Below are 216919 nucleotides of genomic sequence, written 5' to 3'. Positions count from 1 at the left end.
TCCATGCGAAGTCGCAAGACGATGTATATGGACTGACGCCTGCCCGGTGCTGGAACGTTAAGGGGACCGGTTAGTCCTTCGGGGCGAAGCTGAGAACTTAAGCGCCAGTAAACGGCGGTGGTAACTATAACCATCCTAAGGTAGCGAAATTCCTTGTCGGGTAAGTTCCGACCTGCACGAATGGCGTAACGACTTCTCGACTGTCTCAACCGCAGGCCCGGCGAAATTGCATTACGAGTAAAGATGCTCGTTACGCGCGGCAGGACGGAAAGACCCCGGGACCTTTACTATAGCTTGGTATTGGTGTTCGATTCGGCTTGTGTAGGATAGGTGGGAGACTGTGAAGCGGCCACGCCAGTGGTTGTGGAGTCATCGTTGAAATACCACTCTGGTCGTATTGGATGTCTAACCTCGGTCCGTGATCCGGATCAGGGACAGTGCCTGGTGGGTAGTTTAACTGGGGCGGTTGCCTCCCAAAGAGTAACGGAGGCGCTCAAAGGTTCCCTCAGCCTGGTTGGCAATCAGGTGTTGAGTGCAAGTGCACAAGGGAGCTTGACTGTGAGACTGACGGGTCGAGCAGGGACGAAAGTCGGAACTAGTGATCCGGCCATGGCTTGTGGAAGCGTGGTCGCTCAACGGATAAAAGGTACCCCGGGGATAACAGGCTGATCTTCCCCAAGAGTCCATATCGACGGGATGGTTTGGCACCTCGATGTCGGCTCGTCGCATCCTGGGGCTGGAGTAGGTCCCAAGGGTTGGGCTGTTCGCCCATTAAAGCGGTACGCGAGCTGGGTTTAGAACGTCGTGAGACAGTTCGGTCCCTATCCGCCGCGCGCGTAGGATACTTGAGGAAGGCTGTCCCTAGTACGAGAGGACCGGGACGGACGGACCGCTGGTGTGCCAGTTGTTCTGCCAAGAGCATTGCTGGTTGGCTACGTTCGGAAGGGATAACCGCTGAAGGCATCTAAGCGGGAAGCTCGTTCCAAGATGAGGTATCCCACCCTTTGTGGGTTAAGGCCCCCAGCTAGACCACTGGGTTGATAGGCCAGAGGTGGAAGACCGGTAACGGTTGGAGCTGACTGGTACTAATAGGCCGAGGACTTGTTACAAAGACGCTACGCATCCACTGTGCGGTTCTGGAAGAACAACCAGAACCGATCGAGAGCTCGAACAGGGCTCTGGTTGTACATTTCCATAGTGTTTCGGTGGTTATAGCGTTGGGGAAACACCCGGTCCCATTCCGAACCCGGTAGTTAAGCCCTTCTGCGCCGATGGTACTGCACTGGTTACGGTGTGGGAGAGTAGGTCGCCGCCGAACTTAATTTGCCCTGCGGGTCGAGCGCCACAAGCGCTCCCCGCAGGGCTTTTTTCGTTCTACAGCAGTTTGCTGGCGAGCGTCGCAACGGCTCGTGCATCGCTGTCCAGCAGCAACTCCCGCAGGCTTGCCGCGGCTTTGTGGTCGGAGTGGGCGAACCCGAGCTTGGCGATCGCCGCGCCCCACCGGACGTCGTCAACGACCGCGGAAGCGAGGCTGTGCCACCCGCCGCGCAGCCGGTGCAGGTAGGCGGGCCACCTGACCGCGATCTCGGCGACGGCGACCAGGTGCCCGGCTTCCTCGACGTCCGAACTCGCGAGCACGCGCAGGTAGAACTGCCACGTGTTCAACAGCCGCTTCTCTTCGCGCACCGACTGCTCCGGCTGGGCGCGAAGCCGGCGTCGCAGTTCTTCGCGGACGACCGGGTGCTTCTCGATGGTGACGTACTCCTGCTCCACCTCCTCGACTGCCGCAGAATCCGCGAGCGATTCCGAGCTCGCGACGTCGCCACCTGGGGAGTCGGTGGCTTGCACCTCGCTGTGCACAGGACCGAGCTGTGCCAGCAGCACGCGGTCCACGTTGTCCGCGGTGGTGCGCGGCAGCCGCACCGGCAGCTGGACGATCTTCCGGAGGAACGTCCACCCCGGACTCGGATCATCGGGGTGCTTCACGGCGTTCGCGTCGGCGAGTTCCTTGTAGGCGTTGTCGACGTGTGCGGCGACGACGGTGGGGTCGAGGCCCAGCACGAACTTCGTGGCGGGGAACTCGTCCGCCAGGAACACGTTGATCGCCTCGAACACCTGTGCCGTCGTCCTGGGCGTGCACCGGTCGAGATCGTCGATCAGCAGGATCAACTCGAGGTGGTGCGCCGCGAGGTCGTGCAACAGCACCTCGATGTCGTGCTGCACCAGGTAGAGGTAGCCGGCGCGAGCGTTGTAGTACGGGGCGCGTATCAACGGATCCGTTGTGGCGCCTGCAAAGGCGTTGCTCACGACCGGTCCGGTGAACAGTTCGCCCGGCAGGAAGGCGGACGCTCGCGCGAACAGGTACCTGAACGCGGTGTGCAGCACACCGGCGGCGGCGACACCGCCCGTGGCGAACCACGCCCAGCCGATGTTCAGCTTGGTCAGCGCGTTCAGCACCGACAGCACGAATCCGAGCCCTGCGAGAGTCAGCAAGGGGGAGTGGATCCGCCGCCACAGCTGCCGTTGGAGGTGTCGCCGGTCGACGCGCAGGGCGTTGCGGGTGAACCAGTACCGCTCGCGCATGTACTGATGCGGCATCATCGCCGTCTCGGCCGCCTCGGTGACGGCTTTCGCCAGCCCCGCCCACACCTGTTCGCTCGACTGGTGCCGCCACGGGTTGAACGACACGATCAACGGCCGAGCCCGAGGAAGGATCTTCGACGGCTTCTCCCCGCGCGGTCTCCCCGGCCGTGGCCGCCACAGCAGGCGGTCCGCGGCGAACACGGTGAGCCTGCGCCCCTTCTCCACCACGGCGGGCTCCGAGGCGAGCCGGTCCTTCATGAGCTCCAGCAGCGTGCTCTTGCCCGAACCCCACGCGCCCTCGATCGTGATCACCGTGGGTGCGTCCTCGTGGCTCGGTTCGAGCACCTCCTTGAGCGCTCGCACGAGGTTGCCGCGATCGAGCAGGTCCTCCCGCGCGACCCGATCGCTGAACCCGCGGGTCCCCACGAGGCCGGCCTGCAACGGCACCCGCACCTCCGGGTTCCAGATACGCAGTCTGCCCGTGGGCCCACCCGACACCACGCGGAATCGCGCGTCCGGCCCCAGGTAGATCATCATCACGGACACCCGGGACGGCCGGCTCCGCCACAGCAGTCACCGGTGCGCAGGCTCCAGACCCGAACCGATCCGCCCTCGCTCCCCGAGACCAGCAGCGGTTCGCCGGCCCTCGTGAACGAGTCGACGGCCGTGACCCGAGTGGAGTGCCCGGCCAACCGGCGGACCTCGCGGGACCCGCGCAGGACGACGAGGTCTTCGCCGTCAGCCCGGATTCGCAGATCTCCCCACGACACCGATCGTTGTGGCCCGAACAGGCCTTCCTGGTCGAAGTACACCCTGAGCACCAGGCTCCGGGACTCACCGGTCGGCGAGATTCCGGTGATGGGCGCGCCGAGGTCGATCGTGCGCTCGGGTTCCGCCTCCGTCAGCTCGGCTGAGGTCACGCCTCCAAGGTCGGGGAAGCGACGGGTTTCGTTTCCGGGAAGTTTCTTGTCCGGTCGGACTAGTGCGCAATCGGCGCAGGTGGGGTGAAGATGTGGACCATGGAACACCGAGCCCGCACCTCAGGACTGCGCCGCAGCCGCACGGTCACCGCGCCGAGGCTCGGTGAGCTGTTCAACGGCTATCTGAATCCCGCACGGCCGCACGCCGGCGCCTACGACGAGATGTTCTCCACGGACAGCGGGGTGCGCTCGGCGTATCGCGCGCTGTACGACTCGGTGGCTCCGTCGCAGGTCAACGACCTGAACGCGCGCAGTGAGGCGCTCGGCCGGGCCTTCGTGGACCAGGGGATCACGTTCTCACTGAGCGGGCAGGAGCGGCCGTTCCCGCTCGACCTGATCCCGCGCATCATCACCGCGAGCGAGTGGTCGAAGCTCGAAAAGGGGATCGTGCAGCGGGTTCGGGCGTTGGAGATGTTCCTCGCGGACATCTACGGCGACGCCCAGATCGTTCGGGATGGAGTGTTGCCGAGGCGTCTCATTACGTCGTGCGAACACTTCCACCGCGAGGCGGCCGGCATCAGTCCGCCCAACGGTGTGCGCATCCACGTGTCGGGTGTGGACCTCGTGCGGGACGAGCAGGGGACGTTCCGGGTGCTCGAGGACAATCTCCGGTGTCCTTCCGGCGTCTCGTACGTCATGGAGAACCGGCGGACGATGGCGCGCGTGTTCCCCGATCTGTTCGCACGGCATCGCGTGCGCGCGGTGGGGGACTACGCGGTGCATCTGCTCAGGGCGTTGAGGAACGCCGCCGCGCCCAACGCGGCCGATCCGAACGTCGTCGTGCTCACCCCCGGGCTGGGGAACTCCGCCTACTTCGAGCACTCGTTGCTGGCGAGGCAGATGGGTGTGGAGTTGGTGGAGGGGCGGGACCTGTTCTGCCGCGACAACTTCGTGTACCTGCGGACCACCGAGGGCGAGCGGCAGGTCGACGTCATCTACCGGCGCATCGACGACGACTACCTCGACCCGGTGCACTTCCGGCCCGACTCGGTGCTGGGCATCGCCGGGCTGGTGAACGCGGCGCGGGCCGGCAACGTGGTGGTGGCCAACGCCATCGGCAACGGGGTGGCGGACGACAAGCTCGTCTACACCTACCTGCCGGAGATCGTGCAGTACTACCTCGGCGAGAAGCTGTTGCTGCCCAACGTGGACACGTTCCGGTGCTGGTTGCCGGACGAGCGGGCGCACGTGTTCGACAGGATCGACGAGCTCGTGGTGAAGCCCGTCGAGGGGTCCGGCGGCTACGGGATCGTGTTCGGGCCGGACGCGACCACGAAGCAGCTCAACTCGTTGCGCAAGCGGATCAAGAGCAACCCGCGCGGGTGGATCGCGCAGCCCGTCGTGCAGCTCAGCACGGTGCCCACCAAGGTCGGCGACAAGCTGGTGCCGCGGCACGTGGACCTGCGGCCGTTCGCGGTCAACGACGGCAACTTCATCTTCGTGCTGCCGGGCGGGCTGACGCGCGTCGCGTTGCCGGAGGGCAGCCTCGTCGTCAACTCCTCGCAGGGCGGCGGGTCGAAGGACACGTGGGTGCTCGCGGCGAAGTCGTCCACGCAGGAACGGGAACTGGCCGAGCCCGGGCTCGCCGGACCGTCCGACATGGAGTCGACCGCGGCCGAGCAGGGGCCTGAGCTGACCACTTCCCAGCAACAGCAACAACAGCAGCAGTAGGGAGGCGAAGTGCTCGCACGCAACGCGGAGTCGCTGTACTGGATCGGCCGCTACGTCGAACGGGCCGACGACACCTCGCGCATCCTGGACGTCTCGGTCCACCAGTTGCTGGAGGACGCGACCGTCGACCCGGACGCCGCGTCCCGGCGGTTGCTGACGGTCCTGGGCATCAAGCCACCGGACGGGGCCGACCAGTTCGACGTGTGGTCGCTGACGGAACTGGTGGCGTACAACAAGGACAACCCCAGCTCCATCGTGTCGTCGGTCAACAGCGCGCGCGAGAACACCCGTGGCGCGCGCGAGGTCGTGTCGACCGAGATGTGGGAGTGCCTCAACGCGATGTGGAACGCCGTCGCGGAACGGCAGACCTACGCGCGCACGATGGGTCCGCACGCGTTCTTCAGCTTCGTCGAGGAACGGGCGGCGATGTTCGCTGGCCTCGCGGACTCCACGATGTCGCGGGACGACGGGTGGCGCTACCTCGTGCTGGGACGCTCGGTCGAGCGCGTCGACATGATCGTGCGGCTGCTGCTCGCGCACGTCGGTGACAGGGCGTCGTCTCCCGGCTGGGTCACGGTTCTCCGTTCCGCCGGTGCGCACGACACGTACTTAAGGACGTACCGCGGTGCGTTGGACGCGTCGAGAGTGGTGCAGTTCCTGTTGTTGGACAGACTGTTCCCGCGATCGGTGTTCCACGCGCTGAGGCAGGCCGAGTCGTGCTTGGAGCAGCTGGAGAACCAACCGTCCGTGCGCGTCGGTGCGCGCGCGGAGGCGTTGCGGTTGCTCGGCCAGGCGCGCAGCGAGCTGGAGTTCCTGCGGCCGCACGACCTGCTGCCGGATCTGCCGAAACGCCTTGCCGCACTGCAACAAACCGTGCGTGACGTCGGTGAAGCGGTGTCGCTCCAGTACTTCCACACGGCGCAGTGGGTCGCCTGGACGAACACCGAGGTGGGCTGACCATGAGCTGGCGAGTGCGTGTCGTGCACACGACGGGTTACGTCTACGAGGCACCGGTCGTGCAGTCGTACAACGAGGCACGGCTGACACCACGCGGTGACCGCAAACAGAACGTGGTCGTGTCACGCGTCGAGACGACGCCTGCGACCCGTGCGTACCGGTACACCGACTACTGGGGCACGGAGGTCACGTCGTTCGACCTCCACGCGCCGCACAAGGAACTGCAGGTAGTCGCGTCGTCCGTGGTGGAGACGAGCGCGGAGATCGAGCCGGTGACGACCGGAACGTGGGCGGACCTGAAGGAAGACGACCTCGTCGACCGCTACACGGAGTTCCTGGAACCCACGCTCTACACGCCGCGCGACCGCGAACTGCTGGCGAAGGCCCGCGAGCTCAAGAAGGGCAGGACGCCGTCCGAGGCCGTGCTGGCCGCCTCGCAGTGGGTGGGGGAGCAGCTGACGTACCAGCCGGGGTCGACGGGCGTGCACAGCTCGGCGGTCGACGCGTGGCACGAGCGCAAGGGCGTCTGCCAGGACTTCGCGCACCTCACGCTGGTGTTGTTGCGCGGCATGGGAATCCCGTCTCGGTACGTCTCCGGTTACCTCCACACCAAGGAGGACGGGCCGTTGCGGGAGACGGTCCGCGGCGAGTCGCACGCGTGGATCGAGGCGTGGACCGGCGGGTGGTGGGGGTACGACCCCACGAACGCGATCCCGGTCGGGCCCCGGCACATCTGGGTCGCGCTCGGGCGCGACTACGCGGACGTGGCGCCGTTGAAGGGGATCTATTCGGGTGGGGCGGCCACCGCCCTCGAGGTCACCGTGGACATCACACGGCTTGCGTAGGGTCCTTTGTTTTCACCCGAATGAGCCTCTTCATTGGACCGACTGCAATCCCTAGCGTCGGCCCTATGAGTGTGATCACATCGACGGCGTGCAGCAGGGCTCTGGGTGACGAGCTGCGCCGGCTCCGGGAGTCCTGCACCGACCTGGGCGGTGCCCACATGGCCCTGCGGCTGGGCTGGCACCCGAGCAAGGTGACCAACATAGAGAAGGGCAAGGCGCGCGCCAGCGAGATCGACCTGGTGCAGTTCCTGACGGCGTGCGGCAAGGACATCGACTTCTTCGAGGACTTCCGCAGGCGCTACAGGCACGCCTTCGACGAGTACGTGGTGCAGGTGAACGAAGAACTGCGCACGGTCGCTTTCGCCGAGTCCACGGCGGTGACGCTCACCAGCTACTCCGCGCGAGGCATACCGGGCCTGACGCAGACACCGGAGTACGCGAACGCCCTGTACCGGCTGGGCGGGTTCGTCGCGGAGGAGCGGATCCCGAACCTCGTGCGGTTCCGCATCGAGCGGCAGGCGATCCTGCGGCGGCACGACCGGCCGACCTGCGTGTTCTTCGTGCACGAGCTCGCGCTCCGGCAGAAGGTCGGAGACGACCAGGTCATGGAGGACCAGTACGCCAAGCTGCTCTTCAGCGGGTTGGACATCCGGATCGTGCCCGCGGACGTGGTGGTGCCCTCGTCGGGCTGCGTCCTGTGGTCGTACGAGAAGGCGGCATCGGTCGTCTACTGCGAGGCGGACCTCGTGAACGTGTTCGTGCAGGACCCCGGAGCCATCGCGCGGACCAGGCTCCTCTTCGATCACCTGGAGCGAGTCGCGTTGGATGCGGGACAATCGCGGACGAAGCTGGCGGAGTACGTCAGCCCACCGCGAGAGGAATTCGATGGCCGGGGACCGCGTCTGGCGTAAGAGCAGCTACAGCGGAGCGACCGAGGGCGGCGAGTGCGTCGAGGTGTCGATCGCTCGCGACGTCCTGGTGCGTGATTCCAAGAACGCCGGCGCGGGCACGCTGAGGTTCAGCGCACCCGCGTGGCGTGCGTTCGTTCAGCGCCAGCCGTGACGTTCGCGTAGGGCGTCGACGACCTCACCGAACGCGGCGGGGGCGAGCACGGCGCCCTCGCGGCGGATGTCGTCGTCCGAGGCCAGGGCGAAGACGCGGTCGAGGCGCAGGTAGGAGGGCCTGCCCTCGCGGTCCCAGGCGCCCGCGCCCAGTTCGAGGAAGTCGTCGCGCGGCTCCTTCGAGGAGAGCATCAGCGCGACCAGGTCGCCGTCGGCGTGGCCCACGACGAGCAGCGGGCGGTCCTTGCCGCGGTTGGCGTCCTCCTCGAAGGGAACCCAGGCCCAGACGACCTCGCCGGGGTCGGCGTCCCCGTCCATGGTGGGGGAGTAGTCGAGCTTCGCGGCCCTGGCCGCGTCGAAGATTTCGCGTACCGCGCCCTTGGCCGGGCGGGGGTCCTCACCGTTCATCAGCACGAACGCACCCTAGTGGTGCAGAGCACGTCGGCCACTATGGGACCATAAGGGGACACCCGTCCGATTTCCTGTTGAGGACTGCCTTGACCACGTTCGCCGACACGACCTTCACGCCTCCGGAGCTCATCCGGAACTTCTGCATCATCGCGCACATCGACCACGGCAAGTCGACGCTGGCCGACCGCATGCTGCAGCTCACCGGCGTGGTCGAAGCGCGGGCGATGCGCGCTCAGTACCTCGACCGCATGGACATCGAACGTGAGCGCGGCATCACCATCAAGGCGCAGAACGTGCGCCTCCCGTGGCAGGTCAACGGGCAGGACCACGTCCTGCACATGATCGACACGCCCGGCCACGTCGACTTCACCTACGAGGTCTCGCGCGCGCTGGAGGCCTGCGAGGGCGCGATCCTGCTGGTCGACGCCGCGCAGGGCATCGAGGCGCAGACGCTCGCGAACCTGTACCTGGCGATGGAGAACGACCTCACCATCATCCCGGTGCTGAACAAGATCGACCTGCCGGCCGCCGACCCCGACAAGTACGCGAAGGAGATCGCGCACATCGTCGGCTGCGAGCCGGACGACGTGCTGCGGGTCTCCGCCAAGACCGGTCTGGGCGTCGAGGCGCTGCTCGACGAGGTCGTGAAGCTCGTCCCGCCGCCCGTCGGCGAGGCCGACGCCCCGGCCCGCGCGATGATCTTCGACTCGGTCTACGACACGTACCGCGGCGTCGTCACGTACATCCGCGTGGTGGACGGCAAGATCACGCCGCGCGAGCGCATCAAGATGATGTCGACGGGTGCCACGCACGAGATCCTCGAGGTCGGCATCGTCTCGCCCGAGCCGAAGCCGTCGCGCGGCCTCGGCGTCGGCGAGGTCGGTTACCTGATCACCGGCGTGAAGGACGTGCGCCAGTCGAAGGTCGGCGACACGGTGACGTCCGAGAAGAAGGGCGCCACCACCCCGCTCGCCGGCTACCGCGAGCCGCGGCCGATGGTCTACTCGGGCCTGTACCCGGTCGACGGCTCCGACTACCCGGAGCTCCGCGAGGCGCTGGAGAAGCTGCAGCTCAACGACGCCGCGCTGACGTTCGAGCCGGAGACGTCGGCCGCGCTGGGCTTCGGTTTCCGCTGCGGCTTCCTCGGCCTGCTGCACCTCGAGATCACGCGCGACCGCCTGGAACGCGAGTACGGCCTGGACCTGATCTCCACGGCTCCGAACGTCGTGTACCGCGTCGTGATGGAGGACGGCACCGAGCACGTCGTGACGAACCCGTCCGACTGGCCCGAGGGCAAGCGCGCCGAGGTGTACGAGCCCGTCACCAAGTGCACGATCATCGCGCCGTCGGACTACATCGGCGCGATCATGGAGCTCTGCCAGGCCAAGCGCGGCCAGCTCGGTGGCATGGACTACCTGTCCGAGGACCGCGTCGAGCTGCGCTACACGATGCCGCTCGGCGAGATCATCTTCGACTTCTTCGACTCGCTGAAGTCGCGCACCCGCGGTTACGCGTCGCTCGACTACGAAGAGTCCGGCGAGCAGGACGCGGAGCTCGTCAAGGTCGACATCCTGCTGCAGGGCGAGGCCGTGGACGCGTTCTCGGCGATCGTGCACAAGGACCACGCGTACGGCTACGGCACGCGCATGGCCACGAAGCTGCGCGAGCTCATCCCGAGGCAGCAGTTCGAGGTGCCGATCCAGGCCGCGATCGGCTCGCGCGTGATCGCCCGCGAGACGATCCGCGCGATCCGCAAGGACGTGCTCGCGAAGTGCTACGGCGGTGACATCACCCGCAAGCGCAAGCTGCTCGAGAAGCAGAAGGAAGGCAAGAAGCGCATGAAGATGGTCGGCCGGGTCGAGGTGCCGCAGGAGGCCTTCGTCGCCGCGCTGTCCACGGAGGAGCCGAAGGGCAAGAAGTAGGTTCAGCTGTTCGTGCGACTGCCGACGTTGAGCCATGTTGCCCAACGTCGACAGTCGTGACCTCTGCTTTGAGCCATGAGAACGACGTCCGCCGCTTCCGGAAGTGGGACGCCGACAACAACGGTGTGATCGACCGCAGCGACTACGAGGCCGAGGCGCGGCGGATCGTCGCGGCGTTCGGTGAGTCCCTGAACAACGGCCGCGGTCGTGCCGTCATGGAGGCGTTGATCGAGCTGCACCGGCGTCAGGCGGAGGCGGCAGGGGTCGGGCCCGCCGGCGCGCTGAACCAGGAGCAGTACCTCGCGGCGAACCGGGAGCTGATGTTCGGGCGCGGCGACGAGGGGTTCGACTCGCTGCTGCGGCCCACCATCGCCGCGATCTCCGACCTGTGCGACACCGACCGCGACGGCCTGGTGAGCCGGGTGGAGCTGCGCCGCTGGCTCGGGTCGGCGGTGGGGTTGAGCGACGCCGACTCGGATGCCGCCTTCGACCGGATCGACCTCGACGGTGATGGCGCGCTGACGGTGGACGAACTCGTGATCGCGGTGCGCGAGTTCCACTACGGGCGGCTGGACATCCCGTTGCTGGGCTGAGCCGGTTCGATCAGCGCGACGACCCGTTCCTCGTCGCGCCCGTAAGGCGCCCCGATGTACTTCTGGGCGATCGCATCGATGATCTCCCACGCCGCGTCGCCGTCGAGCCACTCCACGACGCGCCCTCGGAGGGTCACCGGCTGGAACGGGGTGTCCGGCGGCGTCAGCGAGATCGCCACCCGCGGGTCCCGGCGCAGGTTGCGGGCCTTCTGCGAGCCGGGGCCCGTGAGGATCGCGATGTGGTCGCCGTGCGTGCCGATCCACAGCGGCACCGAGTGCGGTGCGCCGTCGGGCAGGAGCGTGGCCAGGTGGGCGATCGGGGTGCCGTCGAGCACCTCGCGCAGTTCCGCGTTCATCGCTGCACCTCGTAACGCAGGTGCGTGACGCCCGGCGCGGGGACGGCTTCGATGAGGTTCAGCCGCACGTGCTTCGGCAGTTCCTGGAAGAACGGGCGGCCTGCGCCGAGCAGCACGGGCACCTGGTGCAGCACGATCTCGTCGACGAGCCCGGCCTCGAGTGCCGAGGCCAGGACTCCGCCGCCCATCAGGCCCACGTCGCGGCCGTTGGCCAGGTCGCGGGCCGCGGCGACGGCGGATTCGACGGTGGTGGCCGGGGTCTGCTGGTCGCTCAGCGACGGCACCGGGGTGTGGCTGAGGACCACGACGCGGGTGTTCGGGACCGGGCTGCCGCCGCCGAAGCGTTCGGAGTCCTCGTAGGTCTTGCGGCCGGCGACCAGGGCGCCCACCCGTGCGGCGAGGGAGTCGAAGAGCGGTGCGCTGGCCTCGCTCAGCTTGAAGCCGTCGAAGACGGTGCTGGGGACGGTGCCGTCGAAGTACCAGTCGAACAGCGTGCCGCCGTCGCCGAGGCCGTGACCTGGGCGGGCGTCGCGGCCGGTGATGTAGCCGTCGACCGACACCGCGTGGGCGCTGATCACCTTGCTCATCGCTCACTCCTCGTTGGGGTTCCCTTAAGAGACTCCGTGACCGTAGCAGGTTGAAGTTCCTTTAGGGAACCCTGAGTTGGTAGGCTCAGGTCATGCAGCGGACCAGTTTCAGTGGGATGGCGTGTTCGATCGCGCGCACGCTCGATGTCGTCGGGGAGCCGTGGACGCCGCTGATCCTGCGGGACGTGTGGGTCGGGATGAACCGGTTCGAGCAGCTCCAGGCCGATCTCGGGATCTCGCGCAAGGTGCTCACCGAGCGGCTGAACCACCTGGTGGAGCAGGGGGTTCTGGACAAGAGGCCGTACGACCAGCGGCCGCGGTACGAGTACGTTCTCACCGCGAAGGGCACCGAGTTGATCGACCTGCTCATGGTGATGAAGGGCTGGGGCGACCGGTGGCTCGCGGGGGAGGCGGGGCCGCCGGTGCTCTACCGGCACCACGCCTGCGGGGAGATCTCGGACGTCGAACTGCGGTGCGACCACTGCGGGGAGCCGATGCGCGCGGGGGACGTCGACCTGCTGCCTGGTCCTGGTGTTGCTGGTTCGGCAACGTAGTTTGCCGATCCGGCACGAGGAGGGGCATCTTGAACTCATGACGACTGCGCAGGAGTTCTGGGAGACCTTCTACTCGGAGCGGGACCAGGTGTGGTCCGGCAACCCGAATCCGTTGCTGGTGCGGGAGGTCGAACGGCTGGCGCCCGGCAGCGCGCTCGACGTCGGGTGTGCGGAGGGCGGGGACGCCGTGTGGCTCGCGAAGCGCGGGTGGCGGGTGCTGGGGGTCGACGTGTCGCAGGTGGCGCTGGATCGGGCGCTCAAGCACGCGCACGACGCCGGCGTCGAGATCTCCGTGGAGCGGCACGACCTCAAGGTGACGTTCCCCGACGGGGTGTACGACCTGGTGAGCGCGCAGTTCCTGCACTCGCCGGTCGAGGAGGACGGGGAGCGCAACAGCATCCTCAAGAGGGCCTCGCAGGCCGTCGCTCCCGGTGGGCACCTGGTCATCGGCGGGCACGCCGGGGCGCCGTCGTGGTCCGAGCACCAGGACTACTACTTCCCGACGACCAAGGACGTGCTCGACCACCTCCAGCTCAAGGACAACTGGATCATCGTCACCGACGAGGTGGTGGAACGGCCGCTGACGGGGCCGGAGGGGCAGCAGGAGATGCGCAAGGACAACGTCCTGACGCTCAAGAGGTTGTTCTAGATGTACTTGGTCATGAGGTTGGTGACTGAACGCGGCTGATGGGTGGGTGCCCGTTGAGTGCGTGGTGACCGCGTTCAGTGTTGTAGTGGTTGAGCCAGGGCGCCAGCGCTGCGGTGCGGGCGTCGTTGTCCAGGAAGATTTCGCGGTAGGCCCACTCGGTTTGCAGGGTGCGGTTGAGGCGCTCGACTTTGCCGTTCTGCCAGGGGCAATGTGGCTTGATGGTCTTGTGGCGAGCGCCGATCGCCGCGATCGCGGCGGCGAAGTCGCGGGAGATCAGATAGTTCTTGGCGTTATCGGTCAGGACTCGGTGAACACGTGGGATGCCTTGCTCGGCGAACCAGGCTGTGGCGCGGAGCAGGAACCCGGCGCAGGTGGTGCCGCGTTCGTCGGCGAGGACTTCGGCGTAGGCGAGCCGGGAGTGGTCGTCGATGGCGGCGTGGACGTAGTCGTAGCCCAGGCCGCGGCGGGAGCCGGGACGCAGGCCGCGGCCGTGAGCGCGCCAGCCGCCTCCGGGCGGGATCTTGCCGATCTTTTTGACGTCGAGGTGGATCAGGTCACCTGGCTGCGGGTGTTCGTAGCGGCGGGTGGTGTGTCGGCTGGCGCGGATGCGTTGCCCGGTCAGCGGATCGCACTCGGCCAGCCTCGGCACGCCATACCGGGCCAGCACCCGCGACACAGTGCGAGCGGGTACGCCGGTGCGGGCGCTGATCCGGGCCGGTCCGCACCGCAGCTCGCTGCGTGCCGTCACGATCTGCTGCTCCGTTCGAGCCGATGTCCGCGACGGTATGTGATGCGGTCGGCTGGACCGATCGGCCAGGCCGGCGGCGCCTTCGTCACGGAATCGGCGGACCCAGCGGTGCGCGCACTGCCGTGACACACCGAGCTCTTTGGCCACGTGGGCGACCGGTCTGCCCGCGGCGACCCTGGAAACCAGGACCAGGCGTCCGTGCACAGTCAGGCGGGCGTTAGCGTGTGCCATCGAGGCCTCCGGCTGTGGTGACTGACTTCGCAATCACCACCGCACCGGAGGCCTCACCCATGATCAAGCCAACACACCGTCACCAACGTGTTGGCCAAGTACATCTAGAAACGCAGAAGGCCACCCTCGGCGGCATTGCCGGGGTGGCCTCAGGATGTTCGTCAGGCGGTGCGCAGCAAGCGGTCCATCGCCTGGCGGTTGATGATCGAACGGATCTCGCCGGTCTCCTCCGCGCTGTGGCGGGAGAGGATGGCGTCCAGTTCGAGTCGGTCGCTCTCCGTGGTGTAGCTGGCCAACTGCCGCTCCAGGCTCTGACGCTTCACCCGAGCCGCGCGGCGCGTGGCAAGGCTCGAACGCAGGGACTTCACGGACAGGTCGTGGCGGGTCATCGTGTCCTTCCAATCTTGGTTACGTTTCGATAATACACCCTGTTCAAGCGACCTGTACCGATGAAGAAGGCGAGCTACCTCACGTAGGAGGCGAGCAACCCGAGCGCGCGGGCGTACTTGGCCTTCAGGCGCTCCTGCGTCTCCTCGTCCAACCGGGCCATGCGGGTGGGGGAGAGGTTGTCGCCGATGTCCGCGTGCTTCACGGAGAGTGCCAGCGGGTTCGCGGCCACGCGGCGCAGGTAGTCCTCCTGCGGTTCGTCCGGGAGGTGTGACAACGCCACCACCGCGTCGACGACGACCGGCGGGCAGCCGCGGGCGAGAAGGTCGTCCGCTGTCACCGCCGTGTCCTCGATGACGTCGTGCAGGACGGCGGCCATCTTCTCGTGCTCTCCCGTCACGGAGGCCATGACCCGCAACGGATGTCCGATGTACGGCCGGCCCGACTTGTCGACCTGCCCGTCGTGCGCGGAGGTGGCGATCGCGATGGCGTCTTCGAGGGTGAACACGGGCATCAAGCTAAACCAGGGCTTGACCAAGTGCAGTGGTCTAGTCCATTTTTAGTCCACTCACAACATGGCCGCCGCATGATGTGTGGAGGTGGACCATGTCCAAGACCAGACGAGCAGCGATAGCGCTGCTCGCCGCGCTCTTCTCGTGCGCCGGTCTGGTGTTGGTGATCAACGGCAGCGCCGCCGCCGCGAACCTCGCGGCCAACAGCGGCTTCGAGGCCGGCAACCTCAGCGGCTGGACCTGCACCGAGGGCACGAGCGTCACCAACAGCACCAAGCGCACCGGCACGTACGCGCTGCAGGGCGCCCCCGTCGGCCAGAGCAACGCGCGGTGCCAGCAAACCGTTCCGGTGCAACCGAACACGGCCTACAAGCTGTCCGCTTGGGTGCAGGGCAGCTACGTCTACCTCGGCGTCACCGGTGGCGTGGAGAAGAACACCTGGACTCCCGGTACGAGCGGGTTCAGCCAGCTGAGCCTCGACTTCAACTCCGGCGGTGCCAGCAGCGTCACGATCTACCTGCACGGCTGGTACGGCCAGCCCGCGTACTTCGCCGACGACGTGAACCTCGACGGCCCCGGCACGCCGCCGACGACCACGAGCACCACGACGTCGACCACCACTACGACGACCACGACGACCACCACCACCACCACCACGACGAGCAACCCGCCGAACACCGGTCTGCCCAAGCACGTCCTGACGGGCTACTGGCAGAACTTCTACAACGGTGCGCGCGCTCTGAAGCTCGCCGACGTTCCCACCACCTACGACATCATCGCGGTGTCGTTCGCCGACGCCACGGCGGTGCAGGGCCAGGTCGCGTTCAACCTCGACCCCGGCCTGAGCAGCCAGCTCGGCGGCTACACGGACGCGCAGTTCCGCGCCGACATCCGGACGGTCCAGAACCGCGGCCAGAAGGTGATCATCTCCGTCGGCGGTGAGAAGGGCACGATCAGCGTCGGCAACTCCACGGCGGCCACGAACTTCGCCAACAGCGTCAAGGGCCTCATCTCGTCCTACGGCTTCGACGGCGTCGACATCGACCTGGAGAACGGCGTCAACGCCCAGTACATGGGCCAGGCGCTGCGCGACATCTACAACGGCGGCGGCAAGGTCATCACGATGGCGCCGCAGACGATCGACATGCAGAACGTCAACGCCGAGTACTTCAAACTGGCGCTGGCGACCAAGGACATCCTGACGATCGTCAACATGCAGTACTACAACTCCGGTTCGATGCTCGGCTGCGACCAGCAGGTCTACAGCCAGGGCACGGTCAACTTCCTGACCGCGCTCGCGTGCATCCAGTTGCAGTCCGGCCTGCGCGCCGACCAGGTCGGCCTCGGCCTGCCCGCGTCGCCGTCCGGTGCCGGTGGCGGTTACCAGTCGCCGTCCAACGTCAACAACGCGCTCAGCTGCCTCGCCCGCGGTACGAACTGCGGGACGTTCAAGCCGAGCACGACCTGGCCGTCCATCCGCGGCGCCATGACGTGGTCGATCAACTGGGACGCCTCGAACAACTGGCAGTTCGCGAACACCGTCGCCCCTCATCTGGACTCCCTGCCCTAGATGATGGAACGGTCGGCGCCACGTCCACTGTGGACGTGGCGCCGTCGTGTTCCCGAGTCGGCAACGACACACGCTTCCACCAGGCATTCCACGCCGGATCGCACTAGGTTGTCCTCATGTTCCACACGCTGGCCGTGCCCGTGATCGCCGCGCCCATGGCAGGTGGCCCCTCCACCCCCGAGCTGGTCGCCGCGGTGAACGAGGCGGGCGGGTTCGGGTTCCTCGCGGCGGGGTACGTCACCGTCGAGCAGCTCGCCGAGAAGATCGTGCGGACGAGCGAGCTGACCAGCAAGCCGTTCGGGGTCAACCTGTTCGTGCCCGGCACACGCTCGACAGCGGACCTCACGTCGTACGTGCAGCGGGTCGCGTCCTACGCCGAGAAGGTCGGCACGGCGCCCGGCGACCCGCGCTGGGACGACGACAACTACGCGGCGAAGCTCGAACTCGTGCTGGCGCTGCGGGTGCCCGTGGTGTCGTTCACCTTCGGCCTGCCCGACGTGGACGACGTCCAGCGGCTCAGGGCGGCCGGTTCCACGATCGTCGTGACGGTCACCACCCCGGCCGAGGCGCGGCAGGCGCAGCAGATCGGCGCGGACGTCGTGTGCGTGCAGGGGTCGGACGCGGGCGGCCATCGCGGCACGTTCGCCGACGACGGCGTCTCACCCGGCGGCGGCGAACTCTACGGCACCCTCGCGGCGATCCGGCTCGTGAAGAGCGCGGTCGACCTGCCGGTGATCGCGACCGGTGGTCTCGTGACCGGCGCCGACGTCGCCGCCGTGCTGGCGGCGGGGGCCGTGGCGGCGCAGCTCGGCACCGCGTTCCTCGGCTGCCCGGAGGCGGGAACCAATGCGGCCCAACGGGAAGCGCTCGCCGAGGGGGTCCGGCGCACGGCGCTCACGCGGGCGTTCAGCGGCAGGCCGGCGCGGGGGCTCGTCAACAGGTTCCTGATCGAGCAGGGGCCGCACGCTCCCGCCGCGTACCCGAACGTGCACCACCTCACGAAGCCCGTGCGGGCGTCCGGCGAGGTCGAGGTCATGTCGTTGTGGGCGGGCACCACGTACCCGATCGCCACGGCCGAACCGGCGGGCGCGATCGTGGAGCGCATCGGGGCCGAGCTGACGGAAACGATCAATTCCTTGGCAGAGCGGTTCCGGCGCGGCTAAGAAGGAGGGCGTGACCTCGCTCTCCGATGAGATGTTCCAGGCGATGATGGACTGGAACCCGCTGTTCGCCACGCTCGTCGGAGTCCCCGGCTGGGACGATCGGCTCGACGACGTCAGCGTCGACGGTCACCAGGCGTTGCGGCGGAGGCTGACCGGGATCCTCGACCGCCTCGACGGCAGCGACGAGGACCGGGTGTCGCGGGACGTGATCCGGCACCAGGCCGAGTCGATCATCACGTTCATCGACGCGCGGCTGGTCGAGCACTCGGTGTCCAGGGGCACGAACGCGCCGGTCGCGAGCATGCTCAGGGCCACCTCGCAGATCGACTTCTCCCGGCGGCGGCACCTCGTGCCGCGGCTGCTGGAGCAGGCCGGGCGGAGGCTGGTCGAGACCGATCGCAGGCCGTTGCGCCGGCACGTGGACAACGGCGCCGCGTACGTCGAGCGGTTCCTCGCCTCGCCGCGGCAGGAGTGGGAGGGCGAGGAGGACCTGCGTCCGGCGTTCGCCCGGTACCGCGAGGTCCTGCTGGGGCTGCCCGGCCGTGACGACGAGCAGGCCGGTCTGTGCTGGCTGCCCGACGGCGAGGAGAACTACCGCAAGCTCGTCCGCGACTACACGACCGCGTCCTACAGCCCGTCCGAGCTGCACCGGCTCGGGCTCGACCTGATCGCCGGGCTGCACGAGGAGTACGCGGAGATCGGATCGCGGGTCTGGGGCGTCAGCGACGTCCACGAGATCTTCCGGCGGTTGCGCACGGACCTGTTGTGGGACAACGAGGACGAGATGCTCGTCCACGCGGTCGAGGCCGTCGCGCGGGCCGAGGCCGAGGCGCCGAACTGGTTCGGGCGGCTGCCGAAGGCGCGGTGCGAGGTCCGTTTCGTGCCGGAGGTCGACCGCCACAACGCCGCGTTCGCCTACTACGAGGACGCCGCCCTGGACGGGTCGCGTCCCGGCACGTACTTCGTGAACCCCTTGAACGCCACCGGCCGCAGCCGCACCGTCGCCGAGGTGACGGCGTTCCACGAGGCCGTGCCCGGACACCACTTCCAGCTCTCGATCGCCGCCGAGACCGAGCTGTCGAACCTGCGCAAGTTCGCGTTCATCGACTCCTACCTGGAGGGCTGGGGCCTCTACACCGAGCGCCTGGCCGACGAGATGGGCCTCTACTCGTCCGACGAGGCACGCCTGGGCATGCTGGGGCTCGACGCGATGCGCGCCGGGCGGCTGGTGGTCGACACGGGCCTGCACGCGCTCGGGTGGCCCCGGCAGCAGGCCGTCGACTACCTGCGCGAGAACACCGCCATGGACGACGCGGAGATCGGTTCCGAGGTCGACCGGTACATCGAGGCGCCGGGGCAGGCGCTCGCGTACATGGTGGGGCGCCTGGAGATCCAGCGCGTACGCGAGGAGGCCCGGGCCGCGATGGGCGACCGGTTCGACGTCAAGGCTTTCCACGACCTGGTGCTGGAGAACGGCGTCGTGCCGTTGCCCACGCTCGGCTCACTCGTTTCCGACTGGTCCGGGAGGGCCTGATGTCACTCGCTGACGACGTGTTCCAAGCACTCATGGACCACTCGCCGCTGCAGGCGGCGATGCTCGGCGTGCCGGGCTGGGAGCGCGGGCTCGGTGACCTGAGCCCCGAGGGGCAGAAGGCCGACCGGGACCGGATCGCCGCGCTCCTGGAGAGGGCCGAGACGGACGACACCGAGGACGCCGTCACGCTCGCGGTGATCAAGCAGCAGGGACGGGCGGTCGTCGACCGCATCGACGCGAGGCTCGTCGAACACAGCGTCGCGACCATGAGCTCGCCGGTGAACAGCCTGCTCCTGATCGCGTCGAAGCTCGACGTGTCGCAGCGCCTCGACGAGTTCCCGCGCTACGTCGAGCAGGCCGCCGCACGGGTCCGCGACTCCGACCGGCGCCCGTTGAGCCGGCACCTGGAGACCGGTGTGCAGCGGATGGACGCGTTCCTGGCGTTGCCGGCGCAGGAGTGGGAGGGCACGCGCTCGGACGACATCCGCGCCGCAGTCGCCGGGTTCCGCGACGTGCTGGCGTCCGTCGAGGACGGGCGCGGCGACGACAAGGCCGGTCTGTGCTGGCTGCCCGAGGGCGAGCGGAACTACGCGAACCTGGTCCGCAACTACACCACGACCTCCCGCACGCCCGACGAGCTGCACCGGCTGGGGCTCGACGTCATCGCGTCGCTGCGCGAGGAGTACGCGGAGATCGGGTCGCGGGTCTGGGGGGTCTCGGACGTGTCCGAGGTCTTCCGGCGGCTGCGCACGGAACTGTTGTGGGACAACGAAGAGCAGATGCTCGAGAGCGCCGTGGAGGCGATCGCCCGCGCCGAGGCCGAGGCGCCGAAGTGGTTCGGGCGCATGCCCGGCGTCGGCTGCCAGGTGCGTCTCGTGCCGCAGGAGGAGCAGCGCACGTCGGCGATCGCGTTCTACCAGCCCGCGTCGGCCGACCGTTCACGCCCCGGCACGTACTGGCTGAACCCGTTGGGCGCCACCGAACGCAGCCGCACGCTGTCCGAGGTGACGGCGTTCCACGAGGCCGTTCCGGGCCACCACTACCAGTTCACGATCTCGTCCGAGACCGAGCTGCACAACGTGCGCAAGTACGCGTTCATCGAGGCGTACCTGGAGGGCTGGGGCCTCTACACCGAGCGGCTCGCGGACGAGATGGGGCTGTACTCGTCCGACGAGCAGCGCCTCGGCATGCTGGGGCTCGACGCGATGCGGGCCGGGCGGCTCGTGGTCGACACCGGCATCCACGCGTTCGGCTGGTCGCGGCAGCAGGCCGTCGACTACCTGCGTGAGAACACGGTCATGACCGAGCCCGAGATCCACAGCGAGATCGACCGGTACATCGAGACGCCCGGCCAGGCGCTCGCGTACATGGTGGGGCGCCTGGAGATCCAGCGCATCCGCGGCGAGGCCGAGACGAAGATGGGCGACCGGTTCGACGTGCGCGCGTTCCACGACCTGGTGGTGGGGAGCGGCGCGGTGCCGCTCTCCACCCTCGACCAGATCGTCACCGCCTGGACTGACGCTCCATGACGGAGTGCCTCTTCGAGTAGGCGAAGTAGATGATCAGGCCGATCACGAACCAGACCGCGAACCGCAGCCAGGTCTCGGGGTTGAGGAACGTGATCAGCCAGATCGAGAAGATGATGCCGATGACCGGCACCACGGGCATGCCCGGCGTCCTGAACGTGCGGGGCAGGTCGGGCTGCTTGTAGCGCAACACGATGACGGCGACGCACACGACGACGAACGCCAGCAGGATGCCGATGTTGGTGAGCTCGGCGGCCTCCGCGATCGGCAGGAAACCGGCGATGACCGCGGAGGCGATGCCGAGCACCCAGGTGATGCGCGACGGCACGTGCTTCACCGGGTGCGTCTTCGCGAACCACGGGGGCAGCAGGCCGTCGCGGCTCATCGAGAAGCCGACGCGGGCCGCGCCCAGCAGGAACGTGAAGAGCACCGTCGTGATGCCGAGGATGGCGCCGACGCTGATGACGATGCCCAGGGCGGGCAGGCCGATGTCGGCGAACGCCGTGGCGAACGCGGACTCCGAGTCGACGTCCTTGTAGTTCACCATGCCCGTCAGCACGAGGCAGGCCAGCACGTACAGGACCATCGACACGGCGAGGGAGTAGATGATCGCCTTCGGCATGTGCTTCTGGGAGTCCTTCGACTCCTCGGCCGCCGTCGACATGGCGTCGTAGCCGAACACCGCGAAGAACACCGTCGCCGCACCCGTGAGCGCACCCGAGATGCCGAACGGGAAGAATGGGTTGTAGTTGTCGGTGTTTATGTGGAACGCGCCGACGATCACGACCAGCGCCACGACCGCGATCTTCAGGTACACCAACGTGGTCTCGAACCGTGCGGCGTTCTTCATGCCCATGTTCAGCACGAACGCGATCAGCAGGCACAGCAGCACGGCGAACAGGTTCACCTTGTACGTGCCCGCGGCCACGTCACCTGTTTCCGTGCCCGGCGCGCCGAGCATCCACTGCGGTAGGTGGATGTCGAGCAGGCTGAGCAGTTCGGTGAAGTAGCCGGAGATGCCGATCGCGACCACCGCCACGATCGCGGTGTACTCGAGCAGCAGGTCCCAGCCGATGAACCAGCCGACGACCTCGCCCAGCACCGCGTAGCCGTAGGTGTAGGCGCTGCCCGCCCTGGGGATCAGGCCCGCGAACTCCGCGTACGAGAACGCCGCCGCCGCGCTCGCGATACCGGCGATGAGGAACGAGACCAGCACCGCCGGGCCCGCCGTCTTGTTCGCGACGGCGCCGGCCAGCGAGAAGATGCCGGCGCCGATGATGCCACCGATCCCGATGGCCGTCAGCTGCCACAGGCCCAACGTCCTGGTGAGCCCGTCGCCCTTGTCCTCAGCGATCTGATCTATGGGCTTGCGCCTGAAAACGCCCTGCGTGGTCATGCGGACCACTGTCACGCGGTTCGGCGGGAGCCGCTCGGCAGAAGGGCGTTTTGCACGCTTTGCTACGAGCGGCTGAGGACGATCTTGCCCGCCGTCTCGCCGTCCAGCATCGCCTTCAGACCCTGCTCGGCGTCCTCGAACCTCAGCTCCGCGCCGATCTGCGGCTTCAGGTCGTTCAGGGCGCAGAACTGGATCAGGTCGCCCAGCTCCTCCCGCGTGCCCATGGTCGAGCCGACCACGCGCAGCTGCAGGAAGAAGAGCCGCTGGAGCTCGGCCGCGGTGGCGTCGCCGGACGTCGCGCCCGAGATGACGACGATGCCACCGGGCTTGAGCGACTTCATCGAGTGCGACCAGGTGGCCTTGCCGACGGTCTCGAACACCGCGTCGACCCGTTCGGGCAGCCGGGCGCCGGACTCGAACGTCTCGTGGGCACCGAGGCTCTGGGCGAGCGCGCGCTTCTCCTCCGTGCGGCCCGTGACCCACACGCGGAACCCGGCGGCACGGCCGAGCTGCACGAGCGCCGTCGACACACCGCCCGACGCGCCCTGCACGAGCATCGTCTGGCCGGGGCGCAGACCGGACTTCACGAACAGCATCCGGTACGCCGTGAGCCACGCCGTGCCCATGCAGGCGGCCTCGGCGAACGACAGGCCGGCGGGCTTGGGCAGCGCGTTGCGGGCCGGGACCACGACGTGGTCCGCGAACGTGCCCTGGTGCTTCTCGGTGAGCAGCGTGCGCCTGGGGTCGAGCGTCTCGTCACCGGACCAGTCCGGGTCGCCGATGACCGAGTGCAGCACCACCTCGGTGCCGTCGTCGAGCACGCCCGCGCCGTCGCAGCCGAGGATCATCGGGAACTGCTCGGCCTTGATGCCGACCCCGCGCAACGTCCACAGGTCGTGCATGTTGAGGCTGGCCGCCTTCACCGCGACGCGCACCCACCCGGCGGGCACCTCGGGCTCGGGGCGCTCGCCCACGCGGAGCGAGGCCAGCGGGTTCTCAGGACCGGGTTCTGCTGCGTAGACGGCGAACATGGTTCGCAACATACCCACCTGGATCGTGGCCGAATGCCGTGACACGGGTCACGCGACTACTCTCGGGGTCGTGGACTGGCTGGTGCAGTGGTGGGACGGGGTCGAGCTGTGGGTCGTGCAGCTGCCCGTCGCCGTGCAGTTCCCCGTCGTGATGATCGTGGTGTTGCCCCTCTGCCTGGGCGTGGCGCGGCTGATCGACAGGGTCGCTGACTGGGGTGCGAACAACCCGGCGTCGGTCGGCGCTCCCGAGCCCGACCCGGAGCCCGAGACGGAGAAGGTCGCCGCGTGAGTCCTGGTCGTCGCCTGACCGTCGCGCTGGTCGGGCTCATCGCTCTGGTCGTGATCGGGTGGTTCGTCAAGGACACCACCGCCTCGGACCCCGTGCCGCCGTCCTCGTCCTCCTCGCCGCCGGCGACTTCCGCGTCTTCCGGGTCGCAGGCGGGCGCCGTGCCCGGTTCGTCGTCCGGCATGGACGTGCAGGCGCTGTCGAAGCTGCCCGCCGAGGCCGCGAAGACGTGGAAGCTGATCGAGGCGAACGGGCCGTTCCCGTACCCGCGCAACGACGGCGTGACGTTCCAGAACCGGGAGAAGCGGCTGCCCGCCAAGAACTCCGGGTACTACAAGGAGTACACGGTGCCGACGCCGGGCAGTCCGGACCGAGGTGCGCGGCGGATCGTCACCGGGTCGGAAAAGGAAGTCTTCTACACCGGCGACCACTATTCGTCGTTCGTCGTCGTGGACGTGAAGAAATGAAACGGCACATTCTCGTATCGGAGAAGTCGGCCGCGATCTCGGCCATTGCCGCGGCGCTCGACTTCCCGTCGTGGTTCGGGCAGAACCTCGACGCGCTTTACGACAGCCTGACCGATCTCTCGTGGCTTCCCGCAGGTGAGTACGTGCTGGTCGTGCCGGTGGACCTGGACCGGTCGGTGCTGGAGGTGCTGCGGGACGCGGTGAAGCAGACCGCCGAGTCGGGTGACCGGAAAGTGCGCGTGATTCGCACGGAAAGGTGATCCGGGCTGCGGAGTCGTCGTCCGGAGTGGACAGTGCCGTTCCATGGAGACGCAATTCCGCCGTGTGAGCTGTGTGCTCGGCGCTGCCGTGGTTCTCGGACTGCTGTGTCCCGCCGCGTCGTTCGCCGGTGATCCGGACTGCTCGCAGGAGAAGCCCTTCTCGCCGTTCGAGACGCTCGACGGCGACAACCCCGCGACGATGCCGAACGGCCGTGTGATCGAACTGCGGGCGTCGAACACGTCCAAGTGCGCGTGGGGGCGCATCTCGCACGGCACGCCCGGTGAGGAGATCTGGACCGACCGCAAGGAGCCCTCGGCCAACGGGCACGAGGGCTTCCTCGGGTACACCAGGATCGACTCGGGTTCCGCGAAGTACACCGACGCGTTCAAGAACGACGGCAAGCTGATGCGGGCCTGCGGGTCGTCGCAGGGCCGCATCGAGTGCACCGGCTGGTTCTAGCCTTCCGCCGGATCAGTCCTCGGCGGGCACCCAGGACGGCTTGCGCTTCTCCCGGAACGCCGTGATGCCCTCCTGGCCCTCCGGGCCGCCGAAGTGCCGCGCGGACAGCTCGAGCATGTCCGCGAAGACCTCGCCGAGGTTCGTGGACCGCTCCTGCTGGAGCATCTCCTTGGTGGCGGCCAGGGCGGTGGGGGCGCCGAGCGCGAGCATGTCCGTGTAGCGGCGGACCTCGGCCTCGACGTCGTCCGTGGCGGCGTTGAGCAGGCCGATCTCCTTGGCGCGCTGCGCGTCGAAGGTCTCGCCGGTGAGGAACAGCTCGTGGGCCTGGCGGGGGAGCAGCCGCGGCAGCACCGTCACCGAGATGACGGCCGGCACGACGCCGATGCGGACCTCGCTGAACGCGAACGTCGCCTTGGCGTCCGCGACGGCGATGTCGCACGCCGCCACGATGCCGACGCCCCCCGCGCGCGCCGGGCCGTTGAGGGCGGCGACGACGGGCTTCGGGCTGGTCCAGAGCTGTTCGAGGATCGCGGGGAACTCGTTGACGCCCTGGTCGCCCGCACTCGCGCCGGCGGCCTCCTTGAGGTCCATGCCGGAGCAGAACACCGGGCCCGTGTGGGTCAGCACGACCACGCGCACGCCGTCGTCCTTCGCCGCCGTGGTCAGGTGTTCCCTGAGCTCCCGGCGCAGCTGCGACGACAGCGCGTTGCGGTTGTGGGGGGAGTCCAGCGTGATCGTCGCGATGCCACGCCGCACCTCGTAGTGGACCAGCTCTTCTGCCATGTGGCTGACCTTAGCTCCCGTGTTAGTTGACAGCATGCTGTCAGCTATGACAGTGTGCTGTCATGACGCAGACGGTGTACCTCGTTCTGTCCGACGGCATGGCGGACTGGGAGTACGGCCACGTGGCCGCGCAGGTGAGCCTGCAGCAGTTCCAGCAGCAGGCGGGGCGGTACGAGATCCGGACGGTCGGGCTGACCCTCGACCCGATCCGCACTCTCGGCGGGGTGCGGATGGTGCCGGACGTGGCTGTGCAGGACGTGTCCGTCGAAGGCGCGGCGATGCTCGTTCTGCCGGGCGGCGACGGCTGGGAGACCGGTGCGCTGGCGGCGTTCGGGAAGCTCGCGCGGACCTTCCGCGAGGCGGGCAAGCCGATCGCGGCGATCTGCGGCGCGACGGTCGCGCTGGCGGCCGAGGGACTGCTCGACGACGTGCCGCACACGTCGAACTTCCTGGAGGGGCTTGGTTCTTACGGCGGCGCGGCGTTCTACCGCGACGAACGGGTCGTGCGCGCCGATGGCGTGATCACGGCGGGTGGTGCGTCTTCTTTGGAGTTCGCGCGAGAGGTGCTGGCGGAGCTGGAGACGTTCTCTCCCGCGACTTTGGACGCTTGGTACGAGTTCAACCGGGTGGATTCGGCCGAGGCGTTCGGGAAGCTGGTGGCGAGTGTCCAGGAGTGAGTCGGGTGACGTGCTGACCGACGTCGTGATGAGGACGTTCCGCCTGTACGGGGCGTTCCTCGACGCGGCCGAGGTGATGACGAAGCCGGTCGGCCTGACCGCGGCGTGGTGGCAGGTGCTCGGCGCCGTGCTGCGCGAGCCGTTGTCGGTGTCGGGCGTGGCGCGGGAGATGGGCCTGGCCCGCCAGTCCGTGCAGCGGATCGCGGACCTGTTGGTGGACAAGGGTTTGGCGGAGTACCTGCCGAACCCGGCGCACGCCCGCGCGAAGCTGATCCGGCCCACCGCCGAGGGATACGCGGCCGTCGAGCGGCTGCGGGAGGCGCAGCACGAGTGGGCGAACCGCGTCAGTGCGCAGGTCTCCTTGGAAGACCTGCGCACGACGCTCGCGACGATGACCAAGCTGGTCGCGGCTACCTCCTGATGCCCGGCAGGGGTGGGGGCGTCAGGTTCTAGCCGATCGTGGTCGTGGTCAGCACGGGGTTCGGGTCCGGGTAGCCCTTCGCGGCCGCGTCGACCGGGAACCCGAACACCGTCACGACGGCGGTGAAGGTGAGGCCGGGGACGTCGTAGCTGGTGCCACCCAGCTTCGTGTCGATCGACCCGGCCGCACCCGCCGTCAGGTTGATCGTGACGGTCGGCAGCTCGAAGTTCGCGCCACCCTTGATCGGCCCGGGCACGCTCAGCACGACGTCGTTGCCCTGCAAGGCGATCGTCGGCGTGCCACCGAGCCCGGACCCGCCTGCGAGGCTCGCCGAGGCGAACGTCGAGTTGGCGGGCACCGGCAGCTTCAGCGCGAGCCCCTTGATCTCCCGCACCTGCCGGCCACCGGCCTCGGACGGGATGGTGTTGGGCGCGGGGTCGATGGTGACCGCGAGACTGCTACCGGGCGCGGTGGTGGCGGGTGCCGACGCGTCGACGCCCTGGTCGAGCGTGAAGTCCGACGACTGCCCGGCGGCACTGGCGCGGAGCTTGTAGGTGATGGTCTGCGGCGCCTCTGCTGACGCGGTGGTGGCGAACACCAGCATGGGCACGAGTGCGGCTGCTGCGATTGCGGCTAGCTTCATGACCTCTCCCCGATGAGTGGACGAGGGACACTTCCAGCACGCGGCGTAATCACTTGCCTACTCATGAGTAGGTTTCACGTCAACGGTTCACAGTTCACATGGGCCGAACGGCGCTGCCTGTTCGATCTTGTGGCGGCGTCCGGAAGTGACGTGGTGCAGCGGTTGGGGTCAAATGTGCTAGGCTGGTCGCAGAGCCTTCGCCGCTAGGCGGAGGAAGTGAGCCCAGGTGCGCGTCCGGACGGTCGCTGCCTGGGCTTCGCGCTTTCTAGAGCTCACCCAGGTCGACGACGGTCCCGGTGACGGGCGCGATCCGTCGTTTCCAGTCGCCTCCGGCCCCGTGGCACCAGGCGATCGCGTCGCTGATCCACAGGGCGGGCTCGGACGAGGACTGGATGTGCTCGTACACGAGTCCGGCGTCGTGGGCCTTGGTCCGGGTACCGATCACCAGCCGATCCCGGCCGTTGGCCACCGGGTCGCGTGAGTCGAGCACCAGCCGGGTGACCCCGGCGCCGATCGCGTCCTCGACGAGGAGCGGGAGGAGCTTGGACCGGACGCGCTCGCTCTTGCCGCGCCCGACGTAGATGTGCGTCACGAAGTCGCAGCACGCCAGCTTGTCGGCGATCAGCCTGCGCCGGGCCGGCTTCTCGGTCTTGAAGTGCACACGTCGGCATCCGGGGAGCAGCAGGCCCCGCATCATCGAGCGGCTGGTGTGGAGCGCGTGCGGTGCGATCAGAACGGCTGCCATGAGGTAGCCGCCCCGCTCCGACTCGTCGACGAACATATGCATCCAAACAGGATCGCAGGTCGGACCGACAATTCCCGCTCGGGTGCATGTACGTCGATCAAGGACTTGCTTGGGCCACAAGCTAAGCGGCCACCGTCTGACGCGCCAGCGCGGAGTCGTAGCGGTCCAGCACCAACTGCGCGACCTCGACGTCGTCCCCCAACGGCCGAGCCACCACGGCATCGCCCGCCAGCGAGACGACCTTGTCCGGCAACAACCCGGGCGCCAGGAACCACGACGCGACGGCGATCCGCGAGGCCCCCCGAGCCCGCAACCGCTCCACGGCCTCGGGCACGGTCGGCGAAGCGATCGACGCGAACGCCGCCTCCACCCCCGCCCACCCCGACTCACGAGCCCACCGCCGGGCCACCTGGGCCACGGCCTCGTTGGCGGGCGCGTGCGACGAACCGGCGCCGGCCAGCACGACGCCCAGAGACCGGTCACCGAAGGAGACCCCGGCCTCGGACAGCCGCCGCAACGCCGCCGACTCGAGCCGCGGGTCCGGTCCGAGCACGGGTGTCACGACTGCCGGTACCCGTGACTCGGCGACGGCGGCGGGGACGTCGACACGGGCGTGGTAAGCCTTGCCCAGCAACAAAGGTACGACGACAGAAGGCTCGCGCAGCACGTCGTGCAACCGGGGTGCGCACAGGTCCAGGAAGCAGCCGCGCACGTCCAGTTCGGGCCGCAGCGAGCGCACCACGTCCAGCAGGGCGTGGATCGAGGCGGCCGAGCGGGGGTCGCGGCTGCCGTGGGCGACAGCGATCAGGGGGATCACAGCGCCCCCGTCAGGCCGCGGGCCCGCAGCACGGCGCGCTCCAGGGGGCGGAACAGCAGCAGTTCGATGCCGATGCCGACCAGGAGGATCAGGAAGATCGCGGCGATCACCATGTTGATGTCGTTCAGCGACGAGCCGTTGTGCAGGTACTGGCCGAGGCCGGTGCCGAGCTGCGGGGAGGTCGCGATGATCTCCGCCGCCATCAGCGAGCGCCACGAGAACGCCCAGCCCTGCTTCAGGCCGGCGAGGTAGCCGGGCAACGCGGCCGGCAGCAGGATGTGGCGTGCCGAGGCGAAGCGGCCGGCGCCCAGGGCGCGGCCCACTCGGGGGAGCAGCGGCGGGATCTGGTCGATGCCGGCCACGAGGCCGTTCGCGATGGACGGGACCGAGCCCATCAGCACCACGAAGTAGATCGTGGACGGGGTGACGCCGAACCACAGGATCGCGGCCGGGACCCAGGCCACCGAAGGAAGTGACTGCAGGCCCGTCAGCAACGAGCCGATCGCCGCGCGCACCACCCGCACCTTGGCGACCAGCAATCCCAGCGGTGTGGCGATCAGCACCGCCGCGAGGAAGCCGAGCACCGCGCGGTGCAGCGAGGTCCACAGGATGCCGAACGCCTCGCCCGAGGAGACGGACCGGACGAGCTCGTTCCACACGTTGACCGGTGCGGGCAGCTGGAACTCGGGCAGCAGGGCCGAAGCCCACAACGCCTGCCACACGCCCAGGAGCAGTGCGAAGGCGATGAGCGGTGGCACGCCCGTCTTCAGGAAACGGCGCCAGAACGGCGGCTTGTGCGCCTCGGTGGGCACATCGAGCGCGTCGAGGCCGGCGCCGACCTTGTCGAGCGTGTCAGGAGGCGTGGCCACTGATGACCTCTCGAAGATGGGTGTTGATCTCGCCGAGGACCTCGTCCGAGGAGTCGCGCACGTCCCACTCGCGCACGACACGGCCGGGACGCGAGGACAGCAGCACGACGCGCTGGCCGAGGCGCACGGCCTCGCGCACGTCGTGCGTCACGAAGATGATCGCGGTGTTCGTGGTCTCCCACACGCGCAGCAGTTCGCTCTGCAGCACGTCCCGCGTGATGGCGTCGAGCGCCGCGAACGGCTCGTCCATCAGCAGCAGGGCGGGGAGACCGTCCGCGGACACGGTGGTGGACGCCAGCGCGCGGGCCAGGGCCACGCGCTGGCGCATGCCACCGGAGAGCTCGTGCGGACGCTTGTCCGCGACGTCGCCCAGCCGCACCAGGTCGAGCAGTTCCAGCGCGCGGCGCTTGCGGGCCAGGCGGCCGACGCCGGCGAAGCGCAGCGCCAGTTCGACGTTGCGGGCCGCGGTGAGCCACGGCATCAGCGCGGGCTCCTGGAACATCACGGCCGGGCGCGACGTGTTGAGCTGCAGCTCACCGGACGTCGCGCCGTCGAGGCCCGCGACGATGTTGAGCAGCGTGCTCTTGCCGCAGCCGGACGCGCCGAGAAGACACACGAACTCGCCGGGCTTGACCTTGAGGTCCACCCCGTCGAGCGCCACCACGGCCGAGCCGCCGTGGCCGAAGACCTTGCGGACGCCGGACAGTTCGACGGCGGTGTCCGCGGTGGACAGAAGAGCGGTTTCGAGCGTGGCGGTCATGGTGTGCCTTCCCTCGCGTCAGAAGAGCTACTTCTTGTCCAGGCCCGCTGCTTGGACCTGCGGCTTGCCCTGCGCCTGCAGGACCTTGTTCAGCAGCGTGAAGTCGGCGTACCCGGCGACGTTCGCGGCCTCCTTGGCCACGCCCGCGGTCACGGCGTCCTTCGCGAGCTGCGGGAAGTGCTTGGCCTGCGCGTCGGTGGTGAGCTCGATGTTGTCCCACGCGGCGTCGAGGATCTTGTCGCCGAGCTTCTTGGACGTGAGCTTCTCCAGGTGCGCGTTGGCGGTCTTCTTCGCCTCGTCCTCGTTCGCCTTCGCCCAGTCGATGGCGGCGACGTGGCCCTTCAGCACGGCCTCGACGGTCTCCGGGTGCTCCTGCAGGAACTTCGTCCGCACGATGACGACGGTGGTCGGGAACGCCCCGCCCTCCCACAGCGTCTTCTCGTCCAGCAGCACCTTGCCGCCGCCCTCGTTGACGATGCGCGCCGACCACGGCTGCGGCGCCCAGGCAGCGGCGATGTCGCCCTTCTTGAACAGGTCGAGCGACGCGGCGTTCTCCACGTTCTGCACGGTCACCTGGCCGGTGAGGTTCTTCTCCGCCAGGTACTTCTTCAGCGAGACGTCCTGCGTGTTCGCGAGCTGCGGCGTCGCGACGACCTTGCCCTTGAGGTCCTCGATCGAGTTGATCTCGGGCTTCACCACGAGCTGCGCACCACCCGAGGTCGCGCCGGCGATGAGCCGCACGGCCTCGCCCTTGGACTTCGAGTAGGCGTTGATCGCCGGGCCGGAGCCGATGTAGGCGATGTCGAGTGACTCGCCCAGCAGGGCGTTGACCTCGTCGGGGCCCGCGTTGAACGTCTGCGTCGTCAGCTTGGTGCCGCCCAGTTCCTTGGCGTACAGGCCCTTTTCGACGCCGATCAGCGCGGCGGCGTGGGTGATGTTCGGGAAGTACCCGAGGCGGACCTCGGCCGCGGCGCCCTTGGACTCGGCTGCCGGGGTGTCGGAGCTACCGGCGCGGCTGCAACCGGAAAGAGCTGTCAAGGCGACTAAGGCGACGGCGATGGCGGGCTTGAGGTTCACAGCGATGAGGCCTTTCAGGGACCGGGGGAGACGAGGGCGTGGTTGTCAGGGGTAGCGGTGCTACCCCCGGTACAGCTCTCCACGCCGTTCTCGAGGAGCGGCAGCGGAGCCCCGACCAGGCCGGCGGCGAGAGTGGAACCGTCACTCGCGTCGATCACCAGGAACGACCCGGTGCGCCGGCTGAAGCTGTAGTCGTCCAGCGGTACGGGCTCCGCGAGACGCAGAGCCACTCGGCCGATCTCGTTGAGCTCCAACGAGCTGGGACCGTCCACACTGGACAGCGTCTGCTCGTCGAAGCGGTCGCGCAGGTCGGTGACCATCGCCTGCACGGTGCGCGTTCCGTGCTTGACGAGGACTCGGGCACCGGCTCGCAGCGGCTTCTCCGAGAGCCAGCAGAGGGTGGCGTCCAGTTCGTCGGTGACCGTGGGCTCGTTGCCCGCCACCGAGATCAGGTCGCCGCGGGAGATGTCGATCTCATCCGCCAGCAGCAGCGTGACGGACTGGCCGGCCGCCGCTTCGGCCAGTTCGCCATCTGCCGTGTCGATCTTCGTCACCGTCGAGCGCCGCCCCGACGGCAGCACCACGACCTCGTCGCCCGGCTTGACCGTGCCGGCCGCGACCAGGCCGGCGTAGCCCCGGTAGTCGAGGTGCTCGGCCGTGCGCGGGCGGATCACGTACTGCACCGGGAAGCGGAACGGGGCGTCGTGCGGGTCGGGCTCGACCGGCACGTTCTCCAGGTGCTCCAGCAGGGTGGGGCCGGAGTACCAGGGCGTGTTCGCGGACTTCTCCACGACGTTGTCGCCGGCCAGCGCCGACACCGGGATCTCGACGACCGAGTCCTCGGTGTAGCCCAGTGCCGTGGCGTGCGCGGTGAACTCCTTGGCGATGCGGGAGAACGTCACCTCGTCGTAGTCCACGAGGTCGATCTTGTTGACCGCCAGGACGAGCCGCGGCACGCCGAGCAGTGCGAGAACCGCCGCGTGGCGCCGGGTCTGCTCGATGACGCCCTTGCGCGCGTCGACCAGCAGGACCGCGAGCTGCGCGGTGGACGCGCCCGTGACCGTGTTGCGGGTGTACTGGACGTGACCGGGGGTGTCCGCGAGCACGAACGACCGCTTCGGCGTCGCGAAGTACCGGTACGCCACGTCGATCGTGATGCCCTGCTCGCGTTCCGAACGCAGGCCGTCGACCAGCAACGACAGGTCCGGTGTCGTGAGGCCGCGGTCGGCGCTCGCGCGGTGCACGGCGTCGAGGGTGTCCGCGAGAACGGACTTGGTGTCGTAGAGCAACCTGCCGACGAGCGTGGACTTCCCATCGTCCACGCTGCCCGCGGTGGCCAGCCTCAACAGGTCGCTCATTTAGAAGTAGCCCTCCCGCTTGCGGTCTTCCATGGCGGCCTCGGACAGCCGGTCGTCGGCCCGCGTGGCGCCGCGCTCGGTCAGCCGGGACGCGGCGACCTCGGCGATCACCGCGTGGATGTCGGCGGCGTCGGACTCGACGGCGCCCGTGCAGGAACCGTCGCCGACCGTGCGGTAGCGGACCACCTTGCGCTGCAACGTTTCGCCGTCGCGCGCCTTGCCCCACGGACCCTCGGCGAGCCACATGCCGTCGCGCAGGAACACCTCGCGCTCGTGCGAGTAGTAGATGTCCGGGAGCTCGATGCCCTCGCGCTCGATGTAGTTCCAGACGTCCAGCTCGGTCCAGTTGGACAGCGGGAACACGCGGACGTGCTCACCGGCGCGGTGCCGGCCGTTGTAGAGGTTCCACAGCTCCGGGCGCTGGCGCTTCGGGTCCCACTGGCCGAACGCCGTGCGCAGGCTGAAGATCCGCTCCTTGGCGCGGGCGCGTTCCTCGTCCCGGCGGCCGCCGCCGAAGACCGCGTCGAACTTGTGCTGCGTGATCGAGTCCAGCAGCGGCACGGTCTGCAACGGGTTGCGCGTGCCGTCCGGGCGCTCCTCGAGGCGGCCGTCGTCGATCCAGTCCTGGACCTTCGCGACCTCCAGGCGCAGCCCGTGCTGCGCGACGACGCGGTCGCGGAACTCGATGACCTCGTCGAAGTTGTGCCCGGTGTCCACGTGCAGCAACGGGAACGGCACCGGCGCCGGGTAGAACGCCTTGATCGCGAGGTGCAGCAGCAGTGTCGAGTCCTTGCCGCCGGAGAAGAGGATCACCGGCCGGTCGAACTCGCCCGCGACCTCGCGGAAGATGTGGATCGCCTCCGATTCGAGGCGTCCCAGGGTGTCGAGCGTGGCTGTGGTCATCCGTGCAACCCGCATTCCGTCTTCGACTGACCCGCCCAGCGACCGCTGCGCGCGTCCTGGCCCGGCAGTGGCTTCGAGGTGCAGGGTAGGCAGCCGATGGAGGGATATCCCTCCTGCACCAACAGGTTCTCGAGGATGCCCTTCTCGTGGATGTAGGCGTTGAACTCGTCGTCCGACCACGGCGCGATCGGGTTGATCTTCACCAGGCCGTTGCGGTCGTCCCACTGCACGATCGGCGTGTTCGCCCTGGTCGGCGCGTCGACGCGGCGCACACCGGTCACCCACGCGTCGTACTTCGCGAGCTCGCGGCGCAGCGGCACGACCTTGCGCAGGTTGCAGCACGTGGCCGGGTCCGACTGGTAGAGCAGGCCGAACTCGCGTTCCTGGTCCTCCACCGACTGCTCGGCGGCGGCGTTGACGATCCGCACCTCGGGGTAGACGACCCCGACGGCGTCGCGCACGCCGATGGTCTCCGGGAAGTGGTAGCCCGTCTCCAGGAACAGCACGTCGAAGTCCGGCTTCACCTTCGCGGCGAGGTCGATCAGCACGGCGTCCTGCATGTTGGAGGCGACGATGTAGCTGTCACCGAACGTCCGCGCGACCCACTCCAGCGCCTCGATCGCGTCGGCGTCCTTCAGCTCCTGCTCGGCGGCCTCGGCGACGATCTTGAGGTCTTCCTTGAGATCGCTCACTTCTTCACCTCCTGCGGCAGGTTGAGCCCGACGAACGAGACCTTGAAGACGCGCCGGCACCCGGTGCACAGCCACGCGTAGCTGGGTTCCTCCTGCGGGCGGAGGTCCTCGTCACCGCAGTAGGGGCAGTAGAACGGCGTCGCGCGTTCGCTCATCGCAGCGAGCCCTCCTCGGCGCGGGCGACCCACTGGGCGAACCGCTCGTCGGTCTCGCGCTGCGCCACGAAGTTCCGCACCACGCGCTCGACGTACTCGGGCAGCTCGGACGCGGTGACCTTGTGACCGCGCAGCTTCCGGCCGAACCCGGCGTCGAGGCCGAGGCCGCCGCCCAGGTGCACCTGGAATCCCTCGACCTGGTTGCCGCTCTCGTCCGTGACGATCTGGCCCTTCAGGCCGATGTCCGCGGTCTGGATGCGGGCGCAGGAGTTGGGGCAGCCGTTGATGTGCACGGTGATCGGCGCCGTGACGCCGTCGACGATGTCCTTGAGGTTCGCCTCGAGCTGCGTGACGAGGTCGAGGGCACGGGCCTTCGTCTCGACGATCGCGAGCTTGCAGAACTCGATGCCGGTGCAGGCCATGATCCCGCGCCGCCACGGCGACGGGTCGACCTGCAGGCCGAGCTTCGCGAGGTCGCTCTTGAGCGTCGGCACCTCGGCGTCCGGCACGTCCAGCACGATGATCTTCTGCTGCGGCGTGAAGCGGACGCGGTTGGAGCCGGCCCGTTCGGCGAACTTCGCCACCTCGACCAGGATCGAGCCCGACACGCGGCCCGCGACCGGTGCGGCGCCGACGTAGTTGAGGCCGTCCTTCTGCTTGTGCACGCCGATGTGGTCGAGCGGCTGGTCCAGCTGCTCGGGCGCCGGGCCGTCGATCATCTTCCGCTTGAGGTACTCGTCCTCGACGACCTGGCGGAACTTCTCCGGGCCCCAGTCGGCGACGAGGAACTTGATGCGCGCGCGGTGGCGCAGGCGGCGGTAGCCGTAGTCGCGGAAGACGGAGATGACCGCCTCCCACACGTCCGGGACCTCGTCGAGCGGCACCCAGGCGCCCAACCGCTTGCCCAGCATGGGGTTCGTGGACAGGCCGCCACCGACCCAGAGGTCGAAGCCCGGCCCGTGCTCGGGGTGGTTCACGCCGACGAACGCGATGTCGTGGATCTCGTGCGCGACGTCCTGCAGGCCGGAGATGGCGGTCTTGAACTTGCGCGGCAGGTTGGAGAAGCGCGGGTCACCGATGTAGCGCTCGAGGATCGTGTCGATCGCCGGCTGGCCGTTGACGACCTCGTCCTCGGAGATGCCCGCGACCGGCGAGCCGAGGATGACGCGCGGGCTGTCGCCGCACGCCTCCATCGTCGTCAGGCCGACGGCTTCGAGTTTCTGCCAGATCGTGGGGACGTCCTCGACGCGGATCCAGTGGTACTGGATGTTCTGCCGGTCGGTGATGTCCGCGGTGTCGCGCGCGTAGGTCTGCGAGATCTCACCGAGGACCGTCAGCTGCTCCGTGGTGAGCGCGCCGCCGTCGCTGCGCACGCGCATCATGAAGAACTCGTCGTCCAGCTCCTCCGGCTCCAGCGTGGCCGTGCGGCCGCCGTCGATGCCGGGCTTGCGCTGCGTGTAGAGGCCGTACCAGCGGAAACGTCCGCGCAGGTCGGCCGGGTCGATCGAGTCGAAACCGCCGTGGGCGTAGATGTTCTCGATGCGGGCGCGGACGTTGAGCGGGTTGTCGTCCTTCTTGCTCCGCTCGTTGGGGTTCAGCGGCTCTCGGTACCCGAGTGCCCACTGCCCCTCGCCGCGACGCTGCTTGGCGCGCGGTGACGTCTGCGGCGTGGCCATCGCCATCCTCCGGGGTTTCGAGGCGCTCGGTGCGCGTGCGAGCCCGGAGGTGCTTGTGGGGGGGCGTCGTCAGCGCGCCGGGCGCCGACGGGAACAAATCAGCGCGCGGTCATGCCGAACGACGGCACATCGCGCTGGAGACACGACGGAAGTCGACGTGGCGGCGGGCCACGAGGCGGACTCCAGTCGAATGCATGACCTCAGTGTGCCTGCCGTCCAGAGCGTGGTCCACCGCCAACCGAATGCTGGGATCGACGAGGAGAAGTTGACATCCCAGGCTGGTTTCACTCCGTAGTATTTCTGTCACCGACAGATACACCCGCTGGCTGTGCACCGCCGATCGGGCTGTGGTGGACACTGGTGACATGCCCTCCGCACTGCCCGAAGGCGAGCCCGCGCCCGCCGACGGTTCGCTTCCCGCCTCTTCTCTCGCCGGTGTCGGCTCCCGCCCGTTCGGCGTCTACGTGCACGTGCCGTTCTGCGCGACCCGCTGCGGCTACTGCGACTTCAACACCTACACGCCCGGCGAACTCGGCACCTCCGCCTCGCCCGAGTCGTGGCTGGAGGGCCTGCGCCGCGAACTGGACCTGGCCGCCTCGGTCCTCGGGACCGCGCCGCCGGCCGAAACCGTGTTCGTGGGCGGCGGAACGCCCTCCCTGCTCGGTGCCACGGGCCTGTCCGACGTGCTCGACGCCGTGCGCCGGTCGTTCGGCCTGGCCCCCGGCGCCGAGGTGACGACGGAGTCGAACCCGGAGTCGACGTCCCCGTCGTTCTTCGAGGGGATCCGTGCGGCGGGCTACACGCGCGTGTCGTTGGGCATGCAGTCGGCCGCACGGCACGTACTGGCCGTGCTGGACCGCAAACACACACCCGGCCGTCCGGGGGAAGCCGCCCGCGAGGCCCGTGCGGCCGGCTTCGACCACGTGAACCTGGACCTGATCTACGGCACGCCGGGGGAGCGCCCCTCCGACCTGGCCGCGTCCCTGGACGCCGTGCTGGACGCGGGCGTCGACCACGTGTCCGCGTACGCGCTGATCGTGGAGGACGGCACCGGCCTGGCCCGCCGCATCCGCCGTGGAGACCTGCCGATGCCCGACGACGACGTGCTGGCGTCGTCGTACGAGATGGTCGACTCGGTTTTGAGCGGTGCCGGCTTCTCCTGGTACGAGGTGTCGAACTGGGCGACCTCCGCCGAAGCGCGGTGCCGCCACAACGTCCTGTACTGGCAGGGCGCCGACTGGTGGGGCTTCGGTCCCGGCGCGCACAGCCACGTCGGCGGCGTGCGCTTCTGGAACGTGAAGCACCCGGCCCGCTACTCGTCCCTGCTCGCCTCCGGTCAGTCGCCCGCGGCCGGTCGTGAGGTGCTGACCGCGGAGGACCGGCGCGTCGAGCGGGTGCTGCTGGAACTCCGCCTGGCATCGGGGTTGCCGATGGACGTGCTGGACCCCGCCGGCCGCGACGAGGCGAAGCAGGCGATCGCCGACGGGCTGCTGGAGCCGTACGACGACCGCTGCGTGCTGACCGACCGGGGCCGCCTGCTGGCCGACGCCGTCGTGCGGCGCCTGCTGCCCTGAGTCAGCGGGCGCGCAGGTCGTGCTGGCTGTGCACCTCGGTGACCTGCTCCCCGTGCTTGCGGTAGGTCGCGGTGCCCCACCACAACCCGTCCTCCCTGCGCGCCTGCTCCCAGACGACGGTGCCCTCCCACCACTCGTCCTCGCTGTGGACCAGGCACGGTCTCCCCGGTGCGGGACCTTCCTCATCAGGTGGCCTGAGCCACACCACGTTGCCCACGTTTGGACCCTAGCGAGCGGCACCGACAAAAACAGACCCGTTCGACCGGGCCTGCTCGTAGAACCACTGCAGGGTCTCCCGCACGACAGCGCGCGCGGCGGGATCGAGGAGCGCCTTCGCGGGAAAGCTCGGCCGGAGCTCGATCTTCGCCGCGGCGATGTCCACGCCGGGCGCCCCGTTGAACCGCTGCCGGAGTTCCTCGCGCATCGTGACCTCGTCGAACGGCGGCCGGATGCGGAGGTGCTGGAACACCACCTCGACCCTGCCGCTCGGGTAGATCGCGAGCGGCCAGATGTTGCCGCCCTCCTCGCCCTTCTCCCGCGCGATGAGGAAGCACGACGTATCGCGACCGGTGCCGAACTCGAGGCGGCCACCGAACTCCTGCCAGGCCTCCGCGAGCTCCCAGACGGCCGCCGCCACGTCTTCACCATGCTCGTCGTTCAGCTGCTCGATGAACCGAACCCCCAGGTTCTCCTGGTCGAGAGGTGTGGCTGACGGCTCTTCGGTGGTCTCCACGTCCAAGCCGATCAGTTCGGCGAGTTCCTCGAACCAGATGCGCTGGGCCTCGGAGGCGCGACCGTGTTCGTCGAACTCCACGCCCTCCGAGCGCAGCACGTCTCGGGGGTCGTCGTTTCGATCCGGTTCCAGCCACTGGAAGCCGGGGGACACCAGACCGCCGGCCTGGAGAACGCGATGGGCGTTCGGCGCCGCGACCGTGGCGAGCCGCGTGCCGACTGCGACCGGATGACTGCCGATGATCGCCGCGATGTCCCCGTAGGTCGTCCACGATCCTGCGGGCAACGCCGCCAATGCGGTGTTCATCAGATTCCACGCCACGCTGGTGCTCGGCTTCGCTCCCGCCAGCGGGCCCGGCCACGCAGCGACCACGCGCTCAGCCAGTGCGTCGGCGCGAGCGAGGATCTGAGGCCTGCCCCAGGCCGTCTGCTCGGCGATGTGCTGGTTCATCACGAGGCCGCTCTTGGCGAGCTGGGCCTTCTTGACGTCGAACGGGCTGTTGCTCAACTCCGAGTTGTAGCCGGTCAGCGTCAGGTTGCCGAGTGTGTGCACCAGTGCGTTGTGCACCTGCTCGTAGGTCTCACCGGACTCCAGGTCTGCGCTGACCGCCTGCTCCCACTCCTCCGTGGTGGTCTGCGGCATGACGTGTTCGATCGTCAGCGAAGTCAGATCGACGGGTTCCTTGCTGCCGTGATCGATCTCGAGCCAGCGCAGGATCGACGCTCGCTGGTGTGGCCGGCCGTTCAGGTAGTACGGCACCGCTCGGGCAGCAGCACGGATCTCGTCGTCGCCGGCGTAGAACTTGCGGCCGGTCGACAGGTAGGCGTGCACCGCCTGGTCCACGGGCTGCGTGCGGTCCATTTCGGTCACGACCGAGAGCAGGATGCGGTTGATGTTGGCCGTGGCGCGTCCGATGAGCAGGCGCCTGACGAAAAAGCTTTCGACGTAAAGCATCGCCGACGCGATCTCGTCCGAGGTGGCGGTGCCGTGCTGCCTGCGGTCGAGCAGGTGCAGCAGCAACGGGTAGACCGTCGTGGTCCCCCAGGCCTTCAACCGCTGGAGCCTGGTGCGCACCGCTTCGTGGGGTTCGGTCTCCGGGCTGAGGACCACGCGGAGCAAGCTGCCCAGACCGCACAGCCTGGCCACCTCCGCCTCGATCTCCGCCTCGTCCGCCAGCCGGTCGAGCCTCGCCTGCTGACCCGCGTAGGTGTCCGCCTGCTTGATCCGCGAGTCGCGTTGGACGAGGTCGAGCCAGAAGAGCAGTTCGAGGTCCTTGGACTTCTCCAGCTGGGCTTCGAGCGGTAGCCAGAGCGACTGGTAGACCTGCTCTCCGCGCGTCGGCAGCCGCATGAACAGGTAGTTGCGCAGCAGATCGGCCTGGCTGAGCGCGGCACCGGTGTTGTTCAGCGACTCGAAGATGCGGTGGGCGTTGTCGCCGGGATGCGTGGTGATCGACACCAGGGCCAGTCCGCTGATCACGGCGTTCTCGAGCCGTTCGACGTCGAACTGGTCGTCGGGGTCGTCGAGCTCCACGAGCTTCGCCGCGAAGAACCGGTAGGCGGCCCCGATCTGGTCGCTGCCCCCTGCGTGCGGCGTCGAGTCGATGCAAGCCTGGTAGGCGTCGCGATTCGTCTGCGTCGGCACGATCTTGAGTCGTTGCGACTCCGGCTTGTACGGGTTCGTCAGGTAGAGGTCGTTCATCCGGCCCCTGTGGATCGGGTCCTCGTGTTTGGCGCGGTGGTCGCGGATGGCGCAGAGCAGCAACGTGAGGGTGGTCAGCCGTTGCTGCCCGTCGACGACCAGGTATTGAGGCACACCGGTTGGTCCGTTGCCGGGGTTCGGCGCGAGGACGACCGATCCGATGAAGTGGGTGGCGGATCCGTGGGTGACGCGGTCCTCCGCCAGCTGGACGACGTCGTCCCAGAGCTGGGAAAGCTGCTTCTTGTCCCAGGAATAGGTCCGTTGGTAGAGCGGGACGCGGTACTGCTTCGAGCCTTCGAGCAGATCCTGAAGCGTCGTTTCGTTCGCGGTGACCACCCGCGCACGCTAAACGCGAAGAGCTGCCACGGGGGTCTTTCGGCTCCTTATCACTCGAACGGACTCCGGGGTCCGCACACAGGTTCAGACGGGGGACGGTGTCCCCGACCGGCTGGGTAAACTCGGGGAACGGGGACACGGGAGGTGAACAGCGGTGAACGCCGATGAGCGTCGGTTCGAGGTGCTGCGCGCCATCGTCGCCGACTACGTGTCCAACCAGGAGCCCGTCGGCTCGAAGGCCCTGGTCGAGCGGCACAACCTGGGCGTCTCGAGCGCGACCGTGCGCAACGACATGGCCGCGCTGGAGGACGACGGGTACATCGCCCAGCCGCACACCAGTGCCGGGCGCGTGCCCACGGACAAGGGCTACCGGCTCTTCGTGGACAAGCTGAGCGAGATCAAGCCGCTCTCGCAGGCCGAGAAGCGGGCGATCCGCAGCTTCCTCGACGGGGCGATCGACCTCGACGACGTCATGCGCCGCAGCGTGCGGTTGCTCGCGCAGCTCACGCGGCAGGTGGCGGTGATCCAGGTGCCGACGTTGTCGCGTGCCGCGGTGCGCCACCTGGAGGTGCTGCCGATCACGCCGTCCCGGCTCATGCTGGTGCTGATCACCGACACGGGCCGGGTGGACCAGCGGATCGTCGAGCTCGGGGACGTCATCAGCGAGGAGCACACGGCCCAGCTGCGCGGTGTGCTGAACCAGGCGATGGCGGGGCAGCGGCTGGCCGAGGCCAGTGCCAAGGTCGCCGAACTGCCCGACGAGGTTCCGTCGAACCTGCGCGACCCGATGCTGCGAGTCGCTACTGTGCTCATCGAGACGCTGGTGGAGCACCCCGAGGAACGGCTGGTGCTCGGCGGTACCGCGAACCTCACGCGCAACATCACCGACTTCCCGGGCTCGCTGCGGCAGGTGCTCGAGGCGTTGGAGGAGCAGGTCGTCGTGCTCAAGCTGCTGGCCGCCTCCCGCGACCCCGGTCGCGTGCTGGTGCGGATCGGCGAGGAGAACGAGGCCGCGGAGATGCGCAGCACGTCCGTGGTGTCCATCGGCTACGGCAGCCGGGACAACCCGCTCGGCGGCCTCGGCGTCGTCGGGCCCACGCGGATGGACTACCCCGGGACCATGGCGGCCGTGCGCGCGGTTGCCAACTACGTCGGTGAGATCCTGACCGGTCGTTGATCAGAAACTTCTTGCACTTGAGATGAACATGAAAGCGAACAAGGTGGCCAGGGATTACTACGGCATCCTCGGTGTCTCGCAGAACGCGACACAGGATGAGATCAAGCGCGCCTACCGCAAGCTCGCCAGGCAGCTGCACCCGGACGTCAATCCCAACGAGGAGGCCCGCTTCAAGGAGGTGACGGCCGCCTACGAGGTGTTGTCGAACCCCGAGAAGCGCCGTGTCGTCGACCTGGGTGGCGACCCGCTCGACTCGGGCGGCGGTGGCCGCGGTGGCGGTGACCCGTTCGCCGGCTTCGGCGGGCTCGGCGACATCATGGACGCCTTCTTCGGCGCCTCGTCCGGTGGTCGCGGGCCGCGCAGCCGCGTGCAGCCCGGTTCCGACGCGCTCATCCGGCTCGACATGACGCTGGAGGAGTGCGCCGCCGGTGCCACGCGCGAGCTGACCGTCGACACGGCGATCCTGTGCGACCGCTGCCACGGCGCGGGCACCCAGAACAACTCCAAGCCCGTCCAGTGCGACACCTGCCACGGCCGCGGCGAGGTCCAGTCCGTGCAGCGCTCGTTCCTCGGCCAGGTCGTGACGTCCCGCCCGTGCCCGGTGTGCCGCGGCTACGGCGAGGTCATCCCCGACCCGTGCCAGCAGTGCGCCGGTGACGGCCGCACGCGGTCGCGCCGCACGATCTCCGTCAACATCCCCGCCGGTGTCGCCGAGGGCATGCGCGTGCGCCTCGCGGGCCAGGGCGAGGTCGGCCCCGGCGGTGGCCCGGCCGGCGACCTCTACGTCGAGGTCGAGGAGCACCCGCACGAGATCTTCGAACGCGACGGCGCCGACCTGCACTGCATCGTGCAGATCCCGATGACGACGGCCGCCCTGGGCGCCACGCTGCCGCTCAAGACGCTGGACGGCGAGGAAGAGCTGCAGATCGACCCCGGCACGCAGCCGGGCACGCAGCTCGTCATGACCGGTCGAGGCATGCCGAAGCTGCGGTCCACCGGCCGCGTCGACGGCCGCGGCGACCTGCACGTGCACCTCGAGGTCGTCGTGCCGACCAAGCTCGACGCCGCCCAGTCCGCGCTGCTGCGCGACCTGGCCGAGATGCGCGGCGAGAGCGAGCCGTCGTTGTCGCACAACGGCAAGGGCAGCGGGGGACTGTTCTCCCGTCTGCGTGCCTCGCGCGGCAACCGGTGACCCTGCCGGTCTTCCTCGTCGAGGCGCTGCCCTCGGGTGAGGAGTTCGTGCTCGACGGGCCGGAAGGCCGCCACGCCGCCACGGTCAAGCGCCTGCGCGTGGGCGAGGAGCTCGTCCTGTCGGACGGGTCCGGCGCCCAGGTGCGGTGCTCCGTGGTGGCGGTCGAGCGCGACGCCCTGTCGTTGTGCGTCGTCGAGCGCTGGGTGGAGCCCGAACCGGCGCCACGCGTGGTACTCGCCCAGGCCCTGGTGAAGGGCGACCGGGGCGAGCTCGCCGTCGAACTGGCCACCGAGGCCGGAGTGGACGGTGTCGTGCCGTGGCGCGCCGCCCGGTGCATCACCAAGTGGGAGGACGGGCCGCGCGGCGCGAAAGCGCTGGGGCGCTGGCGTTCCACCGTCCGCGAGGCCGCCAAGCAGGCCCGCCGTTCCCGCGTGCCGCACGTCGACGAACCCGTGAGCACGACCCAGCTCTCCCATCGCGTGTCGTCGTCGGCGCTCACCCTCGTGTTGCACGAGAGCGCCACGGAACGGCTGGCCGACGTCCCGCTGCCGGAGTCCGGAGACGTGCTGCTCGTGGTCGGTCCCGAAGGCGGGATCACGCCCGAGGAGCTCGACGCCTTGCGATCATCGGGTGCACGGATCGTCCGATTGGGCCCAACCGTTCTGCGTGCATCCACCGCCGCCGCGGTTGCTCTTGGTGCGCTCGGGGTGCTCACCACCCGGTGGTGACCCCGATCACTCGGAAGATGAACATCGAATGGATTGGCTTGACGGAAGTTGTAGCGAATCGCAGGCCGATGGGGTTACTCTGGTTTGCGGAGGGGCTGATTGGTCTATCCGGAAACGGAGTAGACGAATAGGCTCTTCCGACCAAAGGACTCGCCGGACACCTCCCCCCTCGGTCCGGCGTCGGCGCCTCGCGGCGAAGCGACCCCCAGGCTTCGGACCGCGAGGCGCCCCTTTTGGTTTCGAGACCTGTTTCGCAGTTCCGGCAGGCGGTCTGGCCTGGGACTTCGTCCTCTTCTGCCGAACCAGCGCGCTTACTGGCGAATTGTCGCCGATCACGTAAGTTCTGCGTGTGCAGCGAATTGCTTACGGTGACCATCCAAGCCAGTTCGGTGAGCTTCACCTTCCCGATGGCGTAGCGCAGGGTGCTGTTGTCGTCATTCACGGTGGTTTTTGGCACCAGCGCTACGGCTTGGAACTCGGACGGCCTCTCGCGGACGTCCTCGTCGCTGACGGATTCGCCGTCTGGAACATCGAGTACCGGCGGGTGGGCGGTGGCGGCGGCTGGCCGCAGACGGGCCAGGACGTGCTCGCCGCCCTCGACGCCGTCGACCTAGGACCCGTCGTCGCGCTCGGGCACAGCGCCGGCGGGCACCTCGCGGTGTGGGCGGCCAAGCGCAGTGCCCGCGTGGCCGGAGCCGTCGCCCAGGCGGCGGTGCTGGACTTCACGAAGCACATCACGCCGCGGGCGTTGGAGCTGTGCACCGAAGAACAGTTCGCGAACGCGTCGCCCGCCGCGCTGGTGCCCATCGGGAAGCCGGTGATCTGCGTGCACGGGGACCGGGACGAGGACGTTCCCGTCGAGCAGTCGATCGGGTTCTGCGCGGCCGAGCCCCAGGCGGAGCTCGTGATCGTGGAGGGGGCCGGGCACATGGACGTGATCACGCCGGGCACCGAGGCCTGGGAGCGGTGCCAGACGGCTGTCCGCACCCTTGCGCGCGGCTGCTAGAAAGGGCCGGTGCCGAAGGTTGTCGACCACGAGGAACGCCGCCGCGAGCTAGCCGAGGCGGTGTGGCGGATCGTGCAGCGGGACGGGATAGACCACGCGTCCGTCCGTGCCGTCGCCGCCGAGTCCGGGTGGTCGAGCGGGTCGCTGCGCCACTACTTCCCGACGCAGGACGCCCTGCTGGGGTTCGCGATGGAACTGGCGTACCGGCGGTTCATCACCCGGCTGGAGAAGATCGACACCACCGCCGGCAGCCGCGAGGTGCTGCGGTCGTTCGCGCACGAGATGCTGGCGGTGGACGAGGACCGCAGGGTCGAGGCCGCGGTGCTGCTGTCGTTCCTGCCGCGGGCCATGGTCGAGCCGTCGCTGCACGACCTGGAGCGCTTCGGCACGCGCGTCCTTTACGACGAGGTCGCCCGCGTCCTCGTGACCGCGGAGGAGGCCGGTGAACTGCGGGACGGCGTCGCGCCGACGAAGGCCGCGCGGCGGTTCATCGCGCTGATCGACGGCCTCAACATCCACCACGGGCTCGGTCCCGACGAGCTCACCGCCGCCGACATGGTCGAGGCCGTCGACCAGCAGCTGGACGCGCTCTTTGTTTAGCTTGGGACATGTCCTGCCTGTTCTGCCGGATCGTCGACGGTGAGATCCCCGCGACGATCGTCCACGAGACCGAGACGACGCTCGCGTTCCGCGACATCCAGCCCAAGGCGCGCGTGCACGTGCTGCTCATCCCGCGCGAGCACGTGCCGAACGCCGTCGACCTGAACGGCGACCGGCTCGGCGACCTCTTCGCCGCCGCGAAGGAGGTCGCCGACGCCGAGGGCGTGGCCGAGACCGGGTATCGCCTGCTCTTCAACACCGGACCGGACAGCGGGCAGGAGGTCTTCCACGCCCACCTGCACCTTCTCGGTGGTGAGAGGCTCTAACCCCGCACGCCTCTAGCCCAGTGCCTGCAGCAGGGGAGCGCGGTACCGGGCGCGGTCACCGGGCAGTGCGTCGGCGCCCCGGACCATCCACGTGGGCGTGCCCCACGACTCCATGCCGTTCGCGCGGACGAACGCGACCACCTCCGGGTCGTGCACGTCGACGCGGACGCTGGCGACACCGGCCGCGCAGTCGGCGACGAGCGCGCACGTGTCCGCGGGGGTGTCGGCGATGACCGGGCCGATGAGCATCCGCTGGTCCCGGACCTGCCACGTGCCCGCGACGCCGTGGCCGGAGATCCGGATGCTCCCGTTGGCGAGCAGGAACTCCCACAGGTACGGCCGCGTGATGCCGGTGACCTTGGTGTCGAGCGCAATGACCTCGTCGAGGTCGGCGGCGGTCGCGATATGCGATATATCAGCTGCCTGGCCCGTGAACGTGCCCGCGTGGATGTCGGTGAAGCCGACGGCGTGGAACCCCAGCTGCTCGTACAGCGGGCGGCCCATGTCCGTCGCGAACAACGTCGAGACACCCGCATCCAACACATGGGACACCAGTCGTCGAGCGTGTCCCTGACGTGCGGCGCGTTCGGCGACGAGCACCATGCTGATCGACGCCAGCTCCGGGTAGCGCGTCACGATCGTCGTGCCGACGAGGCCCTCCGAGTCGAACAGGCCCCAGCCCTCGCCGTGCGCGAGGAGGAACTCCCACTTCTTCTCCTCCCTCGGCCACGACCGGCTTTCCGCCAGGTCGGAGCACGCGGGGAGGTCGTCCAGTTCCAGTCGTCGCAGTTCCACAGCAGGTTCCCCCAGTCATCCGAGTGCGTGCGAGGCGGGCGCGAAGTAGCGCGACCGGTCACCCGGCACGCCCTCGGCCCCCCGCACCATCAACTTGCAGCCACCGCTGCGCTTCTCGAAACCCCGCCGCAGCAGGAACGCCGCCACGTCGGCGTTGTCGGTGTCGACCCGGACCTCACCGGCGCCGGCCGCCACGTCCGCGACCAACGCGCACGCGGCCGCGGCGGTCGGGGCGATCAGCGGGCCGATCGTCACGCCCGCGGGGTTCGGCCGGGTCGCGACGACGCCGTCGTCCGACATCAGCACGGCGTACGGCGACGACGGGTCGAGCAACCGGTCCCACAACGCGGGCCGGGTGTAGCCGCTGACCTCGCGGTCGAGCTCTGTGAGCGCCGCCGCGTCGGCAGGCGTGCCCGGCCGCGACACGCCGGGGGCGGAACCGGTGAACACGCCGTCGTAGGAGACGGTCTCCCCGACGGGGTGAAACCCGAGCCTCGCGTAGAGGGGCTCACCCATCTCCGTCGCGTACAGCACCGAGGGACTGATATCCAATATATTGGCCATCAGTCGTGTCCCGATCCCGCGGCGCCCCGCCCAGGACGCGACCAACACACCGCTGATCGCCTGCATCTCGGGATAAGGCGTCGTCAGCGCCGTGCCGAGCAGTCCGGACGAGTCGAACGCGCCGTACCCCGGACCGAGGGCGAGCATCATCTCCCACTGCGCGGGCGTCCACGCCCAACCGCGGTCCGTGATGAGCTTCATGCACTCGGGTACGTCCTCAACACCAAGCCTGCGGATCTCCACGGTTCACGAGCACACACGGTGAGCAATCCGGTAGCCACCCATTTTCGGCCGGACTAGCATCGACGGCACCAGATCCGAGCGACAGGAAGCAGGCCGGGGCCACGTGGCCGACGAAACACAGCAGAGCAACAAGGAAGGTCAGTCCCGGTTCGCCGTGCCGGAAGGTGCGGTGCTCACGCTGCTCGGGTCGCGTGACGAGAACCTCCGGCTCGCGGAGGAGCTCCTCGAGGCGGACGTGCACGTGCGCGGGAACGAGATCACCTTGTCCGGCGACCCCGCCGACGTGGCCTTCGCCGAGCGCGTCTTCTCGGAGCTCATCACCCTCGCCGGCCGCGGCCAGCCGATCGACCAGAACAGCGTCCGCCGCATCATCGCGATGCTCAGCGAGACCGACGTCGAGTCGCCCGCCGAGGTGCTGAGCCTCGACATCGTGAGCCGCCGCGGCCGCACCATCAGGCCGAAGACGCTGAACCAGAAGCACTACGTCGACGCGATCGACAAGAACACCATCGTGTTCGGCATCGGCCCCGCCGGCACCGGCAAGACCTACCTCGCCATGGCCAAGGCCGTCCAGGCGCTGCAGTCCAAGCAGGTGAACCGCATCATCCTCACCCGCCCGGCCGTCGAGGCGGGCGAGCGGCTCGGGTACCTGCCGGGCACGCTGTACGAGAAGATCGACCCGTACCTGCGTCCGCTCTACGACGCCCTGCACGACATGGTCGACCCGGAGTCGATCCCCCGCCTCACGCAGGCGGGCACGATCGAGGTCGCGCCGCTGGCGTTCATGCGCGGCCGGTCGTTGAACGACGCGTTCATCATCCTCGACGAGGCGCAGAACACGACGCCCGAGCAGATGAAGATGTTCCTCACCCGGCTGGGCTTCGGCTCCAAGATGGTGGTGACGGGCGACACGACCCAGGTCGACCTCCCGGGTGGCCAGCGCAGCGGCCTGCGGGTCGTGCGGGACATCCTCGACGGCGTGGAGGACGTGCACTTCTCGGAGCTGACCAGCCAGGACGTGGTGCGCCACCGCCTGGTCGGCGACATCGTCGACGCGTACGACAAGTGGCAGGTCCAGCAGGACGCGATCGACCAGAACGGGCAGCACCACGGACCCGGTGCGCGCAGGGGTAACCAGCGGCGGGGACGATAGGCGCCGTGAGCATCGAGATCGCCAACGAGTCGGGTGTCGGAGTCGACGAGGGTTCCATCGTCTCCGCCGCCCGCTTCGCGCTGGACCGCATGGGCGTGAGCCCGCTGGCCGAGCTGTCCGTCCTGCTCGTGGAGCTGGACGTGATGGCGGACCTGCACGAGCGCTGGATGGACCTGCCGGGTCCGACGGACGTCATGGCCTTCCCCATGGACGAGCTGGACTCCGCGCGCCGTCCCGACGCGGCGGGGCTCGGGCCCGCGCTGCTCGGGGACATCGTGCTGTGCCCCGCGTTCGCCAAGGACCAGGCCAAGAAGGCGGGCCACGGCCTGCTGGACGAGCTGCACCTGCTGACCGTGCACGGCGTGCTGCACCTGCTGGGCTACGACCACGCCGAGCCCGCTGAGGAACGTGAGATGTTCACGTTGCAGAACCGCATCCTCGCCGACTTCCGCACCGCGCGGGACGAGGCCGAGCGGGCCGCTCACCAGCGCAGCACCGACGACAAGGTGCTCGGCGCGGTCGGCCTGGACGAGAAGAACGAAGAAGCCTGACGCCGATGAGCGCCAACCCTGCCAGTGTGATCGTGCTGGCCGTTGTGCTCGTGCTCGCCGCCGGCCTGTTCGCGTGTGTGGATGCCGCTCTCGGCACCGTGTCACGCGCACGGGTGGAGTCCCTGCAACGGCAGGGGCGCTGGGGCACCGGGCAGTTGCTGCAGGTCCTCAACGACCGGCCGCGGCACGTCAACCTGTTGCTGCTGCTGCGCCTCGCGTGCGAGATGTCGGCGGCGGTGCTGGTCACGACGGTGTTCCTGGACTACGTGGAGCAGGACTGGGTCGCCGTCCTGTACTCGTGCCTGAGCATGCTCGTCGTGTCGTACGTCCTCGTCGGCGTCGGACCGCGCACCCTCGGCCGTCAGCACCCGTACGCCGTGAGCCTGCTCGCCGCGGGCACGGTTCGGCAGCTCGGGCGGGTGCTCGGGCCGTTGAGCAAGCTGCTGATCCTCGTCGGCAACGCCATCACGCCCGGCAAGGGCTTCCGCGAGGGTCCGTTCAGCTCCGAGGTCGAGCTGCGCGAGCTGGTCGACATGGCGCAGGAACGCGGCGTCGTGGACGAGGGCGAGCGCGAGATGATCCACTCGGTGTTCGAGCTGGGCGACACGATCACGCGCGAGATCATGGTGCCGCGCACCGAGATCGTGTGGATCGAGCAGTCGAAGTCGCTGCGGCAGGCGCTCGCCCTGTCGTTGCGCACGGGCTACACGCGCGTGCCGGTGATCGGCGAGAGCGTGGACGACGTGCTCGGCGTGGTGAACCTCAAGGACATGATGCGGGCCACGCTCGCCGAGGACGAGGACCCGAAGACCGTCTCCGAGCTGATGCGGCCGATGAGCTTCATCCCGGACTCGAAGCCCATCGCGGACCTGCTGCGCGAGATGCAGGTGTCGCGCCGGCACATGGCGATCGTCGTGGACGAGTACGGCGGCACCGCGGGCCTGCTGACCATCGAGGACATCCTCGAGGAGATCGTCGGCGAGATCACCGACGAGTCCGACACCGACGACCGCCCGCCGGTCGAGCACCTCGACGACGGCGCGGTGCGGGTCAGCGCGCGCCTGCCGGTGGACGACCTGGACGCGTTGTTCGGCACCGAGCTCGACGACCACGAGGTGGAGACCGTCGGCGGCCTGCTCGCGCAACGGCTCGGGCGCGTCCCGCTGCCCGGCACCGAGGCCGAGATCGCGGGCCTGCGCATGCGCGCGGAGGGCGGCAAGGACGAACGCGGCCGCATCCGCGTCACGACCGTGCTCGTGCGTCCCGTGCAGAAGGAGACAGAAGAAGATGACTGACATCGACCCCGAGGACGCCAAGCTCGTGACGCTCGCACGGTCCGTGCGCGCCCGTAACGGCGCCGCGGAGGGTGCGGCCGTGCGCGACCTCGACGGCCGCACGTACAACGCGTCGACGGTCGCGTTGCCCTCGTTGAAGCTGACGGCGCTGCAGGCCGCCGTCGCCGCGGCGGTGTCGAGCGGTGCCGAAGGCCTGGAGGCAGCGGTGGTCGTCACCGAGGCGAACCTGGTGGACGCGGAGTCGCTCGCCGCCGTGCGAGACCTCACGGCGACCGGCCCGGTGCACCTCGCGAACACCGCGGGTGAGGTTCGCGAGCAGCTCTGAGGGCCCCCGAACGGCCAAAACCGGCTAGAGGGACAATGGACTGATGGATGGTTACCGCTCCGGGTTCGCGTGCTTCGTCGGCCGCCCGAACGCAGGGAAGTCGACGCTGACGAACGCTCTGGTGGGCACGAAGGTCGCCATCACGTCCAGCAAGCCGCAGACCACCCGCCACACGATCCGCGGCATCGTGCACCGCGAGGACGGCCAGCTCGTGCTGGTCGACACGCCCGGTCTGCACCGGCCGCGCACGCTGCTCGGCCAGCGCCTGAACGACCTGGTGCGCGAGACGTGGTCGGAGGTCGACGTCGTCGGCTTCTGCGTGCCCGCGGACCAGAAGGTCGGCCCCGGTGACAAGTTCATCGCCGCCGAGCTGGAGAAGGTCGCCAAGCGCACGCCGGTGATCGGCATCGTCACGAAGACGGACCTGGTGTCGCAGCAGCAGGTGATGGAGCAGCTGCTCGCGTTGCAGAAGGTCATGGAGTTCGCGGAGATCATCCCGGTCTCCGCGGTCGACGGGTTCCAGGTCGACAAGCTGAGCGACCTGCTGCTGCAGAAGCTGCCCGAGGGCCCGCAGCTGTTCCCGGACGGCGACCTGACCGACGAGCCCGAGCAGACGCTGGTCGCCGAGCTCATCCGCGAGGCCGCGCTGGAGGGCGTGCGCGACGAGCTGCCGCACTCCATCGCCGTGGTGGTGGAGGAGATGGCACCGCGCGAGGGCCGTGACGACCTGATCGACATCCACGCGTTCGTGTTCGTCGAACGGCCGTCGCAGAAGGCGATCATCCTGGGGCACCGGGGCGAGCGGCTCAAGCAGGTCGGCATGGCGGCGCGCAAGCAGATCGAGCGGCTGCTGGGCAGCAGGGTGTACCTGGACCTGCACATCAAGATCGCCAAGGACTGGCAGCGCGACCCGAAGCAGCTGCGCCGACTGGGGTTCTAGATGGCGGCACTCTGATGGCGAACCTGTACCGCGACACCGGGGTCGTGCTCCGCGTGCAGAAGCTCGGTGAAGCGGACCGGATCATCACCTTCCTGACGCAACGGCACGGCAAGCTCCGCGCCGTGGCCAAGGGCGTGCGCAAGACGACGTCGAAGTTCGGCGCCCGGCTCGAGCCGTTCTGCCACGTCGACGTGCAGTTCTACCCCGGCCGGACGCTCGACATCATCACGCAGGTGCAGACGCTGGACGCGTTCGGCGTGGGGATCGTGAACGACTACCAGCGGTACACGGCGGCGTGCGCGATCGCCGAGACCGCGGACCGGCTCACGGCCGAGGAGGGCGAACCGGTCCTGCGGCTCTACATGCTCGTGGCCGGGGCGTTGAAGGCGTTGTCGACGGGGGAGCGCGACCCGTCGCTGCTGCTCGACGCGTTCCTCATGCGTGCGATGGCGTTCGCCGGGTGGGCGCCCGCGGTGAACGAGTGCGCGAAGTGCGGTGATCCCGGTCCGCACCGGGCGTTCAGCATCCAGGCGGGGGGCTCGTGCTGCCCGAACTGCCGTCCCGCCGGGTCGTCGTCGCCGTCGCCGGACACGCTGACGTTGCTCTCGGCGCTGTTGCACGGGCAGTGGACCGTGGTGGACGAGATCCCGCACATCGCCCGCCGCGACGCGAGTGGCCTGGTCGCGGCGCATCTGCAGTGGCACCTCGAACGGCAGCTGCGTTCGTTGCCGTTGGTCGAGCGAAAGGCGCAGCCGGCGGACGGCTAATGTGGCGTCCACCCGACAACGGTTTTCGCCCCGAGAGGATGCCTAGCCCCATGCTGCGTCGCCGCCGCTCTGAGCGTGAGAAGCGCGTTCCGCGCCCGCCGGAGCCGCACCCGTCCGGTGCGACGCCCCCGGACATCCCGGCCGACCTGGTGCCCCAGCACATCGCGATCGTGATGGACGGCAACGGCCGTTGGGCGAACCAGCGCGGGCTGTCGCGGGTCGAGGGCCACAAGCGCGGTGAGCAGGTCGTGCTCGACGTCGCGAAGGGCTCCATCGAGCTGGGCGTGAAGTGGTTGTCCCTCTACGCCTTCTCCACGGAGAACTGGAAGCGCAGCCCCGAAGAGGTCCGCTTCCTGATGAACTTCAACCGCGACGTGATCGCGCGCCGCACCGACGAGCTCGACGAGATGGGCGTCCGCATCCACTGGGCCGGCCGGTCGCCGAAGCTCTGGGGCAGCGTCATCAAGCAGCTGCAGGAGGCCGAGGTCCGCACGGCGGAGAACGACGTGCTGAACCTCGTCATGTGCGTGAACTACGGCGGCCGCGCGGAGATCGGTGACGCCGCCCGCGAGGTCGCGCGCCTGGTCGCCGCCGGGAAGATCAACCCGGACAAGGTCGACGAGCGCACTCTCGCGAAGCACATGTACAAGCCGGAGATGCCCGACGTCGACCTGTTCATCAGGCCGTCCGGTGAGCAGCGGATCTCGAACTTCCTGCTGTGGCAGTCCGCGTACGCCGAGATGGTCTACCAGGACATCCTGTGGCCCGACTTCGACCGCCGCGACCTGTGGCGCGCCTGCGAGAAGTTCGCGGGCCGCGACCGGCGTTTCGGTGGCGCCGTCGACAAGCCCGGTGAGGAGGTGGTGTCGTCGTGAACGCGAGCGGTGAGGCCCTGGAGGCCGCGCGCAAGGCGTTGGAGCTGTTCCACGACGTGTCCGTGGACGACGACGGCGCCCTGAGCTTCCGCCACGGCGACGTGCCGTGCGCGGTGCAGGGCATGGAGCTGGCCGAAGGGCTGACCGTGCTCTCGCTGACCGTCGTGGTCGCGTGGGACCTGCCCGGCGACGCGGCCGTGTGGGTCGCCGAACGCGCCGGTCAGGGCCTGTTCGGCACCCTCGGCGTCATCGCGAGCGAACGCGGTGGCACGGACGTGATGCTGCGCTACGCGTTCCCGGCGGACGGCCTCAAGCCCGAACCCCTGAGCACGCTGCTCATGTTGGTCGTCTCGACCGCGTCGCAGGTGCGCGGCGAGCTCCTCTCCCGCTTTTCTTGAGAAAGGACCCCTCGATGGGTGGCGTGATCATTTACGAGCCGGAAGAGGACGCGGACGTCAACGAGTTCCCCTGGACCGTCACGTTCGAGCCCTCGGGCGGCGACGACTGGGACTCGTTCATCTGCGGCCCGTACGAGCGCGACCACGCCGTCGCGCTGGCCGAGGCCGTGGCCCTCGACGACGCCGAGGGCGGTGTGCTGGCCATCGTGAAGCCGATGCTGCCGGCGCTGTCGGCCGAGGACGTCTCCGCCACGATCGAGGAGCTCCGCGAGGCCGCCCTCGAAGAAGAGGCCGAAGCGGAGGAGGGCGTCAACGGCACCCCCGTCGACTTCGACGACGAGGACGACCTCGAAGAGGAAGAGGCCGAGTTCGAGGAGCCGCCGTCGCCCGAGGAGATCCGCGAGGGCATGGCGCGCCAGTACCGGCGCCTGCTGGACCTGGACGCGGACGCGGAATGACGATCACCGGCGAGATCCGCTCGCCGAAGCGGCGCTCCGGCCCGCCTCGGCTGAAGATCACGTCGTTGGAGGTGCTGTGCGGGATCCTCGTTCTCGCACTGCTCTTCCAATCCCGGCTCGTCGACCTGCTCGACGTGCCCAAGCTGCGCACGGCCTCGACGGTGTTCGTGGCGATCTGCGTGCAGGCGATGCCGTTCCTGGTGCTCGGCGTGCTGATCTCGGGCGCCATCGCGGCGTTCGTGCCGGCGTCGGCCCTGCGCAGGCTGCTGCCGTCGAAGACCGCGCTGGCCGTGCCCGTGGCCGGAGTCGCGGGTGTGGCCCTGCCGGGCTGTGAGTGCGCCTCGGTGCCGGTCGCACGGCGGCTGATGCAGCAGGGCGTCGCCCCGGCCGTGGCGCTGACGTTCCTGCTGGCCGCCCCCGCGGTGAACCCGATCGTGCTGGTGTCGACCGCGGTGGCGTTCAACGACACCCCGATGATGGTCGTCGCCCGGTTCGTCGGCTCGCTGCTGACCGCGATGGTCATGGGCTGGTTGTGGGTGCGCTTCGGCAAGATGGAGTGGATCGCCGAACGCGCGCTGGCGCGCATGGGCGACCACTCCGGGCAGAACAAATGGGCCGTGTTCGCCGAGAGCGCGCGGCACGACTTGGTCGACGCCGGCGGATTCCTGGTGCTGGGCGGGCTGTTCGCGGCGGCGTTCAAGACGTTCGTGCCGGTCGCGTGGATGCAGACGCTCGGCGGCCAGATCGTCCTCGGCGTGATCGTGATGGCGTTCCTCGCGGTGATCCTCGCGCTGTGCTCGGAGGCCGACGCGTTCGTCGCGGTGGCGTTCTCCGCGCTGCCCCTGTTGCCGCGCCTGGTGTTCCTGGTCGTCGGCCCGGCCGTCGACGTGAAGCTGATCGCGCTGCAGGCCGGTGCGTTCGGCAAGTCCTTCGCCTTCCGCTTCGCACCCGCCACCTTCGTGGTGGCGATCCTGTGCGCCGTCGTGTCGGGAGTGGTGCTGCTGTGAGGCGGGAAACCCAGAACATCCTGCTGGTCCTGCTCGGCGGCGCGCTGCTGAAGATCAGCTTCTCCGGGCTGTACCTGCGGTACGTCCAGAAGTCGCTGCTGCCGCTGCTGATCGCGGCCGGCGTGATCATGATCGGCCTCGCGCTGTTCGCGATCATCCGGGACATCCGCCGCGGCAAGGCCGTCGACGACGAGCACGGCCACTCGCACTCGTCGCGCTCGACGTGGCTGATGCTGCTGCCGGTGCTGGCGGTGTTCCTGATCTCGCCGCCCGCGCTCGGCGGCGACGTCGTGAACTCGGCCGCCGACACGAACCAGACGCAGCGCTCCCGCAACCTGCTGGGCGAGCTGCCGTCCGGCGACGTCATCCCGTTGTCCATGACGGAGTTCGTCACCCGCACGGCGTGGGACGAGTCGGGGACGCTGGACGGCCGCCGTGTTCGGTTGACGGGGTTCCTGCTGCGCGCGGAGGGGGAGACGTACGTCGCGCGCCTCGCGATCTCGTGCTGCGCCGCCGACGCCCGGCCGTTGAAGGTCCGGGTGACCGGGGACGTGCCGTCGCTGCCGGACGAGCAGTGGGTCGAGGTGACCGGTCAGGTCGTGCCGAAGTCCGCGAACGAGAAGAACTCGTGGGTGCCGAGCTTCACCGTGGAGTCGTTCACGCCCGTGGCCGAGCCGGTCGAGCCCTACGAGTCGTAGGCCGGCCCGCGCAGGGCCGCGGCGAGGCCCCGCGCGGCGCTCGTCGTCGTGGCGTCGTCCGGACCGAACGCGGCCGCGGCCCGCTGCTCCGCCTCGGCGAAGACGGCGCGTGCCGCCGCGAACTCCTCCGCGAGCAGGTGCAGGGTGCCGAGGTCGACGGCCGCCCACAGCGTGTCGCGGTGGTCCTCCCCGAGCACCCGGCGCCGGCGGCGCAGCGTGTCCTCGCGCAGTTCGCGCACCTGGTCGGTGATCCCGTGCCGGGACAGGGCCAGGGCCAGGTTCGACGCGGACGTCAGTGTGTCCGGGTCGTCCGCGCCGAGCTTCCTCAGGCGGCGCTCGTAGGTGCTGTGGAACAGGTCGTAGGCCTGCTGGTGCTCGCCGAGTTTGAACAGGTACCCGGCGAGCCGGTTGGCGACGGCGAGGGTGTCGCGGTGGTTGCCGCCGAGCGCCGTGCCCCAGGCGCGCTGCACGGAGCGTGCGACGGTGGCGCCGAGTCCCGACTCACCGGTGGCGTTGAGGCGGTCCAGGACGTCCAGCACCTGCGCGCGGAACGACTCCGGTGCGTGGTCCTCCGCGTGGTCGATGATCTCCTGCACCCACGCCTCGGCGTGGGGAGGACTCGGCCTGCTCGGGGCGGCGTCGGGCAGTCCCGCGGCCTCCTCGCCCACGAACCTGACGTCGTGGACCCGCGGGCCGGTCGGGAGCTGCCGCACCTCGTAGGTGACGGGCTGACCCGGTACCGGTGGGCCGCCCGCCGGGAGCGCGGACCGCGGCAGGGACAGCAGCTGCCCGCCGTTGGAGGGCTGGACCAGTCCTCGCCCGGTGTGGTCGTTGAAGACCGCCACGACGCCGTGCCGGGACAGGGCCGCCAGTCGTTCGGACGGGCAGCCGGGCAGGTGGGACATCCCGCAGCCCCAGCTCAGGTCGCTCTCCCAGGCGAGCACCTCCGTCGGGTACATGCGGAACGGCTCGCCCCCGTCGTCGATCACGGTGGTGCCGCGCCTGCCCGCGACGAGCCAGTCGAGTTCCAGCCGCCAGCCCACCTCGGTGGCGCTGACGTGCGGGACGAAGTGGAACTGCTCCACGTCGGTGGCGCTGACGCTGAACGGGAAGTCCTGCTGGAGCGCGGTGAGCCGCGGGCGGTCGTCGTCGAAGTCGGCCGTGAACGGCCGCGGGGTGATGATCCCGCCCATCCGCACCTCCACGCAGGCGCGGCGCGGTGGTCGGCGGGACACGACCACGGGACGCAGACCGAGCAGCACGACCGCCCGGGTCGTCCGCGCCTCCACCGTGATCACGTGGACGGCACCGCTGTGCGCCACCTCGGCCGGTGGGTCGTCGTCCACGTACACCGAGGTCAGCGAGGGCTCGACCTCCACCGTGGCGATGATCGGATCCGCCAGGGCGGCTGCGGGGTCGCCCGCCTGGCCCACGTGCAGACTGCCGATCGACCCCGCCTGCACGACGGTGCCGTGATCACCATCGCCGACGCTGTTGCGGACTGTCGGCTCGTCGCTGGCGGGGTCGTTGATGGCGAGCTCCTAACGCAGGCCCTTCGCTGTGCACTCCGCGCAGGTCCCGAAGATCTCCACGGTGTGGCTGACCTGTGAGAACCCGTTCTCGGCGGCGACGCGGTCCGCCCACTTCTCGACGGCGGGACCTTCCACCTCGACCGTGCGCCCGCAGTGGCGGCACACGAGGTGATGGTGGTGGTGCGCCGAGCAACGGCGGTAGATCGCCTCGCCCGAGTCGGTGCGCAGCACGTCGACCTGGCCCGCGTCCGCGAGCGACTGCAGGGTGCGGTAGACCGTGGTCAGGCCGATGCCCTCGCCGCGGCGGCGCAGCTCCTCGTGCAGTTCCTGGGCGCTGCGGAAGTCGTCGAGCTGGTCGAGCAGGTTCGACACCGCGGTGCGCTGCTTGGTGGACCTCAGACCGGTCACAACTTCTCCTCGACGTGCGTCACAGCGTCCACCACGATGTGCGCCAGATGTTCGTCCACCAGCCGGTACACGACCTCACGGCCGTGCCTCTCGCCGTGCACCACGCCCGCCGACTTGAGCACCCGCAGGTGCTGGCTGATCAGCGGCTGCGCGACCCCCAGCGCCTCGACCAGCTCGTGCACGCAGCGGTCGTGCTCGCGCAGCTGCAGCACGATCGCGATGCGGACCGGCGCGGCCAGCGCGCGCAGCAGGTCGCCCGCCTCGGCGAGGGTGTGCGCGGAGCGGGGAGGCGCGGGCGCGGGAGCCGCGCGTTCGGGGGAGTGCTCGCCGTGCAACTGGACGGTCATGGCGGCGCACCTCACCTGGTAGGGATTTTCAGAACCAATTCTACGGTGATGACGAGCAGTACCAGCAGGACCACCACGCGCAATGTGCGATGACCTGGGGAAAGAACCTTCCAGGTGGCCGCGAGCAGCACCGCCGCGCCCACGAGGAGCACACCGAGCAGCACCGCGCCGAGGGTGCCGCCCACGAGCACGCCGGTGATAAAGAGACCGAGAACGAGCACGAACGCCACGGCGGGACGCACACGCGCGAGCGGGCCGTCGCCGGGCAGGAGAGGGCGCTTGGAGGTCACCGTGCCATCCGGAACGGTTCAGGCGTGCGGCGCGCATGCCCCCTGGCCTCAGATGTAGTCATTGTTACTCCATTGGTATGATGATCAGCGTGCGGACGGCGTATCGTTGCCGGGCTTATCCGGATCCCGAGCAGGCAGCGGTGTTGAACCGCACGTTTGGGTGCGTGCGCCTGGTGTGGAACAAGACGTTGAGTGAGCGGCGACACGTCTATCACACCGAGGGGAAGAGGACTTCCTATCGGGAGACCGACGCAGCACTGACGCGGTGGAAGCGCACCGATGATCTGGCATTCCTGTCGGAGGTGTCGTCGGTGCCGTTGCAGCAGACCTTGCGGCACCAGCACACCGCGTTTCACAACTTTTTCGCCGGACGAGCCAGGTACCCGCGGTTCAAGTCCCGAACGGGTCGCCAGTCGGCGCACTACACGCGCTCGGCGTTCCGGATGCGAGATGGTGCGCTGATCCTGGCCAAGACCCGCACACCGATGCGGTTCGTGTGGTCGTTCGACGACGTGGACGTGGCCGCGGTGGCTCCGACGATGGTCGTGGTCTCCCGCGAGTCGGATGGTCGCTGGTACGTGACCTTCGCCGTGGACACGGATACACCCGCCCCGGCCGAGCCTGCCGGGCGCGCGATCGGTGTTGACCTCGGCTTGACGAGCTTCTTGGTGACCAGCGACGGTGACCGCATCGCCAACCCCGGGCATCTGGCCCGCAGGGCACGGAACCTGGCCCGCTACCAACGTCGCATGGGGCGATGCCAACGAGGCAGCAACAACCGCCGCAAGGCCAAGGCCAAAATCGCCGGCGCGCATCGCAAGGTTCGCAATGCCCGGCAGGACTTCCTGCACCGCACCACGACCGCGCTGGTCCGCTCGACAGACGTGATCGTGATCGAGGATCTCAACGTTGCGGGAATGGTTCGCAACCGCCACCTCGCCCGCGCCATCTCGGACGCGGGCTGGGGTGAGTTCCGGCAGCAGCTGGAGTACAAGTGCGACCGCGCGGGCCGCACGCTGATCGTCATCGATCGCTGGTACCCCAGCAGCAAGACCTGTTCGGCCTGCGGGCATTTGCTCGCCGATCTCACGCTGTCCACTCGGCACTGGGCGTGTCCGAGCTGCCGCACCTGGCACGACCGGGACCTCAACGCGGCGAAGAACATCCTTGCGGCTGGTCGAGCCGTAGCCCGAGGCGATTCGGGTGATGCCTGCGGAGCTGATGTCAGACGGCAAGGGCCCTCCCTTCCGCAATCGGCGGTGAAACAGGAAACCTGTGCCGTGAGGCACAGCGCGTGAGCGCTACCCGCCACATGGCGGGTGGGACTCCCCACTTTCCAACGGGGAGGAAGTCAACGTGCCATCCTTGCACCGTGCTGCTGGTGTGCCGCTTCCGCGTGTCCGACCCCGAGACGTTCACCTCGCGCGCCGAGCAGGCCCTGGCGCTGCTGACGGCCCAGCCGGGGTGCCGCCGCGGCACGCTGGCGCGCTCGACCGACGAGGACGACCGCTGGGTGCTCACGGTCGAGTTCGACTCCGTGGTGGCCTACCGGCGCGCGATGTCGCCGTTCCCCGTGCGCGAACACGTCATCCCGTTGCTGTCCGAGGCGCTCACGGACGAGCCGGCGATGTACGAACCGACGCTGACCAGCGCCGGTGGTGAGGTCGAGACGCACACGAGCGTGCTCGCCGAGGACGCGTTCACCGTGCGCCTCGGTGAAGCCGCCGGGCCTGCTACCCCTCGGCGATAGCCTCCATCTCCTTGACCCACTCCTCCTGCGAGTCGTGGGGCAGGAGCTCCAGGGCCCTGCGCGCGGCCGCCGCGGCCTCCTCGGTGCGGCCCAGCGCGTGCAGCGTCTTGGCCTTGCCGCTCTCCGCGTACGCCTCGGGCGTCTTCTCGAACGCCTCCAGCGCCTCGTCGAAGCGGCCGTTCTCGAAGTAGAACCAGCCGAGGTTGTTGTGCAGCGGCCCTAGCCAGCGCACCAGTTCGGGGTTCGCCACGACGATCTCGAGGCCCTGCTTCGTCCACTTCTCCGGGTCGTCGACGAGCGACGCCATGTGCGCGGCGTCGACCGCCAGCGACAGGTCACCGCGGGTCTTGGCCAGGATGAACGCCGCCACGAACAGCGGCTGCGCGGCCTCGGGGTCGCCGCCGGAGCGGTGCAGCCTGCCGCGTTCGAGCAACGCCCGCACCCGGCCCGTCGAGTCGGGCGCGACCAGCGTCTCCGCCTCGTCGACGAGACGGTGACCTGCGGCGAAGTCCTCGCGCAGGCCCTGCACGCGAGCGAGCTGGGTCAGCACCTCCGCGCGCTCGTCGTCGGTCTCCACGTCCGCCAGGAACGCGCGGAACCTGGCCTCGGTGCCGTCCAGGTCGGCGAAGTCCCACAGCTCTCGCAGCCGGTCTTCCATTCGTGCAGGGTAAGGCTCCGGTCGCCCGTTCGGGGATCAACGTGACGGGCTAGGCTTGAGCCCCCGATTCGCATTCCCCCGATGGAGTTCCCCTTGCCCGCCGATCGCATCGAGACCGTTGTCAGCCTCTGCAAGCGCAGGGGGTTCGTCTACCCGTGCGGGGAGATCTACGGCGGTACCCGCTCGGCGTGGGACTACGGCCCTCTCGGCGTCGAGCTCAAGGACAACATCAAGCGCCAGTGGTGGAACTTCATGGTCCGCGGCCGCGAGGACGTCGTGGGCCTGGACTCGTCGGTCATCCTGCCGCGTGACGTGTGGGTCGCCTCCGGTCACGTCGAGGCGTTCGTCGACCCGCTCGTCGAGTGCGAGTCGTGCCACAAGCGGTTCCGCGCGGACACGCTGTCGGAGGAGTACGCGGAGCGCACCGGCAAGGAGGTCGCCGAGGGCGACGTCTCGGACGTGCCGTGCCCGAACTGCGGCGTGCGCGGCTCCTACACCGAGCCGAAGATGTTCAACGGCCTGCTCAAGACGCACCTCGGTCCGATCGAGACCGAGGAGGGCCTGCACTACCTGCGCCCCGAGACCGCGCAGGGCATCTTCACGAACTTCCTGAACGTGCAGACGACCTCCCGCAAGAAGCCGCCGTTCGGCATCGGCCAGATCGGCAAGTCGTTCCGCAACGAGATCACGCCGGGCAACTTCATCTTCCGCACCCGCGAGTTCGAGCAGATGGAGATGGAGTTCTTCGTCGAGCCGGGCACGGACGAGGAATGGCACCAGTACTGGATCGACGAGCGCACCCGCTGGTACACGGACCTGGGCATCTCCAAGGAGAACCTGCGCCACTACGAGCACCCGAAGGAAAAGCTGTCGCACTACTCGAAGCGGACGGTCGACGTCGAGTACCGCTTCCAGTTCGGCGGCCAGGAGTGGGGTGAGCTCGAGGGCATCGCGAACCGCACCGACTTCGACCTCACCACGCACTCGAACCACTCGGGCGTCGACCTGTCGTACTTCGACCAGGCCACGAACTCGCGCTTCAAGCCGTTCGTCATCGAACCGGCGGCCGGCGTCGGCCGCCCGATGATGGCGTTCCTGCTGGAGGCCTACACCGAGGACGAGGCCCCGAACGCCAAGGGCGGCGTGGACAAGCGCGTCGTGCTGAAGCTCGACCGGCGCCTCGCCCCGGTCAAGGTCGCGGTGCTCCCGTTGTCGCGCAACGCCGACCTCTCGCCCAAGGCCCGCGACCTCGCGACGGCCCTGCGCCGCAACTGGAACGTCGACTTCGACGACGCCGGCGCCATCGGCCGCCGCTACCGCCGCCAGGACGAGATCGGCACGCCGTTCTGCGTGACGGTCGACTTCGACACGCTCACCGACCACGCCGTGACGGTGCGGGAGCGCGACACGATGTCGCAGGAGCGCGTGGCGATGGACCAGCTGGAGTCGTACCTGGCCGCGCGCCTGATCGGCTGCTAGTGGCGTGGCACAGGACGTTGGCGGCGTATCCGCGCTCAGCAGGATCCGTCGCGGCACCGCCCCCACGCCCCCGTACGACCAGTACGAGGCCGTGGGGGCGGCACCCCGACACATCCGTCTGAGCACGAATACACCGGCAACGTTCTGAGCCACACCACTAGCTCGAACTGCTCCGTTCGGTCGTACCCCTCTGCTACGTTGTGAAGTCACTTCGTCACAGCGCGCAGGGGGGCGGACAAGGTGGTCGAAGACAACCGCAGGTGGGGCTTCGAGGAAGCCGAGGACTGGGAGTACGAGGCAGGGCGGCGTGCCACACCGCCGCCCGCGCAGCCGCCACCGGATGACGCGGACGCCTGCATCGGCGTCGACGCGAGTGGTGCGGTCTCGGTGCTCGTCGAGTTCGACGGCCGGGTGCGTGCCGTCAGGCTGGCCGCCCGGTGGCGCGACAGCATCGACCAGCGCTCGTTGGACGGAGCCGTGCTCGACGCGGCGAACGACGCGACCATGCGGGCGTTGTCCCGTTCGGTGCAGGCACAGGGGGACCTGACCGCCGCCGAGCCCGCGCCGGTGGGTGCGCAGGTGGACGAGACGCCGCTCACCCGTGCCGACGCGGAACGGCTCTTCGCCGCCGTGAACGCCGAACTCGCCGCGTTCACCGCCGGCCTGGACCAGGCGGTGAACGCGCCCGTGCGGGCCGAGAGCCGCGGTGGTCACGTCCGCGGCATCGCCCAGTCCGGTCAGGTCGTCCGCTTCGAGATCGACGACCGGTGGGCCCACGCCGCGCCCAATCCCGAGATGGAGGGCGAACTCGCCGAGGTCCTGCGCGCGTTGCGCGACCGGGGCACTCCCGCCACGCGGCCGACGGGGTCCGCCATCGCGGAACTCCAGGCGCTGGCGAGCGATCCGGCGAAGCTGCTGCGGAAGGTGGGGCTGGCATGAGCGACGTGGTGCTGAAAGCACTGGATGCGCTGCAGACGGACGCAGGCCTCTGGTTGAGGGCCGCGGACAACGTGCAGGCGCCTCAGAGCGCCATCGGCGGACTGACGCTGACCGGCCACGACGTGTCCATGTGGGCGGTCGACCGCGGCCTCGACCGCACGTACGAGAACGGCCGGGTCGTGCTCGAGGACATGCTGCGCCAGGCGATCACGGCGTTCAACGGCCTCGGCGACAGCCTGCTCGCCGCCGCCGACACCTACGCGCGCGAAGAAGCCGCGAACCTCCACGCGATGAACAGGCTCACGGGGGAGATCAGGTGACCAACCCACTGGTGGTGCAGGCCAAGGGCAACGCCGACGAGGTCGACCGCGCGATCCGCCGGTTCTTCGACGTGGTCAACACGACGCTCAGCTGGGTCCCCGCGCCGTTGAAGTGGGTGATCGAGAAGGTCCAGGACGGCATCCGGGTCGTCAACGTGAGGATCGCCGAGTTCTGGGACCGGGTGAACCAGCTCTTCGAACAGCCGGGTGACTCGGACCGCCTCCGGCAGGTCGGCACCGGCTGGGTCGAGCAGGTCGGCGACAAGCTCGGCGACATCGCCGGCACGATCGCGCTCGACAAGATGCGCACGAACGTCGAGTGGGAGGGCAGGGCCGCGCGGGCCTACACGGCGACGGTGCCGCCGCAGTCGGCGCTCCTGACCGGGGTGAAGGACGTCGCGAACCAGATGCGCGCGTCCCTCAACAGCCTCGCGAACTCGATCGACGCCTTCTGGATCGCGATGGGCGTCGCGCTGGCGACGTTCGTCGTGGCGGCGGTGGGGGCGATCGCGGCGGCCTGCACGGTCGTCGGCACGCCTGCCGCCGTCGCCGCCATCGCGGGCGGGCTCGCCGCGGCGATCGGCGTCATCGGCGCCACGATCATGGCGCTGGAGTCGCACACCAACACGATCGAGACCGAGCAGAACGCGATCGTGCAGAAGATCCACGACATCGGCCGTGAGTGGACCATGCCGAACACGGCGGACATGAGCGACGCCAGCGTCACCGACGGCGACGGCTCGGATTGGAAGATCGACAGTTGATGATCGTGGGCCAGGGGCCGCCCCCGCAGTGGGTGTGGGTGCCGGCCGCGCGCGTCGAACGGATCCGGACGCGGCTGGCGCTGACGGGGTTGCCCCTGATCGGCGTGGCGCTCGTGTTCGGGATCGTGCTCGTCGCGGTCGGGCTGAACCTGCCGACCGCGCACAGCCCGATCAACGTGATCGGCGTGATGACGGCCGGGATCGGCGCGTTCTGGGGAGTCCTGTCCGGCGTGAGCCTCGCGACGGCCAGGTCCCGCGCGCGAGGGGAGTTCGTCGACGTGAACGGCGCGCGCCTGGTCCGGCGGCTGCTCGGGGTCTGGTGGGGCGCGGCGATCTTCTGCGCGCTGGTCGCGTGGTTCTGCGAGGTGATGACGTTGAACAGCGAGGCTCGGCCGGTGCCGTTCACCGCCGGGTCCGCCGTCTACCTCGCGGTGCTGGGGCTGCTCGTCGTGCTCGGTGGCGTCGCGTTCTTCACCGCGCGCAAGGTGCTGCGGGTCGGCTGAGGCAACGTTCCGGCGCGTTCGCGCGTGTTGGAGGGTGTGACGGGGGAGCGGTTCCGCAGGCGCGGGGTGGCGCAGGCGGTGGTGGGCTTCGGTCTGCTGACGTGGGTGGTGGTCGCCGCCGCGGTGGCCGAGACGGGGAACTCGTCCGTGCTCGTGGCCACGGCGGCGAGTGGCGGGTTGGTGTGCCTGTGCGTGCTGGCGGGTGGGCTGGTGGCGGCGCGGGTCGCCGACGCCGCGGCGGCTGCTCGGGTGCGGCACGTGTTCGTGGTGCTCGAAGGGACGGCGCTGGCGCTCTTCTTCCCCTTCTACTGGTTCGCGTCCGGGGTCGAGCCGGTGGGGGAGCCCGGCGCGTTCGCGCTGGGGGTGGTGCTGGTGCTCGCGGCGCCGGTGGTGATCGCGCTGGTGCTCGCACTGCGGAGCAGTCTCGCCGTGCACCGGTTCGTCGTCGGCGAGTTCGGGCCGCTCGTGCCGGACTCGGCGACGCCCGCCGGCGTGCCGCGGATCAGGGCGTTGGGAACGCTGCTCGTCGTCGCGGGTGCCGTGCTGTCGGTCGCTGTGGTGGTGCTGGCGCTCGTGTCGCCGTCGCAGTGGGCGCTGCTCGAGGTGTTCGGGCTGGTGGTGACGTTGACGCCGGTGGTGCTCGGGTTGTCGCTGGTGCGGGTGGAGGACGTCTACTCGGCGCGGCGGCGCAACGTCGGCGTGTACATCGTCGTTCCCGCCGCCGCCGGGTACGCGGCGGCCAAGCTCGCCTCCATCGGCGGTTCCTCCGGGATGTTGTTCGGGGCGCTGGTCTTCGGGGCGATCGTGCTGCTCGTGGGAGCGAACCTCGTGGTCCGCGAGTTCACGGGCGAGTGGGACCGGTCGTGGCGCGCAGCTTCGCGAGGGCGGCCGTCGTGACGGCGTTGATCGACTCCCTCGCCGTGGTCCAGTTGCCGGTCGGACTCGTCGTGAGGACGGCGACGGCGTAGCGGTCGTCGACCACGCCCGCGCTGTGCAGGTAGACGTCGCTCGGCAGGTAGTACATCCAGCCCTGCTTGGCGTACGCGCCGGTGACGCCGAGCAGGCCGAACGCCTGGTCGAAGCCGTCGGCGGCGGTCGCGGTGGCGGACGACAGCATCGCGACGACCTCGTCGCGTTCCGGCGAGGCGAGGATGTGGTCGTAAAGGCGCACCATGTCGTTCGCGGTGATGACGACCTCTCCCCACTGTGACGGGTCGTCAGGGGCGTGAGTACCTGTAAGGCCTGCTTCGGCGGCGACGCGGCCGATGGCGCCCATGCCGTCGAACCGGGTCCACAGCACGTCCATGGCGTTGTCGTCGCTCGCGCTCAGGGCGCGGCGGATGAGGTCCTTGTCCTCGTCGGACGGCTGTTGCCGCAACGCGTCGACGGCGAGGATCAGCTTCGACAGCGACGCCGAGTAGAACGGCTTGTCGCCCTGCTGCGAGACCACCTGGCCGGTCTGGAGGTCGAGGATCGCGAGGCCGACGTCGGACGAGCCACCGGCAGCCGCGATATCCGATGTATCAGCCGCTGATATATCGGATATCGCGGACGGCGAGGCTGTCTCCGACGTGTCGGAACCGGTATGCGATATATCGGCGTCGCCGGTGTCCAGCACATCGGGGCCGCGCGATATATCAGCTGAGCGCTTGCCGTGCGCGAGGCACGGCGATGCGTCGGGGATGGCGAACACCGCCACCACGAGGAGGACGATCAGGGTCCAACGCACACTTCCAAGGTCCGCGTCACAGGACTCTGGTGTCGAGCGTTTCCTCCTGTGCGGTTGCTGAAGAATCGTCCCTGACCACGACGTGTGCGCCCGCCCCCGCGCGTTCCGTCACCGCCTCGACGAGTTCGGTGCCGCGGTAGAGCAGGCCGGCGCCGTCGTCGGTGCAGTACGTCTTCGGCAGCACCCCGGCGGCCACGGCCTCGTGGATCTTCGGGCGGCGCTGCTCCTCGGAGTCGTAGTGCACGCCGTTGCCGTGGGGCAGGAAGCCCAGCCCGTTCGTGACGATGCGGAGGTCCGGGCCGAACGAGTCCGTCGCGCCGCCCGCGTGCCAGCAGATCGAGCCCGCCGACACACCGCTGAGCACCACGCCCGCCTCCCACGCCTTGCGGAAGACGGCGCCGAGACCGTGCACCTCCCAGACCGCGAGCAGGTTCGCCACCGATCCGCCGCCCACCCAGATGACGTCGTGCGAGAGCACGTAGTCCTCCAGGTCGTCGGTCGGCGGCATCGTGAACAGGTTCAGCACCGACACGTCGACGCCCGCGACCCTGCCCGCCTCGGTCATGTTCGCGTTCATCGCCCGCTGGTCGCCCCCGGCGGTGCCGACGTGGCACAGGCGCGGTGTGCGGCCGTCCACGCCGGACAGGTCCAGAGCGAAGTGGATCAGCTTGTCGAACTCGACGAGGGTGCGGTGCCCAGGGCGCAATCCCCCGGAGGTCGCGAGGATGGTGGGCTGCTCAGCAGGCATGACCTTGATCCTCGCAGGGGCGTCAACGCGACAGGCGCGCGGTCTGGGAGCATGCACGGTGTGCGGACCACGCCCCTCAGACCACTCGCCAGGATTCGCCGGATCGTGTTGCGTCTCGTCTTCGGGGCGCTGGTCGTCGGCGTGCTCGTGGGCGGCGGCACGGCGTTCCGCGTGTGGCAGGTCGCGCGCGTGGACGACTGGACGAAGGCCGACATGGCCATCGTGCTCGGCGCCGCGCAGTACAACGGCGTCCCGTCCGACGTGCTCGCGGCCCGCCTGGAGCACGCGCTCGGCCTCTACCAGGAGGGTGTCGTCGGCTACATCGCGACGACCGGCGGCCGCCAGCCCGGCGACAACTTCACCGAGGGCCAGGTCGGCAAGCTCTGGCTGGTCAAGCGCGGTGTGCCCGAGGACAGGGTGCTGCAGGTCGGCGAGGGCGCGGACACGCTCGGCTCGCTGCGGGCCGTCGCGTCGGTCGCGCAGGAGCGGAACCTGAAGACCGCCGTGATCGTCAGCGACCCGTGGCACTCGCTGCGCGCCCGCACCATGGCCGAGGACGCCGGTCTGCGGGCGTGGACGTCGCCGACCAGGAGCGGCCCGAACGTGCAGACGCGCGAAACGCAGTGGTTCTACATCAAGCGCGAAACCGGAGCGTTGCTCTACTACCGCTTGATGAAGGCGCACGCCGGCGTGTTCGACGAGCTGAAACTCCCTAAAATCGGGTGATGGGATACACCGGTCACGACGCGGAGCGACTGCTCTCCGAAGAGCCCAAGAGCGCCGCGCTGCCGGGTGCCCGCATCGAGGAGCGCACGCCGTTCTCCCGCGACCGGGCCCGCGTGCTGCACTCCGCGGCGTTGCGCAGGCTGGCGGGCAAGACCCAGGTCGTCGGTCCCGGTGAGGGCTCCGAGGTCACCGGTGTGCCGCGCACGCGCCTGACGCACTCGCTGGAGGTCGCGCAGATCGGCCGCGGCATCGGCGAGGAGCTGGGCTGCGACCCGGACATCGTCGACACGGCCGGCCTCGCGCACGACATCGGGCATCCGCCGTTCGGGCACAACGGCGAGAGGGCGCTCAACGAGCTCGCCGGCCCGTGCGGTGGCTTCGAGGGCAACGCGCAGACGTTCCGCATCCTCGCGCGGTTGGAGCCCAAGACGGCGCACGGCCTGAACCTCACGCGCGCGGTGCTCGACGCGTCGACGAAGTACCCGTGGAAGCGCACGCCGGGCATGGTGAAGTTCGGCGTGTACGACGACGACCTCGACGTGTTCGAGTGGATGCGTTCGGGCGCGCCGGAACGGGAGAGGTGCATCGAGGCGCAGGTGATGGACTGGTCCGACGACGTGGCGTACTCCGTGCACGACGTCGAGGACGGCGTCCTGGCCCACCGCATCAACCTCGGCGCGCTGGCCAGTGCCGACGAACGCGCCGCCATCGCGTCGCTGGCCGCGAAGACGTTCTCCGACGAGTCCGTCGCGACGCTGGAGGCCACCGCCGAGGAACTGCTGGACCTCCCGGTGATCGGGTACTGGACCGGCCACGAGTACGACGGCTCGCTCGGCGCCCAGGTGGCGTTGAAGAACCTCACCAGCGAACTGGTCGGCCGCTTCGCCTCGGCGGCCGTCACCGCGACCCGTGCCGTGCACGGTGACGGCGCGCTGACGAGGTACAACGCGTCGCTGGAGGTCCCGCGGCAGGTCGCGGCGGAGGTGGCGCTGCTCAAGGCGATGGCCGTCCGGTACGTCATGAGCGACCCGGCGCGCCTCGCCATGCAGGCCGACCAGCGCGACCTGATCACGAGCCTCGTCGGCCGCCTGCTGGAGCGCCCGGAGCTGCTCGACCCGGCGTTCCGCCCGGTGTTCGAGGCCGCTTCCTCTTATGCCGCAAGGCTTCGCGTCGTGATCGACCAGGTCGCGCTGCTCACCGACGCGCAGGCCGTGGCCTGGCACCGCGCATCGGCGTAGCTTCGAGGGCGATGGCCGACCAGTCGAGGGAGCTCTTGTGACCGATCAGGCCGACTTCGCCCTGACCCTGCACCGCGTCGCCGTACCTGATCCGTCCACGAACGCGTGCTGGTCGCCGTTCTCGGTGGCGAGCGCGCTCGCACTGACCCACGAGGCCGCCCGCGGCGAGACCCGCGCGGAACTCGACGGCCTGCTGAACGGCTTCGACGCCTCGGACGCGCTGGACGTGCCCGAACTGGCCGTCGCGAACACGTTGTGGGCCGACGACGACCTGACGCTCGACCCGGGCTTCTCGCTCGCCGGTTCGGTGCGCCGCACGGCGTTCTCCGACCCCGCGACGGTGCGCAAGCTCGTCAACACCGACGTCGCCGAGACCACCCGCGGCCTCATCCCCGAACTGCTCGCCGACGCACCGCCCGCCGACGCCGCCGCGATCATCGTCAACGCCCTGTACCTCAAGGTCGGCTGGCTGAACCCGTTCGCCGTCTGGGACACCGCCGAGAAACCGTTCCACGCGCCCGGCGGCGACGTGGACGTGCCGACGATGAAGGTGACGGAGAAGTTCCGCTACGCCCGCCACGACGGCTGGCAGACGATCGTGCTGCCCGCGGACTCGGGCGTCGAGACCGTGGTCCTGCTGCCGGACGAGTCGCTGGACCAGCCGCTGCCCGCCTCCGCGTTCACCGCCCGGGACCTCACCCGGCTCGAGCTCTCACTGCCCAAAGTGGACGTACGGGCGAAGTTCAACCTGAAGAACACGTTGCGGCAGCTGGGAGTCGAGCGCATGTTCGCGCGCGACGCCGACTTCTCCGGCCTCTCCCCGGACGAGCGGATGTTCGTGGACGACGTGGTGCACGAGGCCGTGCTGCGCCTCGACGAGGAGGGCCTCGAAGGAGCCGCGGCCACCGCCGTCACGTTCCGGACGGTGTCGATCGAGATCCCGGTGGACCCGGTCGTGGTGACCGTGGACCGGCCGTTCCTGCTCGCGGTGCGGCACGCGCGGTCGGGCGCGATCTACTTCCTCGCGCAGGTCGCCCGTCCGTGACCGACCAGACCGCGTTCGCGTGAGCAGCCCGGCCTGCTGAGCAGTGGTTTCGACGGCTCGAACGCGCTCGACGTCGGGGACCCGGCCGTCGCGAACGCGCTGTGGGCCGACGACGGCCTGTCGCTGAACCCCACCTTCTCGTTGGCGGCCTCGGTCCGGACGGCGGATTCCGCCGATTCCAGAACCGTGCGCGAGCAGGTCGGCGCCGACGTGACGGAGGCGGCCGGCGGCCACTTCCACGTCCCCCGGCGGTGACGTCGAGGTGCCGACCATGACGGTGACGGCCGAACTCGGCTACGCCAGGACCGGGGGCTGGCAGACGGTCGTGCTGCCGGCGAAGTCCGGGGTGGAGGTGCTGGTGCTGCTGCCGGACGGGCCGCTGGACCAGCCGCACCCGGCCGCGTTCGACGTGCCCGGCAGCACCGCCGTCGCGCTGTCACTGCCCAAAGTGGACGTCCGGGAGAAGTTCGAGCTGCGGGAGGCGCTCGAACAGGTAGGGATGGGCACGATGTTCTCGCCGGACGCCGATCTCAGCGGGCTCTCGCCGGAGCCCCCTGTTCGTGAGCGAGGTCGTGCACGTCGACCGGCCGTTCCTGCTCGCCGTCCGGCACGCCCGCTCCAAGGCCATCTACTTCCTCGCGCAGGTCGCCCGTCCGTGACCGCGTGACGCCCTGTCGGGCGAGCGTTTCGCGCGGCGAGATCATGATCATGGGCTTACCGTTCTGCGCATGACCCAGCACGGTGCCGGCGAACAACTCGTCGTGCTCGCCGCGGCGGGCGCCACGCGAATCACCTGCTTCAGCGGCGTCACCATTCCCGTCCTGCTCAGGACCGAGTGCTACGCGAAGGCGCTGGCCAGAGCGCTGGGGTTCGCGCCGGCGCCCGAACTGCAGCCCGACGGCGTGCTGCCGCAGTGCGTGTTCTTCATCCACGAGTACGCGCTGCGCACCGTCGTCGGCGGCGACCGCCTGATGGAGGACCAGGTCCTGCACCTGCTGTTCCACGCGCCGTCGATCCGGATCGTGCCGGCCAGCGCGGGCGGGGCGGCGGCGGTCGGGCTCGACTACGCGCTCATCCAGTACGAACACGAGCCGCCGCTGGTCTACCTCGCGAACTTCACGCTCGCCAGCGACGCCGCGACCGTGGAACGGGCCGTGCAGATCTTCCAGCGCATGCACGCCGTCGCGCTCGACAACGAACGGTCGCGTGACGTGCTCATGGAGTACGTGGCGGTGTACGACCGCTAGGGCGGCCCTAGGGTGTGTTGCGGCGCAGGAAGAGCCGCATCCCGTCCTCGCCCGGCAGCGCGCACAGCAGCAGTTTGACGTTCTGGTGCCGCACCGGGACCGCACACGAGTCGCCTGCCAGCAGTGTTCCCGCGAGCAGGCCGGCCGACTCGTGGTCGATGTCCAGCACGAAGTCGTTGCTCATGCAGGGACCCTATGGGTGGACCGGCTCGCGCCCCAGTCACCCAAAGGTGTCACGTTCCGGCGGGCTGCCTCGTCCACAGGACATGACGAGGATCAACGGAGTTGCCAAGAAGGACGCGGGCCTGCTGCTCAGGGCCGTGTACTGGTTCGCGCGGCGCGAGTTCGGGGCGGTGCCGGAGCCCGTCACGGTGATGGCGCACCACCCCAAGCTGCTGATGGCGAGCAGCCGCCACGAGCTGGCGGTCAAGAAGGCGGTCCACGGGCCGTTGTTCGAGCTGTGCGTCTACCGGACGGCCGTGCGGCTCGGGTGCTCGTGGTGCGTCGACTTCGGCGCCATGCTGATGAAGCACGGCAGGCTCGACGTCGAGCGGCTCAAGCACATCGACTCGTACGAGACCTCGCCGCTGTTCACCGGCCTCGAACGCAAGGCGCTCGCCTACGCCGACGCGATGACGGAGACGCCGGTCGCCGTCACCGACGGGCAGGTCGCGGAGCTTGAGGAGCTGCTGGGGCGCAAGGAACTCGTCGCGCTGACCTACCAGATCGCGCTGGAGAACCAGCGGGCCCGGTTCAACAGCGCGTTCGACATCAAGGACCAGGGTTTCACCTCTGGCGACGCCTGCCGGGTGCCGACAAACTAGGGCGTGTGGAGAAGATCGCACTCACGGGTGCGCAGGAGACCATGCTCGCCACGCTGTACGGACGGGCCCTCGACAGCGAGCGGCCCACGTCCGTGTTGCACGACGACGAGGCCAGACGCGCCGTCGACCGCATCGACTACGACTTCGGCAAGACCGGGATGACCACGACCACGGCGGTCGGCGTCGCCATCCGCGGCAGGGTGCTCGACGACTGGACGCGCGACTTCCTCGGGCGCCACCCGTCGTGCACCGTGCTGCACCTGGCCTGCGGCCTCGACACGCGCGCGCACCGCGTCGAACGGCCGGACACCGTGCGGTGGGTCGACGTCGACATGCCGGACGTCGTCGCGTTGCGGCACAAGCTCTTGCCCGAACCCCAAGGCGACTACCGGCTTGTGGCGTCGTCGGTGACCGAGGACGCGTGGCTGCACGAGGTGCCCGCCGGCGGACCGGTCGTCGCGGTGTTCGAGGGCCTGTCGATGTACCTCACGCAGGCCGAGGGGCACGCGTTGATCCGCCGGATCACCAGCCGGTTCGACGGCGGTGAGCTGCTGTTCGACGTCTACGGGTCGTGGGGGATCAAGCTGCAGAAGCTCGTGCCCGCCGTGCGCAACGCGGGCGCGACGCTGCACTGGGGCGTCGACGACCCGCGCGAGGTCGAGGCGCTGCACCCCGGACTGACCACTGTGGACGCGTGGCGCAGCGTGGATCTGCCGCACCTGGAGGCGTTGCCCAGGTCCGGTCAGATCCAGATGAAGATCGTCAGCGCGATCCCGAAGCTCCGCGACGTCGGGAAGCTGCTGCGCATGCGGTGGTGACCGTCAGAACGCCACGTGCGCGAGCTTCTCCGGGTTCGCGATGTCGTAGATCGCGGTCACCTTGCCGTCGTGCACCGTGAACGCCGTCACGCGTGCCGTCACCTCGCCGTACGCGGGCATGAGCACGCCGATGTCGCCGTTGACGAAGGCCGGCCGGTGCTCCTCCGGGTAGCCGTACTTGCGCATGAGGCCGAGGAAGAAGCGGGCGACCTTGTCCGCGCCGGAGACCGTGTTGACCGCGGTGCGGACCTTGCCGCCGCCGTCGCCGATCATCACCGCGTCCGGGTGCAGCAGTTCCAGCACGCGGTCGATGTCCCCGCTCGCCATGGCGCGCAGGAACTTCTCCAGCACCTCCTGCTGCTCGGCCAGCGCCGCGCGGGGCGGCGGCTCGGCGTCCGCGACGGCCTTGCGGGCCCGGGACGCGTGCTTGCGCGCCGCGGCTTCCGAGACCTGCAACACGTCGGCGATCTCGTTGAACGGCAACGAGAACGCGTCGTGCAGCACGAACGCGACGCGCTGGTCGGGCGTGAGCCGGTCGAGCACCACCAGCGCGGCCATCCGGACGCCGTCGGCCTGCACCACGCTCGCCAGCGGGTCGTCCTCACCGGTCGTGAGCAGCGGCTCCGGCAGCCACGAACCCACGTACGTCTCGCGGCGCACGGCGGCGGAGCGCAGCCTGTCGAGGCAGATGCGGCTCACCACGGTCGTGAGCCAGCCCCGCGCGTCCTGGATCCCCTCGGCCTTCGCGAACCGGGGCCACGCCTCCTGCACGGCGTCCTCGGCGTCGGCGAAGCTGCCGGTCAGGCGGTACGCGACGCCGATCAGGTGCGTCCGGTGCAGGGCGAAGACGTCGGCGGTGGTCACGGTCGGCAGTTTGCCAGGGGATTAGACTCGGGGACGTGGCAGGACGCATCAGGGAGAGCGACATCGCGTTGGTGCGTGAGCGCAGCCGGATCGACGAGGTCGTCGGTGACCAGGTTTCGCTGAAGCGGGCCGGTGGAGGCGCCCTCAAGGGGTTGTGCCCCTTCCACGACGAGAAGACGCCGTCGTTCAACGTGCGTCCGTCGCACGGCACGTTCCACTGCTTCGGCTGCGGCGAGGGCGGCGACGTGATCGCCTTCGTGATGAAGGTCGAGCACCTGTCGTTCGTGGAGGCCGTCGAGCGGCTCGCGGACCGGGCCGGCATCCAGCTCGTCTACGAGGGCGGCGGCAACACGGTCCAGCGCGATCGAGGCACCCGCAGCAGGCTCATCGAGGCCCACAAGGCCGCCGCCGAGTGGTACGCCGAGCAGCTCAAGACGCCGGAGGCGCAGCCCGCGCGGGAGTTCCTGGCCGAGCGCGGCTTCGACGAGGCCGCCGCGCGCCAGTTCGGCTGCGGGTACGCGCCCGGCGGCTGGGACAAGCTCACGAAGCACCTGCTCGGACGTGGGTTCGAGCTGCAGGAGCTGATCAAGGCGCAGCTCACCAAGGAGGGCCGCCAGGGCCCGATCGACCGGTTCCACCGGCGACTGCTGTGGCCGATCAAGGACATCGGCGGCGAGGTCGTCGGGTTCGGCGCCCGGCGGATCTTCGACGACGACCCGATCCAGGCGAAGTACCTGAACACCAGCGAGTCGATGATCTACAAGAAGTCGCAGGTGCTGTTCGGGCTCGACCAGGCCAAGCGCGAGATCGCCAAGCGCAAGCAGGCCGTCATCGTCGAGGGCTACACCGACGTGATGGCGATGCACCTCGCGGGCGTGCCGACGGCCGTCGCGTCCTGCGGCACGGCGTTCGGCACCGACCACATGAACGTGCTGCGCAGGCTGCTGATCGACGACGACGTGAACGGCGAGGTCATCTTCACCTTCGACGGCGACGAGGCGGGCCAGAAGGCCGCGCTGAAGGCGTTCGAGGGGGAGCAGCAGTTCTCCGCGCAGACCTACATCGCGGTCGCGCCGGACGGCATGGACCCGTGCGAGCTGCGGCAGGCAAAGGGCGACGTGGCGGTGCGCGACCTGGTGGCGCGGCGCATCCCGCTGATCGAGTTCGCGATCAAGGCCCAGCTCAAGGCGTACGACCTCGACTCGGTCGACGGGCGCGTCGAGGCGCTCAAGAAGATGGTGCCGTTCGTCGCGCAGATCAAGGACAGGGCCAAGCGCGACGGTTACGCGACGCGTCTGGCGTGGTGGGTCGGCTGGGACGACGAGGCGATGGTCGTGCGCCGGGTGCGCCAGACCGCCGGTGGCAAGGCGCCCGTGGTGCCCGCCGCGCGCGTCGACCCGAACCAGATGGCGCTCGGCGTGGAGGTCGACGGCCCGGCCCGGCCGAACCCGCGCGACCCGAAGCTGATCTTCGAACGCGAGGTGCTCAAGATCGCGCTGCGGCTGCCCGAGTACGCGGGGCCGCTGTACGACTCGCTGCCGGACGAAGCGTTCACCGACCCGGCGTACGTGGCGCTGCACCGGGCCATCCGGGACGCGGGCGGTGCGGCCTGCGGCCTCGCGGGCACGGCGTACCTGGACGCGATCTCGCAGGCGTGCCAGCACGCCTCGGTGCGGTCGGTGCTGACCGAGCTCGCGGTGGAACCGTTGGCCGTCAAGCAGAACGACGAGTTCCGCTACGTGTCGATGGTGATCGCGCGCCTGCAGGAGGTGCAGGTCGGCAAGCAGGTCGAGGACGTGAAGTCGCGGCTGCGCCGGCTGTCGCCGATCAAGGACGCCGACGAGTACCGGGCGCTGTGGGGCGACCTGGTGGCCCTGGAGGAGTACCGCAAGGCGCTCCTGCAGCAGAGCGCTGGAGTGCTGTAGTGGGGTTGTTGCGGCGGTTGTTCGGCAACGGTGCGCCGGACGGGTTCACCGGCTCGCTGGAGCGCGAGGAGACCGTGATCGGGCACGCGCCGGTGACGGGCGGCGGGCACCTCGTCGTGACGTCGCTCGGGCTGTGGGTGCCGGGGGAGTCGCCGCGGCGCATCGGCTGGCACCTGATCAGCAAGGTGAAGTGGGAGGGCGCGCTGCGGGTGGTGGAGGCGTCCGAGGCCTCCGCCGAAGGTCCCGTCGTGCTGCTCGAAGACCTTCCCGCGCATCGGTTCGCGCTCGAGGACCCGAGGCGCGTGCTGCGCGCGATCAGCCAGCGCGTCGAGGGGTCGATCCGGCACCGCGAGCGCGTCGAGTCGCCCGGCGTGTGGATCCTGCAGCGCAAGATCCCCGGTCAGGACGGTGTCGTGTGGCAGGCGCGCGGCGACGCGGGCGTGGACCTGGGCGCGGTGCGCGAGGCCGTTTCGGCGTTCGCCGCGAAGCTTGCGGGCTAGCAGTACGCGTGTACTGTTAGTTGGCATGTGGGATCCGGCGCAGTACCTGGCCTTCGCCGATCACCGGGCGAGGCCGTTCTACGAGCTGGTCGGGCGTGTGCGAGCCGCCGAACCCCGTCGTGTGGTGGACGTGGGCTGCGGACCCGGCAACCTGACGCTGTCGTTGTCGCAGCGGTGGCCCTCGGCCGCAGTCGAGGCGTTCGACTCGTCGCCGGAGATGGTCGAAGCGGCTCGTGAGGCCGGCGTGGACGCTCGGGTGGACGACGTGACCACCTGGAAACCGTTGCCGAACACCGACGTCGTGGTGTCCAACGCGGTGCTGCAGTGGGTTCCGTCACATCCCTCGATCGTGTCTTCCTGGGCTTCGGTGCTGCCGTCCGGCGCGTGGCTCGCGTTCCAGGTGCCCGGCAACTACGCGGACCCCTCGCACCGGCTGATCCGGGAGGTGGCCGGAGCGGCGTTGGAGCACGTCTTCCGTGCCGAGAAGCCGGTTCTGCAGCCCGTGGAGTACGCGGACCTGCTCGGCGACTGCTCCTCGGTGGACGTCTGGGAGACGACGTACGTGCAGCGGCTGTCCGGTCCGGACCCGGTGCTCGAATGGGTGAGCGGCACGGCTCTGCGGCCCGTGCGCGCGGCTCTGTCCTCAACGGACTGGGAGGCCTACGTGGCGGAACTGGCGCCGCGGCTGCGCGAGGCGTACCCGCAGCGAGCCGACGGCACCACTTGGTTCCCTTTCAGGCGGATCTTCGCGGTGGCGCAGGTGTGAGGACTGTCACGCCCGCGGCGTCGCCGGAGGGGTGAAGGCCTTGCCGTTCGTCTCCTCCTGGTGGCGCCACGGCGCCTTCTCCGCCGCCTTTCCCGCGGCATCCGCTGCCTTACCTGCGGCGTCGGCCGCCAGGTCCTTGGCCTGAACCGCCGCTTCGAACGCCTTGTCCTTCGCCTGGGCCGCCGTCTTGCGCACCGTCGGGTTCGCGGTGAAGCGGTTCCAGAGGCGCACGATCTGGTCGTAACGCGCCCGTCCGGCCTTCGCGCCGAGCACGTAGCCGATCGCCGCACCGACCAAGATGCCCTTCATGTGGCGTCTCCTCTCGCATCGTGCCTGGTCAGAGGCTGTTTTGCCGCAAAGTGGGGGGTGCTTGCGAAACCCCTTTTGAGGCTCATGTAGAGTTACCCACTGTCAGGAGGAACCAAGCCTGACAGAGCAGAACAACAGAACATTCCCCCATAGCTCAATTGGCAGAGCATGCGACTGTTAATCGCAGGGTTACTGGTTCGAGTCCAGTTGGGGGAGCCACCGCTCAGACCCTAGTCCACGGACTGGGGTCTTTTGCTTGTTCGGGTCCTTCGTCCACCATCTGGGGTCTTCCGGTTCGCGCGGGCGTGGGTCAGGTTGGGACGCATGGCCGACCGCTTCGCGAACCTCCGCCGCATCTCCGCGCTGGACCCGGTCCGAGACCACGAGGAGATCCTGCGGATCTCCGCCGGCCTGGAGTTCCCGTGGGACTACCAGAAGTCGCTGGAGATGGCCCTGTTCCGCACGTACTGCGTGCCGACGATCTCGGGCCTGCTCGAACGCACCGGCGAGTTCGAACGGCGGCCGCAGAAGCGCTACGACGACACGGCGGTCCTGATGGCCGAGCTCGTGGAGCACGGCTACGACTCCCCGCGCGGGCGTGAGGCGCTGCGCGTGGTCAACCGCCAGCACGGCCGTTACGACATCTCGAACGACGACATGCTCTACGTGCTGTCGACGTTCATCTACGACCCGATCGAGTGGCTTTCGCAGCACGGCTGGCGCCCGCTGACGCACAACGAACGGCTGGCGGGCTTCCACTTCTACCGCGCGGTCGGCGCCCGCATGGGCATCCGTGAGATCCCGGCGGACTACGACGAGTTCCTGGCCTTCAAGACGGCCTACGAGCGGGAGCACTTCGTGTTCGCGCCGTCGAACCGCCGCATCGGCCAATACACGCTCGACCTGTTCTGCTCGTGGTACCCGTCTTGGACGCGACCGGCGGTAGCACGGGCGGTGATCTCGATGCTGGACCCGGCGATGGTGCGCGCGTTCGGCTTCACGGCCCCACCGTCGTGGGTGGGTGCTCTTGGTCGCCAAGCGTTGCGGTTGAGGGCTTTCGTGGTACGCCGCATGCCGGTGCGTCCCGAGCTGAAGCTCACGAACACCCGCAACCGCACCTACCCGGGCTACCCCCGCGGCTACCGGCCGTCGGACCTCGGCGCGACCTCCAGCACCGCCCGCTGACCGTTGAGCGCGAAGCCCATCGCCTTCAGGAACGCGTTACCGGGCTTGAAGTCGTCGAGCGCCACGTGCACCCGCCGCACCTCGGGGAAGCGTTCGGTGAGCGCCTTCGCCATCTCCCGGCCGATGCCCCACCGCCGCAGGTCCCGAGGCACCAGGAAGAACCGGACGCTCGCTTCCCCCACGGCGGGGTGGTCCAGCACGAGGTCGACGAACCCGATCATGCCCTCGGCCCGCGCCACCAGCAGGCGCTTCTGCTCGAACGCGGCCCCCTCCGGCAACGCGTAGAAGAGGCTCTGCACGTCACCGGGGCCGGACGGGTGGCCGGTGGCGGCCTGGAACCAGTCGTCGCAGTCGGCGAACAGCGCCAGCACCTCGGGTTCGTCCGCCGGGGTGAAGTCGCGGAGGATCAGACGCACGTGTCCAGCCTATGTGTCGCTCGCCACGGGGGTGCGCAAGGGCCGTTCGGGGTGATCGGTATCCTCCACCACGCAGCGTCAGCGGATCGGGGGTCCGCAGGTTGCGAGGGGGCAGTAGCTCAGCTGGTCAGAGCAGCGGACTCATAATCCGTCAGGTCGTGGGTTCGAGCCCCACCTGCCCCACACGATCACTCGTTGTGCGAGCACTCCACGGGCGAGGAACCACGGCCATGCCATGGTGAGAGCGCCGTTGCTGGGTTACGGCCGAGATCGCAGCCCTCTTCGAAGACGTGCGCGCGAACTGAACAAATCGCATGCGGGCGCGGCTTCCCGCTGAGTACTGTGCCCCGAAACCAAAGGGGGTGCGGCATGACGAAGCTGAACCAGATCATCGCGGTGGAGAAGAGCGTCAAGGGGGGCACGCTCCGGGACCTCACCGACGCGCACCACGGCTTGCAGAAGCCCGCGCTGCTGGCGGGGATCTCCCGGACCTACCAGCCGAAGGACGAGGACGGCGAGGTGCTGCCGCCGGAGTCCACGCGCGTGCAGATCAAGGCCGAGGACGTGCTGCGCAAGACCGCGGCCGTGATGACCCGGCTCTTCGACGTCACGGCGACCAAGGACTGGGCGAACTGCGTCGCGAAGGCCGACGTGGTGGTGGACGGGGAGACGTTGCTGCGCGACGTGCCCGTGTCGTACCTGCTGTTCCTCGAGAAGCAGCTCACCGACCTGCACACCTTCGTGAAGAAGCTGCCGCTGCTGGACGCGGCCGAGGACTGGAGCTTCGACGAGTCCGCCGACTACTGGCGCACCGAGCAGGTCCGGACGATCCGCACCAAGAAGGTGCCGCGCAACCACGTCAAGGCCGAGGCCACGGAGAAGCACCCGGCGCAGGTCGAGGTGTACTACGAGGACATCCCGGTGGGCTACTGGAACACCGTGAAGTTCTCCGGTGCGCTGCCGGCCCGGCGGGTCAACGAGCTCGTCGACCGCGTGGAGAAGCTGCAGCACGCGGTGAAGTTCGCCCGGGAGGAAGCCAACAACATGGAGATCACCGACCAGCGCGTCGGTGGTGTCCTCTTCGCCTACCTGTTCCGGTAGGCGTCACGGATTCCCCCGCTGGAGCGCGGGGGATGCGCTCCCCGACGCGGGAGCGTGAAAGCTGAAGCTGAACGTCAGCCTGAACCACTCGGTCACCAGTGGGGGTTCGAATCCCTCTCCCGGCACCACTCGCCGGGATAGCCCAAGCAGGCAGAGGCAGGCCGGGATCAAGCTCAGACTCTCGCTCCAGGTTCAGCATCACCGCCGAACGCCAGATCTACCGAGACCGGACAAGACTCGCCGAGGTACGGGTTCGAATCCCGTTGGCCGCTCTGCCATGCGGCCGTAGCTCAACGGAAGAGCGCGGCGACCTAAGGACTGATCCGGCCTCTTAAACGTCGCTGGTGTGCGCAAATGGGCGGACAAACGGGGCCCTGGACTGGACATGTCCGGGGCCCCACCTATGTCCCGGATTCCGACAGCCAGCCGGAATACAAGAAATGGAACGTCATCATCGGCACGGTCGGTGGCGTTCTGGCCATCTTGGCCGTGCACACGCTGACGGGGGTCAACGTGCTGAAGGAGATCGGCGTCGGGTCGCGTTCGTCGGACTGGGACGGTCCTTGTCAGCCGACTTCGTGTTCGATGAGTGCTGTTTTCCGCAATTGCGGTGGAAAGGGTTCCGTCGTTCTTCCCGCCACCGCCGAGAACGACGTCATCAAAGTCGGGTGCGAATGGACGTCAAGCTCGTCGATTGAACCGCTACGCGCGCAGGCCCTCGACGTAGATCGACAGGAAGCGCCGCCACTCGTCGGGGGAGTCGCGGATGACCTGGGCCATCGCCCTGGTGAGCGTGGCCAGGTCGGCGATCGAGTAGTCGGCGCGCAGCACGCCGGCCGCCAGGGCGCGGTCGATCAGGGTGCCCGCGTGGCCCGCGCCGCGGTGGCAGGCGGAGACCACCTCGGGGGCGTTCGGCAGGTCGCGGACGAGCACGTCGTTCAGGCCCCGGTCCTCGGCCTGCAAGGCGTAGAGGTCTTCCAGGTAGCCGGCGAAGGCCTGCCACGGGTCCGGTTCGGCCAGGGCCTTCTCGCCGATGACGTCCAGTGCGGCCAGGCGCTGCGGGAAGATCTGCGCCACGAAGTCGTCGCGGGTCGGGAAGTGCTTGTACAGCGTGCCGATGCTGACTTCCGCGCGCCGGGCGATGTGTTCCAGGGGCACGTCGAGGCCGCGTTCCGCGAACAGTTCCGCGGCCGCTGCCAGCAGCTTGTCCCGGTTGCGTGCCGCGTCCGCACGCAGGGGCCTCGACGCGGTGACCATGCGCGGGATCCTACTCGGGGATTAAGTCGAGGGTTCCCTCGATTTCTGTGGTAGCGTCGGCGGGCGTAAGTCGAGGGTTGCCTCGAATTAGCGTTCGGAGGGTGGAATCCATGTCTCGCAAGGTGGTTGTGCTCGGGGTCGGTCCTGGGCTCGGCATGTCGATCGCGCACCGGTTCGGACGTGAGGGGTATGACGTCGCACTGGTCTCCCGAGGTGCGGCCAGGCACGAGGGTTATCTGGCGGAACTGGCCGGAGCGGGGGTGAAGGCCGAGGCGTTCGCGGTGGACGTGCGCGACCGGACGCGTCTGCTGTCCACTTTGGACTCGATCGGGCCGGTCGACGTCGTGTACCACGGGCCTGGCGCCACGGATCTGAGCGAGGCGCCGGAGGAGATCACGGCGACGACGTCCGCGGACGCGCGTGCCGCCCTGGACTGGCTCTACCCGGCTGTCGACGTCGTCCAGCACGTGCTGCCGGGGGTGGTCGAACGCGGTGGCGGCCTGCTGTTCGCCGGTGGGCTGAGCGCGGTGCGGCCGATGCCGATGCTCGGCGCGCTGGCGCTTTCCGGTGCGGCGCTGAGGAACTACGCGGTGACGCTCCACGCGGCGCTCGCCGAGAAGGGCGTGTACGCGGGCACGCTGACCATCGGCGGTCTCGTCGAACGCGGCGACATCCACCGGGCCGTGCGGGCGGACCCCGGCCGGTTCGGGGAGGTGCGGACGCTCGACCCCGACGCCATCGCGGACGTCGCGTGGCAGATGTTCGTGCGGCGGGACCGCGCTGAGGAGGTGTTCTCGGTGTTCTAGAGGTACGAGCCGGGGGTGTGGCCGAGCGAGCGGCGGAACACGTCGATGAACGCGCTGGCGGTGGCGAACCCGCACCGCAGGGCCACGCTCGTGACGGACTGGCCCTCCGCGAGCAGGCGCAGGGCGTGGTAGAGCCGCAGCTGCGTGCGCCACTGGGGGAACGTCATGCCCATCTCGTCGCGGAACAGCCTGGTCAGCGTCCTGCCGCTGGCGCCGGCGGCGCGGCCCAGCGCTTCGAGACCGCGTGCGTCCGAGGGGTCGGTCTCGAGCACCGCGCACACCGCCGCGAGCCTGGGGTCGTGGGCGGCGGGGACGCGCACCGGCCGTTCGGACGCGGTGGTGAGCTGGTCCAGCAGGACCGAGCGCATTCGTTTGCCCGCAGGGGTTTCTCGGTCGTCGAGCTCCGTGTAGGCGATCAGCAGCTCACGCAGTAGAGGGGAAACTGCGAGCGCCGTCGGCTCGTGGAGCTTCAACGGGTTCTGGGTGAGTCCGAGGAAGTGCAGCCGTGTGACGCCGTACGCGCGATGCGAGTGCACGGCGCCGGACGGGATCCACAACGCACGGTGCGCGGGGGCGATCCAGCGTGACGCCTCCGTGTGCACGGCCACGACGCCGCGACTGGCGTAGACGATCTGGTGCTCGTCGTGCCAGTGCGCGCTGACTCCGTCGGCGGCGGCCAGGTCGCGGCTCGTGGTCGGGGCCGCGGGCAGGTGGCGTGAATTCGACATACATCGTCAGAATATCGGAATCGCGACTGCGGCGGCGGGGCCACGATCAAGACGTGGAGCACTCTCGCGGGCGGATGGCGGTCCTGGTCGCCGGGCACGCCGTCGACGACCTGTACCAGGGCGCGGTGCCGGCCCTCGTGCCCTTCCTCGTGCTGGAACGGGGGTACGGCTACCTCGCGGTCGCCGGCGTCACGGTCGCCGCGACGCTGCTGTCGTCGGTCGTGCAGCCGTTGTTCGGGTGGCTGACGGACCGGCGGCCGATGCCGTGGCTGGTGCCGCTGGGCATGACGCTCGCGGGGGTGGGCGTCGGGCTCGCCGGGCTGAGCGACTCGTACGTGCTGACGTGGCTCGCGATCGCGCTGTCCGGCCTCGGCGTCGCCGCCTACCACCCGGAGGCGGCTCGCCTGGCGCGCCGCGTCGCCCGGGACAGCCACGTCGGCATGAGCTGGTTCTCGGTCGGGGGCAACGTCGGGTTCGCGCTGGGGCCGGTGCTCGTGACGCCGGTGCTGGCGTTCGGCGGGCTCGCGTGGAGTCCGCTGCTCGCCGCCCCCGCGCTGGTGGGAGGCGTGTGCACGATGGTGGCGCTGCGCGGGGTGCACAGCGCCGGGAGCGCGGCCGGGGCGCGGGCCGGCACCGACGACTGGGGTCAGTTCAGCAGGCTGACCGTGGTGATCATCGCGCGGTCGGTGGTGACGTTCGGGCTCGGCACGTTCCTCGCGCTCTGGGTGACCTCGCGCGTAGGCGGTGGTCCGGCGGCCGGTGCGGCGGCGCTGGTCGTGCTGTTCGGGGCCGGTGCCGCGAGCACGTTGCTGGGAGGCGTGCTGGCAGGGCGGTTCGGACGCGTCCGCGTGCTGCGGGTGTCCTACGCGGTCGCGATCCCCGCTGTCGCGGGCGTCGCGTTAGTGCCCGGTCCCGCTGTGTACGTGATGGTGGCGCTCACGGCCGTGTCGCTGTACGTGCCGTTCTCGCTGCACGTCACCCTCGGCCAGGACTACCTGCCGAACCGGCTCGGCACCGCCGGCGGCGTCACGCTGGGACTCGCGGTCAGCGTCGGCGGTCTGGGCTCACCGGTGGTGGGCGCCGTCGCGGGCGCCACGAACCTCCAGTGGGGCCTGTTGTCCCTGGTGCTGATGCCCGTCGTCGCGTGGGTGGCGGCACGCGGTCTGCGTTCGCCTCGATGCGAGCTCGAGCCCCGGTGACTACGGTTGGACGGGTGCGAGTGGCGACCTGGAACGTGAACTCCGTCAAGCAGCGCGTGCCGAGGCTCCTGCCGTGGCTGGACCAGCGGCGGCCGGACGTGGTCTGCCTGCAGGAGACCAAGCTGGCCGACGACGCCTTCACCGCGCTGCTCGGTTCCGAGCTCGCGGACCGCGGCTACGAGGTCGCGCTGTTCGGTGAGACCCAGTGGAACGGCGTAGCCCTGCTGTCCCGGGTGGGCCTGGACGACGTGGCTGTCGGAATCGCCGGTGCACCGGGCTTTCCGCACGTGGAGGCACGCGCTGTCGCCGCGACGTGCGGCGGCGTGCGCGTCCACTCGCTGTACGTCCCCAACGGCCGTGAGCCCGACTCGGACCACTACAAGTACAAGCTCGAATGGCTCGCGGCCCTGCGCGACGTGCTGGAGGCGGGACCTGCGGACGCGTTGGTGTGCGGCGACATCAACATCGCCCCGACCGACGCCGACGTGTTCGACCCGGCCGCGTACATCGGCCACACCCACGTCACCGAACCCGAACGTGCCGCGTTGCAGGCCATTGAGGCGTTGGGGTTCCACGACGTCGTGCGCGAGCGGTGGCCGGACGAGCGGGTCTTCAGCTACTGGGACTACCGGGCCGGCATGTTCCACCGCGACCTGGGCATGCGGATCGACCTGGTCCTCGCGTCCGACTCCGTCGCGCCGCGGACCAAGGCCGCGTGGATCGACCGGCACGCGCGCAAGGGGACCGGGCCGAGCGACCACGCGCCGGTGATCGTGGACCTCGACGAGGCGCCGGACGGGGACATCGGGCCCGTGGTGCCGCCGCCGTCCGCGCCGGGGGCGAAGAAGAAGGTCAAGCTGCCGCAGTCGAAGTGACCGAGCGCGCCGTCCCGGCTATTCAGGCCCCGGCCGCAGCGTCACGGTGAACGCCGCCCCGCCCTCCGCCGCGGGCCCCGCCACGATCGTCCCGCCCATCCGCGTCACCAGCCCGTGCACCAGCGCGAGCCCCACGCCGGTCCCGACCGGCCGCGAGTCCTGGTACCGCGCGTGCAGCACCCCGCGGTCGAACGCCACGGCGTAGTCCTCGGGAGCCAGACCGGGGCCGCCGTCGCGCACCTCCAGCACCGACGACAGGGCGAGCACGACCGGGCGGCCGGCGGGGGTGACGCGCAGGGCGTTCTCCATCAGGCCGTCGATGACCTGCCTCAACCGCCGTGCGTCGGCGTGCACCACCGGGGAAGCGGACACCTGCAGCGAGAACGCGACCCCGCGGGCGTGGCAGCGGGCGTGCCACACCTCGGCGGCCGAGCGGACGACCGGTTCCAGGGCCACCGGTGCCATGTCCAGGCGGAAGTCGTCGGCGCCGAGACGGGCCAGGTCGAGCAGGTCGGTGACCAGCCGGTCGAGGCGCCTGGCCTCGTCCAGGATCACGGTGCCGACCGGGGCGACCTGGTCGCCGGAGACGACGCCGTCCGCCAGGGACTCGGCGAAGCCCGTGACGGCGGTCAGGGGCGTGCGCAGCTCGTGGGAGACCGAGAGCAGGAAGTCGCGTTGGCGGGATTCGCTGCGCTGCAACGCATCGGCGAGCGAGTTGACCGCGTGGCCCACCTCGGCGAGCTCGGAGGTGCGCGAGATCGGCACGCGGAGATCGCGGCGGCCCGTGCTCATCGAGTGGGCCACGGAGGCGGCCCGGCGGATCGGGCGGGACAGGAACGAGCCCAGCGCGAAGCCCGCCACGGCGGCCACGACGAGGCCGATCCCGAGGGCGAAGACGATGTTGCGGACCAGTTTGCGGTAGGAGCCGCTCGTCTCCGTCTGCTGGACCAGGGCGAAGCCGCCCGTGCCCGACGGGCGGGCCTCCACGTTCAGGAGTCCGCTCACCCCGGACACGGCGGATCCGGACAGCACGGACCGGTAGTCGACGGACCGGACCGCGCGGACGGCGGCGCGGTCGTCGCCCGTCACGTCGCCCGCGGCGGTGATGCGGACGATCGCGATGTCCTGGCCCTCCAGGATCTGCTCGACGCGGTTGTTCGAGATCTGGCCCGCCACGACGTCGGCCTGGGAGCGCAGGAACTCGCGGCTCACCTGCTGCGAGGTCGACAGGACGAGACGGGTCGACACGAAGCCGGCGACGAGCACGGCGACGAACGCGACTCCGAGGCACACCAACGCGATCCGGGCGGTGAGGTTCACGGCGCGTCCGCCGAGTAGCCGACGCCGCGCACCGTCCGGATCGGACTGAACGCACCGAACTTGGCGCGAAGCTGGGCGATGTGGACGTCAACGGTCCGTGTACCGGCCACGGAGGAGTAGCCCCACACGGCAGACAACAGCTGCTCTCGCGAGAACACCTGGCGCGGGTTCTTCATCAGGTAGGAGAGCAATCCGAACTCCGTTGACGTCAGGGCCACCTCGGTACCATTGGCGAAAGCACGCCGTTCGCCCACGTCGAGCCGTACGGAACCCACCTGCAGAACGTCCGACACCGGACCCGAGGAGCGGCGCAGGACCGTGCGGACGCGTAGCGCGAGTTCGCGTGGGCTGAACGGCTTCGTGATGTAGTCGTCGGCGCCCAGTTCCAACCCGAGCAGGCGGTCCACCTCGTCGTCGCGGGCCGTCACGAACAGCACCGGCGTCCAGTCTCCGGCGGCGCGCATCGCGCGGCACACCTCGATGCCGTTCAGCACGGGCAGGCCGACGTCCAGCACGACCGCCACCGGCGAGAGCGAGCGGACCGCGGCCAGTGCCGCGTCCCCCGAGGACTCCAGGTGCACGCCGAAGCCGTCGCGCCGCAGGTACAGCGCGACGAGTTCGGCGATCGCCGGTTCGTCCTCCACGACGAGCACCAGGCCACGTTCCACGCGTTCACCCCGGCTGGTTGAGATCCGACTCGATGCTGTTCAGCGTCGACTCCACATCATCGAGGTCCGGTGACGGCTCCTCGCTCCGGCACGCCGTCAGCGACACCAGCAGCACGAGAGCGGCGACCCACCTCACTTGGACCCGCAGTGCTCGGTCTTGAACTTCGCCACCCGCTCGCCGGCCTTGGCCAGCTTCACGAGCTGCGCGTCGCGGAGCTTGAGCCGCGCGTCCAGCACGTCCGCGCGCGCCGTGTTGCCGGCCTTGCGGGCGTCGGCGGCCTTCTGCTCGATCCACTTCTTCGAGCCCAGCACCTCCGGACCACCGTTGATCTTGTCGGTCAGGGCCTTGACCTTCGCCTCCACCCGCGGCACCCGCTGCGAGCAGATCTGCTGCACCTTCTCCGGGCTGATCGTGATCGGTTCCTGCGCCGACGCGGTCCCCGCGCCCAGCAGCAGCATCCCCGCCACGAGCCCACCGATTCGCGAAATGTTCATGGCACAGAACGATGACCGCCCACGATCAGAGGACGGTCCGCCGAATGTTCGGGTTCTGCAAAGATCAACGCCGGGCGGGTCGGCGCAGGGCGACCCCGTGCGAGGCCGCCGCCCGCAGCATCGGCCGCAGCCGGTCCCACACCCGTTCCGACCGCAGCTCCTCCGCCGCGCTCACCGCCCGCATCCCGACGGTCCGCCCCTCGTCGAGGTCGCCGTCGAGGAAGTGGCACGAGGCCAGCGAGATCAGGCAGAACGTCCCGCTGCGCGCCATCTCCGGCCCCCAGGCCGCGATCGCCGACACCAGCGCCGGGATCGCCAGCCGCGTGTCGCCGAGCTCCGCGTGGACGGTACCGGCCATCGCGGTGAGGTCGGTCTCGTCGTGGAACCGCGCCCAGTCCGGCACGTGCGCCCGGTCGGCCGACGCGAACGAGTCCTGCGCCCTGCCCAGCGCACGCAACGCCTCCACCGAACGGTCCTGACGCGCGTATGCCCACGCCTCGTTTACGTACATGATGCTTGACGCCAACGGCGCGAAGGCGCCCCTCTGGAAATACGCCAGCGCATCACCCGGTGCACCGTGATGAAGATGCACGCGCCCACGTCGATAAACAATGTTGGTCGTCAGATCTTCGTCGTGACGCGCGAAATCCAGCGCACGGTCGAAATGGTGGTACGCCGCTCCGACCTGGCCGCTGTCGAACGACGTCCACCCGGCCAGGTTGTGCAGGTCCGCGACGGCGGACAGCAGCCGCGCCCGCACCGAGTCGGAGGCCTCGGCCGCCAGCAGCTGCTGCGCCCAGTAGATCCGCACGACGACGGCGTCACGGCACGCCCCGCCTCCGTGCTGGTAGTCCACGGCCCGCAGGGAACGGGTCTGCGCCTCCAACTGCTCCACGTCGCTGATTCCGATGCGCGAGGAGTGGGGTGGAGGGAAGTACGCGGGATCCGCCATGAGGGCACCCCTCTACACCGGTGGTATCCGAGCGTAGGCCGTCGGCGACCCGGGGTGAAGTCGTCCTGTGCGGCGCGGAATCGAATGCAAGCTGTGATTGAACAGGTATTAATCCGGGTATGCGGCAACAAGTTGATGGCGCAATATTCTTGGTTATGAGGCGACGCGCCCACTTGCGGCTGGTGACCTCCTCCGAGGCCGAGGACACGACTCTCACTGCGGTGCTGAGCGCAGAGGACCTTGCCGAGGAGCTCGGCCTCGACCCCCACGCCAGGGTGACGTGCGGCCTGCATCGCTGCTGGTTGCACCTCTGCGTGGCCTCTCCGGCCCACGTCGTCCCGCTCACCGGGCACCGCTGGTGCCGTCCGTGCCGGCGCCCTCTCGAGGTGTTCGTGGACGAGACGACGGCGCACCTCTCGTGTCCGGGGTGCGGCACCGGCACACCGGACACCGCCGCGAACCGCCAAGTGGTCCGGGCGTGTCGCACCAGCATCGCGGCCATGCACGCTCAGTAGAACGACCCGGATGACTTAAGCCTGGTGGGTGAAGACGGCGACCTCCGGGAGGTAGCTCGGGGGCCGTTGGCTGTCCTCCGGCACGTCGAGCAACGCCCAGATGATGTGCCGCCCGCCTCCGGCCGGCGTCTCGCCCATGGTGAAGTTGCAGACGGCGATGGACGCGATGTTGCGCCTCATGATGTGCCACTGCCTGAGGTCGAAGCGTGCGGTCGTGCGCACCGCAACGGACAACTTGTCGCCACGCATGCGCAGCAGCAACGAGAGAGGGCTGTTGTCCTCTATGTGCGACACGAGTTCGACGGCGATCTGCGGCGCGACGTCGAGCATCGACTGGATGCCCCACCGCTCGCAGGCGCGTTCGGTGATCCGCTCGGCCACGTGCGGCAGGCAGCGGCACGTCGGCAGCGGCGCGTCGACCCTGTCCTCGTGCTTGTGCCGCACCACGGCGGTCACCGCGGCCGACGTCGTCGTGTGCATCGGGATGTGCCGGGGCAGCCCGCGCGACTCCAGCGTGGACCGCAGCCGGTGGTCGCTCACGACGAGGCTCAGCGAGATGCCGGGCCAGCGTGCCGCGGACAGCCACACGACGTCGAACACGACGAGCAGCGCGGGCGACTCGGCGACCAGTTCGTCGAGTTCCACCACCACGCCGACGAGCTCCTTGGTGGCGCAGTCGAGCAGCACGTCCTGCACCCGCATGTACGTCGCCCAGTCGAGCCGTCCGCTGAACCGGACGACGAGCACGCCGTTCAGCTCGCGGACGTCGACCTCGAGGCTGTCACCGGCCATGATCCCGTCCCCTCACGCAAGGCGCCTCCCCCCAATCCTCCAAGTCTCTGGACGCGAGCGCGTGCGCCCTAGGGGGTAACTACCCGTCTTTCGCCGTTGGTACCTCCGGGGGACCGCGTTGCAGCGGGAGATCGGGCCGACCTAGGGTGCCGCTGTGGGCGGTTCGCTTTCCCCAGGTCGCAAGGGCAATTTGCCTGCCGACACAACTACTTTCGTCGACCGCAAGCACGACGTCGCCGAGGTCAGGAGGCTGCTGTCCGAGTCGCGCCTCGTCACCCTGACGGGTGTCGGCGGGGTGGGCAAGACGCGCCTGGCGTTGCGCGCCGCCGCCGGCGCGAGCAGGGCGTTCCGCGACGGGGTGTGGGTCGTCGACCTGGGCGGCGTCACCGACCCGGAACTGGTCGTGCACACGGTCCTGGAGCATCTGGGCGTGCACGACGACACGGTCCGGATGCACCGCACCGTCCTGGTGGAACACCTGCGCGACCGGCAGGTGCTGATGGTCCTGGACAACTGCGAGCACGTCGTCGCGGCGGCCGCCGACCTCGTGGACGCGGTGCTGCGCGGCGCCCCCGGCCTGCGCGTGCTCGCGACCAGCAGGGAACGCCTCGGCGTCGACGGCGAACACCTCTGGCAGGTCACGCCCCTGCCGCCCGACCCGGCGCTGGCGCTGTTCGCCGAACGGGCCGCCGCCGTCGAGCCCGGGTTCGTCCTCGACCAGCGCAACCACGACGAGGTCGCCCAGATCTGCGCGCTGCTCGGCGGGATCCCGCTGGCCATCGAACTGGCCGCGGTGCGCCTGCGCGTGTTGAGCCTTGACCACTTGTTGTCCAGATTGGACAACACCTTCCGGGTGCTCGGCGACGGCAAGCGCGGCGGCGACCCCCGCCACCAGACGCTGCACGCCGCGGTGGACTGGAGCTTCCACCTGTGCACGTTGCCGGAGCAGATCCTGTGGGCGCGGGCGTCGGTGTTCGCCGGCACGTTCGACCTGGAGGCCGCGGAACGGGTCTGCTCCGGTGACGGCGTCGCGCCCGAGCAGGTTCTGCAGTCGCTGATGGGCCTGGTCGACAAGTCGGTCGTGGTGTCGGAGAAGCACCCGTCCGGCACGCGGTTCCGGCTGCTGGAGCCGTTGCGCCAGTACGGCCTCGGGAAGCTGCGCGCCGCCGGACGCGAACAGGTCCTGCGGGAACGGCACCGCGACCACTACATCGACTGGGCCGAGCGGCGGGAACAGGAGTGGTTCGGCCCGGCCCAGCCGCACATCTTCCGGCTCACCCGCCTGGAGCAGGGGAACCTGCGGTGCGCCCTGGACTTCTGCTTCGACACCGACGGCGACCACTGCGTGCACCTGGCGAGCACGCTGTGGTTCTACTGGGCGGGCTGCGGCATGCTCGGCGAGGGCCGCCACTGGCTCGACCGCGCGGTGGCGAGCGCGAAACCCGGCCCGCTGCGCGCCAAGGCGTTGTGGGTCAACGGCTACGTCGCGACGCTGCAGGGCGACCTGGCCGCGGCGACCGCGATGCTGGACGAGTGCCGCGGATACGCCGTCGAGTCCGGGGACGCCTCCGCGCTCGCCTACTCCACCCACCGCATCGCCTGCACCCACCTGGTCGGCGACGACCTCGACCTCGCGGACAGCATGTTCGAGGAGGCCATGCGCCTGTACCGCGGCCAGGGCACCGTCAACAGCCACACCATGCTCGCGGGCATCGAACTGGCGATCTCGGCGACGTTCCGGCACGACTTCGCCGCCGCCGAACGGCTCTGCGTCGAGGCCAAGGCCGTCGGCGAGGAGCACGGCGAGCAGTGGGCGCAGGCGTACGCGATCTGGGTGCTGGCGCTCTGCGCGTGGGTGAGCGGCGACCTGGCGGGCGCCGACCGGCTCGGCCGCGAGTGCCTGCGGATCAAGCGCACGTTCCACGACCTGCTGGGCATCGTGCTGTCGCTCGAGATCCTGGCCTGGATCTCCGCCTCCCAGGGCAACGCGGGCCGCGCGGCGACGTTGCTCGGCGCCACCAGCGAGATCTGGCAGTCGGTCGGCTATCCCATGTTCGGGTCGCGGTACTTCGGCGCGCCGCACGGCGAGTGCGAGTCGGCGGTGGTGTCCGCGCTCGGCGAGCAGGAGTTCCGCTCGGTGTTCCGCAAGGGCATGGACCTCGAACTGGAGGACGCCATCGCGTTCGCCATCGGGGAGGAGCAGGAGCGGGAGGCGGCGCCCGTGGTGGCGCTGACGCCGTTGACGCGGCGGGAGCAGCAGGTCGCCGACCTGATCGCGGGTGGGATGTCGAACAAGGAGATCGCGGCGCGGCTGGTGATCGCGCGGCGGACCGCGGAGGGGCACGTGGAGCGGATCCTGCAGAAGCTGGGGTTCACGTCCCGGGCGCAGATCGCGACCTGGGTGACGCAGCGGCGCAACTGAGGGTGCAGCTGGGGTGTGAGGGGCGTTGTTCAGGCGCGGGCCGCCTCACCCGGTTCAGGCACCCCGGTCCACACACCCCGGTCCGCGCGCCTCAGTCCACGCACGGGATGCCGTCGTCCGGCGGCGGGGGAGGCGGCGCGGTCGCCAGCTCCGTCACCTTCGCCCGCACCTTCTCCTGGTCCACCTTGTTCACGTCGAGCCCGCCGAGGTGCGCGCCGCCCTCGATCGGCAGCGTGTCGAAGCGCACCTCCGCCGGCAGTTCGCGCGCGAACCCGACCAGGTCGAACCCCGCGTCCAGCACCACGTCCTGCTTCGCCATGTCGATCATCGCCTGCACTGCGGTGACGTCGGCACCCCTCAACCGCTTCGTCACGGCCGAGAGGAACGCCTGCTGGCGCCGCGTCCGGCCCAGGTCGCCGTCCTTCAGGCCGTGCCGCTGCCGCACGAACGACAGCGCCTGCGCCGCGTCGAGGTGCTGCGGGCCGGCCGGGAAGTCCGCGCCGGACAACGGGTCCTTCGTCGCGTGGCGCAGACAGACGTCCACGCCGCCGAGGCCCTCGGCGATGTGGAAGAAGCCGATCAGCGAGATCTCCACGAGGTGGTCGATCGGCTGGTTCAGGAACGCCGACACGGTCCGCACCTGGGCCCGCCTGCCCGCCTCGCGGCCGGCGCGTTCGAGTTCGCGCTTGTCGTGCGTGCCCGCCGCGCGCAGGCGGTCCTCCTCGACGATCTTGGCCCGGCCGTACGCCTCCTTGATCTTGCCCTCGCCGCCCGAGGACAGCGGGACGAGGTTGTCGCGGGGCACGGACATCGCCACAGCGGGGCCGGAAGCGGGGATGTGCAACAGGATCAGCGTGTTCGCGTTGTAGCCGCCCCGGTCGCTCTCGCCCGCCTGCATGCGGCGCAGCACGTCGTCGGGCAGCGGTTCGCCGTGCAGGTCGAGGCGTGTCGTCAGGCCCATCACCAGGATGTTGCGGCCGGACTCCGAGCGGGGCGCGTCGGCGGTGATCGCGTACGACCGCTCGACGCCCGTCGAGACGGTGGACACCGTGGACCAGACGACCGCCGAGGCGGCGAGCACGACCGCGCTCAGAGCCGCCCACGCGGTGCGCGTCAGGACCAGGACGAGACCGGCACCACGTACTTGCATGAATCGGACACCCCCTGAATTATCCTAGTGCGCCATGGGGGTTCAACTGCCCAGTCTCGCCGCGGTCGCGATGCTGGCGGTGTTCACGCAGACGGGGGTCTGGGTGGGCGGCGACGACTTCGGCTGGGCATCCGGCGTGTGGCTCGTGGGCGGCGCGCTGGTCGCCTCCGCGCTCGTGCGCCCGGTGGGGTTGTGGACGGTGGCACCGGCGCCACCTCTCGTGTTCGTCGTGGTCGCGGTGGGCGACGCGGCCTGGGAACGGCAGTCGAAGAGGCTCGGTCTCTGGGGGAGCTTCAAGGAGTTCGGCGCTGACGCGGTTCCGTGGCTCGTGCACGGGTTCCCGTGGATGGCGGCGGCGGTCGGCGCGGCACTGGTGGTCGCGCTCGTCCGCGTTTTCATGGGGGGAAGAAGGAAATGCAGGTCTTCGTCGACAGAACCGGAGCTAGACGGGTAGCGGCCAGGGTGGTCAGCTGGACCGTCGCTTGTGGACTGGTCGTGTTCGTCGCCGCCGTCGGCGGCACGCTGCTGGGAGCGTGGTGAAGCGCACACCCCGGTTGCACTGGATCTCCATCCTGCTCGGGTTGCTCGTGCTGATGTGCGTGGTGTCGTTGCACGCCTACGCGGCGGTCAGGCCCGAACCCGTGCCGCACACCGGCCACCGCGTCGAGCTGCCCGAGGGCACGCTCGCGCTCGCGTTCCACGGCGGCCCGGACCCGAAGTGGACCCCGCGCACGCTGGAACGGTTGCACACCGCGGGGATCAGGGCGACCTTCTACGTCACGGGCGCCCAGGTCACCCGCCACCCGGACGTGGCGCGCTGGATCGTCGCCGAGGGGCACCGGATCGGCCTCGACGGGTTCCGCGCCGAGGGCGACTTCGCCGACCCGCTGAACGTCGCCCTGGCGCAGGCCGCGCTCGCCGACGCGCTGGGCGTCCACACGCGACTGGTCGGCGCGCCGGAGGAGGTCGACAGCGGCGACCGCGAGCACCAGGACATGGGCACGCTGGTGCGGATGTCGTTGCGGGAGAAGAAGGGTGTCGTCCGGCTGCACGACGACGGCAGCATCGGCGGCGACATCGTCCGCGAGCTCGTCAAGCTGCCCGGCTACCGGTTCGTCCTGGTCAGCGACGAGGAACCGGTCGCCGCGTCGGACCGCGAGCGGTTCACCGGCGCCGTCACCACGTGGTCGCAGCGCAACGGCGGGCTCGTGCTCGCGCTGTTCGGCACGGCCATCGGTGTCGCCGCCCTGCTCGGCCTGCTGCGCACGTTCATGCAGCTCGGCCTCGCGCACACCGACCGGCGGTTGCGGCGCGAGAGCGAGGGGGAACCGCCACCCTGGTTCGCCCCGCCGGTCTCGGTGGTCGTCCCGGCGTACAACGAGGCGCTGAACATCGCCGCCACCGTCCGGTCCATCGCCGCGAACAACCACCTCGCCGACGTCGAGGTGGTCGTCGTCGACGACGGCTCGACCGACGGCACCGCGGACGTCGCCGAGGAGCTGGACCTGCCCGGCGTCACGGTGATCAGGCAGACCAACCAGGGCAAGCCGGCGGCGCTGAACGCGGGTGTCCGCGAGGCGCGCCACGACCTGCTGGTGCTGCTGGACGGCGACACGATCTTCGAACCGGACACGGTCGGCCAGCTCGTGCAGCCGTTCGCGGACGACGACGTCGGCGCGGTCTCCGGCAACGCCAAGGTCGGCAACCGGCAGGGCCTGCTCGGGCGCTGGCAGCACCTGGAGTACTGCGCGGGCTCCAACCTGGACCGGCAGATCCTGCACGCGCTGCGCTGCATCCCGACGGTCCCGGGCGCGGTCGGGGCGTTCCGCCGGGAGGCGCTCGACGACGTCGGCGGCGTCAGCGACGACACGCTCGCCGAGGACACGGACCTCACGATGGCCGTCACGCGCGCGGGCTGGCGGGTCGCGTACCGGCCGGAGGCCAAGGCGTGGACCGAGGCACCGGTCACCGTGCACGGCCTGTTCCGGCAGCGCTACCGCTGGTCCTACGGCACCTTCCAGGCGATGTGGAAGCACCGCCGCGCGTTGGTGGAGAAGGGGCCCATGGGCCGGTTCGGGATCCTCTACCTGCTGGCGTTCCACCTGCTGCTGCCGTTGCTCGCACCGGTGATGGACCTCTTCGTGCTGTACGGGTTCCTCGTCGCGGACGCGCCCCTCGCGCTGGTCGTGTGGACGGTGTTCCTGCTGATCCAGACGGCGAGTGCCGGATACGCGCTGCGGCTCGACGGAGAGTCGCTCAGGCCGTTGTGGGCCTATCCGCTGCAACAGGTCGTGTACCGGCAGCTGATGTACGTCGTGGTCATCCAGTCGTTGATCACGGCGCTGCACGGCACGCAGCTGCGCTGGATGTCGGTGCGGCGGACGGGTCGGCTGCTGGACGCGCCCGGCGGTACTGTGCCCGTCACCTGAGTGAGCGCGAGTTTGCGTCTTCCCGGCGGACTCGCCGCCGTCTGCGGAGCAGCGGCCGAAGATGGAGCTGATGTGGGTCGCACGCCCCTGGACGCGCCGGCGCGTCAGCAGGAGGTCTTCGCCGCTGTCCTCGAGGTGCTCGCCGAGGTCGGCTACGCGCGGTTCAACATGGACCTCGTCGCGAGCAGGGCCCGTGCGAGCAAGGCGAGCCTCTACCAGCGCTGGCCGTCCAAGGCGCGGCTGATCACCGACGCGCTGAAGGCGAACATGCCCCGACTGACCCAGCCGGACGAGGGCACGTTCGCCGAGGACGTCCGCCAGATCATGCGGGCGTGGGGCGAGCCGCAGCCGTTCGACACCGCCGGGATCTTCCTCGGTCTGCTCGAGGGCAGTCGCCAGGACGCCGACCTCGCGTGCCTGCGGGAGGAGCACGTCGACCGCGCCTACACGGAGCACCTGCGGGTCGCGGCGGACCGGGCGAAGGCACGTGGCGAGCTGCCGGCGAGCCTCGACGCCGAGGTGCTCATCACCGCGCTGATCTCGACGTTCGTGCTGCGGTCGGAGGAACGGGGCGTCGTCGACGCCATCGTGGACGGCCTGTTGAGACCGCTCATCGGCACCTTTAGGACCAAATAACTCGTCAAGGCGTAGTTGTTCCGCTACGTTCGGTCATGGTTTCAAAAGAACAGATTTGTTCTATTGAGGGGACTCCCGTGACTGAAGCTGCTGTCTGCCCGGTCCACCAGGACCGCGACCACCCGCTCCAGCCGCCGGTCGGCTTCCAGGAGGCCGTCAGCGACGGGCCGGTGAGGATGCTGTGGCCCAACGGTGTCGAGGCGTGGATGGTGTCGAGCTACGCCGGCGTCCGGCAGGTGCTGTCCGACCCGCGGTTCAGCACCCGCAAGGGCGGTCAGCCCGAGATGCGCACGGACGCGGGGGAGGCCGTGCTCGACCCCGACCAGCCGGGCAACATCAACGGGATCGACGGCCCCGAGCACATGCGGTTGCGCCGTCCTCTCTCGCGGGGCTTCATGGTCAAGCGCATGAACGAGCTGCGGCCCCGGATCCAGCAGATCGTCGACGAGCACCTCGACGTGATGGAGGCCAAGGGCGCCCCGGCCGACCTGGTGGCCTCGCTGTGCCTGCCGCTGCCGTCACTGGTGATCGCCGAACTGCTCGGCGTGCCGCCGGAGCACCAGGAGCTGTTCCAGGCCACGGCCGGTGACCTGTTCGGCAAGAACGGCTCGAAGGACGAGTACCTCGCGCACGCCACGAAGCTCGCCGAGGTGCTCGCGCCGATCGTCGCCGCGAAGAAGGCCGCCGGCACGAACGACGACATGATCGGCCTGATGGCCAACGACACCGACTTCAGCATGGACGAGCTGATCTTCCTCTGCATCGGCCTGCTCGCGGCCGGGCACGAGACCACGTCCAACTTCCTCGGCCTCTTCACGCTGCACCTGTTCGAGCAGCCCGACCAGCTGGAGGTCCTGCGGCGCGACCCGGGCCGGGCGGACGTCGTGGTCGAGGAGCTCCTGCGCTACACCGTCGGCCACCTCGGCGGTCCCGGCCTCACCCGCAGGGCCACCGAGGACGTCGAGGTCGACGGCGTGCTGATCAGGGCGGGGGAGTGGGTGAGCGTGTCGCTCATGGCGAACCTCGACGAGGCGCTCTGCCCGCGCGCCGACGAGCTCGACCTGGAACGCGACGCCGTGTCGCACCTCGGCTTCGGGTTCGGGCCGCACCAGTGCCTCGGCGCCAACCTGGCCCGCGCCGAGCTGCAGATCGGCCTGCGGACGCTCTTCGAGCGGTTCCCGAACCTGCGCCCGGCGGTGCCCGTCACGGAGATGAGGTACCGCAACGACATGATCACCTACGGTGCCGCCGAGATCCCGGTGGTGTGGTGACGTGACGGTCCGCATAGACCAGGAGAGGTGCATCGGATCGGGCCAGTGCGTGCTCGCCGCACCGGACGTGTTCGACCAGTCCGACGACGACGGGATCGGCCTCGTGCTCATCGCCGAACCACCGGCGGAGCTGCTGCCGGGCGTTCGTGACGCGGTGGACAGGTGCCCCGCCCAGGTGGTGACCCTGGACGAGTGACCCGATCGGCCGTTTCGGTGAGCGGTCGTCACGGGGAATTGATTCAGTGCGGATTTCCCGACACCTCGATGGCCGCTTTCGGTTCACCACGGCCGTCCGTAATCGTAGGCGCGGCCACCACGGCGTTGTGGTGGCCGCGCCGCTGTGCGCGGGGAGAGTCGAAAGACCCTTCCCGACCAGGTCCGACAGCGGGATGGTGGCGGCGCGGTGAGTACCGGCTGTGTGCCACGGGGTACCCCTTGTGCGGGTGCGCTGAGCACGTCAGGAGGGTCTACCTATGTTCAACGCAGACGCATTTCCCGCTCGCGTGGACAAGACCGACGTGCGGCATGTCGAAACCCTCACGAGCGCCTTGCGGGCATTGGACCACGAATACGGCGGCGGTTCGTGCCGGGACGCCTGCGTGGCGTTGCTGAGGTGGGCGAACCCGTTGCTCGACACCGGGCCGCCCGGGCAGGTGGTGCGGCGGCTCCAGGTCGCGATCGCGGACCTGCACAACCTGGCCGGCTGGGCGTCGTTCGACATGGGGCTGCTGGAGTCGGCACACCTGCACTTCGGCCGTGCGATGGGGCTCGCGCGCGCGTCGGGCAACAGCGCGTTGGAAGCGAACATCCACTACCGCATGGGCCGAGTGCACCTGCACTACGAACTGGCGGAGGACGCGTTGGCGTCGTTCCAGCGCGGACTGCCCATCGCGCAGGCCAGCGGGTCGACGCTGGCCGTGTCGATCCTGCACGCCAACGAGGCGTGGGCGTTCGCGAAGATGGGCGCGGAAAGGCAGGCGCTGCGCCAGTTCGCGCGCGCCCAGGACGAGTTCGAACGCTCCGCGGCCGAGGACGCGCCGCCGTGGGCGCGGTTCTTCGACTTCGCGGACCTGGTGTCGATCGGCGGCATGGTGCACACCGAGCTCGCGCGCACCTGCGACGTGAAGTACGCGCGGTCGGCGATCCCGCTGCTCACCAGGGCGATCTCCTCCGGCGGGGAGGACGCGTCGCGCAGCCAGTCGTTCCGGCTGGCCGCGCTGGCGGTGAACTACCTGGTGCAGAACGAGGCCGAGCAGGCGGGCGAGGTCGGGCGGCAGGCCATCGAGCTGTCCGGTCCCATCCGCTCGGCGCGCACCCGCGACCGCATGCGGCCGCTGAAGCAGGAGGCGGAACGGTTGCGGGGCAACGCGGCCGCGGACGAGCTGGCGGCACGCCTGGGGAAGTTCATGACGGCGTCGCAGGGCGCGGCCTGAGGCCTGGAAGGCGTCACCGGGGCCCGAGGAGAGGTTTGGGCTTCGGGCCCCGGCGGCACCGACCGGGGAGGAGCGACGTCCAGCTGGGGGCCAGGACGCCGCTCCGGTTCGGAGGTCAGCAGCGGATGTCGGTGCGCACGCGGTAGGTCTGAGCGCCGGAGTTCCACTCGACGTAGGCGGACGTGCAGTCGCCGAGGGTGTTGGTGCCGCCCGACCAGAGCTCCTGCTGGCGGTAGCGGCCCTGCTTCAGTCCGGGGTGGCCGTACGGTTCCCGCGCGTCCTTGGAGGCCCACTGCTCGATCGAGATCAGTTCCGGCGTGTACGGCGCACCGGCGCTGTGGACGCCGGACCAGGTGTAGACGTACGCCCAGTTCTTGCCGCAGCCCTTGAACTGCTTGACCGACGCCCACTTCTGACCGTTGTCGCCGACGTGGGCGGTGCTGCCGATCTGGGTCACCGGCCCGCAGCCGGGTGCGCTCTCGGCCTGCGCCTGGCCGGACGTGACGAGACCCAGAAGCAACGCGGCGGCGGCGATCAGCGTTGTCCTCTTCATGGGCTGTGAGCATCACGACGGCCGCTGACATATCGCTGACACGTCTGGTTACCGGCTGGTTAGGATCGGGCACATGCAACGGCGGTGGGAGTTCAGGGTTCTCGGATCGTTGCAGGTCATCGACGCGGGCCGGGCGGTGGAGCTGCGTTCGGCCAAGCAGCGGGTCCTGCTCGCCGCGCTGTTGATGAAGGCGAACGCTCCGGTGTCGTCCTACGAGCTGATGGAGCACCTCTGGGGCGAGGAACCGTCGGGGTCGGCGCGCGCGACCCTGCAGACGTACATCATGCGGTTGCGGCAGACGCTGGACGACCTGGCGGACCGCAAGCTCGTCCGCACGTGGCCGACGGGCTACTCGATCCACCTGGAGGACGACCAGCTCGACCTGCTGACGTTCCAGCGGCTGCGCGCCGAGGCCCGTCGCGCGCCCGACCTGGAGACCGAGGCGCGCCTGCTCGGCGAGGCCGCGGCGTTGTGGCGCGGTCCCGCGCTGGACCAGGTCTCGTCGCTGCGGATGGAGCAGACCGACGTGCAGCGACTGAACGAACAGCGCTGGGAGGTCCTGGAACGCCGCAACGACGCCGAGCTGCAGCTGGGCCGGCACGACCAGGTCGTCGACGAACTGCGGTCGCTGGTCGCGGAACACCCGCTGCGCGAACGCTTCTGGTACCAGCTGATGCTCGCGCTGCACCGCACGGGCCAGCAGGCGCAGGCCCTGGACGTGTTCCGGCGCGCGAGCGACGTGCTCGCCGACGAGCTCGGCATCGACCCGAACGCCGAGCTGCGCGCGCTGCACATGGAGGTGCTGGCGGGCTCCTCCGCACCGGTGCCCGCCGTCCAGTCCGGACCGTCGTGGCTGCCGCCCGCGGTCGGCGACTTCTCCGGCCGGGCCGACGAGGTCGCGCGCCTGACCGCGGGCCTGCGCGCCGGCGGCACGTGGACGATCACCGGTCCCGGTGGCGTCGGCAAGACCTCGCTGGCCGTGCACTGCGCCCACGCCGTCCGCGACGCGTTCCCGGACGGTCAGCTGTACCTGAACCTGCGCGGTGGTGAGCAGAAGCCCGTCGAACCCGCGGCCGCGCTGGACCGCCTGCTGCGCGGCCTGGGCGTTTCGGGTGGCGCGATCCCGTCCACTGTGGAGGACCGGGTCGACCTGTACCGGGACCTGTTGTCGGACCGGCGCATCCTCGTCGTGCTGGACAACGCGGTGAACGAGGCGCAGGTGCGTCCGCTGCTGCCCGGGACCACCTCCGGCGCGGCGCTGGTGACGTCGCGGGCGGCTCTGGCCGGGCTCGAGGCCGCTCACGTCGTGCCGCTGGACGTGCTGCCCCCGGTGGACGCGCTGGCGTTGCTGAAGGCCGCCGTCGGCGAGGCGCGGTGCGCCGCCGAACCCGCCGCGGCACAGGAGATCGTGACGTACTGCGGCAAGCTGCCGCTGGCGTTGCGGGTGGCGGCGGCCCGCCTGGTCGCGCGCCCGCACTGGCAGCTCGCGAAGCTCGCCGGCCGGCTGTCCGACGAACGCCGCCGGTTCGACGAGCTGTCGGTGGGCGACCTCGACGTCCGCGCCTCGCTGGCGTTGTCCTACGACGGGCTGGACGAGTCGCACCGGACCGCGTTCCGGCTGCTGTCGCTGGTGGACACGCCGGACTTCCCGGCCTGGGTGGCGTCCCCGCTGCTGGGCCTCGAGCTCGACGACGCCGAGGACCACGTCGAGGCGCTGGTCGACGCCCGGCTGGTCGACTACGCGGGACGCGACGCGCTGGGACAGGTGCGGTACCGGCTGCACGACCTGTTGCGCGCCTTCGGCCGCGAGGCGGCCACCGAGGACCCGGCCGTGGCGCTGCGCGGCCTGTTCGAGCAGTGGCTCGGCCTCGCGACGCGCGCCGACGCCGAGCTGCCGCACCAGGGCGTCCGGCTGGAACCCCTGGAGCTGGAACGGTTCGACCTCGGGGACGCGGCGGAGTGGTTCGACGCGGAGTGGCAGAACGTCCACGCCGTGATCACGCAGGCCGCCGCGCTGGAGCTGGGCGAGCTGGCCGCCGAACTGGCCGTGCGGTCGGCCGCGTTCTGCGACCTGCGGGCCCGGTTCGACGACTGGGAGCAGATCAACGCGCTGGGCCTGTCGTGCGCGCCGCCCGCCCGGCGGCCGATGCTGTTCCAGCAGCGCGGGATCCTGCGGGTCCGCCTGCACGACTACTGCGCCGCCTCCGCCGACTTCCAGGCCGCGCAGGAGGGGTTCGCGGCGGCCGGCGACGTGTGGGGCGAGGCCTACGCCTGGTACGGCATGGGGTGGATGCACGAGTGGAGCGGCCGGTCCGCCGAAGCCCGTGAGGCCCATCGCGAGGCCATGACCCGGTTCGTGGCGTCCGGGAACCCGCACGGCGAGATCGAGGTGCTGTGCTCCCTCGGCGCCATCGAGCGGCGGGCCGGCGGGCTGGTCGCCGGTCAGGAGTACCTGGAGCGCGCCCGGAGGGTCGCCGCAACGCTCGGGGACCTGCAGAGCGAGCTGATGGCGAACCTGGAACTGGGGCGGTTGCACCAGTTCACCGGGGAGCTGTCGGAGTCCGCCGAGTTCCTGCGGTCGTCGCTCGCGGCCGCGCAGAAGCTCGGCGACCCGGACCTGGCGGCGAACGTCCGGCTGTTCCTCGCGGACACGTTGCTGCGGTCCGGGCAGGAGTCGCTCGCCGAGGAACAGCTGCGGCAGGCCTGGGAGTTCTTCGAGGAGCACGACGACCGGCAGGGCCGCATCTGGGTCTGGCGGCTCCGGTCCGGCATGGCCACGTCCGCCGACGAGGCGTTGAGGCTCGCGGCGCTGGCGATGGACCAGGCCAGGGAGATGGGGTCGGCGCCGGAGGTGGGGCGGTCGTTGCGGGTGCTGGGCAACGCCCTGGAACGGGTCGGGCGGGCCGAGGAGGCCCGGGAGCACTGGCGGCTGGCGGAGGAGACGCTGACGGCGGCGGGGTTCCAGGCCGAGGTGGACGAGCTGCGGATGGCCACGTCGTAGGCGCGCGTTGGTGCCAGGCGACGGGGCACTGGTGTCGCCTGGCAGCTCCTCGACGCGACTAGCTGATCGTGATCGCGCCCGCCGGGCACAGCCCGGCGGCCTCCTTCGCGGACGCCTCGTGGGCCGCGTCCGGGTGTTCCTCGAGGAGCACCACCGTGCCGTCCTCGTCGTTCTGGTCGAAGAGGTCGGGATCGGTCAGCACGCACATCCCCGAACCGCAGCACTTCGCCTGGTCGACCGAGATCTTCATGACGACCACGCTACTGGCAGCGCGTGGACCCCGTAGATGCCCATGTCGGTGCGCAGCGGCACGTCCTCGGGGGCCGTGTCGAGGCGGAGGTCCGGGAACGCCTGGAACAGCTTGGCGAACGCGATCCGCATCTCGATGCGCGCCAGCTGCTGGCCCAGGCACTGGTGGATGCCGTGGCCGAACGCGACGTGGCCGGTCGCCGGGCGGCGCAGGTCGAGCTCCTCGGGGTTGCCGGGGAACTTCTCCGGGTCGCGGTTGGCCGCGGGCACGTGCATCACCACCGTGTCACCGGCCCTGATGAGGTGGCCGTCGATCTCCACGTCCTCGGTCGCGGTGCGGACCGGTCCGAAGTGGATGATCGACAGGTACCGCATCAGCTCCTCGACGGCGTTGTCGACGACGTCCGGCTCGTCGCGCAGGATCTTGAGCTGGTCCGGGTGCTGCAGCAGCGTGAAGGTGCCGAGGCCCAGCATGTTCGCCGTGGTCTCGTGGCCCGCGAGCAGGAGGAGCATCGCCATGTTCGACGCCTCCTCGTCCGTCGGTTCCCCGGTGGCGAGCAGGTCGCTGATCATGTCGTCGCCCGGGTCCGCCTTCTTGCGGGCGATCAGCTCGCGCATGAACGCCTCGATGCGTTCCATGGCCGCCATGGCCTCTTCGAACGTCGAGTTGAGGCTCAGCAGCTTCGCCGTGTCCTCCTGGAACCTGTGCCGCTCGTCGTAGTCGACGCCGAGCAACGCGCAGATCACCAGTGACGGCACCGGGAGCGCGAACTCCTGCACCAGGTCGGCGCGACCGCCGAACGACCTGAGGTGTTCCAGTTGGTCGTCGACGATCGTGCCGATCCACTCGGACAGCTGGTTCATCCGCCGGACCGTGAACTGGCCCTGCAACATCCTGCGCAGCCGGGTGTGGTCCGGCGGGTCCTGGTTCAGGAACATGCCGGGCTTGATCCTGCGCCTCTCCTTCGGCACCTCTCCCTGGAACCGGACCTCCAGCAGGTGGTGTTCCGCGGGGTCGTTCGTGAACTTGGGACTTCCCAGCACCTCGCGCACCTGGTGGTGGCCGGTGACGAGCCAGCCGAGGTGCCCGTCGGCGAACTTCAGCCTGCTGATCGCGGCCTGGTCGCGGATCCGGGCGAGCTCGGGCGGCGGGTCGAACGGGGTCTGGCGCGTGGTGGGCAGCTTCTCGGAGATCACTTCGGTCATCTCGCACACCTCCCAGTGCTCGGCAGAGGACCTTGTTCCGAAGCTACAGAACTTTCATTACTTCGTGAAGGTGAATTGAGGGTCACGGTCCGCCACGACCGGAAATCTGTCCGCATCTGCCTGTCGTGGGTCGCGACGGCCACGGCCGCGCGCGTCCGGTGCAGGGCCTCGGTCAGCTCGTCGACGAGGGCGATCGACAGGTGGTTGGTCGGTTCGTCGAGCAGCAGGACGTGCGGGGAGCCGCTCAGCAGCACCGCCAGTTCGAGTCGCCTGCGCTGGCCGGTGGACAGGCGCCCGACCGGCCGGTCCAGGTCCTGTCCCGTGAGCAGGCCGAGTTCCGCGACTCGCGGACACAGCCGCCTCGCCGTGGCGTCCTCGTCCTCGAACACCGACTCCTGGGCCAGCAGCGCGACGCGGCCGGCGTGGTGCACCGTGCCGTGCGCCGGGGCGATGCGGCCCGCGAGCACGTTCAGCAGCGTCGACTTGCCGGCCCCGTTCGGGCCGACGACCACGAGCTTCTCGCCCGCGCTCAACGAGATCGGCTCGGCGAGGCTCAGCCTTCCCGGCACCGCGAGCGGGGTGGCGTGCAGCAGGTCGCCACTCGCCTCCAGCTCCGGCGGGGTGAAGCGCAACGGCGGTGGGGGAGCGTCGACGCGCTGGTCGTCGAGCTCGTCGAGCCTGCGGGCGACGGTGCGCATCTTGTTGGCCGCGCGGGTGCCGCGCTTGTGCTTGAACGCGCCCTTCGGCGGCCGCCAGCCGTCCTGGAGCCGGGACCGGGCCCGTTCGACCTTCTCGGCCAGTTCGCCGTGCTCGGCCTCCTCCTGGGCGAACCGCTGCTCCCACCGCTGCCGTTCGGCGCGCTTGGCCTCCTTGAACGCCCGGTGGCCGCCGCCGTGCAGGCGCACCTCGCCGTCCGGGGACGGGTCGAGGTCGAGCAACTGGGTGCAGACGTCGTCGAGCAACGTGCGGTCGTGGCTCACGAGGACCACGACGCCGTGGTGCTGTTTGAGGCGTTCGGTCAGGAACGCCAACGCGTCCGCGTCGAGGTGGTTGGTGGGTTCGTCCAGCAGCAGGACGTCGGCGCGTTCGGCGAGCAGGCAGGCCAGCCGGACGCGGTAGCGCTGGCCCACGCTGAGCTCGGACAGCCGCACCTGCCGGGGATGGTCCGCGTCGAGGGCCTTGAGCGCGATGTCCGCGCGTCGTTCGGCGTCCCACGCCTCTACGTCCTCGGCGTGGGCCAGGGCCTTCTCGTAGCGCTCGCCGTCGAACGGCTCCGCCGCACCGTCCAGTTCGGACAGTGCTTCGCGGCTCTCGCGCAACGCCTCGGACAGCAGGTCCCCCACCGTTTCGCCCTCGTGGAACGGCATTTCCTGTTGCACGAGGCTCAACGAACCGTGCCGCGCCACGGTTCCCTGGTCCGGGACCAGGTCGTCGGCGAGCAGGCGGAGGAGGGTGGTCTTGCCGCGGCCGTTCTCACCGATGACGCCGAGACGCTGACCGGCGGAGACCTTCAGCGAGATGCCGTCGACGACGGGCCCTGCCTCATAACCCTTGGTGAGGTCTTGGGTCGTCAAATGAACATGCGAACGCACGGGATCTTCTTTCGGGTACGCGAAATCAGGACGTGTTGCGCTGGGGCACACGTCCTTGATCAGAGGTAGAAGACCCCGTACCCGAATCCCATGAAACCCACGGTACCTACGGCCGCAACGCCTTTTCGACGGCGTCTTTCAGGTCCCGCACGCTCTCGGGGGTGCCCGGCTCCGGTCCGACCGTGCTGCCGGCGCCGACGAGCCGGTAGAAGAGCAGGCCCTCCAGGAACGCCGTGAGGTGAGCGCCCGCCCGTTCGGAATCGTCGTGGCCCAGCATCGTCGCGAGCGCCGTGGCCTGCTCGCGCGGCGAGTGGGCCATGATCGACTTCAGCTCCGGGTGGTGGGTGGCCTCCAGCATCGCCGCGTACCGGGCGAGCGTCCTGTTCCGCTCGACGAGCCAGCTGTCGAGCGTCCTCGCGATGCTGCCCGCGACGTCGTCGGGATCGGGCACCACGTCGAGCCGTTCCAGGTCGGCGAGCCGTTCCACGAACCCCTCGACCAGCGCCTTGCGCGTGCGGAAGTACGCGCTGGTCGAGCCTTCCGGCAAGCCCGCGCGGCGGTCGACCGCGCGGTGGGTGAGCCCGCGCATGCCCTGTTCGGCCACGAGCTGGATCGCGGCGTCGGTGATGACGTCTCTGCGCACCTGTGGTCCCACTCTCTCTACATCTGTAGTCTACGGGTGTAGATTCCTCTACAGGTGTAGAGGAGGAGACGATGAAGGCGATCGTGGTGGGCGGCGGCATCGGCGGGCTGGCCGCGGCGGTGTCGTTGCGGCGGGTCGGCTGGGAGGTCCAGGTCCTCGAACGCGCGGCCGCGTTCGGTGAGATCGGCGCCGGCGTGGGCGTCATGCCGAACGCGATGCGCGCGCTGGAGTGGATGGGCCTCGACGACGAGATCCGCAGGCTGGGCACGCCCCGCGTGTCGGGCGGCGTCCGCGCCGACGACGGGCGCTGGCTCGTGCACCTGCCGGACGTGGGGCAGGAGAAGGTGATCGCGATGCACCGCGCCGACCTGCACGGCGTCCTGCTGCGCGCGTTGCCGCCCGAGGTGCTGTCCACCGGCGTCGAGGTGACCGGTGCCGGCGACCTGGACGCCGACCTCGTCGTGGCGGCCGACGGCATCCACAGCCGCCTGCGCGCGGAACTGCTGCCGGACGCCCCGGGACCGGTGTACGCGGGCGCCACGGCGTGGCGAGGGGTGGCGCCGGGACCGTACGAGCTGCCGATCTCGCAGACGCTCGGACCTGGTGGTGAGGCGGGGATCCTGCCTCTCGGCGACGGCCGGGTCTGCTGGTACGTGGCGAAGGTGGCGCCCGCTCAGGCGGACCTGGACCCGGTCGCCTTGTTCGCGGACTGGCACGACCCGTTGCCGGAACTCGTGCGGACGACCGCCGAGATCATCCGGCACGACATCTACGAACTTCCTTTGCTGCCAACGTTCGTGAAGGGCCGGGTGGCGTTGCTCGGCGACGCGGCGCACGCGATGACGCCGTATCTCGGCCAGGGGGCGTGCATGGCGTTGGAGGACGCGGTGACTTTGGCTCTGTGCAACGGTGATCTGGCGCGGTACGACGCGTCGCGGCGGCCGCGCACGCGGTCCGTGTGGAAGGGCTCGAGGAGGGCGGGCAGGCTCGGGATCGAGATGCGGTCCCCGATCGCCTTGGCGCTGCGGAACTTCGCCCTCCGGGCGGTCCCGCCCTCCGTGGCGGTCCAGGGGATGACGCGCTTCTCGGCGTGGGAGGTGCCCCAAGTTCACTCGAACGGGTCGAATCCAGTGGTGAACTGAATCACTGGTCAATGTTTGATGTCAGCCTGATAACGGTCAAGAACCACCCTTTGTCGCGCCCTTTGTCACCCAGTTGTAGGATCAAGTAACTGCTGAGCGTGTCGGACGCGGTCCAGTGATCCAGATGGCGTAGCGCGACAGGCGGTTCCTCCTACACGAAAGCGCAACTACGGTGCCTCGCCATGACCCCCGTCCCGACTGATGTGATGCCCCGTTCCCTTTCCGCGCATCCCCCGGCGCAGGTCGAGAACACCGGCGAGATCGACATCGCCGAGGCTGAGGACTTCGTCCGACAGCACCACACCGAGTACCCGGACCTCGGCCCGGTCGAGGCCAGGCTGGCCGAGGTGCACGCGGAGATCGCCGCGACCGGCACCTACCGCCACACCACCGCCGAACTGACCTTCGGCGCGCGCGTGGCGTGGCGCAACAGCTCCCGCTGCATCGGCCGCCTGTACTGGCGGAGCTTGAAAGTGCGCGACCAGCGCGAGGTGTCCGCTCCCGCCGACGTCGCGAAGGAGTGCGTCGAACACCTCCGCGTGGCCACGAACAAGGGCAAGATCCGGCCCGTCATCACGGTCTTCGCCCCCGCCGAGCCCGGCACGCACGCGCCGCAGATCGACAACGAGCAGATCATCCGCTACGCCGCATACCGCGGCACCGACGGCGGAGTGCTCGGCGACGCGCGCAACCTGGCGTTGACGGAGCTCGCGTTGAAGAGGGGCTGGAAGCCGCCCGCCACGCGCGGCCCGTTCGACGTCCTGCCGCTCATGGTGACCTGCAAGGGCCACGAACCCGCGCTCGTCGAGATCGCCGCCGACGACGTGCTGGAGGTGTCGCTGTCGCACCCCGACTTCCCGTGGCTCGGCACCCTCGGCGTGAAGTGGCACGCCGTGCCCGCGATCAGCAACATGCGCCTGCGCATCGGCGGCATCGACTACCCGTCGGCGCCGTTCAACGGCTGGTACATGGGCACCGAGATCGGCGCCCGCAACCTGGCCGACTCGGACCGCTACGACCTGCTGCCGTACCTCGCCAAGCGAATGGGCCTGGACATGTCGTCGGAGGCGACGTTGTGGCGCGATCGAGCCCTGGTGGAGCTCAACCGCGCCGTCCTGCACTCGTTCGCGGAGGCCGGGGTCACGATCACGGACCACCACACGGAGTCGCAGCGGTTCCTGACGCACCTGGAGAGGGAGGAGGCCGCCGGCCGTTCGTGCCCCGCGGACTGGTCGTGGATCGTGCCACCCGTGTCGGGCGGGCTGACGCCGGTCTACCACCGCTACTACGACACGGATGAACTGCTGCCGAACTTCTTCCCCGCCTCGAAGCCCTCCGGGTGCCCTGTCGCACACTGACCGGGTGCAGCTGACCCGGAGTTTGACGCTGACCGACGCCGTGTTCGTCGGACTCGGTTCGATGATCGGCGCGGGCGTGTTCGCGGTGTTCGCCCCGGCCGCGGCGGCGGCCGGGTCCGCGTTGCCGGTGTCGTTGGTGATCGCCGGCGTGATCGCCTGCTGCAACGCGCTGTCGAGCGCCTGGCTCGCGGCCCGCTACCCGCAGTCCGGTGGCACGTACGTCTACGGCCGAGAACGGCTCGGGCGCCTGTGGGGCGACCTGGCCGGGTTCGCGTTCGTGCTCGGCAAGACGGCGTCGTGCGCCGCGATGGCGTTGACGGTCGGTGTGTACGCCGGGGCACCAAAACCCTTCGCGGTGGCGGCGATCGTGGCGCTGACCGCGCTGAACCTGACCGGTGTCCAGAAGTCCGCGCTGGTCACGCGGATCATCGTCGTCGTCGTGGTGCTCGTGCTCGTGCTGACGTCCGTGACGGCCCGCGAAGCCGTGCAGCCGGCGGAGTTCCTGCCCGCAGGAATCCTTCCCGCCGCCGCGCTGCTGTTCTTCGCGTTCGCCGGCTACGCGCGCATCGCGACGCTCGGAGAGGAGGTGCGCGAACCCGCTCGCACGATTCCCCGTGCCGTGGTCATCTCGTTGGGCATCACCCTGGTCGTGTATTCGGTCGTCGCTCTTGTCGCCTTGAACGCGTTGGGCAGCTCACTGGCCGTGTCGACCCTTGCCGACGTGTCCCCTTCCCTCGCGCCGGTGATCCGGGTGGCCGCGTGCCTGGCCGCGTTGGGCTCCTTGCTGTCGTTGCAGCTGGGGGTGAGCCGGACGACCCTGGCGATGGCGCGCGATCGCAGGCTGCCCGGCTTCCTGGCCGACCTGCGGTGGGCGGAGATCGCGACCGGGCTGGTCGCGATCGGACTGGTGCTCACCGTCGACGTGACGCGCGCGATCGTGTTCAGCTCGTTCTGCGTGTTGCTCTACTACGCGATCGCCAACGCCAGCGCGTGGACGCTCGGTAAGCGCGTCGTGCCCGCGGTTGGGCTGGCAGGGTGCCTGACGCTCGCCGGTGCGGTCCTCTGGCAACTCTGAACGCTTCCCGCCCTGCTCGTCCGGCGTACGAGCGGGTCTTGTGCCGTCGGCACCGGCCGGGTGCACACCTGCCCGGATCGTCATGATCGCTGCGGAGTTCTTGTTGCTGGGAGAAACGGTCCCGCACGCCGTGCAACGACCACGCAGCCGTAGGTATACCGGGCCGTGATCACATCTCCGCCATGCAGTCGACCTCGTCGAACAGACGTTCACCTCGCTCAGGTGGTCGCGGTCGTCGTGCCCATCAGGACCAGTCACGTCTGGCAACTGTGATGTGGCCCAGGTCACCTTTGATCGCGTAACGTGCGTACGGTGAAAGTGGGAACCCCCGCAGAGTCGCGGCCCGCCGAGCGCCGAGTCGCCTGCGTACCGGAAACGGTGTCGTCGCTGGTCGACGCTGGTTTGACCGTGCACGTACAGGAAGGCGCCGGGCGTCACGCCCACGCCCTCGACGCCGCCTACCGCGCGGCCGGGGCGACCGTGACGCCCGAGGACCCGACGTCGCAATCCGACGTCGTCGTGTCCGTTCAGCCGTTGACCACCGACCAGGCCTCCACCTTGCGGCCCGGCGCCGTCACGATCAGCTTCCTCCAGCCCCAGGCGGAACGGGAACTGCTGGAGGTCTACCGCGACCGCGGTGTGACGTCGTTCAGCTTCGACCTGCTGCCCCGCGTCACCCGTGCCCAGAGCGCCGACGCGTTGTCGTCGCAGGCGCTGGTGGCGGGGTACCGGGCCGTCCTGGTCGCCGCCGAGCGACTGCCGCGCTTCCTGCCGATGTTCACCACCGCCGCCGGCACGGTGCCGCCCGCGAAGGTGCTCGTGCTGGGCGCCGGAGTCGCGGGCCTGCAGGCCATCGCGACCGCTCGCCGGCTGGGCGCCGTCGTCGAGGCCTACGACGTGCGCAAGGCGGCGGGGGAGGAGGTCCGCAGCCTCGGCGCGAAGTTCCTCGAGCTGGACCTGGAGACCCAGTCCGGCGTCTACGCGTCCGTGCAGTCCGAGGAGTTCCTGGAACGCCAGCGAGAACTCATCGGCGAGCACGTGGCCGCGTCCGACGTCGTGATCACCACCGCCGCGATCCCCGGCCGCAAGGCGCCGGTGCTCGTCACGACCGACATGCTCAAGGCCATGACACCGGGCTCCGTGCTGGTCGACCTGGCCGCGGAGTCCGGCGGCAACTACGCCGGATCCGTTGCGGGGCAGGAGACCTGGGTCGGCGACGTGCTCGTGCACGGCGCGCTGAACCTGCCGTCGTCCATGCCGGTGCACGCGAGCCGCCTGTACTCGCGCAACGTCCTCAACCTGCTCAAGCTCATGATCGCGGACGGGGCCGTGGCGCCGGACCTCTCCGACGAGGTGCTCGACGGCTGCTGCCTCACCCACGACGGCCGGATCCGCAAGGAGTTGCCGTGATCGACCTGCTGACGATCTTCGTGCTGGCCGTGTTCGTGGGCTTCGAGGTGGTCTCGAAGGTGTCCACGATCCTGCACACGCCCTTGATGTCCGGCGCGAACGCCATCCACGGCGTGATCCTGGTCGGCGCGATCCTGATCACGGGGTCCGCGGAGAGCACGCTGGAGCTGGTGCTCGGGTTGCTGGCGGTGTTCCTGGCCACGGTGAACGTCGTCGGCGGGTTCGTGGTGACGGACCGGATGCTGGAGATGTTCCGGAAATGACCACCGTCGGGCTGATGTACCTCGTCGCGTCGCTCTGCTTCATCCTGGCGCTGAAAGGCCTGAGCTCGCCCAAATACGCGCGCTACGGCAACCTCATCGGCGCGTTCGGCATGCTGGTCGCGGTCGTCACCGCCTACCTGCACGGCGTCGTCCACAACGGACTGTGGATCCTCTTGGCCATCGCACTCGGTGTGGTCGTGGGCATCCCGGCCGCGCGGTCGGTGAAGATGACGGCCATCCCGCAGATGGTGGCGCTGTTCAACGGGGTCGGTGGCGCGGCGGCCGCTCTCGTCGCGCTGGCCGAGTTCTTCGCGGTGCCGGACACGACCGTGATCTTCCGGCTCGCGACCGTGCTGACGGTGCTGATCGGTTCGGTCAGCTTCTCCGGGTCGGTGGTGACGTTCCTGAAGCTGCAGGAGCTGATGACCACGCGTCCGGTGCTCCTGCCGGCCGGGCAGCAGCTGGCGATCGCGGCCGCTGTGTCGTCGGTCGCCCTGTGCGCCTTGACGATGGCCGTGCCGAACGGGTTCCTGCTGTGGTTGCTGGCGGCGGTCGGGCTCGCGCTCGGTGTGTTGTTCGTGCTGCCGGTCGGTGGTGCGGACGTGCCGATCGCGATCTCGTTGCTCAACGCCTTCACCGGCCTCGCGGTCGCGGCGTCCGGGTACGTGCTGGCGAACACGCTGCTGATCGTCGCGGGCACGCTCGTCGGCGCGTCCGGCACGATCCTGACGCGGCTGATGGCGCAGGCGATGGGCCGCTCGCTCGCGAACATCCTCTTCGGCGCGTTCAAGGCGACGACCGTTGCCGCGCAGGGGGAAGAGCAGCGGACGGTCAAGTCCGGCACGGTCGAGGACGTCGCGATCCTGCTGGGGTACGCGAACAACGTGGTCGTCGTGCCGGGCTACGGGCTCGCCGTCGCGCAGGCGCAGCACGCGGTGCGGGAGCTCGTGTCGCAGCTCGAACGGCGTGGAGTCGCCGTCTCGTACGGGATCCACCCCGTGGCGGGGCGGATGCCGGGGCACATGAACGTGCTGCTGGCCGAGGCGGACGTGCCGTACGAGCAGCTCAAGGAGCTCGACGACGTCAACCCAGGCATCACGTCGGTCGACGTGGCCGTGGTGGTCGGTGCGAACGACGTGGTGAACCCCGGTGCGCGCGACGAGCCGTCCAGCCCGATCTACGGCATGCCGATCTTCGACGTGGACCGCGCGAAGTCCGTGGTGTTCATGAAGCGCTCGATGCGGCCGGGGTTCGCGGGCGTGGACAACGAGTTGCTTTACAACCCGAAGACGACGCTGTTGTTCGGCGACGCGAAGGACTCGCTCACGAAGCTGCTGGCGGCAGTGAAGCAGCTGTAGCGAGCAGGTCGGTGACCTCGGCGGCGCTGAGCGCGGGCAGCAGGCCGATCCCGCCGTCGGCACCGGCCCGTCTCCAGTGGGCGGCGTCGGTGAGGGTGTGCACCTCGTCGACGGCGAACCGCACGCCGAGGCCGTGCACCGTCGCGATCAGGGCGCGCATCGCCTGGTACAGCGGGGAGTCCGGGTCGGGCGCGGGTGCGCGGGTGATCACCGAGCGGACGGGCAGCTCGGTCAGCACGGCCAGTTCGTCGTGGCCACCGCGGAAGCCGTCCAGCGCCGTGACGATGCCGTTCTCGTGCAGCACCAACGCGTTGTCGTCGCCGGCGAGCACCGACGAGATGTCGAGGGCGATCCGCAGCCTCTCGGGCGGCAGGCCCGTCTCGTCGAGGGTCCGCTTGACGTCGGCGACCAGGTCCTCGTCGCGGGACTGCAGGGCGCCCAGCGCGATGTGCAGCGTGGGCGCCCTGTCACCGAACTCCTCCACCCACCTGGCGGCCTGGGCGCACGCCTCGCGCAGCAGCCACCGGCCGATCGGCAGCGACAGGCCCGTCGAGTCGGCGAGCGCCATCGTGTCGTTGTGGCTCAGGTCGTCCCAGTGCAGGCGGGCGACGGCCCCGAGCACCTCACGGGTCTCCAGGTCGTGCACCGGCGCGTAGACGATCTCGATCTCGCCGTGCTCCCACGCGCCGGGCATCGAGGCGGCCAGCGCGTACCGGCCGCGGCGGCGGGCGTCGTCGTGCGGGTCGTGCAACGCCCACTGCCGCTTGCCGCGCGCCTTCGCCTGGCGCAGCGCGGCGTTGGCGCAGCGCATCAGCTCGGCGGCGGTCGCGAACGCCGGAGGCCGGTCCACCACGCCGATGCTGGCCGACAGCGCGATGCCGTGGTCGTCCACGAAGGTCGGTTCGGCGAGGACCTCCTGGATCTCCTCGACGGTCGAGGTGACGTTGTCCCCGACCGTGATCAGCGCGAACTCATCGCCGCCGATCCGCGCCACCACGGCGTTCCTCTCGGTGGCGAGCCTGCCGAGGCGGCCGGCGACGATCTTGAGGAGCTTGTCGCCGGTGTCGTGGCCCAGGCCGTTGTTGACGACCGAGAACGCGTCCAGGCCCAGGTGGTACAGGGTGATCGGGGTGCCGTCGAGCTGCCGTTCGACCTGGGAGAGGAAGTGCTGCCGGTTCGACAGGCCGGTGAGCGAGTCGTGCAGCAGCTGGTGGTCGAGGCTGCGCTGCAACAGGTGCAGCTCGCTGATGTCGTCGACCATCGTCACGTGGTGCGTCGGGTGGCCGTCCGCGTCGAGCAGCACCGAGACGACGAGTTGCACCCACACCGGCTCACCGTCCGCGCGAATCAGTTCGCGCTGGTCGCGGAACCTGTCGAGGTGGCCCTCGCTCACCTTGCGGTAGGAGGCGCCCAGGGCGACCAAGTCCTCCGGACGGTAGAAGTCGCGCAGGTCGCGGTCGGTGAGGTCGGCGCCGGACCCGAGTCCGACGATCTCGGCGAGCTTGTCGTTGGCCTGCACGCACCGGCCGTCCAGGTCGGTGATCGCGATGCCGAGCGCGGCGGAGTCGAACACCTCCTGGAACCGCGCCTGGCTGACCTTGAGCGTGCGCTCGACCCGCTGTTTGGCCCGCACGATCGCGACCTTGATCTGCTCCTGCTGGTCGAACGCGTCCGTCCGCATGGCCTGTGCGTACGCGGAGCTCAACCTCGCCAGCAGGGGTAGTTCGAAGGTGGGAGAAAGGACCTCGATCGTGACGCGCAACGAGTCCGGTCCGGTCGCGTGCAGTGACACCAATCGATAGGCGACCGATTCGGGTGACTCCCGCAGATCACGCAGCGAGTCGAGCAGCGACTGCTCGATTTCGGCGTGGGAAAGCGGGATGTACGCGGTAGACGTCAGCGCGTGCATCCAGCGGGCGGCGAGCTCCGGAAGTTCCATCCTGTTCACAGAGCGTACGGATCTCGCGCCGCACGGCCAACAACGACAGGCGGCTACACCTTGCGGCCGACCGCCGCGTAGATGCCCGCCTTGTCCGGATCATCCGTGTTCGTGCTCTCGGGTCGCCACAGCGGCGTCGGCACGATGCCGGGCTCCTCCAGTTCGAACCCGTCGAAGAGCGCCTCGATCTCGGCCTTCGTGCGCGGGTACATCGGGTTCTGGCTCTTCTTCATGACCTCGACGATCCCGGCCATCTCCTCGGGCTGCAGGTCCTGGGTGAACTGCGAGACCGCGAGGTAGCTGCCCACGGGCACGGCGTCGCGGTACGCCGCCACGATCGCGTTCGGGTCGGCCTGCGGCGGCACGAAGTGGAAGACGCCGGCCGTCAGCACGCCGACCGGTTCCGCGAAGTCGACCAGGCCGCTGTAGCGGGCCGCCGCCAGCACCTCGGCGGGCTTCGTCATGTCCTCCTGGATGATCGTCGCGCGCGGGTCCTGCTCCAGGATGAGCTGGCTGTGCGCGACCGCCACCTCCTCGAAGTCCACGTAGACGACGCGGGCCTCCGGGTCGGCCTTCTGCGCGATCTCGTGCACGTTGCCGACGGTCGGGATGCCGGACCCGAGGTCGAGGAACTGGCGGATGCCGCGCTCGATCATGAACAGCACGGCCCTGCGCAGGAACGCCCTGTTCAGCCGTGCGATCGCGCGGGCGTTCGGCTGGGCCTGCAGGAACTTCTCCGCGAGCGCCCGGTCGGCCGCGAAGTTGTGCCCTCCCCCGAGCAGGTAGTCGTAGAGTCGCGCGGCACTCGGCCTGCCCGTGTCGACGCCTTCCGGAACCCAGCTCACCCGTTCAGACATGTGATCAGGCTACTGAGACGCCCCCGTGTGCGGCAGGCCCAGGGCCCATTCGGAGCAGTGGAACCGCTGCTGTCACTGGAAGGTGTGAACGAGGAGGGTGGCGACCGCGACTCCCAGTGCCGTGCCGAGCCCCCGCGCGACGTTGACCAGCCCGCTGCCGACCCCGGCCGACCCCTCCGGCAACGCGCCCATCACGCGCTTCGTGCACGAGGGCGCGATGATGCCGAGCCCGATGCCCGCGACGACGAGCTGGACCACCTGCGGCACGGGCATGATCAGCGCGACGGCGGTGATCAGCGCGCCGGTCCTCGCTCCCGGCCTGCTCAGCAACGTCGCCGCGACCGCGAACCCGAGCGGCAGCGCCGCGACCGTGAGTCCTATGTGTGCCAAGGGTTGTTTCATCGTGAACGGCAGCAACGTCATCGGCGCGAACAACGCGGCGTAGGTGAGCAGCACGCCCACGAGCCCCGGCACGACTTTCCAGGTCGGCTTCCCCCGGTCCCGGCCGGTCCTCGTGCGGGGCAGCAGGTAGTGGCCGGCGATCACGGCGACGACGCCGATCGGCACGTTGATCGCGAACACGGCCTGCCACCCGAAGTTCTCGGTGAGGTACCCGCCGAGCAACGGCCCGGCCGCGAGCCCGGCGGCCTGGGCCGCGGCCTGGACGCCGAGCGCCCTGCGCCGCCGCTCCGGCGCCACCGCCGTGATGACCAGCGCGACGCTGTTCGCCTGCAACATCGCCGCGCCCACGGCCTGAGCCATCCGGGCCGCGATGAGCGCGTCGAACCCCGGCGCGTAAACACACGCGACGGACGCCCCGGTGAACAACGCGAAGCCGTAGATGTAGACGATCTTGCGCCCCACCCGGTCCGCGATCCTGCCCATTGGGACGAGCAGCGCCACGAGCGTGATCAGGTAGCTGAGCGAGATCCACTCGGGATCGGCGTGGAAGTGCGCGCTCATCGCGGGGAACGCCAGTGTGACGATCGAGGCGTCGAGCTGCCCCATGAACGCCCCGAAGCAGACCGTCGCGATGACCAGCCACGGCGCGTACGCCCGACGTGCGATCCACGCCGGGCGAGGTGACTCCGTGACGAACCAGTTCATCGTAGGCAGATTATATCTGACCCAGAGCTATTAGTGGTCGTTCAGTAAGATTTCCGCATGTCAGACGAAGCCCGCACGCTCACCGACGTCGTCACCCGCCTGCGCCGGGCGCTGCGGACGAGCATCCGGGCCGACTGGCCGTGGGAATCCCTGCCGATGGCGCAGGTAGAGCTGCTGCAGACCCTCGCGGAGCGCCCGCCGATGAAGGTCGGCGACCTCGCCGCGGCACTGCGCCTGGCCCCCAACACGGTGTCCGGACTGGTGTCCCAACTGATCGACTCCGGGCTGGTGGTGCGAGGCGGAGACCCCAAGGACAGGCGGGTAGCGCGACTGTCCGTCTCACCCCGTGGACACGAACAGCTCCTCGTCTGGCAGCGCGAGCACGAGAAGCGGATCGGCGCGGCGCTGGCCAAGCTGGAGCTGTCCGAGCGCGAGGACGTGGTGCGCGCCCTGAAGGCCTTGGACCACTTGGTGGAACACCTTGCCGAGCCCTCAGCCTGATCCTGGGCTCCGCTTCGTCGCGCTGGTGTCGTTGGGCGGCGGGCTCGGCGGGGTGGCGCGGTACGGGCTGTCTCTCGTGGTGCCTGGAGCCTGGGGGCTGTTCCTGATCAACGTGGTGGGGTCGTTCCTGATCGGTGTGTTGATGGGGACCGTGCCCCGGCCGTTGGTGCGGGCGTTCTTCGGGGTCGGGGTGTTGGGCGGGTTCACGACGTTCTCGTCGTATGCCGCTTCTTGGTCTTGGGCGTTGGTGGCCACGCCTGTTTGTGCTGTGGTGGCGGCGATCCTGGGGTTGCGGGTGAGTCGGTGATCCTTCTTGCGGTGTTTCTCGGGGCTGCTCTGGGGGCTCCTTGTCGGTACCTGGTGGATCGGTTCGTGCAGTCGCGGCACTCCCTCGACTTTCCGTTCGGCACGTTGGTGGTGAACGTGGTCGGGTGTTTGGTGATCGGGTTTGTCGTTGGGACTTCTTGGATGCCGTTGCTCGGGGTCGGGTTTTGCGGTGGGCTCACGACTTACTCGACGTTCAGCTATGAGACGGTGAAGCTGTTGGAGGCGGAGAAGTACCGGTCGGCGTTGCTGAACGTCGTGGTCAGCGTGGTGCTCGGCGTCGGTGCGGCGGCTATTGGTCTTGCGCTAGCACGCTGATCTCGCCACGTTCCCACGCCAGGAGAAACGCACGCACCGGCTCGCCAATCTCGTCGACGTTGTGCCAGCCATCTGGAATCGATCTCTCGTCGAACGTCTCCAGATACGGCAGGCACAGCATCAAGTGGAGACTGTCGTGTTCGAAGTGCTCCCCGTATGCGTTCTCTGACGTCTCCAACCACGGCGTGGGCATCAAGGTCATGGTTGCCGCGATCGAGTCCGCCTCAGAAGTCGAGAAAGGAAAGCCCTCTTCGAGGAGGAGCAAGGTCGCTGCAGCAACGTATCTCGTATCGCCGACGTTGCACTCTGCATAGAGGGCTGCGACTCCCGCACGACGGATGATCTCTCTCAGAAGTTCTGGCTCGTTGACAGCCCACCGCGCCCAAGGTGAAGACTTTCGCAGCTCCCACAGCTCAGCGCGGACTGCATTCCAGCCTTCCGCCCGGTCGAAGAGAGTGTCGATCACGACGGTGGCGCCGATCTCACCTCGCACTACGAGCTTCTCGAGCTGATCGGACAGCGTCCGATCGATCAGCTGTTTGTTCAGGTGAGAGGAATTGAGCACGCAGTTCTGCAGTGGGACGTCCAAAACCGCTGTCTCGCCAGAAAAAGGACCAGTGCGCACGCTGACCGGGACGGAGACGAACTGGTCCAACGCCGCCGTGACGATCGACCGGACGACGCGGTCGCTGGGCGCCACGTGGTGCAATGCGCGGGCGGCGAACCCCAGTCCGCCATCAGCAAGCGCTTCGCTCAGCAGCTCGTCGGCACCTCCCTCAACATTGCGGTCGTAGAGCTGCAACACGATCTGCGCCACCACGTCCCACTGGTCGACGTGAGGCTTGAGCACCGCCCACAACGCCTCCGCCGTGCGGTGCGTGCGCACCAAGTACTCGGCGGCGAAGTACTCCAAGAACGTCCGGTGGGTGAACCCGAACTGAGGCTCCGACTCGGTAGCGCCGACATCGGCGAGGATCCAGGCCCGGCCGGTGCAGTGCGCGAGGAACTCCTCCGCCATCGCCACGGACTCGTCGTGGTCGTCGAGCTTCTTGTCCAGGTAGGCAGCGAGGGTGTTGATGACGCGTGTGCGGGTCTGCGGCTTGCCGGACTCCGCCGCGCTGAACATGTTCCACGCGAGGTGCTGCACCGCGCCCCGCAAGCGACCGTGGAACCGGAGGGGCAGGTCGATGCCGCGCTTCGAGTCCCACTGCTCGAACAGCATCAGCGCGCACCGCTCGTAGACCTGGGCGAGGTTGTGCGGCAGGTAGCGGTCACTGGAGTACATGGCGCACAACAACGTCAGCAGCAACGCGTTGCTGCGCAGCTCCGAGATCTGTGCGCTGTCCTCCATGAACGAGCTGATCAGCTGGTCCTGTTCGGCCGGGGAGGTGGCCTCGTCGAGCTTGAACCACCGCGACACGTAGGCGGCGACCTGGTCGTCGTCGAACTCCGCGATGTGGCTCGGCACGAACAAGTCAGTGCTCAGCGGCGCGTCCTCGTACCCGACCTTCCGCGCGGTCACCAGGATCGGCACCAACGGGTAGAGGTGTGCGAACCCCTCCACCAACGACACGACTCGTCGCCGCAACTCCGTCTGCACCAGCTCGTCGAGCCCGTCGAGGATGACGACCGCGCGCCCGGTGCGCAGCAGGTACTCGACGCCGTCGCGCGGAGGTTTGACGTTGTACGGCGCCTGGCACACCTTCTCCAGGTAATGCAGGAGGTCGCGCCCGCCCTCGTCGAACGAGGTGGCGAACTCCCGCAGCACCAACAGGAACGGGACCTGGCCGTCGGCGGCGACGTCGTGGGCGAGCTTCGCGGCCAGCGTCGACTTGCCGGCGCCGGGGTCGCCCTGCACCAGCACGCGCTCGCCCGGCGCACCGATGCGGAACTCCGACTTCGAGATCAGCGCCGGCTCGACGTAGAGCTGGTCGTAGCGGACGGAGCGGCTGACGCCGACGTGCGGCATGCGGATGCGGCTGTGCAGGGCGATGACCTGGTCGCGCATGCGTGCCGCGAAGGTGTGGATGCGGGCGGACGACTTGAGGCGCTTCAGGAGGACGCTGTTGTTCGTGGCCGCGGTGTAGAGGTCGCCGCGGTCGATCCTGCCGCTGGTGCGGCCGAAGTGCGCGTCGACATCGTCGCAGGCGGCGACCATCACGTCGTGCACGATGTCGGTGACGCGCGAGAGGGGATGGTCGGACATGCCGGCCAGCCGGAGGCCTTCGCGCAGCTGGTCCTTCGCGGCCTTGCCCGCCATGTTGCCGATGCGCTTCTGCGCCACGACGGTCGCGAAGTCGGGGGAGTCGAGGTAGGCCTGCAGGGCCTCGGCGTCGGAGCGGACGAGGTCGGTGAACAGGTCGGCCGTCGCGGCGCTGGTGACCGCGGGCCGGGGGAGTTCCTCGGTGAGGCGGTCGGAGAGCTTGTCGCTCACGTCCACGACGACCCGGATGACCATCGACTCGATGCCGGCCATCCGGGTCTCCGATCGCTTACGAAACGTCCTTCAGCCGGGATAGCACATCCGGCAGCGTCCCGGTGTGCACGACGCCAAGCCGTTGCGTGGCACGGGTCAGCGCCACGTACAGGTCCGACGCTCCCCGAGGCGACTCCGACAGGATGCCGGACGGATCCACCACGACCACCGAGTCGAACTCCAGGCCCTTGGCGTCCGTCACGCCGAGCACGACGACCTGCGCCTCCTCCAGTTCGTTGCCCACGGACGAGCTCGGCACCGCGGAGGCGATCGCCGCACCGACGGACGGCAGCAGCGCGGTCGGCACGATCACAGCGATCTTGCCGTCACCGACGGCGGTGACCTCGCGCGCGATCAGGTCGGGCACCTCGGCGGCGAACGACGACACCGGAGAAACCCAAGGCGGCACACCGGTCTGACGCACGGACGTCGGCGGCACCAGCTCAGGATCGACGGAGGTGAGGACGTCCGCCGCCACCTCCATGATCTCGGCCGGGGTGCGGTAGTTGACGGAAAGTTCCGTGAGGCGCCAACGGTTCTGCACGTAAGGCGACAGGACAGCGCCCCATGAGGTGGCGCCGCCGATGTCGCCGGTTTGGGCGATGTCGCCCACGACCGTCATGGACTTGCTGGGGCAGCGGCGCATCAGGGTGCGCCAGGCCATCGCCGAGAGTTCCTGGGCCTCGTCGACGATCACGTGGCCGAAGGTCCAGGTGCGGTCGGCCGCTGCTCGTTCGGCGGCGGTCTCGTAGCGGTCCACGCCGTGGCGCTGGGCCAGGCTGTAGGCGTCCATCAGGTCCGAGGCCATCAGGAGGTCCGGGTCCGCGTCGTCCTCCAGGTCGAGGATGTCGAGGACGCCCTGCGCGTACTCGATGGCCTGGCGGCGCTGGCGTTCGGCGCGGGCCTTGGCCTCCGTGTCGTCCTCGCCGAGCAGTTCGGCGGCCTCGTCGAGCAGCGGGACGTCGGCCGGGGTCCAGTCGTCGGTGGAGCGCTGCAGGAGGTCGCGTTCCTCGCGGGTGAACTTCGCCATCGCGCGGTTGCGGCGCTTCGGGTTGCGGTAGAGCTCCGAGAGCAGCGAGAACGGGGTGAGGACCGGCCACAGCGACGAGATCGCGGCCTGGACCTCCTCGGACTCGCGCAGCTCGCGGCGGATGTCGTCCACGTCCGCCTTGTCGAGGAGGTGGTTGCCCAGCCTCGACGCCACCATGCCCGAGAGGGTCGAGATGATCTCGCGCGCGAACGTGCGGCGGGCCTCGTTGTGCGGGCGGCGGGTGCGGCGCGCCCTGCCGCGCGCGTCGGAGATCGCGCGGCGGTCCAGGCGCAGCACGTCGTTGTCGAAGCGGACCTCGACGAACGGCGGCGCCTCCTGGCGGTCGCGCACGGCCGCGGCGATCACGTCGGCCATCTGGATGCGGCCCTTCACCGCCGCCGCCTCGGACGACTCGCGCCCCACGGCGGTCAGTCCCGGGTACAGCTCGCCGACGGTGGAGAGCAGGACGCCCGTCTCACCCAGCGACGGGAGGACCTGGCTGATGTAGCGCAGGAACGTCGTGTTCGGGCCGACGACGAGGACACCGCGTTTCGCCAGCTGTCGACGGTGTGTGTACAGCAGGTATGCCGCACGGTGCAGCGCCACGGCCGTCTTGCCGGTGCCCGGCCCGCCCTGCACGACGACGACGCCGTTGAGCTCGGACCGGATGATCCTGTCCTGCTCGGCCTGGATCGTCGCGACGATGTCGCTCATCTGGCCGGTGCGCGACTCGTTCAGCGCGGCCAGCAGCGTCGCCTCGCCGGTCAGCGACTCGCTGCGCGTCACGTCGGCCGAGTTGATGTCGAGCACCTCGTCGTCGAGGCCGATCACCTTGCGCGAGCGGGTGCGCAGGTGCCTGCGCCGGCGCACGCCGTCGGGGGAGGCGGCGGTCGCGAGGTAGAACGGCCTGGCGGCGGGCGCGCGCCAGTCCATCAGCAGCGGCTCGTATTCCTTGTCCTCGTCGAACAGACCGATTCGGCCGATGTAGAAGCGGTCTTCGTTGTGGAAATCGAGCCGGCCGAACGCGAGTCCGTTCTCGACAGCGCTGTACTGGGCCAATTGATCTGTGTACATCGCGACGGACGTGTCGCGCTCGGACCGCATCTGGTGCGTGCCGCCGGTTTGTCGCAACGATTGTGCGAGTCGTTTCGACGTCTGTTCACGGAGGTCGTCGAGCCGGCCGTACAACATGGCCACGTATTCCTGCTCCGGCTCCATTTCGGCGAGCCGGAGGTCATCGGAGGGGCTTGACAACTTGCCTCATTTCTCGATACAATGCGACTTCAGAATTAATTCTGTGTCGCACCGTCCTGCCTGCGCCGGGTCGCTTAGCGCAGACTGTCTAATCTACACGCATATCAGCGTGGTGCAGGTACGCCTTCCGCAGCAGTGTGGCCAAAGTATCGCGCTCGTGCGGCGTCAACGGCGCCAGCAGCTCCTCCTCGTGCGCCCGAGCCGCCTCCAGCCGTTGCTCCAGCGCCTGCCTGCCCTCACCGGTGATCGACACGGTGAACCGCCGCCGGTCCCTCTCGTCCCGCCTGCGCTGGGCGAACCCGAACCCCTCCAGGTCGTCGAGCACCGACACGAGGTCGCTCGGGTCCATCCGCACCCGGTCGCTGATCCGCTTCTGCGCCACCGCCTCCTGCTCGGAGAGGTACGCGAGCACCGTCAGGTGGGGCCCGCGCAGTCCCGCGCGCCCGATCCGGCGTGCTTCGCGCACCAGCCCGAGCATCAGGTAGCTGGGCAGACGCAGAAGCCGATCAATGCTCATGTCCTCAAGTCTAGGAACCGATCCGTAGCTCGATCGTGGATTGCGCTGCGTGATCAACGCTCCCGGCCGGGGGCCGACAGGGTGAGCGTTGGGGTGACGTTTCTCCGCAAACCACCAGGAAGCGGCAAGGTGGGGGTATGACGCGTGCGGAGATCGTCCGGCTCGCCCGCTGTGTGGTGCGCCGGCCCCGGTGGCAACTCGTCGTCGCGGTCCTGCTGTCCGCGTGGACACTCGGCTGGGTGCTCGGTCAGCTCGCGGACGACCCCCTCAGCCCGCTCGGTCTGCTGGCCTGGACCGGCATCCCCCTCGATTCGGCATCCCTATGGGCCAGGGAGCGCGCCGACGTCCTCGCGTGGCTCGCGACACTGGGTGGTCTGAGCTGGGCGGCCACCACCGAACAGGGTCAGTTGCCCGCTCTCGCCGGGTGGTTCGCGGTCCTCGTCGCGGGCGAGGCGGCCGGGTACGAGCACGCCGTGCAGCGGGCGATGCTCAGCATGGTCGTCTTCCTGCTCGTGCTGGCGGCCGTGTCGATCACCGGCCGGCGCGCGTTCGTCGTCGACCGCGTCGCCGTCATGCCCAAGGACGTCGTGCGGGCGGGCATCACCGCCGCCGTGCTGACCGCCGTGGTCCCGCTCATAGCCCCTGGCCTGGCCGTTGTCCGCCTGGTCCGCCCCTACGTGACGAAACCGCCGCGCCTGCTGCGGCGGGTTGAGGCCCCGTTGCTGCGGGAAACCGGATGAGGTGAGCGACTACCTGCCCCCTCCCGCGCCGCCGCGCAGCGCCCTGACCTTGCGGTTGTGGCTGGCGGGATTCGGCCTGGTCTTCAACTCGGTGGCCGGGTGGCTGGCGCTGCGAGCTGATCTCACCTGGCTCGGAATCCTGCTTTTGCTACTCGCCGTCGTCTGCCTCGTCGACTTCGGCTGGGTGGTTCACCGGAAACGCCGCGGCGATCCCGGCTGAAAACTGTCGGCAAACTGTGCTTGGGATCGAGCGCACTTGTGGATAAAGATGTCGGTGTGCATGAAGATCCGGCAAAAGGCAGGTTAGCCAGGGTGATGCGCCGGCAGCCCGTGCAACAGCGCGGCGCGGCGACGGTCTCCGCGATCCTCGACGCTTGTGCGAGCCTGTTGAACGAATACGACTACGACGACATCACGACGGCTCGCATCGTCGACGTGGCCGGAGTGCCCATTGGTTCTTTCTATCAGTACTTCCCGGACAAACGATCTGTCGTGCACGCTCTGGCACTTCGAGGTATGGAGAACTACCTCCGCGAAGTCGAGGAGCTGTTCACCGAGGACCTGATCGCGGACACGTGGCGCGAGGCCACCCGGCAGGTCGTCGCGATCTACACGCGCATGCTGGCGGACGTGCCCGGCTTCGGGCGCGTCCGGTTCAGCGACATGCTGGACAGCCACCGTCTGGACTCCAGCGTCGACCAGTACGAGTTGATGGCCGAACGGCTCGCCGAGATGTTCGTCGGCCGGTTCGGCGCCCACGGCGACGCCCCGGTCGTGCTGACGTTCCGGATCGCCGTGCAGACCGCGGACGCGCTGTTCAAGCTCGCCGAACGGGTCGACGAGGACGATCGCGCGCACGTGGTCGGCACGGCGGACGAGCTGCTCACCGGCATGCTCGGCTCCGTGCTGGAGCCTCAGAGGCCGTAGGACTCGAGCAGCCGCAGCCAGACCTCGCTGATCGTCGGGTACGAGGGCACCGCGTGCCACAACCGGTCGACGGTGACCTCGCCGACGATCGCGACGGTGGCCGAGTGCAGCAGCTCGGCCACGTCCTGGCCGACGAACGTGACACCGACCAGCGTCCGCGTCCGCTCGTCCACGACCATGCGGGTCTTGCCCTTGTAGCCGTCGGCGTGCAGCGACGACCCGGCGACCGCGATGTCGAGGTCGACGACCTTGACGTCGCGCCCGGCGGCCCGCGCCTGCTCGGCGGTGTGGCCGACGAACGCCACCTCGGGGTCGGTGAACACGACCTGCGGCACCGCCACGTGGTCGGCCCACGCCTGCCCCGCCGACCGCTCCTTCGGCTCGAACCCGCGGGAGCGCTCCAGGATCGCCGTGCCGACCGCGCGCCCCTGGTACTTGCCCTGGTGCGTCAGCAACGCGCGCCCGGTGACGTCGCCGGCCGCGTACAGCCACCGGCCGTCCACACCGGACACGAGCCCGGAGTCGTCGATGGTCAGCGGCTTGCCGTCCTTGGTGGCGGGCACCCGGCCCGTCGCGACGAGGATGTGCGAGCCCTGCACCGTCCGGCCGTCCTGCAACGTCAGCTCACCCGGCTTGATCGCCGCCGCACGCCCGTTGAGCAACACCTCGACGCCGTCCGCCTCCAGGCCCTCGACGACCAGCGGGCCGACGAAGTCCTCCATCTTCGGCAGCGGCCGGTCGCCGGACACGACGATCTTGACCTGCGACCCCAGCCGCGCCCACGCCTGCGCCATCTCGACGCCGACGACACCACCGCCGAGCACGACCAGCGAGTCCGGCACCTCGCGGGCCGACGTGGCGTCGCGCGAAGTCCACACGGGAGTGTCGTCGATGCCGTCCAGCGGCGGCATCTTCGGCACGCTGCCGGTGCACACCACGACGGCCTGGCGCGCGCGGTACACCGTCTCGCCGTCCGCCCCGCGCACGGTGACCTCGCGCTCGCCGGTGACCTCACCGTCGCCGCGCAGGACGTGGATGTTCTCGGACTCGGCCCACTTGACCTGACCGGTGTCGTCCCAGTTGGAGGTGAAGCCGGTGCGCCGCTCCAGCACCGCGGCCGGATCGAGCGACCCGCCGACCACGCCCTTGACCCGCTGGGCGGCGGCGAGCGCGTGCCCGGAGCGCAGCAACGCCTTGGAGGGCATGCAGGCCCAGTACGAGCACTCGCCGCCGACCAGTTCCTTCTCGATCATGGCGGTGGACAGGCCTCCCGCGGCCGTCCGCCAGGCCACGTTCTCACCTACGGGTCCACCACCGATGACGATGACGTCGAAGTCCATGGCCGCCACAGTAGGCCCTGCGCCGCGGGTCCGTGTCCGCGAAAGCCGGGGCGGAGGCGGTCCCTGGCGGCACGGGCGGCCGACCCGAATACAACACCGGTATGCAGGTCAGCCGCCCGCACCACCAGAAACCACCTCAGCCGCGACTTTCATCGAACGAGACCCGCGGCGCAGGGCCGGGCCTGGATCAAGAAAGCCACACGAGGCAGAGGGGGTGCCTCAGAGCCAGTCCGCCTCGATCCCGCGGGCGCGCAGCGCCTCCAGCGCCTCCTGGTTGCCCGTGTAGAGCAGCGTCATGGACTTCAGGTTGGGGAAGTGCCGCACGTCGGCGAACTCGTCGACGTCGAACAGGCCGTCCTCGCCGTCCCAGCCCGGCGCGATCTCGAGGTAGATCTCGTTGCCGCCGTCCATGTAGATCTCGGTGATCTTCCCGGCGAGCTCGGCGGGGACCTCGAGTGCCTCGAAGTAGGCCAGCGCCTCGGGTACCGCCCCGAAGCTCCCCTCGTCGTAGGTGAAGCCCTGCGCGGCGGCGTGTTCGCGCAGGTCGAACCTCGGCAGCAGGTTCTGGTTGTACATCAGCTCCTGGACGACGGCGAGCTTGAAGTTGGTGTCGGCGAACGGGATCGGCTGGCTCATGCCCGCATCGTATGGATCAGGAGAGCCACACGAGGCAGAACGTGTGTCCCACCGGGTCCGCGTAGACCCGGAACGTGTCGTCGTTGTCGCGCTGCAGCAGCTTGGCCCCGAGCGCCAGCACCTTCGGTTCGGCCTCTTCGATGTCCTCCACCAGCACGTCGAGGTGGAACTGCTGCGAGCCGCGCGGGTCGGGGAACGTGGGCGGCTCGTACTCGGGGGCGAGCTGGAACGCGACGCGCGTGCCGTTCGCGACGATCACCTCCCAGTCCTCGGTCCCGCCGGCCAGGCGTTCGGCCCCGAGCAGCTGCTCGTAGAACGAGGCGAGCTCGGAGGTGTTCGGGCAGTCGAGCACGACAGAGCGAAGTTGTCCGACCATGCCCTCAAGCCTCTACCGGCTGACGGGGAGCCGCAACGCCTGCTTGGCGATCGGGTCGAGCGACGGGTCGCCCGCACCGCCCTCCCACACCGCGAACGCCAGCGTGACGTGGCTTCCCTTGACGTTGTTGGCGAACGCCGCGTTCTCCAGCGGCTTGCCGTCGAGACCGTGCACACCGCCCGATCCCGGCAGCACGACGACCGAGTGCAACGCCTTCGCGCTCGGCGCGTCGTACACGTCCATGTCCGCCACCAGCACGGTCGCCTGCTTGCCCTGCACCGTCGTCTCGTAGGTGGCGCGCAGCAGCACGCCGCAGTCGTTCGCCGTCAGCCACGCCTTGACGTCACCGAACGCCTGCGTCTTGCAGTCCTGGTCCTTCTTCATCTCCTTCGGCACGAACGCCGTGCCGTCCACGACCACCGTCGTCGGCTGCGCGGACGACGGCGCGGGCGTCGCGTCGGCCGGCTTGTCGTCGCCGGGCAGCGCGGCCACCAGCCACACCACGAGCACCAGGGCGAGCAGTGCGCCCGCCGCGAGGTACGGCCAGGTCAGCTTGCCTGGCAAGCGTTTGCGCCCGATGGCCTGCCGCAGGTGGGCCTGGGGGATCAGCATCGTGGTCTCGGCCGCGAGGTCGGACACCTCGCTGAAGCCCTCGGACAGCAGCGTTCGCGACTCCGGTGGCGTGCCGGTCGTCTGCAGGATCGCGAGGAGCTTCATGGCGTGGTCGGCCGTGCACGGCACCGTCGACGTCGCGAGCTCGCGGGCCGCACTGAGCAAAGTGGACGGTTTGGGGTGCAGCACCCGCACGCCGCGGTTGAGGTCGTTCGTCGGCTGCACGACCTGGCTGACGAACGGGCCGACCGCCACGACCGTGCTGACCGGGAGCGGTTCCGCGCGCATCGCCTGGATCCGCTGCGCCACCGCCGTCGCCGCGGCCACGGCCTCGGTCGCGGGGTTGGGCGAGCCGTCCTGGGAGACGAGCGGCCAGCCGTCGATCGTCCACTGGCCGCCGAGCGGGGCCTCGAGCTTCACGCCGGGGTCGGGCAGGTCGACGCCGACGATCACGAGAACGCCCTTGGGCAGCACGACGATCGCGTCGAGCGGCACGGGGCAGTCGGGGGGCTGGACGCCGAGCAGCGCCACACCACCCAGGACTCCGGTGCCCGCACCCCACGCCGTGAGGGCGGCACGGACGTCCGCCCCAATGGCCGAGGGTTCAGCGCCCAGACGGATCAGCCGCACGAGTCCCCACCTTTCCGCACGGGGGGACACGGTAGCGCTCCGGGGTCGTCCCACCGCACTCGGTCGAGACATTGCGTGATGGCCGTCACCGTTATGTGGATCACTCGTTAGAAGGATTGCCTGCCAATGTTCACGGAGGGTCCATGTACAAACGCGCTGCATCGCTCGCCGTACTGCTGGTGGCCGTCGCTTCCCCTGTCGCGACGGCTGCACCGACCTCCACGGTCTACGTCCACGGCACCGACATCGCCGCCGCCGAACAGGCGGTCGAGGCGGCCGGCCTGCAGAAGCTCACGAGCTTCCGCAAGATCGGCGTGGTCGCCGCGAGGGGTGACGCCGCGCGGATCTCCTCCGCCAGGGCGAAATCCGGCGTCACGCGCGTCGAGATCCAGAAGCCGATCAAGTTCCTGGGATCGACCTCGCACACCGCGACCCGCGGCCTCGACGCCCGCAACAGCCTCGGGCTGACCGGCGAGGGCGTGTCCGTCGCCGTGATCGACTCCGGCGTCGACCCGACCCACCCGTCGTTCGGCGGTCGGATCGTCCGCAACCTGAAGAGCCTGTGCCTGGACGGCACGACGCAGACGAACTGCATCGTGCCGGTGCCGAACTTCCTGGACACCGACACGACGTCGTTGGGCGGTCACGGCACCCACGTCACCGGCATCGCGATCGGCGGTGACGTGCAGACCACCGGCGGCCCGGTGATCCGCGGTGCCGCTCCGGGCGCGAAGGGCGTCGTGATCTCGACCGGCGCGGCGATCCTCATCCTCGGCGCGGACGCCGCGCTGAACTGGGTGCTGGAGAACCACCGGGCCCCGTGCGGCGCCGGGGTGCCCGCGGCGACCTGCCCGCCGATCAAGGTGATCAACAACTCCTACGGCCCGTCCGGCGGGGGCGCGTTCGACCCCGAGTCGGTGACGGTCAAGCTGCAGCGCCAGCTCGTCGCGGAAGGTGTCGTCGTCGTGTGGGCGAACGGCAACGACGGTGGTGACGGGTCCGCGAACCTGTCCAACCCGCCCGGTGTCGACCCGACCCCCGGCGTGATCTCGGTCGCCTCCTACAACGACCAGGGCACCGGCACCCGCAACGGCGCCCTGTCCGACTTCTCCTCGCGCGGTCTCGCCGCGGACTCCGCGACGTGGCCGGACATCTCGGCGCCGGGGGAGAACATCACCTCGTCGTGCCGCCCCTACCTGCCGATCTGCGCCACCGGCCTGGACCCGCAGAACGGGCCGGGACTGCTCGACCTCGGCACGTTCAACACGATCAGCGGCACGTCGATGGCGGCGCCGCACATCGCCGGGATCGTCGCACAGCTGTTCCAGGCCAAGCCTTCCGCGACCCCCGCCGACATCGAGCGGGCGCTGAAGTCGACCGCCCACAAGTACGGCACGGGCTACCAGCCGGCCGGGCCGTACACCTCGTCGTTCGACAAGGGAACCGGCCTGGTCGACGTCGTGGCCGCGGTAAACGCGCTCTAGATCACGATCAGGCATCGCTCGGCCGGGGAGATCGGGACTTAAGACCTGTATCTGCCCCGGTCGGGTGATGATCGAGCTGGTTCTTATGGCGGACATGCCTCAAGTCGAGGCAGAATGCAGCGAACGGGTTTCGCGGTGATCACCTCACACTCGGCAAAGGCGTAGGGGAAGACGTCCCTCGTCGAGTAGCGGAGGTCAGCAGTGAGCACCCGTGGCAGCACCAGTGGCGTGGTTTACGTCCACTCGTCGCCGTCTGCGGTCTGTCCGCACGTCGAGTGGGCGATCTCGGGCACCCTCGGTGTCCGGGTAGACCTCAGGTGGGCAGCGCAACCCGCAGCACCAGGCCAGTTGCGCGCTGAATGCGCGTGGACCGGAGACGCCGGCACCGGCGCCAAGCTCGTTGCTGCGCTGCGCGCGTGGCCGATGCTCCGGTTCGAGGTGACCGAGGAACCTTCCTCCGGTCAGGACGGGGAGCGCTTCTGCTTCGCGCCCGTGCTGGGGCTCTGGCATGCCAGAACCTCGGCCAACGGTGACATCGTCGTGAACGAGGACCAGCTGCGTGCACTCGCGGTCCGGGCTCGTGGCGGTGAGTCCTTCGCGCACGGCGTCGACGAGCTGCTCGGCGCGGCGTGGGACGACGCCCTGGAACCGTTCCGCCGTGCGGGAGACGGCGCGCCGGTCACCTGGCTGCACCGCGTCGGCTAGTCCTGAGTGGACCCCGCTCACCGTTTGGGCAGCGGGGTTTCCACCCGGTGCGTGGGATCCCAGGCCAGCATGAGCCGCCCGTAGAGCGCGGACGTCCTGAGCAGGTGCTCGTGCGTGCCGAGCAACGGCCTGCCGCCGTCCATGACCAGCACGCGGTTCGCCCGCAGCGCCGAGCTCAGCCGGTGCGCGATCACCACGAGAACCCCTTGCCGTTCCGCGAAAGCCCGTTCGACCCTGGCTTCGGCGGCGGGGTCGAGGTGGGAGGTCGCCTCGTCGAGGACGACGACGCCCGCAGACGTCACGTAGACCCGTGCGAGCGCGAGAAGCTGTGCCTCACCAGCGGAAAGTCCTTCGCCGCCGTGGCCGAGTGTCCCGTCCAGGCCGCCGATCCTGTCCAGAAGTCGTTCGGCGCCAACCTTCTTCGCCGCGTCGACCAGTTCGTCGTCGGTCGCCCACGGCGCGAGTAGCGCGAGGTTCTCCCGCACGGTGCCGGTGAACAGGTACGTCTCCTGCGGGATCAGCGCGATCGCGTGGTGCCGGATCGCCGGCGTCACCCGGTGGACCGGCGCTCCGCCGAACAGCACGTGGCCGTGGTCCGGTGGCATCAGCCCGGTGAGCAGACCGGCCATTGTGGACTTGCCGATGCCGGACGGGCCGACGACCGCCAGGTGGTCGCCGGGACGCAGGTCGAGCGACAGGCCGCGCACCACCGGTTCCGCGTCCGGGCTCCAGCCGAACGTCACGTCCCGCAGGACGAACTCGCTGGTCGCCGGGCTCTCCGAGCCCGTCTGCACGTCCGTGCGCGGTGCCGCTTCCTGAAGTCGTTTGAGTGCGACCATCAGCCGCATCACGACCGTGCTGGTCGTGCTGGCCAGGCCGTGCAGCGCGGGGTTCACGCTGGTGGTGAGGTAGACGACCGCGGCCAGGACCGCACCCGTCGTGAGCTGCCCGGACGCGACCAGCGGGGGAGCGAACGCCACCAGCAGCGCGACGGGCGCGAAGCCGCCCAGCGCGATCACCGTGGCGCGCAACGAGTTGGCCCACGCGACGGTGACCGCGGCCCTGGCCTGCAGGTCGACCTGCGTCGCGATGTCCCGGTAGGCCTCGGAGGAAGCGTGGCAGGCGGCCACGTCGCGCAGTCCGCTCAGCACCGCGCCGGACGCCTCCGCCGTGCGTTCGTCGGCGATCACGGCGTCGCGTTGCCGTTGGGCGAGCGACGGGAGCATCAACCCGAAGAGCACCAGCGCGGCCACGATCGGGAGCACGACCAGCCAGATCAGCGCGGCGGCCGTCGTCGCGAGGCCGACCAGCGCGGCCACCGTCGTGACCAGGAGCGCACGGGCCTGCACCAGCACGCCCGCGGTGGCGTCGCGGACCACCTCGACGTGCCGGGTGATCATGGCGACCGCGCTGGCGTCCGGGGTGCGGCGGTGCGTCGGGTCGTTCAGCACGCCCCGCACGACCCGCGCGACCAGGGCGTCGCGCATCGGTTCGACGACGGAGCCGAGCCGGGCGAACACCTGCCGCTGGCCCAGCGCGCCGGCCACCGCGAGGGCAGCGAACACGAGCAGCCACAGCACGCCGGCCAGCGGATCTCCCGCCGCGAAGCCCTTGTCGACGGCGGTGCCGACGAGCCTGCCGCCGAAGAACGCGGGAACGCCCTCGAGCAGCGACCAGCCGAGCAGGACCAGCACGCCTCGGCGGTGTCCTGCCAGCGTGGAGAGGTAGAAGCGCATCACTCGCCCCCGGTGAACACGGCTCGGTAGTGCTCGTTGTGCCACAGGGCCCCGTGGCTGCCGGTGCCCCTGATCCGGCCGTTCTCCATCCACACCACGAAATCCGCCCTCGCGGCTGTGGCCGGGCGGTGCGTCACCACTATCCGCGTCCTGTCGGGCAGGGCCGTGGTGAGCGCCTTGTCCACTTCGGCCTCGGTCACGGTGTCCAGACTCGCGGTCGCGTCGTCGAGCACGAGCACGTCCGGATCGCGGACGATCGCGCGGGCGAGGCCTATCCGCTGCGCCTCACCGCCGGACAGAGGGGCGTCGGCGACTGGCGTCTCGTAGCCCTGGGGCAGCCGGATGAGCACGTTGTGCACCTGGGCGGCGACGGCGGCGTCCCTGACCTGGACCTCGTCGGCGTCCGTTCCGTAGCCGATCGAACGGCCGATCGTCGCGCCCAGCAACGCGGGACGTTCGAAGGCGTAGCCGACCGCGTCGTGGCCGCGCACCTCGCCGGAGTCCACAGCGGACAGTCCGCCGAGCACCGCCGCCAGCGTCGACTTGCCCGCGCCGGAACTGCCGACGACCGCGACGAACATGCCGGCCGGGATCATCAGGTTCACGTCGTGCAGCGCGCCTTCGACGCTGACGTTCCGCAGCTCGATGACGCCGTTGGACGCCTTCGCGACAGGCCGCTTCGGCACCGGGGTGTCGAGGACCTCGGCGATCCTGGTGGCGCTGGCGCGGGTCCGTTCGAGCACGGTCAGCTGGGTCATCTGACCGACGATCCCCATGCCCAGTGCCGCGTAGCCGAGGGCGGCGAGCACGTCACCGGTGCTCAGCCTGCCCTGCATCACGCCGAAACCGGCCGCGGTGAGCACCGCGACCTCGACGGCGGGCAGCAGCAGCCCGGCCCGCCACATCATCCTCGCCTGGGTGCGCCACATGCCGGCACCGGCCGCGGCGAGCCGGGGCAGCGGCTCCAGCACGCGGTCCGCCTCCCGGTCGGCGATGCCGGCGGACGCGATCGTGCGCAGACCGGACACGGAGTCGAGCAGTCGTGCCGAGACCTCACCGGAGACCTCCTGGTAGGTCAGCACGTCGTCGGCGGTCATGCGCATGTGCGTGCGGATCAGCAACCCCGCCAGCGGGACGCTCAGCACGAACACGGCCGCGAGCCGCCAGTCCAGCAACGCCAGCGCGACGACGGCGCCCGCCGAGGACACGGCGGTGACGACGAGGGTGATCATCGTGACGGCGATGCCGCCCGCGTTGCCGCAGTCGCCCGTCACCCGGCTCACCGCGTCACCGGCGGCGAACGGCGAGGGATGGCCGAGGGTGAGGAGTCGCCGGGACAGCTTGCGGCGCAGGAAGGCCGTCGCCCGGCTCGTGGTGCTCGCGGCGAGCACGACGCCGATGGCGTCACCGATGATCTCGACGGCCGCCAGCGCGAGCAGCCACACGATCGTGACCAGCACGAACGTTCCGCTCAGGGCCATGTCGACGGCGTCGGCGAGCGCTGCGGGGAGCAGCAGGCCGCCGGTCGTGGTGACCGCGGCGTTGAGCAGCAGCGCCCACGGGCGGTGGTCGCGGCGGATCACGGAGAACAGGAGGGCGTCACCTGGTTTGGCCATCGGCTGTTCCTCCGGGGGTGTTCAGGGCGCATCATGAGCGAGGGCCCGACAGCTGGCCGGCTGCCGGGCCCTGCAGTCGGAGGGTGAGCGGCATACTTCGCCTATGCCGCTCACTCACCGCGGTGTTGCAGTTGAAGCGCAGGTCAGCAGGCCAGCAGGCTGACGGTGCTGTGCGAGCAGGGGAGCAGCAGCGACGCGTTGGACGCGGTCGTGGAGCCGCCGCCGCCACCGTGGCCGCCGCCCGCGAGCACGTTGCTCGGCGCCTCGGGGGTCTCGATGTCCTGCAGGTCGAGGATGAAGCCCATGACTGTCTCCTAATTCGAGGAATCGATCTTCTTGCTACCGGCCCGAGCGGGCCGGGGTCTGGGCCCTTCCGAGGAAGGGGAGTGGTGGACGTCCGTCCACTGTGGAGGCGATGGCGAGCAGCACGCCCGCACCGCCGGTGTTGAGGTCCATGGAGAGCCGGCGCAGCTGCACCCCGGGGAACGCGAGCCCGCCGCCGTAGCGCACGGCGTGCCAGCCGAGGGCCTTGAGGTGCCGCTGGACGGAGCGTTCGAGGCGCTCGTCGGGCCGGTGCCTCGTCGCGTGGGCGAGGGTGGCCATCAGGCCTGCCCTGCCGAGCGTGAACGCGGGCTGGATGACGAACTCGCCGGTGCAGCCGTCGAGCAGCTCGGGAAGCCTTGCCGCGCAGGGACGTTCCGGTGCCGCCTTCGCGAACTCCGTGAGCACCAGCGCGATTCCCGCGCCGCCGATGCCGACGTAGGGCAGGCTTCGGAACGTCCCGTCGCGGACCTGCAGTGAACCGTCCAGTGCGACCATCGTCTCGGCCAGGTCGCGTTCGAGAGCCTGTTCGGACAGGTCGAGCCAGCGCTCGTGTCCGGTCTGCTCGAACAGGCGCAGGAAGAACAGCGCGGGACCGGACCAGCCGTGCAGCAGGCCCGCCCTCGCCGTGTCGCCGGGCGGTGGGGCTTCGGAGAGCTGCTTCGCGAGCCGTTCGGCCAGCTCCTCGGCCTGGGTGGTGAAGTTCTGGTCGCCGCGCTCGTTCGCGAAGTGCAGCAGGTTGAGGCCGATGCCGGACAGGCCGGCGCCGAGCCCGTGGTCCCTCGTGGTGCGGACGAGCGGGGCGTAGCGCTCGACGATCTCGGTCGCGAGGTCGTGGTGGCCGAAGTTCTCCAGCACGTGCGCGATGCCGTGGGCGCCGGCGAAGAAGCCGGGCTGCTGGGGCGGGTCGGTGCGGACCGCCTCGACGAGCCACTCCTCGTGCTCGGGGTAGCGGCCCTCGCCGCTCTCCGCGAGCGCGTGCAGCACACCCGCGGCACCGTGGCCGAAGCCGAGGCCGCCGGTCTCGAACTGCTCGATGTCGCCGGGGAACAGGCGGTCGGTGCGGTGCGGCGTCGCGCTGTGCAGGATCGCGGCGGCGATCTCCTTGCGCACCACCGACCAGTCCGGGTTCTCGTCGTCGAACGAGGTGAACGCGGGATCGGCCGGCGGGTCGACGCGCGGGGTGAGCACGTCGAGGATCTGCCGCTGGTAGTCGTCGCCCAGGCCGAACCGGTCCGCGATGACGTGGACGTGCTGGCGCAGCTTGGCCGGCGCGAGCTCCAGCACCGCGTTGAGCGGCAGGAAGATCCACAACTTGAGCGCGGCCAGCGGGTAGGCGTCGATGTCGAAGCCCTCGCGGTCCTTGGGCGCCTGGAAACCGGGCGCGCCGAGCGTCGGGCGGTGCACGTCCTCGATGGTCGAGGAGAGCTCGAAGTCGATGAGCGAGACGGTGTCGTCCTCGTCGACCAGGATGTTCATCGTGTGCAGGTCGCCGAAGACGACGCCGCGCTCGTGCACCTTCTCGACGAGGCGCTCGATCTTGGTGATGAGCTCCTGTGCCCTGGTGCGGTAGTTCTCGAGGAGTTCGGGCGTGGTGTCCTTGTGCGTCAACGGGTAGTTGTGGCCGAGCCACTGCCCGAGCGAACGCCCCGGCATGAACTCCATGGCCACGAACAGGTGCTCCCACTCGGTGAAGCGGTCGTACACCTCGGGAACGCCGTCGATGCCGTGCAGCTTCGTGAGGATCTCGTGCTCGAGTTCGAGACGAGCCACCGCGTCGCGGCCCTCGCGGTCGAGCCCGGCGTGCGGCCGCGCCTCCTTGAGCACGACCTCCTTGCCGTCGCTCTTGCGAGTCGCGAGGTAGACGCCGCCGCCGTTGGAGAAGTGCAGCGAACTCCTGATCTGGTACGGGAACCTGTCCGCGTCGCCCGCGTTGCGCTCGGCGAGGTGCGGCTCGAGGAAGGCGGGCAGCTCGATCCACTCGGGGAGGCTGAACACCGGCTTGCGCGTGTCCGCCACCAGTTCGCCGTCCGGGCCCTCGATCGCGAGCACCTGCCGGCCGTCGATCTCCAGCCACTGCTCGGCGAACCCGCCGTAGCGGACGTAGAGCGGACCCTTGCCGACGCGGAGGTCGCTCAGGATGTAGGCCCCGTGCTCACCGTCGAGGACCTGCGCGAGCTCGGTGCAGAGGGTCTCGAGCTGCTCGGCGTCCGCCGGGTAGATCGTGATGAGCTTGCCGCTGCCGTCGCGCGGGGCGTACTTCGAGTTGCGGGCCAGCACGATCGAGACGGTCTGCAGGTACTTGAAGGGGACGCGCCGCTCGACGCAGTGGTCGAAGGTCGCCTTCAGCACCCGGCCGGCGTTGTCGAGACCGGCGGAGACGTGGATCTTCCACCCCTGCCGGGGGAGCTCCACACCGTTCGGGTGGTGGTGCCTCCACACGTTGCGCTCGACGGTCGTCCAGCCGGGCGGAAGTGCGGGGAGTTCGAGCGAGAAGTCGTCCGCGGGAGTGGTTTCGGTGCTGCTCTGCAGATCGTAGAACTGCCGGTCCGCGAAGCAGTACGCCTCGTATCTGAGGTCCACCGAATTCCCCTCTCCGACTCGTTTGCGTTTTGTTTGACGCGGCATATTCCCGCACAAATCCGCAGCTATGGGGAATCCGCCGTTAGAGTCATATGGGTCCCCTGTTCGTGGCTGAAAGAGTGTCGGTTACCGATGCGTATGTGACGCGTCGTGATGAGGTTTGGGTCCATCTCACCCGGTTGAGATGTTTGTTGACCAGCCGGTGGACGGGTTTTGTCGGGGTCGCCGCTAAACGGAACTCTGACGTCTCGCTTCTGAGGCGCCTCTGAGCTGCGCTATTCCAAATCGTGTCCGACGTATAGGTGGATGCGGTGATGTGTCGTGCACGCGCAGTGGCGACTGCTCTCTCCGGGTGAAGCCTTGATTGGCTGCAATTGCGTGTTTGATGCGGCCGAATGGCGGTATTGAGTGCCCCGTTGGAACCCATTCGTAGGAGGAGATTGCCCATTGACTTTTATGTACCAAACATTGTCTTACTACATGCAACTGAGTAAATTCCGGTGTGATGTAATCGTTCGAGTGAAAAATTGTGTTTTGATGTAACGCGACCTGTTTCGTGAGTGGCCCTCTGCTGCTCGGCGTGTCGTGCGACTAGGCTGGCGGCCGTGGGGAGCGTGGCGAGCCGCTGGCTGGTGCCGGCCGTGGTGGTGATCACCGGAGCCGCGGTGGCGGCCGGAATGGTGGGCCGGACCGTGTACGCCCGCCCGGCCGAGGCCAAGGGCACACCGGCGGTCGAGTCGTCGGTCGTGGGCACGCTGCCGGGGTCCGCGGAGGTGCGGCTGAGCCCGGACTCCTTCACCCACCCGGACCGGACCTCGGTGCAGCGGGTGCTGCAGGAGTACTTCGACGCGATCAACGCCGGGGACTTCGTCTCGTGGCGTGGGGTGGTGTCGGCCCGGCGGGTGTCCGGGACGCCCGAGGCGAGCTGGGTGTCGGCGTACGAGACCACTCGTGACGGCGGGATGGTGGTGCAGCGGATCGAGTCGGACGTGGTGGGGCGGCGGCTTCGGGTGCTGTTGTCTTTTGTGTCCACTCAGGACGTTGCGAAGGCGCCGCCCGCGTTGCCGGAGGGGTGCATTCGGTGGCGGGTGGTGTACGTGCTGGTGTGGGAGGGTGGGGAGTTGAAGGTGGACGAGGCTGCGGAGAACCGGAACCCCCAGATGGAGAAGTGCTGAGCTTTGGTCGCGGGTTCGCGGCTTGTGCGGGTGGTTGGGGTTGCGGGCGGCCTGTTGCTGTTGCGTGCTTCCCCTGGGGCTCTGCCCCAGACCCCGGCAATCTGATCAGGGGGTAGCGCCGCGGGCAGGTAGATGGCACGCCTGCCACTTAGAGCGGCTGCCTGTTGCTTGGTTTGGTTGCGGTGGCGGTGGGGTCCCATCCCAAGCCGCACCAAGAGCGGGCCTCAGGTGCAGCAAGAGCTGTGGCGCGACTCGTGATGGGACCCCACCGCCGGTTCCTCTTTGCCAAAGACGGCTCGCCTCCGGCATCGCACCGATCCCACCGCTCGCCTGCCGTGCCTCTCCCGCCTCCCGGCCCCGCGCCCCGCCGCCTTTCCCCGCACAGCACAACGCCCCGGTCTGCGGAGCAGACCGGGGCGTGCGGTGGAGCGTGTGGGCTAGGCCGGGGTGAAGGCCAGCGCCACGTTGTGGCCGCCGAAGCCGAACGAGTCGTTCACGGCGGCCTCCAGCTTGATCTTGCGGGGTTCGCCCGCCACCACGTCCAGCGTGACGGCCGGGTCGAGGTTCTCCAGGTTGAGCGTCTGGGGAACGATGCCGTCGCGGATCGAGAGGACGGTGACGATGGCCTCTACCGCTCCCGCTGCGCCCAGCAGGTGGCCCAGTGCGCCCTTCGGCGCGGTCAGGACCGGGTGGTCGCCGATCGCCTTGCGGATCGCCACGGTCTCCGCGACGTCGCCCACCGGGGTGGAGGTCGCGTGGCAGTTCACGTGGCCCACGTCGGCCGGGTCGATGCCGCCCGAGCGCAGGGACGCCGCGATGGCACGGGACTGGCCCACGCCCTCGGGGTCCGGGGCGGTGATGTGGTAGCCGTCGGCCGAGGTGCCGATGCCGGCGAGCTTGCCGTAGATCTTCGCGCCGCGGGCCTCGGCGAACTCCCGGCGTTCCAGGACCATGACGCCCGCGCCCTCGCCGAGGACGAAGCCGTCGCGGCCCGTGTCGAACGGGCGTGAGGCCTTCTCCGGCTCGTCGTTGCGGGTGCTCATGGTGCGGGCCTGCGAGAAGCCCGCCACCGGGATGGCCGTGATGCACGCTTCGGCGCCGCCCGCTACGACCACGTCGGCTTCGCCGGACTTGATCATGCGGTAGGCCCAGGCGATGGCCTCGGCGCCCGACGCGCAGGCGGAGACCGGGGCGTGCACGCCCGCCTGTGCCTTGAGCTCCAGGCCGACGTGGGCGGCCGGGCCGTTCGGCATCAGCATCGGGACGGTCAGCGGCGACACCTTGCGCAGGCCCTGCTGCTCCAGGAGGTCGTCCTGGGTCAGGAGGGTGATCGCGCCGCCGATGCCGGTGCCGATGATGACGGCGAGGCGCTGGCGGTCGACGGTGTCGTCGTCGTGGCCCGCGTCGGACCACGCCTGGCGGGACGCCACGATGGCGACCTGCTCGGAGCGGTCCAGGCGGCGTGCCTCGACTCGGGGGAGCACCTCGGTCGGGTCCACCACGAGCTGCGACGCGATCTTGACCGGCAGGTCGTACTTCTCGACCCAGTCGTGGGTCATGGGGCGAACCCCGCTCTTGCCGGCCAGCAGCGCGTCCCAGGTGGACGTGACATCACCACCGAGCGGGGTGGTGGCACCCAGCCCGGTGATGACGACCTCGATGCCCGAAGTCACTTGTTGCTGGTGATGTAGTTCACCGCGTCACCAACGGTCTTGAGGTTGGCCAGCTCGTCGTCCGGGATCTTCACGCCGAACTTGTCCTCAGCCTGGACGGCGATCTCGACCATCGACAGCGAGTCGATGTCGAGGTCGTCCACGAAGGACTTCTCAGCGGTGACGTCGTCGGCGGCAACGCCGGCGACCTCTTCGACGATCTCGGCAAGACCGGACAGGACGTTGTCGCTCACTGAAGTTCCCTTTCGATTGAAACGGTGGAAGAACTCATGGGCACCGGACCACCTGTCCCGCGTAGGACAGGCCCGCGCCGAAACCGACCATCAGCACGACATCTCCCGAGGAGATCTCGCCTGCCGACCTCATGTGGTCCAGTGCCATGGGGATCGAGGCCGAGGAGGTGTTGCCGGATTCGACGATGTCTCGAGCGATCTTCAGGTCCTCGCGCGCACCATTCTTGTGCAGGCGCTTGGCGATGGCCTCGATGATCCTGAGGTTGGCCTGGTGCGGGGCGAACACGTCCACGTCGGACAGTTCGACACCCGCGAGCTCGGCGGCGCGCAGCGCCACCGGGGCGATCTGGGTCGTGGCCCACCGGAAGACCGTCTGGCCCTCCTGGTGGATGAACGAGTCGCGGTCGTCGATGCGGATGACCTCGGACATGCTGCCGTCCGAGCCCCACGCGACGGGGCCGATCTCGTTCGTCTCACCGGCGCCGACCACGACGGCACCCGCGCCGTCCGCGAAGATGATCGCGGTCGAGCGGTCGTCCTGGTGGGTCCAGTCGGTGAGCTTCTCGGCACCGATGACGAGGAAGTTCTTCACGGTGCCGGCGCGGACGATGTCCGCGGCCGTCGCGACGGCGTAGCAGAAGCCCGCGCACGCGGCGTTCAGGTCGAACGCGGCCGCGGCCTTGATGCCGAGGCGGGTGGCGACCTGCGCGGCGGCGTTCGGGATGGTCGACGGCATGGTGCACGTCGCCACGATCACGCCGCCGATGTCCTCCGGGGTGAGGCCCGCGTCCTCGATCGCCTTGGTGCCCGCGAGGACGGACATGTCGACGACACCCTCGTCCTTCGCGGCCACGCGGCGGTTCACGATGCCGACGCGCTCGCGGATCCACTCGTCCGAGGTGTCCATGCGCGCGGCGAGGTCGTGGTTGCTCACGACGGTCTCGGGCTGGTAGCTGCCGAGCCCGATGATGCGGCTACCCGCGGCTGCCTGCGGGGCCTGGAAGGTCGTCACTTATCGGCTCCAACGGTCTCGATGAGCTCCGAGACCTTCTCCAGCTGGTCGGGGGTCTTCAGGGCGAGGGTCGCGGTGCCCTTCATCGCACGCTTGGCGAGACCCGTCAGCACGCCGGCGGGCGGCAGTTCGAGCGAGCCCGCGACACCCTTCTCGACGAAGGTGGCCTGGCAGAGGTCCCAGCGGACGGGGCTCGTGACCTGGGTGACCAGGCGCGACAGCACCTCGGCGCCCTCGGTGACGAGCTGACCGTCCTTGTTGGACACCAGCGGCAGCGACGGGTCCTGCGTGGTCACTTCGGCGGCACGCGCGCGCACGGCGTCTTCCGCGGGCGCCATGTACTTGGTGTGGAACGCGCCCGCGACGGCCAGCTTGCGGATCTTCGCCGGGCCGGGCGGGTTCTCGACGAGCGCGTCGAGCGCGGAGTGCGGACCGGCCGCGACGATCTGGCCCGCGCCGTTGCGGTTCGCGGGCACGAGACCGAGCTCCTCGAGGCGCGCGAGCACCTCCGGCTCGTCACCGCCGAGCACCGCGGCCATGCCGGTCGGCTCCAGGGCGCACGCCTGCGCCATCGCGGCACCGCGCACGGCGGCCAGCGCGACGGCGTCGTCGGCGCTGATGACGCCCGCGACGGCGGCCGCGGCGAGCTCGCCGACCGAGTGGCCGCCGACGATCACGGCGGAGGGCAGTTCCACGCGCTTGCGCAGCTCACCGAACGCGAGCACGGCGAGAGCCACGACCAGCGGCTGGGTGATCGCGGTGTCGACGATCTCGTCGGCCTCCGCGGTGGTGCCGAGGCGCACCAGGTCCAGGCCCGTGATCTCCGACCACGTCCGGACCTGCTTCTCCGCCCCCTCCAGTTCGAGCCAGGGGGTGAGCATGCCGGGCGTCTGGGACCCTTGTCCGGGCGCGAGGAGTGCGATCACGTCGATTACTAAAGCCGGTGAACCCACTGGTACCCCATGTCGTGAAGAACGAAGTACGGCGATCGTATTTGTAGAGACCCTACAAAAGTGACTCCCAGGTGAACGCTGCGCGACGTAACCCCAGCTCAGCGCTATACAGGGTCGTTCGGCCCTCACCCCAACGGCTGTGTGCGAAGTCCGTCACAGGCCGTTCGCTACCACAGGCCCCGGGAGCGCGCTAGGCGTCCTACAGACAATGCGACGCGAAGCACAAGCGCGTCTCGAGCGTCATGTGCATTTCTTCCCGTCATTTCCTGAACGCGCCGAAGGCGATATCTGACCGTGTTCGGGTGCACGAACAGTCTTTTCGCGCACGTCTCCAGCACGCCCCCGACCTCCAGGAACGCGTCCACGGTCTCCAGCAGCGCGCCGCCCGCGTCCTCCAGCGGCCGGGCGACCCGGTCCACCAGCTGCCACTCGGCCTCCGGGTCGCCTGCCAGCGCCCGTTCCGGCAGCAGGTCGAGCGACCGGACGGGCCGGGGCGCGGCGGGCCAGCCGACCACGGCGCGCAGGCCGCTCAGCGCGTCACTGGCGCTGCGGTGGGCCTCGGACAGGCTGGCCACCGTCGGGCCCGCGACGACCGGCCCCTCGCCGAAGCCCTCGGCGATGCGCCCCAGCACGTCCTCCCCGGTCTCCGTCGGCCCGCCGAGCACGACGACCAGCCGCGAGCCCTGCACGGACAGCAGCACCGGCCGCCCGGCGCGGGCCGCCTTGCTGCGCACCGAGTAGATGATCGCGGGCGGGTCCTCGCCGCCGGGATTGCCGACCAGCACCGTCGCCTCCAGCGCGGGGTCCCAGCCCAGCGCCGCCGCGCGGGAGAGCAGCGACTCCTCGGGGTCGCCACGCACGATGCCGTCGACGACCAGCGCCTCCAGGCGGGCGTCCCACGCGCCGCGCGCCTCGGCGGCCGCCGCGTAGGAGGTGGCGGCGGAGAACGCGATCTCCCGCCCGTACCGCAGCACGCCCTCCATCAGCAGCGCGCGCTCGGCGTCGTCGGCCGCCATCTCCGGCAGCTGCCCCTCGAACAGCTCCAGCGCGATCCTGACCAGCTCGACGGTCTGCCGCAGGCTGACCCAGCGGGAGATGTCCTTGGGGGCGCTGCGGAACGCGTCCGCCGTCAGCCGGATCGCCTGCTGCCGGTCGTGCAGCCACTCGCAGAACCCCGCGACGCCGTTCTGGATCAGCAGCAGGACGCTCGCCCGCTGGTCCGCGGGCATCCGGGCGAACCACGGCAGCCGCCGCTCCATCTCGGACACGCTGGCGGTCGCGAGCGAGCCCGACGCGCGTTCGATCTTGCGCATGGTGCGGGCGGAGAGCGTCGGCGGGTGCTCCTCCTTCGCCTTGCTGCTGGTCATACCCGCAGCTTAGGGCCAGTCGGGCCCCATCACCGGTACGGGTGACACAACCCATGGACCCGTGTGAACCCCCATACCTTCGGGCAGCAGAGATCTTTCGGTCCGGCGCGGAGGTTCGATCTTGCACAGGTTCCCGGTACTCGCCCTGAGCGTGGTGACCCTGCTGACGACGACTGCGATCGCCTCGGCCGATCCTCCCGACCCCCTCGCCGAGTTCCACGCGCAACCGGTCAAGTGGGCGCCGTGCAGCGGAAAACTCGCCGAACTGGAGTGCACCACGCTCGTCGCGCCGCTCGACTACGCGAAACCGGGCGGGGACAGGATCAACCTGACGGTCAGCCGCAGGAAGGCCGCGGCCGCCGACCGCAGGCGCGGTGTGCTGTTCACCAATCCGGGTGGACCTGGCGGTTCGGGGCTCGGGCTGCCGCTGTTCCTGATGAAGTCCGAGCTCGCGCAGGTCTACGACCTGATCGGCATCGACCCGCGCGGCGTCGGCGGCTCGACGGCGCTGAACTGCCGCAGCGCGCCCGCGATCGCCGCGCCCGAGTCCCGGCCCGCGGACGGCGAGTTCGGCAAGTGGGCGGCCGAGGCCCGCGAGGCCGAGGAGGCCTGCCAGACCTCGGGCGGCGGGATCCGGCAGTTCATCAGCACCGCCAACACCGCGCGGGACATGGACGTCGTGCGGGCCGTCCTCGGCGAAGCGAAGATCAACTACCTGGGCTACTCCTACGGCACGTACCTCGGGGCGGTGTACGGGACGATGTTCCCGGGCCGGCTCGACCGCAGCGTGCTCGACTCCGCGGTGCACCCGGAGTGGATCTGGCACGAGCAGTTCCGCCAGCAGGCCATCGCCTACCGGCAGGACGTCGAGGCGTGGGCGGCGTGGGTGGGGGAGCGCGCCGAGAAGTTCGGGCTCGGCAAGTCGCGGGACGAGGTGCTCGCCGAGGTCGAGAAGGTCGCGGTGAAGCTGCGCGCCACGCCGGTCGGCGAGTACGACCAGTCCTCCTTCGACGGCGCGGTGGGCGTCGGCGCCCGCTACCGTCCACTGTGGTCGGACCTGGCGTCGATCGTGACCAAGCTGCGGTCGGGGGAGCAGCCCGCGAACGCCGAGGGCGCCAAGGCCGGGCAGGTGCTCACGAGGACCGGGTTGCAGGAACTGCGCTCCGGCGTGTTCGACACGGTCACCTGCGAGTCGGACTGGCCGACGGACCTGCACGTCTACTACGAGGACATGCGGATGTTCCGCGAGCGCTACCCGTACGGCTTCGGGATCGTGCGGGCCGCGCCCATGACGTGCACGTTCCGCGCGTTCACGCCGCCGGAGGCGCCGGTCAAGCTCGCGCGCGAGGGCTACCCGATCGGCGTCGTCGTGCAGTCCGAGGGCGACACGCAGACCCAGTACGCGGGCGGCCCGGCGATGGCGCGGCGGCTCGGGCACAACCTGATCACCGTCACCGACGAGGGCAAGCACGGCCTCTACAACGGCGGCAACAAGTGCGTGGACGACAAGGTCAACCGGTACCTCGTCGACGGGGCGCTGCCGGGCAGCAGTTCCGAGTGCGCCGGCGACCCGCGGCCGGACGTGCCGAAGGACGGGCAGGGCGGCTCGGCGCTGACGTTGTCACCGGAGGGCATCCAGGCCTACCTGGACGGCCGCGGGTTCTCCGCGCGGCCCTAGCGACCGGCGGGAGGAATGTGGAAGGGCCCGCCACGGAGCGTGGCGGGCCCTTCCCTCTCCCCGGTCCCCACCGGTCCTTCCACTCTGGACTGTATTGAGACAAAAATCCACGTCAGCCACCCTTTCGTGTAGCAGTGTCGAAGTTGAACGGCGGTGTGATCCGCGAAACGATCAGACGGTCGGATCTTCACTCACCGCAACTTTTGTTCTAGGAGGGCCCGTGGGCTCGCAAATCACCGAGGGCCTGGGCCAGGCGTGGGCGATGATCGCCACGTTCGTGCCGAAGCTGCTCGGCTTCCTCGTCGTGCTGCTCATCGGCTGGTTCATCGCCAAGGCACTGGCCAAGGGCGTCCAGTTCCTGCTCAAGCGCGTCGGCTTCGAAAAGCTGGTCGACAGGTCGGGCCTCAACGGCGCGATGCGGCAGTCGTCGATGGACGCCTCCGGTCTGATCTCCAAGATCGTGTACTATTTCGTGCTGCTCATCGCGCTGCAGCTGGCGTTCGGCGTCTTCGGCGCCTCGAACCCGGTCAGCACGCTGCTCAACGAGGTCATCGCGTACCTGCCGCGCATCGTCGTCGCGCTGGTGCTCGTGATCGTCGCGTCCGCGATCGGCACCGCCCTCAAGGGTCTCGTGACCGGCGCGCTCGGCCAGCGGTCGTACACGAAGCTCATGGGCAACATCACCTACGGCTTCGTGATGGCGCTCGGCATCATCGCGGCGCTCAACCAGCTGGGCATCGCCGTCTCGGTGACCATGCCGGTTCTCATCGCGGTGCTCGCGACCGTCGCCGGCGTGATCGTCATCGGTGTCGGCGGCGGCCTGGTCCGCCCGATGCAGCAGCGCTGGGAGGGCTGGCTGGCCCGCGCGCAGGACGAGGCCCAGGCCCAGTCCCCGATGCCGCGCGCGTCGCAGGAGATGCCGCAGAACGTCGGTGCCCGCATGGGTGACGCGCCGACGCCTCCGTCGGGCATGCCGATGACCGACCGGTAGGTCTGATCTCGACGGAAGGGCCCGCGCTGGAGCAGCGCGGGCCCTTCTTCGCGTTTTAGGTCGTTCTCCAGTTGCGGTCTACCAGGGGCGGCGAACCTCGGTTCCACGTGACGGTGGAGGAGACGTTCCATGAAAGCCCTGGTGCTGTCCGGAGGCGCGGGAACACGCCTGCGACCATTCAGCTACTCGATGCCGAAACAACTGATCCCGATCGCCAACAAGCCCGTCCTCGAGTACGTGGTCGACAACCTGCGCGAGATCGGGATCACCGAGATCGGCATCATCGTCGGCGACCGCGCTCACGAGATCTCCGACGTGCTGGGCGACGGATCCGCCCTGGGCGTGGCGATCACGTACATCCCGCAGGACGCGCCGCTCGGGCTCGCGCACTGCGTGAAGATCGCGCGGCCGTTCCTCGGCGACGACGACTTCGTGATGTACCTGGGCGACAACATGCTCGTCGAGGGGATCTCCGAGATCGCCGACGAGTTCGCGGCGAACCGGACGTCCGCTCAGGTCGTCGTCTACAAGGTGCCGGACCCGCGCGCGTTCGGCGTCGCCGAGGTGGACGAGAACTCGCGGGTGACGCGGCTGGTCGAGAAGCCGCAGGAGCCGCGCAGCGACCTCGCCATGATCGGCGTGTACTTCTTCACCCCGCGCATCCACGAGGCCGTGGACGCGATCGAGCCGTCGTGGCGCGGCGAGCTCGAGATCACCGACGCGTTGCAGTGGCTGGTGACGAACGACCGCGACGTGCGGGCGCGGATCTACTCGGGGTTCTGGAAGGACACCGGGAAGGTCGAGGACGTGCTGGAGTGCAACCGCGAGGTGCTGCAACGGCTGCGCACCGACGTCCAGGGCATCGTCGACGAGGAGAGCACCCTCATCGGGGACGTCGTGGTCGAGGAGGGCGCGCGCGTCGTCCGGTCGTGCATCGTCGGGCCCGCGATCATCGGCGCCGGCACGCTGGTCGAGGAGTCGATCATCGGCCCGTACACGGCGATCGGCGCGGACTGCCGGATCACCGAGTCCGGGGTGTCCGACTCGATCGTGCTGTCCGGTGCCCACGTGCACGACGTGTCCGGCATCGAGACCTCGTTGATCGGGCGGAAGGCCCGGGTCGGCTCGGCGAAACAACACCGGCTGGTCGTCGGTGACGACGCACATGTGGAGGTGGCGGCGTGAAGCTGCTGGTCACCGGCGCTGCCGGGTTCATCGGCTCGCACTACGTCCGCACTCTCCTCGACGGCGGGTACGCGGGCTACGAGGACGCGCACGTCACCGTGCTGGACAAGCTGACGTACGCGGGCAACCGCGCGAACCTGCCCGAGTCGCACCCGCGGATGACGTTCGTGGAGGGCGACATCTGCGACCTGGAGCTGTTGCTGGAGCTGCTGCCCGGCCACGACGCCGTGGTGCACTTCGCGGCCGAGTCGCATGTGGACCGTTCGCTGACGGCCGCCGCGGACTTCGTGCTCACCAACGTCCTCGGCACGCAGACGGTGCTGGAGGCCTGCCGCCGCACCGGGGTCTCGCGGGTCGTGCACGTGTCGACCGACGAGGTGTACGGGTCGATCGACGAGGGCGCGTGGACGGAGACCTGGCCGCTGCTGCCGAACTCCCCGTACGCCGCCTCGAAGGCGTCGAGCGACCTGGTCGCCCGCTCGTACTGGCGCACGCACGGACTCGACGTGTCGATCACGCGCTGCTCCAACAACTACGGGCCGTACCAGCACCCGGAGAAGCTCATCCCGTTGTTCATCACGAACCTGTTCAACGGCCTGCAGGTGCCGCTGTACGGGGACGGGTCGAACGTGCGGGAGTGGCTGCACGTCTCCGACCACTGCCGGGCGATCCAGCTGGTGCTGACCTCGGGGCGCTCCGGCGAGATCTACAACGTCGGTGGCGGCAACGAGCGCACCAACCTGCAGATCACCGAGGCCCTGCTGGACCTGTGCAGCGCGGGGCCGGCTCTGGTCAAGCGGGTGGCCGACCGGCTCGGGCACGACCTGAGGTACGCGCTCGACGACACGAAGATCCGCGAGGAGCTCGGCTACGAGCCGCTGGTGTCGTTCGAGCAGGGCCTCGCGGACACGGTCGCCTGGTACCGCGACCACCCGGCGTGGTGGAAGCCGTTGCGGGACTTCACGTCCTGATCCAGTCCCGAAGGCGGTCGCACTCCTCGGCGACCGCCTTCCGCCTGCTCGGCGGCAGGTCGTCGATGTACTCGACCTCGACCGTGCGCTGCTTGGTGATGGACCAGGTGGCGACGACGAAGCCGTCCACCAGGACCGTCGGCTTGCCGCCGACGACCACGCCGAGCCGGTCGTCCGCGATGACGCGCCGGCGGTCGGCGTGGGCGAGCAGGACGTTGTCGAACTCGGGCAGGAGCCGGACCGGGACGTCGGTGTCCGGGCCGGGCCGCGGGGCGTCCGGGAGGTCGAACAGCTCCTTGCCTGCCTCGGTGCGGAACGTCACGAGCTCGGGCCTGAGCTCGTCGAACACCTCGCCGAGCCTGGTGAGGCCGGACCACTGCTGGGCGTCCATGACCGTGGCGGGGCCGAACGCGGTCAGGTAGCGCAGGACCAGTTCCCGCCTGGCCATGGCCTGCTGCGGTGCGTCGAGCCAGGTCTCGACGGTCGTGCAGACCGCCCTGCCGCTCCGGTGCCACAGGCCGCGCGGCGGGAGCTGGACGAGGGCCAGCTTGTTGCGCAGGGCGTTGCCGAGGACGGTGTGCTCGCGGTCGGGCCAGAGCTCCTTGAGCTGCTTGCCCGCGTCCGCGGTGCCCTGTGGTGTGGTTTCCAGGATCGTGCGGCCGGCTTCGGCGACGGCGTCGAGGTCGAGGCCTCGCAAGCGTTTGGCGAACGGGCCGCTCTGCAATTCGCGGTCGAGCCGGAGCTGCATGTGGGGGCGCAACGCGAGCGCGTCCCGTGCGCTGACCAGGTGGATCGTGCCGCGCATCAGCAGGATCCGCACCGCCTCGCGGGTGATCAGCAGGTCTTCGAGCTCCTGCGGCCGGAAGTCTTTGAGGCGGGTCCAGAGGCCGACGTAGGGCGACTTCGGTTCCTGCGCCTGGATGCCGAAGAGGTGCTCGATGGTGGCGAGCGCGCTCCGGTCGGCGCGCTCGCGCAGCATCTGGCGTTCGATCAGCGCCCGGTTGAGGGCCTGCAGGCCGAGTGTCCCCATCGGGACAGACTAGAACCTGATGAACGCGAACCCGGTGCCGTTGGGGCGTTCGCCGTCGTGCACGACCAGGAGGTTGAGCTTGCCGAGCACGATGTCGGCGCCGTCGGAGTGCTCGACGTCCTTGACCCTGAAATCCCTGAGCGGCTTCATGTCGGCCTTGCGGTAGGCCACGAACCGGGAGTCGCCCTGGCTGGAGGCGAGCAGCACGTCGTCCGCGATCGTGAGGCCCTCGGCGTCGGCTTCGAGCCACTGGCCGCCGAAACCGGGGTCGGGACCGTCGGGCACGCACTCCTCGGTCTCGGGGTCGTACTTCTGCGGGGCACCCCAGGAGCGGACCTTGTCGACGAGCTGCGGCTGGCCGAAACCGTTCGCGCGCAACGGGATGCGCCAGATGCCGACGTCCTCCTGTGCGGCGTACAGGGTGTTCGTCCTCTCGTCGATCACCATGCCCTCGACCTGCGGGCCCTCGCCGGGCTCACCGCAGACGGTCCACTGCTCGCCGTTCGGCAGGGTGAAGGTGCTCGGGAGGTCCAGAGTGGACACCTTCCTGGTGTCGTAGGTCCTGCCCTTCTGCACCTGGAGGAGCGCGATGCTGGTCTTGTTGCGGCGGCTGGTGACGACGACGTCCCTGCCGCCCACCTTGCCGGCGGCGAGGCCGTAGACGGTGTGCTGGTCGTCGACCTCTGCCTCGGTCTGGGAGAACACCGGCCTGGTCGCCGGGTCCGTGACGTCGCGAGCACCGCGTTCGTCCACTTGGAACACCCGGATGCGGTCGCGGCCGCGGTCGCTCACGAACGCCAGGTCACCGAGGACGTCGACGTTGTTGAAGCGGCCGGGCTTGGCGTCCGGGGTCGGTGGCGCGGGTGCCGGGTACACGCCGATCGTGCGGCCGTTCAGGTCGAACGCCGCCAGGCCGCCTTCCTTGAGCGTGCCCAGGACCACACTGCGTTCGGTGTCGCGCGGGTTCACCCAGATGGCCGGGTCGTCCGCGTCGGCGGGCTCCTCGAACGTCTGCGTGATCACCGTGGGTGTGATGACGGGCGTCGCGGGAGTGGTGAGGAACAAAGGCACGAGCGCGAGTGCTAAGGAAGATGACATGGTGGGACCGTAGGAAACACCGGTGTACTGCGACTGAACCGCGGGGGAACAACCGTGTGGTACGAGCTGGGATTGACGATCTTCGGGCAGAAGATCGCGTACACGGAGCTGGTCGGGCAGGTGCTCGCGCTCGCGGTGGTGTTCCTCGCGCAGCGCCGTTCACTCTTGACCTGGCCCGTTCAGCTGGTGTCGGTCGCCCTGCTGTTCACCGTCTACATGTCGGCGCACCTGGGCGGACTCGCGACGCGGCAGGTGGCCGTCGGCGCGATCGCCGTCTACGGCTGGTACGCGTGGGTGCGGCGCCGTGACCCGGTCTTCGGCGTGGTGGTGCGCAAGGGCTCCTGGCGCGAACGGCTCGCGGTCGCCGGCGTCTTCGTCGTCGGCACAGTCGCGTTCGCGCTGGTCCTCGACGCGCTGGACGCCTCGTGGGCGCCGTGGCCGGACGCCGCGATCTTCGTCGGCACGGTCCTCGCCTTCGCGCTGCAGGGCCTCGGCCTGGTGGAGTTCTGGCTGGTGTGGCTGGTGGTCGACGCCGTCGGCGTGCCGCTGCAGATCCAGTCGGGCCTGTACTTCAGCGCGTTCGTCTACGTGATCTTCGCGGGCCTGGTGGTCCACGGCTTCATCGACTGGAACCGCACCGCCCGCCGGTTGACACAGGCGGCAAAGTCTCCTCTATGAGGGGACTGTTGATCGCTCTGCTGACCGCTGTCTCGTCGCTGGTAGCCGTTCCCGCGCACGCTGCTCCCGAGCCGCGCACCGGGTTCGAGCTCACCGGCCAGTGGACCACCGAGTCCGGGGAACAGGCCTACCTGCGGGCCACCGGCCTGCCTGTCTCCCAGATCGGGACGACCGCCCAAGGCCGTCCCATCCAGCTCGTGCGCGCGGGCTCCCGCAACGCGCGCACGGTGGTTCTCTTCATCTGCTCCCAGCACGGCGACGAACCCGCGGGCCGCGAGGCGTGCCTGATCCGCATGCGCTCCCTGCCGCGCTCGTCCGACGTGACGTACCTCTTCGTCCCGAACGCCAACCCGGACGGCCGCGCCGCCGACACCCGCGGCAACTCCGCGGGCATCGACATCAACCGCGACCACCTGCTGCTGCGCACCGCCGAGGCCCGCGCGATGGCCGCCGTGATCCGCGACTGGCAGCCCGACGTCATCCACGACCTGCACGAGTTCGGTCCCTCCGAGCCGTTCTACGTGAAGGACGTGCTGTGGCTGTGGCCGCGCAACCTCAACGTGGCTCCCGGGGTGCACGACCTGTCCGAGACGCTGTCGCGCTCGTTCGTGAGGCCGTCGGTGGAGGCGGCGGGCCGCACGTCCGGCGTCTACGGCATCTTGATCGACCCGGAGACCGGCGAGCCGGCCGGGCAGATCGCGGGCGACGGTCAGGAACGCATCCTGCGCAACACCGGTGGCCTGAAGCACGGCATGGGGCTGCTGGTGGAGACCAACGTCGACAACGCGCCCCGCTTCCGCGTCGACTCGCACCTGCTGGCGTTGGACGGCACCCAGTCGTTCGTGCGCGCGAACCGCTCGGCCATCGAGGCCGCCAACGCCGCCTCCCGTGCCGTGCGGACCGGGCCGGTCTACTTCGGCGGCGCGGACAACCAGGCGCCGGATCCCGCCGATGTCGTGCCCGCGCCGTGCGGGTACGTGCTGACCGGAGCCCAGTACGTGGGCGTGCAGGACGAACTGGCGTTGCACGGGGTGGCTTCCCAGTACCTGCGCGGTGGTGACCGGATCGTGCCGTTGAAGCAGGACGCGCGGCCGTTGGTGCCGTTGCTGCTCGACGCGCGTGCGGATGGACCGCTCGTCGCGGGTCAGCCCGTCGCGCAGTGCTAGAACGGCGTGGTCGGATGGCGGCGTGATCGACCTGACCGCCCGGATGGAACGCAACCTCGCCGAGCACGCGTGCCACCTGCACCGCCACCTGCCCGGCGCGACCGTCACCGAGACGGATGACCTGCTCATCGCGGACAGCGGGCTGCCCGACGACACGTTCAACGTCGTCGCGGCGGCCCGCCCCACCGCCGACGTGGCCGGGGCGGTGCGCACCATCCGTGCCACCGGCCGCCCGTTCTCGTGGTGGGCCGGTCCTGACTCCGACGGCCTGGGGGAGCGGCTGCTCGCCGCCGGGCTCAGCCCGTCGGAGACGGAGACCGGCATGTGGCTCGACCTCGGCGGGCCGCTGCCCGAGGTGTCCGGTCTCGACGTCCAAGCGGTGCGAACGCCGGAGCAGCTCGCCGACTACGCCGAGGTCCTCGCCGCGAACTGGGACCCGCCCGCAGCTACCGTTCGCCGCTTCTACGCCGATGCCGCCACGCACGCACTGACCAGTTCGGCGCGTTACCTCGTCGGGTACGTGGACGGCCGTGCGGTGTGCACGGCGGAGGTGTTCCTCCACGCCGGGGTCGCCGGGATCTACAACATCGCGACCCTCACGGATGCCCGTCGGCGTGGCTATGGCGGTGCGATCACGGCGGCCGCGTTGTGCACCGCACGTGCCGAGGGGTACCGCATTGCCGTCCTGCAGGCCTCTGAGGACGGCGAGAGGGTCTACCGGCGTCTCGGGTTCACCGTGGCCGGTCAGTTCACCGAGTACGCCCTCAGGGCGTGAAAAAGGGCCGCCCCGATCCGGGACGGCCCTTCCCCCGAGCTGCTGACTACGCGAGGCCCGCGTCCGAGGTGGACGGGCCGGCGGCCTGCACGTCGTCGATGCGGTACTTGCGGGCTGCTTCGACGACCTTCGACTGCTCGACCTCGCCGCGGCGGGCCAGGGAGGCCAGCGTGGCGACGACGACGGACTCCGCGTCCACCAGGAAGTGGCGGCGCGCGGCCGGGCGGGTGTCGGAGAAGCCGAAGCCGTCCGTGCCCAGGGTCGTCATGTCGGTCGGGACGTACGGGCGGATCAGGTCCGGGATCGCCGACGCCCAGTCGGACACGGCGACGACCGGGCCCTCGACGTCCTTGAGGACCTGCGTCACGTACGGCACGCGCGGCTCGGCGTCCGGGTGCAGCAGGTTGTGGCGGTCGGTCTCGACGGCGTCGCGGCGCAGCTCCGAGTACGACGTGGCGGACCACACGTCCGCGGAGACGCCCCACTCGTCGGCCAGCATCTGCTGGGCCTTGAGCGCCCACGGGAGGCCCACACCGCTGCCGAGCAGCTGAGCACGCGGGCCACCGGTCCGCGGGCCCTCCTGGTAGCGGTAGAGGCCCCGCAGGAGGCCTTCCACGTCCAGGCCCTCGGGCTCGGCCGGCTGCACGTACGGCTCGTTGTAGACCGTCATGTAGTAGAAGATGTTCTCGGCGTTCTCGCCGTACATCCTGCGCAGACCGTCCTTGACGATGTGCGCCACCTCGAACGACCACGCCGGGTCGTACGCGATCACGGCCGGGTTCGTGTGCGCCAGCAGGATCGAGTGGCCGTCGGCGTGCTGCAGGCCCTCACCGGTCAGCGTGGTGCGGCCCGCGGTGGCACCCAGCACGAAGCCGCGCGCCATCTGGTCCGCCGCCGCCCACAGGCCGTCACCCGTGCGCTGGAAGCCGAACATCGAGTAGAAGATGTAGATCGGGATCATCGGCTCGCCCTGCGTGGCGTAGGACGTGCCGACCGCCGTGAACGACGCCGTGGAACCCGCCTCGTTGATGCCCTCGTGCAGGATCTGGCCCTGCTCGGACTCCTTGTAGGCGAGCATCAGGTTGGCGTCCACCGAGGTGTACGCCTGGCCGTTCGGGTTGTAGATCTTCTGCGTCGGGAACATGGAGTCCATGCCGAACGTTCGTGCCTCGTCCGGGATGATCGGCACGATGCGCGGACCGATCTCCGGGTCCTTCGCGAGGTCGCGGACGAGCCGGACGAACGCCATCGTCGTGGCGACCTCCTGCTTGCCCGAACCGCGGCGCACGCCTTCGTAGACCTTGTCGCCCGGCAGCACGAGCGCCTTGGACTTGGTGCGGCGCTCCGGTACGAACCCGCCCAGCTGGCGACGGCGTTCCTGCATGTACTGGATCTCCGGCGAGTCCTGCCCGGGGTGGTAGTACGGCGGCAGGTACGGGTCGGCCTCGAGCTGCTCGTCCGAGATCGGGATGCGCAGGCTGTCCCGGAAGCCCTTCAGGTCCTCCAGGGTCATCTTCTTCATCTGGTGCGTCGCGTTGCGGGCCGCGAAGTGCGGGCCGAGCGAGTAGCCCTTGATGGTCTTGGCGAGGATCACGGTCGGCTGGCCGACGGTCTCGGTCGCCGCCTTGTAGGCCGCGTAGACCTTGCGGTAGTCGTGGCCGCCGCGCTTGAGGTTCCACACCTCGTCGTCGCTCATCGCGTCGACGAGAGCCTTCGTGCGCGGGTCACGGCCGAAGAAGTGCTCCTTGACGTACGCGCCGTCGTTCGCCTTGTACGTCTGGTAGTCGCCGTCCGGCGTGCTGTTCATCAGGTTGACGAGCGCGCCGTCGCGGTCCGCGTGCAGCAGCGCGTCCCACTCGCGGCCCCAGACGACCTTGATGACGTTCCAGCCGGCGCCGCGGAAGAACGACTCCAGCTCCTGGATGATCTTGCCGTTGCCGCGGACCGGGCCGTCGAGGCGCTGCAGGTTGCAGTTGACCACGAACGTCAGGTTGTCGAGCTGCTCGTTCGCGGCGAGCTGCAGCAGGCCGCGCGACTCCGGCTCGTCCATCTCGCCGTCGCCGAGGAACGCCCACACGTGCTGGTCGGACGTGTCCTTGATGCCGCGGTCGCGCAGGTAGCGGTTGAACCGCGCCTGGTAGATCGCGTTCATCGGGCCGATGCCCATGGAGACCGTGGGGAACTCCCAGAAGTCCGGCATGAGGCGCGGGTGCGGGTACGACGGCAGGCCGCCGCCCAGACCGGCGTGCGAGTACTCCTGGCGGAAGCCGTCGAGCTGGTGCTCGGACAGCCGGCCCTCGAGGAACGCGCGGGCGTAGACACCGGGCGAGGCGTGACCCTGGATGAAGATCTGGTCGCCACCGCCGGGGTGGTTCTTGCCGCGGAAGAAGTGGTTGAAGCCGACCTCGTAGAGCGACGCGCTGGACGCGTACGTCGAGATGTGGCCACCGACACCCACACCGGGTCGCTGCGCGCGGTGCACCGTCATCGCGGCGTTCCAGCGGATCCACGCACGGTAACGACGCTCCACCTCCTCGTCACCGGGGAACCACGGCTCCCGCTCGGTGGGGATGGTGTTGACGTAGTCGGTGCTCGTCAGCGACGGCACGCCGACGTGGTTCTCACCAGCGCGTTCGAGCAGCCGCAACATCAGGTAGCGCGCCCGCTGCTGCCCGCCGCCCTTGAGCACCTCGTCGAACGACTCCAGCCATTCCGAGGTCTCCTCCGGGTCGATGTCCGGCAGGTGGGCTGCCAGACCGTCGCGAATGACACGCACCCGCTCGGGGCCGGTGTTCTGCGGGCTCAAGGTGTCTCCTCGGCTTCGTTGGCGGTACACGCGCTGGCCCGGAAGACCGTGCCACGCGCTCCTATCGTTGTCCTTGCGTGGCGACTTCGTCATCGCTACCGGTCGGTAGTTCTGGATCGTGTCGCTCACGCGCGCGCGATAAGAGGTATGTAGAGCATGCGTCATGCCAGTCTAGGGGTCATCACGGGGGTGTGCGTTACGGCGTGTCACGTGGTCAACAGTTGCGCCGGAGGTAGCTGACAGTGTTCGCTAGCCCGAGTAACGGACTTCAGCGGCAGTCTTAGGGCTGTCGCTCTTGCGTAGTTGGAGGAGTGAAAACCGTGGTCGCCGCGGAAGACGCCGGCAAGCTCGGCGTCGCCGACAAGCTCGGGATCGAATCAGGCATGGTCGTCCAGGAACTCGGCTGGGACGAGGACGTCGACGACAACCTCCGTGCCGCTGTCGAGGAGCGAATCGGGGGCGACCTCCTCGACGAGGAAGCCGACGAGACGGTGAGCGTCGTCCTGCTCTGGTGGCGGGAGGACGACGGCGACCTGGTCGACGCCCTGCTCGAGGCCACCGGGGTGCTCGCAGAGGACGGCGTGATCTGGGTTCTCACCCCGAAGACCGGCCGCCCCGGCCACGTGGAGCCTTCGGACGTCGCCGAGGCCGTGCCCACCGCCGGCCTGTCGCAGACCTCCAACATCAGCGTCGCCGACGACTGGGCGGGCATCCGCCTGGTGTGGCCGAAGTCCGCCAAGGCCAAGCGCTGACCTGACATAGGGTTGGACCACGGGCGTTCACGCGCCCGTGGGTCCTGTGTCTGGCTGGAGGGGTTCGTCTCATGGCGGTCGAGGTCGGTTCGGAAGCCCCGGACTTCACGCTCAACGACTACAACAAGCAGCCCGTGACGTTGTCGTCGTTCCGCGGCTCTCGTGCCGTGCTGCTGGTGTTCTACCCGTTCGCGTTCAGCGGCACCTGCCACGGCGAGCTGTGCCAGCTGCGCGACGAGATCGCGACCTACGAGGACGAGAACGTCCAGGTCCTCGGCGTGTCCGTCGACTCTCCGTTCGCGCTGAAGGCGTGGGCGAACCAGGAGGGCTACCGGTTCCCGCTGCTGTCCGACTTCTGGCCGCACGGGGCCGTCGCGCAGGCGTACGGGGTGTTCAACTCGTCCGCCGGCATGGCGCTGCGGGGCACGTTCCTGGTGGACGTCGACGGCGTGGTGCGCTTCGCCGAGGTGAACGGGCCCGGTGAGGCCCGCGATCAGGAAGCCTGGAAGAAGGCCGTGGCCTCGCTCAGGGCATGATGTAGTGGTACCCCGCGCGTCTCGTGGCGCCGGGTCGGGGCGTGTAGCTCAGCGGAAGAGCACTCGGTTTACACCCGAGCGGTCGCAGGTTCGATCCCTGTCGCGCCCACCAACCTCCCGGTCAGTCGTCCAGGACGCGGGCGAGGAGCATGGTGGCCGGGCCGAAGCCGGCTCGCTCGTAGAAGGACACCGAGCGTTCGCTCGGCGAGAGGACGATCCGGACGCAGCCCCGTTCGCGGGCGTGTGCGACAGCAGCGTCGAGCAGCATGGTTCCGACGCCGCGGTTGCGGTGAGCGGCGAGTACGAACGCGTTGCCGATGTACGCCCACCGTCCGGCCGGCCGTCCCGGTCGGGGCATCCTCTCGAACAGGGCGAAGTTCATCATGCCGACGGCTTCGCCGGAGAGCTCGGCCACGAACGTCGCCCTGCGTGACGCTTCTACGGCGTACCACTGGGCGAAGTGTTCCTCGAAGTCCTCGTCGTCGAGCGGATGTCCCGCCTGTTCTTCTGACCACGCTCGCCGCAGGGCCGCCAGCACTGCGGCGTCGTGTTCGTCGGCCTGCCGGATCGACACGGTGCGTGGAGACGTCATGATCCGTTGTTCTACACCTGAGCGGTCGCGTGGAATCGCGTAACGCCCTCACGTCGCCGGTCGAAGCAGCAAGGGCGTAGAACCCGCTGCCGCGCAGGAGGTCCGGTGCAGGACAGACCCGAGCAGAGACCGGCGTTCGAGACCACCAACACCGTCGAAGGCGACGTGGGCACCGCCACGCAGGTCGGCACCATCGGTGTCTTCCGCGGCAACACCTTCCTGTTCGACCTCGGGCCGCGGTGGGCCGTGGTGATCGTCGTCTGCCTTCTCGCGGCGGCGACGGCGGTGGCGGTGGTGTTCCTCCAGCGCTCTCCGGCCGAGCCTGCCGAACCGCTGGCCGTCGCCGTCAAGCCCGTCATGGACGGGTGCGACTTCTCCTGGGTGACGCCGAAGTCGCCGGCGGAGCTGGAGGCCGTGTCGGATCCGTCCGTGGGGCGCGAGCAGTGGGCCACGTGGGAGCACAGCAGGGACGGGGCGCAGGCGAGTGAGGCGGTGTTCACCGTCACCGCGCAGGGGCACGAGGCGACCAGCAACGTCGTGGTCACCGGGCTGCGGGTGAAGGTGCTGGAGCGGAAGCCGCCGCTGGCGGGGACGGTTCTGAGCACCCAGTGCGGTGAGCCGGTGTACTCGCACTACGTGGAGGTCGACCTCGATCGCGAGCAACCCGTCGGGTTTCCCGGTGCGCTGGACCCGGACACCGCCGCCGAGTTGTCGGCGCAGGGGTTGCGGGTCGATCCGATCCGGTTCCCGTACAGCATTTCCTCGACTCAGCCCGAGGTGTTCACCGTCGTCGCGCGGACGGCCTCCTGCGACTGCACGTGGGTGATCGAGCTCGACTGGTCGGCCGGTGGCCGGAGCGGGGTGCAGACGGTCCGGCACGACGGGAAGCCGTTCCGCACGACCAGTGCGGCGAACGCGGTCCACTGCTACATGAACGAGTCGTTCTCGTGTTCGTGATCACTGGAACGAATTGAGACGGTGCCGTACCTTGTTCGAGGTTTGCCACCTCCTAAGGACGACGAAGACCCGTGAAGCGCAAGGGCAAGACCGCGAAACCCGTCCCCGCCACCGTCACGCAGGAGCAGGTCAAGCTGCTCGCCCTGGTCGAGCAGGGCGGCGTGCACCGCGGCGCCACGCGCTGGTACCTCGAGCACCGGCCGGCCAAGGAGTGGGACGCGGACGACCTCGAAGTGCTGCGGCACAGGGACTGGATCACCTGGGAGCAGCCGGCGGACCACGGGATGGCGGCGCCCGTCGACATCACGGCGCAGGGGCGTGCGGCGTTGCGGCACCACCTGCCGGAGTGGGTGCTGGGGCGCAAGGCCATCGCCTCGGAGCCGCCCCGGTTGCCCTCGGTCGAGACGATCGGCGCGTTGGACTCGCTGCGTTAGCGCGGTAGAACGGTCTTGGTCGATTCCAAACGACGGAGGCGAAGACCGGCATGTCGAACCTGTTGGCCGGCGGCGATTTGCGCGCTCGTGAGCACCATCTGATCGAGGACGAGGCACGAGAAGAAGGCCCGTTGCACGCCGTGGTGTTGCCCAACGGCGTCAGGATGCAGGTTGTGACGGTGGGACTGGAGCTGACCCGTCAGCTGCTCACGGACCAGCGGCTCTCCAAGGACAGCGCGGCACTGCAGCGCGAGATCAAGCGGCAACTGGCGGAGTCGGGCAGCACACAGGAGAACCTCGCCGGGCTCTTCGGGCCGAGCATGCTCAACAGCGACAACCCGCAGCACGCGCGGCTTCGGGCGCTCGCGGTGAAGGCGTTCAACGGCAGGGCGGTGCAGCAGCTCGCGCCGCGCGTCGAGGAGATGAGCGCCGCGCTGATCGACGCGCTGCCCGAGGGCGAGGAGGTCGACCTCGTCGCGCGGCTCGCCGTGCCGATGCCCATGCACATCATCGGCGAGGTGCTGGGGCTGCCCGCGGGGGATCGCGCGCACGTCCGCGTGTTGATCGAGACGATGATGTCGATGGATCCCGAGGTGTCGCAGCCCGCGAGCGACGAGCTGGGTGCCTACTTCCACGGCCTGCTCACGGGCAACGCGCTGGACCCGCGGTCGTTGTTCGGCGTGGTGACCACCGCTGTCGACGACGACGGCGATCGCCTGAGCCACGACGAGCTGATGGCGATGGCGTTCCTCCTCGTCGTCGCGGGCCACGAGACGTCCGCGAGCCTCATCGCGAACGTGGTGCACGACGCGCTGGACAACGACCTGTGGCGCGCGGCCGCCGACGATCCCGGGTTGGTGCCCCGGCTCGTGGAGGAGACGCTGCGGCACAACCCGCCGGTCCGCAGCGCGACGCACCGGATCACCACCGAGCCGGTCGAGATCGCCGGCACGACGGTTCCCGCGGGCACGCTGCTGCTGATCAACCTCGGCTCCGCCGGACGCTGCCCGCGGGCGCACGAGGACGCCGCCGAGTACCGGCTCGACCGCGGGACCGCGGGCCACGCGACGTTCGGGCACGGCCCGCACTTCTGCCTGGGCTCGGCGCTCGCGCGGCTGGAGACCGAGACCGTGCTGCGGCACCTCACGAGCCGGTTCCCGGGCACGACCCTTGCGGGCGACGAGCAGCCCGAGGTGACGCACAACGACATCATGGCCAGCCTCAAATCGCTTCCGGTCGTCCTCCGCCGGTGACAGGCTGACCTCCGTGGAGATCATCCGAGGGGGACCTGAAGACGTCGACACGGCCGCGTTGATCTGGGCTCACGCGGTCAGCAGGCGGGACGGCTACGAGGCGCCGACGCTCGCAGAGGCGCGGCCGGGGGTGGAGAGCGCTCTCGCGAACGAGCGCCCGTTGCTGCTGATCGCGAGGGAGGGCGGCGAGGCGGTGGGCTTCGTCGCCGGAGGTCCACAAGGGACGGACGCCGCCTTCATCAACTACGTGGGCGTGCACCCCGACGCGTGGGGCAGGGGTGTCGGGGAGGCGATGCTGCGCGCCCTGCCCGGGGTCCTCGCCGAGCTCGGGTACGCGAGGGCGGAGCTGCTGGTCTTCGTCGACAACACACGGGGCGTGCGGCTCTACGAACGCCTCGGGTGGATCAAGGTCGGCGCCCCTGTGCCGCATCCGCGCAACGGCCGACTGGAGCAGCGCTACTCGTTCGCTTCCCCCATTTCGGCTCCTGGGGCGCGGGCCCGTTCGGTGGGGGATTAGGGGATGAACCCCAATGCGGCTGACCAGGGCTATCCCGAAGTCCATTTGAGACGTAACTTTTGCTCATGTCAGTGCGGACGTTCGCCGTCGTGGTCGGTCTCGCGTTCTTGTTCGGTGGGGGTGCGATCCTCTTCGTGTCGCTGGCCGTCGAGGCCCCGAGCGGGTCGTTGATCCCGTGCGGCAACAGCCTCGGGCTCGGCGCCGACGAGCCGGCGGCCTCGGCGGTCAGTCCGGCCTATGTGGACATCTGCGCCGACCTCAGGCAGCGCCGGCTGCTCTGGGGCCTGCCGGTGATCGGGGTGGGCGCCATCCTGCTTCTCGGCTCGCTGATCGGTTCCCGGAGGGCTACTCGCCGGTAGGGTGCACGGCATGACGTGGATGGTCTACGGCGCCAACGGCTACACCGGGCGTCTCATCGCCGAGCTCGCGGTCGAGCGCGGGGAACGGCCGGTCCTCGCCGGGCGCTCGCGCGAGAAGGTCGAGCCGCTCGCCGCCGCTCTGGGACTGGAGCACCGCGCGTTCGATCTGAGCCGGGCACGGGAGCACCTGGAGGACGTCGACGCCGTCGTGCACTGCGCGGGCCCGTTCTCGCAGACCTCCGCCGCCATGGTCGACGCCTGCCTGGGGGCGCGCACGCACTACCTCGACATCACGGGCGAGATCGACGTCTTCGAGTTCGTCGCGTCGAGGGACGCCGATGCGCGCGAGGCGGGCATCGTGCTGTTGCCCGGTGCCGGCTTCGACGTCGTCCCCACGGACTGCGTCGCCGCCATCCTGAAGAACGCCCTGCCGACCGCGACGCACCTCGACCTCGCGTTCGTCGTCGGAGGAGGGGCGAGCGCGGGCACGACCAAGACGTCCGTCGAGGCCGCGGCGGTCGGCGGGCGGATCCGCGTGAACGGCGAGCTGAGGAGCGTGCGCATCGGGCACCGCAGGCGCACCGCGCACTTCCGGTCGGGGCAGCGCGAGGTCGGCAGCATCCCGTGGGGTGACGTCAGCACCGCCTACCGCTCGACCGGCATCCCGAACATCACGACGTTCACCACCGTGCCCGGCCTGCTCGGACAGCTTCAGCAGGTCTTCGCGCCCGTGTTGCGGACGTCGTTCGTGCAGAACCTGGCGATGACCGTCGCCGGCAAGGTCAAGGGCCCGGACGAGCGCAAGCGCGCGAACACCAGGGCCGAGGTCTACGGCGAGGCGTGGGACGCGCAGAAGCGGGTCGAGTGCGCGATCACCACCCCGAACCCCTACAGCCTCACCGCGGACTCGGTGCTCCGTGCCGTGGGGAAGGTGGGAGGCGTGGCACCCGGGGCGCACACGCCGTCGAGCGCGTTCGGTGCCGACTTCGTGCGGGAGCTCGACGGGGTCGTCGTGAGCGAGGTCCGCTTCACGTGAGTGAGAGGTTCTAACGCGCCTCTCGCGTCACGCCAGTTAGACGCTCCAAAGACCTGAGGCCGGAGGCTCCCGCCTCCGGCCTCACGCGCGTTAGAACTTCTAACGTCACTTCTTCAGGTGCTTGGCGACGCTGTCGACGACCCCGCCGACGGCGTCCTTCACCTTCTCCACGCCGTCCTTGACGGCCGCCTTCGCCTGGTCGGCGCGGCCCTCGTTCGCGAGCTGCTGGTCGCCGGTCGCCTCGCCCGCGGTCTCCTTGACCTTGCCGCCGAGGTCCTCCGCCTTGTTGCCGATCTTGTCCGACAGCGACATGTCGTCCTCCTGAGTCGAGTTCCTGAAGCCGAAGTTCGTCTGACGCCTGTTCGATACCCGCCGCCCCACCTTCGTCACGCCACTGTCGGGTGAAAACCGGGTGAGTGTGATCACGAGCGGGAAATCTGGGAACCGCGTGACGTTCCGCGTTCGAACGTGTCCATCAGGCGACCGAGCAGAAGTGGGCGGGGGTGTGCGCATGAGCGTGGCCGAAGCAGCCGCACTCGACGATGCCACGCTGGTGGCAAGGTCTCGCGACGGCGACATGAGGGCGTATGAGCAGCTCGTGCGGCGTTATCAGGGGCCCATGTACCGGCTGGCGTTGCGCATCGTGGGCAGCACCGGTGATGCCGAGGACGCGGTGCAGGACGTGTTCCTGACCGCGTGGCGGCGTCTCGGGCAGTTGAACGACGACGGGGCGTTCCTCGGCTGGCTCTACCGCACCACGACCAACCAGTGCCTGAACGTGCTGCGCAAGCGCAAGCCGCACGCCGACACCGAGCTCGACGAGCACGAGTCGCCGTCGCCGCGGACCCGGCCCGACCGCGCGGTGGAGGTGAACGCGCAGCTCGACGCGCTGCAAGCCGCACTGCGCGGCCTCACGCCGGAACAGCGGGCGTGCTGGGTGCTGCGCGAGGTGCACGGCCGGTCGTACGACGAGATCGCCGAGGCGATCGGTACGACCCAGCAGTCGGTGCGCGGCAGGCTCGCGCGGGCACGGGCACAACTCGCGGAGGTGATGGCGCCGTGGCGGTGACGTCCGACTACGTCCTGCCGTGCGGGCGGGACGTGGAAGAGGTCTGGGAGGCGATCGACCTCTCCGACGAACACACGCGCTCGTGCCCGCACTGCGCGGCGGTCCGGGAGAGCCTCCTGGTGCTGCGCGAAGCGACCGCGGAGATGGTCCAGGAGGAGATCGAGCCGCCGTTCGACCTGGTCAGCAGGGTGATGTCCGCGGTGCGCGCCGACGTGCGGCGCTCGGACGTCGTGCCGTTGCCCGGCGACGGCCTGGCCCGCATCAGCACGAAGGCGATCGCGGCGGTGCTGCGGTACGCGGCGGACGGTGTCCACGGCGTGCGCGCGCGTGGGTGCCGTGTGGTCGAGGCGCCGGAGTCGACGGGCTCGGATCCGGTGATCGAGGTCGAGCTCAGCATCGCGATCACCGCGCTCCTCGTCACGCACGAGGCGTACGACGAGGTGCGGCGCCGGGTGCTGGCCGCCGCGTCCGCGCGGATCGGTGTGCGGCTGGCCCGCCTGGACCTCGTCGTGTCCGACGTTCTCGAGGGATGAGCGAGTGATCGAAACAGTCGTGTCCGCCCCGGCGGTGGCGGCGGTCGCGGTGCACGCGGCCGAGAGAGTGGCGGGCGTGCGCGTGCAGCCCGGTCTGGCCGGTCTGGTGAGTTCCGTGGTGCGGGTGGCGCGGCAGCAGATCAAGGGTCTGCAGCCCGCGCCCGTCGAAGGCGTGCGGGTGCGGTGGACGGGGTCCGTCGCGCTGCTGGAGGTGGACGTGGCGATCTCCGGACTGGACCAGGCCGCGGCCGTGGCCGCCGCCGTGCAGCGGTCCGTGCGCGCGGTCGTGCCCGAACTGACCGGCGTCGAGGTGGAGTCGGTCGTGGTCACGGTGGTGGACGTCGAATGGTGATCGTGGCGGAGTTGTTGAAGGCACTGGAGAAGATCGAGGGACTGCGTCCGTCGACGCCCGCGTCCGCGCCGGCGCGCTCGTGGATCCCTTGGGACGTCGACGCTTTGGCCATCGACGTCGAGGACGACCTGGTGTGCGTTCGCGTGGTCGCCACCAGGCTGCCGTTGTCGCTCGCGGAGGCGGGCGAGTCGCTGCGCGCCGTTCTCGTTGGCACGCAGTGGGAAAAGGCCGTCGTGCGCATCGTGGTGACCGATGTGGACAAACGTGCCCTCGATCACCTGAACGGGGCGTGACGTTTCCGCGCCCACCGGTGTCTATCTGGTGTGAACGCTTCGAAGGAAGGGATTGCGATGAGCACGCAGGCTGTGGAGAAGGTCAACACCGCGAACGGGAAGCTGGTGACCGACAAGGGATCCACCACCATCGCGGACGTCGTCGTGCAGAAGGTCGCCGGTCTCGCGGCGCGGGAGATCCGCGGCGTCCACGCCCTCGGCGGCGGCGCCACCCGTGCGCTGAGCGCGCTGCGCGACCGCATCCCCGGCGCCACCGCGAGCGCGGGCCAGGGCGTCTCGGTCGAGGTCGGCGAGAAGCAGGCCGCCGTCGACCTGGAGCTCGTCGTCGAGTACGGCGTGCCGATCGCCGATCTCGCGAAGTCGGTGCGCACCAACGTGATCACCGCGATCGAGCAGATCACCGGCCTCGAGGTCGTCGAGGTCAACATCAACGTCAACGACGTGCACATCCCGAGCGACTCCGAGGGCGACGAACAGCCCGAAACCGCACGCGTGCAGTGAGGGGCAACGCCATGAGCACCACCGCACTGGGCCTGCTGACCGGGCTCGCGCTCGGCCTGGCCGCCGCGTTCGGGGGCTTCAGCGCGTTCCTGCTCGTGCTCGTCTTCGGCGCGCTCGGCCTGATCGCGGGCCGGGTCGCCGAGGGCAAGCTCGACCTCGCGCAGCTGCTGGGCAGGGATCGGGACTGACCATGACGACACCGCTCGTTGCCGCCCAGCCGGGCTCGGCCGCACCCGTGCCGGCCCAGGGCCTGACGCCACCACGTCGGCCGGACGCGGAGCAGCCCGGCTTGACCACCGTCGCGGACCGCGCGGTGGGCCGCATCGCCGGACGCGCCGCCGTGGAGGTGCCGGACGTGCTCGACTGCGCCGTCACCGCACGGGTGACCGGGGGAGTGGCGACGCTCGACGCGCGCCTCGACCTGCGCTACCCGGCGCCGGTCGCGGCGACCGCCGCGCGGGTGCGCGCGCACCTGGTCGCCAGGGTCGCCGAGCTCACCGGCCTGCGGGTGTCCGTCGTGGACGTGGCGGTCGGCGTGCTGCGGGCGGACGCCGCCCCGGTGAGGAGGGTCCTGTGACCCGCCGCTCTCGCCGGGCGCTGCCCGCCGTGCTCGCCGCACTCGTCCTGCTGGCCGCGTCCGTCCTGGTGGCGGTGTGTGCGATCCAGCTCGCGCTCGGGGAGACACCGCTGCTGTCGTACGAGTCGGTCGCGGGCCGGCTGTCCGGCACGACGTGGTCGGCGCTCGAGGTGGCCGTGGCGGGCGGGGTCGTCGCGGCCGTCGGACTGGTGCTGTTCCTCGTCGCGGTGGTGCCCGGCCGGGCGCGGACCGCGGCACTGGACCAGCACACCGCGGTGTCGGTGCGCGGCCTGCGCAACGCACTGCGGTCCGCCGCCCAGGTCGACGGCGTCGAGTCCGCGGCGGTGAAGGTGCGCCGCCGCCGGGTCCGCGCGGTCGTGCGCACCCGGCGCTCCGTGGTCGACGGGCTCAGCGAGACCGTCCGCACGGCGCTCGAACACCGCGTCGGAGAGTTCGCCCTCGCTCGGCCGCCGCAGGTCGTCGTGAGGGTCAAAGCCCTCAGGAGCACATCGTGAACCGCTTTCTCCTGGGCCTGCTCGGGCTGGTCCTGCTGCTCGCCGGCGCCTTCGCGGTCGTCGTCCACTACGGGCTCGTGCCCCAGGTGGACCGCGACGCCTCGCTGGTGCCCGGCACCGCGCTGCCGCCGGCGTGGGTCCTGTGGGTGGTCGCGGCCGCGGCGGTCGTGATCGCGCTGCTGTGCCTGCGCTGGCTCACCGCCCAGATCCCGCGCCGCAAGGTCGCGACCTGGCGCTGGGCCGAGGAGGCGGGCACCACCCGCCTCAGCACCGCGACGGCCACCGCGCCGTTCACCGAAGAGGTCGGCGCCTACCCCGGTGTGCGCAAGGTCGAAGCCGCGCTGACCGGCTCGCACACCGCTCCGAACCTGGCCCTCGTCGTCCGCGCCCATGGCGACGCCGATCTGCGGGGGATCCGCCGCCGCATAGACGACGAGGGCCTGCCACGCCTGCGCGAGGCGCTCGGCACGCCCGACCTCCAGGCCACCGTGGAGTTCCGGATGACGCCTTCCAAGGCCGAAGCCCGAGTGCACTGACAAAGCAGAAGCCCAGGTCCGAAGACCTGGGCTTCTGTGCTGTCGAGGTGCTTACCGGGGGGCGAGCAGGCTCGTGATCTCCTGCGACGCCGACACCGTCAGCAGGTGCTGGAGGTTCTCCGGGAGGTCCTCGCCGCGCTTCTGCTTCGCCTGCGCGTAGAGGCGGCCGGCGCGGTACGAGGAACGCACCAGCGGGCCCGCCATCACACCGAGGAAGCCGATCTCCTCGGCCGTCTCCTTGTGCTGGACGAACTCCTCGGGCTTCACCCAGCGCTCGACCGGGTGGTGCCGCGGCGACGGGCGCAGGTACTGGGTGATCGTGATGATGTCGCAGCCCGCGTCGTAGAGGTCGGCGAGCGCCTCCGTGACCTCCTCGGGGGTCTCGCCCATGCCGAGGATCAGGTTCGACTTGGTGACCAGGCCGAACTCGCGGGCCTGCGTGATCACGTCGAGGGAGCGCTCGTAGCGGAACGCCGGGCGGATGCGCTTGAAGATCCGCGGGACGGTCTCCAGGTTGTGCGCGAGCACCTCGGGGCGGGACTCGAAGACCTCGGCCAGCTGCTCCGGGACCGCGTTGAAGTCCGGGATCAGCAGCTCGACGCCCGTGCCGGGGTTCATCTCGTGGATCTGGCGGACGGTCTCGGCGTACAGCCAGGCACCGCCGTCGGCCAGGTCGTCGCGGGCGACACCCGTGACCGTGGAGTAGCGCAGGCCCATCGCCTGGACCGACTCGGCGACTCGGCGCGGTTCGTCGCGGTCGAGGTCGGCGGGCTTGCCCGTGTCGATCTGGCAGAAGTCGCAGCGCCGGGTGCACTGCTCGCCGCCGATCAGGAACGTGGCCTCGCGGTCTTCCCAGCACTCGTAGATGTTGGGACAGCCGGCCTCTTCGCAGACCGTGTGGAGGCCTTCGCGTTTGACCAGACCCTTGAGCTCCCGGTATTCGGGGCCCATCTTGGCGCGCGTCTTGATCCAAGACGGCTTCTTCTCGATCGGCGTCTGGCTGTTGCGGACCTCGAGCCGCAGCAGCTTCCGACCCTCAGGTACCACAGTCACGTCCTCACCCTACGCTGCACACCCGCGTGTCCGGGGTCACGCACTACTCGAGCTCCGGTGTGATCCCCGTCAGCTTGCTCGTGAGCTCCCAGAGGCGGTTCGCGGCCAGGTCGTCACGGGCTGCGGCGCTCATCCTGGCCGTGGCGGGGTGGCCGCGGAACTCGTTGAAGCCGCCGGGGCCGTAGTACTGCCCACCGCGCGCCTCGGGAGCCGTCGCCGCGTAGAGCTGCGGCAACGCGCCCATCTCGACGGACTGGGAGAACAGGTGACTGATCCTGCCGCCGATCTTGAGGACCGCGGACCTGTGCGCGTCGGCCATGTTGTTGGTCAGCTCGGTGACCGTCAGGCCGGGATGGGCCGCGATCGACGTCACGGCCGATGAACGGCGTTCCAGCTCGCGTGCGAACAGGATGTTCGCGAGCTTCGACTGGCCGTAGGAGCCGCGCAGCGTGTACGGGCGGCGGTCGAAGTTCGGGTCCGCGAAGTCCATGTGGCCTGCGTGGTGCGCGAGAGACGAGACGGTCACGACGCGTGCGCCCGGACTTTGCTTCAACACGGGCAGCAGGAGCCACGTCAGCGCGGCGTGGCCGAGGTGGTTGGTGCCGAACTGGCGCTCGAAGCCGTCGACGGTCCGGCCGTTCGGGACGGCCATGATGCCCGCGTTGTTGACGAGGACGTCGAGCTTCTCGACCTTGTCCGCGGCGGCGCGCACGGAGACGAGGTCGGCGAGGTCCAACTCGAGCACTTCGGCCGAGCCCCGGACCGACTGGCGCGCGGTCTCCCCGCGCTGGACCGAGCGACAGCCCATCAGCACGTGGGCCCCCTTGGCCGCGAGCACCTGGGCGGTGCGCAGGCCCAGGCCGGAGTTCGCGCCCGTCACGAGGACGGTGCGGCCGGACTGGTCGGGGATGTCGGCTTCGGTCCAACGACTCATGGAGTCATTCCTACCGCCCGGTAACTGTCGAGCGGAAGGTGGGCGTCGAGCACCGCTCGCAACACCGGTTCGTCCGCGGCGAGTTCGGCCCGGACGCGGTCCTCGTCGACGGCACCGTTCAGCCCGGCGTTCTCCATGCGCGCGGTCAGCTTGTTCTGCCAGCGGTGGTCGAGCGCCAGCAGCAGTTCCCGCAGCGAGCCGAAGACGTCCGGATCCACGATCAGCGGCGCGGACGGGTCGCGGCGGGCGTCGTTCAGGACGGCGTCGAGCGCGTCACGACGGCGGTAGTGGTCTGCCCAGCCCATGTCTCGTACCCCCGGTCTCTCGCATACTGTCGGTATGACATGACCATACCACCGGTACGTACCGTCGGTATGTGAGATACGTTTCGTCCGTGCGAACACGACGCTCCGAGTACTCGGAGTCGACCAGGCAGGCGCTCGTCGACAGCGCCGTCGACCTCTTCACCAAGCGCGGGTACGCCGGCACCTCGCTCGACGAGGTGGTCAAGCGCGCCCGCGTGACGAAGGGTGCGCTCTACCACCACTTCAGCGGCAAGCAGGCGTTGTTCGAGGCGGCCTTCACCCAGGTCGAGACGCGCTCGATCGAGTCGCTGACGGCCGTGGTCACCGGGGAGGGCGACGCCTGGGACACCGCGGTCGCGGGCCTGCGCGCGTACGTCCGCAAGTGCCTGGAGCCCGAGTACCAGCGGATCATCGTCCACGAGGCCCCGGTCGTCATGGGCTGGGAGCGCTGGCGCGAGGCGGAGGAGCAGTTCAGCTTCGGGCTGCTCCGCACGGCCGTGCAGCTGCTCGTCGACGCCGGTGAGATCGAGGAGGCGCCGGTCGAGATCATGGCGCGGCTGCTGTTCGGGGCGCTGTCCGCGGGCGCGAGCACCATCGCCAGCTCGTCCGATCCGAAGCGCACCGGGCGCGAGGTCGAACGCGCGATCCTGCGCGTTTTGGAGGGTTTGCGCAAGAAGTAGTCGAGTTGGGCCCTAGCGGCCGGGCGGAACGTCGATCACCACGCGGACAACGAGGTGGTCAGCATGATCGAACCTGTCAACACGCGCCTGGGACTCGACGGCAAGATCGCTCTGGTCACGTCGGGGACGCACGGTCTGGGCCTTGCCATCGCGAGCAAGCTCTGCGACAACGGCGCACACGTCATCATCACCGCGCCCCCCGGCGACGTCGACGCCGAACGCGCCCTGCTCGTCCTCAGCGGCAAGCCGGGCTCGGCGTCCGTGGTGCCGCTGGACGTCCAGGACGAGCACGCGGTGCGGGTGCTGCTCGAGCAGGTGAAGCAGGACCGCGGACGGCTCGACCTGTTCGTGCACCACGCGGTCTCGCCGGACCTCACACCGTTGCTGAACCTCGTGGAACCGCTCGCGAAGGCGTTCGTCGACGGCGGCCGCGTCGTGATCGCCGGCTACACGGTGACACCGGTGCACGGCGTGATCCGCACGCTGGCGCTCGAGATGGCCTGGTACCGGGTGGCGGTCAACGCGGTCGTCACGACCGTGGTCGACAACGGCCCGATGAACATCGACCCGGAGCTGGTGGACCGGCTCGCGATCAAGAGCCCGTCCGGCCGGGTGACGCTGCCGGAGGACGTGGCGAACGCCGTGGCGCTGCTGTGCGCGGACGAGGCCGCCTGGATCCAGGGGCAGGTGATCACCGTGGACGGCGGGCTGGAACTGCTGGAGCGGTGGGGCGAGACCCGCTGAGCGACCGCCGGACGTTTTCGGGAGTCCCGGCCCGGCCGATGTCCATCGGCCGGGCCGGTTGTCTTGTTCACGGTTGTGATGCGCGGAGGTTATTGCGGCTATGCCGGTTCGGTGGAGTTCCGCTCGTGCGAGGCCGGAGTCGTGTCTATCTGTCAGCGCGCAGTGACTGGACGTCATCAGCCTATAGGTGTTGCAAATTGGGAGTAGCGCATTCGGAGTAGTAAAAAGTACGCTCAGCTCAAATGCTTGTCCGGCGCGGTGACCGAGTGTAAAACTCGGAAAGTCGGCAGGGGGGACCGCGCTAGGGGGCTGATGATGATCAGGGTCTTACTCGCCGAGGACGTGCAAATGGTCCGGGGCGCATTGGTCGCTTTGTTGAACCTCGAACCAGATATTGAGGTGGTCGCCTCCGTGGCGACGGGCGACGAAATCGTGCCGGCGGTGGCAAAGAGCCAGCCGGACGTCGCGGTGCTCGACATCGACCTCCCGGGTATGGACGGCCTTTCGGCGGCGACCGTCATCCACGACACCGCACCCGGTACTCGCACGCTGATCCTCACGAGTCTGGGCCGTCCGGGAACTCTGCGCCGGGCGCTCAACGCCCGCGTGAACGGATTCATCCTCAAGGACGCTCCGGTGAACGAACTCGCCGACGCGATCCGCGGGGTGTCGGTCGGGCGCAGGGTCATCGATTCGCAGCTCGCGCTTTCCGCGTGGGACACCGACGAGTGCCCGCTCACGCCGCGCGAGCTGGAGGTGCTCCGGCTGGCTTCGGACGGCGCGGACGCCATGGAGATCGCGACGACGTTGTTCCTGTCGGTCGGGACCATCCGCAACTACCTGACGGCGGCGACGGCCAAGCTGGACGCCCGCAACCGGGTCGACGCCGTGCGCATCGCGCGGAAGGCCGGCTGGTTCTGATTCCGCGTCGTGGCCGGTCCGCCGGGTGCGGGAACTGATATATCGGTTTCCGCCGGTGGTCAGGCGGCGGTCGCCGTCGGGATCGACGCGTGGACGTGGAAGCGGTCGGTGCCGACGTGGCGGGCGATGAAGGTGCCGCCCGCCGCGTGGACGCGTTCGGCCTGGTTGCGGACGCCGTTGCAGTCGGACGAGATCGGGCGGTCGGTGGCGCCGTCGTTGACGACGTCGAGCTCCACCGCGCCGTCGGCCTGGCGGACGGTGATCGCGCAGTTCTCGGCGTCGCTGTGGCGCAGGACGTTGGTGATCGCTTCGCGCAGGACCGTGGCGAGGACGGTCTCGATCTCCTCCGGCATCGGGGTGTGGTCGAGTTCGACGCGGACGTCGATGTTCGCGGCGGCCAGCATGGTCTTCGCCGAGTCGGAGGTGTCGGACAGCGACAGGCGGCGGTAGCTGCGGGCCAGGGAGCGCACGTCGGAAAGGGCTCTACCGGCGATATCCAATATATCGGCGAGGTGCTCCTGTGCGCGGTCCGGCTGCGACGGCGTCAGGCGGTGGGCCAGTTCGCTCTTCAGCTTGATGGCGCTGAGGCTGTAGCCGAGCAGGTCGTGCAGGTCGCGGGCCAGCCGTTGCGGTTCCTCGGGGGACGCGGGCGGTGCGGTGCCCTGGTCGTGCCGGCGGATCACGTAGCCGGAGATGAGCAGGCCCGTCGCGGTCGTCGCGATCGCGGCTTCCAGCGGTGGGGAGCCCAGTGACCAGGGCAGCAGGGCCGGGGTCTGCAGGAGGCTCGTCGCCGCGACCACCAGGGCGAAGGCGGACCAGCCCGCGATCCGGGGGAAGAGCGCGAGGGTGTTGCCGGCGACCAGGCCCGGCACCGCGGCCCACATGTGCCCGACCAGGGCGAACGGCAGGAATGTGAGCACTGCTTGTGTTGCCAGCATGATGCGACAAGTCGGCGCGTTCAGTGGACTGAATTGAAGTGCCTGCAGGGCGAGAACCAAGGTCAATGGGATGACGTATATGGCGGAATGCGATGTGTCCCGGTCGCTCAGAAGCAGTCGCGCCAAGTCGGCCAGGCAGATGCCCACCGCCGCCACCACTACCGGGGCGCCGACGATCCTGCCGGGAGTCGGCGCTTCAGGCGACTCATTCACGATTCCCCCAAAAGGAGCCGAGCTCGCCCCTTCGGCCCACTCGGCGAACCCAGGGCAAATGCTAGACAGCAAGCACCCGGTGCGGATCATGTTCTGAATCGGTACAGACGGAACTGCCGCAGTTACCGTTTTCGGCAAGTTTCGCTCAAAAGGACGAGTATTTGTCGTGCTGATCACGACGGGTGTTCAAGTGGTTACCGATAGGATTTGTTCGGGTCCGTCCGGCTCCGTGAATATCTCATGCGGGGAGCGGTAGTCCGCCATCTCCGACTCGTGCCGCGCTACGTGGCGTTCGATAGCCCGCCTCAGGTGAACTTGATGTCACGACAACAGCAAGCCGCCGCTGAAACTGGAACTGGGGAGGGCTCCCACCATGGAGATCAAGGTTCTCGGACCGCTGGAGGCCAGGGAGAACGGCATCTCGATCACGCCGAGCGCGGTGAAGCCGCGCCAGGTGCTGTCACTGCTCGCGTTGCAGGCCGGGCACGTCGTCACCGTGCCGACCCTGATCGAAGAGCTGTGGGGGGTCACTCCGCCGCGAAGCGCCCTCACGACATTGCAGACATACGTGCTCCAGGTGCGTCGCCGCATCGAGGCGGCGCTGCCGGAGGGTAGCGCCGGAGCCGCCAAGAACGTGCTGGTCACCCGCTACGGCGGCTACATGCTCGACGTCGCGCCGGAGACCATCGACGTCCGCAGCTACGAGCGCCTCGCCGTCGCCGGCCAGCGCGCACTGGAGGTCGGCGACCTCGAGTCCGCGTCACGCCTGCTGCGCTCGGCCACCGACGTCTGGCGCGGGCCGGTGCTCGTGGACGTGCAGATCGGCGTCCGGCTGGGCATGGAGGTCACGCGGCTGCAGGAGTCGCGGCTCGGCGTCCTGGAGGCCCGCATCGAGGCCGACCTCAGGCTCGGCAAGCACCAGTCGTTGCTGAGCGAGCTGTCCGTGCTGACCGCGCAGCACCCGATGCACGAGAACCTGTGCGCGCAGTACATGCTCGCGCTCTACCGGGCCGGCCGTCAGTGGCGCGCCCTGGAGGCCTACCAGTCGCTGCGCGACACCCTGATCGAGGAGCTCGGCCTGGAGCCGTCGGAGCGCCTGCGCCAGCTGCAGTGCGCGATCCTCAGCTCCGAGCCGACGCTGAACGGCCCGACGTCCGCACTGCAGCTGGAACGTCAGCTCGCCGGTTGATCCGCCTTCGATCGGGGAGAGCCAGAAAAGTGGATACCGTCACCGGTGCGAGCTCACTGGTTCGAGCGCTCGAGGACGCCGGGTGTGAAGTGATCTTCGGCATTCCCGGCGGGGCCATCCTGCCCGCGTACGACCCGCTGCTGGACTCGGCGAAGATCCGGCACGTGCTCGTGCGGCACGAACAGGGCGCGGGGCACGCCGCGTCGGGGTATGCGCAGGCGACGGGCAGGGTGGGGGTGTGCGTCGCGACGTCGGGGCCCGGCGCGACGAACCTCGTCACCCCGCTCGCCGACGCCTACATGGACTCCGTGCCGGTCGTGGCGATCACCGGGCAGGTCAACAGGTCGGTGATCGGCACGGACGCGTTCCAGGAAGCCGACATCCGCTCCATCTGCCTGCCGATCACCAAGCACGCGTTCCAGGTGACCGAGCCGGAGGACATCCCGGCGGTGATCGCCGAGGCGTTCGCGCTCGCCGCGGGAGGCAGGCCGGGTCCGGTGCTCGTCGACATCCCCAAGGACGTCCTGAGCGCCACGACCACCTACACCCCGGCGCTTCCGGTCCACACCCCGAAGGTGACGCCCGCGGCCAACGAGGTCCGCAGGGCGGCCACCCTGATCACGTCCGCCAGCCGCCCGGTGTTCTACATCGGCGGCGGGGTGGTCCGCGCCGGCGCCGCCGCGGAACTGCGGACGCTCGCCGAACGCACCGGGATCCCCGTCGTCACCACGCTGATGGCGCGCGGCGCGTTCCCCGACTCGCACCGCCAGCACCTCGGCATGCCGGGCATGCACGGCACGGTGCCCGCCGTCGCCGCGCTGCAGCAGTCCGACCTGCTGATCGCGCTCGGCACCCGCTTCGACGACCGCGTCACGGGCGTGCTCGACCTGTTCGCCCCCAACGCCGCGGTGATCCACGCCGACATCGACCCCGCCGAGATCTCCAAGAACCGCAAGGCGGACGTCGCGATCGTCGGCGACTGCAAGGACGTCCTGGTCTCGCTGATCGCGGCGGTGCGCCAGGCCCCGGTGCTCACGTCGTGGTGGGCTTACCTCGACGGCCTGCGCGACCGCTTCCCGCTCGGCTACGACTGGCCCGCCGACGGGAAACTCGCACCCCAGCACGTGATCGAGCGCATCGGCACGCTCGTCGGCCCTGAGGCGATCTACACCTCCGGCGTCGGCCAGCACCAGATGTGGGCCGCGCAGTACGTCGGCTACGAGCGGCCTGGGTCGTTCATCAACTCCGGCGGGCTCGGCACGATGGGCTTCGCCGTCCCCGCCGCGATGGGCGCGCAGTGCGGCGTGCCCGACCGCGCGGTGTGGGCGATCGACGGGGACGGCTGCTTCCAGATGACGAACCAGGAGCTCGTCACCTGCGCGCTGGAGGGCATCCCGATCAAGGTCGCCGTCATCAACAACGGCAACCTCGGCATGGTCCGCCAGTGGCAGACCCTGTTCTACCAAGGGCGTTACTCCAACACGGGCCTCTCCACGCACAAGCGCGTGCCCGACTTCGTCGCCCTCGCCGAGGCGCTGGGCTGCGCGGGGTTGCGGTGCGAGGAGAAGTCCGAAGTGGACGACGTGATCCTGCGGGCCATGGAGATCCGGGACCGGCCCGTGGTGATCGACTTCGTGGTCGGCGAGGACGCCCAGGTGTGGCCCATGGTGGCCGCGGGAACCGGCAACGACGAGATCATGACCGTGCGGGACTTCAAGCCCCTGTTCGACGAGGACCTGTGATGACCAGACATGTGTTGTCGATGGTGCTGCACAACGTTCCCGGCGCACTGGCCAGGGTCGTGGTGCTGTTCTCCAGCCGCGGCGTCGACGTGGAGTCGCTGAGCCTCGATCCCACCGAGCGAGGCGACGTGTCCAGGATGGACGTGGTGGTGGGCCTGCCGGCCGGACGTTCTCCCGACCAGTTGGTGAAGCAGCTTTCCCGGCTGGTCGACGTGAAGAGCGTCGTGGCGGTGGCCGACCAGGCACGGAACCAGATCGGCGCCTGAGAAGAAGAGGCCCGCCGCCCCAAGCCTCCGGGGTGGCGGGCCTCTTCGCGTCAGACGGAAAGCGAAGCAGAAGCCCGGGGCGAAGCAGGAGCCCGGGGCAAAGCAAGAGCCCGCTCTCACACCGAGAGCGGGCTCTTTTCGCGCGGGCGGGTCACACCTTCGCGGGTGTGTGCTTCAGAACCGCCGTCGCGTACTTGGCGAGCGTGTCGCCGGGGCTCGGGCCGTTCAGGGCGCCGTAGATCTGGCCGGCCAGCGGCTGGCCGTGGCGGTCCAGGTCGGCGTGCGTCAGCGTCACCTTCGTGGTGTTCGGGCCGGTGGCCTCGAAGTCCACCTTGATGAACGACGCCTTGGTGTCCTCGTAGATCGGCTGCCAGCCGGGTCCGACGCGCCAGGTCATCACGAGGCGGTTCGGCGGGTCCCACTCGGTGATCGTGCCCCAGGCGATCTCCTCGCCGTCGGCACCGGTCTCGTAGTAGCGGCCGCCCACGACGGGCTCGATGGTGATGGAGCGACGGTCCTGCACGAACACGTGCTTCTCCGGCCACCAGTCGAGCGGGTGCTCCGCGAAGATCGCGAACGCCTGCTCGATCGAGCACTCGACCGTGACGGACTTGGCGACATCGGGAGTTGCCTCCGACATGAGCCCTCCAGGTGTGATGGACAAATCGGACCCAGCTTCCGCGAAACCACTGCACGCCAACTAGAAGCGGCCTCGAACGAGAAGTCCTCCACCGGGCTTCCACCGCCCGTGTGGATCGTCGATGGCACAGATCACAGGAGGAGGGAGTCGTAGTGTCCCCAGTCAGCGTGACCACCTACATCGAGGTGAAGACCTTCTACGCGCTGCAGATGCGGCTGCTCGATGCACTCGACATCGAGGGGTACGCGGCGACCTTCACCGTCGACGGCATCACCGACCACGCCCACCGCGGCGAGAAGGTCGTGGGCAGGGCGCAGCTCATCGCGGGCGCCAACGCCGCGCTCCCGCGCTACGCCAACGGCGCCGTGCGGCACTGGAACGACCACTACCTGATGGAAGAGGTCGACGAGAACACGATCAACGTCTCGTACTGCTCGCTGGTCACCAGGACCGACAAGGCGGGCACCGTGACGTTCGAGCCGACGTTCTTCATCGAGGACGTGCTCGTGCGCGTCGACGGCGGGCTGCAGGCCAAGTCCCGCACGATCCACCGCGACGAGCCCTCTCCGGTCGCCATCGCGGCAGCGGCGGCGGCCCAGAAGGGAGCCGCATGAGCGACACCGGTCTCGTTCCGGTCGCGGAGAAGGTGGGCGCGCTCGCCGCCGAGCACGCCCAGGAGGCCGACCGGACGCGCAAGCTCGCGCCCGAGGTCGTGGAGGCGGTGCGGGAGGCCGGTTTCGCACGGCACTTCGTCGCGAAGTCCCACGGCGGCAACGAAGGCGGGTTCGCGGAGCTCACGCAGGCCGTCATGGCGGTCGGCGAGGGCTGTGCCTCGACGGCGTGGTGCGCCTCGCTCACCGCGCTGTCGGCCCGGTACGCCACGCACCTGCCGCAGCTCGGCCACGACGAGCTGTGGGGCTCCGGCGCGGACACGTTCGTCGTGACCGCTCAGCCGCCGCTCGGCAAGGCGACGACGGCATCGGGCGGCCACCGGCTGAGCGGCCGCTGGGCCTACGTCAGCGGTGTCGACTTCGCCGACTGGGCGCTGGTCTGCGGCATGGTCGCCACCGGCGGTGAGCCCGAGGCGCGGTTCTTCGCACTGCCGCGCAAGGACTTCACGGTCGTCGAGGGCTGGGACAACGCGGGCATGCGCGCCACCAGCAGCCACAACGTGATCGTCGACGACGTCTTCGTGCCGGAGCACCTGTCGTTCCTGCGCGCCGACTTCATCACCGGCAAGAACTCCACGAGCGACCTGCCGGCGCACAACGTGCCGTTCCAGGCCGTCGGTGGCCTCACGTTCGTCGGACCGGCGGTCGGCGCCGCGTACGGGGCGCTCACCGCGGCCACCAACGCGATGAGCGGCAAGAAGGTGAACACGACCCAGGGCGTCGACCTCTGCCGGGCGTCCGCGCAGATCGACTCCGCGCGGTTCCTGGTGGAGCAGAACGCCCAGGTGCTCGACGAGCGCACGTTCACGCCGAGGCTGATGGCGCGCTGCGAGCGCAACGCCGCCTTCACCGCGGAGAGCCTCGTCGACGCGGTCGGCACCCTCGTCAGGGCCGCCGGCACCAGCGGTTTCAGCGAGAACTCGCCGTTGCAACGGTTCTGGCGGGACATCGTCAGCGCGTCCAGTCACGTCGCGCTGCGGTACGAAACGGCGGTGGCACGGACATGGCCAGCGGCTTTGATCGGCGAGTGAGGCTCGGCGTCGTCGGCTGTGCCGACATCGCCCGGCGCAGGATGCTGCCCGCGTTCGCCGGGGTGTCCGAAGTGGACATCGTGGCGGTCGCGAGCAGGGACTCCGAGAAGGCGGGCAAGCTCGCGGCCGACTACGGCTGCGAGGCGGTGACCGGGTACGAGAAGCTGCTCGGGATGGACCTCGACGCGGTGTACGTGCCGCTGCCCGCGGCGCACCACGCGGTGTGGATCGAACGCGCGCTGCGGGCCGGGAAGCACGTGCTGGCCGAGAAACCGGTCACGCCGTCGCTGGAGGAGACCACCGACCTGGTCGCGCAGGCCAGGGAGTGCGGGCTCGTGCTGCGGGAGAACTTCCTGTTCCCGTTCCACTCCCAGCACCACGAGGTGCGCCGGCTCGTCGTCGGGGGAGCGGTCGGCGAGGTGCGGTCGTTCGAGGCGGCGTTCACGATCCCGCCGCGGCCGTCCGGCGACATCAGGTACCGCAAGGACCTGGCCGGCGGCGCGCTGCTGGACGTCGGCGTCTACCCGCTCAAAGCGGCGATGCTGGTGCTCGGCCCCGGTCTGCGGGTGCTCGGCGCGAGCCTCAAGGTCGACAGCACCTACGGCGTGGACGTGTCGGGTTCGGTGCTGCTGGGTGCGCCCGGTGGCATCACGGCCCACCTCACGTTCGGCATGGAGCACACCTACCGGGCGAACTACACGGTGTGGGGCAGCGAGAGCCACATCACCGTGGACCGCGCCTACGCCCCGCCGGTCGACCTCACGCCGATCGTGTCGCTCGGGGGTGAGGAGGTCGTGCTCGAACCGGACGACCAGTACACCAACGCGGCCCGTAGCTTCGTGTCCGCGGTCCGGACCGGTGGACCGACGTCGGGTGAGTCGGTGGAGCTGGCCCGGCTCGTGGACGAGGTCAGGGAAGCGGCGAGGTAGACGAGCGAACGGAGAAGGGGCCCGGTGATCCGGGCCCCTTCTCCTGCGTCTCACGCATCCGCGGGGATGTCCGGCCGCGGGGTCGAACCCGGCACGGTGACGACCTTCTCCGGCAGCACACCGTCGACGAGGTACGCGTTGACGATGGCGTCGAGAGCGGAGTTGCCGACGAACGCGTACACCTCGTGGTCACCGGAGTCCTCGATGACGACCAGGTGGTGGCCGAGGCGCTCGGCCATCGCGACACCGCCCTCGTAGCGGTCGTACTGGTCGCCGTCGGCCTGCACGCACAGCCCGACCGGGTAGCCGACCCTCTTGAGGTACGTCGGCTCCTCCAGGTTCTCGAACGTGCGGAACGCGCCGACCCACGGCTGGGCGCGCAGCACGCCGAAGCCGTACGGGTGGTGCTCGCGGTGGTGGCGCATGTCGTTGAAGTAGACCTCGAGGTCCGAGGGCCACTCCGTCTCCATCGTGATCGCCTCCAGGACCCCGATCCGGAGCTCACCGGTGGTGTCTTGCGGGCGCCACGTGCCGTTGCCGGCGATCAGCTGCTGCGCGGTGGCCACGTCCTCGGCCTTGCGCAGGTCGCCGACCAGGTAGCCGAGCGAGTCCCACTGCGCGCGGTCCGTGGCGCGTGTGCCGACGGCGCCGTCGAACAGCGTGCGCAGGTGGATCGCGCCGAACTCCTCCAGCGCGGCGACCACTTCCTCGACGGTCTCCAGCACGGCGGCCGCGGACGTGCCGAGTCCGAAGTGGACGTTGCGCTCGGCGGTCCACTGCGCCCACTTCTGCACGTTGCGGTAGACGCCCTCGGCCTGCGTGACGAACTGCTCGCGCCAGGTCCAGTTCGGGTTCACGCACGAGTCGAGCACGCTGCGGTCGAGTCGCGAGGGGAACATCGACCCGTAGACCGCGCCGACCAGCGTGCCGTACGCGTACCCGACGAAGCTGATCCGCTCCTCGCCCAGCACACCGCGGATGACGTCCATGTCCCGCGAGATGTTGCGGGTGGTGATGTGCGGGCGCAGGTCCCCGCCCGCCCGCGCGCACGCCAGCTCGCGCTCGCGCATGTCGATCGCGATCTGCTCGAACAACGAGTCCGGCGGCCGCGAGTCGAACGGCGCCACGGGCACCGCGACCTCGCTGTAGAGCTTGGTGGACTCGCCGATGCCGCGCGGGTCGAACCCGATCAGGTCGTAGACCTCGCGCACCTCCGCCGGGAACTGCAACGGCAGCTTGAGGCCCTCGCCGTTGTCGCCGCCGGGGCCGCCGTTGACGGAGAGCAGCACACCGCGGCGCTTGGCCGGGTTCGTCGCGCGCAGGCGGGAGACGGCGATGGTGAGCTGGACGCCCTGGGGGTCGTTGTAGTCGCGCGGCACCGAGATCGTGGCGCGTTCGAGGCCGTCCTCCGCCGACGGCGCCGACCATTCCGGTCGCTGTTCGTAGAACTCGTGCAGTGCGTCGGGCACGGTAAGACCTCCGCGTCGGTTGCGTCGGGTTGTGAGGGTCGCAAAGGGACCTAGAGGAGGTCTCGAACGCGTTCGAGGGGAGTTCCAGGGGATCCCCAGACGTCATCGGCACTGTGACTGGAGTCCGGCGAGCCGATTTTCCGTGGGGAGACACCGCGATGGCCAAGATCACCTATGTCCACCCGGACGGGACGTCGTCGGTCGTCGACGTCGAGCCGGGCAACTCGATCATGCGGGGTGCCAAGCTCGCCGGCGTCGAGGGCATCCTCGCCCAGTGCGGCGGTGGCGCGACGTGCGGGACCTGCCACATCTACGTGGACAAGGACAACACCAAGCCGTTGCCCGCCATGCACGACCTGGAGGACGGGCTGCTGTGCGTGACGGCCAGCCCTCGTCAGGACAACAGCCGGCTGAGCTGCCAGATCCCGGTCTCCGAGGAGCTGGACGGGCTCGTCGTGCACCTTCCCGAGAAGCAACTCTGAGGAGCGTTGAACCATGACTCGACGGGTCGCCTTCGTCACGGGCGCAACCAGCGGAATCGGCCTCTCCGTCGCGGAGTCGCTCGGCGCGGCGGGCCACGCGGTGTTCGTCGTCGCCCGTGACGCGGAGAACGTCGCGTCCACGGTCAAGCAGTTGCGCGAGGACGGGTACGAGGCCGACGGCACGACCTGCGACGTGAAGTCCACAGAGGACATCCGCAAGGCCGTGACCAAGGCCGTGGAGACGTTCGGCCGCATCGAGATCCTCGTCAACAACGCCGGTCGCGGCGGCGGTGGCGAGATCGCCACGCTCAACGAGGCCATCTGGACCGACGTCATCGACACCAACCTGCACAGCGTCTTCCGCGTCACCAAGGAAGTCCTGTCCACGGGCCGGATGAACCAGGGCGACTGGGGCCGCGTCATCAACATCGCGTCCACCGGCGGCAAGCAGGGCGTCATCTACGCCTCGCCCTACAGCGCGTCGAAGCACGGCGTCGTCGGCTTCACCAAGGCCGTCGGCCTGGAGCTCGCGAAGACCGGCATCACCGTCAACGCCGTCTGCCCCGGCTACGTCGAGACGCCGATGGCCGGCAAGGTCCGCCAGGGCTACGCCAACCACTGGGGCATCACCGAGGACGACGTCCTGGAGAAGTTCAACGCCAAGATCCCGCTCGGCCGCTACTCCACGCCCGAGGAGGTCGCCGGCCTGGTCACCTACTTGACCACGGAGACCGCGAACTCCATCACCGCGCAGGCGCTCAACGTCTGCGGTGGCCTGGGGAACTACTGATGACCGACGGTGCGATCGTCATCGTCGGTGCGGGCCAGGCGGGGTGCCAGGCCGCGGTGTCCCTGCGAGAACGGGGACACCGCGGCACCATCACGCTGATCGGCGACGAGGGCGCGCTGCCCTACCAGCGTCCGCCGCTCACCAAGGCCTACCTGCAGGGGGACATCGGGTTCGGCGACCTGGTGTTCCGCCAGGAGACCTACTACACCGAGCACGACATCACGCTCGTGCTCGACGACCCGGTGGTCTCCGTGGACCGCGCGGCCCGCAGCGTCACGTTGCGCTCGGGCCGCGCGGTCGGCTACGACAACCTCGTGCTGGCAACGGGGTCCCGGCCGCGGCCGATCCCCGGCGCGCACACGATCCGGACCGTCGCCGACGCCGACTCCGCCCGTCCCGAAGGACACGTGGTCGCGATCGGCGCCGGGTTCATCGGGCTCGAGTACGCCGCCGTGGCGAGCGAGGCCGGGTGCGACGTCACCGTCATCGAGGCGCAACCCCGTGCGCTGGCGCGGGTCCTGTCCGAGGAGACGGCCGAGCACGTCGTGCAGGTGCACCGAAGGCGAGGCGTCAAGTTCCTCTTCAACGCCACGGTGTCCGAGGTGCGCGAAGGCGAGGTCGTGCTCGCGGACGGCACGCTGCTGCCCGCCGACGTCGTCGTGGCGGGCATCGGCGTGGTGCCGAACGTGGAACTCGCGCAGGAGGCCGGGCTGACCGTGGACGACGGGATCGTGGTCGACCCGTGGTTGCGCACGTCCGACCCGGCGGTGTTCGCGATCGGCGACTGCGCGCGGTTCCACCACGGGGCCGAGCAGGTCCGGCTGGAGTGCGTGCAGAACGCCGTCGACCAGGGCAGCACGGTCGCCGCGGTCATCACGGGCTCGGCCGAGCCGCACGCCCAGGTGCCGTGGTTCTGGAGCGACCAGTACGCGATGAAGGTGCAGATCGCCGGCGTCACCACCGGGCACGACAGGGCGGTGGCGACGGGAGATCCGATCTCCGGCGCGTTCTCGGTGTTCTGCTTCCGGGGTGACCGGCTGCTCGGCGTCGAGTCGGTCAACAAGCCCGTCGACCACGTCCTCGCGCGGCGGCTGCTCGCGGCGAACTGCCCGATCCGGCCCGAGATGGTCGCGGTCCCCGGCTTCGACCTGCGCACCGCTGCCTGAGGAACGCGAAGAAGCCCCCTTCTCCTGCGGAAGGGGGCTTCTTCGCGCGTTCAGCGGACGTGGCGGAAGAAGGTGCGGAGCTCCTGCACGAGGACGTCCGGGCGTTCGATGCCGGGGAAGTGACCGCCGACCTCGGCGTCGTTCCAGTAGCGCAGGTCGGTGAACCTGGCCTCGATCCACGCCTTCGGCATGCGCGCGTCCTTCGGGAAGATCGTCACGCCGGTCGGCACGGACACCTGGTGCATCGGGACCTTGTTGTGCGACTCCCAGTACAGCCGCGCGGCCGACGTCGCCGTGCCGGTGAACCAGTAGATCGACACGGCGTCGAGCAGCTTGTCGACGGGGACCACTTCCTCGAACGCGCGGTCGTGGTCGGTCCACGAGTAGTACTTCTCCGCGATCCACGCCAGCAGCGCCACAGGGGAGTCCTGCAGGCCGTAGCCGATCGTCTGCGGCTTGGACATCTGGATCGCGGAGTACCCGGCCTCCGTCGCCTGGAACTGCTTCAGGGCGGCCAGCCCGGCGTAGTCGCGCTGGGTCAGCTCCACCTGCGCCTCGGGCGGCCCGGCGAACACCATCGTGAGGTGGATGCCGATCAACCGCGAGGCGTCGACGTGGCCCAGCTCCGCGGTGACGAAGGAACCCCAGTCGCCGCCGTGCGCGGCATAGCGCTCGTAGCCCAGGCCGGTCATCAACGACGACCAGGCGCGCGCGATCCTCTCGACGCCCCACCCGGTCTCGGCGGGCTTCTCGGAGAAGCCGTAGCCCGGCAGGGACGGCATGACGACGTGGAACGCGTCGGCGGGGTCGGCCGGGTTCGTGAGGGGCTCGATCACGTCCAGGAACTCGAGCACCGAACCGGGCCAGCCGTGCGTGAGCAGCAACGGCGTGGCGCCCTCGTGCGGCGAGCGGACGTGCAGGAAGTGGATGCCCAGCCCGTCGATCTCGGCGCGGAACTGGGGGAGTGCGTTGAGCCTCGCCTCGACGGCACGCCAGTCGTACTTGTGCTCCCAGTGCTCCGCGAGCGAGCGGACGAAGGACAGCGGCGCGCCCTGCGACCAGTCGGACACCGTCTCCGCGTCGGGCCAGCGGGTCAGCGACAGACGGGTGCGCAGATCGTCCACAGAGGACTCAGGGACCGTGACCTCGAACTCGGTGACGTTCATGCGTGGCACGTTACGGACGGCACCTCGAAGTGCCCTCGAAGCCGGTCCAGCGGACATCCAGGCCATCTCCACGCGCGGCTGGCACGGTCAAGCGCGGCTGACGAGAAGGGAACCGCCATGACCAACGCCGAGACAGAGCTGACGCCTTTCCCCTGGCACCGCAAGTGCCCGTACCAGCCCCCGGAGGAATACGCGCAGCTCCGGCCGGAAACCCCCATCGCGAAGGTCGGGCTCCGCACCGGTCGCGAGGCGTACGTCGTCACGAGCTACGAGCACGTGCGCAAGCTCCTCACCGAGCCGAACGCGAGCTCCGACCGCGGGCACGAGGGTTTCCCGTACTACATCGACATCCCGCCCCAGTTCCGCACCGAGGGCTCGTTCATCGGCTGGGACCCGCCCAAGCACACGGTCTACCGCCGGATGGCCGCGGTCTCGGGTGAGTTCACCAAGCAGCGCGTCCGCGCGATGCTGCCCCGCATCGAGCAGATCGTCGACGAGCGGATCGACGCGATGCTGGAGCAGGGCGGGCCGATCGACCTCGTCACGGCGCTCGCGCTGCCCGTGCCGCTGACGATCGTCTGCGAGATCCTCGGCATCCCGCACCAGGACCACGACTACCTGCACGACCGCACCGACAAGCTGTTCGGCGGCAAGTCCTCCGCCGAGGTGCGCATGGCCGCCATCACCGAGCTGAACGGCTACCTGGCCGGCCTGCTCGAGAAGAAGCTCAAGGAGCCGGGCGAGGACCTGATCAGCCGCATCGTCGTCCGCTTCCACGAGGCCGGTCTCTACGACAGCCGCGAGCTCGTCAACCTGGTCCGCCTGCTGCTGAACGGCGGTCACGAGACCAGCGCCGCGATGATCGCGATCGGCGCCATGACCCTGCTGGAGCACCCCGACCAGCTGGAGAAGCTGAAGAACGACTGGAGCCTCGCGCCCAACGCCGTCGAGGAGCTGCTGCGCTACCTCACGCCGGGCGACCTCGCGTCCTCCCGCGTGGCACTGGCCGACATCGACGCCGGCCCCGTCACCATCAAGGAGGGCGAGGGCATGATCATCTGCGGTGGCGCCGCCAACCGCGACCCCGAGACCTTCCCGGAGCCCGACAAGTTCGACATCGAGCGCCCGAACGCGCGCAACCACGTCGCGTTCGGCTACGGCGTGCACCACTGCATCGGCGCCGAGATCGCCCGTGTGGAGCTCACCGTCGTGCTCACCAAGCTGTTCCAGCGCATCCCGAACCTCCGGCTCGCCAAGCCGTGGAACGAGCTGCAGTACAAGGACGGCGCGGTCATGTACGGCGTCTACGAAATGCCCGTCACCTGGTGACGTCCAGCGCCACAACGAGAAGGGCCCGCCGGTTGCTCCCGGCGGGCCCTTCTCGTGTTGTGCCTAGCGGACAGCGGCAACGACATCCTCCTGCGGGGACGTCTGCAGCGGCTTCACGGGCGTGCGACCGAAGCGCCGCATGAACGGGGTCTCGACCCACGCGAACAGCCCCCAGGAGAGCAGCAGGGACACCGCGAAGGCCGCCACGAGGAACGCCAGGGCGACCGGGGTCGACCAGGCCTTGCCGCCGAAGCCGCCGAACGCGTTGATCTCCGTGCCGAACGCCCAGTGCCCGTACGTCAGCACCAGCCGGTGCACGAGGTAGAACGCGAACGACACCTCACCCAGCCACACCATGCCGGGGCGGGCGAAGAACGTCCTGCGCCCCTTGACGTCCGCGACGGCCGCGGCCGGGATCAGCAGGGCCAGCGGGATGATCGTCGCGCCGGTGAACGCCCACAGGAACGGCACGAACAGCGAGGCGACGTAGCCGACGACCGCGAGCGCGACGCCCCACTTGACGCCCAGGCCGATCCACCGCCCGGTCATGACGATCCGCGCGAGGATCATGCCGAGCGCGAACTCGAACAGGCGCGAGACCGGGAAGTTGTAGACGAACCAGATCTGGGTGTAGGACGCGGGACCCCACGGCCAGACCGGCGCCGACGGCAGCGCCAGCTTGGCGATCAGCGGCACCAGCAGCACCGCCAGGACCGCGGCGCCGGCGTAGAGCCACAGCCGCGACGGGCGGATCTTGTTGACCAGCACCAGCAGGAACGGGAAGGACAGGTAGAACAGGGCCTCGACGGACAACGACCACGCGACGCCGTTGCCGGACAGCAGGACGTCGTAGTTCGGGACCCACGCCTGCAACAGGAACAGGTTCGCCAGGGCGGAGGCCGGGTCGACCGCCTGCCGGAACACCAGCAGCAGCACGATCGCCGCGACGAACGTGACGACGTGGTTGGGCAGGATCTTGGCGAACCGCCGCCGGAAGAAGTTCCCCTTCGTGTCACCGGGCCGCGCCGAGTACGTCAGCACGAACCCGCTGAGGACGAAGAAGAACGACACGCCGACGAACCCGGCGGTGCTCGTCGCGAGCATGTACAGGAAGCCGATCTCAGGAGTCCTGAAGAGGAACTCCAGGCTGCCGTGGAAGACGAAGACCATTGCCGCGGCGACGAACCGCATGCCCGTCAGCGACGGGAGTCTCGACGAACTCGCTACTTGGCTCGACACGGTGGGGACCTTTCGGAAAGCGGATCGACGGTGGTCGCCCGATGGTGGGAACCCGCCATGGCGAATGGCTCGCGACCTGCTCGAAGGCCTTTTCCTCCGCCACTTCCCGATCCGTTCTCCAGCGGGCGCGGACACCGTTTCGGAGTCGAGGGAAGTCCCCCAGGGAGGTTGCCGTGCCACCGTCCACCACGGAGCTGCGCAGGCGGGAGGACACCGACCTCCCGACGAGGCTCGCGAAGTCCGCCGCCACCGAGCAGGGGGCGTTCCTGCAGACCGAGCACTTCGACCTGTGGCTCACCGAACGCTGGCTCGCCAACGCGTTCCGCGTCGAGCGCATCCCGTTCGCCGACCTCGACCTCTGGTACACCGAGGAGGAGACGGGGAACATCCGGCACCAGAGCGGGAAGTTCTTCACCGTCGAGGGCCTGAAGGTCGACACGCCCACGCGGTCGTGGAGCCAGCCGATCATCCGCCAGCCCGAGGTGGGGATGCTCGGCATCCTCGTCAAGGAGTTCGGCGGCGTCCTGCACTGCCTGATGCAGGCCAAGATGGAGCCGGGCAACCCGAACCTGCTGCAGCTCTCGCCGACCGTGCAGGCCACGAAGTCGAACTACACCCGCGTGCACAAGGGCGCCAAGGTGAAGTACCTGGAGTACTTCGCCGAGGGCGCCCAGCGCGGCCGCGTGATCGTCGACGTGCTCCAGTCCGAGCACGGGTCGTGGTTCTACCGCAAGAGCAACCGCAACATCGTCGTCGAGGTCACCGAGGACGTGCCGGCCGACGACGACTTCGTCTGGCTCACGCTCGGCCAGGTCAACTCGTTGCTGCACCGGGACAACCTCGTCAACATGGACTCGCGCACGGTGCTCTCGTGCCTGCCCGCGCGCGGTTTCGGCGAGCCCGCCACCGAGTTCCAGTCCGCGCTGCTCGCCTCGCGCGACCCGCACGCCGGCGCGTTGTCGGCGACACCGGACGTGCTGAGCTGGTTCACCGGCCAGCGCGCCGACCACGACATCGACGTCTCGCGCGTGCCGCTGGGCCAGGTGCCGGGCTGGATCCGCACCGACGACGAGATCAGCCGTGAGGACGGGAAGTTCTTCCGGTGCGTGGCGGTGCGGGCGATCGCGGGCAACCGCGAGGTGACCAGCTGGACGCAGCCGCTGTTCGAACAGCACGGCAGGGGAGTGGCGGCGTTCATCGTCAAGCAGTTCGCCGGCGTCCTGCACGTGCTGGTGCACGCGCGGCTGGAAGGCGGGTTCCTCGACACCGTCGAGCTCGGGCCGACCGTGCAGTGCGTGCCCGGCAACTACCACGACGCCGAACGGCCGCCGTTCCTCGACCACGTGCTGTCCGCGGAGAAGTCGAGGATCCACTACTCGACGGTGCATTCCGAGGAGGGCGGCCGATTCCTCGACACCGAAAGCGACTACCTCGTCGTCGAGGCGGACGATTCATTCCCGACGGATGTTCCGCCGCAGTACGCGTGGGTCACCGTGGGCCAGTTGACCGATTTGCTGCGGCACGGCCGTTACGTGAACGTGCAGGCCAGGACGCTGGTGGCGGCGCTCAACGCCCTCGGCTAGAGCGCCGGGCGAGAAATAGTACCTGCGCCACCTGCGAAAAACACGATCGGGTTACACGGCTCTAGCGCGAATCGAGTGCCACCCGATCCGGCTTGAATAGCGTGGTCACCATGAAGATCCTAGTGAGTAGCGGTCCGTCGTTCGGGCTCTACTTTCCCGTCGTCCCGCTGGCGTGGGCCTTGCGGGCCGCGGGTCACGAGGTGCTCGTCGCGAGCCCGGAGAGCATGGCCGCCACGGTCAACGGCTCCGGGCTCCCGCATGTGGCCACGTACGGCCCCATGCACATGCGCGAGGTCATGCTGCACGACCGCGCGGGCAACCAGCTGGCACAGGCGAGCACCGAGGAGGGCCTGCTGGAGCAGGTCGGCCGCGGGTTCGGCCGGCTCGCCGCCCGCACTCTCGACGGCATGCTCGCCATCACCGAGGCGTGGAAACCGGACGCGATCATCGGCGAGGCGCACGCGTTCTCCGCCGGTGTCGCCGCGAAGCTCCACGGGATCCCGTGGTTCGAGAACGGCATCGGCATCGGGTACCGCTCCGACATCGACGGCTGGACCGCGCAGGAGTTCGCGCCCGAGCTGGAGAAGCTCGGGTTCGACGCGTTGCCGCACCCCGACCTGGTGCTGGACACGTGTCCCGCGATCATCCACCCCGCGGACGTCCGCGACGACGTCGTTGCGGGACAACCGATGCGGTGCGTCCAGTACGACACCCCCGCCCCGGTCCCCTCGTGGGTCTTCGAGAAACGCGACCGCCCGCGCATCATGATCACGCTCGGCACGATCCTGCCGAACTCCCCCGCGGGCCCGGCGATCTTCAACGAGCTGGTCCGCACCCTGCCCTCGCTGGGTGTGGAGCTCGTGCTCGCGATGCCGGACGAGGCGGTCGCCAAGCTCGCTCCGCTGCCCGACGCCGTCGTCGCCGCCGGGTGGATGCCGCTCACCTCCGTGCTGCCCGCCTGTGATCTCACGGTGCACCACGCGGGTGGGGGATCGACCATGTCCTCCCTGATCGCCGGACTCCCGCAGCTGCTCGCTCCGGGAGTCATGGCGGAGCAACGGGATTCGGCCCAGCGCCTCTGCGACTTCGGCGCCGCCAGGCAGCTGCAGTCGCAGGAGGTGGAGCCGGCCGAGGTCCTCGAGGCCTGCCGGGCGTTGCTGGAGGACGCGTCCTACACCGATCGCGCGAGCGAGTTGAAGCAAGCGATAGAGGAAATGCCCTCGCCCGGCGCGGTAGTGCCGGTGATCGAGGACTTCGTCCGTCACCGCGCCGTCGGCGCAGCGGAAGAAACTGAGTGAGGAGCTATGACCCAGAACATCGACGCGGCGCCGGATTCAGGTGCGCAGAGTTGGCCCGGTGCCAACGCGAACCAGGGTGAGCCGTTCAAATGGCGCTGGCTGGCACTCGGTGTCATCCTGCTGGCCACCGCGATGGACATTCTCGACTCGTTGATCACGGTCATCGCCGCTCCGTCGATCGTGGCGGACATCGGTGGTGGCGCGACCTTCATCCAGTGGCTCGGTGCCGGCTACACGCTCGCCATGGCGTGCGGCCTGATCATCGGCGGCCGGCTCGGTGACATCTTCGGCAAGAAGCAGATGTTCATCGTCGGCGCCACGGGCTTCACGCTGGCCTCGGCGCTGTGCAGCGTCGCGACGACGCCGGGTGTGCTGGTCGTCGCCCGCGTGCTGCAGGGCCTCTTCGGCGCGATGATGCTGCCGCAGGGCCTCGGCGTCATCACCGAGGTGTTCCCGCCCAAGGAGATGGCCAAGGCGTTCGGCGCCTACGGCCCGATCCTCGGTCTCGCGACCATCGGCGGCCCGATCCTCGGCGGCTGGCTGATCAACCTCGACCTGTTCGGCACCGGCTGGCGCGCGATCTTCCTGATCAACCTGCCGCTCGGCCTGCTGGCGATCATCGGCGCCATCAAGACGTTCCCCAAGGCCAACAAGACGGCCAAGAAGCTCGACCTCGTCGGAGCGCTGCTCGCCTCCGTCGGTGCCGCGCTGCTCGTCGTCCCGGTCGTGCAGGGACGTGAGGAGGGCTGGCCGGCGTGGACCTTCGTGTCCATCGTGGCCGGTGTGATCACGTTCTTCGTCTTCGGCTGGTACGAGGGCCGTCGCGACAAGAACGGCGGCGAGCCGCTCGTCGTGCCGTCGCTGTTCAAGAAGAAGGCGTTCAACGGCGGTCTGGTGGCGGGCCTCGCGTTGTTCTCGGCGCTCACCGGCTTCTCCCTGGTGCTCAGCATCTACCTGCAGCTGGGCCTCGGGTTCACCGCGCTCGGCGCGTCGCTCGCGGTGCTGCCGCAGGCGATCGGCTCGACGTTCGGCTTCGCCGCGTCCGGTGCGGGCCTCGCCGCCAAGCTGGGCCGCCGCCTGATCCACATCGGACTCACCGGCATGATCCTCGGCCTGGTCGCGTTCTACTTCACGATCAAGCTGGGCGGCCCGGACGTCGGCGGCTGGGCGATGTCGCCGTCGCTGTTCTTCGCGGGCATCGGCATGGGCCTCGCGATGGCGCCGTTCTTCGAGCTGATCCTCGCGGGCGTCGACCCGCACGAGACCGGTTCGGCGTCCGGCACGCTGACCTCCGTGCAGCAGTTCGGTGGCGCCCTCGGCGTCGCGGTCCTCGGCACCGTGTTCTTCGCGGTGGTGGGCGGATCCGGCTACCTGCCGGCGATCGAGACCAGCATCTGGGTGGTCGTGGCACTGGAACTCGCCGCGGCCGGGCTGATCTTCTTCCTGCCGAAGATGCCGAAGCCCGCCTGGGACCCGAGCGCCTGGGAGGGCGGCGACGGCGGTGGCGAGTGGAGTGCCGAGGCCGCCGCGCAGTGGGGTGGTGGCGACACCGCCGACAAGGCCGCGGCCGACTGGAACGCGGACGCCAAGAAGTAAGCGCAACACCTGAGTTGTCCGGAAGGCTCGCCGATCTCGCGATCGGCGGGCCTTCCGCACGTAGTGGGCTCTTTTCAAGAAATCTTCGAGGGAGACTCAATGACCGCGGTGGCAGAACCTTCTCTGGACGTCGCGCTGGCCGCGACGTACAAGAAGTCGATCAGCGAGCACTACAAGGACCTCGCGCTCAAGCTCCAGGTCGCGCTGAACACCCAGGACCTCAGCCTGGTCGACGGCCTGATCCACGACGAGTTCCTCGACGTCACGGGCCCTCCCGGGATGTTCCCGGACGGTCCCGAGGGCGTGCGGCAGCACATCCTGTGGCTCAACCGCCGGTTCAAGGACGCGAAGTGGGAGGTGCAGCAGGCCGTCGCCGAGGGCACCACGGTCGTGCTGCGCGTCCGCTTCACCGGCATCGAGACCGAGGAAGGCCAGGCCGCACCCGTCGGCACGCGGTTCACCTACGCGCAGGCGCACTACTTCGAGGGCCGCGACGGCCTCCTGGTGCAGCACATCGGTGTCCGCAGCGAACAGGACATCTCCCAGTAAGGGACTTCCATGGACGTCATCGGACGTGGCTTCCTGGCCACGAACCTCGCCCGAATCGCGGGAAAGCATCATGACGTCGTCGCGTTCGCGGCCGGATCCTCCTCGACCGTCGCCACGTCGTCGGACGAGTTCGGCCGCGAGACCGGCATCCTGCACGACGCGATCAGCAGGTGCCGCGCGGAAGGCAAGATGTTCGTCTACTTCTCCACCGCGTCCGCCGCGATGTACGGATCCCCGGACTCGCCCGGCACGGAGGACGGACCGGTCTACCCGGGCAACGCCTACGGGCGCCACAAGCTCGCGATGGAGGCGCTCATCCGCGCCTCCGGGGTGGCGCACCTCGTGCTGCGCCTGGGACACCTCGTCGGTCCCGAACAGCCGCCGCACCAGATGATGCCCACCCTGGTGGCGCAGGTGCGGTCCGGCGAGATCGAGGTCTGGCGAGGCGCGCACCGCGACCTCGTCGACGTCCTCGACGTGGTGCGCCTGCTCGACGCGTTGCTGACCGTCCGCGTGTCGGACGAGGTCGTCAACGTCGCCAGCGGCGTGCCCGTCCCGGTCGAGGACGTCGTGGCACACCTCGAGAACAGGCTGCGCGTGCCGTTGCGGAAGAGCTACCGCGACGCGTTCGCGCGGCACGACATCTCCCTGGCCAAGCTCACCCGCCTCGCACCCGTCGTGCGCGAGCTGGGCTTCGGCCCGCACTACTACCGGCGCGTCGTCGACCGCTACCTCAGCGCGACGACCGGCGTGCCACTCGAAGTCCTACCGTCAGCCGGATGAAGGAGCAACGGCAATGCGAGTACTGATCAGCACGTGGCCGGCGAGCGGGCACCTGCAGCCGATCGTCCCACTGAGCTGGGCACTGCGCGGTGCCGGTCACGAGGTCGTCGTCGCCACACCCCAGCACCTCGTGCCCTTCGTGAAGTCGACCGGTCTCGACGCGATCGCCCTCGGCGAGGAGCAGGACCAGAAGATGATGCTGCAGGGCATCATCCAGCAGGCCGGCGAGAACGCCTCCCCCGCCGAGGCGCTGCCGCGGCCGGACCGCCAGTTCTGGGGCAACATCGCCTACGGCCCCGCCGGTCGCACCGCGGAGGTCCTCCCGCTGCTGCTGGAGAAGGCCAAGGCGTTCGCGCCCGACCTGATCGTGTCGGACCCGATGGACCTGTCCGGGCGGCTGCTCGGCGGCATCCTCGGCGTGCCGGTCGTGCGGCACCGCTGGGGCGTCGACCCGCTCACGGAGGCGTTCGAGGAGACCGCTCACATGGTCCTCGACCCGGTGGCGCAGCAGATGGGCCTGACCGGCCTTCCGGAACCGGAGCTGACCATCGACCCGTGCCCGCCGTCGTTCCAGCTGCCCGGCCTCGAGCAGGGCCGCCCCGTGCGGTACCTGCCGTCCAACGGGTTCGGCGCCGTGCCGGCGTGGGCGCTCGAGGAGCCGTCGAAGCCGCGCATCTGCGTGTCCTTCGGTTCCATGCCCAAGGAGCTCGGCATGCGCAAGGTGCTGGGCTGGGTGTACGAGGCCATCGCGCGCCTCGGTGACGTCGAGGTCGTCCTCGCCGTGCCGAACGGGATCGACGCCGAGGACCACTCGGTCATCGCGGACAAGGTGATCTCGTCGTCGCACCTGCCGCTGAACCTGTTCATGCGCACGTGCTCGGTGATCGTGCACCACGGCGGTTCCGGCACGGGCCTCACCGCGCTGAACGCCGCCACGCCGCAGCTGGTGCTGCCGCAGTTCGCCGACCACTTCCCGTGGGCGGAGCGGCTCGAGGCGACCGGTGCCGGCGCGTTCGTCGAGGGCACGGAGAAGCAGCAGGACGTGTCGTTCATCCAGGACCGCCTGGAGGAGCTGATCCACAAGCCCGAGGCCAAGGAGGCGTCGCTGGCGCTGCAGGCCGAGATCCACGGCGCGCCGTCCCCGGCCGCGTTGGTGCCGGAGCTGGAGGCCCTCGCGGGCGTCTGACTCCCGGACGTGGAGAAGCCCCCGGCTCGCGAGCCGGGGGCTTCTCCGTTGTGTTCTAGTCGTTGAGCTGGAGCACGACCGTGCCCGCGTACTTCTTGTCCAGCAACCCGATGAACGCCTCCGCCGCGAACGGCACGCCGCCCTTGACGACGGTGTGGGCGAAGGAGATCTTGTCCTCCTTCAGCCACGTGGAGAACTGCTGGTTCCACGCGGCCAGCTGCTCCTCGGTGTCGAAGGTGGCGAAACCCCGGAACGTCAGCTGCTTGGCGATGGCGCGCATCAGGGCCAGGCGCGGGTGGTCGCCGTCCGTGCCGCCGATCTGGCCGCTCAGCGCGCCGCACAGGGCGAACCGGGCGCCGGGCTGGGCGTGCTCGACCGCGGCCTCGAACTGGTCGCCGCCGACGTTGTCGAAGCACACCGTGATGCCGTCGGGGGCGAGCGCGCGCAGCTGGTCCAGCACCGGGCCGTCGTGGTAGTCGAACGCCGCGTCGAAGCCGGCCTCGTTGAGCAGGAAGTCGACCTTCTCCTTGCTGCCGGTGGACCCGATGACGAGCTTGGCGCCGCGGGCCTTCGCGATCTGCCCGGCGAGCGTGCCGACCGCGCCGGTGGCACCGGAGACGAACACGATGTCGCCCTCACCGGCACCGGCCATCTCGACGATGCCGCGCCACGCCGTGGGGCCGTTGGCGAGGTAGTACTCGGCGCCGGGCAGCAGCGAGCGGTCGAGCTTCTTCACGCCGAAGCCGGGGCTCACGACGGCCCACTCGCGCCAGCCCTCGTAGTGCAGGACGAACGTGCCCACCGGCAGCTCTGCGTTGTTGGAGACCACGACGGTGCCGACGGTGGTGCACCACGGGGTCTTGCCGATCTCGTAGTTGGGGATCGGCAGCGCCGTCTCCTCGTTCATCAGGTCGCGGTACACCGAGCCGAGGAACATCCACTCGTTGCGCACCAGCACCTCGCCGTCGCCGGGGGTGGGCGTCGGCACCTCGACGAGCTCGAAGTTGTCCTGGGTGAGCCGGTCCGCCGGACGCGAAACCAGGCGCAGCTCCCGCGACGTCGTCGGAATCGCTTCGGCGCTCATACGGATCTCCTTATGCCTTGCACAGTGGGGTTTCCACCGTCCCCCCGCACGGCTTCGGCTGCCTTGAGAGGTGCCTGAGCCACCTCAAGGCACGTGCGAGCGCGGGTGCAGGGCGCACTGGCTGACTTGGGGCCATGGCTGACTTCGACGTCATCGTGGTCGGCAGCGGCTCGGCGGGCGGCGTTCTGGCGGCACGGCTGTCGGAGGACCCCTCGCGGCGCGTGCTGCTGCTGGAAGCGGGACCTGACGACCCCGCCGCGGGCCCCATGCACAACTGGATGTACCGGTCGGAACCGCAGATCGGCGGTGAGCCGCTGAACCTGCCGCGCGGCAAGATCGTCGGCGGCTGTTCGGCGGTCAACGCGTGCATCGCGTTGCGCGGTGCGCCTTCCGACTACGACGCGTGGCCGGGCGACTGGTCGTTCGACCGCGCCCGGTCGTACTTCGAGACCGTCGAGTCGGTCGTGCCGATCCGCCGGCCCTCCGACGACATGACCTCGACGAACCGCGCGTTCGTCGAGACCGCCGTTTCCCTCGGCATGGAACGGGTCGAGGACCACAACGCGCCCGGTGCCGTCGGTGCCGGCCCGGTGCCGCTGAACGAGGTCGGTGGCGTGCGGCAGAGCACGGCCGTCACGTACCTCGCGGCCGCCCGGTCGCGGGAGAACCTGACGATCCGGCCGAACTCGTTGGTGTGCAAGGTCCTGGTGCGCGACGGCCGCGCGGTCGGCGTGGTGCTGCTCGGCGGTGAGACCGTGGCGGCCCCGACGGTCGTGGTCGCCGCCGGCGCGTACGGCTCGCCCGCGGTGCTGATGCGGTCGGGGATCGGGCCGGCCACGGCGTTGTCCGCCCTGGGCATCTCGGTCGTCGCGGACCTGCCGGTGGGGCAGGGGTTGCAGGACCACCCGCTCGTCACGGTGAAGCTGATGGGCCGCGGTCCCGCGCTGTACCAGGCCGTCGCCACGACGCCGTCCGGCCTGCAGTTCCTGCCCGGCGCCCCGTCGCCCGCCGAGACGACCGGCGCCAACCTGATCATCTCGGTGGCGCTGCTCAAGCCGACCTCGCGCGGCCGCGTGTGGCTGCGCTCGGCCGACCCGACCGACGCGCCGCACATCGACCTCGGCCTGCTGCGGTCCTACGAGGACAGGGCGCTGATCCGGTCCGGTGTGCGCGACCTGCTGCGCCTGGTCGGCACCAAGCCGTTCGCCGGGGAGATCGACGGCCCTCCGCTCAACAGCCCGCCCGCGGACCTGGCGGACGACCAGGCGCTCGACCGGTGGATCTTCGCGAACACGGGCACGTACCACCACGCGGTGGGCACGTGCGCGATGGGGTCCGTGGTGTCACCGGACGGGCAGGTGCTCGGCGTGGACGGCCTCTGGGTCGCCGACGCCTCCGTGATCCCGGAAGTGCCCGCAGCCAACACCAACCTGCCCACCATGATGCTCGCGGAGCACGTCTCCGCGGTACTGATCGAGGAGTCGCGCAATGTCGCTTGAGCTGGACGCCGCCGCCCAGGACCTGCTGTTCCGGGAAGCCCGCACCGCCAACACGTTCTCGTCCGACCCGGTCTCCGACGAGACCTTGCAGGCCGTCTACGACCTGGTGAAGTACGCGCCGACGTCGATGAACCAGCAGCCGCTGCGCATCGTGCTGATCCGCACCGACGACGCCCGAGAGCGCCTGGTCAAGACGATGTACGGCCCGAACGGCGCCAAGGTCGCGCAGGCGCCCCTGGTCGCGATCCTCGCCGCGGACCTCGAGTTCCACGAGCTGATGCCGCGGGTGTTCCCGCACTTCCCCGAGGCCAAGGACATGTTCGCGGACCCCGCGATCCGCGAGGCGTCGGCGATCCAGAACGGCACGCTGCAGGCCGCGTACTTCCTGCTCGGCATCCGGGCGGCCGGGCTGAACGCCGGCCCGATGATCGGGTTCGACGCGGAGGCCGTGAACCGGGAGTTCTTCCCGGACGGCAAGCAGAAGGTGCTGCTGGTGATGAACATCGGCAAGCCCGGCGAGAACGCCTGGTGGCCCCGGTCGCCGCGGCTGGAGTACGACGAGGTCGTGTCCGCCGCCTGATCCCGCCGGACGACGAAGGGCCTCAGCCGCGAAGGCTGAGGCCCTTCACCCGTTCCTCACGGCTTCGGTCGCGGGATCGCCACCGACGTGTAGCTCGTCTGCGGTGTCGCCTCCGTCGTGAACCGCCCGTTGATCACGTACAGCAGGTCGTCGTGCAACGCGAGCGAGCTGGGGATGTCGAACCGCGGGTCGCTCACCCGCCGCAGCACCTTGCCGACCGTGCCCTCGTGGTTGAGCCGCAGGAGCGCGACCTCGTTGCGCACACCCATCGCCACGTACAGCAGGTCGCCGTCGAGGACCATGCCGTCGCAGTCCATGAGGTCCTCACCACCGAGGTCGACGCTCGTGGCGCGGCCGGTGGTGGTGTCCACGTGGAACAGTCCGCCGGTGTTGGACTGGTTGACGAGCAACGCGGTGCCGTCCGGCGTCTGGCAGATCCCGTTGGCGTTGAAACCCTCCTCGAGGTACTCGATGTCACCGCTGAGCGCCAGCTGGGAGACCTGGTCGGGCTCCGGCAGCTCGCCGTTGCCGCCGAGCGGGAGCTTCCACAGCACCGGGATGACCGAGTCGGTGGCCCACGCGGCGGTCGGGGTGAGGGCGAAGTCGTTGACCAGACCCGCCAGCGGGTAGGAGGCCAGGGTGGCGCCGGAGGCCGCGTGGATCACGTGCGCGTCGCCCGCGAAGCCGCCCGCGATGAACAGGCGGCCCCTGCGGTCGAGCTTCACGCCGGCCGAGGCGGTGCCGGGGCCGGGGTGGATCAGCCTGCCCTCGCCGGTGATCAGGTCCGCGCGGTAGATGGACCCGTCGGCCAGCGAACCGAAGTACGCGAACGGACCGGGCCCGATCGTCATCGACTCTGGCCGGAATCCGTCCGGCAGCGCGATCGTCGTCATACCGGCCAGAAAACCGCAGCTCGCTCCAGGTTCACTCGAAGATCACGGCGTGGTCCGCACCCGGAGCGACGAACTCCAGCAGCCGCAGTCCCTCCGCCTCGACCAGCGCGCTGTCCCGTTTCAGGAGCCGCTGGTACGGGGAGAGGGACAGGGTTCCCTTCGCCACCTTCCAGGTACCGCTGACGAACCCGTCGACGGTGAAGCCGCCGCGGGTGGACGAACCGTTGAAGCCGGGGGAGGTGATCCGGGTGCGGTCGGCGTGCGAGAGCGCGACGTTGTCGAACTCGGGCAGGAACCGCGGCGGCGCCGGGGTGTCCTCGTCCGGCCGCGGCGAGTCCTCGTGGTCGAAGAGCGTCTTGCCGTTCTCGTCGGTGAAACGCCGCAGCGGCAACCGGTCGAACACCTCGGACAACCTGGTGAGACCGGACCACGTCTGCGCGTCCTGGACGCTCGCCGGTCCGAACGCCCCGAGGTAGCGGGACACCACCTCGGTGATCGACGGTGCGGGCAGGGACTCGGCGCCGAGCCAGGTGTGCAGCGTGGCGTGGTCGCCCCGGCCCTGTGCGACGCCCCAGACACCTCGCGGGGGGATCTGCGCGAGCGGGACGAGCAGCTGCACCGCGTACGCCAGGGCGGTCGCCTGATGGCCCGGCCAGCGTTCCTGCAACAGCTTGCCCAGATCCTCGCGTGTTCGCGGTTCCTCTTCGAGCAACGAACGGCCGAGGTCGGCGAGTTCGCCGGGGTCGATGCCGGCGATCTGCTTCCCGTTGTGGCCGGTGAAGTTCACGCGGTCCAGCACGGGTTTCAGCAACGGCCGCAACACCAGCGCGTCGCGGGCGCTCACGAGGTGGATCGTGCCCCTCATCAGCACGAGGCGGACCGCGGAACGGTCCTCCAGGGTGGCGGCGAGGGCGGCGGGCTGAAAACCGCTCACCCGCGACCACAGGCCCACGTACGGCGACAGCGGCACCTGGGACTGCATGCCCACCAGGTGTTCCACCACCTCCAGAGGTGCCTTCTCGCTGCGTTCCAACAGGAACTGCCGGGCCAGCAGCGCCCGGTTCAACTGCCGTGCGGAGAGCTTCACCCGACCACGAGCTCCCGCGTCGTCGCGTCCGGAGCGGCGAAGCGCATCAGCGCGTCGGCCTCCTGCTCGACCACCTTCAGGTCCTTTTTGGACAAACTCTTGAACAGCGTGAGCGTCAGCGTCGCCGTCTTCTTCTGCTCCTTGAGCTTCCAGATCCCGTGCACGAACCCGTCGACCAGCAGCGTGGCCGCGATGCCCGCGCCGACGCAGACCTTCTTGCGGATGTCGTCGTCCATCACGCGAGTGCGGTCGAAGTGCGACACCATCAGGTTGTCGTACTCGGGCAGGAAGCGGACCGGCGCCGGCGTGTCCCCGTCCGGCCGGGGCGCGTCGCGCAGGTCGTAGAGCTCCTGGCCGGTGTCGGACCGCAGCACCTCCAGCTCGGAACCCATGTCCCCGAACACCTTGGCCATGAACGTCAGCCCGGTGAACGCCTGCAGGTCCTTGACGGTGGCCGGCCCGTACGCGGCGAGGTAGCGGCGCACCAGGTGCTTCGGGTCCGGGGCCTTCGCGAGCTCGCGGTCGAGGAACGGCTCCGCGAGCGTCGACGGCACCGACCCGCCCTTGCCCCACGGCGGCACGTGCACCAGCGGCACCAGGTACTGCACGGAGTACGCCAGCGCCAGGGGATCGCGGCCGGGGAACCGCTCGCTCATCGACTCGCGCAGCTGCACCTGCGTCAGCGCCCTGCCCCGCAACAGCTTCCTGCCGTGCTCGGCGACCTCACCGAGGTCCAGGCCCTCGGTCTCGCGGCCGAAGAAGCCCTTCTGCGCCCGGTTGAGCACGGGCTGGAGCAGCGGCCGCAGCCACAACAGGTCCGTCGTGGTCACGAGGTGCATGGTGTAGCGCATCAACGACGACCGCACGATCTGGCGGTCCAGGATGAGCTTCGAGAGCTCGTCGCGGTCGAAGTGCTCCAGGCGTGCCCACAAACCGATGTAGGGCGGGAACGGCAGCTGCGCCTGCAGCCCGACGAGCTGCTCGGTGGCTTCGAGCACACCGAGGTCGTGGCGCTGCAGCAGGAGTTGGCGCGCGAGGGTGGCTCGGTTGATCGCGCGGCGGTCCAGCACGGGAAGGCCTCTCTGTAAACGCGGAAACGCGGCCGTCACCGGAATCTACCGGTGACGACCGCTTCAGGACGGGAAGGACGCAGTTCAGGCAGCGTCGCCCTCGATGCGGGAGCGGAACCACGACATGAACAGGTGGTCGGTGCCCGCGGTGAGGTCCTGGCCGCCGTCGATCGTGATGATCTGGCCGGTGACCCAGGAGCTGGCGGGGCTCGCGAGCTGGACGATCCACGGCGTGATGTCCTCGACCGTGCCGGTGCGGCCCAGCGGCATGATGTCCGCCAGCGTCGCGAAGATGCCGTCGGTCTCCTCCTCGTTGAGACCGTTGGCCGCGTAGACCTCGGTGCGCACGCCGGCCGGGGCGACGGCGTTGACCCGGATGCCGAGCGGGGCCAGCTCGCGCGCCCACGTGAGCGTCAGGCTGTGCATGCCGGCCTTGCTGGCCGCGTACAGCGCCGCGCCGGGCTCGGGGTTGTGGCCCGCGACCGACGAGACGAACACGATGTTGCCGCCCGGCTTGGCGAGGAACTGGTAGAGCGCGCCGGTGAGGCGGACCGGGCCGAGCAGGTTGATGTTGAGCAGCTCGTTGCTGGCCTTCTCGTCGAAGTACTCGGCCAGCGTGTTGCGGAAGATGCCGGCGTTGTGCACGAGCACGTCCAGCTTGGCGCCGTTGGTCTCGACGGCGTCGGCGACGGCCTGCGCGCCCTCGGCCGTGGTGACGTCGGCGGCCACGGGGACGATGTTCGGGTGCAGCTCGGCGACCTCGTCCAGCCGCTCCTTGCGGCGGCCGGTGATGATCACACTCGCGGCGCCGAGCTTCGCGAACTCGACGGCGGCGTGCTTGCCGATGCCGGTGCCACCACCGGTGACGACGACTCGCTGGCCTTCAAACGGCTGGTCGGACATGGTCTGGGTTCCTTTCGAAAGCCATCGGGTGTCACACATATCCAGCCAAAAGCGTCTGGCATCTCACTTGAGCGGCGGTCAGGCCGCCCAGGACGGCTTCGCGTCGATCTCCAGCACGGCGCAGCCCCAGCTGTACCCGGCGCCCACGCCGAACAGCACGACGCGCTGCCCCGGACGGGCCTGACCGGTGTCGACCAGGTGCCCGAGCCCGGCGAACTGGTCGCCCGCGCCGAGGTGCCCGACCGTGCGGCTCCACTCCCACGTCGTGCGCGAGGTGTCGATGTCGTACGGGCGCAGGTAGTTCACGTCGAGGCGGCGCCGGCCGAAGTGCGGCAGCACCACCCAGTCCGCGTCACCGATCTTCATGTCCGCGTCCGCCAGGGCCTCCTCGACGGCGGCGGCCTGGCCCGCGTTGGCGCGGTTGATGCCGAACGAGAGCCCGTACTGCCTGGCGAACGAGTTCTTGGCGGCCTCGAAGTCCACCGGCATGCGGTGCGAGAACGGGGCGAGCCCCATCGGTTCGTCGCCGCGGTGCAGCGGCTCGAGATCGGAGTCCGCGTTGATGGCCAGCGAGAGCAGTCGCGCGTACCCGCCTCGCCGCGACAGGACGACCGCGCTGGCGCCGTCCGCGTAGGGCGTACCGGGGTCGGTGCGCCACCGGTCGATGCCGGGCAGGCAGAACCGGTCCGCGGTGGTCAGCAACGCGTCCCGACCGGGGCTGAGGTACCGCACGGCGAGGTCCAGCGCGGCCATGCCGCCGTTCGACATCTGCCGGATCTCGAGCGCCAGGCAGTTGTTGCGCACGGTCTCGCGCTGGATGTAGCTGCCGACCGGCCACAGGTCCTGACCCTGGTGGTAGGTGGTGGCGTGCAGGATCAGCTCGACGTCGTCCCCGGTGCTGCCGGCTCGCGCGAGTGCCTGCTGGGCCGCCTTGACGCCCATCTCGGCCGCCGACTCGTCGGGCGAGTAGGCGACGCTGGTGACGTCCGTGCGGGCGACCAGCTTCGGCTCGCACTCGCCGGAGTCGATCGCGTCCTGCACCCTCAGCGTCGCGGGGAGACGGATCCCGTTGCCCCGCAGGTAGATGCCTTCGACGCGCACTCAGACCTCCTTCAGCGCACGGGCGACCCGCACGACCCGGTCGGCCTGCACGCGGGCGGACTGCAGCGCGACCTCGCCCACCGGCTTGGAATCCGAACCCAGGACGTGAGATGTGCCGTACGGGTTCTCGTTCAGCCCGGGCGGCACGATGATCCCGCCGAAGTGGCAGACCATGTTGTGGATGGAGACGATCGTGGTCTCCATGCCGCCGTGCGTGCTGCCGCCGGACGTGAACGCGCTGTACACCTTGTTCGCGAGCCGCCCCTGGAACCACGCGGGACCCAGCGTGTCGATGAACTGCTTGAGCTGCGCGGACATGTTGCCGAACCGGGTGGGCGTGCCGAACAGGACCGCGTCGGCCCACAGCACGTCCTCGACCTGGGCGACCGGCACGTCCTCGGTCTGCCGGAGGTGCTCGGCCCACGCCGGACGCGAGTCCACGGCGGCCTGGGGCGCGAGTTCGGCCGCCCTGACCAGCCTGACCTCTGCTCCCGCCTTCTCCGCGGTCTCGGCGATCTCGGTGGCGATGCGGTGGATCGTCCCGGTGGACGAGTAGTAGACAACGGAGACGTTGACGCTGCGTTCCATGGCGGGATCCCTTTCGCAGGCAGGTCCCCACCACCGTTGCCGGTGCGCCTCGACGCGGCGTCGAGCGCGGCCTGAACGCCGGGGGATATGGTTCTCGCCGGAGGGGCGCAATGATCAGGGTTCTGCTGGCCGAGGACATGCACATGGTGCGCGGTGCCCTCATCGCGCTGCTCAACCTCGAACCGGACATCGAAGTCGTGGCCGAGGTGAGCTCGGGGGACAAGATTCTTCCCATGGCGCGGCAACACAAACCGGACGTGGCGGTGATCGACATCGACCTGCCGGTCCTCGACGGCCTGAGCGCGGCCGCGAAGATCCGGGAGACGATGCCGTCGGTCCGCACGCTCATGCTCACGTCGCTGGGCCGCCCCGGCACGCTGCGCAAGGCGCTGGCGGCCCGCGTGGACGGGTTCCTGCTCAAGGACGCCCCGCCCGGCCAGCTCGCGGGCGCCATCCGCGACGTGGCGGCGGGCAAGCGCGTGGTCGACTCCCAGCTGGCCCTCGCCGCCTGGGACCGGGGGGAGTGCCCGCTGACCGACCGCGAGCTCGAAGTGCTGCGCCTGGCCGCGGCCGGGTCGGACGCGCCGGAGATCGCCGTGGCGCTGTCGCTGTCGACCGGGACCGTCCGCAACTACATGACGACCATCATCACCAAGCTGAACGGCCGCAACCGGGTGGACGCGATCCGCATCGCGGAAGAAGCCGGCTGGATCTGAGCAGGCAGCGGCCGGGGAGGGCGCCTCCGCGCGACACCGCCTCAGCTGCCCAGCGGGATCTCGGCGTGCAGCCGGAACGTGCGGTCGGACGTCGGGCCGGCGTCCAGGCTGCCGCCCAGCGCCCCGACGCGCGTGGTCAGGTTCCCGATGCCGCTGCCGTCACGGGAGTTCCGGTCCATCGTCGGGATGCCGTCGTTGATGATGTCCATCGTCACCAGCCGCGGCGAGCTGGACAGCACGATCTCGCAGCGCTCGGCCTTGCTGTGCCGCAGCAGGTTCGTCACGCCCTCGCGCAGCACCGTCGCGAGCGTCACCCGCACGTCGACGGGCAGCCCGTCGCACGGGTCGATGCGCACGGTCACGTCGATGTCGGCCGCCGACAGCAGCGCCTGCGCCGACTGGGTCTCCTCGTCCAGCGACAGCTCGCGGTAGCTCAGCGCCACGGACCGCACGTCCGCGAGCGCCTGCCGGGAGATGTCCAGCACCTCGCTGAGCTCCTGGCGGGCCCGGTCGGGGTCGATCGTGAGCAGGCGGTGGGTGAGCTCGCTCTTCAGCGTGATGGCGGACAGGCTGTAGCCGAGCAGGTCGTGCAGGTCGCGGGCGAACCGCAGCCTCTCCTTCGTCACGGCGGCCGTCGCGAGCTCCTCGCGCGCCTCGTGCAGCTCGCTCACCATGGACCGCAGGCGGGCCAGCGCGTACAGCACCAGGCCGTGGTTCATCGCGGCCATGACTCCCCACGCGACGTACACGGCGTCCTGCCCGAGCACGCTGAAGACGACGCCCTGGCCGGCCACGACGACGAGGAACCCCACCCAGCCCGCGGCACGGGGCAGCAGGAGCGCGGCCGACCCGGCGATGAAGCCCGGCAGACCGATGAACGGGCTGCCGTACACGAACTGCGGCACGTACACGCAGACCGCGAGCGCGCCGAGCACCGCGGCCGTCCGCGCGGGGGTCAGGTGGACCTGTGGACGGCTCACGAGGCCCAGCACCAGGGCGATCATGCCCGCGATGCTGACCAGGGCGACCGCGATCCCGAACGGTCCGAGCAGCTCGTAGTCGTGGAACGACAGCGTCGCCGCCATGAGGCCGTACCCGACCACCACGGACGTGACGAGCACGTGCGCGAACCGCGTCGGGATCGGCAGGCCCGCCGTGCCGCGCTCGCCCGCCGGTTCCTCCGGAACGGGGGTCGCCGGCACCTCGGCGTGCAGCCGGTAGGTGCCGTCCGGGGAGGTCTGGGCGGACAGGGACCCGCCGATGCCCGTGGTGCGGGTGGCGAGGTTAGTGAGGCCGCTGCCCCTGCCGGTCGTGGTCTCGCCGGGAGCGCCGTCGTTGACGATGTCGATCGACACCCGGTGCGCGTCGCCGGAGATCCTGATCGAGCAGCGGGTCGCGTCGCTGTGCCGCAGCAGGTTCGTCACGCCCTCGCGCAGCACCGTCGCGAGCACCGTCCGGGAGCGCGGCGACAGCTCACCGCAGTCGAACTCGATCGTCGTCGCGACCCCCGCCGCGGCCAGGACCGACCGCGACGACTCCACCTCGTCGGTCAGCGACAGCTCGCGGTAGCTCGACGCCACGGCACGGACGTCCTTCAACGCCTCGCGGGCGATGGTGAGGATCTCGGTCAGCTCGCGCAGCGCGCGTTCGGTGTGCTGCCCCACCAGCTTGCGGGCCAGCTCCACCTTCAGCGTGATCGCGGACAGGCTGAAGCCGAGCAGGTCGTGCAGGTCGCGGGCGAACCGCAGCCGCTCCTGCGACACCGCGAGCTCGGCCAGTTCGGAGCGGGCCGTCTCCAGCTGCCCGACCAGCGTCGGCAGCCGAGACAGGCCGTAGACGACCAGGCCGGAGACCACCGGTGTCAGCACGTAGTAGGCGAGCTCGGCGAGGTTCGCGACGTACAGGTACTTGATCCCGCCGTTGGTGAGCGCCACCGCGGCGAACACGAACCACCGCACGCGTCCCGGCAGGACGAGCAACGCGCTGCCGGCGAAGAACCCCGGCATGCCGGACCACGCGTTGGGGAAGTAGAGGACGGGGACGAAGACCAGCAGCGCCATCGCGCCCAGTGCCAGGTACGCCCTGGCCGACCGCAGATCGGCCCCCGGCCGCGAGAACACCCGCAGCTGCAGGTACCCGATCGAGAACAGGCAGGCGAGCGATCCGACGACCCGCACCGGCGTGACGCCGGCCTGCAGGACGTAGAAGAAGGCGTTTCCGAGGTAGTTGGCGAACACGACGCTGATCACGACGTACGCCAAGCGACGGGACACGGATGAGCGTTCCTGTCGCAGTGTCACAGCAGCAGCTCCCACGCGAGGGTCTGGACGCGGCCATGATACGGGCGCTTCCTGGGAAATCTCGCGTTTCGCGGACCTCGAACGGAGCAACATGGCGGCGTATCAACACCTCGGGACGACGAGTTGCGCACCGGCGAGATAGGCGACGACGTCCGCGACCAGCGTCCTGCTGACGTGCAACGCGTCCGAGATGTGCGCGATGGTGGTCTCGCCGTCGAGCAGGGACTTCGCGATCTCCGTGGCGGGCGCGCTGTGCAGGATCACCTGGTACTGGCGTCCTCCGCAGGTCAGGGCCTGGTCGCCGTTGAGCCGCTCGATCTCGGTTCCCGGCCGCATGGACACGGTCTCGTGGTCGCCGATGTGCGGCAGCGTGAACACGGCGTCCCCGGTCACGGCCACGACGGACAGGATGGGGCCGGCGCCGTCGTCCATGCCGAGCGACGGCACGACACATCCACCCAGTTGGTCGAGCGTGTTCTTCAGCTTGCGCCAGATCAGGCACGGTCCGCCGCCGGTCTTCCAGCGCACGAAGTTCTCGTGCAGCGCGGAGATGTTCTCCAGGGCGACGGGCCCGAGACTCATGCGGTGCAACGCCTCCCGCACGACCGGGCTGGTGTCCGCGAGCTGGATCGCGCCCCATCTGCCGTGCACGGTGAGGTGCTCGGCGCTCTCGTCGACGAAGGCGTCCTCCAGCAACGACCACAGCGGACGTCCCGTCGGGACGTGCGATTGCGTGGGCACCACGGCGCTGCTCCGCTCCGGCAGGTGGTTCACATGAACAACGGGATCGGGTTGAGCTCGTCGTACCGGCGTGGCCGGTTCAGTCGCCCCAGTTGTACGGGTACGTCGTAGAGGCGCCCTTGAGCGAACCTCGACCAGAAGTGGCGCAGCCCCGGCACGACGACCCTGACCACCGGGAGACCGAGGTCGGGCCTGGTCTGGTCGAGCACGAGCACCTCCATCCCGCGCGCCTCCAGGGCGTCCCGGATGCCGCGGATGTCGTCGGCCAGGTCGTCGCGGTGCTGCTGGTCGTGGTGCGACGCGTCGTGCGGTGCGACGGCCGGATCGGGTGCCAGCCAGGGCTGCTCGGCGACCCGGATCTGCTCGAACCATGTTCTCGTGTCGGTGTCGAACGAGTCCAGGTCGGTGGCGCCGCAGACCATCGGCATGCACTGGTTCAGCTCGGTGAGCGCCCTGCGTGCGGCGATCCGCGGGTCCAGGTGCGCGCCGCAGCCGAGCATGACGTCCTCGCGGCCGCCGTCGGTGCGCCGCGACAGGGCCACCATCACGGGCACGCCGAGGTCCGCGGTCACGTCGAGCAGCCACACCTCGCGGCCGAGACCGGCGTGCACCTCGCGGCACTCGTCGATCCACCGGTCGCGGAACGAGTCCAGGTCGACACCCGGCACCGGCGTGCGGTTGTACCACCAGATGGCGACGGCGTCCCGTTCGACTAGTTCCAGCAGCGCCTGCAGCACCGCGTCCTCGAGGCTGCTGCCGGCGGCGCACCCGTTGGAGTTCGCCGTGACGCTCGGCGGGCAGGGGGCGCCGAAGTACGACATGCCGGTGGGCAGGTACCTGTGCCGCTGCTCGGTGAGCGACCAGTACGGGGTCCAGCTCATCACCTCGTCCTCGTCGAACGGGGTGGTGACGTGCTGGAACTTCGAGTGGGCCGCGTTCCAGGCGTCCCTGCCGGCGAACTGGCGCGGGTCGTAGAGCTGCACGGCGCCGGGGTGGACCGCCCGGTCGCCCAGTGACCGGTAGCTGCCGCTCACCTGGGCCTCGTCGCCGCAGAACGTGCCGCTGCGCCGTTCCACGGCCTCGCACAGGGCGCCGACCTCGGCGTCGATCGGCGTCACGCCCTTGCCGCCGGTCTCCGTCCGCAGTGACGAACGCAGTCCCTCGATCCCCTCGCCGTCGGCCGCGATGTTCGAGCCGGACCAGAAGGAGTTGAAGAACGCGGGGCCGGTGGTGTTGCGGCGGATGTCCCGCACGATCCCGGTGAGCGGGCCGACGAGGTGCCGGTAGGTCTCGAGCACCTCCTGGGGCGACGCGGACCGGTGGCCGCCGCCGGAACAGGAGCGCTTCCTGCGGCTTTCCAGCCGGACGGGCTCGAACGCCCTGCGCGCGACCGCCTCCGGGTCCCCGCAGCCGGGGCACTGCGGGCGGACCCGCACCTCGTGCTGCGCGACCTTCATGGTGAGGCTGTCGTAGCTCCAGATGGACCGCTGCGCGTCCTGGCGCAGGCCCGCGAGCCACTTGGCCGCCTCGACGGAGGCGATCTCGAGCGCGGTCGCCCGCAGCGACGGCAGCCCGATGGTCGCGCGGGGTGCGGGACCGCGTTCCCCGCACCGCGCCCGCACGTGGGCCTCCGCCGACCGGTTGGCCGACAGCCTCGTGGCGAGGCACCGCCAGCACGGGCCGTCGCCGGGCGTGAAGAAGGGACCCACGCACACCTGTGCGCCGACGGGCTTGAGCAGCAGCCAGGGGGTACCGGCGGCCCGGTGCGCGGCATCGAGTTCGCGGAGTTCGGGAGCCAGGTAGTCCGCACACGCCACGACCGTCAGGTCACCACTCCCCGAGGTGACCGCCAGTCCGTTGCGGTGCAGCGCGTCCACGACCGCGTCGCGGTCGATGTCGCCGATCGTGACGACGGAGACGAGCGACGTCGTTGTCGCCGCCACCGCGTCCGCGGGATCGAGGCCGGCCGCGTCCCAGTACGCGAGTGAGGCCTCGATGTCGGCCGAAACGTCCTCCGCACCCCTGCAGCTGATCAGTCCCGCCGCGGTGAGCCGGGCGAGCATGCGTTCGACCTGGTCCGAGGTCAGGTCGGCGGATGCGTCGCGCAGCAGCGCCGTGAGGTCGCGGGTGCCGTCGAGCAGCAGTGCGAGCGTCTCGACGTGCGGGCCCTGCAGCGCCGTGACCCCGGATTCCCCGAAGAGGTACACGGCCTCGCCCCGCACGATCTGCGGCCGGAGGTGCCGTTTGAACCCGATGCGTCGCGCATCCGGCTCGGCCAGGTCCTCTCTCATGCCGCGAGGACTTCTTCGTACCTCACGAACGACCGGGTGCCGGGAGAGGTGGCGCACCAGTTCATGGGCAGGAAGTCGGCCGAGGACTCACGGTCGAACTCGTAGATCTTCACGTCGGCGGAGTCGTCGACGGCGGTGATGGAAACCAGGTGCTCCACGGTGGCGGTGGGGTACATGTTGAACTCCGATGTTTGCGACCGAGTTGACGTGGGTAATCATGAGGACTTCGGCTAATGGCCTGGTAGTTACCGCTTAACGCGCCTCGGTATGAAGTTTTCATACCCCCGCCGGGGAGAACTCACCCGAGATCGATGGCCGGTGCACTAACGGCGCCCCCACCTGCGGACCACACTGGTTCTCAAGTTCGAGCAGAAGGGGGACGGCGATGCACATCAAGGTCCTGGGGCCGGTCGAGGCCAAGGTGAACGGCCGATCGGTGACGCCGTCGGCGGCCAAGCCGCGGCAGATCCTGGCGCTGCTCGCGCTGCACTCGGGTTCGGTCGTGTCCGTGCCGACCCTCATCGAGGAGCTGTGGGACGACCGCCCGCCGCGCAGCGCCCGCACCACGTTGCAGACCTACATCCTGCAGCTGCGCCGGCTGATCGGGGACGCGCTGGCCGCGTCGGACGAGAGCGGCGCCAAGGAGGTGCTGGTCACGCGCTACGGCGGCTACCTGCTGGACGTGCCGGAAGAGGCCGTCGACGTGCACGAGTTCGAACGGCTGGCCCGAGCGGGCCAGAACGCCTACGACGCGGAGGACTTCGCGGTCGCGTCGAGGCTGCTGCGGTCGGCGCTGGACATCTGGCGCGGTCCCGCCGTCGTCGACGTCCGGCCGGGCATGCCGCTCAGCGTCGAGGTCGTGCGCCTGGAGGAGTCCCGGCTCGGCGTGATGGAGATGCGCATCGAGGCGGACATGCGGCTGGGCAAGCACAAGGCGTTGCTCAGCGAGCTCTCCGTGCTCACCGTGCAGAACCCGATGAACGAGAACCTGTGCGCCCAGTACATGATCTCGCTCTTCCGCGCGGGACGGCAGTGGCAGGCCCTGGACGCGTTCCGGGCGTTGCGCCGCACCCTCGTCGACGAGCTGGGGGTCGAACCGTCCGCGCGCCTGCAGCAGTTGCAGCACGCCATCGTGACGTCCGACCCGCGGCTCGACCGCGCCGAAGCCCGGCAGTTGCAAGGACTTCTCGCCTAGTCCAACGCTCAAGCGGCCCCCGCCACACTGTGGCGGGGGCCGCTTTTCGTTGCACCCCAAGCATTTCCGGGTGATGGGTTCGAGGAACCCTCCACCGGACTACCAGCGCACCCTGGCAACCTCACTGGTGGGGCGAGTGGATACGCCCGGTGAGGAAAGGAAAAAGCCGTGAGCGCACTGACCATCGAGGGTCTCAAGGAGATCCTCAACGAGGCCGCCGGCGATGACGACTCGTTCAAGGCCGGCCAGGACATTCTCGACACTCCGTTCCTCGAGCTGGGCTTCGACTCGCTGGCCCTGCTGGAGACGGTGGCGCTGATCAAGCGCAAGTACGGCGTCGCCGTCGGCGACGACGAGCTCGCGCACCTCGAGACCCCGCGCCAGCTGCTGACCAAGGTCAACGGGGACATCGCGGCCTGACCGCGGGCCGAGCCGAGAACGGAGACACGGGGACATGACGCACACCACCACGCACACGGTCATGATCGGTGCCCCCGCCAAGGTGGTGTACGACCTGATCGCGGACGTCACGCGCTGGCCGTACATCTTCGGGCCCACGGTGCACGCCGAGGTGTTCGAGACCGACGGGCCGACCGAGCGGCTGCGGCTGCACGCCTTCGCCAACGGTGACGTGCGCACGTGGACGTCCCGCCGTGAGCTGGACTCGGCGAACCTGCACGTCAAGTTCGAGCAGGAGCGTTCGGCGGCGCCGGTGAAGTCGATGGGAGGGGAGTGGCGGATCACGCCGATCGCCGACTCGGCGACGCGCGTCGACCTCCTGCACCACTTCACCGTCGCCCAGCCGGAGGCCGTCGACCTCGTGCTGAGGGCGGTGAACAACAACAGCGACGCCGAGCTCGCGGCGCTCAAGCGTGCCGCCGAGTACGGCGACGAGTACGACAAGCTGGTGCTGTCGTTCTCGGACAGCATCACGATCCACGCGACCCGCAAGGACGTGTACGAGTTCCTGTACCGGTCTGACCTGTGGCCGCAGCGCCTGCCGCACGTCGCCCGGCTCGACCTCACCGAGGCCGTGACGGGCGTGCAGTCCATGGAGATGGACACGCGCAGCCCGGACGGCTCGATCCACACGACGCACTCCGTTCGGGTGTGCACGCCGCACGACACGATCGTCTACAAGCAGACCAGGACGCCGCCGATCATGGCCGCGCACATCGGCAGGTGGACGTTGCGGGACATCGGTGACGGCATCGAGGCGGGCATCGAGGCCACCTCGCACCACACCGTCGTCATCCGTCCCGAGGTCGTGCAGGAGGTGCTCGGCGCGGACGGCACGCTCGAGCGCGCCCGTGAGCTGATCCGCCACGCGTTGGGCACGAACAGCCTCACGACCCTGCGGCACGCCAAGGAGTTCGCCGAGAACGGCTGATCTGTGAGGTGGTGGGCGATGGGGCTGGTCGGTGTGGACCTGTTGACCGCGGCGGCTCGTGCTGCGAGCCGCAACGGCCTGCACGTGGTGTCGATGTACCTGGAGAAGGCCGCGGCCGAGCACCAGCGCAAGGGCTGCCCGTCCGACGTGGCGCCCTGCGCCCAGGAGATCGAGGCCTCCCGCGTGCTGCTGTCGGGGTTCTGACGAGACGAAGCGCGAGGGGTTCTGGATGGAGCTCTACGACATCTCGCTGCGCCGCGCCGGCCCGTCCGTCACCGACAGGCTGGTCGCGGCGCGGCACCTCGACGCGCTCGGCGTCGCGTTCGTCGACGGCGGCAGGCCGGACCGCCGGTTCTACCACCGGGCGGCCGTCGAACTCCGGTTGCGGACCGCCACGCTGACCGCCTCCGGCCGGCCGGAGGACCTCACCGCCCTGCTCGCCGCGGAGACGACCGCGGTGGCGGTGGTTGTTCAGGGGCACGGCTTCTCGGTCCTCCGCGAAGCCGTGCACCAACTCGTGCGCGCCGGACGGCGAGTGGTCGTCGAGGCGCGGGACTTCTTCGACGGCTGGCTGATCGACCCCGAACACGCTTTGGAGGTCGTGCGGACAGCCGCGGAGGCCGGGGCGGACACCGTGGTGCTGCACGACACCGCGGGTGCGTTGTGGCCGGACCAGATCGGCGAGATCGTCGAGTCGGTCGCGGAAACCGGTGTGCCCCTTGGTTTCGGTTGTCCCGACGACGGCGGATCGGCGGCGAAGCAGTTGTTCGCGGCCGATGCGGGGGCCGGGCTCGTACAGGGGTCCTACGCCGTCGTTCGAGGTGGCCTCGATCGGGCCGTCTCACCATTGCCCTGTCCGAGATTGGAGCAGACCGTGTCCGCACAGAAGGCGATTGGAGGTGTCCGATGAGTCGTCGCGCCGTCATCACCGGGGTGGGCGTGGTCGCACCTGGTGGCATCGGAACGAAGGCGTATTGGAAACTGCTGTCCGAAGGGCGTACGGCGACTCGCAACATCACGCACTTCGACGCGTCTCCGTACCGCTCCCGCATGGCGGGAGAAGCAGATTTCGACCCAGTGCGCGAAGGCCTGACACCGCAGGAGATCCGCCGGCTCGACCGGGCCGCGCAGTTCGCGGTCGTCGCGGGTCGTGAGGCGATGTCCGACTCGGGCATCGAGTTCGACCAGCTCGACCCGGGCCGCATCGGCGTCTCGCTCGGCACCGCCGTCGGCTGCACGACCTCGCTGGAGCGCGAGTTCATCGTCGGCTCCGACCGGGGCCGGTACTGGGAGGTCGACCAGTCCTACGCCGTCCCGCACCTCTACGACTACTTCACGCCGTCCTCGATGGCGACGGAGCTGGCGTGGACGGTCGGCGCGGAAGGCCCGGTGTCCGTGGTCTCCACGGGCTGCACCTCCGGCCTCGACTCGGTCGGCTACGCCGCCGAACTGATCATGGAGGGCTCCGCGGACGTCGTCGTCACCGGCGGCACCGAGGCCCCGCTCTCCCCGATCACCGTGGTGTGCTTCGACGTGATCCGCGCGTCGAGCACCCGCAACGACGACCCCACCACGGCGTGCCGGCCGTTCGACAAGACCCGCGACGGCCTGGTGCTGGGCGAGGGTTGCGCGATCATCGTGCTGGAGGAGCTCGAGCACGCCCGTGCCCGCGGCGCCCACATCTACGGTGAGATCGGCGGCTTCGCCTCGCGGTGCAACGCCTATCACATGACGGGCCTGCACCCCGAGGGCATCGAGATGTCCGACGCCATCAACATCGCGCTGAAGCAGGCGCGGGCGGACGCCACGGACGTCGGGTACATCAACGCCCACGGGTCGGGCACCAAGCAGAACGACCTGCACGAGACGGCCGCGTTCAAGCGTTCGTTGGGTGCGCACGCCTACAAGACCCCGGTCTCCGGCTTCAAGTCGATGATCGGGCACTCGCTGGGCGCGATCGGGTCCCTGGAGATCGTCGGCTCGCTGCTGGCGTTCGAGCAGGACCTCATCCCGCCGACGGCGAACCTCCACGAGCCGGACCCCGAGTGCGACCTCGACTACACGCCGCTGGTCGCGCGCGAGAAGAAGGTCAACACGGTGCTGACCGTGGGCAGTGGTTTCGGTGGATTCCAGAGCGCCATGGTGCTCAAGAAGGTGGAAGGGGCAGGCCGGTGACTCGGGCGGTGGTGACGGGAATCGGCATCGCGTCGCCGAACGGGCTGGGGCCGACCGCGTACTGGCGGGCGACCCTGCACGGGGAGGCGGCGATCAAGCCGATCACCCGGTTCGACAGCGCGAACTACTGGGCGAAGATCGCCGGCGAGGTGCCCGGCTTCGAGGCAGGGCGGCACCTGCAGGGCCGCCTGCTGCCGCAGACGGACCACATGACGCGGCTGACACTGGTCGGCACGGACTGGGCGTTGCGTGGTGCGGGCGTGCAGCCCAACGACATCCCGGACACCGACATCGCGGTCATCACCGCGGCGACGGCGGGCGGGTACGAGTTCGGCCAGCGCGAACTGCAGAAGCTGTGGCACCAGGGCCCCGAGTACGTCTCGGCGTACCAGTCGTTCGCGTGGTTCTACGCGGTCAACACGGGCCAGATCTCCATCCGGCACGGCACGCGCGGTCCCGGCGCGGTGGTCGTGTCGGAGCAGGCCGGTGGCATCGACTCCATCGGGCACGCGCGGCGCCAGCTGCGCAAGGGCGTCCAGCTGGCCCTCACGGGCGGCATGGACTCGTCCCTGTGCCCGTGGGCGTGGGTGGCGCACCAGGCGTCGGGTTGTCTGTCCCGCAACAACAACCCGAAGCGCGCCTACCTGCCGTTCGACCGCGACGCCTCCGGGTACGTCGCGGGCGAGGGCGGCGCGATCATGGTGCTGGAGACGCCGGAGTCGGCGGCCGAGCGTCCCGGCACGCGCATCTACGGCGAGATCGTCGGGTACGCCTCGACGTTCGACTCGCGGATGCCGTCGCGGGAGCCGGGCCTCAAGCGGGCCGCGGAGCTCGCGCTGCGCGACGCCGGCATGGACGCCTCCGAGATCGACGTGGTGTTCGCCGACGCGGCGGGCATCCCCGAGCTCGACAAGGCCGAGGCCGAGGCGATCAAGGGCATCTTCGGGCCGTACGGCGTGCCGGTGACGGCCCCGAAGACCATGACCGGCCGGCTCTTCGCCGGTGGCGGGTCCCTGGACGTGGCGTCGGCGATCCTCTCCATCTACTGGAGCGCGATCCCGCCGACCGTCAACGTCGAGAACCCGGTGCCGGAGTACGAGATCGACCTCGTGATGAACGAGGCGCGGCACGGCAAGGTCAAGGCCGCGCTGGTGCTCGGCCGCGGCAAGGGCGGCTTCAACTCCGCCATGGTGGTGCGCGAGTACAGGTGATGTCATGCCTCGGGGGCCGTGAAGGTGTCACCTTCACGGCCCCCGAGCCGTTTCTGGAGGGGACTTGTGGACGTAGCACTGATGTTTCCCGGGCAGGGGTCGCAGTACCCGCGGATGGCGGCCTCCCTGTACGGCACGGACGCGGTGTTCACCTCGGTGGTGGACGAGGTGTTCGAACTGTTCGGCGAAGTGGGCTCGATCGCCTGCGACGACTGGCTTTCCGGTGCCGACGTCGACCACGTGTCGCGCGCGCAGCCGTTGCTGTTCGCGATCGACTACGCGCTGGGGCGCACGGTCCTGTCGTGGGGTGTGAAGCCCGTCGCGCTGATCGGGCACTCCGCCGGCGAGGTCGTCGCGGCGACGCTCGCGGGCGTGTTCTCGCTGGAGGAAGCGGTCTCCCTCGTGCGGGACCGGGTGGTGTCGGCCGTGTCGATCCCGTCCGGCGGGATGCTCGCGGTGGCCGCCTCCGAGGCCGAGATGCTGCCGTACCTGCAGGGCGATGTCGCGATCGCGGCCGTGAACTCCGCCCGCCAGACCATGCTGGCCGGCTCGGACGCGCCGCTGGCCGAGGTGCGCGCCCGGCTGGAGGCGGACGAGTTCATCGTCGTGACCGTGCCCGCCACCACGCCGTTCCACAGCCCGGCGATGCAGCCCGCCGTGGACGAGGCGCTGGCGGCGTGGAACGTGTCGCCGCGCGCCCCCGGGATGCCGGTGTACTCCGGGTACACGGGCACGCTGATGACCGAGCACGACGCGACGTCGGCGCGGTTCTGGACGCGTCAGCTGACCGACGCCGTCTACTTCGGACCGGCGCTCAACGACCTGCTGGCGATGTACGACGTGCTGCTGGTCGAGGCCGGTCCCGGGCAGACGCTGACGTCGTTCGCGCGGCGCACCAAGGCGGTGCGGCACGGCGCTTCCCAGGTGCTGCCGCTGCTGGACGCCTCGGACTCCGTCGAGACCGCACGCGCTCGCTTGGTGTGAGCACATAAAAGGGCCGCCCTCGGGAAGGAGGGCGGCCCTTTTGGCGTTCATTCAGTGGTGTGACTCAGAACGTTGGCGGCGTATCCGCGCTCAGCAGGGCACCACGACGCACCCGTCTGAGCACGAATACACCGGCAACGTTCCGAGCCACGCCACTAATCGATGCCGCGGACGATGTGGTCTTCGGACTCCGGTGGGTAGAACTCGTTGTCATCCATACTTTCCAAGGTAAGTACGGTGATTCAGCTCTCACTTGAGTCCGGGTTCGAAACGAACGTTCGAGTGGTGTCAGTCGTCGAGCAGCGCGACGGCCCTGGTCCAGCCCGCGCCGGCGCCCTTGATCTTGACCGGGAACGCGACGACGGTGAACCCGAAGTCCGGCAACGCGTCCAGGTTCGACAACCGCTCGATCTGGCAGTACTCGCGGTCGCGGCCGGCGAAGTGCGCGGGCCACAGCACGCTCTCGTCCTCGGTCTGGAGGTACCGCTTGACGATGTCGGGGAACGGCGCGTCGAGGCTGAACGCGTCGGTGGCGATCACCTTGACCCCGAGGTCCAGCAGGAAGTTCGTGGCGGGGCCGTCGAGCCCGGTGTAGTCGGTGAAGTAGGTCTGGGTGCCCGCGTGCTCGGCGGCGCCGGTGTCGAGGATGACGATGTCCATCGGCTTCGGCGTGTAGCCGATGCGCGCGAACTCCTTCTCGAGCACCTCGACGCCGATGACGCCGGTGCCGTGGCCGCGGACGTCGAGCTTCACGCCGGGGTTGTGGAACCACTCCAGCGGCATCTCGTCGATGTGGCGCGGGATCCCGTTGCCGTACGTGGTCTTCGAGCCGTAGTGCGACGGCGCGTCCACGTGCGTGCCGGTGTGGGAGGTCAGGCTGATCCGGTCCAGCGTGAGGAACTCGGAGTCCCGCAGCACGGAGACGTCGAACTCGATGCCGAGCCGCGCCTTGAGCTGCTCGGCCATGTGTTCCGCGCCCTGGGCGGCCGTGAGCACCTCGTGCGTCACCGGGTCCGCTTCGTACGCGGATGCGTCAATGGGGGAAGACAGATCGATGATGCGCATGGAGCCGAGCTTGGCGGGCGTTCCTTGAGCACGTCTCAAGAGGCGGTGTGCATGGTTTTCCCCAGTCGGACACCGTTTTCTCCGAGGAGCCACGTCATGATCACCTTCGTCAACCGCTTCACGCTCACCGGTGACCCCGAGGAGTTCGAGAAGGCCTTCGACGAGACGGCGGCCTTCCTGCGCGAGCAGCCGGGCCTGATCCAGTACACGCTGTCGCGCCAGCTCGACGACCCGGCCTCCTACGTCAACATCGCGTTGTGGGAGAGCGCCGACGCACTGCGCGCGGCCCTCGCGCACCCGGACTTCGGCAACCACGCCAAGGCGATGCGCGGCCTCGCCGAGTCCTCCGGCGCGATCTTCAGCCCGCGCCTGTCGTTCGTGTCCTCCACCGAAGCCTGATGTCACCCCTGGAGGGGCTGAAGGTCGTCGAGTTCGGCGGCATCGGTCCCGGCCCGCACGGCGCCATGCTGCTGGCGGACCTCGGCGCGGAGGTCACGCGCGTCGAACGTCCGTCCGGCGGCCTGTCCGTCGTGCC

The 216919-nt window shown here is 69.6% G+C and carries 234 protein-coding genes, 3 tRNA genes, 2 rRNA genes and 1 pseudogene (2 of these 240 running past the window's edge); 145 read left to right on the top strand and 95 right to left on the bottom strand.

All coding sequences use genetic code 11. The features are described from left to right. Nucleotides 1-1109, top strand: a 23S ribosomal RNA gene (locus ND450_RS23960); it begins 1973 nt to the left of the window's first position. Between the two features lie 92 nt (nucleotides 1110-1201). After that, nucleotides 1202-1318, top strand: a 5S ribosomal RNA gene (gene rrf, locus ND450_RS23955). Between the two features lie 56 nt (nucleotides 1319-1374). Here rrf and ND450_RS23950 read toward each other — a convergent pair. Together ND450_RS23950 and ND450_RS23945 are read right to left on the bottom strand one after the other, a co-directional pair. Then, complete coding sequence (locus ND450_RS23950; protein WP_253320944.1) at nucleotides 1375-3120, bottom strand: P-loop NTPase fold protein; 1746 nt, start codon at nucleotides 3118-3120, stop codon at nucleotides 1375-1377. Further along, complete coding sequence (locus ND450_RS23945) at nucleotides 3120-3503, bottom strand: hypothetical protein (protein WP_253320943.1); 384 nt, start codon at nucleotides 3501-3503, stop codon at nucleotides 3120-3122. The genes ND450_RS23950 and ND450_RS23945 overlap by 1 nt, the downstream gene beginning before the upstream one ends. 99 nt (nucleotides 3504-3602) lie before the next feature. Here ND450_RS23945 and ND450_RS23940 point away from each other — a divergent pair, with 99 nt between their 5' ends. From ND450_RS23940 to ND450_RS23920, 5 genes are all read left to right on the top strand, one after another. Then, nucleotides 3603-5234: a circularly permuted type 2 ATP-grasp protein gene (locus ND450_RS23940; protein ID WP_253320942.1), complete on the top strand. Its 1632-nt coding sequence runs from the start codon at nucleotides 3603-3605 to the stop codon at nucleotides 5232-5234. 9 nt (nucleotides 5235-5243) lie between these two features. After that, entirely contained in the window at nucleotides 5244-6191 is a 948-nt protein-coding gene (locus ND450_RS23935) for an alpha-E domain-containing protein (protein ID WP_253320941.1), read from the top strand. Between the two features lie 2 nt (nucleotides 6192-6193). Next, nucleotides 6194-7036, top strand: a complete 843-nt coding sequence (locus ND450_RS23930; RefSeq protein ID WP_253320940.1) for a transglutaminase family protein — start codon at nucleotides 6194-6196, stop codon at nucleotides 7034-7036. Nucleotides 7037-7101: 65 nt separating this feature from the next. Further along, entirely contained in the window at nucleotides 7102-7947 is an 846-nt protein-coding gene (locus tag ND450_RS23925) for a helix-turn-helix transcriptional regulator (protein WP_253320939.1), read from the top strand. Beyond that, nucleotides 7922-8098, top strand: a complete 177-nt coding sequence (locus ND450_RS23920; RefSeq protein ID WP_089922283.1) for a DUF397 domain-containing protein — start codon at nucleotides 7922-7924, stop codon at nucleotides 8096-8098. Before ND450_RS23925 ends, ND450_RS23920 begins: the two co-directional genes overlap by 26 nt. Here ND450_RS23920 and ND450_RS23915 read toward each other — a convergent pair. Further along, nucleotides 8083-8505, bottom strand: coding sequence for a type II toxin-antitoxin system PemK/MazF family toxin (locus ND450_RS23915; RefSeq protein WP_177230045.1), 423 nt, complete (start codon nucleotides 8503-8505; stop codon nucleotides 8083-8085). The two genes, ND450_RS23920 and ND450_RS23915, sit on opposite strands and share 16 nt — an antisense overlap. A gap of 89 nt (nucleotides 8506-8594) precedes the next feature. Here ND450_RS23915 and lepA point away from each other — a divergent pair, with 89 nt between their 5' ends. Both lepA and ND450_RS23905 read left to right on the top strand, forming a co-directional pair. After that, on the top strand, nucleotides 8595-10430 hold the full coding sequence (lepA, locus tag ND450_RS23910; RefSeq protein WP_089922285.1) for a translation elongation factor 4: 1836 nt from the start codon (nucleotides 8595-8597) through the stop codon (nucleotides 10428-10430). 56 nt (nucleotides 10431-10486) lie between these two features. Next, the gene (locus ND450_RS23905) at nucleotides 10487-11023 is read left to right on the top strand and encodes an EF-hand domain-containing protein (RefSeq protein ID WP_253320938.1); all 537 of its coding nucleotides are present in this window, start codon (nucleotides 10487-10489) and stop codon (nucleotides 11021-11023) included. On the opposite strand, the gene ND450_RS23900 is transcribed toward ND450_RS23905, so the two are convergent. Continuing rightward, the gene (locus tag ND450_RS23900) at nucleotides 10990-11379 is read right to left on the bottom strand and encodes a PPOX class F420-dependent oxidoreductase (protein WP_253320937.1); all 390 of its coding nucleotides are present in this window, start codon (nucleotides 11377-11379) and stop codon (nucleotides 10990-10992) included. The two genes, ND450_RS23905 and ND450_RS23900, sit on opposite strands and share 34 nt — an antisense overlap. Further along, nucleotides 11376-11966: a dihydrofolate reductase family protein gene (locus ND450_RS23895; protein WP_253320936.1), complete on the bottom strand. Its 591-nt coding sequence runs from the start codon at nucleotides 11964-11966 to the stop codon at nucleotides 11376-11378. The genes ND450_RS23900 and ND450_RS23895 overlap by 4 nt, the downstream gene beginning before the upstream one ends. 92 nt (nucleotides 11967-12058) lie before the next feature. Between ND450_RS23895 and ND450_RS23890 the strand changes: the two genes are divergently transcribed. Beyond that, entirely contained in the window at nucleotides 12059-12520 is a 462-nt protein-coding gene (locus ND450_RS23890; protein ID WP_253320935.1) for a helix-turn-helix domain-containing protein, read from the top strand. Nucleotides 12521-12557: 37 nt separating this feature from the next. After that, the gene (locus tag ND450_RS23885) at nucleotides 12558-13169 is read left to right on the top strand and encodes a bifunctional 2-polyprenyl-6-hydroxyphenol methylase/3-demethylubiquinol 3-O-methyltransferase UbiG (RefSeq protein ID WP_253320934.1); all 612 of its coding nucleotides are present in this window, start codon (nucleotides 12558-12560) and stop codon (nucleotides 13167-13169) included. A gap of 10 nt (nucleotides 13170-13179) precedes the next feature. Here the strand turns inward: ND450_RS23885 and ND450_RS23880 are convergent, their stop codons facing one another. The 3 genes from ND450_RS23880 to ND450_RS23870 all read right to left on the bottom strand — a co-directional run bounded on the left by ND450_RS23880 (nucleotide 13180) and on the right by ND450_RS23870 (nucleotide 15043). Then, complete coding sequence (locus ND450_RS23880; protein ID WP_253320933.1) at nucleotides 13180-14148, bottom strand: IS481 family transposase; 969 nt, start codon at nucleotides 14146-14148, stop codon at nucleotides 13180-13182. Between the two features lie 161 nt (nucleotides 14149-14309). Further along, a complete protein-coding gene (locus tag ND450_RS23875; protein WP_253320932.1) occupies nucleotides 14310-14537 on the bottom strand; it encodes a hypothetical protein in 228 nt (75 codons plus the stop codon). A gap of 74 nt (nucleotides 14538-14611) precedes the next feature. Beyond that, a complete protein-coding gene (locus tag ND450_RS23870) occupies nucleotides 14612-15043 on the bottom strand; it encodes a phosphohydrolase (RefSeq protein WP_371927403.1) in 432 nt (143 codons plus the stop codon). 98 nt (nucleotides 15044-15141) lie between these two features. Here ND450_RS23870 and ND450_RS23865 point away from each other — a divergent pair, with 98 nt between their 5' ends. From ND450_RS23865 to ND450_RS23850, 4 genes are all read left to right on the top strand, one after another. Next, nucleotides 15142-16617, top strand: a complete 1476-nt coding sequence (locus ND450_RS23865; protein WP_253320930.1) for a chitinase — start codon at nucleotides 15142-15144, stop codon at nucleotides 16615-16617. Between the two features lie 116 nt (nucleotides 16618-16733). Beyond that, on the top strand, nucleotides 16734-17780 hold the full coding sequence (locus tag ND450_RS23860) for a nitronate monooxygenase (protein ID WP_253320929.1): 1047 nt from the start codon (nucleotides 16734-16736) through the stop codon (nucleotides 17778-17780). A 10-nt stretch (nucleotides 17781-17790) separates the two neighbouring features. Then, nucleotides 17791-19314, top strand: a complete 1524-nt coding sequence (locus ND450_RS23855) for a DUF885 family protein (RefSeq protein ID WP_371927402.1) — start codon at nucleotides 17791-17793, stop codon at nucleotides 19312-19314. Continuing rightward, a complete protein-coding gene (locus ND450_RS23850) occupies nucleotides 19314-20843 on the top strand; it encodes a DUF885 family protein (RefSeq protein ID WP_253320928.1) in 1530 nt (509 codons plus the stop codon). Before ND450_RS23855 ends, ND450_RS23850 begins: the two co-directional genes overlap by 1 nt. Here the strand turns inward: ND450_RS23850 and ND450_RS23845 are convergent. Beyond that, a complete protein-coding gene (locus ND450_RS23845; protein ID WP_253320927.1) occupies nucleotides 20818-22236 on the bottom strand; it encodes an amino acid permease in 1419 nt (472 codons plus the stop codon). The two genes, ND450_RS23850 and ND450_RS23845, sit on opposite strands and share 26 nt — an antisense overlap. Before the next feature lie 62 nt (nucleotides 22237-22298). After that, nucleotides 22299-23267, bottom strand: coding sequence for a zinc-binding dehydrogenase (locus tag ND450_RS23840; protein ID WP_253320926.1), 969 nt, complete (start codon nucleotides 23265-23267; stop codon nucleotides 22299-22301). Nucleotides 23268-23337: 70 nt separating this feature from the next. Between ND450_RS23840 and ND450_RS23835 the strand changes: the two genes are divergently transcribed. Genes ND450_RS23835 through ND450_RS23820 form a run of 4 tightly spaced genes read left to right on the top strand, consistent with a single transcriptional unit; the run spans nucleotide 23338 to nucleotide 24740 of the window. Next, nucleotides 23338-23556, top strand: coding sequence for a hypothetical protein (locus tag ND450_RS23835; RefSeq protein WP_089922297.1), 219 nt, complete (start codon nucleotides 23338-23340; stop codon nucleotides 23554-23556). After that, nucleotides 23553-24020 (top strand): ribonuclease domain-containing protein, encoded by a 468-nt coding sequence (locus ND450_RS23830; protein ID WP_253320925.1) that lies wholly within the window; start codon nucleotides 23553-23555, stop codon nucleotides 24018-24020. The genes ND450_RS23835 and ND450_RS23830 overlap by 4 nt, the downstream gene beginning before the upstream one ends. Next, complete coding sequence (locus ND450_RS23825) at nucleotides 24017-24280, top strand: barstar family protein (protein ID WP_253320924.1); 264 nt, start codon at nucleotides 24017-24019, stop codon at nucleotides 24278-24280. Before ND450_RS23830 ends, ND450_RS23825 begins: the two co-directional genes overlap by 4 nt. A 43-nt stretch (nucleotides 24281-24323) precedes the next feature. Further along, nucleotides 24324-24740 carry a YjfA family protein gene (locus ND450_RS23820; protein WP_253320923.1) on the top strand — a complete coding sequence of 139 codons (417 nt, stop codon included), beginning with the start codon at nucleotides 24324-24326 and terminating at the stop codon, nucleotides 24738-24740. A gap of 12 nt (nucleotides 24741-24752) precedes the next feature. Here ND450_RS23820 and ND450_RS23815 read toward each other — a convergent pair whose 3' ends face one another. Further along, nucleotides 24753-25523 (bottom strand): enoyl-CoA hydratase family protein, encoded by a 771-nt coding sequence (locus tag ND450_RS23815; RefSeq protein ID WP_253320922.1) that lies wholly within the window; start codon nucleotides 25521-25523, stop codon nucleotides 24753-24755. 62 nt (nucleotides 25524-25585) lie between these two features. On the opposite strand from ND450_RS23815, the gene ND450_RS23810 reads away from it, so the two are divergent. Together ND450_RS23810 and ND450_RS23805 are read left to right on the top strand one after the other, a co-directional pair. After that, nucleotides 25586-26200 (top strand): DJ-1/PfpI family protein, encoded by a 615-nt coding sequence (locus ND450_RS23810; protein ID WP_253320921.1) that lies wholly within the window; start codon nucleotides 25586-25588, stop codon nucleotides 26198-26200. Beyond that, nucleotides 26187-26621: a MarR family winged helix-turn-helix transcriptional regulator gene (locus tag ND450_RS23805; protein ID WP_245786477.1), complete on the top strand. Its 435-nt coding sequence runs from the start codon at nucleotides 26187-26189 to the stop codon at nucleotides 26619-26621. The genes ND450_RS23810 and ND450_RS23805 overlap by 14 nt, the downstream gene beginning before the upstream one ends. A 28-nt stretch (nucleotides 26622-26649) precedes the next feature. On the opposite strand, the gene ND450_RS23800 is transcribed toward ND450_RS23805, so the two are convergent. From ND450_RS23800 to ND450_RS23750, 11 genes are all read right to left on the bottom strand, one after another. After that, entirely contained in the window at nucleotides 26650-27264 is a 615-nt protein-coding gene (locus tag ND450_RS23800) for a cyclase (RefSeq protein WP_253320920.1), read from the bottom strand. Nucleotides 27265-27529: 265 nt separating this feature from the next. After that, complete coding sequence (locus ND450_RS23795; RefSeq protein ID WP_253320919.1) at nucleotides 27530-28051, bottom strand: hypothetical protein; 522 nt, start codon at nucleotides 28049-28051, stop codon at nucleotides 27530-27532. 79 nt (nucleotides 28052-28130) lie between these two features. Next, on the bottom strand, nucleotides 28131-28826 hold the full coding sequence (locus tag ND450_RS23790) for a sirohydrochlorin chelatase (protein WP_253320918.1): 696 nt from the start codon (nucleotides 28824-28826) through the stop codon (nucleotides 28131-28133). After that, a complete protein-coding gene (locus ND450_RS23785; RefSeq protein ID WP_253320917.1) occupies nucleotides 28823-29695 on the bottom strand; it encodes an ABC transporter permease in 873 nt (290 codons plus the stop codon). The genes ND450_RS23790 and ND450_RS23785 overlap by 4 nt, the downstream gene beginning before the upstream one ends. Next, on the bottom strand, nucleotides 29679-30455 hold the full coding sequence (locus tag ND450_RS23780; protein WP_253320916.1) for an ABC transporter ATP-binding protein: 777 nt from the start codon (nucleotides 30453-30455) through the stop codon (nucleotides 29679-29681). The genes ND450_RS23785 and ND450_RS23780 overlap by 17 nt, the downstream gene beginning before the upstream one ends. A 27-nt stretch (nucleotides 30456-30482) precedes the next feature. Then, nucleotides 30483-31493, bottom strand: coding sequence for an ABC transporter substrate-binding protein (locus ND450_RS23775; RefSeq protein WP_253320915.1), 1011 nt, complete (start codon nucleotides 31491-31493; stop codon nucleotides 30483-30485). Between the two features lie 53 nt (nucleotides 31494-31546). Continuing rightward, on the bottom strand, nucleotides 31547-32890 hold the full coding sequence (locus tag ND450_RS23770; protein WP_253320914.1) for a sulfate adenylyltransferase subunit 1: 1344 nt from the start codon (nucleotides 32888-32890) through the stop codon (nucleotides 31547-31549). Then, nucleotides 32891-33793, bottom strand: a complete 903-nt coding sequence (gene cysD, locus ND450_RS23765) for a sulfate adenylyltransferase subunit CysD (protein ID WP_177230028.1) — start codon at nucleotides 33791-33793, stop codon at nucleotides 32891-32893. Next, nucleotides 33790-34485 (bottom strand): phosphoadenylyl-sulfate reductase, encoded by a 696-nt coding sequence (locus ND450_RS23760; protein ID WP_253320913.1) that lies wholly within the window; start codon nucleotides 34483-34485, stop codon nucleotides 33790-33792. Before ND450_RS23760 ends, cysD begins: the two co-directional genes overlap by 4 nt. Then, the gene (locus ND450_RS23755) at nucleotides 34482-34640 is read right to left on the bottom strand and encodes a hypothetical protein (RefSeq protein WP_030472080.1); all 159 of its coding nucleotides are present in this window, start codon (nucleotides 34638-34640) and stop codon (nucleotides 34482-34484) included. The genes ND450_RS23760 and ND450_RS23755 overlap by 4 nt, the downstream gene beginning before the upstream one ends. Further along, entirely contained in the window at nucleotides 34637-36316 is a 1680-nt protein-coding gene (locus ND450_RS23750; protein WP_253320912.1) for a nitrite/sulfite reductase, read from the bottom strand. The genes ND450_RS23755 and ND450_RS23750 overlap by 4 nt, the downstream gene beginning before the upstream one ends. Before the next feature lie 365 nt (nucleotides 36317-36681). Here ND450_RS23750 and hemW point away from each other — a divergent pair, with 365 nt between their 5' ends. Then, on the top strand, nucleotides 36682-37890 hold the full coding sequence (gene hemW / locus ND450_RS23745) for a radical SAM family heme chaperone HemW (RefSeq protein ID WP_253320911.1): 1209 nt from the start codon (nucleotides 36682-36684) through the stop codon (nucleotides 37888-37890). 1 nt (nucleotide 37891) lies between these two features. Here hemW and ND450_RS23740 read toward each other — a convergent pair whose 3' ends face one another. Both ND450_RS23740 and ND450_RS23735 read right to left on the bottom strand, forming a co-directional pair. Beyond that, nucleotides 37892-38107, bottom strand: a complete 216-nt coding sequence (locus ND450_RS23740) for a hypothetical protein (RefSeq protein ID WP_253320910.1) — start codon at nucleotides 38105-38107, stop codon at nucleotides 37892-37894. A gap of 9 nt (nucleotides 38108-38116) precedes the next feature. Further along, a complete protein-coding gene (locus ND450_RS23735) occupies nucleotides 38117-40660 on the bottom strand; it encodes a DUF262 domain-containing protein (RefSeq protein WP_253320909.1) in 2544 nt (847 codons plus the stop codon). 154 nt (nucleotides 40661-40814) lie between these two features. Between ND450_RS23735 and hrcA the strand changes: the two genes are divergently transcribed. From hrcA to ND450_RS23705, 6 genes are all read left to right on the top strand, one after another. Beyond that, nucleotides 40815-41837 carry a heat-inducible transcriptional repressor HrcA gene (hrcA, locus tag ND450_RS23730; RefSeq protein WP_089922313.1) on the top strand — a complete coding sequence of 341 codons (1023 nt, stop codon included), beginning with the start codon at nucleotides 40815-40817 and terminating at the stop codon, nucleotides 41835-41837. A 43-nt stretch (nucleotides 41838-41880) separates the two neighbouring features. Next, complete coding sequence (dnaJ, locus tag ND450_RS23725) at nucleotides 41881-43029, top strand: molecular chaperone DnaJ (RefSeq protein WP_253327981.1); 1149 nt, start codon at nucleotides 41881-41883, stop codon at nucleotides 43027-43029. Further along, entirely contained in the window at nucleotides 43026-43757 is a 732-nt protein-coding gene (locus ND450_RS23720) for a 16S rRNA (uracil(1498)-N(3))-methyltransferase (RefSeq protein ID WP_253320908.1), read from the top strand. Before dnaJ ends, ND450_RS23720 begins: the two co-directional genes overlap by 4 nt. 349 nt (nucleotides 43758-44106) lie before the next feature. Next, nucleotides 44107-44763, top strand: coding sequence for an alpha/beta hydrolase family protein (locus tag ND450_RS23715; protein ID WP_371927401.1), 657 nt, complete (start codon nucleotides 44107-44109; stop codon nucleotides 44761-44763). Between the two features lie 9 nt (nucleotides 44764-44772). Further along, the gene (locus tag ND450_RS23710) at nucleotides 44773-45363 is read left to right on the top strand and encodes a TetR/AcrR family transcriptional regulator (protein ID WP_253320906.1); all 591 of its coding nucleotides are present in this window, start codon (nucleotides 44773-44775) and stop codon (nucleotides 45361-45363) included. 8 nt (nucleotides 45364-45371) lie between these two features. Continuing rightward, complete coding sequence (locus ND450_RS23705; RefSeq protein ID WP_253320905.1) at nucleotides 45372-45689, top strand: histidine triad nucleotide-binding protein; 318 nt, start codon at nucleotides 45372-45374, stop codon at nucleotides 45687-45689. A gap of 12 nt (nucleotides 45690-45701) precedes the next feature. On the opposite strand, the gene ND450_RS23700 is transcribed toward ND450_RS23705, so the two are convergent. Both ND450_RS23700 and ND450_RS23695 read right to left on the bottom strand, forming a co-directional pair. Next, complete coding sequence (locus ND450_RS23700; RefSeq protein ID WP_253320904.1) at nucleotides 45702-46484, bottom strand: GNAT family N-acetyltransferase; 783 nt, start codon at nucleotides 46482-46484, stop codon at nucleotides 45702-45704. A gap of 15 nt (nucleotides 46485-46499) precedes the next feature. Then, on the bottom strand, nucleotides 46500-47249 hold the full coding sequence (locus ND450_RS23695; RefSeq protein WP_253320903.1) for a GNAT family N-acetyltransferase: 750 nt from the start codon (nucleotides 47247-47249) through the stop codon (nucleotides 46500-46502). 145 nt (nucleotides 47250-47394) lie between these two features. Between ND450_RS23695 and ND450_RS23690 the strand changes: the two genes are divergently transcribed. Genes ND450_RS23690 through ND450_RS23640 form a run of 11 tightly spaced genes read left to right on the top strand, consistent with a single transcriptional unit; the run spans nucleotide 47395 to nucleotide 55758 of the window. Continuing rightward, the gene (locus tag ND450_RS23690; protein ID WP_089922320.1) at nucleotides 47395-48444 is read left to right on the top strand and encodes a PhoH family protein; all 1050 of its coding nucleotides are present in this window, start codon (nucleotides 47395-47397) and stop codon (nucleotides 48442-48444) included. Nucleotides 48445-48449: 5 nt separating this feature from the next. After that, complete coding sequence (gene ybeY, locus ND450_RS23685) at nucleotides 48450-48995, top strand: rRNA maturation RNase YbeY (RefSeq protein WP_253320902.1); 546 nt, start codon at nucleotides 48450-48452, stop codon at nucleotides 48993-48995. 5 nt (nucleotides 48996-49000) lie between these two features. Further along, entirely contained in the window at nucleotides 49001-50290 is a 1290-nt protein-coding gene (locus ND450_RS23680) for a hemolysin family protein (protein ID WP_089922322.1), read from the top strand. Continuing rightward, on the top strand, nucleotides 50283-50615 hold the full coding sequence (locus ND450_RS23675; protein ID WP_089922323.1) for a cytidine deaminase: 333 nt from the start codon (nucleotides 50283-50285) through the stop codon (nucleotides 50613-50615). Before ND450_RS23680 ends, ND450_RS23675 begins: the two co-directional genes overlap by 8 nt. A gap of 43 nt (nucleotides 50616-50658) precedes the next feature. Next, nucleotides 50659-51555, top strand: coding sequence for a GTPase Era (era, locus tag ND450_RS23670; protein ID WP_089922324.1), 897 nt, complete (start codon nucleotides 50659-50661; stop codon nucleotides 51553-51555). 14 nt (nucleotides 51556-51569) lie between these two features. After that, nucleotides 51570-52322, top strand: a complete 753-nt coding sequence (recO, locus tag ND450_RS23665; RefSeq protein ID WP_253320901.1) for a DNA repair protein RecO — start codon at nucleotides 51570-51572, stop codon at nucleotides 52320-52322. Between the two features lie 50 nt (nucleotides 52323-52372). After that, the gene (locus ND450_RS23660; protein ID WP_089922326.1) at nucleotides 52373-53197 is read left to right on the top strand and encodes an isoprenyl transferase; all 825 of its coding nucleotides are present in this window, start codon (nucleotides 52373-52375) and stop codon (nucleotides 53195-53197) included. Then, nucleotides 53194-53595 (top strand): YbjN domain-containing protein, encoded by a 402-nt coding sequence (locus ND450_RS23655; protein WP_089922327.1) that lies wholly within the window; start codon nucleotides 53194-53196, stop codon nucleotides 53593-53595. The genes ND450_RS23660 and ND450_RS23655 overlap by 4 nt, the downstream gene beginning before the upstream one ends. Before the next feature lie 23 nt (nucleotides 53596-53618). After that, nucleotides 53619-54053, top strand: coding sequence for a hypothetical protein (locus tag ND450_RS23650; RefSeq protein WP_177230029.1), 435 nt, complete (start codon nucleotides 53619-53621; stop codon nucleotides 54051-54053). Beyond that, nucleotides 54050-55060, top strand: a complete 1011-nt coding sequence (locus ND450_RS23645) for a permease (protein WP_253320900.1) — start codon at nucleotides 54050-54052, stop codon at nucleotides 55058-55060. Before ND450_RS23650 ends, ND450_RS23645 begins: the two co-directional genes overlap by 4 nt. Continuing rightward, on the top strand, nucleotides 55057-55758 hold the full coding sequence (locus tag ND450_RS23640) for a TIGR03943 family protein (RefSeq protein ID WP_253320899.1): 702 nt from the start codon (nucleotides 55057-55059) through the stop codon (nucleotides 55756-55758). Before ND450_RS23645 ends, ND450_RS23640 begins: the two co-directional genes overlap by 4 nt. Here the strand turns inward: ND450_RS23640 and ND450_RS23635 are convergent. From ND450_RS23635 to ND450_RS23620, 4 genes are all read right to left on the bottom strand, one after another. Then, nucleotides 55746-57221 (bottom strand): cold-shock protein, encoded by a 1476-nt coding sequence (locus ND450_RS23635; protein WP_253320898.1) that lies wholly within the window; start codon nucleotides 57219-57221, stop codon nucleotides 55746-55748. The two genes, ND450_RS23640 and ND450_RS23635, sit on opposite strands and share 13 nt — an antisense overlap. A 78-nt stretch (nucleotides 57222-57299) precedes the next feature. Continuing rightward, complete coding sequence (locus ND450_RS23630) at nucleotides 57300-57698, bottom strand: Fur family transcriptional regulator (protein ID WP_089922330.1); 399 nt, start codon at nucleotides 57696-57698, stop codon at nucleotides 57300-57302. Continuing rightward, nucleotides 57695-58045 (bottom strand): helix-turn-helix transcriptional regulator, encoded by a 351-nt coding sequence (locus tag ND450_RS23625; RefSeq protein ID WP_089950753.1) that lies wholly within the window; start codon nucleotides 58043-58045, stop codon nucleotides 57695-57697. Before ND450_RS23625 ends, ND450_RS23630 begins: the two co-directional genes overlap by 4 nt. A gap of 11 nt (nucleotides 58046-58056) precedes the next feature. After that, complete coding sequence (locus tag ND450_RS23620) at nucleotides 58057-58335, bottom strand: hypothetical protein (protein ID WP_089922332.1); 279 nt, start codon at nucleotides 58333-58335, stop codon at nucleotides 58057-58059. Between the two features lie 77 nt (nucleotides 58336-58412). Between ND450_RS23620 and ND450_RS23615 the strand changes: the two genes are divergently transcribed. Further along, a complete protein-coding gene (locus ND450_RS23615; RefSeq protein WP_253320897.1) occupies nucleotides 58413-59633 on the top strand; it encodes a transposase in 1221 nt (406 codons plus the stop codon). Between the two features lie 74 nt (nucleotides 59634-59707). Continuing rightward, entirely contained in the window at nucleotides 59708-60085 is a 378-nt protein-coding gene (locus tag ND450_RS23610) for an antibiotic biosynthesis monooxygenase (protein ID WP_253320896.1), read from the top strand. On the opposite strand, the gene ND450_RS23605 is transcribed toward ND450_RS23610, so the two are convergent. Beyond that, nucleotides 60069-60743: a tetratricopeptide repeat protein gene (locus tag ND450_RS23605; RefSeq protein ID WP_253320895.1), complete on the bottom strand. Its 675-nt coding sequence runs from the start codon at nucleotides 60741-60743 to the stop codon at nucleotides 60069-60071. The two genes, ND450_RS23610 and ND450_RS23605, sit on opposite strands and share 17 nt — an antisense overlap. Nucleotides 60744-60836: 93 nt before the next feature. On the opposite strand from ND450_RS23605, the gene ND450_RS23600 reads away from it, so the two are divergent. The 6 genes from ND450_RS23600 (at nucleotide 60837) to ND450_RS23575 (ending at nucleotide 65645) form a co-directional block, all read left to right on the top strand. Further along, complete coding sequence (locus tag ND450_RS23600) at nucleotides 60837-62222, top strand: glycine--tRNA ligase (RefSeq protein ID WP_089922516.1); 1386 nt, start codon at nucleotides 60837-60839, stop codon at nucleotides 62220-62222. Nucleotides 62223-62462: 240 nt separating this feature from the next. After that, a complete protein-coding gene (locus ND450_RS23595) occupies nucleotides 62463-63161 on the top strand; it encodes a hypothetical protein (protein ID WP_253320894.1) in 699 nt (232 codons plus the stop codon). Next, nucleotides 63158-63481 carry a hypothetical protein gene (locus ND450_RS23590; protein ID WP_253320893.1) on the top strand — a complete coding sequence of 108 codons (324 nt, stop codon included), beginning with the start codon at nucleotides 63158-63160 and terminating at the stop codon, nucleotides 63479-63481. Before ND450_RS23595 ends, ND450_RS23590 begins: the two co-directional genes overlap by 4 nt. Continuing rightward, entirely contained in the window at nucleotides 63478-64245 is a 768-nt protein-coding gene (locus ND450_RS23585) for a hypothetical protein (protein ID WP_253320892.1), read from the top strand. Before ND450_RS23590 ends, ND450_RS23585 begins: the two co-directional genes overlap by 4 nt. Further along, nucleotides 64245-64748 (top strand): hypothetical protein, encoded by a 504-nt coding sequence (locus ND450_RS23580; protein ID WP_253320891.1) that lies wholly within the window; start codon nucleotides 64245-64247, stop codon nucleotides 64746-64748. Before ND450_RS23585 ends, ND450_RS23580 begins: the two co-directional genes overlap by 1 nt. A gap of 24 nt (nucleotides 64749-64772) precedes the next feature. Further along, on the top strand, nucleotides 64773-65645 hold the full coding sequence (locus tag ND450_RS23575) for a hypothetical protein (protein WP_253320890.1): 873 nt from the start codon (nucleotides 64773-64775) through the stop codon (nucleotides 65643-65645). Here ND450_RS23575 and ND450_RS23570 read toward each other — a convergent pair. Both ND450_RS23570 and ND450_RS23565 read right to left on the bottom strand, forming a co-directional pair. Beyond that, a complete protein-coding gene (locus ND450_RS23570) occupies nucleotides 65590-66477 on the bottom strand; it encodes a serine hydrolase (protein ID WP_253320889.1) in 888 nt (295 codons plus the stop codon). The genes ND450_RS23575 and ND450_RS23570 overlap by 56 nt on opposite strands. Before the next feature lie 16 nt (nucleotides 66478-66493). Continuing rightward, on the bottom strand, nucleotides 66494-67225 hold the full coding sequence (locus ND450_RS23565) for a peptidase E (protein WP_253320888.1): 732 nt from the start codon (nucleotides 67223-67225) through the stop codon (nucleotides 66494-66496). A 51-nt stretch (nucleotides 67226-67276) separates the two neighbouring features. Between ND450_RS23565 and ND450_RS23560 the strand changes: the two genes are divergently transcribed. The 5 genes and pseudogenes from ND450_RS23560 (at nucleotide 67277) to ND450_RS23540 (ending at nucleotide 71481) form a co-directional block, all read left to right on the top strand. Further along, complete coding sequence (locus ND450_RS23560; RefSeq protein ID WP_089922341.1) at nucleotides 67277-67951, top strand: YdcF family protein; 675 nt, start codon at nucleotides 67277-67279, stop codon at nucleotides 67949-67951. Continuing rightward, on the top strand, nucleotides 67951-69189 hold the full coding sequence (locus ND450_RS23555) for a deoxyguanosinetriphosphate triphosphohydrolase (protein ID WP_253320887.1): 1239 nt from the start codon (nucleotides 67951-67953) through the stop codon (nucleotides 69187-69189). Before ND450_RS23560 ends, ND450_RS23555 begins: the two co-directional genes overlap by 1 nt. A gap of 37 nt (nucleotides 69190-69226) precedes the next feature. Further along, on the top strand, nucleotides 69227-70234 hold the full coding sequence (locus ND450_RS23550; RefSeq protein ID WP_253320886.1) for a serpin family protein: 1008 nt from the start codon (nucleotides 69227-69229) through the stop codon (nucleotides 70232-70234). A 259-nt stretch (nucleotides 70235-70493) separates the two neighbouring features. Further along, a pseudogene (locus tag ND450_RS23545) lies at nucleotides 70494-70901 on the top strand (serpin family protein); the annotation flags it as partial. 61 nt (nucleotides 70902-70962) lie between these two features. Further along, complete coding sequence (locus ND450_RS23540) at nucleotides 70963-71481, top strand: Scr1 family TA system antitoxin-like transcriptional regulator (protein WP_089922345.1); 519 nt, start codon at nucleotides 70963-70965, stop codon at nucleotides 71479-71481. A gap of 7 nt (nucleotides 71482-71488) precedes the next feature. Here ND450_RS23540 and ND450_RS23535 read toward each other — a convergent pair whose 3' ends face one another. Next, nucleotides 71489-71665, bottom strand: a complete 177-nt coding sequence (locus ND450_RS23535) for a hypothetical protein (RefSeq protein ID WP_157512840.1) — start codon at nucleotides 71663-71665, stop codon at nucleotides 71489-71491. Between the two features lie 82 nt (nucleotides 71666-71747). Between ND450_RS23535 and ND450_RS23530 the strand changes: the two genes are divergently transcribed. Then, nucleotides 71748-72305, top strand: a complete 558-nt coding sequence (locus ND450_RS23530; protein ID WP_253320884.1) for a carboxymuconolactone decarboxylase family protein — start codon at nucleotides 71748-71750, stop codon at nucleotides 72303-72305. A gap of 5 nt (nucleotides 72306-72310) precedes the next feature. Then, complete coding sequence (locus tag ND450_RS23525) at nucleotides 72311-73123, top strand: class I SAM-dependent methyltransferase (RefSeq protein ID WP_253320883.1); 813 nt, start codon at nucleotides 72311-72313, stop codon at nucleotides 73121-73123. A gap of 3 nt (nucleotides 73124-73126) precedes the next feature. On the opposite strand, the gene ND450_RS23520 is transcribed toward ND450_RS23525, so the two are convergent. Continuing rightward, a complete protein-coding gene (locus tag ND450_RS23520) occupies nucleotides 73127-73987 on the bottom strand; it encodes a sigma-70 family RNA polymerase sigma factor (protein WP_253320882.1) in 861 nt (286 codons plus the stop codon). Between the two features lie 35 nt (nucleotides 73988-74022). Here ND450_RS23520 and dnaG point away from each other — a divergent pair, with 35 nt between their 5' ends. Genes dnaG through ND450_RS23505 form a run of 3 tightly spaced genes read left to right on the top strand, consistent with a single transcriptional unit; the run spans nucleotide 74023 to nucleotide 77178 of the window. Further along, entirely contained in the window at nucleotides 74023-75912 is a 1890-nt protein-coding gene (gene dnaG / locus ND450_RS23515) for a DNA primase (RefSeq protein WP_253320881.1), read from the top strand. Continuing rightward, nucleotides 75912-76412, top strand: a complete 501-nt coding sequence (locus ND450_RS23510; RefSeq protein WP_253320880.1) for a hypothetical protein — start codon at nucleotides 75912-75914, stop codon at nucleotides 76410-76412. The genes dnaG and ND450_RS23510 overlap by 1 nt, the downstream gene beginning before the upstream one ends. Nucleotides 76413-76437: 25 nt before the next feature. Next, a complete protein-coding gene (locus ND450_RS23505) occupies nucleotides 76438-77178 on the top strand; it encodes a trans-aconitate 2-methyltransferase (RefSeq protein ID WP_253320879.1) in 741 nt (246 codons plus the stop codon). Nucleotides 77179-77184: 6 nt separating this feature from the next. Here ND450_RS23505 and ND450_RS23500 read toward each other — a convergent pair whose 3' ends face one another. After that, nucleotides 77185-77487 carry a hypothetical protein gene (locus ND450_RS23500; RefSeq protein WP_089922350.1) on the bottom strand — a complete coding sequence of 101 codons (303 nt, stop codon included), beginning with the start codon at nucleotides 77485-77487 and terminating at the stop codon, nucleotides 77185-77187. A gap of 143 nt (nucleotides 77488-77630) precedes the next feature. Between ND450_RS23500 and ND450_RS23495 the strand changes: the two genes are divergently transcribed. Then, nucleotides 77631-77706: transfer RNA gene (locus tag ND450_RS23495), tRNA-Asn, on the top strand. A gap of 105 nt (nucleotides 77707-77811) precedes the next feature. After that, nucleotides 77812-78672 (top strand): oxygenase MpaB family protein, encoded by an 861-nt coding sequence (locus tag ND450_RS23490; RefSeq protein ID WP_253320878.1) that lies wholly within the window; start codon nucleotides 77812-77814, stop codon nucleotides 78670-78672. Here the strand turns inward: ND450_RS23490 and ND450_RS23485 are convergent. Further along, nucleotides 78627-79088 (bottom strand): GNAT family N-acetyltransferase, encoded by a 462-nt coding sequence (locus ND450_RS23485; RefSeq protein WP_253320877.1) that lies wholly within the window; start codon nucleotides 79086-79088, stop codon nucleotides 78627-78629. The genes ND450_RS23490 and ND450_RS23485 overlap by 46 nt on opposite strands. A gap of 108 nt (nucleotides 79089-79196) precedes the next feature. On the opposite strand from ND450_RS23485, the gene ND450_RS23480 reads away from it, so the two are divergent. Together ND450_RS23480 and ND450_RS23475 are read left to right on the top strand one after the other, a co-directional pair. Next, a tRNA-Ile gene (locus ND450_RS23480) sits at nucleotides 79197-79271 on the top strand. Nucleotides 79272-79457: 186 nt separating this feature from the next. Next, nucleotides 79458-80189, top strand: coding sequence for a hypothetical protein (locus ND450_RS23475; protein ID WP_089922354.1), 732 nt, complete (start codon nucleotides 79458-79460; stop codon nucleotides 80187-80189). A 702-nt stretch (nucleotides 80190-80891) separates the two neighbouring features. Here ND450_RS23475 and ND450_RS23470 read toward each other — a convergent pair. Beyond that, the gene (locus ND450_RS23470; protein WP_253320876.1) at nucleotides 80892-81446 is read right to left on the bottom strand and encodes a TetR/AcrR family transcriptional regulator; all 555 of its coding nucleotides are present in this window, start codon (nucleotides 81444-81446) and stop codon (nucleotides 80892-80894) included. Between the two features lie 110 nt (nucleotides 81447-81556). Here ND450_RS23470 and ND450_RS23465 point away from each other — a divergent pair, with 110 nt between their 5' ends. Next, nucleotides 81557-82252 (top strand): SDR family oxidoreductase, encoded by a 696-nt coding sequence (locus tag ND450_RS23465; protein WP_253320875.1) that lies wholly within the window; start codon nucleotides 81557-81559, stop codon nucleotides 82250-82252. On the opposite strand, the gene ND450_RS23460 is transcribed toward ND450_RS23465, so the two are convergent. Beyond that, the gene (locus tag ND450_RS23460) at nucleotides 82249-82980 is read right to left on the bottom strand and encodes a helix-turn-helix transcriptional regulator (protein WP_253320874.1); all 732 of its coding nucleotides are present in this window, start codon (nucleotides 82978-82980) and stop codon (nucleotides 82249-82251) included. The genes ND450_RS23465 and ND450_RS23460 overlap by 4 nt on opposite strands. 53 nt (nucleotides 82981-83033) lie before the next feature. On the opposite strand from ND450_RS23460, the gene ND450_RS23455 reads away from it, so the two are divergent. Together ND450_RS23455 and ND450_RS23450 are read left to right on the top strand one after the other, a co-directional pair. Then, nucleotides 83034-84179 (top strand): MFS transporter, encoded by a 1146-nt coding sequence (locus tag ND450_RS23455; protein ID WP_253320873.1) that lies wholly within the window; start codon nucleotides 83034-83036, stop codon nucleotides 84177-84179. After that, nucleotides 84158-85054: an exodeoxyribonuclease III gene (locus tag ND450_RS23450; RefSeq protein WP_253320872.1), complete on the top strand. Its 897-nt coding sequence runs from the start codon at nucleotides 84158-84160 to the stop codon at nucleotides 85052-85054. The genes ND450_RS23455 and ND450_RS23450 overlap by 22 nt, the downstream gene beginning before the upstream one ends. A gap of 18 nt (nucleotides 85055-85072) precedes the next feature. On the opposite strand, the gene ND450_RS23445 is transcribed toward ND450_RS23450, so the two are convergent. The 5 genes from ND450_RS23445 to ND450_RS23430 form a co-directional block, all read right to left on the bottom strand. Continuing rightward, nucleotides 85073-86374 carry a HAMP domain-containing sensor histidine kinase gene (locus tag ND450_RS23445; RefSeq protein ID WP_253320871.1) on the bottom strand — a complete coding sequence of 434 codons (1302 nt, stop codon included), beginning with the start codon at nucleotides 86372-86374 and terminating at the stop codon, nucleotides 85073-85075. After that, nucleotides 86371-87042 carry a response regulator transcription factor gene (locus ND450_RS23440; RefSeq protein ID WP_253320870.1) on the bottom strand — a complete coding sequence of 224 codons (672 nt, stop codon included), beginning with the start codon at nucleotides 87040-87042 and terminating at the stop codon, nucleotides 86371-86373. The genes ND450_RS23445 and ND450_RS23440 overlap by 4 nt, the downstream gene beginning before the upstream one ends. 4 nt (nucleotides 87043-87046) lie before the next feature. Beyond that, entirely contained in the window at nucleotides 87047-87178 is a 132-nt protein-coding gene (locus ND450_RS45745) for a hypothetical protein (RefSeq protein ID WP_256557243.1), read from the bottom strand. Then, nucleotides 87175-87537: a hypothetical protein gene (locus ND450_RS23435; RefSeq protein WP_253320869.1), complete on the bottom strand. Its 363-nt coding sequence runs from the start codon at nucleotides 87535-87537 to the stop codon at nucleotides 87175-87177. Before ND450_RS23435 ends, ND450_RS45745 begins: the two co-directional genes overlap by 4 nt. A gap of 64 nt (nucleotides 87538-87601) precedes the next feature. Continuing rightward, nucleotides 87602-88489: a hypothetical protein gene (locus ND450_RS23430; RefSeq protein ID WP_253320868.1), complete on the bottom strand. Its 888-nt coding sequence runs from the start codon at nucleotides 88487-88489 to the stop codon at nucleotides 87602-87604. Nucleotides 88490-88710: 221 nt separating this feature from the next. Between ND450_RS23430 and ND450_RS23425 the strand changes: the two genes are divergently transcribed. Beyond that, nucleotides 88711-89004 carry a hypothetical protein gene (locus ND450_RS23425; RefSeq protein WP_253320867.1) on the top strand — a complete coding sequence of 98 codons (294 nt, stop codon included), beginning with the start codon at nucleotides 88711-88713 and terminating at the stop codon, nucleotides 89002-89004. 15 nt (nucleotides 89005-89019) lie between these two features. On the opposite strand, the gene ND450_RS23420 is transcribed toward ND450_RS23425, so the two are convergent. Continuing rightward, nucleotides 89020-89796 carry a hypothetical protein gene (locus ND450_RS23420; protein WP_253320866.1) on the bottom strand — a complete coding sequence of 259 codons (777 nt, stop codon included), beginning with the start codon at nucleotides 89794-89796 and terminating at the stop codon, nucleotides 89020-89022. Nucleotides 89797-89986: 190 nt separating this feature from the next. Between ND450_RS23420 and ND450_RS23415 the strand changes: the two genes are divergently transcribed. Then, entirely contained in the window at nucleotides 89987-92218 is a 2232-nt protein-coding gene (locus tag ND450_RS23415; RefSeq protein ID WP_253320865.1) for a LuxR C-terminal-related transcriptional regulator, read from the top strand. A gap of 91 nt (nucleotides 92219-92309) precedes the next feature. On the opposite strand, the gene ND450_RS23410 is transcribed toward ND450_RS23415, so the two are convergent. Further along, complete coding sequence (locus tag ND450_RS23410) at nucleotides 92310-93368, bottom strand: LCP family protein (protein WP_253320864.1); 1059 nt, start codon at nucleotides 93366-93368, stop codon at nucleotides 92310-92312. A 34-nt stretch (nucleotides 93369-93402) separates the two neighbouring features. Between ND450_RS23410 and ND450_RS23405 the strand changes: the two genes are divergently transcribed. The 6 genes from ND450_RS23405 to ND450_RS23380 all read left to right on the top strand — a co-directional run bounded on the left by ND450_RS23405 (nucleotide 93403) and on the right by ND450_RS23380 (nucleotide 99137). After that, nucleotides 93403-93822, top strand: coding sequence for a DUF6542 domain-containing protein (locus tag ND450_RS23405; protein ID WP_253320863.1), 420 nt, complete (start codon nucleotides 93403-93405; stop codon nucleotides 93820-93822). 82 nt (nucleotides 93823-93904) lie between these two features. Next, nucleotides 93905-95797 (top strand): glycosyltransferase, encoded by a 1893-nt coding sequence (locus ND450_RS23400; RefSeq protein ID WP_253320862.1) that lies wholly within the window; start codon nucleotides 93905-93907, stop codon nucleotides 95795-95797. A 72-nt stretch (nucleotides 95798-95869) separates the two neighbouring features. Continuing rightward, complete coding sequence (locus ND450_RS23395; RefSeq protein ID WP_253320861.1) at nucleotides 95870-96433, top strand: TetR/AcrR family transcriptional regulator; 564 nt, start codon at nucleotides 95870-95872, stop codon at nucleotides 96431-96433. A gap of 77 nt (nucleotides 96434-96510) precedes the next feature. Further along, nucleotides 96511-97704, top strand: coding sequence for a cytochrome P450 (locus ND450_RS23390; protein ID WP_253320860.1), 1194 nt, complete (start codon nucleotides 96511-96513; stop codon nucleotides 97702-97704). Between the two features lies 1 nt (nucleotide 97705). Then, nucleotides 97706-97900: a ferredoxin gene (locus tag ND450_RS23385; protein ID WP_089922370.1), complete on the top strand. Its 195-nt coding sequence runs from the start codon at nucleotides 97706-97708 to the stop codon at nucleotides 97898-97900. Nucleotides 97901-98177: 277 nt separating this feature from the next. Further along, complete coding sequence (locus tag ND450_RS23380) at nucleotides 98178-99137, top strand: transcriptional regulator (RefSeq protein ID WP_143091787.1); 960 nt, start codon at nucleotides 98178-98180, stop codon at nucleotides 99135-99137. A 115-nt stretch (nucleotides 99138-99252) separates the two neighbouring features. Here ND450_RS23380 and ND450_RS23375 read toward each other — a convergent pair whose 3' ends face one another. After that, a complete protein-coding gene (locus ND450_RS23375; RefSeq protein WP_253320859.1) occupies nucleotides 99253-99690 on the bottom strand; it encodes a hypothetical protein in 438 nt (145 codons plus the stop codon). Nucleotides 99691-99763: 73 nt separating this feature from the next. Here ND450_RS23375 and ND450_RS23370 point away from each other — a divergent pair, with 73 nt between their 5' ends. Further along, on the top strand, nucleotides 99764-102691 hold the full coding sequence (locus ND450_RS23370; RefSeq protein WP_253320858.1) for a BTAD domain-containing putative transcriptional regulator: 2928 nt from the start codon (nucleotides 99764-99766) through the stop codon (nucleotides 102689-102691). A gap of 58 nt (nucleotides 102692-102749) precedes the next feature. Here ND450_RS23370 and ND450_RS23365 read toward each other — a convergent pair whose 3' ends face one another. From ND450_RS23365 to ND450_RS23350, 4 genes are all read right to left on the bottom strand, one after another. Then, nucleotides 102750-102941 carry a ferredoxin gene (locus ND450_RS23365; RefSeq protein WP_089922523.1) on the bottom strand — a complete coding sequence of 64 codons (192 nt, stop codon included), beginning with the start codon at nucleotides 102939-102941 and terminating at the stop codon, nucleotides 102750-102752. Beyond that, entirely contained in the window at nucleotides 102938-104146 is a 1209-nt protein-coding gene (locus ND450_RS23360) for a cytochrome P450 (protein WP_253320857.1), read from the bottom strand. The genes ND450_RS23365 and ND450_RS23360 overlap by 4 nt, the downstream gene beginning before the upstream one ends. Next, nucleotides 104143-105720: an ABC-F family ATP-binding cassette domain-containing protein gene (locus ND450_RS23355; protein WP_253320856.1), complete on the bottom strand. Its 1578-nt coding sequence runs from the start codon at nucleotides 105718-105720 to the stop codon at nucleotides 104143-104145. The genes ND450_RS23360 and ND450_RS23355 overlap by 4 nt, the downstream gene beginning before the upstream one ends. Before the next feature lie 124 nt (nucleotides 105721-105844). After that, nucleotides 105845-106381, bottom strand: a complete 537-nt coding sequence (locus ND450_RS23350) for a TetR/AcrR family transcriptional regulator (RefSeq protein ID WP_253320855.1) — start codon at nucleotides 106379-106381, stop codon at nucleotides 105845-105847. Between the two features lie 71 nt (nucleotides 106382-106452). Here ND450_RS23350 and ND450_RS23345 point away from each other — a divergent pair, with 71 nt between their 5' ends. The 6 genes from ND450_RS23345 to ND450_RS23320 all read left to right on the top strand — a co-directional run bounded on the left by ND450_RS23345 (nucleotide 106453) and on the right by ND450_RS23320 (nucleotide 112987). After that, entirely contained in the window at nucleotides 106453-107523 is a 1071-nt protein-coding gene (locus ND450_RS23345) for an FAD-dependent monooxygenase (RefSeq protein WP_253320854.1), read from the top strand. A 182-nt stretch (nucleotides 107524-107705) separates the two neighbouring features. Continuing rightward, complete coding sequence (locus ND450_RS23340) at nucleotides 107706-108881, top strand: nitric oxide synthase oxygenase (RefSeq protein WP_371927399.1); 1176 nt, start codon at nucleotides 107706-107708, stop codon at nucleotides 108879-108881. A gap of 4 nt (nucleotides 108882-108885) precedes the next feature. Next, nucleotides 108886-109956 carry an APC family permease gene (locus ND450_RS23335; protein ID WP_371927398.1) on the top strand — a complete coding sequence of 357 codons (1071 nt, stop codon included), beginning with the start codon at nucleotides 108886-108888 and terminating at the stop codon, nucleotides 109954-109956. 303 nt (nucleotides 109957-110259) lie between these two features. Beyond that, nucleotides 110260-111366: an NAD(P) transhydrogenase subunit alpha gene (locus tag ND450_RS23330; protein ID WP_371927397.1), complete on the top strand. Its 1107-nt coding sequence runs from the start codon at nucleotides 110260-110262 to the stop codon at nucleotides 111364-111366. Then, nucleotides 111363-111629, top strand: a complete 267-nt coding sequence (locus ND450_RS23325) for an NAD(P) transhydrogenase subunit alpha (RefSeq protein ID WP_045309221.1) — start codon at nucleotides 111363-111365, stop codon at nucleotides 111627-111629. The genes ND450_RS23330 and ND450_RS23325 overlap by 4 nt, the downstream gene beginning before the upstream one ends. After that, nucleotides 111626-112987, top strand: a complete 1362-nt coding sequence (locus tag ND450_RS23320) for an NAD(P)(+) transhydrogenase (Re/Si-specific) subunit beta (RefSeq protein ID WP_253320852.1) — start codon at nucleotides 111626-111628, stop codon at nucleotides 112985-112987. Before ND450_RS23325 ends, ND450_RS23320 begins: the two co-directional genes overlap by 4 nt. On the opposite strand, the gene ND450_RS23315 is transcribed toward ND450_RS23320, so the two are convergent. The 3 genes from ND450_RS23315 to ND450_RS23305 all read right to left on the bottom strand — a co-directional run bounded on the left by ND450_RS23315 (nucleotide 112953) and on the right by ND450_RS23305 (nucleotide 116890). Then, entirely contained in the window at nucleotides 112953-114926 is a 1974-nt protein-coding gene (locus ND450_RS23315; RefSeq protein ID WP_253320851.1) for a bifunctional diguanylate cyclase/phosphodiesterase, read from the bottom strand. The genes ND450_RS23320 and ND450_RS23315 overlap by 35 nt on opposite strands. A 53-nt stretch (nucleotides 114927-114979) precedes the next feature. Continuing rightward, nucleotides 114980-115783, bottom strand: coding sequence for an SAM-dependent methyltransferase (locus ND450_RS23310; protein ID WP_253320850.1), 804 nt, complete (start codon nucleotides 115781-115783; stop codon nucleotides 114980-114982). Between the two features lie 72 nt (nucleotides 115784-115855). Continuing rightward, nucleotides 115856-116890 (bottom strand): MFS transporter, encoded by a 1035-nt coding sequence (locus ND450_RS23305; RefSeq protein ID WP_253320849.1) that lies wholly within the window; start codon nucleotides 116888-116890, stop codon nucleotides 115856-115858. 57 nt (nucleotides 116891-116947) lie between these two features. Between ND450_RS23305 and ND450_RS23300 the strand changes: the two genes are divergently transcribed. The 3 genes from ND450_RS23300 to crcB are packed head-to-tail and all read left to right on the top strand — an operon-like array spanning nucleotide 116948 to nucleotide 118033. Further along, on the top strand, nucleotides 116948-117391 hold the full coding sequence (locus ND450_RS23300) for a MarR family winged helix-turn-helix transcriptional regulator (RefSeq protein ID WP_089922385.1): 444 nt from the start codon (nucleotides 116948-116950) through the stop codon (nucleotides 117389-117391). Further along, nucleotides 117372-117698: a CrcB family protein gene (locus ND450_RS23295; protein WP_253320848.1), complete on the top strand. Its 327-nt coding sequence runs from the start codon at nucleotides 117372-117374 to the stop codon at nucleotides 117696-117698. Before ND450_RS23300 ends, ND450_RS23295 begins: the two co-directional genes overlap by 20 nt. Next, on the top strand, nucleotides 117695-118033 hold the full coding sequence (gene crcB, locus ND450_RS23290) for a fluoride efflux transporter CrcB (RefSeq protein ID WP_253320847.1): 339 nt from the start codon (nucleotides 117695-117697) through the stop codon (nucleotides 118031-118033). Before ND450_RS23295 ends, crcB begins: the two co-directional genes overlap by 4 nt. Here the strand turns inward: crcB and ND450_RS23285 are convergent. From ND450_RS23285 to ND450_RS23275, 3 genes are all read right to left on the bottom strand, one after another. After that, entirely contained in the window at nucleotides 118008-120509 is a 2502-nt protein-coding gene (locus tag ND450_RS23285; RefSeq protein WP_253320846.1) for an NACHT domain-containing NTPase, read from the bottom strand. The genes crcB and ND450_RS23285 overlap by 26 nt on opposite strands. Nucleotides 120510-120525: 16 nt before the next feature. Next, entirely contained in the window at nucleotides 120526-122757 is a 2232-nt protein-coding gene (locus ND450_RS23280) for a UvrD-helicase domain-containing protein (RefSeq protein ID WP_253327978.1), read from the bottom strand. Nucleotides 122758-122881: 124 nt separating this feature from the next. Then, nucleotides 122882-123310: a MarR family winged helix-turn-helix transcriptional regulator gene (locus tag ND450_RS23275; protein ID WP_089922389.1), complete on the bottom strand. Its 429-nt coding sequence runs from the start codon at nucleotides 123308-123310 to the stop codon at nucleotides 122882-122884. A gap of 137 nt (nucleotides 123311-123447) precedes the next feature. On the opposite strand from ND450_RS23275, the gene ND450_RS23270 reads away from it, so the two are divergent. The 3 genes from ND450_RS23270 (at nucleotide 123448) to ND450_RS23260 (ending at nucleotide 124977) form a co-directional block, all read left to right on the top strand. Further along, nucleotides 123448-124050 carry a hypothetical protein gene (locus ND450_RS23270; protein ID WP_253320845.1) on the top strand — a complete coding sequence of 201 codons (603 nt, stop codon included), beginning with the start codon at nucleotides 123448-123450 and terminating at the stop codon, nucleotides 124048-124050. Between the two features lies 1 nt (nucleotide 124051). Beyond that, nucleotides 124052-124270 (top strand): DUF6343 family protein, encoded by a 219-nt coding sequence (locus ND450_RS23265; protein ID WP_089922391.1) that lies wholly within the window; start codon nucleotides 124052-124054, stop codon nucleotides 124268-124270. Nucleotides 124271-124365: 95 nt separating this feature from the next. After that, nucleotides 124366-124977 (top strand): TetR/AcrR family transcriptional regulator, encoded by a 612-nt coding sequence (locus tag ND450_RS23260; RefSeq protein WP_253320844.1) that lies wholly within the window; start codon nucleotides 124366-124368, stop codon nucleotides 124975-124977. On the opposite strand, the gene ND450_RS23255 is transcribed toward ND450_RS23260, so the two are convergent. From ND450_RS23255 to ND450_RS23240, 4 genes are all read right to left on the bottom strand, one after another. Then, nucleotides 124965-126317: an NAD(P)/FAD-dependent oxidoreductase gene (locus tag ND450_RS23255; protein ID WP_253320843.1), complete on the bottom strand. Its 1353-nt coding sequence runs from the start codon at nucleotides 126315-126317 to the stop codon at nucleotides 124965-124967. The two genes, ND450_RS23260 and ND450_RS23255, sit on opposite strands and share 13 nt — an antisense overlap. Nucleotides 126318-126536: 219 nt before the next feature. Continuing rightward, a complete protein-coding gene (locus ND450_RS23250) occupies nucleotides 126537-126953 on the bottom strand; it encodes a hypothetical protein (protein ID WP_253320842.1) in 417 nt (138 codons plus the stop codon). A gap of 16 nt (nucleotides 126954-126969) precedes the next feature. Continuing rightward, nucleotides 126970-127329: a VOC family protein gene (locus ND450_RS23245; RefSeq protein ID WP_089922395.1), complete on the bottom strand. Its 360-nt coding sequence runs from the start codon at nucleotides 127327-127329 to the stop codon at nucleotides 126970-126972. A gap of 12 nt (nucleotides 127330-127341) precedes the next feature. Then, the gene (locus tag ND450_RS23240; protein ID WP_253320841.1) at nucleotides 127342-128571 is read right to left on the bottom strand and encodes a hypothetical protein; all 1230 of its coding nucleotides are present in this window, start codon (nucleotides 128569-128571) and stop codon (nucleotides 127342-127344) included. Nucleotides 128572-128714: 143 nt separating this feature from the next. Between ND450_RS23240 and ND450_RS23235 the strand changes: the two genes are divergently transcribed. After that, nucleotides 128715-130055: a S8 family serine peptidase gene (locus ND450_RS23235; protein ID WP_253320840.1), complete on the top strand. Its 1341-nt coding sequence runs from the start codon at nucleotides 128715-128717 to the stop codon at nucleotides 130053-130055. A 201-nt stretch (nucleotides 130056-130256) separates the two neighbouring features. Further along, the gene (locus ND450_RS23230; RefSeq protein ID WP_089922398.1) at nucleotides 130257-130760 is read left to right on the top strand and encodes a DUF3145 domain-containing protein; all 504 of its coding nucleotides are present in this window, start codon (nucleotides 130257-130259) and stop codon (nucleotides 130758-130760) included. 17 nt (nucleotides 130761-130777) lie between these two features. Here the strand turns inward: ND450_RS23230 and ND450_RS23225 are convergent, their stop codons facing one another. The 4 genes from ND450_RS23225 to lanKC form a co-directional block, all read right to left on the bottom strand. Further along, nucleotides 130778-132496, bottom strand: a complete 1719-nt coding sequence (locus ND450_RS23225; protein WP_253320839.1) for an ABC transporter ATP-binding protein — start codon at nucleotides 132494-132496, stop codon at nucleotides 130778-130780. Beyond that, nucleotides 132496-134112, bottom strand: a complete 1617-nt coding sequence (locus ND450_RS23220; RefSeq protein ID WP_253320838.1) for an ABC transporter ATP-binding protein — start codon at nucleotides 134110-134112, stop codon at nucleotides 132496-132498. The genes ND450_RS23225 and ND450_RS23220 overlap by 1 nt, the downstream gene beginning before the upstream one ends. Nucleotides 134113-134255: 143 nt before the next feature. Beyond that, the gene (locus ND450_RS23215) at nucleotides 134256-134417 is read right to left on the bottom strand and encodes a SapB/AmfS family lanthipeptide (RefSeq protein ID WP_089922401.1); all 162 of its coding nucleotides are present in this window, start codon (nucleotides 134415-134417) and stop codon (nucleotides 134256-134258) included. A gap of 34 nt (nucleotides 134418-134451) precedes the next feature. Continuing rightward, complete coding sequence (gene lanKC, locus ND450_RS23210) at nucleotides 134452-137016, bottom strand: class III lanthionine synthetase LanKC (protein WP_253320837.1); 2565 nt, start codon at nucleotides 137014-137016, stop codon at nucleotides 134452-134454. Nucleotides 137017-137621: 605 nt separating this feature from the next. On the opposite strand from lanKC, the gene ND450_RS23205 reads away from it, so the two are divergent. Beyond that, nucleotides 137622-138191 (top strand): hypothetical protein, encoded by a 570-nt coding sequence (locus ND450_RS23205; protein WP_253320836.1) that lies wholly within the window; start codon nucleotides 137622-137624, stop codon nucleotides 138189-138191. A gap of 437 nt (nucleotides 138192-138628) precedes the next feature. Here the strand turns inward: ND450_RS23205 and fabF are convergent, their stop codons facing one another. From fabF to ND450_RS23180, 5 genes are all read right to left on the bottom strand, one after another. Continuing rightward, nucleotides 138629-139864 carry a beta-ketoacyl-ACP synthase II gene (fabF, locus tag ND450_RS23200; RefSeq protein WP_253320835.1) on the bottom strand — a complete coding sequence of 412 codons (1236 nt, stop codon included), beginning with the start codon at nucleotides 139862-139864 and terminating at the stop codon, nucleotides 138629-138631. Then, nucleotides 139861-140097, bottom strand: a complete 237-nt coding sequence (locus tag ND450_RS23195) for an acyl carrier protein (RefSeq protein WP_030465146.1) — start codon at nucleotides 140095-140097, stop codon at nucleotides 139861-139863. Before ND450_RS23195 ends, fabF begins: the two co-directional genes overlap by 4 nt. A gap of 34 nt (nucleotides 140098-140131) precedes the next feature. Next, nucleotides 140132-141109: a beta-ketoacyl-ACP synthase III gene (locus tag ND450_RS23190; RefSeq protein WP_253320834.1), complete on the bottom strand. Its 978-nt coding sequence runs from the start codon at nucleotides 141107-141109 to the stop codon at nucleotides 140132-140134. Next, nucleotides 141106-142035, bottom strand: coding sequence for an ACP S-malonyltransferase (locus ND450_RS23185; protein WP_253320833.1), 930 nt, complete (start codon nucleotides 142033-142035; stop codon nucleotides 141106-141108). The genes ND450_RS23190 and ND450_RS23185 overlap by 4 nt, the downstream gene beginning before the upstream one ends. Before the next feature lie 194 nt (nucleotides 142036-142229). After that, nucleotides 142230-143429 (bottom strand): CdaR family transcriptional regulator, encoded by a 1200-nt coding sequence (locus ND450_RS23180; RefSeq protein ID WP_089922406.1) that lies wholly within the window; start codon nucleotides 143427-143429, stop codon nucleotides 142230-142232. 121 nt (nucleotides 143430-143550) lie between these two features. Between ND450_RS23180 and ND450_RS23175 the strand changes: the two genes are divergently transcribed. The 4 genes from ND450_RS23175 (at nucleotide 143551) to rfbB (ending at nucleotide 148254) form a co-directional block, all read left to right on the top strand. After that, nucleotides 143551-145107 (top strand): alpha/beta hydrolase, encoded by a 1557-nt coding sequence (locus ND450_RS23175; protein ID WP_253320832.1) that lies wholly within the window; start codon nucleotides 143551-143553, stop codon nucleotides 145105-145107. A gap of 220 nt (nucleotides 145108-145327) precedes the next feature. Beyond that, nucleotides 145328-146098 (top strand): hypothetical protein, encoded by a 771-nt coding sequence (locus tag ND450_RS23170; protein ID WP_253320831.1) that lies wholly within the window; start codon nucleotides 145328-145330, stop codon nucleotides 146096-146098. Nucleotides 146099-146227: 129 nt separating this feature from the next. Further along, on the top strand, nucleotides 146228-147283 hold the full coding sequence (locus ND450_RS23165) for a glucose-1-phosphate thymidylyltransferase (protein ID WP_089922409.1): 1056 nt from the start codon (nucleotides 146228-146230) through the stop codon (nucleotides 147281-147283). Then, complete coding sequence (gene rfbB, locus ND450_RS23160; protein WP_253320830.1) at nucleotides 147280-148254, top strand: dTDP-glucose 4,6-dehydratase; 975 nt, start codon at nucleotides 147280-147282, stop codon at nucleotides 148252-148254. Before ND450_RS23165 ends, rfbB begins: the two co-directional genes overlap by 4 nt. Here the strand turns inward: rfbB and ND450_RS23155 are convergent. Both ND450_RS23155 and ND450_RS23150 read right to left on the bottom strand, forming a co-directional pair. Next, the gene (locus ND450_RS23155; RefSeq protein WP_253320829.1) at nucleotides 148244-149284 is read right to left on the bottom strand and encodes a winged helix DNA-binding domain-containing protein; all 1041 of its coding nucleotides are present in this window, start codon (nucleotides 149282-149284) and stop codon (nucleotides 148244-148246) included. The genes rfbB and ND450_RS23155 overlap by 11 nt on opposite strands. Before the next feature lie 9 nt (nucleotides 149285-149293). Next, nucleotides 149294-150382 (bottom strand): phytase, encoded by a 1089-nt coding sequence (locus ND450_RS23150; protein WP_253320828.1) that lies wholly within the window; start codon nucleotides 150380-150382, stop codon nucleotides 149294-149296. A 54-nt stretch (nucleotides 150383-150436) separates the two neighbouring features. Between ND450_RS23150 and pnuC the strand changes: the two genes are divergently transcribed. Genes pnuC through ND450_RS23135 form a run of 3 tightly spaced genes read left to right on the top strand, consistent with a single transcriptional unit; the run spans nucleotide 150437 to nucleotide 153001 of the window. Continuing rightward, complete coding sequence (gene pnuC / locus ND450_RS23145; protein WP_253320827.1) at nucleotides 150437-151060, top strand: nicotinamide riboside transporter PnuC; 624 nt, start codon at nucleotides 150437-150439, stop codon at nucleotides 151058-151060. Next, on the top strand, nucleotides 151057-152226 hold the full coding sequence (locus tag ND450_RS23140; RefSeq protein WP_253320826.1) for a M14 family zinc carboxypeptidase: 1170 nt from the start codon (nucleotides 151057-151059) through the stop codon (nucleotides 152224-152226). Before pnuC ends, ND450_RS23140 begins: the two co-directional genes overlap by 4 nt. Nucleotides 152227-152248: 22 nt before the next feature. Then, nucleotides 152249-153001 (top strand): GNAT family N-acetyltransferase, encoded by a 753-nt coding sequence (locus ND450_RS23135; RefSeq protein ID WP_253320825.1) that lies wholly within the window; start codon nucleotides 152249-152251, stop codon nucleotides 152999-153001. 46 nt (nucleotides 153002-153047) lie between these two features. Here the strand turns inward: ND450_RS23135 and aceE are convergent, their stop codons facing one another. Continuing rightward, nucleotides 153048-155807, bottom strand: coding sequence for a pyruvate dehydrogenase (acetyl-transferring), homodimeric type (gene aceE, locus ND450_RS23130; protein ID WP_253320824.1), 2760 nt, complete (start codon nucleotides 155805-155807; stop codon nucleotides 153048-153050). Nucleotides 155808-156127: 320 nt separating this feature from the next. Between aceE and ND450_RS23125 the strand changes: the two genes are divergently transcribed. The 3 genes from ND450_RS23125 (at nucleotide 156128) to ND450_RS23115 (ending at nucleotide 157207) form a co-directional block, all read left to right on the top strand. Then, nucleotides 156128-156559, top strand: coding sequence for a DUF3052 domain-containing protein (locus tag ND450_RS23125; protein WP_253320823.1), 432 nt, complete (start codon nucleotides 156128-156130; stop codon nucleotides 156557-156559). A 71-nt stretch (nucleotides 156560-156630) separates the two neighbouring features. Then, complete coding sequence (locus ND450_RS23120; RefSeq protein WP_089922419.1) at nucleotides 156631-157095, top strand: peroxiredoxin; 465 nt, start codon at nucleotides 156631-156633, stop codon at nucleotides 157093-157095. 37 nt (nucleotides 157096-157132) lie between these two features. Then, nucleotides 157133-157207, top strand: a tRNA-Val gene (locus ND450_RS23115). A 9-nt stretch (nucleotides 157208-157216) separates the two neighbouring features. On the opposite strand, the gene ND450_RS23110 is transcribed toward ND450_RS23115, so the two are convergent. Further along, nucleotides 157217-157687 (bottom strand): GNAT family N-acetyltransferase, encoded by a 471-nt coding sequence (locus ND450_RS23110; protein WP_253320822.1) that lies wholly within the window; start codon nucleotides 157685-157687, stop codon nucleotides 157217-157219. A 105-nt stretch (nucleotides 157688-157792) separates the two neighbouring features. Between ND450_RS23110 and ND450_RS23105 the strand changes: the two genes are divergently transcribed. The 6 genes from ND450_RS23105 (at nucleotide 157793) to ND450_RS23080 (ending at nucleotide 162243) form a co-directional block, all read left to right on the top strand. Next, entirely contained in the window at nucleotides 157793-158644 is an 852-nt protein-coding gene (locus tag ND450_RS23105) for a hypothetical protein (protein ID WP_253320821.1), read from the top strand. Nucleotides 158645-158715: 71 nt separating this feature from the next. Then, nucleotides 158716-159078, top strand: coding sequence for a hypothetical protein (locus tag ND450_RS23100; protein WP_253320820.1), 363 nt, complete (start codon nucleotides 158716-158718; stop codon nucleotides 159076-159078). A gap of 50 nt (nucleotides 159079-159128) precedes the next feature. Then, nucleotides 159129-160331 carry a cytochrome P450 gene (locus ND450_RS23095; protein ID WP_253320819.1) on the top strand — a complete coding sequence of 401 codons (1203 nt, stop codon included), beginning with the start codon at nucleotides 159129-159131 and terminating at the stop codon, nucleotides 160329-160331. A gap of 13 nt (nucleotides 160332-160344) precedes the next feature. Beyond that, nucleotides 160345-160848 carry a GNAT family N-acetyltransferase gene (locus ND450_RS23090; protein WP_253320818.1) on the top strand — a complete coding sequence of 168 codons (504 nt, stop codon included), beginning with the start codon at nucleotides 160345-160347 and terminating at the stop codon, nucleotides 160846-160848. A 65-nt stretch (nucleotides 160849-160913) separates the two neighbouring features. Next, on the top strand, nucleotides 160914-161207 hold the full coding sequence (locus ND450_RS23085; protein WP_089922425.1) for a hypothetical protein: 294 nt from the start codon (nucleotides 160914-160916) through the stop codon (nucleotides 161205-161207). A gap of 10 nt (nucleotides 161208-161217) precedes the next feature. After that, nucleotides 161218-162243 (top strand): trans-acting enoyl reductase family protein, encoded by a 1026-nt coding sequence (locus ND450_RS23080; protein WP_253320817.1) that lies wholly within the window; start codon nucleotides 161218-161220, stop codon nucleotides 162241-162243. Nucleotides 162244-162348: 105 nt separating this feature from the next. Here the strand turns inward: ND450_RS23080 and ND450_RS23075 are convergent, their stop codons facing one another. After that, nucleotides 162349-162555: a CsbD family protein gene (locus ND450_RS23075; protein WP_089922531.1), complete on the bottom strand. Its 207-nt coding sequence runs from the start codon at nucleotides 162553-162555 to the stop codon at nucleotides 162349-162351. 199 nt (nucleotides 162556-162754) lie between these two features. Here ND450_RS23075 and ND450_RS23070 point away from each other — a divergent pair, with 199 nt between their 5' ends. The 9 genes from ND450_RS23070 to ND450_RS23030 are packed head-to-tail and all read left to right on the top strand — an operon-like array spanning nucleotide 162755 to nucleotide 166619. Further along, nucleotides 162755-163312, top strand: a complete 558-nt coding sequence (locus ND450_RS23070; protein WP_089922532.1) for an RNA polymerase sigma factor — start codon at nucleotides 162755-162757, stop codon at nucleotides 163310-163312. Next, on the top strand, nucleotides 163303-163845 hold the full coding sequence (locus ND450_RS23065) for an Asp23/Gls24 family envelope stress response protein (RefSeq protein WP_253320816.1): 543 nt from the start codon (nucleotides 163303-163305) through the stop codon (nucleotides 163843-163845). The genes ND450_RS23070 and ND450_RS23065 overlap by 10 nt, the downstream gene beginning before the upstream one ends. Before the next feature lie 4 nt (nucleotides 163846-163849). Continuing rightward, nucleotides 163850-164197, top strand: coding sequence for an Asp23/Gls24 family envelope stress response protein (locus ND450_RS23060; RefSeq protein ID WP_253320815.1), 348 nt, complete (start codon nucleotides 163850-163852; stop codon nucleotides 164195-164197). After that, entirely contained in the window at nucleotides 164191-164490 is a 300-nt protein-coding gene (locus ND450_RS23055) for a hypothetical protein (RefSeq protein WP_253320814.1), read from the top strand. Before ND450_RS23060 ends, ND450_RS23055 begins: the two co-directional genes overlap by 7 nt. Nucleotides 164491-164547: 57 nt before the next feature. Then, the gene (locus ND450_RS23050; RefSeq protein WP_089922429.1) at nucleotides 164548-164991 is read left to right on the top strand and encodes an Asp23/Gls24 family envelope stress response protein; all 444 of its coding nucleotides are present in this window, start codon (nucleotides 164548-164550) and stop codon (nucleotides 164989-164991) included. An 11-nt stretch (nucleotides 164992-165002) separates the two neighbouring features. Continuing rightward, a complete protein-coding gene (locus ND450_RS23045; RefSeq protein ID WP_089922533.1) occupies nucleotides 165003-165179 on the top strand; it encodes a hypothetical protein in 177 nt (58 codons plus the stop codon). 2 nt (nucleotides 165180-165181) lie between these two features. Then, nucleotides 165182-165568, top strand: coding sequence for an Asp23/Gls24 family envelope stress response protein (locus tag ND450_RS23040; protein WP_253320813.1), 387 nt, complete (start codon nucleotides 165182-165184; stop codon nucleotides 165566-165568). Continuing rightward, nucleotides 165565-166083, top strand: coding sequence for a DUF6286 domain-containing protein (locus ND450_RS23035; RefSeq protein WP_253320812.1), 519 nt, complete (start codon nucleotides 165565-165567; stop codon nucleotides 166081-166083). Before ND450_RS23040 ends, ND450_RS23035 begins: the two co-directional genes overlap by 4 nt. Then, the gene (locus ND450_RS23030) at nucleotides 166080-166619 is read left to right on the top strand and encodes an alkaline shock response membrane anchor protein AmaP (protein ID WP_253320811.1); all 540 of its coding nucleotides are present in this window, start codon (nucleotides 166080-166082) and stop codon (nucleotides 166617-166619) included. The genes ND450_RS23035 and ND450_RS23030 overlap by 4 nt, the downstream gene beginning before the upstream one ends. A gap of 51 nt (nucleotides 166620-166670) precedes the next feature. Here ND450_RS23030 and lipA read toward each other — a convergent pair whose 3' ends face one another. Genes lipA through ND450_RS23015 form a run of 3 tightly spaced genes read right to left on the bottom strand, consistent with a single transcriptional unit; the run spans nucleotide 166671 to nucleotide 168911 of the window. Next, nucleotides 166671-167672 carry a lipoyl synthase gene (gene lipA, locus ND450_RS23025; protein ID WP_089922431.1) on the bottom strand — a complete coding sequence of 334 codons (1002 nt, stop codon included), beginning with the start codon at nucleotides 167670-167672 and terminating at the stop codon, nucleotides 166671-166673. A 43-nt stretch (nucleotides 167673-167715) separates the two neighbouring features. Beyond that, on the bottom strand, nucleotides 167716-168606 hold the full coding sequence (locus tag ND450_RS23020; protein ID WP_253320810.1) for an oxidoreductase: 891 nt from the start codon (nucleotides 168604-168606) through the stop codon (nucleotides 167716-167718). Next, on the bottom strand, nucleotides 168603-168911 hold the full coding sequence (locus ND450_RS23015; RefSeq protein WP_253320809.1) for a hypothetical protein: 309 nt from the start codon (nucleotides 168909-168911) through the stop codon (nucleotides 168603-168605). The genes ND450_RS23020 and ND450_RS23015 overlap by 4 nt, the downstream gene beginning before the upstream one ends. Nucleotides 168912-169000: 89 nt before the next feature. On the opposite strand from ND450_RS23015, the gene ND450_RS23010 reads away from it, so the two are divergent. From ND450_RS23010 to ND450_RS23000, 3 genes are all read left to right on the top strand, one after another. Next, entirely contained in the window at nucleotides 169001-169591 is a 591-nt protein-coding gene (locus tag ND450_RS23010) for a TetR/AcrR family transcriptional regulator (RefSeq protein ID WP_089922434.1), read from the top strand. A gap of 63 nt (nucleotides 169592-169654) precedes the next feature. Continuing rightward, entirely contained in the window at nucleotides 169655-170335 is a 681-nt protein-coding gene (locus ND450_RS23005) for an SDR family NAD(P)-dependent oxidoreductase (protein ID WP_253320808.1), read from the top strand. 315 nt (nucleotides 170336-170650) lie between these two features. After that, complete coding sequence (locus ND450_RS23000; RefSeq protein WP_086665901.1) at nucleotides 170651-171256, top strand: DNA-binding response regulator; 606 nt, start codon at nucleotides 170651-170653, stop codon at nucleotides 171254-171256. Nucleotides 171257-171315: 59 nt separating this feature from the next. Here the strand turns inward: ND450_RS23000 and ND450_RS22995 are convergent, their stop codons facing one another. After that, on the bottom strand, nucleotides 171316-172176 hold the full coding sequence (locus ND450_RS22995) for a sensor histidine kinase (protein WP_253320807.1): 861 nt from the start codon (nucleotides 172174-172176) through the stop codon (nucleotides 171316-171318). Between the two features lie 604 nt (nucleotides 172177-172780). On the opposite strand from ND450_RS22995, the gene ND450_RS22990 reads away from it, so the two are divergent. The 3 genes from ND450_RS22990 to ilvN are packed head-to-tail and all read left to right on the top strand — an operon-like array spanning nucleotide 172781 to nucleotide 175604. Next, the gene (locus ND450_RS22990) at nucleotides 172781-173596 is read left to right on the top strand and encodes an AfsR/SARP family transcriptional regulator (protein ID WP_086665181.1); all 816 of its coding nucleotides are present in this window, start codon (nucleotides 172781-172783) and stop codon (nucleotides 173594-173596) included. A 29-nt stretch (nucleotides 173597-173625) separates the two neighbouring features. Then, on the top strand, nucleotides 173626-175338 hold the full coding sequence (locus ND450_RS22985; protein WP_253320806.1) for an acetolactate synthase large subunit: 1713 nt from the start codon (nucleotides 173626-173628) through the stop codon (nucleotides 175336-175338). Beyond that, nucleotides 175338-175604, top strand: a complete 267-nt coding sequence (ilvN, locus tag ND450_RS22980; RefSeq protein ID WP_089922437.1) for an acetolactate synthase small subunit — start codon at nucleotides 175338-175340, stop codon at nucleotides 175602-175604. Before ND450_RS22985 ends, ilvN begins: the two co-directional genes overlap by 1 nt. Nucleotides 175605-175755: 151 nt before the next feature. Here the strand turns inward: ilvN and ND450_RS22975 are convergent, their stop codons facing one another. Beyond that, the gene (locus ND450_RS22975) at nucleotides 175756-176244 is read right to left on the bottom strand and encodes an SRPBCC family protein (RefSeq protein ID WP_253320805.1); all 489 of its coding nucleotides are present in this window, start codon (nucleotides 176242-176244) and stop codon (nucleotides 175756-175758) included. Nucleotides 176245-176396: 152 nt separating this feature from the next. On the opposite strand from ND450_RS22975, the gene ND450_RS22970 reads away from it, so the two are divergent. From ND450_RS22970 to ND450_RS22960, 3 genes are read left to right on the top strand one after another with little or no spacing between them, the layout of a single operon-like run. Next, nucleotides 176397-176858: a nuclear transport factor 2 family protein gene (locus tag ND450_RS22970; protein WP_218159820.1), complete on the top strand. Its 462-nt coding sequence runs from the start codon at nucleotides 176397-176399 to the stop codon at nucleotides 176856-176858. Next, nucleotides 176855-177946: an acyl-CoA dehydrogenase family protein gene (locus ND450_RS22965; RefSeq protein ID WP_253320804.1), complete on the top strand. Its 1092-nt coding sequence runs from the start codon at nucleotides 176855-176857 to the stop codon at nucleotides 177944-177946. Before ND450_RS22970 ends, ND450_RS22965 begins: the two co-directional genes overlap by 4 nt. Further along, a complete protein-coding gene (locus ND450_RS22960; RefSeq protein WP_253320803.1) occupies nucleotides 177943-178875 on the top strand; it encodes a Gfo/Idh/MocA family protein in 933 nt (310 codons plus the stop codon). Before ND450_RS22965 ends, ND450_RS22960 begins: the two co-directional genes overlap by 4 nt. A 50-nt stretch (nucleotides 178876-178925) precedes the next feature. Here ND450_RS22960 and ND450_RS22955 read toward each other — a convergent pair whose 3' ends face one another. Then, nucleotides 178926-180344, bottom strand: a complete 1419-nt coding sequence (locus ND450_RS22955; protein ID WP_253320802.1) for an alpha/beta fold hydrolase — start codon at nucleotides 180342-180344, stop codon at nucleotides 178926-178928. A 158-nt stretch (nucleotides 180345-180502) separates the two neighbouring features. On the opposite strand from ND450_RS22955, the gene ND450_RS22950 reads away from it, so the two are divergent. Genes ND450_RS22950 through ND450_RS22940 form a run of 3 tightly spaced genes read left to right on the top strand, consistent with a single transcriptional unit; the run spans nucleotide 180503 to nucleotide 182782 of the window. Then, entirely contained in the window at nucleotides 180503-180826 is a 324-nt protein-coding gene (locus ND450_RS22950; RefSeq protein ID WP_253320801.1) for a 2Fe-2S iron-sulfur cluster-binding protein, read from the top strand. A 13-nt stretch (nucleotides 180827-180839) separates the two neighbouring features. Then, complete coding sequence (locus ND450_RS22945; RefSeq protein WP_253320800.1) at nucleotides 180840-181616, top strand: SDR family NAD(P)-dependent oxidoreductase; 777 nt, start codon at nucleotides 180840-180842, stop codon at nucleotides 181614-181616. After that, nucleotides 181616-182782, top strand: a complete 1167-nt coding sequence (locus ND450_RS22940) for an NAD(P)/FAD-dependent oxidoreductase (protein WP_253320799.1) — start codon at nucleotides 181616-181618, stop codon at nucleotides 182780-182782. Before ND450_RS22945 ends, ND450_RS22940 begins: the two co-directional genes overlap by 1 nt. A gap of 50 nt (nucleotides 182783-182832) precedes the next feature. On the opposite strand, the gene ND450_RS22935 is transcribed toward ND450_RS22940, so the two are convergent. After that, nucleotides 182833-183948, bottom strand: a complete 1116-nt coding sequence (locus ND450_RS22935) for an epoxide hydrolase family protein (protein ID WP_253320798.1) — start codon at nucleotides 183946-183948, stop codon at nucleotides 182833-182835. A 117-nt stretch (nucleotides 183949-184065) separates the two neighbouring features. Between ND450_RS22935 and ND450_RS22930 the strand changes: the two genes are divergently transcribed. Beyond that, nucleotides 184066-185277 (top strand): cytochrome P450, encoded by a 1212-nt coding sequence (locus tag ND450_RS22930; RefSeq protein ID WP_253320797.1) that lies wholly within the window; start codon nucleotides 184066-184068, stop codon nucleotides 185275-185277. Nucleotides 185278-185340: 63 nt separating this feature from the next. Here ND450_RS22930 and ND450_RS22925 read toward each other — a convergent pair whose 3' ends face one another. Then, nucleotides 185341-186516, bottom strand: coding sequence for an acyltransferase (locus ND450_RS22925; RefSeq protein ID WP_253320796.1), 1176 nt, complete (start codon nucleotides 186514-186516; stop codon nucleotides 185341-185343). 173 nt (nucleotides 186517-186689) lie between these two features. On the opposite strand from ND450_RS22925, the gene ND450_RS22920 reads away from it, so the two are divergent. The 6 genes from ND450_RS22920 to ND450_RS22895 all read left to right on the top strand — a co-directional run bounded on the left by ND450_RS22920 (nucleotide 186690) and on the right by ND450_RS22895 (nucleotide 193511). Next, nucleotides 186690-188099 carry an NDP-hexose 2,3-dehydratase family protein gene (locus tag ND450_RS22920; protein ID WP_253320795.1) on the top strand — a complete coding sequence of 470 codons (1410 nt, stop codon included), beginning with the start codon at nucleotides 186690-186692 and terminating at the stop codon, nucleotides 188097-188099. A 110-nt stretch (nucleotides 188100-188209) separates the two neighbouring features. Beyond that, nucleotides 188210-189397, top strand: coding sequence for a nucleotide disphospho-sugar-binding domain-containing protein (locus tag ND450_RS22915; RefSeq protein WP_253320794.1), 1188 nt, complete (start codon nucleotides 188210-188212; stop codon nucleotides 189395-189397). A gap of 6 nt (nucleotides 189398-189403) precedes the next feature. Further along, complete coding sequence (locus ND450_RS22910; RefSeq protein WP_253320793.1) at nucleotides 189404-190993, top strand: MFS transporter; 1590 nt, start codon at nucleotides 189404-189406, stop codon at nucleotides 190991-190993. A gap of 99 nt (nucleotides 190994-191092) precedes the next feature. Continuing rightward, a complete protein-coding gene (locus ND450_RS22905; RefSeq protein ID WP_089922451.1) occupies nucleotides 191093-191542 on the top strand; it encodes an ester cyclase in 450 nt (149 codons plus the stop codon). 9 nt (nucleotides 191543-191551) lie between these two features. Continuing rightward, the gene (locus tag ND450_RS22900) at nucleotides 191552-192325 is read left to right on the top strand and encodes an NAD(P)-dependent oxidoreductase (protein WP_253320792.1); all 774 of its coding nucleotides are present in this window, start codon (nucleotides 191552-191554) and stop codon (nucleotides 192323-192325) included. A 13-nt stretch (nucleotides 192326-192338) separates the two neighbouring features. Beyond that, entirely contained in the window at nucleotides 192339-193511 is a 1173-nt protein-coding gene (locus ND450_RS22895; RefSeq protein ID WP_253320791.1) for a nucleotide disphospho-sugar-binding domain-containing protein, read from the top strand. Between the two features lie 55 nt (nucleotides 193512-193566). On the opposite strand, the gene ND450_RS22890 is transcribed toward ND450_RS22895, so the two are convergent. Next, a complete protein-coding gene (locus tag ND450_RS22890) occupies nucleotides 193567-194595 on the bottom strand; it encodes an NADP-dependent oxidoreductase (protein WP_253320790.1) in 1029 nt (342 codons plus the stop codon). Between the two features lie 134 nt (nucleotides 194596-194729). On the opposite strand from ND450_RS22890, the gene ND450_RS22885 reads away from it, so the two are divergent. Together ND450_RS22885 and ND450_RS22880 are read left to right on the top strand one after the other, a co-directional pair. Beyond that, nucleotides 194730-196094 carry a GMC family oxidoreductase gene (locus ND450_RS22885; RefSeq protein WP_253320789.1) on the top strand — a complete coding sequence of 455 codons (1365 nt, stop codon included), beginning with the start codon at nucleotides 194730-194732 and terminating at the stop codon, nucleotides 196092-196094. After that, on the top strand, nucleotides 196084-196674 hold the full coding sequence (locus ND450_RS22880) for a malonic semialdehyde reductase (RefSeq protein WP_089922456.1): 591 nt from the start codon (nucleotides 196084-196086) through the stop codon (nucleotides 196672-196674). The genes ND450_RS22885 and ND450_RS22880 overlap by 11 nt, the downstream gene beginning before the upstream one ends. Before the next feature lie 56 nt (nucleotides 196675-196730). Here the strand turns inward: ND450_RS22880 and ND450_RS22875 are convergent, their stop codons facing one another. The 6 genes from ND450_RS22875 to wrbA all read right to left on the bottom strand — a co-directional run bounded on the left by ND450_RS22875 (nucleotide 196731) and on the right by wrbA (nucleotide 202316). Beyond that, nucleotides 196731-197567, bottom strand: a complete 837-nt coding sequence (locus tag ND450_RS22875) for an SMP-30/gluconolactonase/LRE family protein (protein WP_253320788.1) — start codon at nucleotides 197565-197567, stop codon at nucleotides 196731-196733. A gap of 31 nt (nucleotides 197568-197598) precedes the next feature. Then, nucleotides 197599-198654, bottom strand: a complete 1056-nt coding sequence (locus ND450_RS22870; RefSeq protein ID WP_253320787.1) for a winged helix DNA-binding domain-containing protein — start codon at nucleotides 198652-198654, stop codon at nucleotides 197599-197601. Then, complete coding sequence (locus ND450_RS22865; protein WP_253320786.1) at nucleotides 198651-199724, bottom strand: winged helix DNA-binding domain-containing protein; 1074 nt, start codon at nucleotides 199722-199724, stop codon at nucleotides 198651-198653. The genes ND450_RS22870 and ND450_RS22865 overlap by 4 nt, the downstream gene beginning before the upstream one ends. Before the next feature lie 84 nt (nucleotides 199725-199808). Continuing rightward, nucleotides 199809-200627: an SDR family NAD(P)-dependent oxidoreductase gene (locus ND450_RS22860; protein WP_253320785.1), complete on the bottom strand. Its 819-nt coding sequence runs from the start codon at nucleotides 200625-200627 to the stop codon at nucleotides 199809-199811. 78 nt (nucleotides 200628-200705) lie between these two features. Continuing rightward, the gene (locus ND450_RS22855; protein WP_089922461.1) at nucleotides 200706-201728 is read right to left on the bottom strand and encodes a ketoacyl-ACP synthase III family protein; all 1023 of its coding nucleotides are present in this window, start codon (nucleotides 201726-201728) and stop codon (nucleotides 200706-200708) included. Beyond that, nucleotides 201729-202316 carry an NAD(P)H:quinone oxidoreductase gene (gene wrbA, locus ND450_RS22850; protein ID WP_089922462.1) on the bottom strand — a complete coding sequence of 196 codons (588 nt, stop codon included), beginning with the start codon at nucleotides 202314-202316 and terminating at the stop codon, nucleotides 201729-201731. Nucleotides 202317-202426: 110 nt separating this feature from the next. Here wrbA and ND450_RS22845 point away from each other — a divergent pair, with 110 nt between their 5' ends. Beyond that, nucleotides 202427-203032 (top strand): DNA-binding response regulator, encoded by a 606-nt coding sequence (locus tag ND450_RS22845; protein ID WP_089922463.1) that lies wholly within the window; start codon nucleotides 202427-202429, stop codon nucleotides 203030-203032. A 41-nt stretch (nucleotides 203033-203073) separates the two neighbouring features. On the opposite strand, the gene ND450_RS22840 is transcribed toward ND450_RS22845, so the two are convergent. The 4 genes from ND450_RS22840 to ND450_RS22825 all read right to left on the bottom strand — a co-directional run bounded on the left by ND450_RS22840 (nucleotide 203074) and on the right by ND450_RS22825 (nucleotide 208540). After that, nucleotides 203074-205305 carry a sensor histidine kinase gene (locus ND450_RS22840; protein ID WP_253320784.1) on the bottom strand — a complete coding sequence of 744 codons (2232 nt, stop codon included), beginning with the start codon at nucleotides 205303-205305 and terminating at the stop codon, nucleotides 203074-203076. 129 nt (nucleotides 205306-205434) lie between these two features. Then, nucleotides 205435-206073, bottom strand: a complete 639-nt coding sequence (locus ND450_RS22835; protein ID WP_253320783.1) for a hypothetical protein — start codon at nucleotides 206071-206073, stop codon at nucleotides 205435-205437. 29 nt (nucleotides 206074-206102) lie between these two features. Further along, the gene (locus ND450_RS22830; RefSeq protein ID WP_253320782.1) at nucleotides 206103-208364 is read right to left on the bottom strand and encodes a TOMM precursor leader peptide-binding protein; all 2262 of its coding nucleotides are present in this window, start codon (nucleotides 208362-208364) and stop codon (nucleotides 206103-206105) included. Further along, entirely contained in the window at nucleotides 208361-208540 is a 180-nt protein-coding gene (locus ND450_RS22825) for a hypothetical protein (protein WP_253320781.1), read from the bottom strand. The genes ND450_RS22830 and ND450_RS22825 overlap by 4 nt, the downstream gene beginning before the upstream one ends. A gap of 209 nt (nucleotides 208541-208749) precedes the next feature. On the opposite strand from ND450_RS22825, the gene ND450_RS22820 reads away from it, so the two are divergent. The 8 genes from ND450_RS22820 (at nucleotide 208750) to ND450_RS22785 (ending at nucleotide 215319) form a co-directional block, all read left to right on the top strand. Then, complete coding sequence (locus tag ND450_RS22820; protein WP_089922468.1) at nucleotides 208750-209559, top strand: AfsR/SARP family transcriptional regulator; 810 nt, start codon at nucleotides 208750-208752, stop codon at nucleotides 209557-209559. A gap of 168 nt (nucleotides 209560-209727) precedes the next feature. Next, on the top strand, nucleotides 209728-209979 hold the full coding sequence (locus ND450_RS22815; protein ID WP_089922469.1) for an acyl carrier protein: 252 nt from the start codon (nucleotides 209728-209730) through the stop codon (nucleotides 209977-209979). Nucleotides 209980-210013: 34 nt separating this feature from the next. After that, on the top strand, nucleotides 210014-210949 hold the full coding sequence (locus tag ND450_RS22810; RefSeq protein WP_253320780.1) for an aromatase/cyclase: 936 nt from the start codon (nucleotides 210014-210016) through the stop codon (nucleotides 210947-210949). A gap of 18 nt (nucleotides 210950-210967) precedes the next feature. Beyond that, a complete protein-coding gene (locus tag ND450_RS22805; RefSeq protein ID WP_253320779.1) occupies nucleotides 210968-211153 on the top strand; it encodes a hypothetical protein in 186 nt (61 codons plus the stop codon). 25 nt (nucleotides 211154-211178) lie between these two features. Then, on the top strand, nucleotides 211179-211859 hold the full coding sequence (locus ND450_RS22800) for a hypothetical protein (RefSeq protein WP_253320778.1): 681 nt from the start codon (nucleotides 211179-211181) through the stop codon (nucleotides 211857-211859). Then, nucleotides 211856-213124 (top strand): beta-ketoacyl synthase, encoded by a 1269-nt coding sequence (locus ND450_RS22795; protein ID WP_089922472.1) that lies wholly within the window; start codon nucleotides 211856-211858, stop codon nucleotides 213122-213124. Before ND450_RS22800 ends, ND450_RS22795 begins: the two co-directional genes overlap by 4 nt. Continuing rightward, nucleotides 213121-214335, top strand: a complete 1215-nt coding sequence (locus ND450_RS22790) for a ketosynthase chain-length factor (RefSeq protein WP_089922473.1) — start codon at nucleotides 213121-213123, stop codon at nucleotides 214333-214335. Before ND450_RS22795 ends, ND450_RS22790 begins: the two co-directional genes overlap by 4 nt. A gap of 66 nt (nucleotides 214336-214401) precedes the next feature. Further along, complete coding sequence (locus ND450_RS22785) at nucleotides 214402-215319, top strand: acyltransferase domain-containing protein (protein WP_253320777.1); 918 nt, start codon at nucleotides 214402-214404, stop codon at nucleotides 215317-215319. 288 nt (nucleotides 215320-215607) lie between these two features. Here the strand turns inward: ND450_RS22785 and ND450_RS22780 are convergent, their stop codons facing one another. Then, entirely contained in the window at nucleotides 215608-216384 is a 777-nt protein-coding gene (locus ND450_RS22780; protein WP_253320776.1) for a cyclase family protein, read from the bottom strand. Nucleotides 216385-216480: 96 nt separating this feature from the next. Here ND450_RS22780 and ND450_RS22775 point away from each other — a divergent pair, with 96 nt between their 5' ends. Further along, nucleotides 216481-216783, top strand: coding sequence for an antibiotic biosynthesis monooxygenase (locus ND450_RS22775; RefSeq protein ID WP_253320775.1), 303 nt, complete (start codon nucleotides 216481-216483; stop codon nucleotides 216781-216783). Continuing rightward, on the top strand, nucleotides 216780-216919 hold the beginning of the coding sequence (locus ND450_RS22770; protein ID WP_305885230.1) for a CaiB/BaiF CoA-transferase family protein. 859 nt of this gene lie beyond the right edge of the window; the window shows 140 of its 999 coding nt (coding positions 1-140); the start codon lies at nucleotides 216780-216782; its stop codon lies off the right edge, out of view. The genes ND450_RS22775 and ND450_RS22770 overlap by 4 nt, the downstream gene beginning before the upstream one ends.

Source organism: Lentzea sp. HUAS12 (assembly GCF_024125735.1).
GTDB lineage: Bacteria > Actinomycetota > Actinomycetes > Mycobacteriales > Pseudonocardiaceae > Lentzea > Lentzea albida.
The sequence above is the reverse complement of the archived record's forward strand: the minus strand, read 5'-3'. Positions and strand labels throughout refer to the sequence as shown.

Bases quoted from the DNA above. Each gene is read 5' to 3' on its own strand.
- ND450_RS23950 (WP_253320944.1), bottom strand. From the start codon at position 3,120: ATGATGATCTACCTGGGGCCGGACGCGCGATTCCGCGTGGTGTCGGGT.
- ND450_RS23940 (WP_253320942.1), top strand. From the start codon at position 3,603: ATGGAACACCGAGCCCGCACCTCAGGACTGCGCCGCAGCCGCACGGTC.
- ND450_RS23930 (WP_253320940.1), top strand. From the start codon at position 6,194: ATGAGCTGGCGAGTGCGTGTCGTGCACACGACGGGTTACGTCTACGAG.
- ND450_RS23925 (WP_253320939.1), top strand. From the start codon at position 7,102: ATGAGTGTGATCACATCGACGGCGTGCAGCAGGGCTCTGGGTGACGAG.
- ND450_RS23920 (WP_089922283.1), top strand. From the start codon at position 7,922: ATGGCCGGGGACCGCGTCTGGCGTAAGAGCAGCTACAGCGGAGCGACC.
- ND450_RS23915 (WP_177230045.1), bottom strand. From the start codon at position 8,505: ATGAACGGTGAGGACCCCCGCCCGGCCAAGGGCGCGGTACGCGAAATC.
- ND450_RS23900 (WP_253320937.1), bottom strand. From the start codon at position 11,379: ATGAACGCGGAACTGCGCGAGGTGCTCGACGGCACCCCGATCGCCCAC.
- ND450_RS23895 (WP_253320936.1), bottom strand. From the start codon at position 11,966: ATGAGCAAGGTGATCAGCGCCCACGCGGTGTCGGTCGACGGCTACATC.
- ND450_RS23890 (WP_253320935.1), top strand. From the start codon at position 12,059: ATGCAGCGGACCAGTTTCAGTGGGATGGCGTGTTCGATCGCGCGCACG.
- ND450_RS23885 (WP_253320934.1), top strand. From the start codon at position 12,558: ATGACGACTGCGCAGGAGTTCTGGGAGACCTTCTACTCGGAGCGGGAC.
- ND450_RS23880 (WP_253320933.1), bottom strand. From the start codon at position 14,148: ATGGCACACGCTAACGCCCGCCTGACTGTGCACGGACGCCTGGTCCTG.
- ND450_RS23875 (WP_253320932.1), bottom strand. From the start codon at position 14,537: ATGACCCGCCACGACCTGTCCGTGAAGTCCCTGCGTTCGAGCCTTGCC.
- ND450_RS23865 (WP_253320930.1), top strand. From the start codon at position 15,142: ATGTCCAAGACCAGACGAGCAGCGATAGCGCTGCTCGCCGCGCTCTTC.
- ND450_RS23860 (WP_253320929.1), top strand. From the start codon at position 16,734: ATGTTCCACACGCTGGCCGTGCCCGTGATCGCCGCGCCCATGGCAGGT.
- ND450_RS23850 (WP_253320928.1), top strand. From the start codon at position 19,314: ATGTCACTCGCTGACGACGTGTTCCAAGCACTCATGGACCACTCGCCG.
- ND450_RS23845 (WP_253320927.1), bottom strand. From the start codon at position 22,236: ATGACCACGCAGGGCGTTTTCAGGCGCAAGCCCATAGATCAGATCGCT.
- ND450_RS23840 (WP_253320926.1), bottom strand. From the start codon at position 23,267: ATGTTCGCCGTCTACGCAGCAGAACCCGGTCCTGAGAACCCGCTGGCC.
- ND450_RS23825 (WP_253320924.1), top strand. From the start codon at position 24,017: ATGAAACGGCACATTCTCGTATCGGAGAAGTCGGCCGCGATCTCGGCC.
- ND450_RS23820 (WP_253320923.1), top strand. From the start codon at position 24,324: ATGGAGACGCAATTCCGCCGTGTGAGCTGTGTGCTCGGCGCTGCCGTG.
- ND450_RS23815 (WP_253320922.1), bottom strand. From the start codon at position 25,523: ATGGCAGAAGAGCTGGTCCACTACGAGGTGCGGCGTGGCATCGCGACG.
- ND450_RS23810 (WP_253320921.1), top strand. From the start codon at position 25,586: ATGACGCAGACGGTGTACCTCGTTCTGTCCGACGGCATGGCGGACTGG.
- ND450_RS23800 (WP_253320920.1), bottom strand. From the start codon at position 27,264: ATGAAGCTAGCCGCAATCGCAGCAGCCGCACTCGTGCCCATGCTGGTG.
- ND450_RS23795 (WP_253320919.1), bottom strand. From the start codon at position 28,051: ATGCATATGTTCGTCGACGAGTCGGAGCGGGGCGGCTACCTCATGGCA.
- ND450_RS23780 (WP_253320916.1), bottom strand. From the start codon at position 30,455: ATGACCGCCACGCTCGAAACCGCTCTTCTGTCCACCGCGGACACCGCC.
- ND450_RS23770 (WP_253320914.1), bottom strand. From the start codon at position 32,890: ATGAGCGACCTGTTGAGGCTGGCCACCGCGGGCAGCGTGGACGATGGG.
- cysD (WP_177230028.1), bottom strand. From the start codon at position 33,793: ATGACCACAGCCACGCTCGACACCCTGGGACGCCTCGAATCGGAGGCG.
- ND450_RS23755 (WP_030472080.1), bottom strand. From the start codon at position 34,640: ATGAGCGAACGCGCGACGCCGTTCTACTGCCCCTACTGCGGTGACGAG.
- ND450_RS23750 (WP_253320912.1), bottom strand. From the start codon at position 36,316: ATGGCCACGCCGCAGACGTCACCGCGCGCCAAGCAGCGTCGCGGCGAG.
- hemW (WP_253320911.1), top strand. From the start codon at position 36,682: ATGCCCTCCGCACTGCCCGAAGGCGAGCCCGCGCCCGCCGACGGTTCG.
- ND450_RS23705 (WP_253320905.1), top strand. From the start codon at position 45,372: ATGTCCTGCCTGTTCTGCCGGATCGTCGACGGTGAGATCCCCGCGACG.
- ND450_RS23695 (WP_253320903.1), bottom strand. From the start codon at position 47,249: ATGAAGCTCATCACGGACCGCGGTTGGGCGTGGACGCCCGCGCAGTGG.
- ND450_RS23680 (WP_089922322.1), top strand. From the start codon at position 49,001: ATGAGCGCCAACCCTGCCAGTGTGATCGTGCTGGCCGTTGTGCTCGTG.
- ND450_RS23675 (WP_089922323.1), top strand. From the start codon at position 50,283: ATGACTGACATCGACCCCGAGGACGCCAAGCTCGTGACGCTCGCACGG.
- era (WP_089922324.1), top strand. From the start codon at position 50,659: ATGGATGGTTACCGCTCCGGGTTCGCGTGCTTCGTCGGCCGCCCGAAC.
- recO (WP_253320901.1), top strand. From the start codon at position 51,570: ATGGCGAACCTGTACCGCGACACCGGGGTCGTGCTCCGCGTGCAGAAG.
- ND450_RS23660 (WP_089922326.1), top strand. From the start codon at position 52,373: ATGCTGCGTCGCCGCCGCTCTGAGCGTGAGAAGCGCGTTCCGCGCCCG.
- ND450_RS23645 (WP_253320900.1), top strand. From the start codon at position 54,050: ATGACGATCACCGGCGAGATCCGCTCGCCGAAGCGGCGCTCCGGCCCG.
- ND450_RS23625 (WP_089950753.1), bottom strand. From the start codon at position 58,045: ATGACCGTCCAGTTGCACGGCGAGCACTCCCCCGAACGCGCGGCTCCC.
- ND450_RS23615 (WP_253320897.1), top strand. From the start codon at position 58,413: ATGATGATCAGCGTGCGGACGGCGTATCGTTGCCGGGCTTATCCGGAT.
- ND450_RS23605 (WP_253320895.1), bottom strand. From the start codon at position 60,743: ATGGAAGACCGGCTGCGAGAGCTGTGGGACTTCGCCGACCTGGACGGC.
- ND450_RS23590 (WP_253320893.1), top strand. From the start codon at position 63,158: ATGAGCGACGTGGTGCTGAAAGCACTGGATGCGCTGCAGACGGACGCA.
- ND450_RS23580 (WP_253320891.1), top strand. From the start codon at position 64,245: ATGATCGTGGGCCAGGGGCCGCCCCCGCAGTGGGTGTGGGTGCCGGCC.
- ND450_RS23565 (WP_253320888.1), bottom strand. From the start codon at position 67,225: ATGCCTGCTGAGCAGCCCACCATCCTCGCGACCTCCGGGGGATTGCGC.
- ND450_RS23560 (WP_089922341.1), top strand. From the start codon at position 67,277: ATGCACGGTGTGCGGACCACGCCCCTCAGACCACTCGCCAGGATTCGC.
- ND450_RS23555 (WP_253320887.1), top strand. From the start codon at position 67,951: ATGGGATACACCGGTCACGACGCGGAGCGACTGCTCTCCGAAGAGCCC.
- ND450_RS23540 (WP_089922345.1), top strand. From the start codon at position 70,963: ATGACCCAGCACGGTGCCGGCGAACAACTCGTCGTGCTCGCCGCGGCG.
- ND450_RS23535 (WP_157512840.1), bottom strand. From the start codon at position 71,665: ATGAGCAACGACTTCGTGCTGGACATCGACCACGAGTCGGCCGGCCTG.
- ND450_RS23530 (WP_253320884.1), top strand. From the start codon at position 71,748: ATGACGAGGATCAACGGAGTTGCCAAGAAGGACGCGGGCCTGCTGCTC.
- ND450_RS23505 (WP_253320879.1), top strand. From the start codon at position 76,438: ATGTGGGATCCGGCGCAGTACCTGGCCTTCGCCGATCACCGGGCGAGG.
- ND450_RS23500 (WP_089922350.1), bottom strand. From the start codon at position 77,487: ATGAAGGGCATCTTGGTCGGTGCGGCGATCGGCTACGTGCTCGGCGCG.
- ND450_RS23490 (WP_253320878.1), top strand. From the start codon at position 77,812: ATGGCCGACCGCTTCGCGAACCTCCGCCGCATCTCCGCGCTGGACCCG.
- ND450_RS23475 (WP_089922354.1), top strand. From the start codon at position 79,458: ATGACGAAGCTGAACCAGATCATCGCGGTGGAGAAGAGCGTCAAGGGG.
- ND450_RS23470 (WP_253320876.1), bottom strand. From the start codon at position 81,446: ATGGTCACCGCGTCGAGGCCCCTGCGTGCGGACGCGGCACGCAACCGG.
- ND450_RS23465 (WP_253320875.1), top strand. From the start codon at position 81,557: ATGTCTCGCAAGGTGGTTGTGCTCGGGGTCGGTCCTGGGCTCGGCATG.
- ND450_RS23460 (WP_253320874.1), bottom strand. From the start codon at position 82,980: ATGTCGAATTCACGCCACCTGCCCGCGGCCCCGACCACGAGCCGCGAC.
- ND450_RS23450 (WP_253320872.1), top strand. From the start codon at position 84,158: ATGCGAGCTCGAGCCCCGGTGACTACGGTTGGACGGGTGCGAGTGGCG.
- ND450_RS23435 (WP_253320869.1), bottom strand. From the start codon at position 87,537: ATGAACATTTCGCGAATCGGTGGGCTCGTGGCGGGGATGCTGCTGCTG.
- ND450_RS23430 (WP_253320868.1), bottom strand. From the start codon at position 88,489: ATGGCGGATCCCGCGTACTTCCCTCCACCCCACTCCTCGCGCATCGGA.
- ND450_RS23420 (WP_253320866.1), bottom strand. From the start codon at position 89,796: ATGGCCGGTGACAGCCTCGAGGTCGACGTCCGCGAGCTGAACGGCGTG.
- ND450_RS23410 (WP_253320864.1), bottom strand. From the start codon at position 93,368: ATGCAAGTACGTGGTGCCGGTCTCGTCCTGGTCCTGACGCGCACCGCG.
- ND450_RS23405 (WP_253320863.1), top strand. From the start codon at position 93,403: ATGGGGGTTCAACTGCCCAGTCTCGCCGCGGTCGCGATGCTGGCGGTG.
- ND450_RS23380 (WP_143091787.1), top strand. From the start codon at position 98,178: ATGTTCAACGCAGACGCATTTCCCGCTCGCGTGGACAAGACCGACGTG.
- ND450_RS23375 (WP_253320859.1), bottom strand. From the start codon at position 99,690: ATGAAGAGGACAACGCTGATCGCCGCCGCCGCGTTGCTTCTGGGTCTC.
- ND450_RS23370 (WP_253320858.1), top strand. From the start codon at position 99,764: ATGCAACGGCGGTGGGAGTTCAGGGTTCTCGGATCGTTGCAGGTCATC.
- ND450_RS23365 (WP_089922523.1), bottom strand. From the start codon at position 102,941: ATGAAGATCTCGGTCGACCAGGCGAAGTGCTGCGGTTCGGGGATGTGC.
- ND450_RS23360 (WP_253320857.1), bottom strand. From the start codon at position 104,146: ATGACCGAAGTGATCTCCGAGAAGCTGCCCACCACGCGCCAGACCCCG.
- ND450_RS23345 (WP_253320854.1), top strand. From the start codon at position 106,453: ATGAAGGCGATCGTGGTGGGCGGCGGCATCGGCGGGCTGGCCGCGGCG.
- ND450_RS23340 (WP_371927399.1), top strand. From the start codon at position 107,706: ATGACCCCCGTCCCGACTGATGTGATGCCCCGTTCCCTTTCCGCGCAT.
- ND450_RS23320 (WP_253320852.1), top strand. From the start codon at position 111,626: ATGACCACCGTCGGGCTGATGTACCTCGTCGCGTCGCTCTGCTTCATC.
- ND450_RS23315 (WP_253320851.1), bottom strand. From the start codon at position 114,926: ATGGAACTTCCGGAGCTCGCCGCCCGCTGGATGCACGCGCTGACGTCT.
- ND450_RS23310 (WP_253320850.1), bottom strand. From the start codon at position 115,783: ATGTCTGAACGGGTGAGCTGGGTTCCGGAAGGCGTCGACACGGGCAGG.
- ND450_RS23305 (WP_253320849.1), bottom strand. From the start codon at position 116,890: ATGAACTGGTTCGTCACGGAGTCACCTCGCCCGGCGTGGATCGCACGT.
- ND450_RS23300 (WP_089922385.1), top strand. From the start codon at position 116,948: ATGTCAGACGAAGCCCGCACGCTCACCGACGTCGTCACCCGCCTGCGC.
- ND450_RS23285 (WP_253320846.1), bottom strand. From the start codon at position 120,509: ATGGCCGGCATCGAGTCGATGGTCATCCGGGTCGTCGTGGACGTGAGC.
- ND450_RS23280 (WP_253327978.1), bottom strand. From the start codon at position 122,757: ATGGAGCCGGAGCAGGAATACGTGGCCATGTTGTACGGCCGGCTCGAC.
- ND450_RS23275 (WP_089922389.1), bottom strand. From the start codon at position 123,310: ATGAGCATTGATCGGCTTCTGCGTCTGCCCAGCTACCTGATGCTCGGG.
- ND450_RS23270 (WP_253320845.1), top strand. From the start codon at position 123,448: ATGACGCGTGCGGAGATCGTCCGGCTCGCCCGCTGTGTGGTGCGCCGG.
- ND450_RS23260 (WP_253320844.1), top strand. From the start codon at position 124,366: ATGCGCCGGCAGCCCGTGCAACAGCGCGGCGCGGCGACGGTCTCCGCG.
- ND450_RS23255 (WP_253320843.1), bottom strand. From the start codon at position 126,317: ATGGACTTCGACGTCATCGTCATCGGTGGTGGACCCGTAGGTGAGAAC.
- ND450_RS23250 (WP_253320842.1), bottom strand. From the start codon at position 126,953: ATGAGCCAGCCGATCCCGTTCGCCGACACCAACTTCAAGCTCGCCGTC.
- ND450_RS23245 (WP_089922395.1), bottom strand. From the start codon at position 127,329: ATGGTCGGACAACTTCGCTCTGTCGTGCTCGACTGCCCGAACACCTCC.
- ND450_RS23235 (WP_253320840.1), top strand. From the start codon at position 128,715: ATGTACAAACGCGCTGCATCGCTCGCCGTACTGCTGGTGGCCGTCGCT.
- ND450_RS23225 (WP_253320839.1), bottom strand. From the start codon at position 132,496: ATGCGCTTCTACCTCTCCACGCTGGCAGGACACCGCCGAGGCGTGCTG.
- ND450_RS23220 (WP_253320838.1), bottom strand. From the start codon at position 134,112: ATGGCCAAACCAGGTGACGCCCTCCTGTTCTCCGTGATCCGCCGCGAC.
- ND450_RS23215 (WP_089922401.1), bottom strand. From the start codon at position 134,417: ATGGGCTTCATCCTCGACCTGCAGGACATCGAGACCCCCGAGGCGCCG.
- ND450_RS23180 (WP_089922406.1), bottom strand. From the start codon at position 143,429: ATGACCAGCAGCAAGGCGAAGGAGGAGCACCCGCCGACGCTCTCCGCC.
- ND450_RS23165 (WP_089922409.1), top strand. From the start codon at position 146,228: ATGAAAGCCCTGGTGCTGTCCGGAGGCGCGGGAACACGCCTGCGACCA.
- ND450_RS23155 (WP_253320829.1), bottom strand. From the start codon at position 149,284: ATGGGGACACTCGGCCTGCAGGCCCTCAACCGGGCGCTGATCGAACGC.
- ND450_RS23150 (WP_253320828.1), bottom strand. From the start codon at position 150,382: ATGTCATCTTCCTTAGCACTCGCGCTCGTGCCTTTGTTCCTCACCACT.
- ND450_RS23140 (WP_253320826.1), top strand. From the start codon at position 151,057: ATGAGGGGACTGTTGATCGCTCTGCTGACCGCTGTCTCGTCGCTGGTA.
- ND450_RS23120 (WP_089922419.1), top strand. From the start codon at position 156,631: ATGGCGGTCGAGGTCGGTTCGGAAGCCCCGGACTTCACGCTCAACGAC.
- ND450_RS23110 (WP_253320822.1), bottom strand. From the start codon at position 157,687: ATGACGTCTCCACGCACCGTGTCGATCCGGCAGGCCGACGAACACGAC.
- ND450_RS23095 (WP_253320819.1), top strand. From the start codon at position 159,129: ATGTCGAACCTGTTGGCCGGCGGCGATTTGCGCGCTCGTGAGCACCAT.
- ND450_RS23085 (WP_089922425.1), top strand. From the start codon at position 160,914: ATGTCAGTGCGGACGTTCGCCGTCGTGGTCGGTCTCGCGTTCTTGTTC.
- ND450_RS23080 (WP_253320817.1), top strand. From the start codon at position 161,218: ATGACGTGGATGGTCTACGGCGCCAACGGCTACACCGGGCGTCTCATC.
- ND450_RS23075 (WP_089922531.1), bottom strand. From the start codon at position 162,555: ATGTCGCTGTCGGACAAGATCGGCAACAAGGCGGAGGACCTCGGCGGC.
- ND450_RS23070 (WP_089922532.1), top strand. From the start codon at position 162,755: ATGAGCGTGGCCGAAGCAGCCGCACTCGACGATGCCACGCTGGTGGCA.
- ND450_RS23055 (WP_253320814.1), top strand. From the start codon at position 164,191: ATGGTGATCGTGGCGGAGTTGTTGAAGGCACTGGAGAAGATCGAGGGA.
- ND450_RS23050 (WP_089922429.1), top strand. From the start codon at position 164,548: ATGAGCACGCAGGCTGTGGAGAAGGTCAACACCGCGAACGGGAAGCTG.
- ND450_RS23045 (WP_089922533.1), top strand. From the start codon at position 165,003: ATGAGCACCACCGCACTGGGCCTGCTGACCGGGCTCGCGCTCGGCCTG.
- ND450_RS23040 (WP_253320813.1), top strand. From the start codon at position 165,182: ATGACGACACCGCTCGTTGCCGCCCAGCCGGGCTCGGCCGCACCCGTG.
- ND450_RS23020 (WP_253320810.1), bottom strand. From the start codon at position 168,606: ATGAGTCGTTGGACCGAAGCCGACATCCCCGACCAGTCCGGCCGCACC.
- ND450_RS23015 (WP_253320809.1), bottom strand. From the start codon at position 168,911: ATGGGCTGGGCAGACCACTACCGCCGTCGTGACGCGCTCGACGCCGTC.
- ND450_RS23005 (WP_253320808.1), top strand. From the start codon at position 169,655: ATGATCGAACCTGTCAACACGCGCCTGGGACTCGACGGCAAGATCGCT.
- ND450_RS23000 (WP_086665901.1), top strand. From the start codon at position 170,651: ATGATCAGGGTCTTACTCGCCGAGGACGTGCAAATGGTCCGGGGCGCA.
- ND450_RS22990 (WP_086665181.1), top strand. From the start codon at position 172,781: ATGGAGATCAAGGTTCTCGGACCGCTGGAGGCCAGGGAGAACGGCATC.
- ilvN (WP_089922437.1), top strand. From the start codon at position 175,338: ATGACCAGACATGTGTTGTCGATGGTGCTGCACAACGTTCCCGGCGCA.
- ND450_RS22975 (WP_253320805.1), bottom strand. From the start codon at position 176,244: ATGTCGGAGGCAACTCCCGATGTCGCCAAGTCCGTCACGGTCGAGTGC.
- ND450_RS22965 (WP_253320804.1), top strand. From the start codon at position 176,855: ATGAGCGACACCGGTCTCGTTCCGGTCGCGGAGAAGGTGGGCGCGCTC.
- ND450_RS22950 (WP_253320801.1), top strand. From the start codon at position 180,503: ATGGCCAAGATCACCTATGTCCACCCGGACGGGACGTCGTCGGTCGTC.
- ND450_RS22945 (WP_253320800.1), top strand. From the start codon at position 180,840: ATGACTCGACGGGTCGCCTTCGTCACGGGCGCAACCAGCGGAATCGGC.
- ND450_RS22940 (WP_253320799.1), top strand. From the start codon at position 181,616: ATGACCGACGGTGCGATCGTCATCGTCGGTGCGGGCCAGGCGGGGTGC.
- ND450_RS22935 (WP_253320798.1), bottom strand. From the start codon at position 183,948: ATGAACGTCACCGAGTTCGAGGTCACGGTCCCTGAGTCCTCTGTGGAC.
- ND450_RS22930 (WP_253320797.1), top strand. From the start codon at position 184,066: ATGACCAACGCCGAGACAGAGCTGACGCCTTTCCCCTGGCACCGCAAG.
- ND450_RS22915 (WP_253320794.1), top strand. From the start codon at position 188,210: ATGAAGATCCTAGTGAGTAGCGGTCCGTCGTTCGGGCTCTACTTTCCC.
- ND450_RS22910 (WP_253320793.1), top strand. From the start codon at position 189,404: ATGACCCAGAACATCGACGCGGCGCCGGATTCAGGTGCGCAGAGTTGG.
- ND450_RS22905 (WP_089922451.1), top strand. From the start codon at position 191,093: ATGACCGCGGTGGCAGAACCTTCTCTGGACGTCGCGCTGGCCGCGACG.
- ND450_RS22900 (WP_253320792.1), top strand. From the start codon at position 191,552: ATGGACGTCATCGGACGTGGCTTCCTGGCCACGAACCTCGCCCGAATC.
- ND450_RS22895 (WP_253320791.1), top strand. From the start codon at position 192,339: ATGCGAGTACTGATCAGCACGTGGCCGGCGAGCGGGCACCTGCAGCCG.
- ND450_RS22890 (WP_253320790.1), bottom strand. From the start codon at position 194,595: ATGAGCGCCGAAGCGATTCCGACGACGTCGCGGGAGCTGCGCCTGGTT.
- ND450_RS22885 (WP_253320789.1), top strand. From the start codon at position 194,730: ATGGCTGACTTCGACGTCATCGTGGTCGGCAGCGGCTCGGCGGGCGGC.
- ND450_RS22880 (WP_089922456.1), top strand. From the start codon at position 196,084: ATGTCGCTTGAGCTGGACGCCGCCGCCCAGGACCTGCTGTTCCGGGAA.
- ND450_RS22875 (WP_253320788.1), bottom strand. From the start codon at position 197,567: ATGACGACGATCGCGCTGCCGGACGGATTCCGGCCAGAGTCGATGACG.
- ND450_RS22860 (WP_253320785.1), bottom strand. From the start codon at position 200,627: ATGTCCGACCAGCCGTTTGAAGGCCAGCGAGTCGTCGTCACCGGTGGT.
- wrbA (WP_089922462.1), bottom strand. From the start codon at position 202,316: ATGGAACGCAGCGTCAACGTCTCCGTTGTCTACTACTCGTCCACCGGG.
- ND450_RS22845 (WP_089922463.1), top strand. From the start codon at position 202,427: ATGATCAGGGTTCTGCTGGCCGAGGACATGCACATGGTGCGCGGTGCC.
- ND450_RS22830 (WP_253320782.1), bottom strand. From the start codon at position 208,364: ATGAGAGAGGACCTGGCCGAGCCGGATGCGCGACGCATCGGGTTCAAA.
- ND450_RS22825 (WP_253320781.1), bottom strand. From the start codon at position 208,540: ATGTACCCCACCGCCACCGTGGAGCACCTGGTTTCCATCACCGCCGTC.
- ND450_RS22820 (WP_089922468.1), top strand. From the start codon at position 208,750: ATGCACATCAAGGTCCTGGGGCCGGTCGAGGCCAAGGTGAACGGCCGA.
- ND450_RS22810 (WP_253320780.1), top strand. From the start codon at position 210,014: ATGACGCACACCACCACGCACACGGTCATGATCGGTGCCCCCGCCAAG.
- ND450_RS22805 (WP_253320779.1), top strand. From the start codon at position 210,968: ATGGGGCTGGTCGGTGTGGACCTGTTGACCGCGGCGGCTCGTGCTGCG.
- ND450_RS22800 (WP_253320778.1), top strand. From the start codon at position 211,179: ATGGAGCTCTACGACATCTCGCTGCGCCGCGCCGGCCCGTCCGTCACC.
- ND450_RS22795 (WP_089922472.1), top strand. From the start codon at position 211,856: ATGAGTCGTCGCGCCGTCATCACCGGGGTGGGCGTGGTCGCACCTGGT.
- ND450_RS22780 (WP_253320776.1), bottom strand. From the start codon at position 216,384: ATGCGCATCATCGATCTGTCTTCCCCCATTGACGCATCCGCGTACGAA.
- ND450_RS22775 (WP_253320775.1), top strand. From the start codon at position 216,481: ATGATCACCTTCGTCAACCGCTTCACGCTCACCGGTGACCCCGAGGAG.